Source organism: Pseudomonas sp. s4 (genome assembly GCF_046764235.1).
GTDB classification, from domain to species: Bacteria; Pseudomonadota; Gammaproteobacteria; order Pseudomonadales; family Pseudomonadaceae; genus Aquipseudomonas; species Aquipseudomonas asiatica.
Genome location: NZ_CP177209.1, coordinates 5,994,620 through 6,221,151 on the forward strand (window position 1 = coordinate 5,994,620; position 226,532 = coordinate 6,221,151).

The 226,532-nt window shown below is 63.6% G+C and carries 208 protein-coding genes, 1 other RNA gene and 5 pseudogenes (2 of these 214 running past the window's edge); 86 read left to right on the top strand and 128 right to left on the bottom strand.

What is annotated here, in order from left to right:
- Positions 1-843 carry the 3' portion of a GTPase/DUF3482 domain-containing protein gene (locus ACK56M_RS27760; RefSeq protein WP_061550299.1) on the top strand. Its footprint begins 522 nt before the window's first position, so the window shows 843 of its 1,365 coding nt (coding positions 523-1,365); its start codon lies beyond the left edge, outside the window; its stop codon occupies positions 841-843.
- A gap of 125 nt (positions 844-968) precedes the next feature.
- Here the strand turns inward: ACK56M_RS27760 and ACK56M_RS27765 are convergent, their stop codons facing one another.
- The 6 genes from ACK56M_RS27765 to ACK56M_RS27790 form a co-directional block, all read right to left on the bottom strand.
- The gene (locus ACK56M_RS27765; protein WP_015272177.1) at positions 969-1,517 is read right to left on the bottom strand and encodes a phosphonate degradation HD-domain oxygenase; all 549 of its coding nucleotides are present in this window, start codon (positions 1,515-1,517) and stop codon (positions 969-971) included.
- 114 nt (positions 1,518-1,631) lie between these two features.
- Positions 1,632-2,657: a putative 2-aminoethylphosphonate ABC transporter substrate-binding protein gene (locus ACK56M_RS27770; RefSeq protein WP_015272178.1), complete on the bottom strand. Its 1,026-nt coding sequence runs from the start codon at positions 2,655-2,657 to the stop codon at positions 1,632-1,634.
- 18 nt (positions 2,658-2,675) lie between these two features.
- Positions 2,676-4,400: a putative 2-aminoethylphosphonate ABC transporter permease subunit gene (locus ACK56M_RS27775; RefSeq protein WP_015272179.1), complete on the bottom strand. Its 1,725-nt coding sequence runs from the start codon at positions 4,398-4,400 to the stop codon at positions 2,676-2,678.
- A 1-nt stretch (position 4,401) separates the two neighbouring features.
- The gene (locus ACK56M_RS27780; RefSeq protein ID WP_015272180.1) at positions 4,402-5,460 is read right to left on the bottom strand and encodes a putative 2-aminoethylphosphonate ABC transporter ATP-binding protein; all 1,059 of its coding nucleotides are present in this window, start codon (positions 5,458-5,460) and stop codon (positions 4,402-4,404) included.
- Between the two features lie 231 nt (positions 5,461-5,691).
- Complete coding sequence (locus tag ACK56M_RS27785) at positions 5,692-6,561, bottom strand: LysR family transcriptional regulator (RefSeq protein WP_015272181.1); 870 nt, start codon at positions 6,559-6,561, stop codon at positions 5,692-5,694.
- A gap of 9 nt (positions 6,562-6,570) precedes the next feature.
- Positions 6,571-8,784 (bottom strand): heavy metal translocating P-type ATPase, encoded by a 2,214-nt coding sequence (locus ACK56M_RS27790; protein ID WP_015272182.1) that lies wholly within the window; start codon positions 8,782-8,784, stop codon positions 6,571-6,573.
- A gap of 84 nt (positions 8,785-8,868) precedes the next feature.
- Here ACK56M_RS27790 and cadR point away from each other — a divergent pair, with 84 nt between their 5' ends.
- Positions 8,869-9,312 (top strand): cadmium resistance transcriptional regulator CadR, encoded by a 444-nt coding sequence (gene cadR, locus ACK56M_RS27795; protein ID WP_015272183.1) that lies wholly within the window; start codon positions 8,869-8,871, stop codon positions 9,310-9,312.
- A 122-nt stretch (positions 9,313-9,434) separates the two neighbouring features.
- Here cadR and ACK56M_RS27800 read toward each other — a convergent pair whose 3' ends face one another.
- The 3 genes from ACK56M_RS27800 to ACK56M_RS27810 are packed head-to-tail and all read right to left on the bottom strand — an operon-like array spanning position 9,435 to position 12,063.
- Positions 9,435-10,406, bottom strand: coding sequence for a thymidylate synthase (locus tag ACK56M_RS27800; protein WP_102083249.1), 972 nt, complete (start codon positions 10,404-10,406; stop codon positions 9,435-9,437).
- 51 nt (positions 10,407-10,457) lie between these two features.
- Positions 10,458-11,264 carry a prolipoprotein diacylglyceryl transferase gene (lgt, locus tag ACK56M_RS27805; protein WP_013974665.1) on the bottom strand — a complete coding sequence of 269 codons (807 nt, stop codon included), beginning with the start codon at positions 11,262-11,264 and terminating at the stop codon, positions 10,458-10,460.
- A gap of 16 nt (positions 11,265-11,280) precedes the next feature.
- Positions 11,281-12,063 carry a sulfite exporter TauE/SafE family protein gene (locus ACK56M_RS27810; protein ID WP_015272184.1) on the bottom strand — a complete coding sequence of 261 codons (783 nt, stop codon included), beginning with the start codon at positions 12,061-12,063 and terminating at the stop codon, positions 11,281-11,283.
- Between the two features lie 128 nt (positions 12,064-12,191).
- Here ACK56M_RS27810 and ACK56M_RS27815 point away from each other — a divergent pair, with 128 nt between their 5' ends.
- Positions 12,192-12,938, top strand: coding sequence for an NRDE family protein (locus ACK56M_RS27815; protein WP_100412809.1), 747 nt, complete (start codon positions 12,192-12,194; stop codon positions 12,936-12,938).
- A gap of 135 nt (positions 12,939-13,073) precedes the next feature.
- Here the strand turns inward: ACK56M_RS27815 and ptsP are convergent, their stop codons facing one another.
- On the bottom strand, positions 13,074-15,353 hold the full coding sequence (gene ptsP / locus ACK56M_RS27820; RefSeq protein WP_023660917.1) for a phosphoenolpyruvate--protein phosphotransferase: 2,280 nt from the start codon (positions 15,351-15,353) through the stop codon (positions 13,074-13,076).
- A gap of 22 nt (positions 15,354-15,375) precedes the next feature.
- Complete coding sequence (locus tag ACK56M_RS27825; protein WP_003249017.1) at positions 15,376-15,855, bottom strand: RNA pyrophosphohydrolase; 480 nt, start codon at positions 15,853-15,855, stop codon at positions 15,376-15,378.
- Positions 15,856-15,996: 141 nt separating this feature from the next.
- Between ACK56M_RS27825 and ACK56M_RS27830 the strand changes: the two genes are divergently transcribed.
- Positions 15,997-16,653, top strand: a complete 657-nt coding sequence (locus tag ACK56M_RS27830) for an HAD family hydrolase (RefSeq protein WP_411959167.1) — start codon at positions 15,997-15,999, stop codon at positions 16,651-16,653.
- Between the two features lie 129 nt (positions 16,654-16,782).
- Here the strand turns inward: ACK56M_RS27830 and ACK56M_RS27835 are convergent, their stop codons facing one another.
- Both ACK56M_RS27835 and ilvA read right to left on the bottom strand, forming a co-directional pair.
- Positions 16,783-17,208: a DUF2269 domain-containing protein gene (locus tag ACK56M_RS27835; protein WP_015272187.1), complete on the bottom strand. Its 426-nt coding sequence runs from the start codon at positions 17,206-17,208 to the stop codon at positions 16,783-16,785.
- Between the two features lie 195 nt (positions 17,209-17,403).
- Positions 17,404-18,918: a threonine ammonia-lyase, biosynthetic gene (gene ilvA, locus ACK56M_RS27840; RefSeq protein WP_015272188.1), complete on the bottom strand. Its 1,515-nt coding sequence runs from the start codon at positions 18,916-18,918 to the stop codon at positions 17,404-17,406.
- A 134-nt stretch (positions 18,919-19,052) separates the two neighbouring features.
- Between ilvA and rpiA the strand changes: the two genes are divergently transcribed.
- On the top strand, positions 19,053-19,727 hold the full coding sequence (rpiA, locus tag ACK56M_RS27845) for a ribose-5-phosphate isomerase RpiA (protein WP_013974672.1): 675 nt from the start codon (positions 19,053-19,055) through the stop codon (positions 19,725-19,727).
- 114 nt (positions 19,728-19,841) lie between these two features.
- Here rpiA and ACK56M_RS27850 read toward each other — a convergent pair whose 3' ends face one another.
- From ACK56M_RS27850 to ACK56M_RS27865, 4 genes are all read right to left on the bottom strand, one after another.
- Positions 19,842-20,744, bottom strand: coding sequence for an SdiA-regulated domain-containing protein (locus ACK56M_RS27850; protein ID WP_015272189.1), 903 nt, complete (start codon positions 20,742-20,744; stop codon positions 19,842-19,844).
- 90 nt (positions 20,745-20,834) lie between these two features.
- The gene (locus ACK56M_RS27855) at positions 20,835-21,755 is read right to left on the bottom strand and encodes an SdiA-regulated domain-containing protein (RefSeq protein ID WP_061304693.1); all 921 of its coding nucleotides are present in this window, start codon (positions 21,753-21,755) and stop codon (positions 20,835-20,837) included.
- Between the two features lie 120 nt (positions 21,756-21,875).
- Positions 21,876-22,541, bottom strand: coding sequence for a fumarylacetoacetate hydrolase family protein (locus ACK56M_RS27860; protein ID WP_015272191.1), 666 nt, complete (start codon positions 22,539-22,541; stop codon positions 21,876-21,878).
- 25 nt (positions 22,542-22,566) lie between these two features.
- Complete coding sequence (locus ACK56M_RS27865; RefSeq protein ID WP_015272192.1) at positions 22,567-23,964, bottom strand: FAD-binding oxidoreductase; 1,398 nt, start codon at positions 23,962-23,964, stop codon at positions 22,567-22,569.
- Positions 23,965-24,134: 170 nt separating this feature from the next.
- Here ACK56M_RS27865 and serA point away from each other — a divergent pair, with 170 nt between their 5' ends.
- On the top strand, positions 24,135-25,364 hold the full coding sequence (gene serA / locus ACK56M_RS27870; RefSeq protein WP_003258542.1) for a phosphoglycerate dehydrogenase: 1,230 nt from the start codon (positions 24,135-24,137) through the stop codon (positions 25,362-25,364).
- Positions 25,365-25,469: 105 nt separating this feature from the next.
- Here the strand turns inward: serA and ACK56M_RS27875 are convergent, their stop codons facing one another.
- Positions 25,470-25,946 (bottom strand): DUF4399 domain-containing protein, encoded by a 477-nt coding sequence (locus ACK56M_RS27875; RefSeq protein WP_015272193.1) that lies wholly within the window; start codon positions 25,944-25,946, stop codon positions 25,470-25,472.
- A gap of 224 nt (positions 25,947-26,170) precedes the next feature.
- Between ACK56M_RS27875 and ACK56M_RS27880 the strand changes: the two genes are divergently transcribed.
- Positions 26,171-26,659, top strand: a complete 489-nt coding sequence (locus tag ACK56M_RS27880; RefSeq protein ID WP_046613589.1) for a substrate-binding periplasmic protein — start codon at positions 26,171-26,173, stop codon at positions 26,657-26,659.
- Between the two features lie 122 nt (positions 26,660-26,781).
- On the opposite strand, the gene ACK56M_RS27885 is transcribed toward ACK56M_RS27880, so the two are convergent.
- Together ACK56M_RS27885 and ACK56M_RS27890 are read right to left on the bottom strand one after the other, a co-directional pair.
- The gene (locus tag ACK56M_RS27885) at positions 26,782-27,285 is read right to left on the bottom strand and encodes a DUF523 domain-containing protein (RefSeq protein WP_046613590.1); all 504 of its coding nucleotides are present in this window, start codon (positions 27,283-27,285) and stop codon (positions 26,782-26,784) included.
- Positions 27,272-27,904 (bottom strand): 2OG-Fe(II) oxygenase, encoded by a 633-nt coding sequence (locus tag ACK56M_RS27890; RefSeq protein WP_054573432.1) that lies wholly within the window; start codon positions 27,902-27,904, stop codon positions 27,272-27,274. Before ACK56M_RS27890 ends, ACK56M_RS27885 begins: the two co-directional genes overlap by 14 nt.
- Before the next feature lie 113 nt (positions 27,905-28,017).
- Here ACK56M_RS27890 and ACK56M_RS27895 point away from each other — a divergent pair, with 113 nt between their 5' ends.
- Entirely contained in the window at positions 28,018-28,770 is a 753-nt protein-coding gene (locus tag ACK56M_RS27895; RefSeq protein WP_015272197.1) for a DUF2059 domain-containing protein, read from the top strand.
- On the opposite strand, the gene ACK56M_RS27900 is transcribed toward ACK56M_RS27895, so the two are convergent.
- Positions 28,771-29,697 carry an alpha/beta hydrolase gene (locus ACK56M_RS27900; protein ID WP_015272198.1) on the bottom strand — a complete coding sequence of 309 codons (927 nt, stop codon included), beginning with the start codon at positions 29,695-29,697 and terminating at the stop codon, positions 28,771-28,773.
- A gap of 212 nt (positions 29,698-29,909) precedes the next feature.
- On the opposite strand from ACK56M_RS27900, the gene ACK56M_RS27905 reads away from it, so the two are divergent.
- Both ACK56M_RS27905 and ACK56M_RS27910 read left to right on the top strand, forming a co-directional pair.
- Positions 29,910-30,473 (top strand): DUF6436 domain-containing protein, encoded by a 564-nt coding sequence (locus ACK56M_RS27905; protein ID WP_137137760.1) that lies wholly within the window; start codon positions 29,910-29,912, stop codon positions 30,471-30,473.
- 62 nt (positions 30,474-30,535) lie between these two features.
- Positions 30,536-30,640: a bacteriocin immunity protein gene (locus ACK56M_RS27910; RefSeq protein ID WP_411959168.1), complete on the top strand. Its 105-nt coding sequence runs from the start codon at positions 30,536-30,538 to the stop codon at positions 30,638-30,640.
- A 39-nt stretch (positions 30,641-30,679) separates the two neighbouring features.
- On the opposite strand, the gene ACK56M_RS27915 is transcribed toward ACK56M_RS27910, so the two are convergent.
- Positions 30,680-31,231, bottom strand: coding sequence for a sugar O-acetyltransferase (locus tag ACK56M_RS27915; protein WP_137137761.1), 552 nt, complete (start codon positions 31,229-31,231; stop codon positions 30,680-30,682).
- Positions 31,232-31,317: 86 nt separating this feature from the next.
- Between ACK56M_RS27915 and ACK56M_RS27920 the strand changes: the two genes are divergently transcribed.
- Both ACK56M_RS27920 and ACK56M_RS27925 read left to right on the top strand, forming a co-directional pair.
- Positions 31,318-33,723, top strand: a complete 2,406-nt coding sequence (locus tag ACK56M_RS27920) for a penicillin acylase family protein (RefSeq protein WP_061304706.1) — start codon at positions 31,318-31,320, stop codon at positions 33,721-33,723.
- Between the two features lie 85 nt (positions 33,724-33,808).
- Positions 33,809-34,627: an alpha/beta fold hydrolase gene (locus ACK56M_RS27925; RefSeq protein ID WP_054573433.1), complete on the top strand. Its 819-nt coding sequence runs from the start codon at positions 33,809-33,811 to the stop codon at positions 34,625-34,627.
- Between the two features lie 123 nt (positions 34,628-34,750).
- On the opposite strand, the gene ACK56M_RS27930 is transcribed toward ACK56M_RS27925, so the two are convergent.
- The 19 genes from ACK56M_RS27930 to ACK56M_RS28020 form a co-directional block, all read right to left on the bottom strand.
- Positions 34,751-35,623 carry a transporter substrate-binding domain-containing protein gene (locus ACK56M_RS27930; protein WP_015272203.1) on the bottom strand — a complete coding sequence of 291 codons (873 nt, stop codon included), beginning with the start codon at positions 35,621-35,623 and terminating at the stop codon, positions 34,751-34,753.
- Entirely contained in the window at positions 35,620-36,393 is a 774-nt protein-coding gene (locus tag ACK56M_RS27935) for an amino acid ABC transporter ATP-binding protein (RefSeq protein WP_054573408.1), read from the bottom strand. The genes ACK56M_RS27930 and ACK56M_RS27935 overlap by 4 nt, the downstream gene beginning before the upstream one ends.
- The gene (locus ACK56M_RS27940; protein WP_015272205.1) at positions 36,390-37,049 is read right to left on the bottom strand and encodes an amino acid ABC transporter permease; all 660 of its coding nucleotides are present in this window, start codon (positions 37,047-37,049) and stop codon (positions 36,390-36,392) included. The genes ACK56M_RS27935 and ACK56M_RS27940 overlap by 4 nt, the downstream gene beginning before the upstream one ends.
- Entirely contained in the window at positions 37,030-37,695 is a 666-nt protein-coding gene (locus ACK56M_RS27945) for an amino acid ABC transporter permease (protein WP_015272206.1), read from the bottom strand. Before ACK56M_RS27945 ends, ACK56M_RS27940 begins: the two co-directional genes overlap by 20 nt.
- Positions 37,696-37,978: 283 nt before the next feature.
- The gene (locus tag ACK56M_RS27950; RefSeq protein ID WP_013974690.1) at positions 37,979-38,764 is read right to left on the bottom strand and encodes a MetQ/NlpA family ABC transporter substrate-binding protein; all 786 of its coding nucleotides are present in this window, start codon (positions 38,762-38,764) and stop codon (positions 37,979-37,981) included.
- Between the two features lie 175 nt (positions 38,765-38,939).
- Positions 38,940-39,770, bottom strand: coding sequence for a sigma 54-interacting transcriptional regulator (locus ACK56M_RS27955; protein ID WP_015272207.1), 831 nt, complete (start codon positions 39,768-39,770; stop codon positions 38,940-38,942).
- A gap of 64 nt (positions 39,771-39,834) precedes the next feature.
- Entirely contained in the window at positions 39,835-40,416 is a 582-nt protein-coding gene (locus ACK56M_RS27960; RefSeq protein WP_015272208.1) for an alpha/beta hydrolase, read from the bottom strand.
- Between the two features lie 282 nt (positions 40,417-40,698).
- Entirely contained in the window at positions 40,699-41,100 is a 402-nt protein-coding gene (locus ACK56M_RS27965) for an ExbD/TolR family protein (RefSeq protein WP_054573412.1), read from the bottom strand.
- A 1-nt stretch (position 41,101) separates the two neighbouring features.
- Positions 41,102-41,821, bottom strand: a complete 720-nt coding sequence (locus ACK56M_RS27970) for a MotA/TolQ/ExbB proton channel family protein (protein WP_015272210.1) — start codon at positions 41,819-41,821, stop codon at positions 41,102-41,104.
- Between the two features lie 30 nt (positions 41,822-41,851).
- Complete coding sequence (locus ACK56M_RS27975; protein WP_015272211.1) at positions 41,852-42,643, bottom strand: energy transducer TonB; 792 nt, start codon at positions 42,641-42,643, stop codon at positions 41,852-41,854.
- 387 nt (positions 42,644-43,030) lie between these two features.
- A complete protein-coding gene (locus ACK56M_RS27980; protein ID WP_013974693.1) occupies positions 43,031-44,020 on the bottom strand; it encodes a sulfate/molybdate ABC transporter ATP-binding protein in 990 nt (329 codons plus the stop codon).
- 3 nt (positions 44,021-44,023) lie between these two features.
- Positions 44,024-44,896 carry a sulfate ABC transporter permease subunit CysW gene (cysW, locus tag ACK56M_RS27985; protein ID WP_015272212.1) on the bottom strand — a complete coding sequence of 291 codons (873 nt, stop codon included), beginning with the start codon at positions 44,894-44,896 and terminating at the stop codon, positions 44,024-44,026.
- Positions 44,897-44,907: 11 nt separating this feature from the next.
- Positions 44,908-45,726 carry a sulfate ABC transporter permease subunit CysT gene (cysT, locus tag ACK56M_RS27990; protein ID WP_013974695.1) on the bottom strand — a complete coding sequence of 273 codons (819 nt, stop codon included), beginning with the start codon at positions 45,724-45,726 and terminating at the stop codon, positions 44,908-44,910.
- A gap of 184 nt (positions 45,727-45,910) precedes the next feature.
- Positions 45,911-46,918, bottom strand: coding sequence for a sulfate ABC transporter substrate-binding protein (locus ACK56M_RS27995; protein WP_061304717.1), 1,008 nt, complete (start codon positions 46,916-46,918; stop codon positions 45,911-45,913).
- Between the two features lie 49 nt (positions 46,919-46,967).
- Positions 46,968-47,150 (bottom strand): sulfur starvation response protein OscA, encoded by a 183-nt coding sequence (gene oscA / locus ACK56M_RS28000; protein WP_003258557.1) that lies wholly within the window; start codon positions 47,148-47,150, stop codon positions 46,968-46,970.
- A gap of 257 nt (positions 47,151-47,407) precedes the next feature.
- The gene (locus ACK56M_RS28005) at positions 47,408-50,464 is read right to left on the bottom strand and encodes an efflux RND transporter permease subunit (protein WP_054573415.1); all 3,057 of its coding nucleotides are present in this window, start codon (positions 50,462-50,464) and stop codon (positions 47,408-47,410) included.
- The gene (locus ACK56M_RS28010) at positions 50,461-51,528 is read right to left on the bottom strand and encodes an efflux RND transporter periplasmic adaptor subunit (RefSeq protein ID WP_013974699.1); all 1,068 of its coding nucleotides are present in this window, start codon (positions 51,526-51,528) and stop codon (positions 50,461-50,463) included. The genes ACK56M_RS28005 and ACK56M_RS28010 overlap by 4 nt, the downstream gene beginning before the upstream one ends.
- Positions 51,525-52,613 (bottom strand): efflux RND transporter periplasmic adaptor subunit, encoded by a 1,089-nt coding sequence (locus ACK56M_RS28015; protein WP_015272214.1) that lies wholly within the window; start codon positions 52,611-52,613, stop codon positions 51,525-51,527. Before ACK56M_RS28015 ends, ACK56M_RS28010 begins: the two co-directional genes overlap by 4 nt.
- Before the next feature lie 209 nt (positions 52,614-52,822).
- The gene (locus ACK56M_RS28020; RefSeq protein WP_015272215.1) at positions 52,823-53,095 is read right to left on the bottom strand and encodes a DUF3077 domain-containing protein; all 273 of its coding nucleotides are present in this window, start codon (positions 53,093-53,095) and stop codon (positions 52,823-52,825) included.
- A gap of 525 nt (positions 53,096-53,620) precedes the next feature.
- Between ACK56M_RS28020 and ACK56M_RS28025 the strand changes: the two genes are divergently transcribed.
- Positions 53,621-54,076: an REP-associated tyrosine transposase gene (locus ACK56M_RS28025; RefSeq protein ID WP_054573417.1), complete on the top strand. Its 456-nt coding sequence runs from the start codon at positions 53,621-53,623 to the stop codon at positions 54,074-54,076.
- Positions 54,077-54,182: 106 nt separating this feature from the next.
- On the opposite strand, the gene ACK56M_RS28030 is transcribed toward ACK56M_RS28025, so the two are convergent.
- The 7 genes from ACK56M_RS28030 to ACK56M_RS28060 all read right to left on the bottom strand — a co-directional run bounded on the left by ACK56M_RS28030 (position 54,183) and on the right by ACK56M_RS28060 (position 62,491).
- Complete coding sequence (locus tag ACK56M_RS28030) at positions 54,183-55,076, bottom strand: ABC transporter permease subunit (RefSeq protein WP_003258560.1); 894 nt, start codon at positions 55,074-55,076, stop codon at positions 54,183-54,185.
- The gene (locus ACK56M_RS28035; RefSeq protein WP_015272217.1) at positions 55,073-55,993 is read right to left on the bottom strand and encodes an ABC transporter permease subunit; all 921 of its coding nucleotides are present in this window, start codon (positions 55,991-55,993) and stop codon (positions 55,073-55,075) included. Before ACK56M_RS28035 ends, ACK56M_RS28030 begins: the two co-directional genes overlap by 4 nt.
- Positions 55,990-57,132, bottom strand: coding sequence for a polyamine ABC transporter ATP-binding protein (gene potA, locus ACK56M_RS28040; protein WP_013974704.1), 1,143 nt, complete (start codon positions 57,130-57,132; stop codon positions 55,990-55,992). The genes ACK56M_RS28035 and potA overlap by 4 nt, the downstream gene beginning before the upstream one ends.
- A 71-nt stretch (positions 57,133-57,203) precedes the next feature.
- A complete protein-coding gene (locus ACK56M_RS28045; RefSeq protein WP_015272218.1) occupies positions 57,204-58,298 on the bottom strand; it encodes a polyamine ABC transporter substrate-binding protein in 1,095 nt (364 codons plus the stop codon).
- A gap of 158 nt (positions 58,299-58,456) precedes the next feature.
- Entirely contained in the window at positions 58,457-59,554 is a 1,098-nt protein-coding gene (locus ACK56M_RS28050) for a polyamine ABC transporter substrate-binding protein (RefSeq protein WP_039615410.1), read from the bottom strand.
- 170 nt (positions 59,555-59,724) lie between these two features.
- Positions 59,725-61,086: an aspartate aminotransferase family protein gene (locus tag ACK56M_RS28055; protein ID WP_015272220.1), complete on the bottom strand. Its 1,362-nt coding sequence runs from the start codon at positions 61,084-61,086 to the stop codon at positions 59,725-59,727.
- A 46-nt stretch (positions 61,087-61,132) separates the two neighbouring features.
- Positions 61,133-62,491, bottom strand: a complete 1,359-nt coding sequence (locus ACK56M_RS28060) for a glutamine synthetase family protein (RefSeq protein ID WP_013974708.1) — start codon at positions 62,489-62,491, stop codon at positions 61,133-61,135.
- Between the two features lie 41 nt (positions 62,492-62,532).
- Between ACK56M_RS28060 and ACK56M_RS28065 the strand changes: the two genes are divergently transcribed.
- Entirely contained in the window at positions 62,533-62,793 is a 261-nt protein-coding gene (locus ACK56M_RS28065; RefSeq protein WP_015272221.1) for a hypothetical protein, read from the top strand.
- Positions 62,794-63,065: 272 nt separating this feature from the next.
- Positions 63,066-64,442 (top strand): glutamine synthetase family protein, encoded by a 1,377-nt coding sequence (locus tag ACK56M_RS28070; RefSeq protein WP_015272222.1) that lies wholly within the window; start codon positions 63,066-63,068, stop codon positions 64,440-64,442.
- A gap of 151 nt (positions 64,443-64,593) precedes the next feature.
- Here the strand turns inward: ACK56M_RS28070 and argA are convergent, their stop codons facing one another.
- Together argA and argE are read right to left on the bottom strand one after the other, a co-directional pair.
- The gene (gene argA / locus ACK56M_RS28075) at positions 64,594-65,892 is read right to left on the bottom strand and encodes an amino-acid N-acetyltransferase (RefSeq protein WP_013974710.1); all 1,299 of its coding nucleotides are present in this window, start codon (positions 65,890-65,892) and stop codon (positions 64,594-64,596) included.
- A 124-nt stretch (positions 65,893-66,016) separates the two neighbouring features.
- Positions 66,017-67,159 carry an acetylornithine deacetylase gene (gene argE, locus ACK56M_RS28080; protein ID WP_137137763.1) on the bottom strand — a complete coding sequence of 381 codons (1,143 nt, stop codon included), beginning with the start codon at positions 67,157-67,159 and terminating at the stop codon, positions 66,017-66,019.
- A 156-nt stretch (positions 67,160-67,315) separates the two neighbouring features.
- Here argE and ACK56M_RS28085 point away from each other — a divergent pair, with 156 nt between their 5' ends.
- Positions 67,316-68,683 carry a CYTH domain-containing protein gene (locus ACK56M_RS28085; protein ID WP_015272224.1) on the top strand — a complete coding sequence of 456 codons (1,368 nt, stop codon included), beginning with the start codon at positions 67,316-67,318 and terminating at the stop codon, positions 68,681-68,683.
- Between the two features lie 85 nt (positions 68,684-68,768).
- On the opposite strand, the gene ACK56M_RS28090 is transcribed toward ACK56M_RS28085, so the two are convergent.
- Complete coding sequence (locus ACK56M_RS28090) at positions 68,769-69,239, bottom strand: Lrp/AsnC family transcriptional regulator (RefSeq protein WP_015272225.1); 471 nt, start codon at positions 69,237-69,239, stop codon at positions 68,769-68,771.
- 126 nt (positions 69,240-69,365) lie between these two features.
- Between ACK56M_RS28090 and ACK56M_RS28095 the strand changes: the two genes are divergently transcribed.
- The 3 genes from ACK56M_RS28095 to ACK56M_RS28105 all read left to right on the top strand — a co-directional run bounded on the left by ACK56M_RS28095 (position 69,366) and on the right by ACK56M_RS28105 (position 71,964).
- Complete coding sequence (locus tag ACK56M_RS28095) at positions 69,366-69,671, top strand: hypothetical protein (RefSeq protein ID WP_003259353.1); 306 nt, start codon at positions 69,366-69,368, stop codon at positions 69,669-69,671.
- Between the two features lie 203 nt (positions 69,672-69,874).
- Positions 69,875-71,560: a GspE/PulE family protein gene (locus ACK56M_RS28100; RefSeq protein ID WP_100412818.1), complete on the top strand. Its 1,686-nt coding sequence runs from the start codon at positions 69,875-69,877 to the stop codon at positions 71,558-71,560.
- A gap of 89 nt (positions 71,561-71,649) precedes the next feature.
- A complete protein-coding gene (locus ACK56M_RS28105) occupies positions 71,650-71,964 on the top strand; it encodes a DUF2388 domain-containing protein (RefSeq protein ID WP_003259356.1) in 315 nt (104 codons plus the stop codon).
- 111 nt (positions 71,965-72,075) lie between these two features.
- On the opposite strand, the gene gcvP is transcribed toward ACK56M_RS28105, so the two are convergent.
- The 10 genes from gcvP to ACK56M_RS28155 form a co-directional block, all read right to left on the bottom strand.
- The gene (gene gcvP / locus ACK56M_RS28110; RefSeq protein ID WP_411959169.1) at positions 72,076-74,949 is read right to left on the bottom strand and encodes an aminomethyl-transferring glycine dehydrogenase; all 2,874 of its coding nucleotides are present in this window, start codon (positions 74,947-74,949) and stop codon (positions 72,076-72,078) included.
- 193 nt (positions 74,950-75,142) lie between these two features.
- Complete coding sequence (gene gcvH, locus ACK56M_RS28115) at positions 75,143-75,526, bottom strand: glycine cleavage system protein GcvH (RefSeq protein ID WP_100412820.1); 384 nt, start codon at positions 75,524-75,526, stop codon at positions 75,143-75,145.
- A gap of 51 nt (positions 75,527-75,577) precedes the next feature.
- Positions 75,578-76,660 carry a glycine cleavage system aminomethyltransferase GcvT gene (gcvT, locus tag ACK56M_RS28120; protein WP_100412821.1) on the bottom strand — a complete coding sequence of 361 codons (1,083 nt, stop codon included), beginning with the start codon at positions 76,658-76,660 and terminating at the stop codon, positions 75,578-75,580.
- A gap of 125 nt (positions 76,661-76,785) precedes the next feature.
- On the bottom strand, positions 76,786-78,408 hold the full coding sequence (locus ACK56M_RS28125; RefSeq protein ID WP_015272230.1) for an ABC transporter permease: 1,623 nt from the start codon (positions 78,406-78,408) through the stop codon (positions 76,786-76,788).
- A gap of 143 nt (positions 78,409-78,551) precedes the next feature.
- Positions 78,552-79,553 carry an extracellular solute-binding protein gene (locus tag ACK56M_RS28130; RefSeq protein WP_015272231.1) on the bottom strand — a complete coding sequence of 334 codons (1,002 nt, stop codon included), beginning with the start codon at positions 79,551-79,553 and terminating at the stop codon, positions 78,552-78,554.
- A 202-nt stretch (positions 79,554-79,755) separates the two neighbouring features.
- On the bottom strand, positions 79,756-80,973 hold the full coding sequence (locus ACK56M_RS28135; RefSeq protein WP_411959170.1) for a 2-octaprenyl-3-methyl-6-methoxy-1,4-benzoquinol hydroxylase: 1,218 nt from the start codon (positions 80,971-80,973) through the stop codon (positions 79,756-79,758).
- Between the two features lie 9 nt (positions 80,974-80,982).
- A complete protein-coding gene (locus tag ACK56M_RS28140; RefSeq protein WP_013974720.1) occupies positions 80,983-81,468 on the bottom strand; it encodes a DUF4442 domain-containing protein in 486 nt (161 codons plus the stop codon).
- Entirely contained in the window at positions 81,465-82,664 is a 1,200-nt protein-coding gene (gene ubiH, locus ACK56M_RS28145) for a 2-octaprenyl-6-methoxyphenyl hydroxylase (RefSeq protein ID WP_411959171.1), read from the bottom strand. Before ubiH ends, ACK56M_RS28140 begins: the two co-directional genes overlap by 4 nt.
- Positions 82,661-83,995 (bottom strand): Xaa-Pro aminopeptidase, encoded by a 1,335-nt coding sequence (gene pepP / locus ACK56M_RS28150; protein WP_025341052.1) that lies wholly within the window; start codon positions 83,993-83,995, stop codon positions 82,661-82,663. The genes ubiH and pepP overlap by 4 nt, the downstream gene beginning before the upstream one ends.
- A gap of 21 nt (positions 83,996-84,016) precedes the next feature.
- Entirely contained in the window at positions 84,017-84,571 is a 555-nt protein-coding gene (locus ACK56M_RS28155; RefSeq protein WP_003259367.1) for a YecA family protein, read from the bottom strand.
- Positions 84,572-84,752: 181 nt separating this feature from the next.
- Here ACK56M_RS28155 and ACK56M_RS28160 point away from each other — a divergent pair, with 181 nt between their 5' ends.
- The 4 genes from ACK56M_RS28160 (at position 84,753) to ACK56M_RS28175 (ending at position 86,137) form a co-directional block, all read left to right on the top strand.
- The gene (locus tag ACK56M_RS28160) at positions 84,753-84,935 is read left to right on the top strand and encodes a TIGR02449 family protein (protein WP_029886233.1); all 183 of its coding nucleotides are present in this window, start codon (positions 84,753-84,755) and stop codon (positions 84,933-84,935) included.
- A complete protein-coding gene (locus ACK56M_RS28165) occupies positions 84,932-85,252 on the top strand; it encodes a cell division protein ZapA (protein ID WP_003259368.1) in 321 nt (106 codons plus the stop codon). The genes ACK56M_RS28160 and ACK56M_RS28165 overlap by 4 nt, the downstream gene beginning before the upstream one ends.
- 17 nt (positions 85,253-85,269) lie before the next feature.
- Positions 85,270-85,449, top strand: a non-coding RNA gene (gene ssrS / locus ACK56M_RS28170) — 6S RNA.
- A gap of 79 nt (positions 85,450-85,528) precedes the next feature.
- Complete coding sequence (locus ACK56M_RS28175; protein WP_003259369.1) at positions 85,529-86,137, top strand: 5-formyltetrahydrofolate cyclo-ligase; 609 nt, start codon at positions 85,529-85,531, stop codon at positions 86,135-86,137.
- Between the two features lie 18 nt (positions 86,138-86,155).
- Here the strand turns inward: ACK56M_RS28175 and ACK56M_RS28180 are convergent, their stop codons facing one another.
- Positions 86,156-86,308 carry a hypothetical protein gene (locus ACK56M_RS28180; RefSeq protein WP_015272236.1) on the bottom strand — a complete coding sequence of 51 codons (153 nt, stop codon included), beginning with the start codon at positions 86,306-86,308 and terminating at the stop codon, positions 86,156-86,158.
- 179 nt (positions 86,309-86,487) lie between these two features.
- Here ACK56M_RS28180 and ACK56M_RS28185 point away from each other — a divergent pair, with 179 nt between their 5' ends.
- From ACK56M_RS28185 to ACK56M_RS28200, 4 genes are all read left to right on the top strand, one after another.
- Complete coding sequence (locus ACK56M_RS28185; protein ID WP_015272237.1) at positions 86,488-86,937, top strand: EVE domain-containing protein; 450 nt, start codon at positions 86,488-86,490, stop codon at positions 86,935-86,937.
- A gap of 247 nt (positions 86,938-87,184) precedes the next feature.
- Complete coding sequence (locus ACK56M_RS28190) at positions 87,185-88,144, top strand: HlyD family secretion protein (RefSeq protein WP_015272238.1); 960 nt, start codon at positions 87,185-87,187, stop codon at positions 88,142-88,144.
- Positions 88,141-90,861 carry a ribosome-associated ATPase/putative transporter RbbA gene (rbbA, locus tag ACK56M_RS28195; RefSeq protein WP_054573423.1) on the top strand — a complete coding sequence of 907 codons (2,721 nt, stop codon included), beginning with the start codon at positions 88,141-88,143 and terminating at the stop codon, positions 90,859-90,861. The genes ACK56M_RS28190 and rbbA overlap by 4 nt, the downstream gene beginning before the upstream one ends.
- Before the next feature lies 1 nt (position 90,862).
- Positions 90,863-91,975, top strand: coding sequence for an ABC transporter permease (locus ACK56M_RS28200; RefSeq protein ID WP_054573424.1), 1,113 nt, complete (start codon positions 90,863-90,865; stop codon positions 91,973-91,975).
- Between the two features lie 159 nt (positions 91,976-92,134).
- Here the strand turns inward: ACK56M_RS28200 and ACK56M_RS28205 are convergent, their stop codons facing one another.
- On the bottom strand, positions 92,135-92,569 hold the full coding sequence (locus ACK56M_RS28205; protein ID WP_043935993.1) for a type II toxin-antitoxin system PemK/MazF family toxin: 435 nt from the start codon (positions 92,567-92,569) through the stop codon (positions 92,135-92,137).
- A gap of 163 nt (positions 92,570-92,732) precedes the next feature.
- A complete protein-coding gene (locus tag ACK56M_RS28210) occupies positions 92,733-93,137 on the bottom strand; it encodes a flagellar basal body-associated protein FliL (protein ID WP_003259380.1) in 405 nt (134 codons plus the stop codon).
- A gap of 169 nt (positions 93,138-93,306) precedes the next feature.
- Between ACK56M_RS28210 and ACK56M_RS28215 the strand changes: the two genes are divergently transcribed.
- Positions 93,307-94,284: an NADPH:quinone oxidoreductase family protein gene (locus ACK56M_RS28215; RefSeq protein WP_411959172.1), complete on the top strand. Its 978-nt coding sequence runs from the start codon at positions 93,307-93,309 to the stop codon at positions 94,282-94,284.
- 132 nt (positions 94,285-94,416) lie between these two features.
- Here ACK56M_RS28215 and ACK56M_RS28220 read toward each other — a convergent pair whose 3' ends face one another.
- From ACK56M_RS28220 to trxA, 5 genes are all read right to left on the bottom strand, one after another.
- Positions 94,417-95,067 (bottom strand): gamma-glutamylcyclotransferase, encoded by a 651-nt coding sequence (locus tag ACK56M_RS28220; RefSeq protein WP_043935995.1) that lies wholly within the window; start codon positions 95,065-95,067, stop codon positions 94,417-94,419.
- Between the two features lie 245 nt (positions 95,068-95,312).
- The gene (locus tag ACK56M_RS28225) at positions 95,313-96,281 is read right to left on the bottom strand and encodes a CDP-6-deoxy-delta-3,4-glucoseen reductase (RefSeq protein ID WP_013974732.1); all 969 of its coding nucleotides are present in this window, start codon (positions 96,279-96,281) and stop codon (positions 95,313-95,315) included.
- Positions 96,281-97,747: a 4-hydroxy-3-polyprenylbenzoate decarboxylase gene (gene ubiD, locus ACK56M_RS28230; protein WP_013974733.1), complete on the bottom strand. Its 1,467-nt coding sequence runs from the start codon at positions 97,745-97,747 to the stop codon at positions 96,281-96,283. Before ubiD ends, ACK56M_RS28225 begins: the two co-directional genes overlap by 1 nt.
- A 219-nt stretch (positions 97,748-97,966) precedes the next feature.
- Positions 97,967-99,226, bottom strand: coding sequence for a transcription termination factor Rho (rho, locus tag ACK56M_RS28235; RefSeq protein ID WP_003253661.1), 1,260 nt, complete (start codon positions 99,224-99,226; stop codon positions 97,967-97,969).
- A 373-nt stretch (positions 99,227-99,599) separates the two neighbouring features.
- On the bottom strand, positions 99,600-99,926 hold the full coding sequence (gene trxA / locus ACK56M_RS28240; protein WP_012274768.1) for a thioredoxin TrxA: 327 nt from the start codon (positions 99,924-99,926) through the stop codon (positions 99,600-99,602).
- Positions 99,927-100,182: 256 nt separating this feature from the next.
- On the opposite strand from trxA, the gene ppx reads away from it, so the two are divergent.
- Entirely contained in the window at positions 100,183-101,685 is a 1,503-nt protein-coding gene (gene ppx, locus ACK56M_RS28245; RefSeq protein WP_004375529.1) for an exopolyphosphatase, read from the top strand.
- On the opposite strand, the gene ppk1 is transcribed toward ppx, so the two are convergent.
- Entirely contained in the window at positions 101,672-103,912 is a 2,241-nt protein-coding gene (ppk1, locus tag ACK56M_RS28250) for a polyphosphate kinase 1 (protein ID WP_013974735.1), read from the bottom strand. The two genes, ppx and ppk1, sit on opposite strands and share 14 nt — an antisense overlap.
- Positions 103,913-104,125: 213 nt before the next feature.
- Here ppk1 and ACK56M_RS28255 point away from each other — a divergent pair, with 213 nt between their 5' ends.
- The gene (locus tag ACK56M_RS28255; protein ID WP_015272245.1) at positions 104,126-104,770 is read left to right on the top strand and encodes a DedA family protein; all 645 of its coding nucleotides are present in this window, start codon (positions 104,126-104,128) and stop codon (positions 104,768-104,770) included.
- Between the two features lie 549 nt (positions 104,771-105,319).
- Here ACK56M_RS28255 and ACK56M_RS28260 read toward each other — a convergent pair.
- A pseudogene (locus ACK56M_RS28260) lies at positions 105,320-105,898 on the bottom strand (sterol desaturase family protein); the annotation flags it as partial.
- 112 nt (positions 105,899-106,010) lie between these two features.
- Here ACK56M_RS28260 and elbB point away from each other — a divergent pair.
- Positions 106,011-106,670: an isoprenoid biosynthesis glyoxalase ElbB gene (gene elbB, locus ACK56M_RS28265; protein WP_004375530.1), complete on the top strand. Its 660-nt coding sequence runs from the start codon at positions 106,011-106,013 to the stop codon at positions 106,668-106,670.
- 153 nt (positions 106,671-106,823) lie between these two features.
- Here elbB and ACK56M_RS28270 read toward each other — a convergent pair whose 3' ends face one another.
- On the bottom strand, positions 106,824-107,276 hold the full coding sequence (locus ACK56M_RS28270; RefSeq protein ID WP_013974739.1) for a YaiI/YqxD family protein: 453 nt from the start codon (positions 107,274-107,276) through the stop codon (positions 106,824-106,826).
- Between the two features lie 173 nt (positions 107,277-107,449).
- On the opposite strand from ACK56M_RS28270, the gene ACK56M_RS28275 reads away from it, so the two are divergent.
- Complete coding sequence (locus ACK56M_RS28275) at positions 107,450-110,305, top strand: class I adenylate cyclase (protein ID WP_015272248.1); 2,856 nt, start codon at positions 107,450-107,452, stop codon at positions 110,303-110,305.
- A gap of 115 nt (positions 110,306-110,420) precedes the next feature.
- Here the strand turns inward: ACK56M_RS28275 and rnk are convergent, their stop codons facing one another.
- From rnk to cyaY, 3 genes are all read right to left on the bottom strand, one after another.
- Positions 110,421-110,831: a nucleoside diphosphate kinase regulator gene (rnk, locus tag ACK56M_RS28280; protein ID WP_015272249.1), complete on the bottom strand. Its 411-nt coding sequence runs from the start codon at positions 110,829-110,831 to the stop codon at positions 110,421-110,423.
- A gap of 146 nt (positions 110,832-110,977) precedes the next feature.
- The gene (locus ACK56M_RS28285) at positions 110,978-111,202 is read right to left on the bottom strand and encodes a DUF1289 domain-containing protein (protein WP_013974742.1); all 225 of its coding nucleotides are present in this window, start codon (positions 111,200-111,202) and stop codon (positions 110,978-110,980) included.
- Between the two features lies 1 nt (position 111,203).
- A complete protein-coding gene (gene cyaY, locus ACK56M_RS28290) occupies positions 111,204-111,536 on the bottom strand; it encodes an iron donor protein CyaY (RefSeq protein ID WP_004375540.1) in 333 nt (110 codons plus the stop codon).
- 333 nt (positions 111,537-111,869) lie between these two features.
- Between cyaY and lptM the strand changes: the two genes are divergently transcribed.
- From lptM to ACK56M_RS28320, 6 genes are read left to right on the top strand one after another with little or no spacing between them, the layout of a single operon-like run.
- Positions 111,870-112,085 carry an LPS translocon maturation chaperone LptM gene (gene lptM, locus ACK56M_RS28295; protein WP_004375542.1) on the top strand — a complete coding sequence of 72 codons (216 nt, stop codon included), beginning with the start codon at positions 111,870-111,872 and terminating at the stop codon, positions 112,083-112,085.
- Positions 112,086-112,094: 9 nt separating this feature from the next.
- Complete coding sequence (gene lysA / locus ACK56M_RS28300) at positions 112,095-113,342, top strand: diaminopimelate decarboxylase (protein WP_015272250.1); 1,248 nt, start codon at positions 112,095-112,097, stop codon at positions 113,340-113,342.
- Positions 113,343-113,346: 4 nt separating this feature from the next.
- Entirely contained in the window at positions 113,347-114,177 is an 831-nt protein-coding gene (gene dapF, locus ACK56M_RS28305) for a diaminopimelate epimerase (protein WP_013974744.1), read from the top strand.
- A 13-nt stretch (positions 114,178-114,190) separates the two neighbouring features.
- The gene (locus ACK56M_RS28310) at positions 114,191-114,901 is read left to right on the top strand and encodes a DUF484 family protein (RefSeq protein ID WP_015272252.1); all 711 of its coding nucleotides are present in this window, start codon (positions 114,191-114,193) and stop codon (positions 114,899-114,901) included.
- Entirely contained in the window at positions 114,901-115,800 is a 900-nt protein-coding gene (xerC, locus tag ACK56M_RS28315) for a tyrosine recombinase XerC (protein WP_015272253.1), read from the top strand. Before ACK56M_RS28310 ends, xerC begins: the two co-directional genes overlap by 1 nt.
- Positions 115,797-116,492 carry an HAD family hydrolase gene (locus tag ACK56M_RS28320; RefSeq protein WP_013974747.1) on the top strand — a complete coding sequence of 232 codons (696 nt, stop codon included), beginning with the start codon at positions 115,797-115,799 and terminating at the stop codon, positions 116,490-116,492. Before xerC ends, ACK56M_RS28320 begins: the two co-directional genes overlap by 4 nt.
- A 180-nt stretch (positions 116,493-116,672) precedes the next feature.
- On the opposite strand, the gene sutA is transcribed toward ACK56M_RS28320, so the two are convergent.
- The 3 genes from sutA to glnK form a co-directional block, all read right to left on the bottom strand.
- Entirely contained in the window at positions 116,673-117,002 is a 330-nt protein-coding gene (sutA, locus tag ACK56M_RS28325) for a transcriptional regulator SutA (RefSeq protein WP_013974748.1), read from the bottom strand.
- Between the two features lie 429 nt (positions 117,003-117,431).
- Positions 117,432-118,763, bottom strand: coding sequence for an ammonium transporter (locus ACK56M_RS28330; RefSeq protein WP_015272254.1), 1,332 nt, complete (start codon positions 118,761-118,763; stop codon positions 117,432-117,434).
- A 46-nt stretch (positions 118,764-118,809) separates the two neighbouring features.
- Complete coding sequence (gene glnK / locus ACK56M_RS28335; RefSeq protein ID WP_002555808.1) at positions 118,810-119,148, bottom strand: P-II family nitrogen regulator; 339 nt, start codon at positions 119,146-119,148, stop codon at positions 118,810-118,812.
- A gap of 401 nt (positions 119,149-119,549) precedes the next feature.
- Here glnK and ACK56M_RS28340 point away from each other — a divergent pair, with 401 nt between their 5' ends.
- The 3 genes from ACK56M_RS28340 to ACK56M_RS28350 all read left to right on the top strand — a co-directional run bounded on the left by ACK56M_RS28340 (position 119,550) and on the right by ACK56M_RS28350 (position 121,823).
- Entirely contained in the window at positions 119,550-119,816 is a 267-nt protein-coding gene (locus ACK56M_RS28340) for an accessory factor UbiK family protein (protein WP_015272255.1), read from the top strand.
- On the top strand, positions 119,817-120,170 hold the full coding sequence (locus tag ACK56M_RS28345; protein ID WP_015272256.1) for a gamma-glutamylcyclotransferase family protein: 354 nt from the start codon (positions 119,817-119,819) through the stop codon (positions 120,168-120,170).
- Positions 120,171-120,332: 162 nt separating this feature from the next.
- Positions 120,333-121,823: a YifB family Mg chelatase-like AAA ATPase gene (locus tag ACK56M_RS28350; RefSeq protein WP_024087897.1), complete on the top strand. Its 1,491-nt coding sequence runs from the start codon at positions 120,333-120,335 to the stop codon at positions 121,821-121,823.
- A 222-nt stretch (positions 121,824-122,045) separates the two neighbouring features.
- On the opposite strand, the gene ACK56M_RS28355 is transcribed toward ACK56M_RS28350, so the two are convergent.
- Positions 122,046-122,414: a response regulator transcription factor gene (locus ACK56M_RS28355; RefSeq protein WP_170977510.1), complete on the bottom strand. Its 369-nt coding sequence runs from the start codon at positions 122,412-122,414 to the stop codon at positions 122,046-122,048.
- Positions 122,411-123,403, bottom strand: a complete 993-nt coding sequence (locus ACK56M_RS28360; protein WP_100412827.1) for a response regulator — start codon at positions 123,401-123,403, stop codon at positions 122,411-122,413. The genes ACK56M_RS28355 and ACK56M_RS28360 overlap by 4 nt, the downstream gene beginning before the upstream one ends.
- Positions 123,404-123,641: 238 nt before the next feature.
- Here ACK56M_RS28360 and ACK56M_RS28365 point away from each other — a divergent pair.
- A pseudogene (locus ACK56M_RS28365) lies at positions 123,642-128,689 on the top strand (AAA family ATPase).
- A 54-nt stretch (positions 128,690-128,743) separates the two neighbouring features.
- On the opposite strand, the gene ycaC (ACK56M_RS28370) reads toward ACK56M_RS28365, so the two are convergent.
- Together ycaC (ACK56M_RS28370) and ACK56M_RS28375 are read right to left on the bottom strand one after the other, a co-directional pair.
- Positions 128,744-129,370 (bottom strand): isochorismate family cysteine hydrolase YcaC, encoded by a 627-nt coding sequence (gene ycaC, locus ACK56M_RS28370; protein WP_004375560.1) that lies wholly within the window; start codon positions 129,368-129,370, stop codon positions 128,744-128,746.
- Positions 129,371-129,443: 73 nt separating this feature from the next.
- Complete coding sequence (locus ACK56M_RS28375; RefSeq protein WP_015272303.1) at positions 129,444-129,806, bottom strand: helix-turn-helix domain-containing protein; 363 nt, start codon at positions 129,804-129,806, stop codon at positions 129,444-129,446.
- Between the two features lie 180 nt (positions 129,807-129,986).
- On the opposite strand from ACK56M_RS28375, the gene ACK56M_RS28380 reads away from it, so the two are divergent.
- From ACK56M_RS28380 to ACK56M_RS28390, 3 genes and pseudogenes are all read left to right on the top strand, one after another.
- Positions 129,987-130,961: a GlxA family transcriptional regulator gene (locus ACK56M_RS28380; protein WP_043936302.1), complete on the top strand. Its 975-nt coding sequence runs from the start codon at positions 129,987-129,989 to the stop codon at positions 130,959-130,961.
- A 181-nt stretch (positions 130,962-131,142) separates the two neighbouring features.
- Complete coding sequence (locus ACK56M_RS28385) at positions 131,143-132,930, top strand: monovalent cation:proton antiporter-2 (CPA2) family protein (RefSeq protein WP_085721334.1); 1,788 nt, start codon at positions 131,143-131,145, stop codon at positions 132,928-132,930.
- Between the two features lie 717 nt (positions 132,931-133,647).
- Positions 133,648-133,940 (top strand): annotated as a pseudogene (locus tag ACK56M_RS28390) (hypothetical protein).
- Positions 133,941-134,102: 162 nt separating this feature from the next.
- On the opposite strand, the gene ycaC (ACK56M_RS28395) reads toward ACK56M_RS28390, so the two are convergent.
- Positions 134,103-134,747: an isochorismate family cysteine hydrolase YcaC gene (ycaC, locus tag ACK56M_RS28395; protein ID WP_411959173.1), complete on the bottom strand. Its 645-nt coding sequence runs from the start codon at positions 134,745-134,747 to the stop codon at positions 134,103-134,105.
- Between the two features lie 280 nt (positions 134,748-135,027).
- On the opposite strand from ycaC (ACK56M_RS28395), the gene ACK56M_RS28400 reads away from it, so the two are divergent.
- The 3 genes from ACK56M_RS28400 (at position 135,028) to ACK56M_RS28410 (ending at position 138,895) form a co-directional block, all read left to right on the top strand.
- Positions 135,028-135,939: a LysR substrate-binding domain-containing protein gene (locus ACK56M_RS28400; RefSeq protein WP_015272307.1), complete on the top strand. Its 912-nt coding sequence runs from the start codon at positions 135,028-135,030 to the stop codon at positions 135,937-135,939.
- A gap of 93 nt (positions 135,940-136,032) precedes the next feature.
- Complete coding sequence (locus ACK56M_RS28405) at positions 136,033-137,295, top strand: OprD family porin (RefSeq protein ID WP_309671291.1); 1,263 nt, start codon at positions 136,033-136,035, stop codon at positions 137,293-137,295.
- A gap of 1 nt (position 137,296) precedes the next feature.
- Positions 137,297-138,895 carry an MFS transporter gene (locus ACK56M_RS28410; RefSeq protein WP_411959174.1) on the top strand — a complete coding sequence of 533 codons (1,599 nt, stop codon included), beginning with the start codon at positions 137,297-137,299 and terminating at the stop codon, positions 138,893-138,895.
- 169 nt (positions 138,896-139,064) lie between these two features.
- Here ACK56M_RS28410 and ACK56M_RS28415 read toward each other — a convergent pair whose 3' ends face one another.
- From ACK56M_RS28415 to ycaC (ACK56M_RS28430), 4 genes are all read right to left on the bottom strand, one after another.
- The gene (locus ACK56M_RS28415) at positions 139,065-140,906 is read right to left on the bottom strand and encodes an amidohydrolase (protein WP_015272310.1); all 1,842 of its coding nucleotides are present in this window, start codon (positions 140,904-140,906) and stop codon (positions 139,065-139,067) included.
- A gap of 314 nt (positions 140,907-141,220) precedes the next feature.
- Positions 141,221-142,039 carry an alpha/beta fold hydrolase gene (locus ACK56M_RS28420; protein WP_015272311.1) on the bottom strand — a complete coding sequence of 273 codons (819 nt, stop codon included), beginning with the start codon at positions 142,037-142,039 and terminating at the stop codon, positions 141,221-141,223.
- Positions 142,040-142,078: 39 nt separating this feature from the next.
- A complete protein-coding gene (locus ACK56M_RS28425) occupies positions 142,079-142,387 on the bottom strand; it encodes a hypothetical protein (RefSeq protein WP_015272312.1) in 309 nt (102 codons plus the stop codon).
- Between the two features lie 114 nt (positions 142,388-142,501).
- Complete coding sequence (ycaC, locus tag ACK56M_RS28430) at positions 142,502-143,131, bottom strand: isochorismate family cysteine hydrolase YcaC (RefSeq protein WP_015272313.1); 630 nt, start codon at positions 143,129-143,131, stop codon at positions 142,502-142,504.
- A 320-nt stretch (positions 143,132-143,451) separates the two neighbouring features.
- Between ycaC (ACK56M_RS28430) and ACK56M_RS28435 the strand changes: the two genes are divergently transcribed.
- Positions 143,452-144,879 (top strand): mechanosensitive ion channel family protein, encoded by a 1,428-nt coding sequence (locus tag ACK56M_RS28435; RefSeq protein WP_054572018.1) that lies wholly within the window; start codon positions 143,452-143,454, stop codon positions 144,877-144,879.
- A 102-nt stretch (positions 144,880-144,981) separates the two neighbouring features.
- Here the strand turns inward: ACK56M_RS28435 and ACK56M_RS28440 are convergent, their stop codons facing one another.
- Positions 144,982-146,268: an NAD(P)/FAD-dependent oxidoreductase gene (locus ACK56M_RS28440; protein WP_013974769.1), complete on the bottom strand. Its 1,287-nt coding sequence runs from the start codon at positions 146,266-146,268 to the stop codon at positions 144,982-144,984.
- A gap of 123 nt (positions 146,269-146,391) precedes the next feature.
- Positions 146,392-147,882, bottom strand: coding sequence for an aldehyde dehydrogenase family protein (locus tag ACK56M_RS28445; RefSeq protein WP_003253547.1), 1,491 nt, complete (start codon positions 147,880-147,882; stop codon positions 146,392-146,394).
- A 136-nt stretch (positions 147,883-148,018) separates the two neighbouring features.
- Between ACK56M_RS28445 and ACK56M_RS28450 the strand changes: the two genes are divergently transcribed.
- Both ACK56M_RS28450 and ACK56M_RS28455 read left to right on the top strand, forming a co-directional pair.
- Positions 148,019-148,909, top strand: a complete 891-nt coding sequence (locus ACK56M_RS28450; RefSeq protein WP_015272315.1) for a LysR family transcriptional regulator — start codon at positions 148,019-148,021, stop codon at positions 148,907-148,909.
- Between the two features lie 221 nt (positions 148,910-149,130).
- On the top strand, positions 149,131-150,516 hold the full coding sequence (locus tag ACK56M_RS28455; RefSeq protein WP_137137766.1) for a VOC family protein: 1,386 nt from the start codon (positions 149,131-149,133) through the stop codon (positions 150,514-150,516).
- A gap of 194 nt (positions 150,517-150,710) precedes the next feature.
- Here ACK56M_RS28455 and ACK56M_RS28460 read toward each other — a convergent pair whose 3' ends face one another.
- A complete protein-coding gene (locus ACK56M_RS28460; protein ID WP_015272317.1) occupies positions 150,711-151,637 on the bottom strand; it encodes a LysR substrate-binding domain-containing protein in 927 nt (308 codons plus the stop codon).
- A 156-nt stretch (positions 151,638-151,793) separates the two neighbouring features.
- Between ACK56M_RS28460 and ACK56M_RS28465 the strand changes: the two genes are divergently transcribed.
- Entirely contained in the window at positions 151,794-153,182 is a 1,389-nt protein-coding gene (locus ACK56M_RS28465) for a NorM family multidrug efflux MATE transporter (RefSeq protein WP_015272318.1), read from the top strand.
- Positions 153,183-153,305: 123 nt separating this feature from the next.
- On the opposite strand, the gene ACK56M_RS28470 is transcribed toward ACK56M_RS28465, so the two are convergent.
- A complete protein-coding gene (locus tag ACK56M_RS28470) occupies positions 153,306-154,970 on the bottom strand; it encodes a putative bifunctional diguanylate cyclase/phosphodiesterase (RefSeq protein WP_054572020.1) in 1,665 nt (554 codons plus the stop codon).
- A 253-nt stretch (positions 154,971-155,223) separates the two neighbouring features.
- On the opposite strand from ACK56M_RS28470, the gene rep reads away from it, so the two are divergent.
- Positions 155,224-157,233 (top strand): DNA helicase Rep, encoded by a 2,010-nt coding sequence (gene rep / locus ACK56M_RS28475; protein WP_015272320.1) that lies wholly within the window; start codon positions 155,224-155,226, stop codon positions 157,231-157,233.
- Between the two features lie 65 nt (positions 157,234-157,298).
- On the top strand, positions 157,299-157,871 hold the full coding sequence (locus ACK56M_RS28480) for a xanthine phosphoribosyltransferase (protein WP_009683322.1): 573 nt from the start codon (positions 157,299-157,301) through the stop codon (positions 157,869-157,871).
- A gap of 110 nt (positions 157,872-157,981) precedes the next feature.
- Here ACK56M_RS28480 and ACK56M_RS28485 read toward each other — a convergent pair whose 3' ends face one another.
- The 5 genes from ACK56M_RS28485 to dadA all read right to left on the bottom strand — a co-directional run bounded on the left by ACK56M_RS28485 (position 157,982) and on the right by dadA (position 163,801).
- On the bottom strand, positions 157,982-159,844 hold the full coding sequence (locus ACK56M_RS28485; protein ID WP_139657912.1) for an acetyl-CoA hydrolase/transferase C-terminal domain-containing protein: 1,863 nt from the start codon (positions 159,842-159,844) through the stop codon (positions 157,982-157,984).
- A gap of 275 nt (positions 159,845-160,119) precedes the next feature.
- Positions 160,120-160,524: a c-type cytochrome gene (locus ACK56M_RS28490; protein WP_038408395.1), complete on the bottom strand. Its 405-nt coding sequence runs from the start codon at positions 160,522-160,524 to the stop codon at positions 160,120-160,122.
- A 154-nt stretch (positions 160,525-160,678) separates the two neighbouring features.
- Positions 160,679-161,227: a cupin domain-containing protein gene (locus ACK56M_RS28495; RefSeq protein WP_013974777.1), complete on the bottom strand. Its 549-nt coding sequence runs from the start codon at positions 161,225-161,227 to the stop codon at positions 160,679-160,681.
- Between the two features lie 109 nt (positions 161,228-161,336).
- Positions 161,337-162,410 (bottom strand): alanine racemase, encoded by a 1,074-nt coding sequence (alr, locus tag ACK56M_RS28500; RefSeq protein ID WP_085721324.1) that lies wholly within the window; start codon positions 162,408-162,410, stop codon positions 161,337-161,339.
- Positions 162,411-162,496: 86 nt separating this feature from the next.
- Positions 162,497-163,801, bottom strand: coding sequence for a D-amino acid dehydrogenase (gene dadA / locus ACK56M_RS28505; protein ID WP_411959175.1), 1,305 nt, complete (start codon positions 163,799-163,801; stop codon positions 162,497-162,499).
- 156 nt (positions 163,802-163,957) lie between these two features.
- Here dadA and dadR point away from each other — a divergent pair, with 156 nt between their 5' ends.
- Positions 163,958-164,446 (top strand): transcriptional regulator DadR, encoded by a 489-nt coding sequence (gene dadR, locus ACK56M_RS28510; RefSeq protein WP_003258963.1) that lies wholly within the window; start codon positions 163,958-163,960, stop codon positions 164,444-164,446.
- A 2-nt stretch (positions 164,447-164,448) separates the two neighbouring features.
- On the opposite strand, the gene ACK56M_RS28515 is transcribed toward dadR, so the two are convergent.
- Positions 164,449-164,802, bottom strand: coding sequence for a YkgJ family cysteine cluster protein (locus ACK56M_RS28515; RefSeq protein WP_013974780.1), 354 nt, complete (start codon positions 164,800-164,802; stop codon positions 164,449-164,451).
- Between the two features lie 199 nt (positions 164,803-165,001).
- On the opposite strand from ACK56M_RS28515, the gene ACK56M_RS28520 reads away from it, so the two are divergent.
- Complete coding sequence (locus ACK56M_RS28520) at positions 165,002-166,294, top strand: NAD(P)/FAD-dependent oxidoreductase (protein WP_015272323.1); 1,293 nt, start codon at positions 165,002-165,004, stop codon at positions 166,292-166,294.
- 155 nt (positions 166,295-166,449) lie between these two features.
- On the opposite strand, the gene ACK56M_RS28525 is transcribed toward ACK56M_RS28520, so the two are convergent.
- A complete protein-coding gene (locus ACK56M_RS28525) occupies positions 166,450-166,680 on the bottom strand; it encodes a DUF1127 domain-containing protein (RefSeq protein WP_015272324.1) in 231 nt (76 codons plus the stop codon).
- Positions 166,681-166,858: 178 nt separating this feature from the next.
- On the opposite strand from ACK56M_RS28525, the gene ACK56M_RS28530 reads away from it, so the two are divergent.
- Positions 166,859-168,289 (top strand): PLP-dependent aminotransferase family protein, encoded by a 1,431-nt coding sequence (locus tag ACK56M_RS28530; RefSeq protein WP_162491226.1) that lies wholly within the window; start codon positions 166,859-166,861, stop codon positions 168,287-168,289.
- Between the two features lie 60 nt (positions 168,290-168,349).
- Complete coding sequence (locus tag ACK56M_RS28535) at positions 168,350-169,906, top strand: phospholipase D family protein (RefSeq protein ID WP_015272325.1); 1,557 nt, start codon at positions 168,350-168,352, stop codon at positions 169,904-169,906.
- A gap of 121 nt (positions 169,907-170,027) precedes the next feature.
- Here ACK56M_RS28535 and ACK56M_RS28540 read toward each other — a convergent pair whose 3' ends face one another.
- Positions 170,028-171,167, bottom strand: coding sequence for an MFS transporter (locus tag ACK56M_RS28540; protein ID WP_015272326.1), 1,140 nt, complete (start codon positions 171,165-171,167; stop codon positions 170,028-170,030).
- 130 nt (positions 171,168-171,297) lie between these two features.
- Complete coding sequence (locus ACK56M_RS28545) at positions 171,298-172,791, bottom strand: aldehyde dehydrogenase (protein ID WP_013974786.1); 1,494 nt, start codon at positions 172,789-172,791, stop codon at positions 171,298-171,300.
- 196 nt (positions 172,792-172,987) lie between these two features.
- On the opposite strand from ACK56M_RS28545, the gene ACK56M_RS28550 reads away from it, so the two are divergent.
- The gene (locus ACK56M_RS28550) at positions 172,988-173,347 is read left to right on the top strand and encodes a cupin domain-containing protein (RefSeq protein WP_003258971.1); all 360 of its coding nucleotides are present in this window, start codon (positions 172,988-172,990) and stop codon (positions 173,345-173,347) included.
- A 70-nt stretch (positions 173,348-173,417) separates the two neighbouring features.
- On the opposite strand, the gene rpmG is transcribed toward ACK56M_RS28550, so the two are convergent.
- Both rpmG and rpmB read right to left on the bottom strand, forming a co-directional pair.
- Positions 173,418-173,573, bottom strand: coding sequence for a 50S ribosomal protein L33 (gene rpmG, locus ACK56M_RS28555; RefSeq protein WP_003253507.1), 156 nt, complete (start codon positions 173,571-173,573; stop codon positions 173,418-173,420).
- A gap of 10 nt (positions 173,574-173,583) precedes the next feature.
- Entirely contained in the window at positions 173,584-173,820 is a 237-nt protein-coding gene (rpmB, locus tag ACK56M_RS28560) for a 50S ribosomal protein L28 (RefSeq protein WP_003258972.1), read from the bottom strand.
- Between the two features lie 361 nt (positions 173,821-174,181).
- On the opposite strand from rpmB, the gene ACK56M_RS28565 reads away from it, so the two are divergent.
- Complete coding sequence (locus tag ACK56M_RS28565; RefSeq protein ID WP_100412836.1) at positions 174,182-175,789, top strand: ABC transporter substrate-binding protein; 1,608 nt, start codon at positions 174,182-174,184, stop codon at positions 175,787-175,789.
- A gap of 123 nt (positions 175,790-175,912) precedes the next feature.
- Here ACK56M_RS28565 and radC read toward each other — a convergent pair whose 3' ends face one another.
- Positions 175,913-176,593, bottom strand: coding sequence for a RadC family protein (gene radC / locus ACK56M_RS28570; RefSeq protein WP_054572025.1), 681 nt, complete (start codon positions 176,591-176,593; stop codon positions 175,913-175,915).
- 128 nt (positions 176,594-176,721) lie between these two features.
- Here radC and coaBC point away from each other — a divergent pair, with 128 nt between their 5' ends.
- From coaBC to argB, 4 genes and pseudogenes are all read left to right on the top strand, one after another.
- Positions 176,722-177,933 carry a bifunctional phosphopantothenoylcysteine decarboxylase/phosphopantothenate--cysteine ligase CoaBC gene (gene coaBC / locus ACK56M_RS28575; protein WP_085721318.1) on the top strand — a complete coding sequence of 404 codons (1,212 nt, stop codon included), beginning with the start codon at positions 176,722-176,724 and terminating at the stop codon, positions 177,931-177,933.
- A gap of 5 nt (positions 177,934-177,938) precedes the next feature.
- The gene (gene dut / locus ACK56M_RS28580; protein WP_015272329.1) at positions 177,939-178,394 is read left to right on the top strand and encodes a dUTP diphosphatase; all 456 of its coding nucleotides are present in this window, start codon (positions 177,939-177,941) and stop codon (positions 178,392-178,394) included.
- A gap of 144 nt (positions 178,395-178,538) precedes the next feature.
- Positions 178,539-179,906: pseudogene (locus ACK56M_RS28585) on the top strand (phosphomannomutase/phosphoglucomutase); the annotation flags it as partial.
- A gap of 30 nt (positions 179,907-179,936) precedes the next feature.
- The gene (argB, locus tag ACK56M_RS28590) at positions 179,937-180,842 is read left to right on the top strand and encodes an acetylglutamate kinase (protein WP_003258198.1); all 906 of its coding nucleotides are present in this window, start codon (positions 179,937-179,939) and stop codon (positions 180,840-180,842) included.
- A gap of 180 nt (positions 180,843-181,022) precedes the next feature.
- Here the strand turns inward: argB and pyrE are convergent, their stop codons facing one another.
- Positions 181,023-181,664 carry an orotate phosphoribosyltransferase gene (gene pyrE, locus ACK56M_RS28595; RefSeq protein WP_003253405.1) on the bottom strand — a complete coding sequence of 214 codons (642 nt, stop codon included), beginning with the start codon at positions 181,662-181,664 and terminating at the stop codon, positions 181,023-181,025.
- Between the two features lie 80 nt (positions 181,665-181,744).
- Here pyrE and ACK56M_RS28600 point away from each other — a divergent pair, with 80 nt between their 5' ends.
- Entirely contained in the window at positions 181,745-182,524 is a 780-nt protein-coding gene (locus tag ACK56M_RS28600; protein ID WP_003253401.1) for an exodeoxyribonuclease III, read from the top strand.
- Positions 182,525-182,639: 115 nt separating this feature from the next.
- Here ACK56M_RS28600 and ACK56M_RS28605 read toward each other — a convergent pair whose 3' ends face one another.
- Both ACK56M_RS28605 and rph read right to left on the bottom strand, forming a co-directional pair.
- Complete coding sequence (locus ACK56M_RS28605; RefSeq protein WP_003258195.1) at positions 182,640-183,008, bottom strand: DUF4870 domain-containing protein; 369 nt, start codon at positions 183,006-183,008, stop codon at positions 182,640-182,642.
- Positions 183,009-183,031: 23 nt separating this feature from the next.
- Positions 183,032-183,754 (bottom strand): ribonuclease PH, encoded by a 723-nt coding sequence (gene rph / locus ACK56M_RS28610; protein ID WP_013974792.1) that lies wholly within the window; start codon positions 183,752-183,754, stop codon positions 183,032-183,034.
- 228 nt (positions 183,755-183,982) lie between these two features.
- On the opposite strand from rph, the gene ACK56M_RS28615 reads away from it, so the two are divergent.
- A complete protein-coding gene (locus ACK56M_RS28615; protein WP_189121453.1) occupies positions 183,983-184,846 on the top strand; it encodes a YicC/YloC family endoribonuclease in 864 nt (287 codons plus the stop codon).
- A gap of 13 nt (positions 184,847-184,859) precedes the next feature.
- Positions 184,860-185,480 carry a guanylate kinase gene (gmk, locus tag ACK56M_RS28620; RefSeq protein ID WP_015272332.1) on the top strand — a complete coding sequence of 207 codons (621 nt, stop codon included), beginning with the start codon at positions 184,860-184,862 and terminating at the stop codon, positions 185,478-185,480.
- 124 nt (positions 185,481-185,604) lie between these two features.
- On the opposite strand, the gene ACK56M_RS28625 is transcribed toward gmk, so the two are convergent.
- From ACK56M_RS28625 to ACK56M_RS28635, 3 genes are all read right to left on the bottom strand, one after another.
- Positions 185,605-187,146: an APC family permease gene (locus tag ACK56M_RS28625; RefSeq protein ID WP_013974795.1), complete on the bottom strand. Its 1,542-nt coding sequence runs from the start codon at positions 187,144-187,146 to the stop codon at positions 185,605-185,607.
- A gap of 113 nt (positions 187,147-187,259) precedes the next feature.
- Entirely contained in the window at positions 187,260-188,033 is a 774-nt protein-coding gene (locus ACK56M_RS28630) for a gamma-glutamyl-gamma-aminobutyrate hydrolase family protein (protein WP_015272333.1), read from the bottom strand.
- Between the two features lie 4 nt (positions 188,034-188,037).
- Positions 188,038-189,420 carry a glutamine synthetase family protein gene (locus ACK56M_RS28635; RefSeq protein ID WP_015272334.1) on the bottom strand — a complete coding sequence of 461 codons (1,383 nt, stop codon included), beginning with the start codon at positions 189,418-189,420 and terminating at the stop codon, positions 188,038-188,040.
- A 207-nt stretch (positions 189,421-189,627) separates the two neighbouring features.
- Here ACK56M_RS28635 and ACK56M_RS28640 point away from each other — a divergent pair, with 207 nt between their 5' ends.
- The 5 genes from ACK56M_RS28640 to ACK56M_RS28660 all read left to right on the top strand — a co-directional run bounded on the left by ACK56M_RS28640 (position 189,628) and on the right by ACK56M_RS28660 (position 194,361).
- Complete coding sequence (locus ACK56M_RS28640; protein ID WP_013974798.1) at positions 189,628-190,500, top strand: LysR family transcriptional regulator; 873 nt, start codon at positions 189,628-189,630, stop codon at positions 190,498-190,500.
- 234 nt (positions 190,501-190,734) lie between these two features.
- Positions 190,735-190,998: a DNA-directed RNA polymerase subunit omega gene (gene rpoZ, locus ACK56M_RS28645; RefSeq protein ID WP_003253383.1), complete on the top strand. Its 264-nt coding sequence runs from the start codon at positions 190,735-190,737 to the stop codon at positions 190,996-190,998.
- A gap of 59 nt (positions 190,999-191,057) precedes the next feature.
- Positions 191,058-193,166 (top strand): bifunctional GTP diphosphokinase/guanosine-3',5'-bis pyrophosphate 3'-pyrophosphohydrolase, encoded by a 2,109-nt coding sequence (spoT, locus tag ACK56M_RS28650; RefSeq protein WP_015272335.1) that lies wholly within the window; start codon positions 191,058-191,060, stop codon positions 193,164-193,166.
- A gap of 23 nt (positions 193,167-193,189) precedes the next feature.
- Positions 193,190-193,570, top strand: coding sequence for a RidA family protein (locus ACK56M_RS28655; protein WP_009684531.1), 381 nt, complete (start codon positions 193,190-193,192; stop codon positions 193,568-193,570).
- A gap of 59 nt (positions 193,571-193,629) precedes the next feature.
- Positions 193,630-194,361, top strand: coding sequence for a hypothetical protein (locus tag ACK56M_RS28660; protein WP_015272336.1), 732 nt, complete (start codon positions 193,630-193,632; stop codon positions 194,359-194,361).
- A gap of 141 nt (positions 194,362-194,502) precedes the next feature.
- On the opposite strand, the gene ACK56M_RS28665 is transcribed toward ACK56M_RS28660, so the two are convergent.
- The gene (locus ACK56M_RS28665) at positions 194,503-195,372 is read right to left on the bottom strand and encodes an NAD-dependent epimerase/dehydratase family protein (protein WP_015272337.1); all 870 of its coding nucleotides are present in this window, start codon (positions 195,370-195,372) and stop codon (positions 194,503-194,505) included.
- Between the two features lie 190 nt (positions 195,373-195,562).
- On the opposite strand from ACK56M_RS28665, the gene exbB reads away from it, so the two are divergent.
- From exbB to ACK56M_RS28695, 6 genes are all read left to right on the top strand, one after another.
- Positions 195,563-196,537, top strand: a complete 975-nt coding sequence (gene exbB / locus ACK56M_RS28670; RefSeq protein WP_015272338.1) for a tonB-system energizer ExbB — start codon at positions 195,563-195,565, stop codon at positions 196,535-196,537.
- Positions 196,538-196,540: 3 nt separating this feature from the next.
- Positions 196,541-196,969, top strand: a complete 429-nt coding sequence (gene exbD / locus ACK56M_RS28675) for a TonB system transport protein ExbD (RefSeq protein ID WP_013974803.1) — start codon at positions 196,541-196,543, stop codon at positions 196,967-196,969.
- On the top strand, positions 196,966-197,697 hold the full coding sequence (locus ACK56M_RS28680; RefSeq protein WP_015272339.1) for an energy transducer TonB: 732 nt from the start codon (positions 196,966-196,968) through the stop codon (positions 197,695-197,697). Before exbD ends, ACK56M_RS28680 begins: the two co-directional genes overlap by 4 nt.
- A gap of 94 nt (positions 197,698-197,791) precedes the next feature.
- Positions 197,792-198,718 carry a hydrogen peroxide-inducible genes activator gene (locus ACK56M_RS28685; RefSeq protein WP_013974805.1) on the top strand — a complete coding sequence of 309 codons (927 nt, stop codon included), beginning with the start codon at positions 197,792-197,794 and terminating at the stop codon, positions 198,716-198,718.
- 3 nt (positions 198,719-198,721) lie between these two features.
- Entirely contained in the window at positions 198,722-200,800 is a 2,079-nt protein-coding gene (gene recG, locus ACK56M_RS28690; protein WP_015272340.1) for an ATP-dependent DNA helicase RecG, read from the top strand.
- A 78-nt stretch (positions 200,801-200,878) separates the two neighbouring features.
- Positions 200,879-202,282: an aminoacyl-tRNA deacylase and HDOD domain-containing protein gene (locus ACK56M_RS28695; protein ID WP_015272341.1), complete on the top strand. Its 1,404-nt coding sequence runs from the start codon at positions 200,879-200,881 to the stop codon at positions 202,280-202,282.
- Between the two features lie 134 nt (positions 202,283-202,416).
- On the opposite strand, the gene ACK56M_RS28700 is transcribed toward ACK56M_RS28695, so the two are convergent.
- The 4 genes from ACK56M_RS28700 to ACK56M_RS28715 all read right to left on the bottom strand — a co-directional run bounded on the left by ACK56M_RS28700 (position 202,417) and on the right by ACK56M_RS28715 (position 204,758).
- Positions 202,417-202,791 carry a hypothetical protein gene (locus ACK56M_RS28700; protein ID WP_015272342.1) on the bottom strand — a complete coding sequence of 125 codons (375 nt, stop codon included), beginning with the start codon at positions 202,789-202,791 and terminating at the stop codon, positions 202,417-202,419.
- A gap of 148 nt (positions 202,792-202,939) precedes the next feature.
- Positions 202,940-203,239, bottom strand: coding sequence for an HU family DNA-binding protein (locus ACK56M_RS28705; protein ID WP_013974808.1), 300 nt, complete (start codon positions 203,237-203,239; stop codon positions 202,940-202,942).
- 186 nt (positions 203,240-203,425) lie between these two features.
- Positions 203,426-204,574, bottom strand: coding sequence for an NAD(P)/FAD-dependent oxidoreductase (locus tag ACK56M_RS28710; protein ID WP_054572028.1), 1,149 nt, complete (start codon positions 204,572-204,574; stop codon positions 203,426-203,428).
- 16 nt (positions 204,575-204,590) lie between these two features.
- Positions 204,591-204,758 (bottom strand): rubredoxin, encoded by a 168-nt coding sequence (locus tag ACK56M_RS28715; RefSeq protein WP_003253349.1) that lies wholly within the window; start codon positions 204,756-204,758, stop codon positions 204,591-204,593.
- A 227-nt stretch (positions 204,759-204,985) separates the two neighbouring features.
- On the opposite strand from ACK56M_RS28715, the gene ACK56M_RS28720 reads away from it, so the two are divergent.
- Entirely contained in the window at positions 204,986-205,543 is a 558-nt protein-coding gene (locus ACK56M_RS28720) for a chorismate--pyruvate lyase family protein (protein WP_015272344.1), read from the top strand.
- Positions 205,543-206,433 (top strand): 4-hydroxybenzoate octaprenyltransferase, encoded by an 891-nt coding sequence (ubiA, locus tag ACK56M_RS28725; protein WP_015272345.1) that lies wholly within the window; start codon positions 205,543-205,545, stop codon positions 206,431-206,433. Before ACK56M_RS28720 ends, ubiA begins: the two co-directional genes overlap by 1 nt.
- Before the next feature lie 116 nt (positions 206,434-206,549).
- Here ubiA and ACK56M_RS28730 read toward each other — a convergent pair whose 3' ends face one another.
- Positions 206,550-206,921: a hypothetical protein gene (locus ACK56M_RS28730; protein WP_024087921.1), complete on the bottom strand. Its 372-nt coding sequence runs from the start codon at positions 206,919-206,921 to the stop codon at positions 206,550-206,552.
- Between the two features lie 172 nt (positions 206,922-207,093).
- Between ACK56M_RS28730 and phoB the strand changes: the two genes are divergently transcribed.
- The 3 genes from phoB (at position 207,094) to ACK56M_RS28745 (ending at position 210,698) form a co-directional block, all read left to right on the top strand.
- Entirely contained in the window at positions 207,094-207,783 is a 690-nt protein-coding gene (phoB, locus tag ACK56M_RS28735; protein ID WP_003253341.1) for a phosphate regulon transcriptional regulator PhoB, read from the top strand.
- A 48-nt stretch (positions 207,784-207,831) separates the two neighbouring features.
- On the top strand, positions 207,832-209,139 hold the full coding sequence (phoR, locus tag ACK56M_RS28740; RefSeq protein WP_015272347.1) for a phosphate regulon sensor histidine kinase PhoR: 1,308 nt from the start codon (positions 207,832-207,834) through the stop codon (positions 209,137-209,139).
- Positions 209,140-209,357: 218 nt separating this feature from the next.
- Positions 209,358-210,698 carry a hemolysin family protein gene (locus ACK56M_RS28745; RefSeq protein ID WP_013974815.1) on the top strand — a complete coding sequence of 447 codons (1,341 nt, stop codon included), beginning with the start codon at positions 209,358-209,360 and terminating at the stop codon, positions 210,696-210,698.
- Positions 210,699-210,731: 33 nt separating this feature from the next.
- Here the strand turns inward: ACK56M_RS28745 and ACK56M_RS28750 are convergent, their stop codons facing one another.
- The 8 genes from ACK56M_RS28750 to ACK56M_RS28785 all read right to left on the bottom strand — a co-directional run bounded on the left by ACK56M_RS28750 (position 210,732) and on the right by ACK56M_RS28785 (position 221,296).
- Positions 210,732-211,628 carry a M23 family metallopeptidase gene (locus tag ACK56M_RS28750; protein WP_013974816.1) on the bottom strand — a complete coding sequence of 299 codons (897 nt, stop codon included), beginning with the start codon at positions 211,626-211,628 and terminating at the stop codon, positions 210,732-210,734.
- A gap of 239 nt (positions 211,629-211,867) precedes the next feature.
- Positions 211,868-212,770 (bottom strand): response regulator, encoded by a 903-nt coding sequence (locus ACK56M_RS28755; protein WP_061304783.1) that lies wholly within the window; start codon positions 212,768-212,770, stop codon positions 211,868-211,870.
- A 164-nt stretch (positions 212,771-212,934) separates the two neighbouring features.
- A complete protein-coding gene (gene phoU, locus ACK56M_RS28760) occupies positions 212,935-213,705 on the bottom strand; it encodes a phosphate signaling complex protein PhoU (protein ID WP_013974818.1) in 771 nt (256 codons plus the stop codon).
- Between the two features lie 63 nt (positions 213,706-213,768).
- Positions 213,769-214,602, bottom strand: coding sequence for a phosphate ABC transporter ATP-binding protein PstB (pstB, locus tag ACK56M_RS28765; protein ID WP_003258171.1), 834 nt, complete (start codon positions 214,600-214,602; stop codon positions 213,769-213,771).
- A gap of 72 nt (positions 214,603-214,674) precedes the next feature.
- Entirely contained in the window at positions 214,675-216,291 is a 1,617-nt protein-coding gene (gene pstA, locus ACK56M_RS28770) for a phosphate ABC transporter permease PstA (RefSeq protein ID WP_170976287.1), read from the bottom strand.
- A 71-nt stretch (positions 216,292-216,362) separates the two neighbouring features.
- The gene (locus ACK56M_RS28775) at positions 216,363-218,651 is read right to left on the bottom strand and encodes a phosphate ABC transporter permease (protein WP_411959176.1); all 2,289 of its coding nucleotides are present in this window, start codon (positions 218,649-218,651) and stop codon (positions 216,363-216,365) included.
- A gap of 139 nt (positions 218,652-218,790) precedes the next feature.
- The gene (locus ACK56M_RS28780; protein WP_013974822.1) at positions 218,791-219,789 is read right to left on the bottom strand and encodes a phosphate ABC transporter substrate-binding protein PstS; all 999 of its coding nucleotides are present in this window, start codon (positions 219,787-219,789) and stop codon (positions 218,791-218,793) included.
- Between the two features lie 217 nt (positions 219,790-220,006).
- On the bottom strand, positions 220,007-221,296 hold the full coding sequence (locus tag ACK56M_RS28785) for an MFS transporter (RefSeq protein WP_015272351.1): 1,290 nt from the start codon (positions 221,294-221,296) through the stop codon (positions 220,007-220,009).
- A gap of 361 nt (positions 221,297-221,657) precedes the next feature.
- Here ACK56M_RS28785 and ACK56M_RS28790 point away from each other — a divergent pair, with 361 nt between their 5' ends.
- Together ACK56M_RS28790 and ACK56M_RS28795 are read left to right on the top strand one after the other, a co-directional pair.
- Entirely contained in the window at positions 221,658-222,056 is a 399-nt protein-coding gene (locus tag ACK56M_RS28790) for an acyl-CoA thioesterase (RefSeq protein WP_003253317.1), read from the top strand.
- Positions 222,057-222,127: 71 nt separating this feature from the next.
- Positions 222,128-223,024: a D-hexose-6-phosphate mutarotase gene (locus ACK56M_RS28795; protein WP_137137771.1), complete on the top strand. Its 897-nt coding sequence runs from the start codon at positions 222,128-222,130 to the stop codon at positions 223,022-223,024.
- A gap of 62 nt (positions 223,025-223,086) precedes the next feature.
- On the opposite strand, the gene ACK56M_RS28800 is transcribed toward ACK56M_RS28795, so the two are convergent.
- From ACK56M_RS28800 to purE, 4 genes are all read right to left on the bottom strand, one after another.
- Positions 223,087-223,620, bottom strand: coding sequence for a DUF3299 domain-containing protein (locus tag ACK56M_RS28800; RefSeq protein ID WP_015272353.1), 534 nt, complete (start codon positions 223,618-223,620; stop codon positions 223,087-223,089).
- A gap of 48 nt (positions 223,621-223,668) precedes the next feature.
- Complete coding sequence (locus ACK56M_RS28805) at positions 223,669-223,914, bottom strand: GlsB/YeaQ/YmgE family stress response membrane protein (protein ID WP_015272354.1); 246 nt, start codon at positions 223,912-223,914, stop codon at positions 223,669-223,671.
- A 96-nt stretch (positions 223,915-224,010) separates the two neighbouring features.
- Entirely contained in the window at positions 224,011-225,093 is a 1,083-nt protein-coding gene (locus ACK56M_RS28810; RefSeq protein WP_015272355.1) for a 5-(carboxyamino)imidazole ribonucleotide synthase, read from the bottom strand.
- Positions 225,094-225,103: 10 nt separating this feature from the next.
- Positions 225,104-225,595 (bottom strand): 5-(carboxyamino)imidazole ribonucleotide mutase, encoded by a 492-nt coding sequence (gene purE, locus ACK56M_RS28815; protein ID WP_003253304.1) that lies wholly within the window; start codon positions 225,593-225,595, stop codon positions 225,104-225,106.
- A gap of 270 nt (positions 225,596-225,865) precedes the next feature.
- Here purE and ACK56M_RS28820 point away from each other — a divergent pair.
- Positions 225,866-226,491, top strand: a pseudogene (locus ACK56M_RS28820) (hypothetical protein).
- Here ACK56M_RS28820 and ACK56M_RS28825 read toward each other — a convergent pair.
- A protein-coding gene (locus ACK56M_RS28825) for a LysR substrate-binding domain-containing protein (protein WP_013974829.1) crosses the window boundary here: on the bottom strand, positions 226,483-226,532 show its final stretch. The gene runs 868 nt beyond the window's last position; 50 of the gene's 918 nt are visible here — the last part of the coding sequence; its start codon lies off the right edge, out of view; the stop codon is at positions 226,483-226,485. The pseudogene ACK56M_RS28820 and the gene ACK56M_RS28825 sit on opposite strands and share 9 nt — an antisense overlap.

Below are 226,532 nucleotides of genomic sequence, written 5' to 3' on the forward strand. Positions count from 1 at the left end.
GCGTTGGTGCGGTTCGACAGCGTGGCCCCGCCAGAGGATGGCGAGCGCCGGTTGTACGAAAGCCTGGCCCTGCTGCTGGAAGACGCCCGCCCGGCCCTGCAGCGGCTGATCGACGACCAGCAGGCACAGCGCCTGGCACGCCGCCACAGCGGCAAGCGCCTGATTGCCGAGCTGCTGCTGGACTGCGCCGCCTGCCGGCGCAGCGTCGAGGCCGAGCCGGCTGCCGAAGCCCGGGCCATCGAGGCATTGCGGCAAGAGGTGCGCCAGCGCGAACAGCGCTGTGTCGAGGCACTGCTCAAGCTATATGCCTTCCGCCGCGAGGACGCCCATGCCAGCGACCTGCCGTTGCTGGATGGCCGCTGGGGCGATGACCTGTTCAATCCCGAAACCTTGAAGCTGCTGGGCGTGCGTTTGGGCAGTGGTGTGGCCGCCGGTGCTGCGGCGGGTGCCGGGGTGGACCTGCTGGTCGGCGGCCTGACACTGGGGGCTGCCGCCCTGGCCGGGGCGATTGCCGGCGGCGCGCTGCAGACGGCGCGCAACTATGGGTCGCGGTTGATGGGCAAGCTAAAGGGCAAGCGCGAGCTGACGGTGGACGACACGGTGTTGCGCCTGCTGGCCTTGCGTCAGCAGCAGTTGATGGTGGCGCTGGAAAACCGCGGGCATGCGGCGCAGGACAGCATTCGGCTGGGGGAACTGGATGAGAAGGCCTGGCGGGAGGGCAAGTTGCCGGAGGCGCTGAGCAAGGCGCGGGCGCATCCGCAGTGGTCCACCCTGAACCCTGGGGCGAAGCTGAACCAGGCTGAGCGGCAGGAACAGCTGGAGGCTCTGGTTTCACAGTTTTGATCAAGCGGGTCTGGCCTCTTCGCGGGTAAACCCGCTCCCACAGGTATCTCACATTCCTTGAGATGTGCACTATTCCTGTGGGAGCGGGTTCACCCGCGAAGAGGCCCGCACAGGCAGCCCACATCTCAAAGTAATGCCAAAGCCTTCCGCTTCAACCCATCCAGGTCAATCACCGTCACCCCGACCACCTTGGCCCGCTCATCCCACTCCCTCATCCGCAAGCTCACCTCGAACAGCGGATCCCGCTCGAACACATCCGCCTCGTCCTCGCTCATCACGCCCCCCTGATACTCCAAAGTCCGCCGGCTCGCTTCACTCAACCGCTGGTAATACCCAGGCTGGCGCAAAGTCAGGTAGCGCTTGGCCTCCACGTGATACTGCACCAGCCGCGCCATGCGTTCGCCGAAGCCACAGCGGCGTAAATACTCAGCGCCGATGCGCTCATGGCTGACCACGCCATAGCCGCCCATGCTCGCGTCACCGCCGCACAGGTGGCCGATGTCGTGGAAGAACGCCGCCAGCACCACTTCGTCGTCGAAGCCTTCGGCGATGGCCAGTTGCGCGGCCTGGGACATGTGTTCGAGCTGGGTGATCGCTTCGCCGATGTAGTCGTCACTGCCGTGGCGTTCGTACAGCGCGAAGGTGCTGTCGATGATCTGGGCTGGGGTTGGCATCACCGTCTTCTCCTGGCTTGATTGGGTGGTGGCTTCTTCGCAGCACAAGGCTGCTCCTACAGGTTGTCGCCGCCCCGTAGGAGCGCCCTTGTGCTGCGAAGAGGCCGGTGCAGGTTACTGCTGAGCCACCTTCTCCGACTTGCCGTCATAGCGCTTGCGCCACTCGGCCAGGATCTGGTCACGGTTCTTCGAGGCCCAGGCAAAGTCGTTCTTGATCAGGCGCTGTTCATAGTCCGCCGGCAGTTCGGTCTGCGGCTTGGCAATACCCGGGGCAGCCAGCACGGCGAAGTTCTCCTTGTACAGCTCCATGGCCGCCGGGCTTGCCGAGAAATCAGCCAGGCGCCTGGCCGCATCCGCTTTTGGCGAACCTTTGATCACCGCAGTCGCCTCGATCTCCCAACCCAGGCCTTCCTTCGGCAGCACGATGTCCAGCGGCGCGCCCTGGCGCTTGAGCTGCACGGCCGGGTACTCGAACGAGATACCGATCGGGAATTCACCCGCTGCGGCAAGCTTGCACGGCTTGGAACCGGAATGAACATACTGGCCGATGTTCTGGTGCAGTGCATCCATGTACGCCCAACCCTGTGGCTCGCCGAAGGTCTGCAGCCAGGCACTGACATCCAGGAAGCCGGTGCCGGACGAGGCCGGGTTCGGCATGACGATCTTGCCCTTGTACTCGGGCTTGGTCAGGTCCTGCCAGCTTACCGGCTTGCTCAGGCCCTGCTTCTCGGCCTCGATGGTATTGAAGCAGATGGTCGCGGCCCACACGTCCATACCGACCCAGGCTGGCGGGTTGGCAGCATCGCGGTAGTTGGCGGCAATCTTGCCCAGGTCCTTCGGTGCGTAGGCTTCGAGCATGCCGTTCTGGTCGAGGATAGCCAGGCTGGAAGCAGCCAGGCCCCACACTGCGTCGGCTTGCGGGCGGTCTTTCTCGGCCAGCAGCTTGGCGGTGATGATGCCGGTAGAGTCGCGAACCCACTTGATCTCGATGTCCGGGTTGGCCTTCTCGAAGGCCTGCTTGTAGCTCTTCAGCTGTTCGGCTTCCAGGGCGGTGTAGACCGTCAGCTGGGTACCAGCGGCCGAAGCCTGCAGGCTGAACACGGCGGAAACGGCAGCAGCAAGTGCAAGGTGCTTGTACATGGGTAGGTTCCTTACAGGTCAGACGGTCGCGGCGCGTTGGCGCCAGGCTTGGGAGCGGCGCAGCAGGCCGCGTGAGGCTGCGGCCAGCAGCAGTGAAGCGCCGGCACTGGTCAGCAGGATCAAAGTCGACATGGCGGCGGCACCACCGACATTGCCGGCGTCATCCATGTTCAGCACGGCGACGGCAGCCAGGATGGTGTCGGGGCTGTACAGAAAGATCGCCGCCGACACGGTGGTCATCGCCGATACGAACAGGTAGCGAATGATGTCCAGCAGCGCCGGCAGGCAGATCGGCACAGTCACCCGCAGGAAGTGCCTGTACAGCGGCGCCTTCAGCGACAGCGCGGCGGCCTCGAACTCGCCGTCGAGCTGGCGCAGGGCCGTGGTCGCGGTCATCTGCGCGGTGGTCAGGTAGTGGGCGATGGTGCACACCACCAGCAGCCCCATGCCGCCGTAGAACACATGCAGCGGGTTGCCGTTCAGGTTGAAGAAGAATACGTAGCCCAGGCCCAGCACCAGGCCCGGCACGGCCATGGGGATGAAGCTGAGCAGGCGCAGCGCCTGGTTGAGCAGGCGTTGGCCCTGGGTCTTCTCCATCAGGTAGGCGCCGGTGAAGATCACGATGCTGCCGATCAGCGCGGTGCCGATGGCCATGGTCACGCTGTTGCGGTAGGCCAGCCAGCCACCACCGGCGGTGTCCTCGAACATGTAGTGACGCAGCGACAACGACAGGTTGTAGGGCCAGAACGTGACCAGCGACGAATACACCGCCATGCCGATCACCAGCAGCAATGCCGCGCACACCAGCAGCACGATCGCCAGGAAGCAGGCATCACGGCCGCGCGACGGCTTGGGCTCGAACACCTGGGCACGGCCGCTCATGGCTTCGCCCTGGCGCCGGCGCAGCCAGGCATCGACGGTAAAGCTGAACAGCGCCGGCAACAGCAGCACCATGCCGATCAACGCGCCGCGGCCGAACTGCTGCTGGCCGACCACCGCCTTGTAGGCTTCCAGCGCCAGCACCTGATAGTCGCCGCCGACCACGACCGGTACACCGAAGTCGGTGATGGTCAGGGTAAATACCAGGCAGAACGCTGCGAATACTGCCTGGCGCGTGGCCGGCCAGGTGATGCTGGTGAACGCTCGCCAAGGGCCGGCACCCATGCTGGACGCTGCGTCGAACAGGCGTGCATCGGCCAGCGATAGCGCCGACAGCAGGATCATCAGGGCATGCGGGAAGGTATAGATGGCCTCGCCCAGCACAATGCCCCAGAAGCCATAGATGTTGTCGCTGAGCAACCCGCGCAGCAGCCCCTGGTTACCGAACAGGTAGACCAGGGCGATGGCCGGCAGCATCGACGGCGCCAACAGCGGCAGCAGCGAAATCCCCCGCCACAGACCTTTGCCCGGAATCAGCGTGCGTTGCAGGGCATAGGCGAACAGGTAGGCCAGCGGCACCACGATGGCTGCCACCGTGAAGGCCACCGACAGGCTGTTGCCCAGCAGCCAGTGGAAGTTTTCACTGGCCAACAGTTCGCGGGCCGCCAGCAGGCCACCACCCTGGCCCGCTTCTGCGCTGAAGCCGCGCCAGAAGATCGCCAGCAGCGGCATCAGCACCGCCAGCACCAGAAGGATCAGCAGCAGGCTCTTGCCGCCGACGACGAACAACCGGTCGCCCAAGGCGACACCAGCACGCGGCGTGGCTTTGGCCTGGCTCAGCGGCAAGGACATTGGTGCGGCCATCTCAGGCAAACACCTGCAGGCTCTGCGGCGGCAGCGCCACCCAGATGTCCTGCGAGCCCAGCCGCGGCATGGCCTCGGGGGCCAACTCCGCCAGCAGTGCATGGCCAGGCAGCGCCTTGAGCTCGAAGCTCATGCGGCAGCGGTTACCGAGGAACGTTATTTCACGGACCATGGCCGGGAACAGGTTTTCTTCGTGCACCGCCGGGTTGACCGTGATCGCCTCCGGGCGGCAGAACAGCCGGCCGCTGCTGGGTCGGGCCGAACCTGGTGCCAGACGCATGTTCATGCCACCGACCTGGGCATGGCTGTCACTGCTGCGCTGGAACGGCAACCAGTTGCCCTGGCCGACGAACTCGGCAACGAACGGCGTGGCCGGCTGGTCGTAGATTTCCTGCGGGGTGGCGTACTGCTCGACCTGGCCGTTGTTCATCACCGCAATGCGGTCGGCCATCAACATGGCCTCGTCCTGGTTGTGGGTGACCATCAGCGTGGTGATACCCAGCTGGCGCTGCAGCTGGCGCAGTTCGGTGCACAGGTGCTCGCGCACCCGGGCATCCAGCGCCGACATCGGCTCGTCCAGCAGCAGCAACGACGGCGACGGTGCCAGCGCGCGGGCCAGGGCCACACGCTGCTGCTGGCCACCGGAAAGCTGGCCGGGGTATTTCTTCTCGCTGCCGGCCAGGCCCACCAGTTCGAGCATTTCGGTCACTCGCTGGCGGGCCTGTTCACGGCCGCTGCCAGTCAGGCCATAGGCGATATTGGCTTCGACGGTGAGGTTGGGGAACAGCGCGTAGGACTGGAACAGGATGCCGTAGTCACGGGCCTGGGGTGGCAGCTCGGAGATATCGCGCTCGCCGATGTACAACGTACCGCGGTCCTGGCGCTCCAGGCCGGCGATGCAGCGCAGCAACGTGGTCTTGCCGCAGCCGGACGGGCCGAGCAGGCACACCAGTTCGCCGGCGGCGATGTCCAGCGAGACATCATTCAGCGCCGTGAAGGCGCCGAAGCGCTTGTGGATGTTGCGCACTTTCATCTGTGCGCCGGGGGTGGTGTGGTTCATGGCAGGGCCTCATCGAAGAGATGGAGGCCATGCTAGGAAGGCTGTGCGAAGGTTCTGTGGCTTTAGGGCAAAAGCGGGTGATAGTGGTATAGGCAGATTTTGTAGTGGCCTTCAAGGACCCTATTGCCGGCAAGCCAGCTCCCACAGGTACTGCACAGGTTTCAAGGACTGTGGGGTACCTGTGGGAGCTGGCTTGCCGGCGATAGGGCCGGTACAGCCACTACATGGCTATCAGAAGTGCGAACCGGCCACTTCCTGCGCCACCCCAAGGAAGGCCGCCGGCAACCGCGCCTGGCGCCGCTCCTTCAGGCAATACAGGTACTCATGCATCACCGGCGCGTTCTCCAGCGCCAGCACCCGCAACTCAGGGTTGTGCGGCACCTCGTGCCGGGCAATCACGCTGATGCCGATATTGCGCAGTACCGCCTCACGGATCGATTCGCGGCTGCCAATCTCCAGCAACGCCCCGGCTTTCACCCCGGCCTCCTGCATCATCTGCTCGGTGAGCTTGCGTGTGGTCGAGCCCTTCTCGCGCATCAGCAGGCAATGCCCGGCCACCACGTCAATGGACACCGCCTGGCGGTGCGCCAACGGGTGGTTGCGATGCACCGCCACCACCAACGGGTCAGTCCCCAGCACCCGCCGCACCAGCCGCGCGTCTTCCAGCAGTTGCGACGAAGCGGCGATATCCACCCGGTAGTCCTCGAGCATCTCCAGCACCTGCTGCGAGTTGCCGATTTCCACCGCCACTTCCACCTGCGGCAGGCGTTCGCGGTAGATCTTCACCAGGTCGAGGATGTAGTAAGGCGCCGTGGCCGCGATGCGCAGGCTGCCCTGTGCCTGGCCGCTGTTGCGCAGTTCGAACTCGATGTCGGCTTCCTGCTGAAGCAGTGCCTTGACCATCGGCAGCAGGCGCACGCCCTCCTCGCTCAGCACCAGGCGCCGCCCGCCGCGGTAGAACAGCTCCACCGCGTACTGGCTCTCCAGGTTGCGAATCTGCGTGGTCACCGTGGGCTGGCTGAGGCCGAGCTTCTTCGCCGCCAGGGTGATGCTGCCCAGGCGGGCCACCATGTAGAAGGCTTTAAGCTCCGAACTCAGCATGCACGTCCTCTATTTGCGCAACAGGCGCAAGCCGTTGAACACCACCAGCAGGCTCACGCCCATGTCGGCAAACACCGCCATCCACATGGTGGCCATGCCGGCAAAGGTGATCGCCAGGAATATCGCCTTGATGCCCAACGCCAGAACGATGTTCTGCATGAGGATCGCCGCACTTTGGCGCGACAGCCTGACGAAGGCCGGGATTTTCCGCAAGTCGTCGTCCATCAGCGCCACATCGGCGGTCTCGATGGCGGTGTCGGTACCGGCCGCCGCCATTGCAAAACCGATCTCGGCACGAGCCAGTGCCGGGGCGTCGTTGATGCCGTCACCGACCATGCCCACCCGATGGCCCTGGGCGTACAGGGTTTCGATGCTCTTGAGCTTGTCGGCAGGCAGCAGGTTGCCTTCGGCACGGTCGATACCCACCACGGTGGCGATGGCCTGGGCGGTATGTGGATTGTCACCGGTCAGCATGACAGTCTTGATGCCCAGCTCGTGCAGCTCGGCGATGGCCTGGCGACTGCTTTCCTTGACCGTGTCGGCCACCGCGAACAGCGCCAACGGGCCGGAGCGGTCGAGCAGCAGCACCACGGTCTTGCCCTGGCGCTCCAGCGCATCCAACTGGGCCTCGAGCTCGGGCGAGCACAGCCCCAGCTCCTCGACCAGACGGTGGTTACCCAAGTGGTAAACCTCACCCGCGATGGTGCCGCGCACGCCGCGCCCGGCAAGGGCTGCGAAGTCGTCTACCTCGCTCAAGGCCAGGCCTTGCTCCTTGCCGAACTGGGCAATGGCGCGGGAGACCGGGTGGTCCGAACGCTCGCCAAGGCTGGCGGCCAGGGCTTGCGCGCGGCCTTCGAACAGCGGCTCCAGTACCTTGGCATCGGTTTGCACCGGCTTGCCGTGGGTGATAGTGCCGGTCTTGTCCAGGGCCAGGAAGTCCAACTGGCGCCCGCCTTCCAGGTACACGCCACCCTTGATCAGGATGCCCTTGCGCGCGGCGGCAGCCAGGCCGCTGACGATGGTCACCGGGGTCGAGATCACCAGGGCACACGGGCAGGCCACCACCAGCAGCACCAGGGCGCGATAGACCCAGTCGAACCAGGCACCGGCCATGAACAGCGGCGGTATCACCGCAACGGCCAGGGCAATGGCAAACACCACTGGGGTGTAGATGCGCGAGAAGCGGTCGACGAAACGCTGGGTAGGCGCCCGCGCGCCTTGCGCTTCCTCGACGGCCTTGATGATCCGCGCCAGGGTCGATTGCCCGGCAGCAGCGGTAACGCGGAACTCCAGCGCCCCTGCCTGGTTGATGGTGCCGGCGAACAACTTGTCGCCCACCGTCTTCTCCACAGGCAGGCTTTCGCCGGTGATCGGTGCCTGATCGACGGTGGATTGCCCGCTGGTCACTTCACCGTCCAGGCCAATGCGTTCGCCGGGGCGTACCCGCACCAGGGCCCCGATGGCCACCTCCCGCACCTCTGCTTCCCGCCACTGGCCATCGGCCTGGCGCACGGTAGCCATGTCCGGGGTGAGCTGCATCAGGCCGCCAATGGCGTTGCGCGCGCGGTCCAGCGAGCGGGCTTCGATCAGCTCGGCGACGGTGAACAACACCATCACCATGGCCGCTTCCGGCCACTGGCCGATCAGCACCGCGCCAGTCACGGCAATGCTCATCAGCGCGTTGATGTTGAGGTTGCGGTTTTTCAGGGCGATCCAGCCCTTCTTGTAGGTACCCAGGCCACAGCCGAGGATCGCTGCCAGCGCCAGCGCCGCCACCACCCACTCCGGGGCCAGTGCGGCAAAGTGCACGATTTCGGCGGCGATCGCGGCAATACCGGACAGCGCCAGGGGCCACCAGCGGGTCTTGGCCACTTGCGGTGCGCTGGCAGTGCTATCGTCTTCGGCGCCAAGCGGCTCGGCTTTCATGCCCAGGCTGTCGATGGCCTGCTCGATTTCAGCAGTGCCACCCAGGGTGTGGCGCACGCCAAGCACACGGTTGATCAGGTTGAACTCCAGCTGCTCGATACCGGCCAGCTTGCCCAGCTTGTCCTGGATCAGGGTCTGCTCGGTAGGGCAGTCCATGGCCTCGATGCGGAAACGGCTGAACTGGGCGTGGCTGCTGGCCTTTTCGCTCAGCTGGACCAACGCTGGCGCAGCAGCGCTGCCACAGCAGCTGTGGGCGTGGTGATCGTGCTTGTGTTCGTGGCTGACAGGCTGGTTCATGGGGTCATCCTTAATTTGAGCCTGTTGCCAAGTGAACACCCTGTAGCCACTATAGGGTCAAGCCACTTGCTGGAGAATTTCGTGATGAAGATCGGAGAACTGGCCAAAGCCACCGACTGCGCCGTGGAAACCATCCGCTACTACGAGCGTGAACAGCTGCTGCCGGAGCCGGCACGCAGCGACGGCAACTACCGGCTGTACACCCAGGCCCACGTCGAGCGGCTTACCTTCATCCGCAACTGCCGCACCCTGGACATGACCCTGGATGAAATCCGCAGCCTGCTACGCCTGCGCGACAGCCCCGATGATTCGTGCGGCAGCGTCAATGCGCTGATCGACGAACATATCGAGCATGTGCAGGCTAGGATCGATGGCCTGGTGGCGCTGCAGGAACAGCTGGTGGAGCTGCGGCGGCGCTGCAATGCGCAAGGGGCGGAGTGTGCGATCTTGCAGCAACTGGAGACGAACGGGGCGGTATCGGTGCCGGAAACCGAGCATTCGCATGTGGGGCGAAGTCATGGGCATTGAGATTTTGGGGCTGCTTTGCAGCCCATCGCGACACAAGGCCGCTCCTACAGGCTACGCGATCTCCTGTAGGAGCGGCCTTGTGTCGCGAAAGGGGCGCAAAGCGCCCCCGGCAATCTAGAACATCACACCGCCATCGGCGCCGTCATCGGGGCATGGTGCTCATACCCTTCCAGCCAGAAATCGCTCGGCTCGATCTTCTCCAGCCACTCCGGCTCGTACTTGCCCGTCTCGGCAAACGCCGGCACACGGTCGCTGATCACCAGCTTCGGCGCCTCCAGCGGCTCACGCTTGAGCTGCTCATTGAGCATGTCCAGGTGGTTCTCATACACATGGGCATCGCCGATGAAGTAGGTGAACCAGCGCGGGGTGTAGCCGGTCAGGCGGCCGAACAGCGACAGCAGCGCCGCGCCTTCGGTGAGGTTGAACGGCGTACCCAGGCCCAGGTCGTTCGAGCGGATGTAGAGGGTCAGGGAGATTTCCCTGGTCTCAACGTTCGGGTGGAACTGGTACAGCAGGTGGCACGGCGGCAGGGCCATTTCGTCCAGCTGCGCACAGTTCCAGCCGTGGAACAGGATACGGCGGCTGCCCGGGTCGTTGGCGATGGTGTCCAGGCACTGGCGCACCTGGTCGATGGCCTTGTACAGGATGACGAACGCGACGCCGTCCTCCTCGTCCTGGGCGATGCGGCGGAAGCCCGCCTTCTCGGCCATTTTGATGGCCGCCGGGTTGCTCTGCGGGATGCGCTTGTAGCCCGGCCACTGGCGCCATTGCACGCCGTAGATCTCGCCCAGGTCGTCATGGCCCTGGCGGAACGGGTTGGCCAGCCACTGGGCGTTCTCGTTGGCGTTCTGGTCCCAGACCTTGCAGCCCAGTTCGCGGAATTCACCGGCGTTCTTCACGCCACGCAGGAAACCGACCATTTCGCCGATCGCCGACTTGAACGCCAGTTTGCGCGTGGTAATGGCCGGGAAGCCCTTCTGCAAGTCGAAACGCAGCATGGCGCCCGGCAGGCTGATGGTGCGGATGCCGGTGCGGTTGCCCTGCAGCGTGCCGTTGTCGATGACGTCGCGGACCAGGTCCAGATACTGTTTCATGGCTTACCTGTAGCAAAAACGGCAGGGGGATCGCCCCTGCCGTGGGATTAATCAGGCGGGTTTCGCCGTAGGCTTGCGATTATAAGCCCACCAGATCAGGCCAAGGCCAGCCAGGATCATCGGCACGCACAGAATCTGACCCATGGTCAGCCAGCCCCAGGCCAGGTAGCCAAGCTGGGCATCCGGTACGCGGACGAATTCGACGATGAAGCGGAAGATACCGTAGAACAGCGCGAACATGCCGGATACCGCCATGGTCGGCCGCGGCTTGCGCGAGAACGCCCAGAGGATCAGGAACAGCGCCACACCTTCGAGTGCGAACTGGTAAAGCTGCGATGGGTGACGCGGCAGCTGCGCCGGGTCGCTGAACGGCGGGAAGACCATCGCCCATGGCACGTCGGTGGCCTTGCCCCACAGCTCGGCGTTGATGAAGTTGCCGATGCGCCCGGCCCCCAGGCCGATCGGCACCAGCGGGGCGACAAAGTCCATCAGCTCGAAGAACGACTTGTTGTTGCGCTTGCCGAACCACAAGGCCGCCAGCATCACGCCGATGAAACCGCCGTGGAACGACATGCCACCCTTCCACACTTCGAAGATCAGCGTCGGATTGGCCAGGTAGGCGTGCAGGTCGTAGAAAAGCACGTAGCCCAGGCGACCACCGACGATCACACCCATCGACAGCCAGAACACCAGGTCGGAGAGCTTTTCGCGCGTCCAGGTGGGGTCGAAGCGGTTCAGCCGGCGCGAGGCGAGCAGCCAGGCACCGCCGATGCCGACCAGGTACATCAGGCCGTACCAATGGATTTTCAGCGGCCCGATGGCCACGGCCACGGGGTCTATCTGCGGGTAAGGCAGCATGGAACTTCCTCTCGATTCAAATCAAAAAGCTGAGGCCGACACAGAACAGCAGGGCTGCGAACAGGCGTTTCAACAAACGTGGCGACAGCTTGTGCGCCAGGCGCGCGCCGAAGCGGGCGAAAAACATGCTGGTCACGGCAATGCCGAGCAGCGCCGGCAGGTACACGTAACCCAGGCTGTGGGCCGGCAGGTGCTGCTCGTGCCAACCCAGCAGCATGAAACTCAGGGCACTGGCCAAGGCAATGGGCAGGCCACAGGCCGAAGACGTGGCCACTGCCTGCTGCATGGGCAGGCTGCGCCAGGTCAGGAACGGCACGGTCAGCGAACCGCCGCCGATGCCGAAAATGGCCGAAGCCCAGCCGATCACCCCACCTGCACCGATCAGCGCGGGCTTGCCGGGGATGCCACGACTGGCCTTGGGTTTGAGGTCCAGGGCCATCTGCGCGGCGATGACCAGGGCGAACACACCGATGATCTTTTGCAGCAACGGCCCCTGTATCAGCGAGGCGGTCTTGGCGCCGACACCGGCCCCAAGGAGGATGCCGAGGGTCATCCAGGCGAAGATCGGCCATTGCACCGCACCCTTGCGATGGTGCTCGAGCACGGCGTTGATCGAGGTGAAAACGATGGTTGCCAGCGACGTACCGACAGCCAGGTGGGTCAGCACCGAGGCATCGAAACCCTGCAAGGTGAAGCTGAACACCAGCACCGGCACGATGATGATACCGCCGCCCACGCCGAACAGCCCGGCCAGCACACCGGCGCAGGCGCCCAACAGCAGATAGAGCACGAATTCCATTCGTCTTCCCCGAGAAAACAATCCGGCATGGTAACGGAAGCCGGGCTCGGGGCTCTAGTGAACAGTGTGTCAGGATGGATCCTCCCTGCCGCTGTGGGTACAGTGGCGAAAAAACGGAGGCCCGACAGATGTGCCTGATCGTATTCGCCTGGCGGCCGGGGCACGCCCTGCCGCTGATCGTGGCGGCCAACCGCGATGAGTTCTATGCCCGCCCCACCCAGGCCCTGGCGGCCTGGGAGGATGCACCCGGGGTATATGCCGGGCGCGACCTGGAAGCCGGCGGCACCTGGCTGGGCGTCGGCCCGCAGGGGCGGTTCGCGGCGCTGACCAATATTCGCGACCCGGCGCAGGCTTTGGGGCCGCGCTCGCGGGGCGAGCTGGTGGCGGCGTATCTGCAGGGGGAGTTGGGGGTCGAGGCCTATCTGGACCAGGTGGCCAGCCGCAGCAGGCAATATTCAGGGTTCAACCTGCTGGTGGGCGATGGACGGCAGCTGGGCTATCTGCATGCCCGAGACGCGGCGCCGCGCTTGCTGGAGGCTGGGGTTTACGGGCTTTCCAATGCCGGGCTAGATACGCCTTGGCCTAAGCTGGTGAAGGCGCGCAGTGGGCTGGAAGGGTTACTGGAAACGCCAGAGCCACAGCGCTTGCTGGCGTTGCTGGCCGATGCCGAACCGGCGCCGGAGGGCGAGTTGCCGGAGACGGGCGTGGGGTTGGCGACCGAGAAGTTGCTGTCGAGCGTGTTCATTGCCAGCCAGAACTACGGGACGCGGGCGAGCACGGTGCTGATAGTGGATGATCAGGGGAAAAGGCGGCTTATTGAGCGTAGTTTTGGGCCATTTGGCGGGCACTTGGGGGAAGTTGAGCTTTCGGTCTGAGCACTGTGCTGGCCTTTGTGGGAGCGGGCGAGCCCGCGAACACCGGCGAAGCCGGTGCCATACAGCGAGTCGCCTGCTTCGCGGGCACGCCCGCTCCCACAAACCCGCGAAGAGGCCGGAACAGGCACCCCGCATTCAGAGGGTCTTATTGGCCCCAGGCCCGATCATCCGCGCCAATCCAAGGTTTTTCAGGGCCAGTTGCAGCGAGCTGTGGATAACCTGCGGGTTGTCATGGCTCAGGGCCTCGGTCAGCAATTCCTTGGCCTTGCCCAGGTTGATCTGGCGCAGCATCCACTTCACCTTCGGCAGGTTGGTGGCGTTCATCGACAGACTGTCGAAGCCCATGGCCATCAACAGGATCGCCGCTGCCGGATCACCGGCCATCTCACCGCAGATACTCACCGGCTTGCCTTCGCCATGGGCGTCGCGCACCACCGTGTTCAGCGCCTGCAACACCGCCGGGTGCAGGTAGTCGTACAGGTCGGCGACCCGCGGGTTGTTGCGGTCCACCGCCAGCAGGTACTGGGTCAGGTCGTTGGAACCGACCGACAGGAAGTCCACCTGCCGCGCCAGCTCCTTGGTCTGGTAAACCGCCGCAGGAATTTCCACCATCACGCCAACTGGTGGCATCGGCACATCGGTGCCTTCGTCACGCACCTCGCCCCAGGCGCGGTGGATCAGGTGCAGCGCCTCTTCCAGCTCATGGATGCCGGAAATCATCGGCAGCAGGATACGCAGGTTGTTCAGCCCCTCGCTGGCCTTGAGCATGGCGCGGGTCTGAACCAGGAAGATTTCCGGGTGGTCGAGGGTGACGCGGATGCCGCGCCAGCCGAGGAACGGGTTTTCTTCCTTGATCGGGAAGTACGACAGCGACTTGTCGCCACCGATGTCGAGGGTACGCATGGTCACCGGCAGCGGGTGGAAGGCCGCCAGCTGCTCGCGGTAGATGGCCAGCTGCTCTTTCTCGCTGGGGAAGCGCTGGTTGATCATGAACGGCACTTCGGTGCGGTACAGCCCCACCCCTTCGGCGCCACGCTGCTGGGCACGGGCCACGTCGGCGAGCAGGCCGGTGTTGACCCACAGCGGCATGCGGTGGCCGTCCGGGGTAACGCACGGCAGTTCGCGCAAGGCATCCAGGCCCTGGGCCAGCTGGCGCTCCTCCTCGACCACGTCGCTGTACTGCTTGCGCAGCACTTCGCTGGGGTTGGTGAACACCTCGCCCTTGTAGCCGTCGACGATCATCTCGATGCCGTCGACCTTGGAATAAGGCAAATCGACCAGGCCCATCACCGTGGGGATGCCCATGGCGCGAGCCAGGATGGCGACGTGGGAGTTGCCCGAGCCCAGTACCGAGACCAGTCCGACCAGCTTGCCTTCAGGCACTTCGCCGAGCATCGCCGGGGTCAGCTCTTCACTCACCAGGATGGTGTTGTCGGCATACACCAGCGACTGCGCGCGGGCTTCCTGCAGGTAGGCCAGCAGGCGCCGGCCCAGGTCCTTGACGTCGGAGGCGCGCTCGCGCAGGTAGTCATCGTCCATCAGCTCGAAGCGGTTGACGTGCTCGCCCACCACCTGGCGCAGTGCGCCCTGGGCCCACTGGCCGGTCTTGATGACTTCGGTCACCTCACCGCCCAGAGCCGCGTCTTCGAGCATCATCAGGTACACATCGAACAGTGCACGCTCCTCCGGGCGCAGCTGGGTGGCCAGCTTGGCCGACAGCTTGCGCATATCGTCGCGCACACCTTCGAGGGCGTTCTGGAACAGCTTCAGTTCGGCGTCGATGTCATCGACGGTCTTGTCCGGCACCACTTCCAGATCGGCTGGCGGTAGCATCACCACTGCGCGCCCCACGGCGGCGCCAGGCGAGCCCGGTACGCCGACGAAGCGCGCTTCCTGGATGCCCTTGCCCTGGCGGCCCAGGCCACGGATCGAGCCAGTAGCCTCGGCGTGGGCGATAACCCCTGCGAGCTGGGCGCTCATGGTGACCAGGAAGGCTTCTTCGCCCTCGTCGAACTGGCGGCGCTCCTTTTGCTGGATGACCAATACCCCGACCACGCGGCGGTGGTGGATAATCGGCGCACCGAGGAAGGAGGCGAATTTTTCCTCGCCGGTTTCGGCAAAGTAGCGGTAACGCGGGTGGTCGGCAGCGTTTTCCAGGTTCAGCGGCTCTTCCCGGGTACCGACCAGGCCGACCAGGCCTTCGTTGGGGGCCATGCTGACCTTGCCGATGGAACGCTTGTTCAGGCCTTCGGTGGCCATCAGCACGAAGCGGTTGGTTTCCGGGTCGAGCAGGTAGACCGAGCAGACCTGGCTGCCCATGGCCTCCTTGACACGCAAGACAATGATCCCCAACGCCGACTTGAGATCTTTGGCGGAGTTTACTTCCTGGACGATCTTGCGCAGCGTATTGAGCATGGCTCGGGGTCGAACTCCGTCGTCAGTCGCGCGTCAGCAGACGCGGTGCTAGCTCTTTCAGGGCGCGTCGGTAGACCTCGCGCTTGAATGTCACAACCTGGCCCAGCGGGTACCAATAGCTGACCCAGCGCCAGCCGTCGAATTCCGGCTTGCCGGTCAGGTCCATCCGCACCCGTTGTTCGTTGCTGACCAGACGCAGCAGGAACCATTTCTGCTTCTGGCCGATGCACAGCGGCTGGCTATGCGTACGCACCAGTCGCTGGGGTAAACGATAACGCAACCAGCCACGGGTGCAGGCAAGAATTTCCACATCATCGCGTTCAAGGCCAACTTCTTCGTTCAGCTCGCGGTACAGGGCATCTTCCGGCGTCTCGTCAGGGTTGATGCCACCCTGGGGAAACTGCCAGGCATCCTGGTTGATCCGTCGAGCCCATAGCACCTGCCCGGCATCATTCGTGAGAATGATCCCGACATTGGGGCGAAAACCATCCGGGTCGATCACGGCAGCAACCTCGCAAACGCATGTCACCGCATTGTTCCACAAAGCTTGCGAGCGCAGCAACGCGCCCGCCAAGCTTATGTGCAGCAGCGTGAAAACTCCGTATTCTGCGGGCCTACCCTGTGGCTTATGCGAGTGACCGCGATGCGCCTGGCTTTATTCGACCTGGACAATACCCTCCTCGGTGGCGACAGCGACCATGCCTGGGGTGACTACCTTTGCCAGCGCGGCATCCTCGACCCGGTTACCTACAAGCAACGCAACGATGGCTTCTATCAGGAATACCTGAACGGCACCCTGGACCTGCAGGCCTACCTGGCCTTTTCCATGGAAATCCTTGCGGCAACACCGGTAGCCCAGCTCGACGAATGGCACCGCGACTTCATGCGCGCCTGCATCGAGCCGATCATCCTGCCCAAGGCGCTGACCTTGCTGCAGCAGCACCGCGAGGCCGGCGACCAGCTGGTGATCATCACCGCCACCAACCGCTTCGTCACCGCACCGATTGCCCGGCGCCTGGGGGTTCGCGTGTTGCTGGCGACCGAATGCGAAACGCGTGATGACCGCTATACCGGGCGTAGTACCGATATACCGTGTTTCCGTGAAGGCAAGGTGACGCGGCTGGAGCGCTGGATGCTGGAAAACGGCTTCGACCTTGAGGACAGCTATTTCTATAGCGACTCGATGAACGATTTGCCGCTGTTGCAGCGGGTGGCGCATGCGGTGGCGGTGGACCCCGACCCGAAGCTGCGGGCGGAGGCCGAGATGCGTGGGTGGCCTGTGGTTTCGCTGCGGGATTGAGGTTTTCCTGTGCCGGCCTCTTCGCGGGTAAACCCACTCCCACAGGTACTGCACAGCCCTCAAGCCTTGCTCAGATCCTGTAGGAGCGGGTTTAACCGCGAAGAGGCCAGCACATACAGCACAAAGCTGTCAGACCGGCTTGGCCCCCATCAGCCCGGCGATGGACAGGAAGCAAACCCCACTGAACACCGCCAGTGCCAAGGTAAAGCGCAGCCCCACCACCTCGGCCTTGCGCAGCCGGTTCAACCGCACCAGCAGCCACCACACGGCAAACGCGCCCAGCGTATAGATGACGCTGGACGCCAGCACCCAGGTCTGCCCCAGCGGCCAGCCCACCAGGTGCACCAGCCACCAGCCGGTGAACGGCATGCTCACCAGGCACAGGCCCATCACCAGCCAGACGAACACCAGCGGCCGACGCAGCAGCTTGGCGTAGGCCTCGGCATCGCCCTGGCGGCGGGCGCGCACGGTCCAGAGCGCCAGGCCCAGAGCACCCAGCAGCAGGAGCGCGGTGGCGATGATGTGCAGGGTCTTGAGGGTGGTCAGGTGTTCCATGTCCGAATTGTCCTTTGTCAGGCCATTTTTGCAGCAGCCCCTAACCCTTGTAGGAGCGGCCTTGTGTCGCGAAAGGGCCGCAAAAGCGGCCCCGGGATCTCGGCCATGATCACACATTGCCGGGGCCGCCTTGCGGCCCATCGCGACACAAGGCCGCTCCTACAAAAAGCGAGATATCTGGCTTAGCTTAGCCGCTCAGCCCAGGAACAGCTTGTAAGCCGGGTTGTCGGTTTCGTCCCAGTACGGGTAGCCGATCTTCGCCAGCGCCGCCGGCACCATGTGGCGCTCGTCCTCCGGCACCTGCAACCCCGCCACCACGCGCCCGTCAGCGGCGCCATGGTTGCGGTAATGGAACATCGAGATATTCCAGCGCCCGCCCAGCTTGTTGAGGAAGTTGAACAGCGCCCCCGGCCGCTCGGGGAACTCGAAGCGCAGCACCATCTCGTCACTGGCACCGGCCGAATGGCCACCGACCATGTGGCGAATATGCAGCTTGGCCAGCTCGTTGTCGGTCAGGTCGGTAACCGGGAAGCCCTGCTCGGTCAGTTGCTGTACCAGTGCCGCACGCGGGTCGTTTTCCGGGTGGGTCTGCACGCCGACGAAGATATGCGCCTCGTCGGAGGTGTGCTTGCGGTAGTTGAATTCGGTGATCTGGCGCTTGCCGATAGCCTCGCAGAAGGCCTTGAAGCTGCCCGGGCGTTCGGGGATGGTCACGGCGATGATCGCTTCGCGCTTTTCACCCAGCTCGGCACGCTCGGCCACATGGCGCAGGCGGTCGAAGTTGACGTTGGCACCGGAGTCGATGGCCACCAAGGTCTGCCCGGTCACGCCGTACAGCTCGACGTACTTCTTGATGCCCGCCACGCCAAGGGCACCGGCAGGTTCGGTGATCGAGCGGGTATCATCGTAGATATCCTTGATAGCCGCGCAGATCTCGTCGGTACTGACGGTGACCACTTCATCCACATGATGGCGGCAGATATCGAAGGTGTGCTGACCGATCTGCGCCACCGCCACGCCGTCGGCGAACAGCCCGACCTGCGGCAGCACCACGCGCTCGCCGGCCGCCATGGCCGCCTGCAGGCAGTTGGAGTCGTCCGGCTCGACGCCAATCACCTTGATTTCCGGGCGCAGGTACTTCACGTAGGCAGCAATGCCGGCGATCAGGCCGCCGCCACCCACCGGCACGAAGATCGCGTCCAGCTGGCCTGGGTGCTGGCGCAGGATTTCCATGGCCACGGTGCCCTGCCCGGCGATGGTGTGCGGGTCGTCGTAGGGGTGCACGTAGACGAAGCCCTTTTCATCGACCAGTTTCAGCGAATAGGCCAGCGCCTCGGGGAACGAGTCGCCATGCAGCACCACCTTGCCGCCCCGCGAACGCACGCCTTCGACCTTGATTTCCGGGGTGGTCTTGGGCATCACGATAGTGGCCTTGATGCCCATCTCGCGCGCAGCCAGGGCCAGGCCCTGGGCGTGGTTGCCGGCCGAGGCGGTGACCACGCCACGGGCCAGTTCTTCCGGGGTCAGTTGGGCCAGCTTGTTGTAGGCCCCGCGGATCTTGAACGAGAACACCGGCTGCAGGTCTTCGCGCTTGAGCAGAATCTGGTTGCCCAGGCGCTTGCTCAGCTGCCCGGCGCTCTGCAGCGGGGTTTCGACCGCAACGTCGTAGACGCGCGAGGTGAGGATCTTCTTGACGTACTGTTCGAGCATCGGGAATGCATCACTGGGCCGCGGGACAAGGGCTGGGAGTCTACCCCAGCGCTACGTCGGGCGACCACAGCAAAGCCGCCCGAGCCGTTATACTAGGCTCTTTTCAAAACCGCCCTGCCCCTCTCGGAGCCCGCATGACCCAGGACCAACTCAAACAGGCCGTCGCCCAGGCCGCTGTCGACTTCATTCTGCCCAAGCTGGATGAAAAGAGCGTCGTCGGCGTCGGCACCGGCTCGACCGCCAACTTCTTCATCGACGCCCTGGCTCAGCACAAGACCGCCTTCGACGGCGCGGTCGCCAGCTCCGAAGCCACTGCCCAGCGTCTGAAGGGCCATGGCATCCCGGTCTACGAGCTGAACAGCGTCAGCGAACTGGAGTTCTACGTGGACGGCGCCGACGAGAGCGACGCGCACCTGAACCTGATCAAGGGCGGCGGCGCAGCCCTGACCCGCGAGAAGATCGTCGCCGCCGTGGCCAAGACCTTCATCTGCATCGCCGACGCCAGCAAGCTGGTACCGGTGCTGGGCGCCTTCCCGCTGCCGGTCGAAGTGATCCCGATGGCCCGCAGCCATGTGGCGCGCCAACTGGTCAAGCTGGGTGGTGACCCGGTGTACCGTGAGGGCGTGGTTACCGACAACGGCAACGTGATCCTCGATGTGCACAACCTGCAGATCACCAACCCGGTGGAGCTGGAAGCACAGATCAACGCCATCGTTGGCGTGGTGACCAACGGCCTGTTCGCGGCGCGTCCGGCAGATTTGCTGCTGCTGGGTACCTCTGAGGGCGTGAAAAGCCTCAAGGCCGAGTAACCTTCTGCGAGGGCTTCGCCCTCGTTTCGCGACACAAGGCCGCTCCTACAGGGGTATGCGATTTCCTGTAGGAGCACCTTGTGTCGCGATGGGCTGCAAAGCAGCCCCACCTGCTCACTCCGCTGGCTGTTTGAACACATAGAACAGGTTCGGCTCACTGACCAGATAGATGGTCCCTGCCTCATCCATCGCAATCCCCTCCGCCTGTGGCACCGTCGCCTGCAACCCCTGGAACCCCTTGCGCAACGACAAGGTACTCAGCGGCCGGCCCTCCACATCCAGCTCCAGCACCAGCCGCGACTCGTCCGACAGCGCCAGCAGGTGCCCGCTGCGCTCATCGAACTGCAAGCTCGACAGGTCCCGCACGAACAGCCGCGAATCGCGCTTGCGGTCCTGCACCACATGCACCGCATAGGGCTGCTCAGGATTGTCGTGCGGGAAGCCATGCACCTCGTAGATCAGCATTGGGTCACGCTCCTTGGCCACGAACAGGCGCTTGCCCGCCGAATCATAGGCCAGCCCCTCGAAGCCCTTGTTGCCATTCAGGCCAATGCCCAGGGTCAGCTGCTCGGCATCGCCGGCATCGAGGAACATCGTGTCGTCCTCCAGGCGCACGCGAATCAGCCGCTGCTGACGCTCGTCGGTGATCACATAGCTGTTGGGCCCGACGTACTCCACGGCTTCCGGGTCGCCGAAGCCGGTCAGCGGCACTCGGCGCAGGATGCGCCCGTCCAGCGACAGCTCGATCAGCTCCGAGCGTGCATTGGTAACGGTAAACAGAGTCTTGCGGTCGGGGTCGTAGGTCAGCGCCGAGATGTCGTCATCCAGCCCCTCGATCGGCTGCGCCTCCACCACCACCCGGTAACGGTCCAGGCCGATGCTTTGCTCGGCTGGCTGCCACCAGGCGTTGAGGTTGAACCAGCCACGCTCGAACAGGCGAAACTCCTGCCCGGCCAAGCCGAGCAGGATCAGGCCGATAACGACCAGAACAGGGAACGGACGAACAAAACGGCGCATGAGGGAAGACTCGACACAGGGGTGACGAATCTAATCACGAACAACTGAAGTAAAGCTTAATGCCAGCATCCGAAAAGTCGGATGTTTGGGTCAGTTTTTGCTGAAGCGATAGAACAGTGCAGGCTCGCTGACCATGTACAGGTTGCCCTTGTCGTCCATGGCCACCCCTTCGGCACGCGGGATGGTGTCCTGCAGGCCGTTGAAACCGCCGAGCAGGGTCATGAAACTGACTTGCTGGCCCTGCTCGTCCAGTTCCAGAAGCATGTTGGAGTCGGACGACAGCACCAGCAAGTGGCCGGTACGCGGATCCACGCCAAGCGCCGATAGGTTGCGCAGGTCAAGTTCATCACTGGGCAAAAGCTGTTTTTCACCCGTGAGCGGGCTGCGGCCGTCGGTATTCCAGGTATACAGCCTGGGCGGGCGCTCCTCGCCGATGACCAGGCGCTGGCGCAGCGGGTCCCAGGCCACCGCCTCGAAGCCCTTGTTGCTCTTCACCGACGGGCCCAGGTCGTGGCTCTGGAAATCATCATGGTTCAACGAGGTGGTCTGCGCATCCACCTTGACCACGGTCAGGTCGTGCAGGCGCTCATCGGTGATTGCCAGGTAGCCGTCTTCCAGTACGGCGACGCCTTCCGGGTTGTTCCAGCCGTTGAGGGGGATCTTGCGCAGTACATCGCCATCCAGGCTCAGTTCGACCAGGATCGGGTTCTTGCCCATGACTGCGAACAGGGTGCGGGTACGCGGGTTGAAGGCCACATCTGAAGCTTCATCGTCGTCCATGCCCGGCAACGGTTTGGCATTGATGTCGACCTTGTAGTCTGGTAGCCATACGCTCTCGCTGCGCTCGGCGGCGCTTTCGAAACTTTCTTTGACCCACAGCGCACCGCGGTCATCCCAGTGCATGGCTACGGCCACGCCATAGCCGACTACCGCCGCCACAGCCAGGCCGAAGGGCCAGCGCAGAAAGAAACGACGCTTGGGGGTTGCCGGGGCGCTGGAGGGAGATGGCATGCAGGGGTCCTGGGGAAATGGGCGAAGATTCGCGCATTATCCGGATCAGGTGTGAAAAATCGGTAAACAGGACCGGCCTCTTCGCGGGTTTACCCGCGAAGAAGGCGACGCGGTCTCGAGTCAGAGCACCCGGCTTTCGAAGCGGCTCACACCCGGCAACTCCAGCACCAATTCGTCACCGACATTGAACGGCCCCACACCCGCCGGGGTACCGGTGAGGATCACATCCCCCGCCTGCAGCGAGAAATGCGCGGCCATGTGCTGGATCATCGGCACGATCGGGTTGAGCATCATCGCGCTGTTACCATCCTGGCGAACTTCGCCGTTGACGGTCAGGCGCACTGGGATGTCGGTCACATCCTCGAAGCTGGCGGCCGACACGAACGGCGGCAGTACGCAGGCGCCATCGAAGCACTTGGCCAACTCCCAGGGCAGGCCCTTCTCTTTCAGCTTGGCCTGCACGTCACGCAGGGTAAGGTCTAGCGCCGGTGCATAGCCGGAAATGGCGTCCAGCACCTCTTCCTCACTCGGGTGAGTCGACAGCGGCTTGCCCAGCAGCACGGCAATTTCCGCCTCATAGTGCACCGAGCCACGTTCCGTCGGGATCTTGAAGCCGCCCTCGGCTGGTACCACGCAGCTGCCCGGCTTGATGAACAGCAGCGGTTCGGTGGGGATCGGATTGTCCAGCTCCTTGGCATGCTCGGCATAGTTACGGCCGATGCAAACCACCTTGCCCAGCGGGAAGTGAATGCGTGTGCCGTCTACGTACTGATGCTGGTAACTCATGGCCGACTCCTCTGGATACTGCTTTCTATTCAGGTGCGAAGATCTTACCCGGATTCATGATGCCGTTAGGGTCGAACACGGCCTTTATTGCCTTCATGCAGGCAATTTCTTCGGGCGAGCGGCTATAGCCCAGGTAGTCACGCTTGGTCATGCCCACACCATGCTCGGCGGAGATCGAGCCGTTGTAGCGCTCGACGATCTCGAACACCCACTTGTTGACCTTGGTGCACGAGGCGAAGAAGTCGTCCTTGCTCATGTGCTCGGGCTTGAGGATGTTCAGGTGCAGGTTGCCGTCGCCGATGTGGCCGTACCACACCACTTCGTAATCCGGGTAATGTTCGGCGACGATGGCATCTATATCGCGCAGGAACGCTGGCACTTTCGACACCGTGACAGAAATGTCGTTCTTGTACGGGGTCCAGTGCGAGATGGTTTCCGACAGGTACTCGCGCAGTTTCCACAGGTTTTTCAGCTGGGTCTCACTCTGGCTCATCACCCCGTCCAGCACCCAGCCTTGCTCGACGCAGTGCTCGAAGGTGGCCAGGGCTTCGTTGGCCACCTCCTCGGTGCTGGCCTCGAATTCCAGCAGCGCATAGAACGGGCAGTCGGTCTCGAACGGTGCCGGCACATCGCCACGCGCCAGGATCTTGGCCAGGCCCTTGTCGGAAAAGAACTCGAAGGCGGTCAGGTCCAGCTTGCCCTGGAAGGCATGCAGCACCGGCATGATCGAGTCGAAATCCGGGGTCCCCAGCACCATCGCGGTGAGGTTGCGCGGCGCACGGTCCAGACGCATGGTGGCCTCGACCACGAAGCCCAGGGTACCTTCGGCACCGATGAACAGCTGGCGCAGGTCGTAGCCGGTGGCGTTCTTGATCAGGTCCTTGTTCAGCTCCAGCAGCTCACCCTTGCCGGTCACCACTTTCAACCCGGCCACCCAGTTGCGGGTCATGCCGTAGCGAATCACCTTGATTCCGCCGGCATTGGTGCCGATATTGCCGCCAATCTGGCTGGAACCGCTGGAGGCGAAGTCCACGGGGTAATACAGGCCCTGTTCTTCGGCGTAGGCCTGCAGCTGGCGGGTAATCACCCCTGGCTGGCAGACCACGGTGCGGTCGAAGGCATTGAAGCCGAGAATCTGGTTCATGTAGTCGAAGGCGACCACCACTTCGCCATTGGCCGCCACGGCGCCTGCGGAAAGCCCGGTACGCCCGCCAGACGGCACCAGCGCCACCTTGTGCGTATTGGCCCAGCGCACGATCGCCTGCACCTGCTCCACCGTCTTGGGAAAGACGATGGCGCTGGGTGCCGGTGGGTAATGCTTGGTCCAGTCCTTGCCATAGGCTTCCAGGGAAGCTGCGTCGGTCAGGACCTTGCCAGGGTCGACAAGGGTCATCAGTTCATCAATTACAGCGGGGTGGGTCATCGCTGGAACTCTCGACTTATTCATAGTCACCCTGAGCACTCTTCACCTGTCGGGATAAGCTCAGATTGTGTCGCGTATGCTAGCATAGCCCTCCCGCTGTTCATGCTAAGGCCGCCTTTGCGCCTGGCATCACCCTCGCCATTTTTTCTCCGGGATACAGGTTTACGCAGATGAGCAAGACTTCTCTCGACAAGAGCAAGATCCGGTTCCTTCTTCTTGAAGGTGTGCACCAGAACGCGGTCGATACCCTCAAGGCCGCCGGCTACACCAACATCGAATACCTCACTGGTTCGCTGCCGGAAGCCGAGCTGAAGGAAAAGATCGCAGATGCCCACTTCATCGGCATCCGTTCGCGCACCCAGCTGACCGAAGAGATCTTCGACTGCGCCAAGAAACTGGTCGCCGTTGGCTGCTTCTGCATCGGCACCAACCAGGTCGACCTGGAAGCTGCCCGCGAGCGCGGTATCGCCGTGTTCAACGCGCCATACTCCAACACCCGTTCGGTAGCCGAACTGGTACTGGCCGAAGCCATCCTGCTGCTGCGCGGCATCCCCGAGAAGAACGCTTCCTGCCACCGTGGCGGCTGGATCAAGAGCGCGGCCAATTCCTTCGAAATCCGCGGCAAGAAGCTGGGTATCGTCGGTTACGGCTCGATCGGCACCCAGCTGTCGGTCCTGGCCGAGAACATGGGCATGCAGGTGTATTTCTACGACCCGTTGACCAAGCTGCCACTGGGCAACGCCGTGCAGGTCACCAGCCTGCACGAGCTGCTGGGCCTGGCCGACATCGTTTCGCTGCACGTGCCTGAGCTGCCGTCCACCCAGTGGATGATCGGCGAGAAGGAAATCCGCGCGATGAAGAAGGGCGCGATCCTGATCAACGCCGCACGCGGCACGGTGGTCGAGCTGGACCACCTGGCCGCCGCCATCAAGGACCAGCACCTGATCGGCGCCGCCATCGACGTGTTCCCGGTGGAGCCGCGCTCCAACGACGAGCAGTTCGAAAGCCCGCTGCGTGGCCTGGACAACGTGATCCTGACCCCGCACATCGGTGGTTCCACTGCCGAAGCCCAGGCCAACATCGGCCTGGAAGTGGCCGAGAAGCTGGTCAAGTACAGCGACAACGGTACCTCGGTATCCTCGGTCAACTTCCCGGAAGTGGCCCTGCCGGCGCACCCAGGCAAGCACCGCCTGCTGCACATCCACGAAAACATCCCGGGCGTGCTCAGCGAAATCAACAAGGTCTTCGCCGAGAACGGCATCAACATCTCTGGTCAGTTCCTGCAGACCAACGAGAAAGTCGGTTACGTGGTGATCGACGTTGACGCCGAGTACTCCGACCTGGCGCAAGAGAAGCTGCAACAGGTCAAGGGCACCATCCGTTCCCGCGTGCTGTTCTAAGTTCGCTGGCGGCATGAAAAAAGGGAGGCCCTGGTGGCCTCCCTTTTTTTGCCTGTGACATTGGTGTCGCTTGCTTCGCGGGCTTGCCCGCGAAGAGCTCAACCCCTATTTCACGTCGACAGTAATCTTCTGCGACACGACGCTCGGCTTGAACGGCACGTGATACTGGTCACCCAGCACCAGCTGCAGGGTGTGCTTGCCTGGGGTCAGGGTAATGCTGGTTTCGGTCTGCGCCTTGCCGAAGTGCAATACTTGCGGGCCATCCGGCAACGCGGTGCCGGCCTGTGGCATCAGGCTGGCCGGCAGGGCCATGTCGGCCACCGGCTCTTTATCCACATCCACCAGCAGGTGGTGGTGGCCGGAGTGCGGGGTGTTGTCACCCGCAGGCTTGAGCGCCATGCCCTCGATGCCGAACTTGACGGTGAAGGTCTTGTCGACCGTGGCGCCATCGGCAGGGGAAACGATGAAGACCTTGGCATCCTTGGGCGGCTCCTGGCTCTTCAGGGCATCTGCGGCACTGGCGAACATCGACGCTCCCATCATCAGACCAGCAACGGCAGCACGCGAAAATAGGCTGTTCATTCACTTCTCCTGTGATTCACTTATTGACCGCCGCCAGTATTCCAGTGGCGGCGGTGGTTCACCTTAGTTGATATGTTTGCCCAGATGTTCACATCCTCAGGCAGAAATATTTCAATCAGGGTTAAACAATGCCGAGGCTTCAAGGTCATAGGCTGCGCTCGACCACGGCGAGGAAGAAAGCCGTGGCGAAGGTTATTCATCTGCCAAAGAGAAAAGGGGCTTTAATGCGTTCGACCATAGGAGTAATGCTGGCGGTACTGATCACGCCATTGGCTCAGGCCGAGCTGATAGACGAAATTGCCGACCGGGGCGAACTGCGCATTGCCGTACAGGTCGACAACTCGCCGTACGCATTCAAGGAAAACGACCACCTGAGCGGCTTCGAGATCGACTTCGGCCAGGCGCTGGCCAAGGAACTGGACCTGCGCGCCGAATTTATCGAAGCGCCCGCGGCAGAGGTGCTGCCGGGTGTCGAGACCGGCAAGTACGACATCGCACTGACCCCGTCGAGCGAATCGCCCAAGAATGACGGCCCGCTCGATGTGAGCCTGCCGTTTGGCGAGAAGCAGCTGGTGATCCCGTTCCAGAAGGACAACCCGGCGTTCGAGAGTGCGGTGAACAATGCACTGCAACGGCTCAAGGACAGCGGGCGGACTGCCGAACTTGAGCAGAAGTGGTTCAAGGGTGTACCTGAGACTGCGGACGGGCAGTAAGTTCTTTATTGCCTGTACTGGCCTCTTCGCGGGCACGCCCGCTCCCACAGGTTAATCACAGGCCCGGGAGCGGGTGCTATCCCTGTGGGAGCGGGCGAGCCCGCGAAGAGGCCAGTACAGGTTCAAGCAGAAAACTCAATCAGAGCCTGCTGTGCCTCGTCCAGCTCCAGCTCGCTGAACACCAGCACCCCCGCCCGCCGCAGCAATGCCGTGGTCACCCCTTCCCCGGCCACCTTCACACCACTGAACGTGCCGTCATAGGTCAACCGGTTGCCGCACGAAGGGCTCCCAGCCTTCAGCACGGCCACACGAATGCCATGACGGCGCACCAGCTCCAGCGCCCGCTGCGCCCCGGCCAGGAACTCGGTGCTGACATCCTCGCCCGTAACCGTCAGTACCCGCGCGCCACCGTCGAGCACCTCCCCACCCTGCCCGCCCGGTATCTCTGCCGGCGGCCGTGGGGTCGGCAAGCCACCCGCCACTTCCGGGCACAACGGCACCACGCGTCCTTCCGCCTGCCAGCGCTGCAACAGGTCGGGGTGGCCGCTGGCGCGGCCGTCATAGCGCACCGGCTGCCCCAGCAGGCAGGCGCTGACCAGCACCTTGGGCAGGTCAGAACAGGTCATTGCCACGGCGCCGGAACCAGCCGGTCAACGAAAGCCGCTCACGCCCGGCCGGCAGCACCTCATGGGGCACCTCGCCCGACAGGAACACTACCAGGCAGCCCGCCACCGGCTCGACATCATGCTCGACACCATCCGCCAGGAACATGCGCAACTGGCCACCGTCCTGCGGCTGCCAGCCTTCATTCAGGTACAGGACTGCCGACACCATGCGCCGGTCATCATCGCGGAAGCGGTCAAGGTGCCGGCGATAGAACGCCCCTGGCGGGTACAAGGCAAAATGGCACTCGAAGTCTTCCAGGCCAAGGAACAGGCCCTGGTTGATGGCCTGGCGCAGCTGGTCCATGGCGCTCAGGTACTGGTCGCAGGCCTCGGCCTGGCCGGGGTCGATCCACTGGATCTGGTCGCCGCGAATGGCCTCGCGCACCTCCTGGGCAGCACCGCGCCCAACCCCTGCAGGGTTGAGTTCGCCTTCGGCATCACGGCGCCGGCACTCGGCCGCGAGCGCACGCACCAGGTCGGCAGGCAGAAAAAGCGCCTGCTGGGACCAGCCATGGGTGGCCAGATCGTCGACGACGGCCGCAAGCATCGGGTGTTCAGGGGAGATGTGCATGGCGCGCATCATATCCATTAGCCATGCCGGCGCACAGCGCCACTTGGCCGAGAAGCACGCGGATATCTCGACAAACCGGCGCCCGGCCACGGACAATAGCCACCTGCCGACAGGAGTCCTGAATGCGCCGTCTGTTTTCCCTGATTCTGCTGATGATCTGCACCGTGCCTGTCTGGGCAGACAACCTGGATCAACTGTACAAGGCCGCCGGCTGGCCCGACCAGCGCGCCCATTTCAATGATGCCCTGACCGCTGCCCAGGAACGCTACCGCAACAGTTTGCCACCCGCCGTGTACCAGGCGCTGGTAAACAACAGCAACCAGCGCTTCCAGGCCCAGGCGGTGGACCGTCGCGCCCAGGCGCAGCTGCGCGCAACCTTGGCCAACCCGGCACCGGCGCTGGCTTTCTTCCGGTCGCCGCTGGGGCGCAAGGTGGTGGCTGCGGAGCTCAAGGCCACACGCAAGGACGAACTGGCCAGGAATGCCAAGGGCTTGCCGAAGATCCAGGCCAGCGATGATCGCCTGCTGATAATCGGGCATCTGGCCCAGGCCCTGCCGGCGCGCGAAGCCGGCGCCGAAGTGAGCCTGGCCATCGCCGGCGTGGCTGCCGACAGCCTCAGTTCGATGATCCCCGGCCTGTTCGGCGGCGGTCAGGCCCAGGGCCTGCTCGATGGTCAGCGCCAGCGTCTGATGAGCCAGATTGGCGAAGACCTCAACAACACGCTGCTGTATGTCTACCGCGACCTGTCCGATGCCGAGCTGGAAGAGTTCGCCACCTTTGCCGAGTCGCCGGACGGCAAGGCTTACTACCAGGCAGCCCTGGCCGCTGTACGCGCAGGCCTGGCGGTTGGCCAGAGCACCAACGACCTGAAGTGATCAGTTCAGGCGCTGGTCGATGAAGTCGAAGTAGCGCTTGCGAATGCCAGGTAGCTCGTTGGCCAGGTGGTGACGGGCCTCGGGCAGCATCAGAATCTGCGGCTCGGCAAACTTGGCCTTGAGTACTTCGAGGTTGTACGGCCAGTCCACTGTGCCATCCGCTTCTCCTTGCACGATCAACGGCCGCCGCGAGCTGCGCGGCGCGGCTTCGATACGCTTGACCCAGGCAATCAAGGCGCCCACCCAGGCGGTTGGCAGACGGCGCGGTTGCAGCGGGTCGGCTTCGAGGAACGGCAGGAAGGTCGGGTCATTGGTGTTCTCGCTGAAGCGCCGCTCGATGCCATTCACGAAGTGACGCAACACACGATAGCTCAGCTTCGACCAGCGCCAGGCACAGGGCCGCACCAGCGGTGCCAACAGGATGACCTGGCCATCGATGGGGCTGCGCGCGCCTTGGTACAACAGGTGGTCCACGGCGATGGCGCCACCGGTGCTTTGCCCGCACAGGTGCCAGGGGCGCGGCAGTTGCAGCGTGCGCGCCTGTTCGAGCAAAGCCTCCAGCACCTGCTGGTAAACCGCGAAATCACTGATGCTGGCCCGCTCGCCGCTGGACAGGCCATGGCCGGGCAGGTCGCAACTGATCACGGCGAACCCCTGTTTGAGCGCCCAATCGATCACGTGACGGTAAAGCCCCATGTGATCGTAATAGCCGTGCAGCAGAAACAGAGTCGCGCTCGGCTGCTCGGGTAGCCAGGCCTGCCCGACCAGATCGAACCCCGCGGCCTGGAAGCCGCCCAGCCAACTGTGAGCCGACAGGTTGAGGCCATAGAAGCGCTGGTAGTCTTGCGCCTGCGCCGACAACGGCTGGCGAACGGTCAGCGGCGCCAGGCTGGTGCGCAGGAGGTCGGGATGAAAGGCAGCGGGCATCGGGTACATCCACAGTGAAGCAAGTATTGATCTGGGATATTCAGCTCTGGCTGGCGTCGTGGCAAGCTTGCTCGATTTCAGGCCGATAGCGGTATCCCCTGGTAGGAGCAGCCTTGTGCTGCGAAGAGGCCGGTACTGCCACAACAACTCCCTCAGTCATGCCGGCCCTTTCGCAGCACAAGGCTGCTCCTACAGAGGGCCGCGGAAACTTCATGAAGACTCGGATCATCAAACCGCTGTGCACGGCAATCGCCCTTCTGGTCGGCGTGACCATCCTCTGGCAGGCCTACACCACCTTCCAGGCCCGCTACCTGCGCCCGTTCGACAACCAGGCCACGCTGTTCGACGGCAGCCAGCTGCAGTTGCCCCCCGAACTGGCAGGCCCCGGCCCGATCCGGGTAGTGCATTTCTGGGACCCGGCCTGCCCGTGCAACGTCGGCAACCAGCAGCACCTGGGCGACCTGGTCAGCCGGTTCGCCAGCCAGGGCGTGACCTTCCACGTGCTGCAAAAGCCCGACAGCCACGGCCAGCTGCCAGCCAACCTCACCGCCCTCAAGCCACTCGCCAGCCTGCCCGGCAGCGAACACCTGCCCGCCTCCCCGGCCGTGGCCATCTGGGACCGGCAAGGCCACCTGGCCTACTTCGGCCCCTACAGCGAAGGCGCGGTGTGCAATGCCAGCAATAGCTTTGTGGAACCCATCATCAAGGCCTTGCTTGAAGACCGGCCGGTGCAGGCCAGCAATACATTGGCCATAGGGTGTTACTGCCCCTGGTAGTTAGTGGCTGCCCGATAGATATCTACAGCTTCAGCCTGAGGGGGCACCCCGATGGAGCGGGCGTGATTTTTTACCCTCCAAAGGGAGCGGATAAGAGCCCGCAAGGCGTCAACCGAATAAAAGAATGGCGCGCCGCCAATGGTAAACCCGGTTTCAAACCCGCCTGACTGAGAGCCTTGCGACCAAAACCGCAGGGCGTTTTCATATCAACCACGCACCCGCGCAGGGTTGCCCACCACCACCGCCCCAGCCGGCACATCCCGAGTCACCACACTACCGGCACCCACCACGGCGTTATCGCCAATGGTCACCCCCGGCAGGATGATCGCCGCGCCGCCGATCCACACGTTGTTGCCGATGGTCACCGGCCGGCCACTCTCCAGCCCAGTGCGGCGCACCTCGGGGTCGAGCGGGTGGTCGGCGGTATAGATCTGCACGTTGGGGCCGATCTGGCAGTCATCACCGATACGCACCGGCAGCACATCGAGGATCACGCAGTTGAAATTCATGAAGGTGTTGCGGCCGACGCTGATGTTGTAGCCATAGTCGCAATAGAACGGCGGGCGGATCACCGCGCCTTCGCCGACCTGGCCAAAGTGCTCTACCAGGAGCCCATGACGTGCGTCGTTGAGCAATTCGACACTGCTGTTGTAGCGGTGCATCCAGTGCTTGTTGGCGATCTGCTCGGCCTGCAGCTCGGGGCAGCCAGCGTGATAGAGCTGGCCTGTAAGCATTTTCTGTTTTTCGCTGAGGGACATGGAAACTCCTTCCTGGGGCTATGCTCTGGTCGCGAATCCGCCGATCATCGGACCACATTTTTCGCTTGAACGCACAAGGAGCCTGCATGAAGCGCAGCTTGACCCTGTTGGCCGTGATGGTTGCCGTGGCCGCCGGCGCCGGATACTGGTATGTGCAGGGCAAGCTGCCGCAACGCGAGGGCGACGTGGCCATCGCCGGCCTGCAGGCGCCGGTCAACGTGCGCTACGACGCCCGTGGGGTGCCGCACCTGCAGGCGCAGAGCGAGCCCGACCTGTATCGTGCTCTCGGTTACGTGCATGCCCAGGACCGGCTGTTCCAGATGGAGATCCTGCGGCGCCTGGCCCGGGGCGAGCTGGCCGAGGTACTGGGCGACAAGCTGCTGCCCACCGACACCCTGTTCCGCAGCCTGCGCATTCGCGAACAGGCAGCACTGATGGCCAAGCGTCAGGACCGCCAGTCACCCGCCTGGCAAGCCCTGCAGGCCTACCTCGACGGGGTGAACAGCTGGCAGGCCAGCCACCCAAAACCCGTGGAGTTCGACCTGCTCGGCATCACCCCACGCCCCTTCAGCGCCGAAGACACCCTGAGCATCGCCGGCTACCTGGCCTACAGCTTCGCCGCCGCGTTTCGCACCGAACCCGCGCTCACCTATATCCGCGACCAGCTGGGCCCTGAGTACCTGAACATCTTCGATCTCGCCTGGCAGCCCGAGGGCGCCTTGGGTACACCGCTGGCCGCTGCCGACTGGCAAAGCCTGGAGGCCCTCGCCCGCCTCAGCCATGATGCGCTGGGCGATGCGGGCATCCCGCAATTCGAGGGCAGCAACGCCTGGGCCGTGGCCGGCAGCCGCACCCGCAGCGGCAGGCCGCTGCTGGCCGGCGACCCGCACATCGGTTTTGCGGTGCCAGCGGTGTGGTACGAGGCCGAGCTGTCGGCGCCGGGCTTCAACCTGTATGGCTACTTCCAGGCGCTCAACCCGTTCGCCCTGCTCGGCCACAACCGCGACTTCGGCTGGAGCCTGACCATGTTCCAGAATGACGACGTCGACCTGATCGCCGAGCGAACCAACCCTGCCGACGCCAACCAGGTGATGGTCGATGGCAAATGGCAGGCGCTGGAAAAGACCGAGCAGCAGATTGCCGTCAAAGGCGAAGCACCGGTCACCCTCAGCCTCCGCCGGTCGCCCCATGGCCCGATCGTCAACGACGTGCTGGGTGCCACTGCCGGGCCCACGCCAATCGCCATGTGGTGGGCGTTCCTGGAAACCGAAAACCCGATCCTCGACGGTTTCTACCAGCTCAACCGCGCCGATACCCTGGGCAAGATGCGCGAGGCCGCGGCCAAGGTGCATGCGCCGGGGCTGAACCTGGTGTGGGCCAATGCCCGTGGCGATATCGGCTGGTGGGCGGCGGCGCAGTTGCCGATACGCCCCGACGGCGTCGACCCCGCGTTCATCCTCGACGGTGCCAGTGCGCAGGCCGACAAGCTCGGCTTCTACCCCTTCAGCGTCAACCCGCAGCAGGAGAACCCGGCACGCGACTACATTGTCTCGGCCAACTACCAGCCTCCAGCAGCAGTGCCGATACCCGGTTACTACAACCTGCCGGACCGAGGCCGCCAGCTCGATCGCCACTTGGCCAACCCCGACGTGAAGTGGGATACCCAAAATAGCCAGGCGCTGCAGTTGGACACTGGCAGCGACTATGGCCCGCGCACCCTTGCACCACTGCTGGCAACGCTGCGCGCAGTGGCCGAAGGTGACGAAGAGAAGGAGCTGGTCGAGCAACTGGCAGCCTGGAGCGGCGACTACCCGCTCGACTCGACCAGTGCCACGCTGTTCAACCAGTTCCTCTACGAGCTGGCATTCGCGGCCTTGCATGACGAACTGGGCGACACCTGGTTCCCGGTGCTGATCAGCACCCGCGCCATCGACGCAGCTCTGCCGCGCCTGGCGGCGGATGCCGATTCACCGTGGTGGAACACCCGCGGAGCCAACCAGCGCACCGACCGTAACGCCGTGGTGCGGATGGCGTGGCAGAACAGCTTGAAGCACCTGCGGGAAACCCTGGGCAACGACCCGGCCAGTTGGCAGTGGGGCAAGGCCCATACCCTGACCCACAACCACCCGCTGGGGGTCAAAAAGCCGCTGAACCTGCTGTTCAACGTCGGCCCGTTCGCCGCACCGGGCACCCATGAAGTGCCGAACAACCTCTCGGCGAAGATCGGCCCGGCGCCATGGCCGGTGACCTATGGGCCGTCGACGCGGCGGCTGGTCGACTTTGCCGATGCCGGGCAGGCGCTGACCACCAACCCGGTCGGGCAGAGTGGTGTGCCGTTCGACAGGCATTTTGCGGATCAGGCCGAAGGTTATGTGCAGGGGCAGTACCAAAAGGCGCAGATGGGGGTGATTCCGGCGCAGAGTACCTTGCGTCTGGTGCCAGCCCATTCGCAGCACAAGGCTGCTCCTACAAGAGACCGCGATCCCCTGTAGGAGCAGCCTTGTGCTGCGAATGGGCCGCAAAGCGGCCCGCGACAATTTCGAATACCCTACAGCGCTCCCAGCCGAGACCCATTCCATGCAAAGACACTTCATCGAAATCGACGGCGCCCGCATGAGCTACATCGACCAGGGCCAAGGCTTCCCGGTCCTGCTCGGCCACAGCTACCTGTGGTCCGCCGAGATGTGGCAGCCGCAAATCGAAGCCCTGTCAGCACACTTCCGCGTCATCGTCCCCGAGCTTTGGGGCCACGGCGGCTCCGATGCTCCGCCTGCCACGACCATCGACATGAGCGCCCTGGCCCGCCAACATCTGGCACTGCTGGACGCCCTGGACATTGGCAAATGCCACTTGGTCGGCCTGTCGGTCGGCGGCATGTGGGGCGCGCAACTGGCCCTTGAACACCCCGAGCGGGTGGACCGCCTGGTGCTCATGGACACTTACCTGGGCGCCGAGCCGGAGGAGACTCGGCTCAAGTACTTCGCCTTGCTGGATGCCGCCAGCGAAGCCGGCGAATTCAGCGACCTGCTGCTCGACATCATCGTGCCTATATTTTTCCACGCAGGCGGCCAGACCGTGCCTGAAATCCGTGAGCGGTTTCGTGCTCAGCTGAAGGCAAGCAGTGCACAAACCATTCGCGAGAGCCTTGATCCCATGGGGCGGATAATCTTTGGACGACACGACCTTCTGGAGCGACTCGAGCAGCTGCCGAGCGAGAGAACCATCCTGATGTGCGGCGACCAGGACATTCCGCGGCCGCCGGAAGAGTCCAATGAAATGGCGCGAATCGTTGGCTGCCTGGCGGCGCAGATTCCGTTTGCGGGGCATATCTCCAGCCTGGAGAACCCGCGGGTGGTGAATGAGTTCTTGCTGAATTGGCTACCGCGTAACCGTTGAAGTCATTGGGGCCGCCTTGCGGCCCTTCGCGGGCTCGCCCGCTCCCACAGGGCCCTGCATACGCCGATCAATGTGGGAGCGGGCAAGCCCGCGAAGGGCTGCAAAGCAGCCCCAATGGCACCGTCACCCCTGCCACTTGCCCCCTTCCACAATCACGCTTTCCGGCTTGGTGTCATCGCTCAGTTCCTTGCGTACATACTGGTCATACAGCTTCAGCAGAAACTTCTCCTCCCCCAATTTGGCCAGCTCGGCATTCACCCAGTCACGCAGCTCGGTGTTGCCCTTTTTCACCGCCGGTGCAATCGGTGCCTCGTCACCCAGCAGCTCAGGCAGCACGCGGTACCCCGGGTTCTGCTTGGCCCAGCTGAACAGAATCAGGTTGTCCTGCGCATAGGCATCGCCACGCCCGGTGGCCAGCGCCTGCAGCGACTCGCTGTTCTTCTCGAACTTGAGCAGTTTCCAGTCCGGGTGGTTCTTGGTCAGCCAGATATCAGCGGTAGTGCCGGTGGTGACGATGATGGTCTTGTCGGCCAGGTCGTCGAGCTTCTGCACCGGGCTGCCATCCGCGACGATGGCCTGCACGGCAACGCGCAGGTTGGGGTTGGTGAAGTCCACCGCTTCCTTGCGCTCCGGGGTCACGGTCATGTTGGCGAGAATCAGGTCGACCTTGTCGCTCTGCAAAAACGGGATACGGCTGGCCGGCTCCACGGCAACGAACTCGACCTTGTTTTCATCACCCAGCAGGTCCTTGGCCAGGCGCCGGCCGATATCGGTATCAAAGCCCACGTAGCGGCCCTGCTCATCGACGAAACCGAACGGTGGCTTGTCGGTGAACACGCCGACAATCAGCTTGTCGCGGGCCTTGATGGTTTCCAGGTAGCTGGTGGCCGGCGAGGCCGCCGCCGGCTTGGGTGGCTCTTCAGCCTTGTTGCAGCCGGCCAGCAGGGCCAGGCCGAACAACGGCGCCAGCAGTTTGGTGAGGTTGGCAGTTTTCATGACAGTTCCTTGTGCAGTGTCTTCGGCAGGCTTTCTACGAAGGAGAATTTCTCCAGGAACTGCTGCGCGCGTGCGGTCCGCGGTCGTGTGAAGAAGCTCTCGGGGTCGCCCTGTTCAAGGATCCTGCCGGCCTCCATGAACACGATGCGGTCGGCCACCGCGCGAGCGAAGGCCATTTCGTGGGTAACGATGAGCAAGGTCATACCGTCGCGGGCCAGGCCCTGGATCACCTGCAGCACCTCCTTGACCATTTCCGGGTCGAGGGCTGCGGTAACCTCGTCGAACAGCATCACCTCGGGGTTCATGCACAGCGAACGCACGATGGCGATGCGCTGTTGCTGGCCCCCGGACAACTGCCGGGGAAAGGCGTCGCGTTTGTCCAGCAGGCCGACCCGCGCCAGCAGCGCCTCGGCCTGGGCCTGGGCTTCGGCGCGCTCGCGCCTTTGTACCTTGAGCGGGCCAAGCAGCAGGTTGTCGATCACGCTCATGTGACCGAAGAGGTGATAGCTCTGGAACACCATGCCGACCCGCTGGCGGATCTCGCGCCAATCGGTGCGCGGGTCGAGCAGCTCCTGCCCGGCCAGGCGCAGGTGGCCGCCGTGGGCCTGCTCCAGGCCGTTGAGGCAGCGCAGCAGCGTGCTTTTGCCACAACCGCTGGGGCCGAGGATGACCACCACCTCGCCGGCCGCCACCTGGAGGTCGACGTCCTTGAGCACCTGGTGCTCGCCAAAGAACTTGTTGAAACCCTGAAATTCGATCAATGCGCTCATGAGTGGGCCCAGCGGCGTTCCAGCACGCGTGAAGCGGCGGACAGCGGATAGCAGACGATGAAAAAGAACAGGAACAAGGCGCCGTAGATCAGCACCGACTCGTAGGTGCGTTCGATAATCTGCTGGCCGGCCTTGATCACCTCGACCACGCCGATCAGCACCGCCAGCGAGCTGGTCTTGATGATCCGCGTGTAGATGTTGATGGTTGGCGGGGTCATGCGCTTGAGCGCCTGTGGCAACAGCACGTAGCCATACAGCTGCCAGCCGGCCAGGCCGATCGACAACCCCGCCTCGCGCTGGCCGCACGGCAGCGAGCGCAGCGCGCCACGCACCACCTCGCCCACCTCGCTGGCGCCCCACAGGCCCAGCACCAGTACCGCGCACCAGAAGCTGGGGATGCTCAGCGCCAGGAAGATCGGCAGGCCGAAGAACACCAGGTACAGCCAGACCAGCACCGGGATGGCACGGAACAGCTCCAGGTACACCTGTAAGGCAATGTTCAGGGCCCGGTTGCCCAAGGTTGCCAGCACGCCATAGAGCACACCGCCCAGCGTCGCGAAGAGGATGCCCAGCGCAGAGATGGCCAGGGTCTGCGCCGCGCCGCCAGCCAGCTGCGGCAATGCCTGCAGCAGCAGTTCAGACGCCGAACTGGCCATGTTGCAGCCTCCTTTCGATATAGCGCAGCAGCAAGGACAGCGGCAGGAACAGCAGCACACAGAGCAGGGTCAGCACGGTGAGCATTTCATAGGTCTTGTAGTACAGCGCGATGTAGTTCTTGGTCGTGTAGAGAATTTCCGGCACGGCCACCGCCGACACCACGGTGGTTTCCTTGAGCAGGAAGACGAAGTTGGCGAACAGTGCCGGCAGGCTGAGGATGCCCGCCTGGGGCAGCACCACATGGCGCAGTAGCTGGCCTTCGGACAGGCCGATGGAGCGCCCGGACTCCAGCTGGGTACGGGGCACGGCCTCGATGCCGGCACGCAGCACCTCGGTGAGGTAGGCACCGCCCATGAAGGTCATGGTGAAGATTGCAGCGGCAAAGCCGGAAATCTTCAGGCCCAGGCTGGGCAAGGCGAAGTAGACGAAGAACAGCTGGATCAGCAGCGGCGTGTTGCGGGCCAGCTCCACGTAGGCTTTTACCAGGCGCCACAGGTACGGGGTGCGTAATACCAGCAGTGTGGCGTTGACCAGAGCGACCAGCAGCGAGGTGGCGATGGCGATCAGGCCGACCTGCAGGGTCACGCCCACGGCCTTGAGGAAGGCGGGCAGCGTGCCAAGGATGAATGTGGTGTCGAGGGTCATGGGTAAAGCAGGTCTGCAGGGTGCGCGTGGGCACGATAAATAGACTCTAATGATCTAAAAACTTTTTAATAAATATCTTTTTCATATATACATATCACTGAGAATTCAGCGCTGATGGCATGTATTGCCGGCGCATACAGGACCTTGTGGGAGCGGCTTTAGCCGCGAACACCGGCGCAGCCGGTGCCATGCACCGGGTTGAATTCTTCGCGGCTAAAGCCCAGAAATGAAAACGCCGACACAAGAGTGTCGGCGTTGGGTCATGCAAGGTAATGCAAGCGCATCAGAACGCCGGCAGCACCGCACCTTGGTACTTCTTGGCGATGAATTCCTTCACTTCCGGGCTGGTCAGGGCCTTGGCCAGTTTCTGGATGGCTTCGCTGTCCTTGTTGTCCGGGCGGGCGACCAGGAAGTTCACGTATGGCGAGTCGCTGCCTTCGATCACCAGCGCGTCCTTGGCCGGGTTCAGGCCGGCTTCCAGGGCGTAGTTGGTGTTGATCATGTCCAGGTCGACTTGGTCCAGCACGCGCGGCAGCATGGCCGACTCAAGCTCGCGGAACTTCAGCTTCTTCGGGTTCTCGGCAATGTCCTTGGGGGTGGCCAGGGCGTTCTTCGGATCCTTCAGGGTGATCAGGCCAGCCTTCTGCAGCAGTAGCAGGGCGCGGCCGCTGTTGCTGCCCTCGTTAGGGATGGCAACGGTAGCGCCTTCTTTCAGTTCGCTCAGGCTCTTGACCTTCTTCGAGTAACCACCAAAGGGTTCGACATGCACGCCGATCACGGTTTCCAGGTGGGTGCCCTTGCCTTCGTTGAAGTTCTGCAGATAAGGCAGGGTCTGGAAGTAGTTGGCGTCCAGGCGCTTCTGGTCAACCTGCACGTTCGGCTGCACGTAGTCGGTGAAAACCTTGATCTGCAGGTCCACACCTTCCTTGGCCAGGGTCGGCTTGATCAGCTCGAGGATTTCGGCGTGCGGTACCGGGGTGGCGGCGACAACCAGTTTCTCGGCGGCGGTAGCCAGGCCGGCAAACGACAGGGCAGCGGCCAGGGCAGTGGTCAGCAGGGTCTTCTTCATGGTGATCCTTGTTCTGGTTCTGGGCCATCGACGATGGCGAATCGGGTGCCCAACCGGTTCACCAGCGGGCGTGAGGCGGACAATACCCAGATTTTTTATTCCGCAAAAATATCTTTTATTTAGCTGCTTATTCCAAAAACAAAATGCTATCAGCCATTTTGCTTTTGAGCAGTGCCTAGCGCGCAGGATCGGGCAGGTCCAGGTCCTCTGCCAGGATCTCCTCGCCATCATTCAGCAGCAAGGCAAAGTGGATGACATTCTCCAGTTCACGGGTGTTGCCGGGCCAGGGGTGTGCCTCCAGCGCCTGCTGTGCCGCCTCGCTAACCAGCGGCACAGGCCGCTGCAGGCGCACGCTGTAGATGCCCACGAAGTACTCGGCCAACGGCAGGATATCGCCCGGCCGCTCGCGCAGTGGCGGTAGCTCCAGCGCTCCCTCGCGCAGGTACTGGTACAGGCGCTCGTTGAAGCGCCCCGCGCGCACCACCCGCGCCAGATCGATGCTGGTAGCGGCCACCAGGCGCACGTCCACCGGTTGCGGCTGCTGCGCGCCCACCCGGGTAACCTCGCGGTTTTCCAGGGCGGCCAGCAGCTTGCCCTGGATGGCCAGCGGCAAGTCGGCGATCTCGTCCAGGTACAACGTGCCGCCGTTGGCAGAGCCGAACCAGCCGGCACGGCTGCTGGCTGTGCCACCTTGGCTGCCGGCACTGTAGCCGAACAGCTCGGCATCGGCGTAGGTGGGGCTGATGGCAGCGCAGTTGACCGACACGAACAACCCGCTGCGGTCACTGGCACGGTGGATCTGCCGGGCCAGCAGTTCCTTGCCGGTGCCGGTTTCGCCACGGATCAGCACCGGCAAGGATTGTGGCGCCAGGTGCTCGAGCTCCTCGCGCAACTGCTGCGAACGTGGGTCGATGAACACCAGCGCCTTGGCGCGGATGCTCAGCGGGCTCTTGTCCAGTTCAGGGAAGGTCAGCAACGGCTGGCCAAAAGGGTTTTGAAAAGTCATGACGAACTCCCGCCCCAGGCCTTCAATGGCCGGGCGTCAGGCAAACGGTAAACAGTAAGGGCGATCAGGCGCGGCGCAGTGCGCGCTGCTCGACCCGGCTCTGCAAGCGATACAAGTAGGCGAAACCTTGTTCCCAGCGCTCATGGCCGGACTTGACGTTGATGTGCCCGGCGTTGGTCAGCAGCCCTGCTTCGGCGCCCCAGACCTGGGCCAGATACAACGCCCTTGGCACGCTCACGGCCGGGTCGTTGTCCGAGCTGACCACCTGGCTGGGGAATGGCAGTGCTTCGGTCGGGATCGGTGCGAAGTTGCGCAGAGCTGGCGCGCAGGTCGGCCGCTCCACGTCAGCGGGTGCCACCAGCAGCGCGCCACGTACCCGCCGCAGCAGGGCCGGGCTGGCCTGCGCGGCCCAATGAGCGACGGTTATGCAGCCCAGGCTATGGGCAATCAGAATCACCGGCGAGCGCTCGGCGGCAATCGCCTGCTCCAGTGCCTGCACCCAGTCCTGGCGTTGCGGAGTCAGCCAGTCGTTCTGCTCGACCCGCATACTGTTCGGCAGGGTGCGCTGCCAGTGACTTTGCCAATGATTGTCTGGCGATCCTTGCCAGCCCGGCACAATCAGGTAACGAATCGACTCATTGCGCATGGGGACGCCTCCGGTGAGTTTGCGTGCTTGGAGACAAGTATAGGGAGGGAGTTATACCAGTAAAGGAATAAGAAGCTATTTATTAATAACCAAAAATCTCAATATCTTGTGCGACCCCTGTGGGAGCGGGCATGCCCGCGAAGCAAGCACCGCGGTGGATGGCACGGGCTTCGCCCGTGTTCGCGGGCACGCCCGCTCCCACAGGGATCACGCAAAAAAAAGGAGCCATCCCCTGCCAAGAGATATGGCCCCTAAGCACTTGCCTGAAGAAAGTTGACGGGTTCAGCGCGCGGTAATCACCGCCAGCTTGCTGATCCCGGCACGTTCGATAGCCGCCATGGCCCGCGCCACTTCGCCGTAGTTCACGCCGTCATCGGCCTGCAGCTGTACGCGCAGCTCCCCGTCCTTGTCCTTGGCAGCCTTGAGGCTGGTTTCCAGCAGGTCTGGCTGGATCTCGTCCTTGTTGATGAACAACTTGCCGTCACCATCAATGCTGACCACCAGCGGGTCCTTCTGCTCCACCGGGGCCACAGCCTCGGTCTTGGGCAGGTTGATGGGGATGGCATTGGTCAGCAGCGGCGCGGTGACGATGAACACCACCAGCAGCACCAGCATGACGTCCACCAACGGCGTGACGTTGATTTCACTGAGGACTTCGTCGCTGTCCTGGGTCGAAAAGGCCATGTCAGGACGCCTCCTTCACCGGTTGGGTGAAACCGGCCTGGGGCCTGTGCACGGCCGGGTGCACCAGCACGCGGAAAGCACTCTTCTGCGCCAGGCTGTAGAAGTCGTGGGCGAAGTCATCGAGGTCGGCGGCGGTTAGCTTGAGGCGGCGCAGGAAGTAGTTGTAGACCAGCACCGCCGGCACCGCGACGGCGATACCCACGCCGGTGGCCACCAGTGCCGCGCCAATCGGCCCGGCCACGGTTTCCAGGCTGGCGGAACCAGCCGCGCTGATGCCCTTGAGCGCTTCCATGATGCCCCAGACGGTGCCGAACAGGCCGATGAAGGGCGAGGTACTGCCAATACTGGCGACCACCGCCAGGCCGGTTTCCAGCGAACGGCGCTCACGCACGATCTGCTGGCGCAGGGCGCGCTCCAGGCGGTCCTGGTGGTTGATGGCGTGGCTCAGGTCATTGGCCTGGCTGTCACCGACTGCGATGGCGGCATAACCGGCCTGGGCAACACGGGCGACAGGGCCTGGCAGGTGGTGGCTGGGCTCGGCAGCCGAGTCCAGGCTCGAGGCGGCCCAGAATTGCTGGTGGAAGCGTTTGTCCTGGTTCTTCAGCCGCACGAACTGCACGACCTTGACCAGGGCCAGGCCCCAGGTGACGACAGAAAAACCGACCAGCAGCCAGATGACTGCGCTTTCAACGGATTGGAGGGGGGATGCCAGCAGGCTCATGATGATGTCTTCCTGTGTTCTGCGAAAAAGTTAGCGAAGCTTGAAATCAATCGGCACGCTGACCCAGCCGGTCTGGGCCACGTCACCCTGCTTGGCAGGCACGAAACTCCAGCGCTTGACCGCGGCCAGTGCGGCAGCGTCGAGGGCATCACGGCCGCTGCTCTTCTGGATCTGGATCTGTCCGGGCTTGCCGCTGGGCAGCACCTCGACGCGCAGCAGCACGGTGCCTTCCCAACCGCGGCGCTGGGCCATCTGCGGGTACTCCGGCGCCGGGTTCTTCAGGTACGCCGCGTTGGCCGATGCCGGGGTGACCGGGGCCGGCGCGGGTGGTGCTGGCGGGGCCGGAGCGGCCACAGGGGCTGGCGGCGGTGCTTCGACCGGCTTGGGCTGAGGTTTGGGCTGTTGCTTGACCACCGGCTTGGGCACGGGCTTTGGCTTGGGTTTGGGCTTGGCGGCCAGTTCGTCGACCACGGCCGGCGGTGGCGACTGGACCACCGGCGGTGCCGGGGCTGGTGGCGGTGGTTCGACTACAGGCGGTGCTGGCGCGGCGAACTCGATGGTCATCGGCGGTACTTGCGGTGGCACCACCGGCAGCTCGGGCGTTGGTGCCTGGTTGACCCAATACGCTGCTGCGCCATGCAGGGCCAGCACCAGCAGGCCCAGCACCAGCTTGTCGCGGCGCTTGAGCCCACTGACAGGCGTGCGTTGCAAGCGCAGCTGGCCAAGCGGGAGGCGAAGCGTGCGTCCAAGGTCGACCAGGTCACCCGGGGCCGGGCGCCATGGCTGGTCGTAGGCCCTGACGGCCGACTGGACATTACCCATTGATCAAACTCCTGGGACTCGATTCAGGTGTGTGGCTGAATCATCGGGGCCAGGGGCTTATCACTTAAAGTAATGTTTAAAATTATGATTAGAACTTTACTGAATATAGTTTTTGAAGGATTGTGGCAAAGCCGCGGAATTCGCGGGCTGTGGCCGGGCGGGTTTTCAATCATGCATTGCCGGCATGCGAAATATTCGCGTAAGGCATGAGATTGCCGCGAGGGCTGCGCCCTCGATCGCCGGCAAGCCAGCTCCCACAGGGAACGGTGTTACGCGGTCAATGTGGGAGCTGGCTTGCCGGCGATGGGCTGCAAAGCAGCCCCGGCAATCCATCAGGCATAAAAAAGCCCAGGACCAACCCTGGGCTTTTTCATCATCAAAGGCGACTCAGATATCCGCCACCTTCTGCCAAACCTTCGGCCGGAAGAACAATGTCTCCCCACGCGCCAACCCGGTCAGGCTGTCATGGTCCTTGACCACTTCGGCCTCGATCAGCTCGCTCTGCCCCTCCACCTTCAAGGTCACCCGCGTGGTCGCGCCCAACGGCCGGATGTCGCGCACCTCGGCCGCATGGTGCCCTTCGGTCTCATGCCGCGACAGCGACACTTCGTGCGGGCGGAACAGCACATGATGCCCTTCGCTCAGGGCCAGGCGGTTGGAATCACCGAGGAAGTGGTAGACGAAATCGTTGGCCGGGTGCTCGTACACCTCGCCCGGCGAGCCGATCTGCTCGATCACGCCCTTGTTCATCACCACGATGCGGTCAGCCACCTCCATGGCTTCTTCCTGGTCGTGGGTGACGAACACCGACGTCAGGTTGATGTCCTCGTGCAGGCGCGCCAGCCAGCGGCGCAGCTCCTTGCGCACCTTGGCATCCAGCGCACCGAAAGGCTCGTCCAGCAGCAGCACCTTGGGTTCCACCGCCAGCGCACGGGCCAGGGCGATACGCTGGCGCTGGCCACCGGACAACTGCTCGGGGTAGCGGTCGGACAGCCAGTCCAGCTGCACCATGTTCAGCAGTTCATGCACCTTCTCGGCTATCTTGCTCTCGCTCGGGCGCTCGCCCTTGGGCTTCATGCGCAGGCCGAAGGCAACGTTGTCGAACACACTCATGTGGCGGAACAACGCGTAGTGCTGGAACACGAAACCGACGTTGCGGTCGCGCACGTCATGGCCGGACACGTCCTCGCCATGGAACACGATATTGCCCTGGTCGGGGGTTTCCAGGCCGGCGATGATGCGCAGCAACGTGGTCTTGCCGCAGCCGGAAGGGCCGAGCAGGGCCACCAGCTCGCCGCTGTTGATGTCCAGGTTGATGTTGTCCAGGGCCTGGAAGCTGTTGAAGCGCTTGCTGACGTTACGAACTTCGATCGACATGAATCATTCCTCCGCGGCGCTGTGGCGCAGGCGGTTAATACGGTTCTCGCTCCACTGCTTGAGCAGCAGGATGAAGAGCGCCAGGATCAGCAACAGGCTGGCCACGCTGAAGGCCGCGACATGGTTGTACTCGTTGTAGAGGATCTCCACGTGCAGCGGCAAGGTGTTGGTCACGCCGCGAATGTGGCCGGACACCACCGACACCGCGCCAAACTCGCCCATGGCCCGCGCGGTGCACAGCACCACCCCGTAGATCAGGCCCCATTTGATGTTCGGCAGGGTCACGTGCCAGAACATCTGCCAGCCATTGGCGCCGAGCAAGCGCGCGGCCTCCTCTTCCTGCGTGCCCTGCTCCTGCATCAGCGGGATCAGCTCACGGGCCACGAACGGTACGGTGACGAAGATGGTGGCCAGGACGATGCCCGGCAGGGCGAACACGATCTGGATATCGTGGTCCTGCAGCCATGGCCCGAACAGGCCTTGAGCGCCGAACATCAGCACGTAGACCAGGCCGGCGATCACCGGCGATACCGAGAACGGCAGATCGATCAGGGTGACCAGGATACTCTTGCCACGGAAGGTGTACTTGCTCACGCACCAGGCGGCGCTGACACCGAACACCAGGTTCAGCGGCACCGAAATGGCCACGGCGAGCAGGGTCAGCTTCAGCGCCGACAATGCGTCAGGCTCGAAGATCGCCTCGAAGAAGGTGCCAAAGCCGTTCTTCAGCGCCTGCGACACCACGATCACCAGTGGCAGCAGCAGGAACAGCGCGAACACCAGCCAGCCAAGGCCGATCAGGATACGCCGCGAAGTGGCGCTGCCCCGGCGGGCAGCGTTGGCGGCGGCGGTTGCATTCAGGGATGAACTGGACATGCCGGCCTCCTTCAAGGGGTTTCGATGCGGCGCTGCAGCAGGTTGATCAGCAGCAGCAGGATGAAGGAAACCACCAGCATCAGCACGCCGATGGCGGTCGCGCCGGTGTAGTCATACTGGTCGAGCTTGACCATGATCAGCAGCGGCAGGATCTCGGTCTTCATCGGCATGTTGCCGGCAATGAAGATCACCGAACCATACTCGCCCACGCCGCGGGCGAAGGCCAGGGCAAAACCTGTCAGCCAGGCAGGCAGCAGCGCTGGCGCCAGCACATGGCGGAACACCTGCAGCGGCTTGGCGCCCAGGCAGGCAGCGGCCTCCTCCACTTCACGCGGAATGTCGGCCAGCACCGGCTGCACCGTACGCACCACGAACGGCAGGGTGACGAAGGTCAGCGCCAGGGTGATGCCCAGTGGGGTGTAGGCGATCTTGAAGCCCAGGTCGGTGGCGAACTGGCCGACCCAGCCCGAGGGCGCGTACAGGGCGGTCAGGGCGATACCGGCTACAGCCGTGGGCAGGGCGAACGGCAGGTCGATCATCGCATCGATGATCTTGCGCCCGGGGAAGGTGTAGCGCACCAGCACCCAGGCCAGCAGGGTGCCGATCACTCCGTTGATGATGGCGGCGAACAGGGCGGTGCCGAAACTCAGCTTGAGCGCGGCGATCACCCGCGGTGCACTGATGATGTTCCAGAACTGCTCCCAGGTAAGCTGCGCGGCATGCACGAACATGGCGGCCAGCGGTATCAGCACGATCAGGCTGAGGTACACCAAGGTGTAGCCCAGCGTCAGCCCGAAGCCGGGTATGACGGGGGAAATGCGGCGTGACATAAATATCCCTGGTTGAACGCACTTGGCCCGGGAACGATCCCGGGCTGGTGCTAGCTTCTGAAATCCTGGGGCTGCTTTGCAGCCCATCGCGACGCAAGGCCGCTCCTACAGGGGTGCGCGTACCTCTGTAGGAGCGGCCTTGTGTCGCGATGGGCCGCATGGCGGCCCCGCTTTTCCTTGGCCCCTACTGTGCCTGATAGATCTGGTCGAACACACCGCCATCATTGAAGAATTTCGGCTGTGCAGTCTTCCAGCCACCAAAGTCCTTGTCGATGGTCACCAGGTCCAGTTTCGGGAACTGCTTGCCAAACTCGGCAGCGACCTTCTCGTCACGCGGGCGGTAGAAGTTCTCGGCTGCGATCTTCTGCCCGGCCGGGCTGTACAGGTGCTTGAGGTATTCGGTGGCAATCTCGGTATTGCCCTTCTTCTCGGCGTTCTTGTCCACCACCGCCACCGGCGGTTCGGCGAGGATCGACAGCGAAGGCACGATGATCTCGAACTTGTCGGCGCCACCGTCTTCCTTCAGCGCCAGGAAGGCTTCGTTTTCCCAGGCCAGCAGCACATCGCCCTGGCCGTTATTGACGAAGGTGATGGTCGAGCCACGGGCGCCGGTATCCAGCACCGGGACGTGCTTGAACAGCTCCTGCACGTACTCCTTGGCCTTTTCTTCGCTACCGCCGGCCTTCAGGCCATAGGCCCAGGCCGCCAGGAAGTTCCAGCGGGCGCCGCCGGAGGTTTTCGGGTTGGGGGTGATGACCGACACATCCTTCTTGATCAGGTCGCCCCAGTCCTTGATGCCTTTAGGGTTGCCCTTGCGCACCAGGAACACGATAGTCGAGGTGTACGGGGTGCTGGCATCCGGCAGGCGGGTCTGCCAGTTGTCTGGCAGGGTCTTGCCGAGCTTGGCGACTTCATCGATGTCGCCGGCCAGGGCCAGGGTCACCACGTCGGCACGCAGGCCATCGATCACCGCACGGGCCTGCTTGCCCGAACCGCCGTGGGATTGCTGGATCTTCACCTTGTCGCCCGGGTGGGCCTGCTGCCAGTGCTTGATGAACTCGGCGTTGTACTGCTGGTACAGCTCGCGGGTCGGGTCGTAGGACACGTTCAGCAGTTCGTAGTCCTTGGCGATGGCGGAACCGGCAAAAACAGCACTGGCCAGGGCGGCAAGCGCATAACGGCGGATGGACATGGTGAAGCTCCCGATTGGCATTTTTCTAGTTTTTGAATGTGTGGTGCGATCAGCCGGTCTTGTTGCCGGGCTGCTGTAGGCGGAACTTCTCCTTGCGCTCGATCTGTACGACCTGAGCGTTGTGCACGGTGATCTCCACCGCACCGAATCGCAGGTCGCGCAGAGCGCTCTGGATTTCCCGCAGAATGGTGGCTTCGTCCTGACCGTCGATGCTACGCAGAGATGCACTCATGCTCGTTCTCCTTGGAGTGAGGGTGCCGGGCTGAGGTTTGAAGGGGATTTGCGCCTGGCTTGAGGGCAATAGTAGTGAGGCGGGATTATTCTTAAAAATACTGTTTGAGAATGTTTATATAACCATTTTTCAAGCACCGCATTTCCCTTGTAGGAGCAGCCTCGTGCTGCGAAGAGGCCGGCAATCCCATCAGCATTTGATGATGAATTTACCGGCCTCTTCGCAGCACGAGGCTGCTCCTACAAGGGGATGCGTGGTCAGGAGGGTTTCTTCTGTGGCTCGCGGATCTTGTACCAGGCCACATACAAGGCCGGCAGGAACAGCAGCGTCAGCAGGGTCGCCACGATGATCCCGCCAATCATGGCGTAGGCCATCGGCCCCCAGAACACTTCGCGGGCAATCGGGATCATGCCCAGGCTCGCCGCCGCCGCGGTCAGCAGAATCGGCCGGCGCCGGTGGTTGGTTGCCTCCACCACCGCATCCCACGGCGACAAGCCCTGGGCTTCGAACTCGTCGATCTGGGTCACCAGGATCACCGAGTTACGAATGATGATGCCCGCCAGCGCGAGAATGCCGAGAATCGCCACGAAGCCCATGGGCGTACCTGTGGGCACCAGCGCAATGATCACGCCAATCAACCCCAGCGGCGCCACGCTGACCACCAGGAACAGCTTCTGCACGCTGTGCAGCTGGATCATCAGGAACGTCGCCATCAGGAACAGCATCAGCGGGATGACCTTGCGGATCGGCCCCTGCGCCTTGGCGCTCTCCTCCACCGTGCCGCCGGTGGCCACTTCGAAGCCCACCGGCAACTTGCTGGCGAACTCGTCGATCTTCGGCTTCAGCTGGGCCACCAGGTCGGTGGGCTGGATGTCACCGTTGACCGATGCCTTGATGGTGATGGTCGGCTTGCGGTCACGACGCCACACAAGCGGCTGCTCCAGCTCGTAGCGCACAGTAGCGAACGCAAGCAGCGGGATCGAAGTGCCGTTGGGTGTCAGGATCTGCAGGTTCTGCAAGGTATCCGGCGAGCCACGCTCGCTGTCCTCGGCACGGGCGACCACGTCGACCAGGTAGATGTTGTCGTTGACCTGGGTGATCTGCACGCCGCTGACGATGCTGTTCATCACATTGGCCACGTCCTCCGACGACAGGCCCAGCTGGCGCGCCTTGTCCTGGGCGATTTCCACGCGCAGCACCTTACCCGGCTCGTTCCAGTCGTAGATCATCTCGCCGATGTGCTCGTTCTGGTCGAGCAAGGTGGCCAGCTCGATGGCGTGCTTGCGAACCTCGTCGATATTGGCACCGCTTACCCGATACTGGATCGGTCGGCCCACCGGTGGGCCCATTTCCAGCGATTGCACGTTGGTGCCGACGCCAACGAATTCTTCATGCAGGATCTTCTGCAGGCGCTCCATCATGGCCTGGCGTTCTTCGAAGCCCTTGCTGACGATCACCAGCTGCGCGTAGTACGGGTTCTGCAACTGCTGGTCGAGGGGCAGGTAGAAGCGGATCGCGCCCTGGCCGATATAGGTACTCCAGTGCACCAGGTCCGGGTCGTCCTTGATCCGCGCCTCGAAACGGTCGACCACCTTGCGCGTCTCCTCGATCGAGGCGTTCTGCGGCAGGTTGAGGTCGACGAGGATTTCCGGGCGGTCAGAGGACGGGAAGAACTGGTTCTGCACGAAGCGTTCGCAGAAGATCGCCAGGGCGAACAGCACCACGGTGCCGATGATGGTCAGCCAGCGGTTGCGCATGCACCACAACAAACCATGCTCGAAGGCCCGGCCGACGCGCCCGGGCTCGGCTTCATGGTGCTTGAGCTTGGCACTGCTGAGGATGTGCACGCCTAACACCGGGGCGAAGAATACCGCCACCACCCACGACACCATCAGTGCCACGGCAATTACCGCAAACAGCGTGTAGGTGTATTCACCCGCCGAACTGGCGTTGAGGCCGATCGGCACGAAACCGGCCACAGTCACCAGGGTGCCGGTGAGCATGGGGAAGGCTGTGGAGGTATAGGCAAAAGTCGCCGCCTGCTCCTTGCTTTCGCCCATTTCCAGCCGTGTGACCATCACTTCCACAGTGATCATCGCATCATCCACCAGCAGGCCCAGGGCGATGATCAGCGCCCCCAGCGAAATCCGCTGCATGGTGATACCGCTGTACTCCATGAACACGAACACCATGGCCAGCACCAGCGGGATCGAGCAGGCCACCACCAGCCCGGCACGCACGCCGAGGCTGACGAAGCTCACCGCCAGCACGATCACCACCGCCTCGAACAGCGCACTGGTAAAGCCGCCGACCGCTTGCTTGACCACCACGGCCTGGTCGGAAACAGTGTGCACCCCGACGCCCACCGGCAGGTCTTCGACCACCTGGTCCATGCGCTTTTTCAGCGCCGCGCCGAACACCTGGATATTGCCGCCGGCCTTCATGCCGATGGCCAGGCCCAGCGCCGTCTGGCCGTTGTAGCGGAACATCGGCGAAGGAGGGTCGACGTAGCCGCGCTCGATATCGGCGATGTCTGCCAGGCGGAAGAAGCGGTCGTTGATCTTCAGGTTGACGGTTTCCAGGTCCTTTTCCGAGGTGAACTGCCCGGAGGTACGCACCGAGATACGTTCAGGCCCTGCCTCGATCACACCGGCAGGGGTCACGGCGTTTTGCGATTGCAGGGCCTGCATGACCTGGCGCTGGTCGATGCCCAAGGCTGCCAGCTTGCGGGTGGAGAAGTTCAGGTACAGCACTTCGTCCTGGGTGCCGATCAGCTCGATCTTGCCGATGTTGGGCACATCGCGCACTTCGGCCCGCGCCTGCTCCACGTAGTCGCGCAGCTGGCGCAGGGTCAGGCCGTCGGCAGTGAAGGCATAGATAGAACCGAACACATCGCCGAATTCATCGTTGAACCCGGGCCCCTGGATGCCTGCAGGGAATTCACCGCGAATGTCCTGGATCTTCTTGCGCACCTGGTACCAGATTTCCGGGATGTCCTTGGCCTTGGTGGTGTCGCGCAGGTACACGTAGACCGTGGATTCGCCGGGGCGGGTGTAGCTTTTGGTGTAGTCGAGGGAGTCGAGTTCCTCGAGCTTCTTCTCGATACGGTCGGTGACCTGGTACAGGGTTTCGTCCTGGGTAGCGCCGGGCCAGCGGGTCTGGATGACCATGGTCTTGATGGTGAACGACGGGTCTTCCTCACGGCCCAGGTTGAAGTAGGAGAAAATCCCCATCAACAGGGCAACGAACATCAGGTACCAGACGAACGATTGATGCTTGAGCGCCCAGTCGGACAGGTTGAAGCTTCCTTTCATTGCGCATCCTCGTCGAAGGTGACCTTCTGGCCAGGCTTGAGGCTGTTCACGCCCGCAGTCACCACCCGCTCGCCGGGCTGTACGCCCGAGGTCAGGACGATGCTGTCGGCGGTTCGACCGATCAGGGCCACATCACGAGTGGCCACGGTCTTCTGTTGCGTATCGATCACCCATACCTGGGTCTTGCCGTCGCGCTCGAGCAAGGCACTCAAGGGCAGTTCGCTGCGCGGCGACACCTCCGAACTCAGGGTCACGCTGATGGCGGTGCCCAGGTGGAAGGCCGCCGGGGTGCTGGCCAGGGTCAGGCGCGCGCGGCGGGTGCGCGTGGTGGCGTCGGCCTGGGGTTCCAGTTCCCGCAGGCTGGCGGTGGTGTTGATGGTCGGGTCCAGCTGCGAAGCAACGGTGAAGGTCAGGCCTTTGCTCAACTGCTCGGCCAGGCCGATCGGCAGGTCGATCACCGCTTCCTTCACATCCGGTCTGGCCAGGGTTACCACGGCCTGGCCAGCGGTGACGGTTTGCCCGGCTTCAGCCTGCCAGGCAGTGATTACCGCGGCGTGGTCGGTGCGCAGGGTACTGTAATCGAGCTGGTCACGCGCCTGGCTGAGCGCAGAGCGCGCCTGCTCCAACGCCGCACTGGTGGTTTTCAGATTGGTCTGAGCGATATCCAGCTGGGCCTGGGCGCCTACGCCACGGTCGTACAGCTGTTGTTGGCGGCGGGCATCGGCCTGGGCGTTGATCCACTGCGCCTGCACCTTGGCCAGGTCGCCCTCGGCGGCACGAAGCTGGTTCTGCTGGTCGGTCGGGTCGAGGGTGGCCAGGGTGTCGCCCGGTTTCACCTGGGCGCCCACATCCAGCCAGCGCCGGGCAATACGCCCGGATACCCGGAAGCCCAAGGTGCTTTCGAAACGTGCCTGGATACTGCCGGCGAAGCGGCCCAGCTGCGACTGCACCTGGGGTTCGACCTTGACCGACAGCACCGGCCGAATCGGCTCCGGCACTTCATCCTCGCTACTGCAGCCGGCCAACAGCACGCCGGCCGACAGCATCAGCAGCAGGCGCTTCATAGCTCACCCCCTTTGGCCTTGGCATCGACCTTCAGTACCTGCATGCCGGGGTGCAGCAACTGCCCGCCATTGACCACCACGGTCTCGCCGCCTTTCAGGCCACTGGCGACCACGATCCTGCCGGTGAGGTAACGGCTGACCTCGACCTTGCGCAGCTCTACCTTGTCACCCTCGCCCACTACCCAGACGGCAGGCTCATGCAGGGCCTTGGTCAGTGCCGACCATGGCAGCTCGATACTTGGTCGGCCCTGGGCATTGGTGGTGGCCGTCACCGGTGCACCCAGTTGCATCCCTGGCGGCACATCCCTCAGCCCGACCTTGACCTGTACCGTGCCGCTTTGCGCGGACACCGTAGGGGTGATTTCGCGCACGAAGCCACGGGCCTGAACCTTGGGGTCGTCCAGCAGGCTGACGATCACTCCAGCGTCGCTGGGCGGGGCCACCAGCAGCGATTCGTAGACATTGAACACGGCATCACGGTCGCCATCGGTGGCCAGGCTGAAGATTGGCATGGTCGCTTGAACCACCTGGCCGACCTCGGCCTGGCGCTCGGTGATGACCCCATCGGCCTCGGAGACCAGCGCGGTATAGCTCAGTTGTTCGTTGGCATTGGCCAATTGCGCTTGCGCGGCCTTGAGCGCGCTCTGGTTGCTGCGCAGCGCGGCTTCGGCGGAATCGTATTCGCTCTGGCTGGTGTAGCCCTTGGGCAACAGCTTTTGCTGGCGCACGAACGCGGCACTGGTCTGGGTGACCCGCGCCTGCGCGGCGAACACCTCGGCCTTGGCCGAGTCGACATTGTTCTGCAGGTCTTTCGGGTCCAGCCGCGCCAACACCTGGTTGGCCTTTACGTGGTCGCCGACATCGACACTGCGCGAAATGATCTTGCCGCCCACCCGGAACGACAGGTCGGTCTGCACCCGCGCCTGCACATCGCCAGTCAGGGTGACCCTGGCAGCGAAATCGGTGGGTGATACCTGTTGCACGCCTACGCGTGGCAGTGTTTCGGTGGTTTCTTCCTTACTACAGCCCGACAGCAGGGACACAAGCCCCAGGCAGACGACCAACAGCGGACGTATCAACGTCATGCAGGCTCCTTGCTTGCGCGCAAATGATTCGTGGAATGCGACTGTCAGCGTAGTTCAGGGTTCGATAAACGGCACTAACCGCGATCAAGCTGGCATTTTCGGCGCCTGCGCGGGCCTCTTCGCGGGCACGCCCGCTCCCACAGGATGGTCGCCAGCCTCAAGCGTGCGCTGTACCTGTGGGAGCGGGCGTGCCCGCGAAAGGGTGAAGGTCAGAGCTGAACTGAAGCCTTGTTCAGTCCCAGTTCGATGTCATCGATCAGTGCTTTTGCAAAGCCACTGAGAATTCTCGCGGCACTACCGGCCAGCCGGTCATTTTCCATCTCGGCTTCGGTCGTCAGGTGATTGATGCAACCGAGCATTACGGAGAGTTCGGAGAAGGCATGGTTGAAGGGGATGTTGGCCTGGACGCGAAACAGGTCCATGCAGGTTTCGCGGCCGACGGTGCTGCTGTTTTTTGGGTGATTTGGAACGTGCGTTGTCATGGTCGGAATCCAATGTCGTTTATGGAACCGCCAGCTCATCTTTCTCACGGATAAGGGGTGGCAGCCGTACGCGGGGTGAGAAAACCGAGGACATTGAACCCGGCCAGGCCTAGGCCTGCCCACGCAAGGCCGCCATGACAGGAAGCCTGTTCAACATCGAGCGGGTTTCTCACACCCGGTCACCTTGGTTGGCGACTCGACGACGTTATCCCTGGGGCATTTCCCCTACAACAGAGCAGCTTCCACACGGCTCGTAGGATAATTCCCAAGCCGATCCAACTGAAGCCTTTGGTTTGAGTTGATGAAAAGTCGTACGCCTTGAGGGCCCCTTCGCGGGCATGCCCGCTCCCACAGGAATGTCGCCAGCCCCAAGCCAGTGCTGTACCTGTGGGAGCGGGCGCGCCCGCGAAGAGGCCGGCACAGCAATGCATGAGCTTCTGCCATATTCAGAAACCATCAGCCACCCGGTCCCCCCGCTTCAGCCACTACCTTTCAAAAGGAGGTTCAATTTCAAGGAAGATCACAATGCCATTAGCCGAATCCCACCGACTGCGTCGTGGGCGCTACTCCGAGCCAGGCAGGCTCTACCTGCTGACCACCATCACGCACCAACGAAAACCACTGTTCCATGACTTCGACAATGCTCGCCTGGTGGTCAAACATCTGCGGGTTTCAAATGACATTCAGGATTGCCATTCCCTGGCCTGGGTAGTGATGCCGGACCACCTGCACTGGCTGGTCGAGCTGAAGGAAGTGGCATTGGGAACGTTGATGCGCAAGTTCAAATCACGCACAGCCATTGCGTTACGCAAGGCAGGTGTCAGGCACAAACCGATCTGGCAACCCGGTTACCATGACCATGCGCTGCGGCGGGAAGAGTGTGTGGTGCATGTAGCCCGGTACATTGTTGCCAATCCTCTGAGAGCAGGATTGGTCAGGAGTGTCAGGGACTATCCACACTGGGATGCGGTATGGCTTTGAGTCGGCGTTGGGGCCTTCGCGGGCTTGCCCGCTCCCACAAGGACATCACAGCCTTCAGGCTTGTGGTGATCCCTGTGGGAGCGGGCGAGCCCGCGAAAGGGCCAGATCAGGCCGACGCCGCAACCTGCGCCGGGCGCTTCACCTGTGGCTGCGAAGCATTCGCCGCAGCGCCCTCTTCGATCGCCTGCTGTATCGCCTTGCGCCGGCGCTCTTCCGCTTGGCGGCTGAAGTACCAGACGAAGAAGGTCACCAGCGACACCGACAGCAGGATCAGGCTGGCCACGGCGTTGATCTCCGGCTTCACGCCCAGGCGCACCGCCGAGAACACTTCCATCGGCAAGGTGGTCGAACCAGGGCCGGAGACGAAGCTGGCCAGTACCAGGTCATCCAGCGACAGGGCGAACGACATCATGCCGCCCGCCGCCAGCGATGGCGCAATCATCGGGATGGTGATCAGGAAGAACACCTTCCACGGCTTGGCACCCAGGTCCATCGCCGCTTCCTCGATCGACAGGTCCAGCTCCCGCAGGCGTGCCGACACCACCACCGCCACATACGCGGCACAGAACGTGGTATGGGCGATCCAGATGGTGACGATGCCACGCTCCTGCGGCCAACCGATCATCTGCGCCATGGCCACGAACAGCAGCAACAGCGACAGGCCGGTGATCACCTCGGGCATTACCAACGGCGCGGTGACCAGGCCACCGAACAGCGTGCGTCCCTTGAAGCGGGTAACCCGGGTCAGCACGAACGCCGCCAAGGTACCCAGCGCCACCGCCGCCACCGCCGTGTAGCAGGCGATTTCCAGCGAACGCATCACCGACCCCATCAACTGGGTGTTGTCGAGCAGGCCGACGTACCACTTCACCGACCAGCCACCCCACACCGTCACCAGCTTGGAGGCGTTGAACGAGTAGATCACCAGGATCAGCATCGGCAGGTAGATGAACAGCAAGCCGAGCACCAGCATCAGCTTGGAGAAACTGAAGCGCTTCATGCCCTGCCCTCCATTTCTTTGGCCTGGCTGCGGTTGAACAGCAGGATCGGCACGATCAGGATCGCCAGCATGACCACCGCCAGCGCAGAGGCCACCGGCCAGTCACGGTTGTTGAAGAACTCTTGCCACAGCACCTTGCCGATCATCAGGGTTTCCGGGCCGCCAAGCAGTTCAGGAATCACGAACTCGCCCACCACCGGGATGAACACCAGCATGCAGCCGGCGATGATGCCGTTCTTCGACAGTGGTACGGTGATCTTCCAGAAGCTGTTGAAGGTGCTCGAACCCAGGTCCGAAGCGGCCTCGAGCAGGCTCGGGTCGTGCTTCACCAGGTTGGCGAACAGCGGCAGGATCATGAACGGCAGGTACGAATAGACCACGCCGATGTACACCGCCAGGTTGGTGTTGAGGATTTGCAGCGGCTGGTCGATCAACCCGGTCCACAGCAGGAAGCCGTTGAGCAGGCCGTTGTTGCTGAGAATGCCCATCCAGGCATAGACGCGGATCAGGATCGCGGTCCAGGTCGGCATCATGATCAGCAACAGCAGGACCGTCTGGGTTTCCTTCTTGGCGTTGGCAATGGCATAGGCCATCGGGTAGCCGATCAACAGGCACAGCAGGGTGCTGAAGAAGGCCATCTTCAGCGAGCCCAGGTAGGCCGAGATATACAGCTCATCCTCGGTCAACAGGCCATAGTTGGCCAGGTTGAGCACCAGCTGGACCTTGTCTTCGACGTAGCTGTAGATCTCGGTATACGGCGGGATCGCCACGTCGGCTTCGGCGAAGCTGATCTTCAGCACGATGAAGAACGGCAGCATGAAGAACAGGAACAGCCAGATGAACGGCACGCCGATCACCAGGTGCCGCCCCTCCGGGGTAATACGCTGGAAGGCTCGCTTGAGCTTGCGCAGTTTCATGACCGCAGTACCACGCCGCTGTCGTCTTCCCACCACACGTACACTTCATCGCCCCAGGTCGGGCGGGTGCCCTGGCGCTCGGCGTTGGCGACGAACGACTGGACGACCTTGCCGCTCGGCAACTCGACGTAGAACACCGAGTGGCCACCCAGGTAGGCAATGTCGTGAACCTTGCCGCGCGACCAGTTGTGCTCGCAGGTCGGTTGCTGGGTGGTGACCAGCATCTTTTCCGGGCGCAGGGCGTAGGTGATGTGCTTGTCTTCCACCGACGTGGTGATGCCGTGGCCGACATAGATCTTGCGCTCCAGCTCCGGGCTGGCAATGATCGCGTGGCCTTCGGCGTCGTCGACCACTTCACCTTCGAACAGGTTGACGTTGCCGATGAATTCGCACACCAGGCGGCTGGTAGGCGTCTCGTAGATGTCCACCGGCGAGCCGATCTGGGCGATCCAGCCCAGGTGCATGATGGCGATGCGCTGGGCCATGGTCATGGCCTCTTCCTGGTCGTGGGTCACCATCACGCAGGTCACGCCAACGCGCTCGATGATCTCCACCAGTTCCAGCTGCATCTGCGAACGCAGTTTCTTGTCCAGTGCACCCATCGGCTCGTCGAGCAGCAGCAGCTTGGGGCGCTTGGCCAGCGAGCGGGCCAGTGCCACGCGCTGGCGCTGGCCGCCGGACAGCTGGTGCGGCTTGCGCTTGGCGTACTGGGTCATGTGCACCAGCTTGAGCATCTCGGCCACGCGGGCGTCGATCTCGGCCTTGGGCATCTTGTCCTGCTGCAGACCGAAGGCGATGTTCTGCGCCACGGTCATGTGCGGGAACAGCGCGTAGGACTGGAACATCATATTGATCGGCCGCTCGTAGGGCGGCATGTCGGTGATGTCGACGCCATCGAGGAAGATCCGCCCTTCGGTCGGGCGTTCGAAGCCGGCCAGCATGCGCAGCAAGGTGGACTTGCCGGAACCGGAGCCCCCCAGCAGGGCGAAGATCTCGCCCTTGCGGATTTCCAGGGACACATCGTCCACGGCTACCGTTTCGTCGAACTTTTTCGTGACCCGGTCGATCTTGACCAGCACCTGCTTGGGTTGCTGGCCACCCTCGAGGGCTTTTTTATAGGCACCGGAGGCAACTGCCATGAGTGAAACTCCCAACAAGATTTTTGTGCCCGCGAGCCCTGTGCTACAGGTGCCGCCACGGGCCTGGATTTTTACTTGCCCGACTTGACCTTGGTCCAGCTACGGGTCATCAGCCGTTGCACCTTGGGTGGCAACTCTGAATTCACGAACATCTTGTTCAGCACTTCCTGCGGTGGGTAAACCGCGGCGTCAGTCCTCACGGCCTGGTCCATCAGGTCGCCAGCCTTGGGGTTCGGGTTGGCGTAACCGACGTAATCACTGACCTGGGCGATAACCTCAGGCTTCAGCAAATAGTTGATGAAGGCATGCGCCTCTTTGACGTTCTTGGCGTCCTTGGGAATCGCCAGCACGTCGAACCAGAGGTTGCCGCCTTCCTTGGGAATGGCGTAGGCCAGGTTCACGCCCTTCTTCGCTTCTTCGGCGCGGGTCTTGGCCTGGAACACATCACCTGAGAAACCTGCCGCGACGCAGATGTCGCCGTTGGCCAGGTCGGTGATGTACTTGGACGAGTGGAAGTAGGTCACGTACGGGCGTACCGCCAGCAGTTTCTTCTCGGCGGCCTGGTAGTCCTTGGCATTGGTGCTGTTGGGGTCCAGCCCCATGTAGTTGAGCACCGCCGGCAGCATTTCGTCCGCCGAGTCGAGGAAGGCCACGCCGCACTTGGCGAGCTTCTTCATGTTCTCGGGCTCGAACAGCACTGCCCAGGAGTCGATGGTGTCCACGCCCAGCGCGGCCTTCACCTTGTCGACGTTGTAACCGATGCCGTTGGTGCCCCACAGGTAAGGCACGGCGTACTGGTTGCCCGGGTCGTTCCTTTCCAGGCGCTTCATCAGCGCCGGGTCCAGGTTGGAATAATTGGGCAGCAGGTTCTTGTCGAGCTTCTGGAACGCGCCCGCCTTGATCTGCTTGCCGAGGAAATGGTTGGACGGCACTACCACGTCATAGCCGGTATTGCCGGCCAGCAGCTTGCCTTCCAGAGTTTCGTTGGAATCGAACACATCTTGCACGGGCTTGATGCCTGTGGCTTTCTCGAAGTCCGCGAGTGTGGTCGGGCCGATGTAGTCGGACCAGTTGTAGAAGTGCACCGTAGGCGCCGCTTGGACGCTGCATGCCAGCGTCAGGCCCGCTCCAGCCATCAAGGCCTTGCGGAATACAGAAATGGACAAGTGGGTGGTCCTCACAATCAGTGCCTGGGTAGCGACAATGCTGCCGCACACGCAAAACCGGCGCGCAACTTACCTTCGCAGCTTCGATGCCGCAATCATCAATTGCCTTTCACTGGCTCTGGGCCGGGATTCCCCGACCCAGAGGTACCGCATCGGGCTTATTTGCCCGACTTGATCTTGGTCCAGCTGCGGGTGATCACACGCTGGGCAGAAGCTTCAGGCGCAGCGATCGCGTACAGCTGCTTCTTCACTTCAGCTGGTGGATAGATGCTCGGATCGCTGGTGATTTCCTTGTCCACGAACTGGGTGGCGGCAGCGTTGCCGTTCGGGAAGCGCACGGCGTTGGTGATCTCGGCCATGATTTCCGGCTGCATCAGGAAGTTCATGAACTGGTAGGCAGCGTCTTTATGCTCGGCATCCTTGGGGATGGCGACCATGTCGTAGAAGGTACCGGCACCTTCCTTCGGAATGACGTAGTCCACCTTGACCTTGTCGCCAGCTTCGTGGGCACGGGCCTTGGACTGCTCCAGGTCACCCGAGTAACCGACAGCTACGCAGATGTTGCCGTTGGCCATGTCGCCGATGTACTTGGACGAGTGGAAGTAGGTGATCGAAGGACGGATCTTGAGGAACAGGTCCTCGGCGGCCTTCAGGTCTTCCTTCTTGGTACTGTCGGTCGGCAGGCCCAGGTAGTGCAGAGCAGCCGGGAGCATTTCGGTCGGGGCATCGAGGAAGCTCACGCCGCAGCTCTTGAGCTTGGCGATGTTCTCAGGCTTGAACACCACGTCCCACGAGTCGATCTTGTCCACGCCCAGCGCGGCCTTGACCTTCTCCGGGTTGTAGCCGATACCGATCGAGCCCCACATGTACGGGAAGGCGTGCTTGTTGTCCTTGTCGCTGGCATCGCCAACGGCCTTGAGCAGGTCAGGGTCGAGGTTTTTCCAGTTCGGCAACTTGGAGCGGTCCAGTTCCTCATACACGCCAGCCTTGATCTGCTTGGCCAGGAAGTTGTTGGACGGCACTACGATGTCGTAGCCGGACTTGCCGGCCAGCAGTTTGGCCTCGAGGGTTTCGTTGCTGTCGAATACGTCGTACTTGACCTTGATGCCCGACTGTTTCTCGAACTTGGCGATGGTGTCCGGAGCGATGTAGTCCGACCAGTTGTAGACGTTCAACACCTTGTCTTCAGCCTGAACAGCGGTAGCCATGGCACCCATCAGGGCGGTGGCCAGCAACGTCTTGCCCAATTTATTCATGCGTAATGCTCCAGAATTTTTTATTTAGCCATCTGTTCAGCAGCCAGGACCTACGGTGCAGAGCGCGCGGCGACTGAAACAGTCGCTAGTCTGGCAAGTTACAAGGCTCTGTATCAAGGAAAGCAGGGCCTTGTAACGACTTAATGTCACATCGCTAGCCTAGCAAACTGTCAACGAATCGCTTCGAGCGTCAGGTCCAGGCATTTGCGTGCCTTTTCCACCAGTTCGTCGATCTCTGCATGGCTGATCACCAGCGGCGGCGCAATGATCATGGTGTCACCCACCGCACGCATGATCAGGCCGTTTTCGAAGCAGAAGGTGCGGCAGATCATGCCCACGCCCTTGCCTTCGTAACGGCTGCGGGTGGCCTTGTCCTTGACCAGCTCGATCGCGCCGAGCAGGCCCAGGCCGCGTACCTCGCCCACCAGAGGGTGGTCCTGCAGCTCACGCAAACGCTTTTGCAAATAAGGTGCCGCTTCGGTGCGCGCCTTCTCGACGATTTTCTCGTCGCGCAGGATGCGCAGGTTTTCCAGGCCCACCGCCGCCGCTACCGGGTGGCCGGAGTAGGTGAAGCCGTGGTTGAAGTCGCCGCCTTCGCTGAGTACCTGGGCCACGGTGTCACGCACGATCACACCGCCCATGGGGATGTAACCGGAAGTCAGGCCCTTGGCGATGGTCATCAGGTCGGGCTTGAGGTCGTAGTAGTCGGAGCCGAACCACTCGCCGGTGCGGCCGAAACCGCAGATCACTTCGTCGGCAACGAACAGGATTTCGTACTTGGCGAGGATCTCCTTGACCTTCGGCCAGTAGGTTTCCGGCGGGATGATCACGCCGCCGGCACCCTGGATCGGCTCGGCGATGAAGGCGGCGACGTTGTCTTCGCCGACTTCGAGGATTTTCTGCTCCAGCTGCTCGGCCGCCCACACCCCGAACTCATCCGGGGTCATGTCGCCGCCTTCGCCGAACCAGTAAGGCTGTGGGATATGCACGATGCCAGGAATCGGCAGGCCGCCCTGCTCGTGCATGCCGCTCATGCCACCCAGGCTGGCACCAGCCACGGTGGAGCCGTGGTAGCCGTTGATGCGGCCGATGATGGTCTGCTTCTGTGGCTTGCCTTTCAGCGCCCAGTAATGGCGGACCATGCGCAGCACGGTGTCGTTGCCTTCGGAGCCGGAGCCGGTGAAGAACACATGGGTCATGCCTTGCGGCGCCACGTCGGAGATCGCCTTGGCCAGTTCCAGCGCAGGCGGGTGGGCAGTCTGGAAGAACAGGTTGTAGTACGGCAGCTCGCGCATCTGCTTTTCTGCCGCCTGCACCAGTTCTTCACGGCCATAGCCCACAGCCACGCACCACAGGCCAGCCATGCCGTCGAGGATCTTGTGCCCCTCGCTATCCCACAAATGCACACCCTGGGCCTTGGTGATGATGCGCGGCCCCTTCTCCTTCAGCTGCTTGTAGTCACTGAAGGGCGCGAGGTGATGCTCCCCGCTCAGGGTTTGCCATTCACGGGTTTGCGGGTTGTTGACGCTCATGTGCTTCTCCGTTGTTCGACAGCCGCGTCCTGCGGCACCAAGTTGATCAGACAGCAAACAGCAGGAACTCACGCTCCCAGGAACTGATGACTCGCTTGAAGTTCTCGTGCTCGGCGCGCTTGGTGGCGACGTAGCCGGTGATGAACTTCTTGCCCAGGTACTGCACCAGTGCACGGCTGTTTTCCATGCGTTCCAGGGCATCTTCGATGGTCAGTGGCAGGCGCAGGTTGCGGCGTTCGTAGCCACGGCCCTGCACCGGCGCGCTGGCGTCGATGCCTTCGACCATGCCGATGTAGCCACACAGCAGGCTGGCGGCGATGGCCAGGTAAGGGTTGGCGTCGGCGCCTGGCAGGCGGTTCTCGACCCGGCGGCTTTGCGGGCCGGCGTCCGGCACGCGCAGGCCGACGGTACGGTTTTCCTCGCCCCATTCCACGTTCACCGGCGCCGAGGTGTCGGGCAGGAAGCGGCGGAACGAGTTGACGTTGGGGGCGAACAGCGGCAATGCCTCGGGGATGAACTTCTGCAGGCCACCGATGTGGTGCAGGAACAGTTCGCTCATGCTGCCGTCGTCGTTGCTGAAGATGTTCTTGCCGGTGGCCACGTCGACCACGCTCTGGTGCAGGTGCATGGCACTGCCTGGCTCACCGGTCATGGGCTTGGCCATGAAAGTGGCGGCCACATTGTGCTTGAGCGCGGCCTCGCGCATGGTGCGCTTGAACACCAGGATCTGGTCGGCCAGGTGCAGAGCGTTGCCATGACGGAAGTTGATCTCCATCTGCGCCGTGCCGTCTTCATGGATCAGCGTGTCGAGGTCCAGCTGCTGCAGTTCGCACCAGTCGTAGACGTCTTCGAACAGCGGGTCGAATTCGTTGGCGGCTTCGATCGAGAACGACTGGCGGCCGGTTTCCGGCCGGCCCGAACGGCCTACCGGGGGCTGCAGCGGGAAGTCCGGGTCTTCGCTGCGCTTGGTCAGGTAGAACTCCATCTCCGGCGCGACGATCGGCTGCCAGCCCTTGTCGGCGTATAGCTTGAGGACTTTCTTCAGCACGTTGCGCGGCGACAGTTCGACCGGGTTGCCCTTCTTGTCGTAGGTGTCGTGAATCACCTGGGCGGTCGGCTCGATGGCCCATGGCACCAGGAACACGGCGTTCTCGTCGGGGCGGCAGATCATGTCGATGTCCGCCGGGTCCAGCAGTTCGTAATAGATGTCGTCGTCGACGTAGTCGCCGGTCACGGTCTGCAGCAGCACGCTCTCAGGCAGGCGCATGCCTTTTTCGGCGATGAACTTGTTGGTAGGCGAAATCTTGCCGCGCGTGATGCCGGTCAGGTCACTGATCATGCATTCGACTTCGGTGATCTTGTGCTCTTTCAACCAATCGGTGAGCTGGTCGAGGTTGTTACTCATAAATACCTCAGGAGGTAAGGTGGTCCGCGCACTGATTCTGGATGGAGTACATTGCTAAAGCAAAAACCCCCGCGCAGAGCCGCAGTGGATACACTGAAAACAAGTGTGTCCGTAATGAGTTCGAAAGGCAGGAAGACGAAACGAAGGGCGGCAAGCCGCTGCGAGGGCAGGTCCGGGAGCACCAAACGTCAATTATTGCGGCCAGGGCGGCCACGCCATTGACGAAGCTTGCAAAAATGACGGATGTACCCGATGGCACTGCGCAGGCAGTGCTTTCAGGTCTCGGCAAGCGGACCATGTGACCCTCGTATTATTGTGTTCTGGGTTGAGACCGAGCTTAGCCTTGTTCATTTTTTTACACAACACCTCCGTAAAAAATAAAACACGGTTGGTCGGAGATAGCCCTTTGCGAGAGAAATAGCGGATAATGGCTTGCCCCGATATGCAGCAAATCTGCCGTCGATGTGCCATTTCAGGGCATCATGGGGTTGGCTTGACATCAGTTTGTCTTTTCGATTGACTGGTCTTGCAAGCCCCCCTTGATTGATATTTTTAACAACAAAGGTGTTGCATCATGTCGGTACCCCCGCGTGCCGTTCAGCTTAACGAAGCGAACGCGTTCCTTAAGGAACATCCTGAGGTTCTCTACGTTGACCTTCTGATTGCAGATATGAATGGTGTGGTGCGTGGCAAGCGCATAGAGCGCACCAGCCTCCACAAGGTTTACGAGAAAGGCATCAACCTGCCTGCCTCCCTCTTCGCCCTGGACATCAACGGTTCCACCGTCGAAAGCACCGGGCTGGGCCTGGACATCGGCGATGCTGACCGCATCTGCTACCCGATCCCCGGCACCCTCTCCAACGAACCCTGGCAGAAGCGCCCGACCGCCCAGCTGCTGATGACCATGCACGAGCTCGAAGGTGAGCCGTTTTTTGCCGACCCGCGTGAAGTGCTGCGCCAGGTGGTCGACAAGTTCACCGAGATGGGCCTGACCATCTGCGCCGCGTTCGAGCTGGAGTTCTACCTGATCGACCAGGAGAACGTGAACGGCCGCCCGCAGCCGCCGCGCTCGCCAATTTCGGGCAAGCGCCCGCAGTCGACCCAGGTGTACCTGATCGACGACCTCGACGAATACGCCGACTGCCTGCAGGACATCCTGGAAGGCGCGAAGGAGCAAGGCATCCCGGCCGACGCCATCGTCAAGGAAAGCGCCCCAGCGCAGTTCGAAGTCAACCTGCACCACGTGGCCGACCCGCTCAAGGCCTGCGATTACGCGGTACTGCTCAAGCGGTTGATCAAGAACATCGCCTACGACCATGAAATGGACACCACCTTCATGGCCAAGCCCTACCCGGGCCAGGCAGGCAACGGCCTGCATGTACACATTTCCGTGCTGGACAAAGATGGCAACAACATCTTCACCAGCGAGGATCCCGAGCAGAACGCCGCGCTACGTCACGCTGTCGGCGGTGTGCTCGAGACCCTGCCCGCGTCCATGGCGTTCCTTTGCCCGAACGTCAACTCGTACCGCCGCTTCGGCGCGCAGTTCTATGTACCGAACGCGCCAAGCTGGGGCCTGGACAACCGCACCGTGGCCCTGCGCGTGCCGACCGGTTCGCCGGACGCCGTGCGCATCGAGCACCGCGTGGCCGGTGCCGACGCCAACCCGTACCTGATGATGGCCGCCGTACTGGCCGGCGTGCACCATGGCCTGACCAACAAGGTCGAGCCGGGTGAGCCGATCGAAGGCAACTCGTACGAACAGTTGGAGCAGAGCCTGCCGAATAACCTGCGCGATGCCCTGCGCGAGCTGGACGACAGCGAGATCCTGAACAAGTACATCGATCCGAAGTACATCGACATCTTCGTCGCGTGCAAGGAGAGCGAGCTGGAGGAGTTCGAGCACTCGATCTCCGACCTCGAGTACAACTGGTACCTGCATACCGTGTAAACGAAAACGCCGCCCACAAGGGCGGCGTTTTTGTTCGAGATCGGTGTCGCCTGCTTCGCGGGTAAACCCGCTCCCACAGGGACCGCGCCGGCCTCAGGTCCGGTGAAGATCCTGTGGGAGCGGGTTCACCCGCGAAGAGGCCAGTACAGGTTTACAAGGGCTTCTCGAAGATCTTCGAATTACGCTGGTAGTTGTACAGCGAAGCCCGCGCCGCTGGCAGTCGCTCGACCCCACTCGGCGCAAACCCGCGTTCGCGGAACCAGTGCGCGGTACGCGTCGTCAGCACGAACAAGGTGTTCAGCCCCAACTGTCGCGCCCGGCTTTCGATGCGCTCCAGCAGCTCGTCGCCACGCCCGCCATGGCGGTACTCCGGGTTCACCGCCAGGCACGCCAGCTCGCCGGCATCGGAGTCGGCAATCGGGTACAACGCCGCACAGGCGATGATCATGCCTTCGCGCTCGACCACGCTGAACTGCTCGATCTCCCGCTCCAGCACCTCACGCGAACGGCGTACCAGGATGCCCTGCTCTTCCAGCGGGCTGATCAGCTCCAGCAAACCGCCCACGTCCTCGATGGTCGCCTCGCGTACCACTTCGAACTGCTCCTGCGACACCAGCGTGCCGCCACCGCCACGGGTGAACAGCTCGGTCAGCAAGGCGCCGTCCTCGGCATAGCTGACGATATGGCTGCGCGCCACGCCGCCTTTGCAGGCTTCGGCCGCGGCATCCAGCAATTCTCCCTGGTAATCGCTGCCCAGGCGCTGCAGATGCGGGGCAACCTGCTGCGGGCGCAGCTCACGCACCAGCTTGCCATCGGCATCCAGCAAGCCCGGCTCGGCACCGAACAGCAGCAGCTTGTCGGCACCCAGTTCGATGGCGGCGCGGGTGGCCACGTCTTCGCAGGCCAGGTTGAAGATTTCACCCGTGGGCGAATAGCCCAGCGGTGACAACAGCACGATGGAGCGCTCGTCGAGCAGGCGGCTGATGCCCTTGCGGTCAACTCGACGCACTTCGCCGGTGTGGTGGTAGTCCACGCCTTCTAGCACACCGATTGGCCGCGCCGTGACCAGGTTGCCGGACGCCACGCGCAGGCGCGAGCCCTGCATCGGCGAAGCGGCGATGTCCATCGACAGGCGTGCCTCGATGGCCAGGCGCAAGGCGCCGACGGCATCGATCACGCAATCCAGGGTGGCGGCATCGGTGATGCGCAGGCCACGGTGGTAGTGCGGGGTCAGGCCGCGATCAGCCAGGCGGCTTTCGATCTGCGGGCGCGAGCCATGCACCAGTACCAGGCGCACGCCCAGGCTGTGCAGCAGCACCAGGTCGTGGACGATGTTGCCGAAATTAGGGTGTTCCACCCCATCGCCAGGGAGCATGACCACGAAGGTGCAGTCGCGATGGGCATTGATATACGGGGAGGCATGACGCAGCCAGTTGACGTAGTCGGGCATGACAGGGCCTGTGGATAAGTGGACGGAGAACGGCGATACAGGGGGCGTTCAGGATCATCGTCGGAACAGGCTTGCGGTCACGCGCGGTCTCCTCTAGGCAGGAACGAAACAGTTCGGTTGACGTTTAGTCCAGGCAATAGTGCCGGATCAGGTCACGCAATAGACGCACGGTAGGCTCGATTCGTGACATTTCCAGGTATTCGCCGGGCTGGTGAGCACAGGCGATGTCGCCGGGGCCCAGCACGATGGTCTGGCAACCCAGTTGCTGAAGATAAGGCGCTTCGGTGCCGAACGCCACCGCTTCGGCGCGATGGCCGGTCAGGCGCTCCGCCACTTGCACCAACTCGGCGTCGGCTGCCTGCTCGAAAGGCGGCACCTCCGGGAACAACGGCGCATAGTCGATGCGCACCTCAAAGCGCTCTGCCACCGGCATCAGCTTGGCGCGAATGGCCGCGCGCAGTTGCTCCACATCCATGCCTGGCAGTGGGCGCAGGTCGAACTCCAGGGCACATTGGCCGCAGATACGGTTGGGGTTGTCGCCGCCGTGGATGCAGCCGAAGTTCATGGTCGGGGTCGGTACGGTGAACTGCGGGTTGCGGTAGGTTTGCTGCCATTGCTGGCGCAACCCCATCAGCTCGCCCATCACTGCGTGCATGGCCTCCAAGGCGCTGCGGCCCAGGCTTGGGTCCGAGGAGTGGCCGCTGCGCCCGAGGATGTGGATACGGTCCATGAGGATGCCTTTGTGCATGCGGATCGGCCGCAGCCCAGTGGGCTCGCCGATCACCGCCGCACGGCCGAGCGGCTGGCCGGCCTCGGCCAGGGCACGGGCCCCGGACATGGAGCTTTCTTCGTCACAGGTGGCGAGGATCAGCAGCGGCTGCTTGAAATCGTGCTCCAGCAGCGGGATGACCGCTTCGATGACCAGAGCGAAGAAGCCCTTCATGTCACAGCTGCCCAGGCCGACCCAGCGGCCGTCGGTTTCGGTCAGTTTCAGCGGGTCGCTGGCCCACAGCTGTTCGTCGTAGGGCACCGTGTCGCTGTGCCCCGCCAGCACCAGGCCACCCGGGCCGGTGCCACGGCTGGCCAGCAGGTTGAACTTGCCGGGGCTGACCTGCTGGATGTCGCACGTGAAACCCAGGTCGCCCAACCAACCGGCCAGCAGGTCGATGACCTGGCGATTGGACTGGTCCAGCGCAGGCTGGGTGCAACTGACCGAGGGCGCGGCGATCAGGGCGGCGAACTGGTCTTTCAGCGTCGGCAACGGCATGCGCGTACTCCTCGGAAGCGTTGCCCATCATAGCAATGCCGTCCAATCGTGTGGGCTTCTTCGCGGGTTCACCCGCGAAGAAGCCTCCACGATCCAACAGACGAGAGCCGACTCCTGTAGACTGCTGGGCAACCACGCCCCTCCTTCGAGCCTGTGATGCACAAAGAAACCGAACTCAAGCTCCGCGCCAGCCGCGAGACCCTTGCCGCCCTGCGCGAGCACCCTCTGCTGAAAAAGCGCAACAAGTCCGGCTGGCAGACCCGCGAACTGCTCAACCAGTACTTCGACACCCCCGAACGCGAGCTCTCTGCTGCCCGTGTCGCCCTGCGCCTGCGCCGCGATGGCGAGGCCATCATCCAGACCCTCAAGTGCCGCGGCACCAGCGTGGCCGGCCTGTCCGAACGCAACGAGCACGAATGGCAGTTGGACAAGGTCAAGCTCGACCTGAAGAAGCTCGACGACAGCTGCTGGCCCGCGCAACTGGCCAACCTGGACAAAAAGACCATCAAGCCGCTGTTCACCACTGACTTCAGCCGTGAATACGCCGAAATCGCCTGGGGCCGTGGCAAGAGCAAGGTGGTGATCGAGGCCGCACTGGACCAGGGTTTCGTGATCGCCGGCAAGCGCAAGGAAGAAATCTGCGAGCTGGAACTGGAACTGCGTGAAGGTGAGCCGCAGGCACTGCTGGAACTGGCCGCCGAGCTGGCCGCCAGCCTGCCGCTGATGCCATGCGACATCAGCAAGGCCGAGCGTGGCTACCGCCTGCTGGAGCCGGACAGCTACGAGCTGGGCCTGCCGCACACCGAGCTGGAAGCCGAAATGGCCGTGGACGACGCCTACGCCGCACTGGCCTGGCAACTGCTGGGCAGCAGCCAGCGCCTGGCCGAGCAATACCGCCACAACGGCCACTGGCGCCTGCTGCAGGACTGGGTCGAGTGCCTGAGCGAGCTGCGTGCCATTACCGCCAGCCTGGGCCAGGCCGCGCCACGCGCCATCACCCGTGACCTGCGCAGCAGCCTGGACGCCTTGCTCGAAGACTGGCGCCCGCTGGTGCAGGCCGGTAACGAAGACGAAGATATCCGCCGCGCCGCCCCCGAGCAGTTCGCCGAAGAACTGGAAGACGTGCGCTGGGGCCAGTTCTCGCTGGAAACCTCGCGCTGGCTGCTGGCCCGTGCCTGGACCGTGGAGCGCAAAGGCCGTGGCGAGCGCCAGGGCAAGGCGCAGCTGGCAAGCTGGCTGGCGCACCTGCTGGGCGAAGAAGGCCGAGCGTTGAAGCTGCCGCTGTACACCCAGCGGCCGGAAGACCTGGCCGAGCAACTGCCGCGTATCGAGCAGCTGCTGGCCTGGCTGCACCATGCTCGTCAGGTGCTGGAAGCGCCCCAGATGGACCGCCTGTATGGCGACCTGAAGAAGCTACATGAGCTGGCTGAGCAGCCGATCAGCGATGAGGTACTGGAAGCGCGTATCGAGCAGGCTCGGGCGGTGGATCAGAGCCGCGGCTGGAAGCACCTGCTCAAGGCTTGATACCGCGTCGCCTGCTTCGCAGCACAAGGCTGCTCCTACAGGGCACCGATATCCCCTGTAGGAGCAGCCTTGTGCTGCGAAGACCTCACCGCGACAGTGGCAGGCTGGTGGTGGACTTGATCTCCGACAGCGCCACGATCGAGTTCACCTCCTGAATCCCCGGCACGTTCGACAGCTTTTCGAAGAAGAACCGTTCATAAGCCTCGATATCCGGGGTGACGATGCGCAACAGAAAGTCCACCGACCCCATCAGCACATAACACTCCAGCACCTCCGGAAACCCGCGGATCGCGTCGGTGAACTCTGTGAAGTTGGAGCGCCCATGGGCGTTCAGTTTCACCTCGGCGAAAATCTGCGTGTTCAGGCCGACCTTCTTGCGGTCCAGCAAGGTCACCTGCCCACGAATCACCCCCTCCTCCTTCAACCGTTGGATACGCCGCCAGCACGGCGATTGCGACAGCCCCACGCGTTCGGCGATCTGCGCGCTGGACAGCGAAGCGTCCTCCTGCAGCAGTTCGAGGATACGGCGGTCGTAGGCATCCAGCTCGCTGTGCATAGACAATTCTCCTGAGAATCATTTTATGAATAGTTCAATTCGCCAATACCGCGAAATGCTCAAATAATAGCGAAAAAATACCGCCACCAACGTGCAAGAATTTCTCCAACATTTGCGGAGACCAGCATGAACGCACAGCCCCGTACCGACGCCTGGGCCGCCAGCAGCGCCCACAGCACCGTGCACTATCGCCTGCAGGCCGAGGCCGAGCCTGACAGCCTGTGCCGGGTACTCAACCTGTTTGCCCTGCAGTTCCTGACCCCGCACAGCGTGCAGGTCAGTCAGCAGGACGACTGGCTGGATATCGAGGTCGGCATCGGCGGCCTGAGCTGGCACCGGGCCGAGGTGATTGCGCAAAAACTGCGTAACCTGGTGTGTGTGGGTGAGGTGAGCCTGAGCAACCTGCAGCGGGTGGAGCTGGCGGTTGTGTAAGCATTTACCGACCCTATCGCCGGCAAGCCGGCTCCCACAGGTACAGCGCAATCTTCGAGCCTGTGGTGGTCCTGTGGGAGCTGGCTTGCCAGCGATAGGGCCAGTACAGGCACAGTAAATTTCCGAAACTTTTCACTTCCGTTAACCTTCCGCCGTCCGGCTAGCCTTGATCAGCACTCCCCTATCAGGCACGGACGCCAACCATGCACTCCCCCGACAACCCGGCACTCGACCTCAAGCGCGTGCTCCAGGCCCTGCTCGCCGACCAGCACCTGCACGCCAACGACACCCTGCAGGTACTCGAGCACGCCGCCAATCACCCCACCGCCCACCCGCTGGAACAGATCGCCGCCTGCGCCCTGGAAGACCGCCGACACCCTGGCGAGCCCCTGGACCTGGATCGCCTCTGCCAATGGCTGGCCAACAAGGTCGGCCAGCCCTACCTGCGCATCGACCCGCTGCAACTGGACCTGCCCCAGGTCACCGGCCTGATATCCCCGGCCTTCGCCCAGCGCCACGGCATCCTTATCGTCGCCGCCGACGCCTCCAGCGTCACCGTCGCCAGCGCCCAGCCCTACCAGGACGACTGGCTGGCCGACCTCACCCGCAGCCTGGGCCGGCCGATCCGGCGCGTTCTGGCCAGCCCGCAGCAGGTCCGCCAGGCAGGGCAGTCGTTCCACCGCCTGGCCCAATCGGTAAAGGGCGCGCAACACCAGCAGTCAGCCAGCCTGGGCGAACTCGAACAGCTGCTGGAGCTGGGCAAGCGCCAGGCCGAGGCCAGTGCGGACGACGCGCACATCGTGCATATCGTCGACTGGCTGCTGCAGTACGCCATCGAGCAACGCGCCAGCGATATCCACCTGGAACCACGCCGCGAACAGGGCCAACTGCGCTACCGCATCGACGGCCTGCTGCACAACGTCTACGCCTTCCCCGCCGGGGTGACCCTGGCGCTGGTCAGCCGCCTGAAACACCTGGGGCGCATGGACGTCGCGGAAAAACGGCGGCCGCAGGATGGCCGGCTGCATAGCCGCCTGCCTGGCGGCGGCGAGGTGGAACTGCGACTGTCGACCTTGCCGACTCCGTTCGGCGAGAAACTGGTGCTGCGCCTGTTCGACCCGCAACAGTTGCAAGAGGGCTTCGACCGGCTCGGCCTGGACGGGGCGCAACTGGACCAGTGGCAAGGCCTGCTGCGTCATCGTCAGGGCATCATCCTGGTTACCGGCCCCACCGGGTCCGGCAAGACCAGCACGCTTTACGCCAGCCTCAAGCTGCTGGCCACGCCGCAGGTCAACCTGTGCACCATCGAAGACCCGATCGAGCGCCTGGAACCCGCCTTCAACCAGTTGCAGGTGCAACCCGCCCTGGACCTGGGATTCGCCAATGGTGTGCGGGCCATGCTGCGCCAGGACCCGGACATCATCATGATCGGCGAAATCCGTGATCGCGAGACCGCCCTGGTGGCGGTACAGGCAGCCCTTACCGGGCACCTGGTCCTGTCGACCCTGCATACCAACGACGCCTGTGGCGCGATCACCCGCCTGCAGGAGCTGGGTGTGGCCGACTACCTGATCAAGGCGACGCTGGTGGGGGTCATGGCCCAGCGGCTGGTGCGCACACTGTGCGCGGATTGCCGGGGTGATACAGCGCTGCGCGAAGGGCAGCCATGCCGTACCTGTCGTGGCACGGGGTTCCATGGCCGCACAGGGTTGTTCGAGCTGCTGATACCCAGCGACAGCCTGCGCGCCCTGATAGGCCCGGGCAGCGATCTGGCCAGTTTGCGGCGCCAGGCCGTGGCCGATGGCTTGCTCGATCTGCGCCGCTGCGGCGAAGCCAAGGTAGCCTGCGGGCAGACCCGCCAAGAGGAAGTGCTACGGGCCTGTTCCTGAGCAAAAATCCTTTGTATTCAAGGAACTTGCCCCCCTGTGGCAGGATCAAACCGCGCATCTTCAACCCTCACCCTTCGAGGTGTTTCAACATGCGTTTCAAAACCGCCATCGCTGCCGCTGCCTTGCTTTCGCTGCCTATCGGCTCGGCCATGGCCGATACCTTCTGGCGTAACGTGATGACTACCGGTGCTACCACGGCATCGAGCTACCTGACTTCCGGGGATCACAAGCTGGTGATGGCGGCGCAGGATGACGCCGGCAGCTTCGTGGCCAGCGAAGGCGCGATCCGCGGGCCATTCCTTGAAGCGGCGATTCGCCAGGCCCGCGCGGAGAACCCGGGGATGCAGGCTTCCGACATGGAACTGGCCAATGCCATCCTGGCCAAGAATGCGGTAGCCGAGTAACCGCGGCGCCTGCTTCGCGGGTGAACCCGCTCCCACAGCACTTGCACAAGATTCAAGCCTAGTGCGGTCCCTGTGGGAGCGGGCAAGCCCGCGAAGAATCCAGCACCGATCTCAGCGATACGCCTCCACCGGCACACAAGCACAGAACAGATTCCTGTCCCCATAAACGTTGTCGACCCGGTTCACCGCTGGCCAGTACTTGTGCTGGCGCACGTGAGCACTGGGCGCCACCGCCTGCTCCAGGCTGTAAGGCCTGTCCCACACCGTCAGCACATCGGCCAGGGTATGCGGCGCATGCTTGAGCGGGTTGTTCTCCGCAGGCCAGTTGCCCTCCTGAACTTCGCCAATTTCCGCCCTAATCGCCAGCATCGCCTCGACGAAGCGGTCCAGTTCAGCCTTCGATTCACTCTCGGTCGGCTCGACCATCAGCGTGCCCGGCACCGGGAACGACATGGTCGGGGCATGGAAGCCATAGTCCATCAGGCGCTTGGCCACGTCCTCTTCACTGATGCCGGTCAGCGCCTTCAGCGGCCGCAGGTCGAGGATGCACTCATGCGCCACCCGCTGGTTGCGCCCGCGGTAGAGCACCGGGAAGGCACCACCCAGCTGGCTGGCCAGGTAATTGGCCGAGAGGATCGCCACCTCGCTGGCATCGGCCAGTTGCGGGCCCATCATGGCTATGTACATCCAGCTGATCGGCAAAATGCTCGCACTGCCCCAGGGCGCGGCGCTGACCGCGCTGTTGTTCGGGTCCAGGCCGGGTACCGGCACCACCGGATGGCTGGCAACGAACGGCTTGAGGTGCGCGCGAATGCCGATCGGGCCCATGCCCGGCCCGCCACCACCGTGGGGGATGCAGAAGGTCTTGTGCAGGTTCATGTGTGAAACGTCGGCGCCGATATCCGCCGGCCGCGCCAGGCCCACCTGGGCATTGAGGTTGGCGCCATCCATGTACACCTGGCCACCGTGCTGGTGGACCACTTCGCAGATTTCGCGAATCCCCTCTTCGTACACGCCGTGGGTCGACGGGTAAGTGATCATCAGGCACGACAACCGATCCCCGGCCGAGTGGGCCTTGGCCTTGAGGTCGGGCAGGTCGACGTTGCCATCGTCGTCGCAATCGACGATCACCACCTCCATGCCGGCCATTTGCGCCGACGCCGGGTTGGTGCCGTGGGCCGACGACGGGATCAGGCACAGCGTGCGTTGCGGCTGGTGGCGGCTGCGGTGATAGCGGGTAATGGCCATCAGGCCAGCGTACTCGCCCTGGGCACCGGAGTTGGGCTGCATGCAGATGGCATCGAAGCCGGTAATGGCGCACAGCCAGCTTTCCAGTTCGTCGATCATCGCCTTGTAGCCGGTGGCCTGGGCCGCCGGGGCAAACGGGTGCAGCTGGGCAAAGCCAGGCCAGGTGATGGGGATCATCTCGCTGGTGGCGTTGAGCTTCATGGTGCACGAACCCAGCGGGATCATCGACTGGTTCAGCGCCAGGTCCTTGTTCTCGAGCTGCTTGAGGTAGCGCAGCATCTCGGTTTCGCTGTGGTGCAGGTTGAACACCGGGTGGGCGAGGAACGGCGTGCGCCGCACCAGGCTGGCGGGGATGCCTTCGGGCAGGGCCAGCTGGTCGAGTGCGGCTATATCCAGGCCGTGGTCCACCCCCAGGAAGATGTCGAACAGGCGCAGCACCGTCTGCTCCGAGCAGGTCTCGTCCAGGCTCACGCCCAGGTGCCCGCGGCCGAGGATGCGCAAGTTGATCTGCGCGGCTTCGGCGCTTTCGATGATGGCCGCCTGGGCACCGCCGACGTCCAGGGTGAGGGTGTCGAAGAAGTGCTGGTTTAGGCGCTTGATGCCCTTGGCCTCGAGGCCGGCGGCCAGGATGAAGGTCAGCCGGTGCACGCGCTGGGCAATGCGCTGCAGGCCTTCCGGGCCGTGGTACACCGCGTAGAAGCCGGCAATGTTGGCCAGCAGCACCTGGGCCGTGCAGATGTTGGAGTTGGCCTTCTCGCGGCGGATATGCTGCTCGCGGGTCTGCAGGGCCATGCGCAACGCGGTGTTGCCACGGGCATCGCGCGATACGCCGATGATGCGCCCCGGCATGGCTCGCTTGTAGTCATCGCGGCAGGCGAAATAGGCCGCGTGGGGGCCGCCATAGCCCATCGGTACGCCAAAGCGCTGGGTCGAGCCCAGCACCACATCGGCACCCAGCTCCCCAGGCGGTGCCAGCACCACCAGGCTGAGCAGGTCGGCGGCTACGCAGGCCAGGGCATGCTGGCTGTGCAAATGGTCGATTTGCGGGCGCAGGTCGCGCACCTCGCCGTGGGTATCCGGGTACTGCAGCAAGGCCCCGAAAACCGCGTGTTTGCCAAGGTTATCCACAGAGTCGACGATCAGCTCGAAGCCGAAGCCCTCGGCACGGGTCTTGAGTACCGACAGGGTCTGCGGGTGACAGTGCTCGTCGGCGAAGAAGGCATTGCTCTTGTTGCGCGCCACCCGCTTGGCCAGGGCCATGGCCTCGGCGGCGGCGGTGGCTTCGTCGAGCAGCGAGGCGTTGGCCAGGGCCAGCCCGGTGAGGTCGATGACCATCTGCTGGAAGTTCAGCAGCGCCTCCAGCCGGCCTTGGGCAATCTCGGGCTGATAAGGCGTGTAAGCGGTGTACCAGCCCGGGTTTTCCAGCACGTTGCGCAGGATGACCGTGGGGGTGATGGTGCCGTGGTAGCCCATGCCGATCAGGCTGGTCCAGACCTGGTTCTGCCCGGCGTAACCGGCGAGCTTGGCCAGGGCGGCCTGTTCGTCCAGTGCCGGCGGCAGGTCGAGGGGGCGATTGAGGCGGATGTCTGGTGGTACGGTCTGCTCGATCAGCTCACTGCGGCTGGCGACACCCAGCGCGTTGAGCATGGCCTGCTGCTCCGTGGCATCCGGGCCCAGGTGGCGACGCAGGAATGGGTTGAGCTCTTGCAGTTGATGCAGGGATGGCGACTGGGACATGACGACGCTCTCTTCCTGGAACAGCTCTCATGGAGACTTACAAGTCTAGGAAGGGATTGCCGATTCTGCGGGGAAACTTGTTTTGCCAGTACCGGCCCTATCGCCGGCAAGCCAGCTCCCACAGGTAACCACAGGCCCTGAGGCGCGCGCTATCTCTGTGGGAGCTGGCTTGCCGGCGATGAGGCCTGAAGCCCTATTCGCCGATAGCGGCCGCGTAACCAGCAGCATCCAGCAGCTTGTCCAGCTCAGACTTGTCGCTTGGCTTCAGCTTGAAAATCCAAGAATCGTAAGGTTCTTCGTTGAGCAGCTCAGGGCTATCAGCCAGCTCTTCGTTGACCGCAATCACTTCGCCACCGACCGGGGCGTAGATGTCCGAAGCGGCCTTGACCGACTCGACCACACCGGCCGCGTCGCCAGCGGCGAATACCTTGCCGACTTCAGCCAGCTCGACGAACACCACGTCACCCAGTGCTTCCTGGGCGTGGTCGCTGATACCCACGGTCACGGTGCCGTCGGCTTCCAGGCGAGCCCACTCGTGGCTTTCGGCAAAACGCAGGTCGGCGGGGATATTGCTCATGTCTTGAATTCCTCGATTGGCTCAGCGGTACGCCCGCCGGTTAAAAATTGTTCAGATCAGGATCTTGCCGTGGCGCACGAAGGTCGGTTTGACCACCCGCACCGGGTACCACTTGCCGCGGATTTCTACCTCGGCCCGGTCGCCGGTGGCCATGGGCACGCGTGCAAGGGCAATGGACTTGCTCAGCGTAGGCGAGAAACTACCACTGGTGATCTCCCCTTCGCCAATCCCGGCTACACGCACCACCTGGTGGGCACGCAGTACGCCGCGCTCTTCCAGCACCAGGCCTACCAGTTTTTCCTGCACGCCGTGCTCGATTTCCGCCAGCAGCCCGGCGCGGCCGATGAAGTCGCGCTCGGCCGGCTCCCAGGCGATGCTCCAGCCCAGGTTGGAGGTAAGCGGGGTGTGGATTTCGTCGATGTCCTGGCCGTACAGGTTCATGCCGGCTTCCAGGCGCAGGGTATCGCGGGCACCAAGGCCGCTGGGGGCAATACCGGCGCCGACCAGGTCGTTGAAGAAAGCCACGGCCTGCTCGCCCGGGAGGATGATCTCCAGGCCGTCTTCACCGGTATAACCGGTGCGGGCAATGAACCAGTCGCCTTCGGCAACGCCTTCGAACGGGCGCAGTTCGCGGATCAGCGAGGCACGCGCGGGGCTGAGCAGGGCCGCAACCTTTTCTCGGGCATGCGGGCCCTGGATGGCAAGGATGGCCAGGTCGGGGCGGACCTTGAAGTCCACGGCAAAACCATCACGCTGCAGCTGCAGCCAGTCGAGCACCTTGGCACGGGTGGCGGCGTTGGTGACCAGGCGGTAGCCGTGTTCCGTACGGTACACGATCAGGTCGTCGATCACCCCGCCCTGCGCCTGCAGCAGCGGGCTGTACAGCGCCTTGCCGGTGTCGTCGAGGCGGGCCACGTCGTTGGCCAGCAGACGCTGCAACCAGGCAGTGGCGTCGCTACCATCGACATCGATCACGGTCATGTGGGAAACATCGAACACCCCGCAATCGCTGCGCACCTGATGGTGCTCCTCGACCTGCGAGCCATAGTGCAGGGGCATGTCCCAGCCACCGAAATCGACCGTCTTGGCGCCAAGCGCCAGGTGCAGGTCATACAAAAGCGTGCGCTGTCCCATGGGTTTCTCCTTCCGGGCGTGGCGAAGCGGCGGCGGTCGATGACGTCGGGTCGTCAGCTCTTCTTGTGTAGGACCCGCCGCGCGAATGCCGCGCATTGTAGCCGCAAGGGCGCGGGCTGGCACCCTCAGTGACTGTGACCGGGTCGACGTGCCGAACGGCGGATCAGGCCGATGACCGGCAGCAGGCCCACCAGCACCAGGGTCAGTGCCGGCAACGATGCACGCGCCCACTCACCCTCGCTGGTCATCTCGAACACCCTTACCGCCAAGGTGTCCCAGCCGAACGGGCGCATCAGCAAGGTGGCCGGCATTTCCTTGAGCACGTCGACAAACACCAGCAGGGCGGCGCTGAGCGCGCCAGGCACCAGCAGCGGCAGATACACCTTGAAAAACAATCCCGCGCCACCGACGCCCAGGCTGCGGGATGCCTCGGGCAGTGACGGGCGGATCCGCTCCAGGCTGCTCTCCAGCGGCCCGTAGGCCACCGCGATGAAGCGCACCAGGTAGGCCAGCAGCAACGCCGCCAGGCTGCCCAGCAGCAGCGGCTTGCCGGCACCGCCAAGCCAGCTGGACAGCGGGATGACCAGGTGGTTGTCGAGGTAACTGAAGGCCAGCATGATCGACACCGCCAGCACCGAGCCGGGCAAGGCATAGCCCAGGTTGGCCAGGCCTACCCCGGCGCGGATACCGCCCGTCGGCGCCTGGCGCCGGGCAAAGGCCAGCAGCAACGCCACACACACCGTGACCAGCGCCGCCATGCCGCCCAGGTACAGGGTGTGCAGCACCAGGCCGACATAGCGCTCGTCCAGGTCATGCCGGCCGCGCTGCCAGAACCACGCCAGCAGTTGCAGCAGCGGGATGACGAAGGCGCAGGCGAACACCAGCAGGCACCAACCGCTGGCCAGCAACGCCTTGACCCCGTGCAGGTGGTACAGCGCCTGCCCGCGCGGCCGCTCGTTGCCGCTGCGGCTGGCCCCCCTGGCACGGCGCTCGCCATACAGCACCAGCATCACCGCCAGCAGCAGCAGGCTGGCCAGCTGGGCAGCGCTGGACAGGCTGAAGAAGCCGTACCAGGTCTTGTAGATGGCCGTGGTGAAAGTGTCGAAGTTGAATACCGCAACCGCGCCGAAGTCGGCCAGTGTTTCCATCAGGGCCAGGGCAATACCGGCGCCGATCGCAGGCCGAGCCATGGGCAGAGCCACGCGCCAGAACGCTTGCAGCGGGGACAGCCCCAGCACCCGCGCGGCTTCCATCAGGCCCTTGCCCTGGGCCAGGAATGCGCTGCGCGCCAGCAGGTAGACATAGGGGTAGAACACCAGCACCAGTACGACGATCACCCCGCCGGTGGAGCGAACCCGCGGCAGGCGCATCGGCCCGAACACCTCGCGCAGGGCGCTCTGCACCGGGCCGGCGAAGTCCAGCAGGCCGACGAAGACGAACGCCAGCACATAAGCAGGGATGGCGAACGGTAGCATCAGCGCCCAGTCCAGCCAGCGCCGGCCAGGGAACTCGCAGAGGCTGGTCAACCAGGCCAGGCTGACCCCCAGTAACGTGACGCCGATGCCCACACCCGCCACCAGCGTCAGGGTATTGCCCAGCAGGCGAGTCATCTGGGTGTCGAGCAGGTGCGACCAGATCTGCAGGTCGATCGACTGCCAGGACAACAGCAGGACGCTCAGGGGCAGGAGCACCAGGGCGGCGACCAGGGTGACCGGGAGGTACCAGCGGCGTTGGGGGGAGTGGGGCAAGTTGAATGTCTCTGTGGCTGATTTGCGACCGCTATGCGGTCGTTCGCGGGCATGCCCGCTCCCACAGAGATCGAGTAATCCTGTGGGAGCGGGCATGCCCGCGAAGAGGCCCTGAAAGGCCCCGGAAGGATAAAGCCTGGCGCTTAGTTCCAGCCAGCCCGATCCATCAAGCGAATCGCTTCAGCCTGGCGCTTGCCAGCGATTTCAACCGGAATGCTGTCAGCCTTGAAGCTGCCCCACGCTGCCACTTCTTCCGATGGCTTGACCTTCGGGTTGGCCGGGAACTCCTGGTTGATGTCGGCGAACAGCTTCTGCGCCTCTTCACCAGTCATCCATTCAACCAGCTTCTTCGCCGCCTCCGGGTGTGGTGCATGCTTGGTCAGACCGATGCCCGACAGGTTCACGTGCACGCCACGGTCACCCTGGTTGGGCCAGAAGATCTTCACCGGCAGTTTCGGGTTCTGGTTGTGCAGACGACCGTAGTAGTAGGTGTTGACCACGCCCACGTCGCACTGGCCGGCCTCGATGGCCTGGATCACTGCGTTATCGTCGGAGAACACGTCGGTGGACAGGTTGTTGACCCAGCCTTTGACGATCTGCTCGGTCTTCGCCTCGCCGTGGGTCTCGATCAGGGTGGCGGTGAGCGACTGGTTGTACACTTTCTTCGCCGTGCGCAGGCACAGGCGGCCTTCCCACTGCTTGTCGGCCAGGGCTTCGTAGGTGCTCAGCTCTTGCGGCTTGACCCGCTCGGTGGAGTAGATGATGGTGCGCGCGCGCAGGCTCAGGCCGGTCCAGTCGTGGGACGAGGCGCGGTACTGCGGCGGGATGTTCTGGTCGATGATGTCGGACTTGATCGGCTGCAGGATGCCCATCTGCTCGGCCTGCCACAGGTTGCCGGCATCGACGGTCAGCAGCAGGTCGGCCACGCCGTTTTCGCCCTCGGCCTTGATGCGCTGCATCAGCGGGGCTTCCTTGTCGGTGATGAACTTGATCTTGACCCCAGTCTTGGCGGTATAGGCATCGAACACCGGCTTGATCAGCTCGTCGATGCGCGAGGAGTACACCACCACTTCGTCCGCTGCCTGGGCGGTGCCGCCGAACAGGGTCAGGGCCAGGGCGGCCAGTAGGGGCTTGCGTGGCAACATGGAAAGCACTCCTCGGATCGTATGAGAGGTGCAAATGGTAGTGAATCCCATTTTCCGACTCATCTACATAGGCGTTACCGGATGTTGCAGAGGGGGCTGCTGTGCAGCCCATCGCGACACAAGGCCGCTCCTACAAGAGATTGCGTCCCCCTGTAGGAGCGGCCTTGTGTCGCGAAAGGGCCGCAAAGCGGCCCCGACAATCTCAAGCCTTGGCCAGATCCGGCAGATCACCGCTCAAACCCAGCGCCTGCCGCACGAACAGCGCCTTGGCCTCCGGCATCTGCTCCACCAGCTTCAACCCGCTGTTACGCAACCAGCGCAACGGCAACGGGTTGGCCTGGAACAACCGCTCGAACCCTTCCATCGCCGCCATCAGCGCCAGGTTGTGCGGCATGCGCCGTCGCTCGTAACGGCTCAGTACCTTCACATCCGCCAGCCGCTCGCCACGCTCGCAGGCGTTGACCAGCACCTCGGCCAGCACCGCAGCATCGAGGAAGCCCAGGTTGACGCCCTGCCCGGCCAGCGGGTGAATGGTGTGCGCGGCATCGCCGATCAATGCCAGGCCTTCATCCACATAGCGCTTGGCGTGGCGCTGGCGCAGCGGCACACAGACCCGAGGGTCGGCTTGCAGTACATCACCCAGGCGCCCCTCGAAAGCCCGCTCAAGGGCCTTCAGGAACGCAGTTTCATCCAGCGCCATCAACTGCTCGGCATGCTCCGGCGTGGTCGACCAGACGATCGAGCACCAGTCCTGCTGGCCGTCGCGGGTCAGCGGCAGGAACGCCAATGGTCCTTCGTCGGTAAAGCGCTGCCAGGCCGTGGCCTGGTGCCCGGCGCTGCAACGCACGCTGGTGACAATGGCGTGGTGCAGGTAATCCCACTCGCGGGTTGCGCAGCCTGCCAGGCGCCGCACTGCCGAGTTGGCACCGTCGGCCGCGATCACCAGCGGCGCACGCAGCTGGCGGCCATCGGCGAGGGTCAGCAGCCACTCATCGCCGGAGCGTCGCAGCTGTTCGAGCCGCGCATTGGGCAGCAGGCCGATATCGCTGTCATGCAGGCGCTCCAGCAGGCCATCCTGCACCACCCGGTTCTCGACGATGTGGCCGAGCACCTGGGCATGCACGCTGGCCGCCGAGAAGTGAATCTGCCCGGTGCCGCTGCCATCCCATACATGCATGTCCGAGTATGGCGTGGCACGCCGGAGGGCGATGCCATCCCAAGCGCCAAGGCGCTCGAGGATGCGCTGGCTGGCTGCCGACAGCGCGCTGACACGCGGCTCGAACGGGGCCTGGGCATCGAACGGCTTGACCGTCAGCGGGCCGCCGTCGAGCAAGAGGATTTGCAAGCCACTGTGGCGCAATGCCAGGGCCAGGGCGCTGCCGACCATACCGGCACCGACAATCAACAGATCTGCGCGCATTTCCATGCCTTACGCCAGCCTCGCTTGCGGCTTGAGCCGCACATATAGGGTTTTATCGACCCGCGCCACCAGCTCGCCGGCGCCGTCGCGGATATCGACCTGCAAACGCGGCAGGCACTTCTTGCCGGTGGCAGTCTGCTGGCGGATTTCGTCCAGCAGCGCGTCATCGACGTGGAGCTCGGCATACACCGGGCCTTTGCCCGGCGAAATGAAATCGATGCTGGCGGCCTTGTCCCAGACGATGTAGTCACGCCCCAGCTGCTCGATCAACAGCAGCATGTAGAACGGGTCGACCATGCCGTACAGGCTGCCGCCGCACTGGGTGCCGACGTAGTTGCGGTTCCAGCGGGTCAGCTTCATCGCCACCTTGACGCTGCGCAGGTCCGGGCTGATGTGCTGTACGCGGATACCAGCGCCGAGGTGCGGCGGGAACAGGTTCAGCCGCCAGCGCAACAGGCACGCCCGGCGCGCCAGCCTGCGCGTGTTGTCACTCATGCCTGACCTCGCGGATCGGGGCGGGTGCCCAGGCCCATGGCCTGGCGGGCGAACCAGCTTTTGGCCGGTGGCAGCAGGTCGAGCCCGAGCAAGCCAAGGTTGCGGCCGGCGGCCAGCAATGGCTGGCTGCTGCCGAACAGACGGGTGACCTGGTCGGAAAAGCCGATGGTCATGGCCTGGTCCACGCGCTGGCGCTGTTGGTAGGCCTGCAATGTTGTCAGGTCGCCAGGCTGCTGCGGGCCGGCCAGCAGCGCCTCGGCAAGCGCCTGCACGTCACGCAGCGACAGATTGAAGCCTTGGCCGGCAATAGGGTGCAGGCTGTGCGCGGCGTTACCCAGCACCACCAGATGCGGCCGCACCTGCTCCTGGGCCTCGATCAGCGACAGTGGGTAGAGGTGCCGCGCGCCGACCTGGCGCAAGGCGCCCAGGCGATAGCCGAACACGCCCTGCAGTTCACGCAGGAAATTGCGCTCGTCGATGTCGGCCAGACGCCGCGCGTCCATGCCCTGGCGGGTCCAGACCAGCGCGCAGCGGTTATCCGGCAGCGGCAGCAGGGCCATGGGGCCTTCTTCGGTGAAACGTTCGAAGGCCTGGCCGCCGTGGGCCTCGCCCGGGGTTATGTTGGCGATCAGCGCGCTCTGTTGGTAGGGCGTGTGGCGCACGTGGATACCCAGTTGTTCGCGCAGGCCGGAACGGCCACCGTCGGCCAGTACAGCCAGGTCGCACTCCAACTGGGTGTCATCGTTCAGCTGCAGGCGGTAACCACCTTCGATGGCCTGCATCGCAGTCACTTCCGCCGGGCAGCGCCAGCTCACCACTTCGCTGTCCAGACCTTGCCAAAGGCACTGGCCCAGCCAGGCGTTTTCCACCACGTAGCCAAGCGCCGGCACACCCTCTTCCCGGGCATCCAGGCGGGTGGCACCGAAACGGCCGCGGTCGGACACGTGAATCTGCAAGATCGGCTCGGCGCGATGGCCGATGGCCTGCCACAGGCCCAACTGCTGGTAGATCTGCTGGGTACCGAACGACAGTGCCGATGAACGCGCGTCGTAGCTGGGCTGGAAGCTGTCACCGGGGGCGAACGGCTCGATCAGCAGGATCTTCCAGCCTCGCGCCTTGGCCCCCGCCTGCAGGGCCAGGGCCAGGCTCGCGCCCACCAGGCCGCCACCGATGATCGCCAGGTTTACCCGATTCATGCCGCGTCCTTGCGGGCGGCCTGCATCAGCGCCTCGATCTCGGCGACCGTGCGCGGCACGCCCGAAGTCAGGATTTCACAGCCTTGCCTGGTCACTACCACGTCGTCCTCGATCCTTACACCAATGCCGCGCCATTTCTTGGCCACGGCCTGATTGTCGGCGCCTATGTAGATGCCCGGCTCGACGGTCAGCGCCATGCCGGGTTCGAGCACCCGCCACTCGCCGCCCACCTTGTACTCGCCCACATCGTGCACATCCATGCCCAGCCAGTGCCCGGCGCGGTGCATGTAGAAGGCACGATAGGCCTCGCTGTCGATCAGCGCCTGTACCTCGCCCGTCAGCAGGCCCAGTTCCACCAGGCCCTCGGTGATGACCCGCACGGTCGCCTCATGGGCGTGGTTCCAGTGCTTGCCAGGGGCGATTTCGGCAAACGCCGCTGCCTGGGCCTTGAGCACCAGCTCGTAGATGGCCTTCTGCTCCGGCGAAAAGCGCCCGCTGACCGGGAAGGTACGGGTGATGTCGCTGGCGTAGCAGTCGATCTCGCAGCCGGCGTCGATCAACACCAGGTCACCATCCTTGAGTGGGGCGTCGTTCTGCTGATAGTGCAGGATGCAGCCATTGCGCCCAGCCGCGACTATCGAGCCGTAGGCCGGCATCTTCGCCCCGCCCTTGCGGAACTCGTAGTCCAGCTCGGCTTCCAGGCTGTATTCGTGCAAGCCGGCCCGGCAGGCCTGCATGGCCCGCACGTGGGCCCGCGCCGAGATGTCTGCGGCAGCGCGCATCACCTTCACTTCCGCTGCCGATTTATACAGACGCATGTCGTGCAGCAGATGATCCAGCGCAACGAACTCGTTCGGCGGCTGGGCACCCAGGCGGGCCTTGGAGCGGATCACGTTGATCCAGTCCATCAGCCGGCGGTCGAACTCGGGGTTGCTGCCCATGGCGCTGTACACCCGCTCACGGCCTTCGATCAGGCCCGGCAGGATCTCGTCGATGTCGGTGATGGGGAAGGCATCGTCTGCGCCAAAATCGCGCACCGCACCTTCCTGGCCGGCCCGCAGACCATCCCACAGCTCGCGCTCGGGGTTGCGTTCACGGCAGAACAGCACGTATTCGCCATGCTCGCGACCGGGAATCAGCGCAATCACCGCTTCCGGCTCGGGGAAACCGCTGAGGTACTGGAAGTCGCTGTCCTGGCGGTAAACGTGCTCGACGTCGCGGTTACGGATGGCAACCGCGGCGGCGGGCAGGATGGCGATGCTGTTGGGGACCATCTGCGCCATCAGCGCCTTGCGCCGACGGGCATATTCGGCCTTGGGAATGTGGCTCATGGGCAGACTACCCCTGGTTGATCAGTGCAGCGATGGCTTGGGTGCAGGGGCGGCCGGCTTGGCCAGCTCGGAGAACAGCAGCAACGGCGCCACACGCAGGTATTCCATGACTTCCATGTAATCGCTCTCGCCATCCTCGGACTCCTCGAGGGCTTCCTGGACCTGGGAAATGGCCACCAGGTCCTGCAGCACTTCCTTGGCCTCGTCGGACAGGTCCTTGCCACCGGCATTCAGGCCGAAACCGGTAATGAAGCCCTGGCACCACTGGCCTAGCGCGGTGGCGCGATCGCTCAGGGCGGCGTCGTCGGAAGGCAGCAGCAGGACGATCGCCATGTCGTCGCTGGTCAGTTCGCCCTTGACCATTTCCTGCAGGCCGACCAGGGCGTTGCGTACGGTGTCACCGGGCTCGGTTTCCAGCAGCTGGGCGGCATCGGCCAGCCAGCCGTCGGCGTCGAAGCCGGCACCGGCGCAGCTGCGGCCGATCAGCAGGCCGTGCAGTTCGGCCGGGGTTACAGGATGGCCATTGCTGGACAGCAGCATGGCGAAGGCGATGTAGGGCGATTGGGTATTGGGCATGGGCAGCTAGGCGCCAGACGGCGCAATGACTAGAATGGAGACCTTGTATCCTAGCACCGGCAGGCGCGCCAAGACCATCGGCACTGGCCGTCGCCGCCCAGGGAGAGGCATCATCGCCAGGTGACTCAACGACGGAGCGAATCGAGTGCAACCCACGCAAGAGAACGACCTGCAGGCACTGATGAGCCGATTCGAGTTGCTGATCGAACGTGTCGAGCAACTAAAACGGCAAAATGCACTCCTAGTAGCTCAGGAAAAGTCCTGGCGCGAAGAGCGCGCCCACCTCATCGAAAAGAACGAGATCGCCAAGCGCAAGGTCGAGTCGATGATTTTACGCCTCAAGGCTCTGGAGCAAGACTCATGAGTTCAAGCAATAGCGTCACCGTGCAGATCCTCGACAAGGAATATTCGATCATCTGCCCGCCGGAAGAGCGCAACAACCTGGTCAGTGCCGCGCGCTACCTGGACGGCAAGATGCGCGAAATCCGCAGCAGCGGCAAGGTGATCGGCGCCGACCGCATCGCGGTCATGGCAGCGTTGAACATCACCCACGAAATGCTGCACCGCCAGGAAGACCGCAACGATGCCCCGGCAGGCGGCACCACCCGCGAACAGGTGCGCGACCTGCTGGAACGGGTCGACCAGGCACTGTCCGACGACGCGGATACCAAAATCGGCTGAGATTGGTATACTGGCGCCACTCCCTGGGGGATGCGCCAGTCGGTTATGTCCCTGAGCCGATACGCACAACCACGGGGGTTGCACGCTGGGGCCGGTGTGCATGTCCGCCCGACGGAAAGCCTTAACGCCCCCTGCAATCTCCACCTTGAACTTTCGGGTTCAAGGGCTACACCGATAGCGGTCTTATCGGGGAGCCTGAATTATCTTGCCCGCCCCTTTCGGCGGGCAATTCGTATTGGCCGACCACGTCGGCCAGCACCTGGGATCGCCCGTGCCATGACCGACACCGCGCAGCTCACCCGCCCCCAGCTCCGTCGCCTGCTCCGCAATGCCCGCCGCGCCCTTACCCCTGCTCAGCAACGCCAGGCCGCCCTTGGCCTTTACCGCCAGCTGGCGCAGCACCCGCTGTTCCGACGCGCCCGGCACATTGCCCTGTACTTGCCCAACGATGGCGAAATCGACCCTTACCTGCTGCTGCGCGAGGCCCAGCGCCGCGGCAAGCGCACCTACCTGCCGGTGCTGCACGCCTGGCCGCGCACGCGCATGGTGTTCCAGCGCTTCGAGCAAGGCGAGAAGCTCAAGCCCAACCGCTTTCGCATTCCCGAGCCGGTCACCGAGCGCAAGCGCCAGCGCCCGATCTGGTCGCTGGACCTGATCCTGCTACCGTTGGTCGGTTTCGACGAAGTGGGCGGTCGCCTGGGGATGGGCGGTGGTTTCTATGATCGCAGCCTGGCCTACCAGGCGCGTCGCCAGACCTGGAAAAAGCCGTTGCTGTTGGGGCTGGCACATGAATGCCAGAAGGTCGAGCGGCTGGCTCAGGCCAGTTGGGATGTACCGCTGCAGGGGACGGTCTCGGACCGTGGCTGGTACCTGGCGCCGCGTTGAGCGGCGCCAGCGGGGGCATCAACGTTTCGGCTGGCTGGCGTCGACCGGCATCTGATAGGCGTTGTCCAGCTTGCGCTCCCAGATCCCTTGCGCATAACCGGTAGTGACCACACCCAGGCCGAAAATGAACACCAAGACCCACAGCAGATCCGGCTTGTTACGTTGATTCATCGAAGATTGCCCCCCAGGCAAACTGTTCACGCTCGGCAACTTTCTGGGTATTGCCGGAGCATCGCGCTTTAAACGGGGCGCATTTTCCGACAACCTGCGTCTGCACGCAAACCTTGACGCCAACCGGCTGTCGGTTTCGTGCAACAGGTTATTTCAAACCTTTTCAGGAGCAGCACCCCATGGCCTACTGGCTGATGAAATCCGAGCCCGACGAGCTCTCCATTGAAGCCCTCGGCCGGCTCGGCGAAGCGCGCTGGGACGGCGTGCGCAACTATCAGGCACGCAATTTCCTGCGGGCCATGAGCGTTGGCGACGAGTTCTTCTTCTACCACTCCAGCTGTCCGCAGCCGGGCATCGCCGGCATTGCCAGGATCACCCGCGCAGCCTACCCGGACCCAACCGCGCTGGACCCGCAGAGCCCCTACTACGATGCCAAGGCCACGGCCGACAAGAACCCTTGGAGCGCGGTCGATGTGGCCCATGTGCAAACCCTGCCACGGGTGCTGGAGCTGGGCTGGCTGAAACAGCAGACAAGCCTGGCCGAACTGCCGCTGGTGCAGAAGGGCAGCCGCCTGTCGGTAATGCCCGTGACGCCAGAGCAATGGGCGGTGATTGTCGCTTTGCGTTGAAACTGCGGCTAAGGTCAGATCTTGCTGACCGGGGCGGTCCCCTGTAGGAGCGGCCTTGTGTCGCGATGGGGCGCACAGCGGCCCCGGGATATCAGCGTCACCCCATGAATTGCCGGGGCTGCTTTGCAGCCCTTTCGCGACACAAGGCCGCTCCTACAGGGACTGTGGGGGCCTTTGATTGATATCAACACATCGCTCATGGCTGCACGCCATGATGCAGTGTGCATGACCGCAAGGATGCAGACCGATGAACCGATACGCCCCCAGGATCTTCGCCACCGCGCTGATCGCCCTACTCGCAACAGCCGGTGGGCTGGGGTACTGGAAGTCGCTCCACGACCAGTTGCCCGAAGGCCTGAGCATGGGCAACGGCCGCCTGGAAGCCACCGAAGTGCAGATCGCCAGCAAAATCCCCGGCCGCCTGGCCGAAGTGCTGGTCGACGAAGGTGACAAGGTAACTCGCGGCCAGCTGCTGGCGCGCATCGACACCCGTACCATGGAAGCCCAGCGCAGCCAGGCCGAAGCCGAAGTGCTGCGCGCCCGGGAAAACTACGCCGCCGCCCAGGCCAGTGTGCAGCTGCGCCAAAGCGAACTGCTGCTGGCCAGCCAGGAGCTCAAGCGCGTGCGCGAGATCTTCCAGCGCAAATACGCCAGCCAGCAGTTGCTCGACCAACAGCAGGCGCGCTTCGACACGGCCAACGCCGCCGTAGTCGCCGCCCGCGCCCAACTGGCGGCGATCAAGGCCGCCATCGGCGCCGCCGAGGCCCAGGTAGCGCAGCTCACCAGCGAAATCGACGACAGCAGTCTGCGCGCACCGATCAACGGCATCATCCAGCTGCGCCTGGCCGAGCCCGGTGAAGTGCTGGGTGCCGGCGGCCGCGTGCTGATGTTGATCGACCCCAGCGACCAGTACATGAACCTTTACCTGCCCGCCTCCACCAGCGGCCGGCTGACCGTCGGCGACCAGGCACGGATCGTGCTCGACGCCCTGCCCGAGCGGGCGCTGCCGGCGAAGGTTGCCTTTGTCGCGGCCAAGGCCCAGTTCACCCCCAAGCAGGTGGAAACCCGCGACGAGCGGCAGAAGCTGGTGTTCCGGGTCAAGTTGCGCCTGACCGACCCGGGCGCCGTGCCGCAGGCCAAGCCGGGCATGCCAGGCGCCGGCTACGTACGCACGGCTGAGGTGGACTGGCCGGCCAACCTGCAATGAACGCCCCGGCACTGCTGGCCGAGGGTATCAGCCATCGCTACGGCGACCTGGTCGCCTTGCACCCCCTCGGGTTCAGCCTGCCGGCGGGCACCCGCTGCGCGCTGATCGGCCCTGACGGGGCTGGCAAATCGACCCTGCTGGGGCTGATCGCCGGCGTCAAGCGCCTGCAACAGGGCGAACTGCAGGTGCTGGGTGGCTCGATCCGCCAGCGGCGCCATCGCGCGGCGCTGTACCCGAAAGTGGCGTTCATGCCGCAGGGGCTGGGCAACAACCTGTATCCGGAGCTGTCGATCAGCGAGAACATCCGCTTTTTCGCCACCCTGTTCGGCCTCGGCCGTCGCGAATGCGAACAGCGCATGGCCAACCTGCTACAGGCCACCGACCTGCAGCGCTTTGCCGAGCGCCCGGCGGGCAAACTGTCGGGCGGCATGAAGCAGAAGCTTGGCCTATGCTGCGCGCTGATCCACGAGCCGGACCTGCTGATCCTCGACGAGCCGACCACCGGCGTCGACCCACTGTCGCGGCGGCGCTTCTGGGAGCTGGTCGAACAGGTACGCGCACAGCGCCCGCAACTGACCCTGCTGGTGGCCACCGCCTACATGGAAGAGGCTGAACAGTTCGAGCATTGCCTGATGCTCGATGGCGGCCGTCTGCTGGCCGCCGGCCCCAGCCATGAACTGGGCGCAGTCACCCCCAGTGGCAAGCTGGACGACGCCTTCACCCACTACCAGGGCGCGGGCAAGGCACAACACCCTCCGCTCATCATCCCGCCGCGCCCGGCCGCTGACAGCCCGGTCGCCATCGAGGCCCACGACCTGACCCTGCGCTTTGGCGATTTCACTGCTGTGAACAAGGTCAGCTTCGCCATTGGCCGCGGGGAGATTTTCGGCTTCCTGGGCTCCAACGGCTGCGGCAAGACCACCACCATGAAAGTGCTCACCGGCCTGATGCCGGCCAGCGAAGGCAGCGCCAGCCTGCTCGGCCGCCCGGTGGATGCCAGTGACCTGGCCACGCGCAAACGGGTCGGTTTCATGTCGCAGAGTTTTTCGTTGTATGGCGAGCTGAGCACCCGGCAGAACCTCACTCTGCATACACGCCTGTTCGACCTGCCCAAGGCCGAGAGCGCCCAGCGCATCGACGAGCTGATCGAGCGCTTCGACCTGGTTGCCATCGCCGACCAGCCATCCGGTGCCCTGCCCCTCGGCCTGCGTCAGCGCCTGTCACTGGCGGTAGCGGTGCTGCACCGCCCGGAAGTGCTGATCCTCGACGAACCCACCTCCGGCGTCGACCCGGCTGCCCGTGACGACTTCTGGCGCCTGCTGGTGGAGCTTTCACGCGAGCAGGGCGTGACCATTTTCCTTTCTACCCACTTCATGAACGAAGCCCAGCGCTGCGACCGTATCTCGCTGATGCATGCAGGCCGGGTACTGGCCTGCGACACGCCGGATGCCCTGCAACGCCACTACCAGGGCAACACTCTGGAAGACGCGTTCGTGCGCTGCCTGGAACAGGCTCAGGAACTAGCGCCGCAAGCCACCGACAACACCGTGCTGGAGCAGACCGCCACGCCTGCGCCGCCGCTGCGCCAGGGCTTCAGCCTGCGTCGCCTGCTGGCGGTGGCCAGCCGTGAGGGCAAGGAGCTGCTGCGCGACAAGGTGCGCCTGGCCTTCGCCCTGCTGGGGGCGATGTTCATGATGGTGATCTTCGGCTATGGCATTTCACTGGATGTGGAAAACCTCGCCTTCGCCGTACACGACCAGGACCAGAGCCCGCAAAGCCGGGCCTACCTCGAAGCCTTCCGTGGTTCACGCTATTTCGCCGAACAGGCGCCCATCCGCGACACCCGCGAAATGCACCAGCGCCTGCAGCGCTCGGAAATCAAACTGGCACTGGAAATTCCACCCGGCTTCGGCCGCGACCTCTACGCCGGGCGTCAACCGGTGGTGGCCGCCTGGCTCGATGGCGGTATGCCGTTCCGCGCCGAAACCAGCCGCAATTACGTGGAAGCCGTGCACCAGGCCAATCTCGAGCAACTAGCCAAAGCCAGCCCACAGCCGCAGCCGCGCCAGGACCTGGTGCGCCTGGAAACCCGTTTTCGCTACAACCAGGATGTGGTCAGCGTGAACGCCATCGGCCCTGGGGTAATGGCGCTGATCCTGGCCTTCATCCCGGCCATGCTCACCGCGCTAGGTATCGTCCGCGAGAAAGAGCTCGGCTCCATCACCAACTTCTACGCCACACCCCTCACCCGCCTGGAGTTTCTGCTCGGCAAGCAGATGCCCTATCTGGCCGTGAGCCTGGTCAACCTGGCGCTGCTGGTGGCGATGAACCGCTGGCTGTTCGCCGTGCCGCTCAAGGGCAGCGTGCTGGCCCTGGCCTGTGGCGGCGTCGCCTACCTGCTGGCTACCACCAGCCTGGGCCTGTTGATCTCGGCCTTCACCCGCACACAGATCGCCGCCATCCTGGGCACCATGATCATCACCAGCTTGCCGACCATCCAGTTTTCCGGGCTGATCGTGCCACGCTCGTCGCTGGACGGCGCGGCGGCGGTGATGGGCCAACTGTTCCCGGCGGGCTACTTCCTCGATATCGCGGTCGGCACCTTCACCAAGGCGCTGGGACTGCGCGAGCTGTGGCCGCAGTGCCTGATCCTGCTCAGCTTTTTTGCCGTGTTCACCGGCCTGAGCCTGGCCATGCTGAAGAAGCAGGAGGCCTGATATGTCACGCCTGAACCACACCCTGCGTCTTGGCCTGAAAGAGCTGACCAGCCTGCGCCATGACAGCGTGCTACTGCTGTTCCTGCTGTATGCCTTCAGTGTGGCCATCTACATGCCGGCAGCCGGCTCGGTGATCGGCGTGCACAACGCCAGTGTCGCGATGGTGGACGAAGACCACAGCCTGCTATCGCGCAAGCTTGGTGAAGCCCTGCAACCACCCGAGTTCCAGCCCGCCGTGCCACTGGCCCCGCAGCGTCTGGACCAGGCCATGGACAGCGGCCAGTACACCTTCGTGATCAACGTGCCGGTGAACTTCCAGAGCGACCTGCTGGCCGGGCGCTCGCCGGAACTGCAGATCTATGTCGACGCCACGGCCATGAGCCAGGCGTTCATGGGTGCCGGCTACATCGGCCGCATCTTCGAACGCGAGTTGCTCGACTACAGCCAGCGCAGCAACACACAGAGCCCGGTGATAATAAACGCCAAGGCTCTGTTCAACCCCAACCTGGAGGGCGGCTGGTTCCTTGCGGTGATCCAGATCGTCAACAACATCACCATACTGGCGATCATCCTCACCGGCACCGCGTTGCTGCGCGAGCGCGAGCACGGCACCCTCGACCACCTGCTGGTGCTACCGCTGACCGCGCTGGAAATCATGCTGGCGAAGATTGCCAGCAACGCGCTGGTAGTGGTGATCTGTACCTGGATTTCGCTGGTGGTGGTGGTCAAGGGCGCGCTTGGCGTGCCGCTGTCCGGTTCGATGGGCCTGTTCCTGGCCGTGACGGCGCTCTACCTGTTCGCCAGTACCGCACTGGGCATCTTCCTCGCCACCCTGGCGCGCTCGACGCCACAATTCGGCCTGCTGGCGATCCCGGTGATCATCCCGATGCTGTTGCTGTCCGGCGGCAGCACACCGCTGGACAGCATGCCGCAGTGGCTGCAGTGGGTCATGCAGGGGTCGCCGTCGACGCACTTTGTCAGCCTTGGCGCCGCAATTCTGTTTCGTGATGCCGGTTGGACGGTGGTGTGGCCGGACATCCTGGCGCTGGCCGTGATCGGGCTGGTGTTCTTCGGCGTGGCGCTGGCGCGGTTTCGCCGAAGCCTGGCGTCCTGATCCAAATTGGTATCTAGCACAAAGACAAAGGGCGCCTTTCGGCGCCCTACTCACAGACAGGTCGGCTTGTCATCGCCGTACACCTGCCCGGCTCTGTAATTGCTGGTTGAACCAGGATCCGCAGAGTCTTGCAAGCCCCTTACGGGAACGGGCCCATTATCACGCATCGAGCGTTACATTGCCAACAGACTGCACTGTTGCTGGATGTGAGAAACCCAGCGTAAAACCAACAGCAGCCCTCACGGCGGCGAAGTGCTCCGGCCGCATTGTAAAGGTCATGTATTCCCGACCACCGCCCTGGCGCGATCTGATCCGACATCTGTCCAGTCTGGAGGTAGCTACCGTGTAGATCATGTCGCACTTGGCCCAGCATGTCGGGGCCGGGCCAGGCAGATAACTCGGCAGCACAACGTGATGCCTTGTCAGTTGATCCGGTGCGGTGGTGCTCAGTGGGATTATCGTCACCAACTGACGGTTTTGACTGTGCTTGCGAAGAACGACAACGGGGCGCACCTTGATCATTTCAGGCACTTGAAAGCCTGAAAAGTCGCACATCAGTACAGTCGCCTCTTTCGGCTGGTACTTCAAAGGCATTGCCAACACTCTCAAGCAACTGAAGACAAGGCACAATTTAGCTCGGCCTTGGCTTCAGAAACCGAAAACTGGCGGGCTTACAGGAAAGACGGAAAAGTCCTACAACCGTGGTAAGCCTGACTTCAATCCAGCTCACCAGCAATCGACCTCACAATGCTTCAGATCACTGCACGATCAGGTTGTTGAATAGCAGGTCTTCAACGATCGGCTTGCCTTCTTCGGCTTCCATCACCTGCTGCACCTGTTTCAGCGCTTCCTGGCGAAGATGCTCCTTGGCCTCGACGTTGCTCATGCTGTCCACCGACTGTTGGGTGAACAGCGCCACCAGCTGGTTGCGGATCAGCGGCTCGTGGTGCTTCACCGCCTTGGCGGCTTCGTCGCCGGTCACGCGCAGGGCCACGTCGGCCTTGTACACGCGCAGCCGCGGGCTACCGTCGAGGGCGTAGTTGCCCACAAAGGGCGGACTCAGGCTGATGTAGGCGACTTTCGGCGCCCCTTCCTTGGCTTCCTCGCCCATGGCCGCAGCCGGCAGCAGCAGCGCCAGCACCATCAAGATCCACGCTTTCAAGAATTCGCTCCTCAATACAGTTGGTGCCAGCTTACCCAGCATGCCGCTCAAACCCAAGCCCGTGCTTGTGCCGCCACTTATGCCTGCACATCAGGGCGCCCCATGCTCGTTGACCGGGCAGGCGGCCCTCCTACACTTATCGGCCACGACCCGCAAAGGAATAGCCCCGATGAAAGCTGTGTTGTGCAAAACCCTGGGCCCGGCGCGCGACCTGGTGCTGGAAGAGGTAGCCAGCCCGGTGCCGAAGAAAAACGAGATCCTGCTGGATGTGCAGGCCGCAGGGGTCAACTTCCCCGACACCCTGATCATTGAAGGCAAGTACCAGTTCCAGCCACCGTTGCCGTTCTCCCCCGGCGGCGAGGCAGCGGGCGTGGTGGCCGCAGTCGGGGAAAAGGCCGGCGCGTTCAAGGTCGGTGACCGGGTCATGGCGCTGACCGGCTGGGGTGCATTCGCCGAGCAGGTGGCGGTGCCGTTCTACAATGTGTTGCCGATCCCGGCGAGCATGGACTTCACCACTGCCGCGGCATTCGGCATGACATACGGAACCTCCATGCACGCCCTGCGCCAGCGCGGCCAGTTGCAGGCGGGCGAGACGCTGTTGGTGCTGGGTGCGTCCGGCGGGGTCGGCCTGGCGGCGGTGGAGATCGGCAAGGCCATGGGCGCGCGGGTGATCGCGGCCGCCAGCAGTGCGGAAAAACTGGCCGTGGCCAAGGCAGCCGGCGCGGATGAACTGATCGACTACAGCCAGGCCAGCCTGCGTGACGAGATCAAGCGCCTGACCGGTGGCCAGGGCGTAGACGTGATCTACGACCCGGTGGGTGGCGAGTTGTTCGAGCAGGCCGTGCGCGGGCTGGCCTGGAATGGCCGGTTGCTGGTGGTGGGCTTTGCCAGCGGGACCATCCCGCAGCTGGCGTCCAACCTGGTGTTGCTCAAGGGTGCGGCGGTGCTCGGGGTATTCTGGGGGGCGTTTGCCCAGCGTCAGCCGGAGGACAATGCGGCCAACTTCCGGCAGCTGTTTGCATGGCATGCCGAAGGCAAGTTGAAGCCGCTGGTGTCGCAGACTTATCCACTGGCTGAGGCAGGGGCTGCCATTGAAAAGTTGGGGCAGCGTCAGGCTGTGGGTAAGTTGGTGGTGCTGGCCAGGTAAGGATTGAGAAATCTGTTGCCTGTCAGGGCCCTATCGCCGGCAAGCCGGCTCCCACAGGATCTCCACAGTGTCCAAGGCCAGTGGAGTACCTGTGGGAGCGGGCGTGCCCGCGAAGAGGCTGGTGCAGGCCAATCAGACTTCGCGCAGGTTATGGCAGCGCCTGAACCGCGCCTCCAGGTTGCGATCGGGCATCTGGTGGCTGCGCAGGGCATTCAAGGTCTGTTCGACATAATCACGCGTAGTGCCATAGCGCCCCTTGGCACTGGCCAGGATCTGGCTTAGCAGGGTGTCCGGCAGGTTCCCGGCATAGCACGGCAAATGCCGCTCCAGCACGAAACCCAGGGCCTGCACCTTGCTGCCATCACCCAACCGGCAGCTGAGCCAGTGCGGCCGGTACGCCGGGTACGGCATCTCGCGCTGCCACAAGGCCATCAGCGAATCGTCCAGGCTGCTGTCATCCAGCCGGTAGGCAAAACCGCTGCAGGAGCCACCACGGTCCAGGCCGAACACCAGGCCAGGGGTTTCCGGGGTGCCACGGTGCTCATGCGACCACAGGTACAAGCCACGGTGGTAACCATGCACCCGCGCGCGCTGGCGCTCCACCGAGTTGCACTCCGGTCGCCAGATCAACGAACCATAGGCGAACAGCCACACCGGCCCACCCTGATGGCGAGACATGGTTGTCTTCATGGAATTGAACAACTGTTCGCGAGTATGTTGCTGACCGAAGTCGAGTGTCGGTGGATATGAAACTTCCCAGGACATACTTTCAAGTGCCGACATAAGCTGCCGCCATTATCCCTGTGAACTACGGATGTAGCGAGATTCGATTACGATGCGCCCCCAGCCTCTGTACCAAGGGCGCTTGCAGTAACCATAGGACAGAAGTGCAGGAATACTCAAGCCCTCGCGCCAGAGTTTCATCCTCGCTCCCGACGACTGGAAAGTACTGTTTCAGCAACTGTGAAAGTTATTAGCCAAGGCGGTAACAATTACCGCCTTATACCAATACTTTCAAACTCCAGTTATTAGCCGCGCGGTGCGTAGGCAAACACATCGGCACGCATGCGATGCGCATCCATGCCGGCTTCGACCAAGGCGTCGAGCGTGGCATAGATCATGTTCGGGGAGCCGCTGGCATATACATGCACGCTGTTGAGATCGGCGATGTCTTCGCAGACCGCCTCATGCAGCATGCCGCAACGGCCTTCCCAACCGCACAGGTCGCTGACCACCTGGTGCAGGAACAGGTTGGGCAGGCGCTGCCACTCGTCCCAGTGCTCGATCTGGTAGAAGTCCTCGGGCCGACGCACGCCCCAGTACAGGTGCACCGGGTGCTTGAAACCCTGTGCCCGGCAATGCTCGACCAGGCTGTGCATCTGACCCATGCCGGTGCCAGCAGCGATTAGCACCAGCGGCCCATCGGGCAACTCGGCCAGGTGGGTGTCACCGAACGGCATTTCAATGCGCGCCAGGCCGTCGCGCTTGAGCTGCTCGATAAGTTGCAGCGCACTGGGCTCGCGCGCCAGCACATGCAGCTCCAGCTCGCGTCCGGCATGGGGTGCGGAAGCCAGCGAAAACGCCGCCTGCTTGCCGCCTTCGCGCTCGATCATCAGGTACTGCCCCGCGTGATAGCGCGGCGGCCTGCCAGCCGGCGCGCGCAACCGCACGCGCCAGACGTCGCCACCGACCTCGACGCACTCACTGACACTGCACGCCAGTTTGCGCACCGGCAGCTCGCCAAGGGCGAGCACACCATCCCAGAGCAACACGCAGTCCTCCAGCGGTTCGGCAATACAGGTGAACAGCTCGCCATGGTCGCGGACTTCGCCGTCCTGGCGTACCCGGCCTTCGACCAACAACGCGGCGCAGACATGGCAATTGCCATTGCGGCAGCTGTTCGGGCAGTCATAGCCCAGCCGCCGCGCTCCATCCAGGATCCGTTCCCCGGGTTCGAGCGCCAGCACCGCCCCGGACGGCTGCAACGTTACCTGCATCAATCTATTCCCAACTGATCCCACAGCTCATCGATACGGCGGGTGACGGCTTCGTCCTTGACGATGACCCGTCCCCATTCGCGTGTAGTCTCGCCCGGCCACTTGTGCGTGGCATCCAGGCCCATCTTCGACCCCAGCCCGGATACCGGTGACGCGAAGTCCAGGTAGTCGATCGGGGTGTTGTCGATCATCACCGTATCACGCTTGGGGTCCATGCGTGTGGTGATGGCCCAGATCACGTCATTCCAGTCACGGGCATTGATATCGTCATCGGTGACAATAACGAACTTGGTGTACATGAACTGTCGCAGGAACGACCACACACCCAGCATCACGCGCTTGGCGTGGCCCGGGTACTGCTTCTTCATGGTCACCACCGCCATGCGATACGAGCAGCCTTCCGGTGGCAGATAGAAATCGACGATTTCCGGGAACTGCTTCTGCAGGATCGGCACAAACACTTCGTTCAGCGCCACGCCGAGGATCGCCGGCTCATCTGGCGGCCGGCCGGTGTAGGTGCTGTGGTAGATCGGTTTCTGCCGATGGGTGATGCGCTCCACGGTGAACACCGGGAAGCTGTCCACTTCGTTGTAGTAGCCGGTGTGGTCGCCATACGGGCCTTCCGGGGCCATTTCGCCCGGGTGGATCACGCCTTCCAGGATGATTTCGGCGGTGGCCGGTACCTGCAGGTTGCTGCCCCGGCACTTGACCAGTTCGGTGCGGTTGCCACGCAGCAGGCCGGCGAAGGCATACTCGGAGAGGGTGTCCGGCACCGGGGTCACGGCGCCGAGGATGGTGGCCGGGTCGGCGCCCAGGGCCACGGCGACCGGGAACGGCTGGCCAGGGTTCTTCTCACACCATTCGCGGTAGTCCAGGGCGCCGCCACGGTGGCTGAGCCAGCGCATGATGACCTTGTTGCGGCCGATAACCTGCTGGCGGTAGATGCCCAGGTTCTGACGGTCCTTGTTCGGGCCGCGGGTGACGGTAAGGCCCCAGGTGATCAGCGGTGCCACGTCGCCCGGCCAGCAGTGCTGGATTGGCAGAGCGCCGAGGTCGACGTCATCGCCCTCGATGACCACTTCCTGACACACCGCGTCCTTGACCACTTTCGGCGCCATCGACACGACTTTCTTGAAGATCGGAAGCTTGGACCAGGCATCCTTCAGACCCTTCGGCGGCTCGGGCTCCTTGAGGAAGGCCAGCAGCTTGCCGATTTCCCGCAGTTCATCGACCGACTCGGCGCCCATGCCCATGGCCACACGTTCCGGGGTGCCGAACAGGTTGCCCAGCACCGGGATGTCGAAGCCGGTGGGCTTTTCGAACAGCAATGCAGGGCCCTTGGCACGCAAGGTGCGGTCGCAGACCTCGGTCATTTCCAGGACGGGGGAGATCGGAACCTGGATGCGCTTGAGCTCGCCGCGCTGTTCCAGGCCACGGATGAAGTCGCGCAAGTCGCGATACTGCATGCAGAAGCCTCATGTTGGCCGTATCGGTCGGGGGTGCAGAGTGTAGCGCCGTTCAGTACCCAATGGCCAAAAATGACTTGGGGCCGCTTCGCGCCCCATCGCCGGCAAGCCAGCTCCCACAGAGTCCGCACAAGCTTCAAGAGCTGTACAGTACCTGTGGGAGCTGGCTTGCCGGCGATGGGCTGCGAAGCAGCCCCAATCAAATCCGGCCTGAAACGCTTACTTGCGCTTCATCGACAGGAAGAACTCGTCGTTGGTCTTGGTCTGCTTGAGCTTGTCGACCAGGAACTCAATGGCGGCGATTTCGTCCATCGGGTGCAGCAACTTGCGCAGGATCCACATGCGCTGCAGCTCGTCGTCGGCAGTCAGCAGCTCTTCGCGGCGGGTACCGGAGCGGTTGATGTTGATGGCCGGGAACACGCGCTTCTCGGCGATGCGGCGGTCCAGAGGCAGCTCCATGTTGCCGGTGCCCTTGAACTCTTCGTAGATCACTTCGTCCATCTTCGAGCCGGTTTCGACCAGCGCGGTAGCGATGATGGTCAGCGAACCGCCTTCCTCGATGTTACGCGCGGCGCCGAAGAAGCGCTTCGGCTTCTCCAGGGCGTGGGCGTCGACACCACCGGTCAGTACCTTGCCGGAGCTCGGGATCACGGTGTTGTAGGCACGCGCCAGACGGGTGATGGAGTCCAGCAGGATGACCACATCCTTCTTGTGCTCGACCAGGCGCTTGGCCTTCTCGATTACCATTTCGGCAACCTGCACGTGGCGGGTTGGCGGCTCGTCGAAGGTGGAGGCAACCACTTCGCCGCGCACGGTGCGCTGCATTTCGGTCACTTCTTCCGGGCGCTCGTCGATCAGCAGAACGATCAGGTGGCACTCGGGGTTGTTACGGGTGATGTTGGCCGCGATGTTCTGCAACATGATCGTCTTGCCCGCTTTCGGCGGAGCAACGATCAGGCCACGCTGGCCTTTGCCGATCGGGGCGCACAGGTCGATGACGCGGCCGGTCAGGTCTTCGGTGGAGCCGTTACCGGCTTCCATCTTCAGGCGCTTGTTCGGGAACAGCGGCGTCAGGTTTTCGAACAGGATCTTGTTCTTCGCGTTTTCCGGGCGGTCGAAGTTGATGGTGTCGACCTTCAGCAGGGCGAAGTAACGCTCCCCTTCCTTCGGCGGGCGGATCTTGCCGACGATGGTGTCGCCGGTACGCAGGTTGAAGCGGCGGATCTGGCTGGGCGAGACGTAGATATCGTCAGGGCCGGCCAGGTAGGACGCATCAGCCGAACGCAGGAAACCGAAACCATCCTGGAGAATCTCCAGCACGCCGTCACCCGAGATCTCTTCGCCGCTTTTCGCGTGCTTCTTCAGCAGGGCGAAAATCACGTCCTGTTTGCGCGAACGGGCCATGTTTTCGATGCCCATCTGTTCGGCCATTTCCAAAAGATCGGTAATCGGCTTTTGCTTGAGTTCAGTCAGGTTCATAAGGGGAATGACGTAATCATGTAAGAAGGGAGAATTAAGCTTCTGGCTTAATGAGGCCGCGCCGCTAGATGGCGACAAGATCGCGTACTGATTCGAATTAGGGATGCTTCGGCGACGGCGTGTAGAGGGCACTGGAGAAGCAGTGCGAGGCCGAATGTAACACTTGCTTTTTTCTGCGTCTAGTGGTTTTGCCCTGCCATTTTCAGCTGCAACACACCTGCCCGTAGGAGCAGCCTTGTGCTGCGAAGAGGCCATCAACCGCAGCGACAACGTCAGCCTTACCGGCCCTTTCGCAGCACAAGGCTGCTCCTACATGGGCAAGACTGCCTTTGCAGAGGCAAAAAAAACCCCGCATCTGCGGGGCTTTTTTACATCACAGGTGGGCGTCGAGGAACGCGGCCAGCTGCGATTTGGACAGGGCGCCGACCTTGGTGGCTTCGACGTTGCCGTTCTTGAACAGCATCAGCGTCGGGATACCACGCACGCCGTGCTTGGCCGGGGTTTCCTGGTTCTCGTCGATGTTCAGCTTGGCGACGGTCAGCTTGCCCTCGTAGGTGGCAGCGATGTCGTCCAGAACCGGAGCGATCATCTTGCATGGGCCGCACCATTCAGCCCAGTAGTCGACCAGCACCGGGCCTTGAGCCTGCAGTACGTCGGCTTCGAAGCTGGCGTCGGTGACGTGTTTGATTTTGTCGCTCATGGAAATCTCCAAGGTCGTAAGCAATAAAAAACGTTGCCCATCATAGCCGCACCCGTCTCCTACAGGAAGCCGCGGACGATTGAGTGTAACTATAGTTGTGCAAGACGCCACGAATCGAAACTGTCATGCAAACGTCATAGCATCGAATGGCACATTGCCTTGCATCAAGGCCAGCTCAACGGCTGTGTGCCACGCGTTGGCGACAGCCTGCTATCGTGGCACGATTGCCGGGTTAACGACCGAGAACAACCAGATCATGCCGCATACCATCGCGAAGAACTTGTCCCTGATCGCCGCCATCGACCTTGGCTCCAACAGCTTCCACATGGTCGTGGCCAAGGCCCACCATACCGAAATCCGCATTCTCGAGCGGCTCGGCGAGAAGGTTCAACTGGCCGCCGGCATCGACGAAGAACGCATGCTCAGCGAAGAGGCAATGGAACGAGGCCTGGATTGCCTCAAGCGCTTTTCCCAACTGATCAACGGCATGCCGGCAGGCTCCGTGCGCATCGTCGGTACCAACGCCTTGCGCGAAGCGCGCAACCGCAACGAATTCATCCAGCGCGCCGAAGCCATCCTTGGCCACCCGGTCGAGGTGATCTCCGGCCGTGAAGAAGCGCGCCTGATCTACCTGGGCGTGTCGCACACCCTGGCCGACACCCCCGGCAAGCGCCTGGTGGCCGATATCGGCGGCGGCAGTACCGAGTTCATCATCGGCCAGCGCTTCGAGCCGCTGCTGCGCGAAAGCCTTCAGATGGGCTGTGTAAGCTTCACCCAGCGCTACTTCCGCGACGGCAAGATAACCCCGGCCCGCTACGCCCAGGCCTACACCGCCGCGCGCCTGGAGCTGATGAGCATCGAGAATGCCCTGCACCGCCTGACCTGGGACGAGGCCATCGGCTCGTCCGGTACCATTCGTGCCATCGGCGCCGCCATCAAGGCAGGCGGCCTGGGCAATGGCGAGGTCAACGCCGAAGGGCTGGCCTGGGTCAAACGCAAGCTGTTCAAGCTGGGAGAGGTCGACAAGATCGACTTCGAAGGCGTCAAGCCGGACCGCCGCACCATCTTCCCGGCGGGCCTGGCGATTCTCGAAGCGATCTTCGATGCCCTGGAACTGCAGCGCATGGACCACTGCGACGGCGCCCTGCGCGAAGGCGTGCTGTTCGACCTGCTGGGCCGCCACCACCACGAAGACGTGCGCGAACGCACCCTGAACTCGCTGATGGAGCGCTACCACGTGGATCAGGGCCAGGCCGCGCGCGTCGAGCGCAAGGCATTGCACGCCTTCGACCAGGTGGCCGACGCGTGGGACCTCAAAGACGGGAACTGGCGCGATCTACTGGGCTGGGCGGCGAAAGTGCACGAAATCGGCCTGGATATCGCCCACTACCATTACCACAAGCACGGCGCCTACCTGATCGAGCACTCCGACCTGTCGGGCTTCTCCCGCGAGGACCAGCAGATGATGGCCTTGCTGGTACGCGGCCATCGCCGCAACATCCCAAAGGACAAGATCGCCGAACTGGGCGAGGAAGGAGTCAAGCTGCTGCGCCTGTGCGTGCTGCTGCGCTTCGCCATCCTGTTCCACCACATCCGTGGCAATCAGCAGATGCCGAAGGTCGAGCTCAAGGCTGCCGACAGCAGCCTCGATGTCGCCTTCCCGGAGGGCTGGCTGGAACAGAACCAGCTGACCCAGGCCGACTTCGCCAACGAGGCGGAGTGGCTGGCCCGGGTCGGCTTCGTCCTCAGCGTACGTTGAGGACCGGGTTGCTCAGGCGCTCCAGCAGGGTCGCCTGGGCACTGCGCGGGTTCTGGTTGCCGGTCGGCGTGCTGCGCACATAGCGCCCGTCCGGCTGCAGGGTCCAGGCGTGGGTGTTATCGGTCAGGTAGCCTTCCAGCTCCTTCTTCACCCGCAGCAACAGCTTCTTGCCTTCCACCGGGAAGCAGGTTTCGACGCGCTTGTCGAGGTTGCGCTCCATCCAGTCGGCACTGGACAGGTAGATCTGCTCTTCGCCGCCATTGAGGAAGTAGAACACCCGCGTGTGCTCGAGGAAGCGGCCGATGATCGAGCGCACCTGGATGTTGTGCGAAACCCCCGGAATGCCTGGGCGCAGGCAGCACATGCCACGCACCACCAGGTCGATCTTCACGCCCGACTGGCTGGCCTTGTACAGCGCCTTGATGACCTTCGCGTCGGTCAGCGAGTTGAACTTGGCGATGATATGCGCCGGCTTGCCTTCGAGGGCAAACTGGGTTTCCCGCGCGATCATGTCGAGCATGCCCTTCTTCAGGGTGAACGGCGCGTGCAGCAGCTTCTTCATGCGCAGGGTCTTGCCCATGCCGATCAACTGGCTGAACAGCTTGCCGACGTCCTCGGTGAGGGCGTCGTCGGAGGTCAGCAGGCTGTAGTCGGTATACAGGCGGGCGTTGCCGGCGTGGTAGTTACCGGTGCCCAGGTGCGCATAACGCACGATCTCGCCGTGCTCTCGGCGCAGAATCAGCATCATCTTGGCGTGGGTCTTGAAGCCGACCACGCCGTAGATCACCACCGCACCGGCCGCTTGCAGGCGGCTGGCCATCTGCAGGTTGGACTCTTCGTCGAAGCGCGCCCGCAACTCGATCACCGCAGTGACCTCCTTGCCGTTACGCGCCGCGTCCACCAGCGCATCGACGATTTCCGAGTTGGCCCCGGAACGGTACAGGGTCTGGCGCACGGCAAGCACGTGCGGGTCCTTGGCGGCCTGGCGCAGCAGGTCGATCACCGGGGTGAAGGACTCGAACGGGTGCATCAGCAGGATATCCTGCTTGCCGATCACGCTGAATATGTTGTCGGCGTTCTGCAGCAGCTTGGGGATCGCCGGGGTGAACGGCGTGTACTGCAACTCGGGGTGGCTGTCCAGGCCAGTGATGCTGAACAGGCGGGTAAGGTTGACCGGGCCGTTGACCTGGTAAAGCTCGCTTTCGCTGAGGCTGAACTGTTTGAGCAAGTAGTCCGACAGGTGTTTCGGGCAGGTGTCGGCCACTTCCAGGCGAACGGCGTCACCGTAGCGGCGCGAGAACAGCTCGCCGCGCAGGGCGCGGGCCAAGTCATCGACCTCTTCGGAGTCCAGCGCCAGGTCGGCGTTACGGGTCAGGCGGAACTGGTAGCAGCCCTTCACCTTCATGCCCTGGAACAAGTCGTCGGCGTGCGCGTGGATCATCGACGACAGGAACACATAGTTGGCGCCCGGCCCACCCACCTCTTCCGGCACCCGGATGACCCGCGGTAGCAGGCGCGGGGCCGGGATGATCGCCAGGCCCGAATCGCGGCCGAAGGCGTCGACACCCTCGAGCTCGACGATGAAGTTGAGACTCTTGTTCACCAGCAGCGGGAACGGGTGGGTCGGGTCGAGGCCGATCGGGGTGATGATCGGGGCGATTTCGTCGCGGAAGTAGCGGCGCACCCAGGTCTTGAGCTTGGGCGTCCAGTAACGCCGGCGGATGAAGCGGATATGGTGCTTTTCCAGCTCGGGCAGCAGCACGTCGTTGAGGATCGCGTACTGGCGCTCCACTTCGCTGTGCACCAGGTCGCTGATACGCGCCAGCGCCTGGTGCGGCTGCAGGCCGTCGGCACCGGCCTGTTCACGGGCAAAGTTGATCTGCTTCTTCAGGCCGGCGACGCGGATCTCGAAGAATTCGTCGAGGTTGCTGGAGAAGATCAACAGGAACTTGAGGCGTTCGAGCAGCGGGTAGTTCTCGTCCAGCGCCTGCTCCAGCACACGGATATTGAACTGCAGCTGCGAGAGTTCGCGATGAATGTACAGGCTGCTGTCGTCCAGGCCTGGGATGACGATCGCCGGGGCCGGCGCAGGGGCCGGGGCCGCAGTCTCTGCCACCGGTTCGGCAGGCAGGGGCGCTGGCGGCAGGTCTGGCGGGGTCTGCACCATCTCTTCGGGGAGTTCCTGAGCATCCTTGATCGCGACAGGGGTTAGCACTTCATTATTCATCTGGCGTTCCTGAGGACGTTAACGCCCTATCATCTATTGAGCGGCAAGATAAGCGCCCATTATGACGCCTGTGTTACACGCCAGGGCAAGCCGTGGCGCGTGGCTTCTGGCATTCTCCAAGCAGGAATTGTTCATGTCGAGACACATCTGGACACTTTCACGAACGCGCGCGAAGGGGTAGGCTTCGCGTTCATTTCGCCAGCACCTCAGAAAATGCTTCAACAATTCCTGCAGGATTTCGGCTACTTCGCCCTTTTTCTAGGCACCTTCTTCGAAGGCGAGACCATCCTGGTGCTTGCAGGATTCCTTGCGTTCCGCGGTTACATGGACATCAACCTGGTGTGTCTGGTGGCATTTTTCGGCAGTTATGCCGGCGACCAGCTGTGGTACTTCATGGGCCGCCGCCACGGGCGCAGGATCCTGGCGCGCAAGCCACGCTGGCAGGCGATGGGTGACCGGGCGCTGGACCACATCCGTCGCCACCCCGACATCTGGGTACTGAGTTTCCGCTTCGTCTATGGCTTGCGCACGGTCATGCCGGTGGCCATTGGCCTGTCCGGCTACCCGCCACGCCGCTATTTGCTGCTGAACGGTATCGGCGCGGCCATCTGGGCAGTGGCCCTGGGCGCGGCCGCGTATCACTTCGGCGCCATCCTTGAAGGCCTGCTGGGCAACGTGAAGCGCTACGAGCTATGGGTGCTCGGTGGCCTGTTGGCGCTGGGCGGCCTGTTGTGGCTGCGCCGGCGCTTCCGCACGTTGCGCGCGGAGCGCAAGGCGGCGGGCAAAGCCCAGGCCCCAGAGGCTGAGCAGGCTGTAAGCCACGAGGAACAACCAGGTCGGCGGCACGACCACCGCTAGGCCCAGTGCGCCCGCCAGGTAAAGCGCCGGCGCATTTGCCAGCAACCGTACCAACTCCAGGCGTATGGCCCATGGTCGGTTCTCCAGCAGCGCGCCAAGTACGAACAAGCCAAACGCCATCTGCGCCCAGCCAAGTACCAGGGCGGCGATTGGCACGCGCTCGGCCACCTCCATCAGATAGCTGCCTAGCGCCACGTAACCCACGAATTGCGCCGCCACATAGGCCTGCTGCGCACGGCCCAAGGCAACCTCGAACTTGCGAAACAACGCCAGGTCCTGCTTGGCCTGCGGGTAGCGTGCGGCCACATCGGCCGGGCGCCAGCCGGTGGGCATGAACCAGATGCGCAGCTTGTCCCACAGGCTGTCGGTGCACCGGGCGTCGTGCCAGAGCTGGGCATAGAACTGCAGGTTGGCCCACAGCGGGTTCCAGCTGGCCAGCGGCGTGGTCACCCCGAACACCACCGGCTCGGCTGGGTCCTCCTCTTTGAAGGTGCCGAACAGACGATCCCAGAGAATGAACACGCCGCCGTAATTGCGATCCAAGTAAGCAGGATTTTGCGCATGGTGGACGCGATGGTTGGATGGCGTGATCAACACCCACTCAAGCCAGCCCAGCTTGGGAATGTGCCGGGTATGCACCCAGAACTGGTACAGCAGGTTGAGCGATGCCACCGTGATGAACACCAGCGGCGGCACACCGAGCAACGCCAGCGGCAGGTAGAACAGCCACGAGAAGATGAACCCACTGCTGGTCTGGCGCAGCGCCGTGGTGAGGTTGTACTCCTCGCTCTGATGATGCACCGAATGCGCAGCCCACAGCACGTTGCGCTCGTGGCCAAGACGATGCAGCCAGTAGTAGCAGAAGTCGTACAGGACAAAGGCCAGCAACCACACCCACCAGGCCTGCGGCGGCAGGCGCAGCAACGCCATGTGTTCGAACGCCAGGGCATAGGTCACCAGCCCCACCCCTTTGGTCAGCAACCCGGTACTGGTCGACAGCGCACCGGTGCTGAGGCTGTTGATCGAGTCGGCCAGGGTGAAGTTGCGCTGGCCGCGCACACGGTCGGCCAGCAGTTCGACGGCGATCAGCACGAAGAAGAACGGCACGGCCAGCAGGATCAGGTCCATGGGTACGACCTCAGACGTTATCCGCCAAGATTAGGCCGCGCTTGCAGGAATCCCTATGGCTACATCTGCCAAACTAGAGGACATTTAGCGCCTCGACACTGGAGTAGAAAGCATGACAAAAAAAGTAGCGGTGATTCTTTCCGGCTGTGGCGTTTATGACGGCGCCGAAATCCACGAAAGCGTGATCACCCTGCTGCGCCTCGACCAGCGTGGTGCGCAGGTGCAGTGCTTCGCGCCGAACATTGCGCAGATGCATGTGATCAACCACCTGACCGGCGAGGAAATGCCCGAATCGCGGAATGTGCTGGTGGAGTCGGCGCGCATTGCCCGCGGCGAGGTCAAGGACATCCGCGAGGCCAAGGCCGAAGACTTCGATGCGCTGATCGTGCCGGGCGGTTTCGGGGCGGCGAAGAACCTGTCCAACTTTGCCGTGGAAGGCGCCAACTGCACCGTTAACCCGGATGTGCTGGCCCTGGCCGAAGCCTTTGCCGACGCCTGCAAGCCGGTCGGCCTGATCTGCATCTCGCCGGCGCTGGCGGCGAAGATCTACGGGCCAGGCGTGGTCTGCACTATCGGTACCGACGCTGGCACTGCGGCGGCCGTGCAGAAGATGGGTGGCACTCATGAAGAATGCGATGTGCACGATATTGTCGAGGACACCCAGCGCAAGCTGGTGACCACCCCGGCGTACATGGAGGCCAAGTCGATCAGTGAAGCGGCTGGCGGGATCTACAAGCTGGTGGATCGGGTGCTGGAGCTGACGCACGAATAGGTTCTTGCTGGCACGCGCGGTGTAGGGGCGGCCTTGTGTCGCGATCGGGCCGCGAAGCGGCCCCGGCAATTTATGCGGCGAAGCTGAAAACCTGGGGCCGCGCTGCGGCCCGATCGCGACACAAGGCCGCTCCTACAGGGACCGCGCCTGCCCTCAGGGTTTGGACAACCGGGCAATGATCCGGTCCAGCGCATTGGCAAACGCCTGCTTCTCGCGCTCGCCATAAGGCGCCTGCCCTCCCCCCACCTGGCCCTGCTCGCGCAACTCGGTAAACAAGTTGCGCGCCGCCAGCCGATCACCCATGTTGCGCTCGTCGAACTCGCGCCCGCGCGGGTCCAGCGCCGCCACGCCCTTTTTCACCAGGCGGTCGGCCAGAGGCACGTCACTGCAGATCACCAACTCACCAGGCACGGCGTGCTCCACCAGGTAATCGTCGGCTGCGTCCATGCCGCTGGGCACCACGATCAGGCGCACGATCGCGAACGCCGGCTTGGCCACAGCCTGGCCCGCCACCATCACTACCTCGAACTTGCGCTTGAGGGCGAACTTGACGATCAGATCCTTGGCCGCCTTGGGGCAGGCGTCGGCATCGATCCACACACGCATCGGAAAACCTCGCAATCAGCTGGAGGCGCCCATCATGCCTCAAGCGCTACGAAAGCTGCAGCCCGCCGCCCACGCGCGCTGGGAAAATGGCGCCAATATTTCAATTGCCGCTTATCCGACCCAGCCACTCAGGCTACACTCGCCACAGCCCCGCTGGCCTGCCCGAGTGCGCAATGAACCACCCCCACGAAATCCGCCCCGACCTGGACGAAGGCATCGACCGCAAGGTCCTGGCGACATTGCGTACGCGCTTCCTGCGACTCAACCAAGGCCGGCTGCAGCGGGCCCTGGAGGGCCTGTCGACGCGCCAGCAACAGGTGCTGACACTGCTGCCGCTGCTGTTTCATGTGAACCACCCGTTGCTGCCGGGCTATGTCTCCGGCAGCACCCCCGCCGGCGTATCGGGCTACGAGCCAAGCGCCGAGCTGGTAGTCGAGGCCCAGCGCCTGGCCCGCTCGTTCACCTACAAGGCCCGCCATGGCAACCCACCGTGGCCGATCCACGGCCTGTTCCTGATGGGCAGCCTGGGCTCACTGGCCCAGGCCGAGCAAAGCGACATGGACCTGTGGGTTTGCCACGCCCCGGGCCTGGCCGATGAGCTGCTGGACGAACTGCGCCGCAAATGCCAGCTGCTAGAGGCATGGGCGGAAAGCCTGGGTGCCGAGGCGCACTTCTTCCTGATCGACACGCAAGGTTTCGCCCAAGGCCAGCGCGAAGGCCAGCTCGGCTCCGACGATTGCGGCACCACCCAGCACTATCTGCTGCTGGACGAGTTCTACCGCACCACTATCTGGCTGGCCGGGCGCACGCCACTGTGGTGGCTGGTGCCGGTCTACCAGGAACACGATTACCACACCTATACCCAGACCCTGCTGTCCAAGCGTTTCATCCGCAGCCAGGACGCCCTCGATCTCGGCAACCTGGCGCACATCCCGCCCGGCGAGTTCGTCGGCGCCGGCTTGTGGCAGCTGTTCAAAGGCATCGACTCGCCCTACAAGTCGCTGCTCAAGCTGCTGCTGACCGAGGCCTATGCCAGCGAGCACCCCACCGTTCGCTGCCTGAGCCTGGACTACAAGCAGGCAGTGTTCGCCAACCAGCTAGACCTCGACGAGCTGGACCCCTACGTGATGGTGTACCGGCGCATCGAGCGCTACCTGCTGCAGCGTGGCGAACACGCGCGCCTGGAGCTGGTGCGGCGCAGCCTGTACCTGAAGGTGAACAAGAAACTCAGCGACCCGACCCGGGCCAATGGCTGGCAACGCCGGCTGTTGCAGCGCCTGGCCGACGAATGGGGTTGGGACGAGCGCCAGCTGGCCCTGCTGGACAGTCGCAATCAATGGAAGGTGCAGCAGGTTGCCATCGAGCGCCGTGAACTGGTGGCCGAACTGAACCATAGCTACCGATTTCTCAGCCAGTTCGCTCGCACCCAGAACGCCAGCAGCCGCGCCGACCAACGCGATCTCAATGTGCTGGGCCGGCGCCTTTACGCCGCCTTCGAGCGCCGCGCCGGCAAGGTCGAAGTCATCAACCCCGGTATCGCCCCGGACCTGGCCGAAGGCACCCTGACCCTGGTACAAGCGCCTAATCGCAAGGAGCCCGGCAGCCATCACTGGGAGCTGTACACCGGCAACCTGAGCCCCCATGAGGTGGACCACTTCAGCCCGCTCAAGCGCTGCCGCGAGCTGCTCGAGTTGCTGACCTGGGCTTATCGCAACGGGGTGATCGACAGCAGCACGCGCCTGGCGCTGCACCCGGGTGTCAGCGACCTCAGCGAATTCGAGCTGTTCAACCTGATCGGCTGCCTGCAGCAAAGCATTCCCCTGCCCTTGCCGACCGTCAGCGAGGTGCGCTTGTTGCAGCCGAGCGTTGCCGACGAGGTGCTGTTGCTGGTCAACGTCGCCATCGACCCGCTGCGCCACCACCGCGACCTGAACATCCTGATGACCACCGAGCGCACCGACTCTTTGAGCTACGCAGGCGTGCGCGAAAACCTGGTCCTGACCCTGGACCAGGTCATCCTCAACAGCTGGAACGAAGTACTGGTCCAGCGCTATGACGGCGAGCACGCACTGGTGCGCTGCCTGCGCGACTTCCTCAACAGCCCCGTGCCGCGCGGACACCGGCCGAAGGTGCGGGTGCGTTGCTTCTGCCAGAGCCGCGCCCAGGCCATAGGCCAACGCGTGGAGGAAATATTCGACACCGTACAACTGCTGCTGGACCAGGGCCTGAACCACCGCTACCTGCTGCAGGTGGCCCAGCACACCCATGTGCTGGAGCTGATGCCCGGGCATGTCGGCCTCACCACCTTGGCCGAGCATGAGGCACTGCTGAACCACCTGGGCGAAGAACGCAGCGCCTACAGCCCACTGTACCTGGATGCCAACGCCCTGCAGGACCACGACCTGCACCTGGTGCTGGAGCAAGGCCGGCCTTTCTGCATCCAGGTGTTCTACCGCCTGCAGGGTGGCTGGGCCGAGTTGTACGTGCTGGATGAATACAATGCCCTGTGGCAGCAACGCCTGCCGCTGCACGACGAAGCTCACTTGCTGTTGCCGCTGCAGCGTTTTCTGCGCTCGGTGGTGATGCGCCGTGATGCCCGGCTACCGCTGGACACCCAGCGCGCGGCTTCACTGGACATCCACTACGCGCAACTGTTGCCTTCCGGGCCAGGCAAGGCGCGCAGCATCGAGCCGCGCCAGGCGCCGGCCGAGGGTAGCGACCAGCCTTACTATGAGGTGCAGGCGATCATCCAGGCCGGGGTGGCAGGCGCGGCGCACGTGACGCTGTATTGCGACCAGCAGGAGTTTTCCGAACTGGAGCATGGTGAGCAGTTGTATGCGGTGGTGGCCCGGCAGATCATCGGGCAGCGACGTGGTGCAGGGCAGTACCGCTGTTACATCACGGACCTGGATTTGTCCGAGTTGCTGGATGACCAGCTGGGGTCGACGCAGCTGTACCTGCGCTACAAGCGGGAGCTGGAGCAGGCTTTGAACGAGGGGTTGGAGCAGGTTTTGGCGCAAGAGGCTTGAATTGCCGGGGGCGCGTTGCGCCCCTTTCGCGACACAAGGCTGCTCCTACAGGGAATGCGTAATCCTGTAGGAGCGGCCTTGTGTCGCGATGGGCCGCAAAGCGGCCCCCTAGCCCTTACAGGTCGAAATCGCCCGCCGCTTCCGGCTGGTATTCCACTTCCAGCAGCTTCAGCTTGAGGGTCTTGCCCCCCGGCGCCGGCCAGTCGATCTGCGCGCCCACCGACAACCCCAGCAAGGCGCAACCGATCGGCGCCAGGATCGAGACCTTGCCTTCCGGCCCGGCATCCTTCGGGTATACCAGGGTCAGGTGGTAGTCCTTGCCGCTGGCTTCCTCACGGCAGTGCACACGCGAGTTCATGGTCACCACGCCAGCCGGTACTTCCTCGTGACCGACCACCTGCTCGGCGCGGTCCAGCTCGCCCTGCAGGGCGAGCACACCCGGCGTACTCTCGTCGAGGCTGTCGATCAGACGCTCCAGACGTTGTACGTCCAATCGGGTGAGGATGAGGGAAGGCTTGGTGCTCATGATCCAGTCAGACTCCTTTGAACAGGCGGTTTTCATCGTGCAGATAAAGCAAAACCCCGCCCAAGGGCGGGGTTTGTGAAGGCTTTGGCGTCACCGACGCAGAACCCGACGTTACCACAGCCGGGTAAATACTCAAGCCCCTGCGATCAGTGTGCCTTAGCCTGGTCGCGCAGGGCCTGGGCCTCGCGGCAAATCTGCCGGCGCCGTTCGTCATCGGCCGAACGCCATTCACGGATATGCTCGACATGCCGGTGGCAACCTGTGCACACCCGCTGTTCGTCCAGCCGGCAAACGCTGATGCACGGCGACGGCACGGCGGGGCTGACGTTGCTGTAGAGCGGTTTGGGCGGCCGGGCCTGGGTACTGCTCATGTCAGATCTCGTCGAAGTCCAGCTTCTCGCCGGCCCGCTCCCAGACGATGCGCTCGAGCATTTCGCCCAGCAGCTCCTCGCTCTTCTCGCACACCCACTTGCCGCTTTCTTCGTCGTAGTCGAAGTGGAAACCGCCGGAACGGTCGGCCAGCCACAGCTGGCGCAGCGGCTCCTGGCGGCTGAAGATCAGCGTGCTGCCATTGTCGAACTTGATGGTCAGGACACCAGCGGAGTTCTCCATGTCCAGATCCAGGCCGCTCTCGTCGAACAGGTCTTCCAGGGCCTGTTGGGTCGCGTCGACCAGATCATGGAAACGCGCTTCACTCAAACTCATTGCAGGAACCTCGAAATTGGCTGCGTTACAGGCAAGCCCGGCAAGATACGGGCGCTTGCCGCCGAATGCAAAGGTTTAGCCGCTACCTTCACTGGCATGAACTCAAAGCCAGCGCAGTACCTGTGGGAGCGGGCATGCCCGCGAATCAGGTGCCGCGGTGTGTGGCACCGGCTTTGCCGGTGTTCGCGGGCACGCCCGCTCCCACAGGTACTGCGAAAGGGCCCTTGCAGGCGGTAAGAATAGCCCGCCCGGCGGGCCGGCCCTTGCATAGGCAAGCCGTCGGTCGCTCGGTATACTCGGGCGCAATACTGCATATTTCTAAGGATTTCACCCATGAAGCGCCTGATTTCCTCCCTCGCGGCGCTGGTCGCTGTTGCCTGCCTCGTTTCGGCCTGCGGCCAGAAAGGCCCGCTGTACCTGCCTGAAGACGGCAAGGACGGCAAGGCCAGCCACAAGTCGCACCAGTACCAGCCAAAAGCCAAGCCGGCCCCGACGCAGGAGCAGCAACCCGAGCTGCAGTCCGAGCCCGAGCAGTCGCCAGCGCAGTAAGGAAACCAGATGAACGCTTTCAACTACCGCGACGGCGAGCTGTTCGCGGAAGGCGTGGGCCTGTCGGCCATCGCCGAACGCTACGGCACCCCTACCTACGTGTATTCGCGCGCCCACATCGAGGCCCAGTACCGTAGCTACGCCGATGCACTGCAAGGCACCGAGCACCTGGTATGTTTCGCGGTCAAGGCCAACTCCAACCTTGGCGTGCTGAACGTGCTGGCACGCCTGGGCGCAGGCTTTGACATCGTCTCTGGCGGTGAGCTGGAGCGCGTGCTGGCCGCTGGCGGCCGTGCCGACCGCGTGGTGTTCTCCGGTGTCGGCAAGACCCGCGAGGACATGCGCCGTGCCCTGGAAGTCGGCGTGCACTGCTTCAACGTCGAATCCACCGACGAACTGGAGCGCCTGCAGGTAGTGGCCGCCGAGATGGGCAAGGTTGCCCCGGTCTCGCTGCGGGTCAACCCGGACGTCGACGCCGGTACCCACCCGTACATCTCCACCGGCCTGAAAGAGAACAAGTTCGGCATCGCCATCGCCGACGCCGAGGCCATCTACGTGCGGGCCGCGCAGTTGCCGAACCTGGAAGTGGTCGGCGTCGACTGCCACATCGGTTCGCAGCTGACCACCGTCGAGCCTTTCCTCGATGCCCTTGACCGCCTGCTGGTGCTGGTCGACCGCCTGGCCGAGTGCGGCATCCATCTGCGCCACCTGGACCTGGGTGGCGGCGTCGGCGTGCGTTACCGCGATGAGGAGCCGCCGCTGGTGGCCGACTACATCAAGGCGATCCGCGAGCGCGTCGGCGACCGCGACCTGGCCCTGGTGTTCGAGCCGGGCCGCTACATCGTGGCCAACGCCGGCGTCCTGCTGACCCGCGTGGAATACCTCAAGCACACCGAACACAAGGACTTCGCCATCATCGATGCGGCGATGAACGACCTGATCCGCCCGGCCCTGTACCAGGCCTGGATGGGTGTCAGCGCGGTCAAGCCACGCGCAGGCGAAGGCCGTGCCTACGACCTGGTCGGTCCTATCTGCGAGACTGGCGACTTCCTCGGCAAGGACCGCGTGCTGAACCTGGCCGAAGGTGACCTGCTGGCCGTACAGTCCGCGGGCGCCTATGGTTTTGTCATGAGCTCCAACTACAACACCCGTGGCCGTTGCGCTGAAATCCTGGTCGACGGCGACCAGGCCTTCGAAGTACGCCGCCGCGAGACCATCGCCGAATTGTACGCTGGCGAAAGCCTGCTGCCGGAGTAAGCCCATGCTGCTGCGTTTTACCAAGATGCATGGGCTGGGCAACGACTTCATGGTCCTCGACCTGGTCAGCCAGCACGCGCACATCCAGCCCAAGCACGCCAAGCAATGGGGTGACCGCCACACCGGCATCGGCTTCGACCAGTTGCTGATCGTCGAGGCGCCGAACAACCCGGAAGTGGACTTCCGCTACCGCATCTTCAATGCCGACGGCTCCGAGGTCGAGCAGTGCGGCAACGGTGCGCGCTGCTTCGCCCGCTTCGTGCTGGACAAGCGCCTGACCGCGAAAAAGCGCATCCGCGTGGAAACCAAGAGCGGCATCATCGAGCTGGACGTGCAGAACGACGGCCAGATCAGTGTCGACATGGGCCCACCGCGCTTCATCCCTGCCGAAATCCCCTTCGTCGCCGACGAGCAGGCGCTGAACTACCCACTGGAAGTCGACGGCCAGGTGCATTCGATTGCCGCCGTGTCCATGGGGAACCCGCATGCCGTGCTGCGTGTCGACGACGTGCGTACCGCCCCTGTGCATGAGCTGGGCCCGAAGATCGAAAACCACCCACGCTTCCCGCAGCGGGTAAATGCCGGCTTCCTCCAGGTCATCGACCGCCACCGCGCCAACCTGCGGGTGTGGGAACGTGGTGCGGGCGAAACCCAGGCCTGCGGCACCGGCGCCTGCGCCGCCGCCGTGGCGGCGATCAGCCAGGGCTGGATGGACTCCCCGGTATCCCTCGACCTGCCCGGTGGCCGCCTGCACATCGAGTGGGCCGGCCCCGGCAAGCCCGTGCTGATGACTGGCCCAGCCGTACGCGTCTACGAAGGACAGGTTCGTCTCTAAGCGAGTAACCGCCATGACCGATCAGCCCCAGGTTGTACCCCAGCAGTCCGCCGAGCTCGATGCCGAAGCGGTGGTCGCCTACCTGCGCGCCCACCCCACCTTCTTCGCCGAGCACGACGAGTTGCTGATCGAACAACGCATCCCTCACCAGCGTGGCGACAGCGTGTCGCTGGTGGAGCGCCAGCTCAAGTTGCTGCGCGACCGCAACATCGAGATGCGCCACCGCCTGTCGCAACTGATGGACGTGGCCCGCGACAACGATCGGCTTTTCGACAAGACCCGCCGGCTGATCCTCGACCTGCTCGACGCCGGCAGCCTGGAGGAAGTGGTGATGGCAGTCGAAGACAGCCTGCGCCAGGAATTCCAGGTGCCCTTCGTCAGCCTGATCCTGTTCGGCGAAAACGTCGCGCCGGTCGGGCGCTGGGTGAGCAACGCCGAAGCGCAGCAGGCCATCGGTGCCCTGCTGGGTGGCGGCAAGACGGTCAGCGGCAACCTGCGCGAGCACGAGCTGGCCTTCCTGTTCGGTGAAGAACAGCGCCGGGAAGTGGGCTCCAGCGCCGTGGCTGCCCTGGAATACCAGGGCCTGCACGGGGTGCTGGCGATCGGCAGCCGCGACCCGCAACACTACAAGAGCAGCGTCGGCACCTTGTTCCTTGGCTACATTGCCGAGGTGCTTGGCCGCGTTGTGCCACGCGTTACCCAGACCCTGCGCCCGGTACGCTGATGGAACGCCAGCTGGAGGCTTATTGCGCACACCTGCGCAACGAGCGCCAGGTGTCCGAGCACACCTTGCTGGGCTACCGTCGCGACCTGGACAAGGTGGTCGCCTACTGCAAAGAACATGGCATTACCGGTTGGGAGGCGCTGCAGATCCAGCAGCTGCGCCAGCTGATCGCCCGCCAGCACCACCACGGCCAGTCCTCGCGCAGCCTGGCCCGGCTGCTGTCGGCGGTGCGTGGCCTGTACCGCTATCTCAACCGCGAAGGCCTGTGCCAGCACGACCCGGCCAGCGGCCTGAGCCCGCCCAAGGGCGAACGCCGGCTGCCCAAGGTGCTGGACACCGACCGCGCCCTGCAACTGCTGGATGGCGGTGTCGACGATGACTTCATCGCCCGTCGTGACCAGGCCATCCTCGAACTGTTCTATTCGTCGGGCCTGCGCCTGTCCGAGCTGACCAACCTCGACCTCGATCACCTGGACCTCGCAGCCGGCCTGGTGCAGGTGCTGGGCAAAGGCGGCAAGGCCCGCGTGCTGCCGGTCGGCCGCAAGGCCCGCGAGGCATTGCAGGCCTGGTACCGCCTGCGCGGCATCGGCAACCCGCGCGACCGCGCGGTTTTCATCACCCGCCAAGGCAACCGCATCAGCCCACGGGCCGTTCAGCAACGGGTGAAGGCGGCCGGTGAGCGCGAGCTGGGCCAGCACCTGCACCCGCACATGCTTCGCCATTCCTTCGCCAGCCACGTGCTGGAATCGTCCCAGGACCTGCGCGCGGTGCAGGAGATGCTCGGCCACGCCGACATCGGCACCACGCAGATCTACACCCACCTGGACTTCCAGCACCTGGCCGCGGTGTACGACAGCGCCCACCCTCGGGCCAAACGCAGCAAAGGCACAGACTCATGAGCATCAAGCTGATCACCTTCGACCTCGACGACACCCTGTGGGATACCGCGCCGGTGATTGCCAGCGCGGAAGTCGTGCTGCGCGACTGGCTCGAAGCCAACGCCCCGATCCTTGGCGGCGTACCGGTGGAGCACCTGTTCGCCATTCGCGAGCGCCTGGTACAAGCCGAACCCGGCCTGAAGCACCGTATCAGCGCCCTGCGTCGACGGGTGCTGTTTCATGCCCTGGAAGAAGTCGGCTACAGCGAAAAACATGCGCAGGAGCTGGCCAACGAAGGTTTCGAAGTATTCCTGCATGCCCGCCACCAGGTGGAGATTTTCCCGGAGGTGCAGCCGGTGCTGGAGATCCTGCGCCATCACTACACCTTGGGCGTGGTCACCAACGGCAATGCCGACGTAAGCCGGCTGGGGCTGGCGGACTATTTCCGCTTTGCCCTGTGTGCCGAAGACCTCGGCATCGGCAAGCCGGACCCGGCGCCGTTCCTCGAAGCCCTGCGCCGCGGTGACGTGGAGGCCAGCGCAGCGGTGCACATCGGTGACCACCCGGGCGATGACATTGCCGGCGCCCAGCGCGCCGGGCTGCGGGCGGTGTGGTTCAACCCCCAGGGCAAGGCGTGGGTAGGCGAACAGGCGCCTGATGCCGAGATCCAGCGCCTGTCGCAGTTACCCGACATCCTCGCGCGCTGGCGCTGACAGGCGCCGCTTCGCGGCCCATTCGCGGGCACGCCCGCTCCCACAGGTTTACTGCCCTCTCAGCTTCTGCGCGATCCCAGTGGGAGCGGGCGAGCCCGCGAAGAGGCCGGTACAGGCAACACAAAACAGACAGGCACAAAAAAGCCCGCAGCGACGGCGGGCTTTTTTTCGATCAGCCACTCAGATAGGGCGGCTGCCGTACTTGTTGTCCGGCTTCTTGGGCGGATCGGCGACCACGTTGGCCTCGACTTCCTGAACCTTGCCGCCGCGAGCAAGGAACTCTTCCATGGCCTTGGCCAGGGCGTCACGCTCCTTCTGCTTGGCTTCCATGCTCGGCATCTCGTCTACCGAGACCGCGGCCTTGGATTTGCCCTTGGCAGCGGGTGCCGGGCTGCTGTCGTCATCGCCAGCGTCTTCGGCGCCATCATCAGCTGCCGCTTCGAGGCCTTCATCGCCCTCGTCTTCGTCGCCTACTTCGAGGTCATCATTTTCCAGATCGTCGTCGCTCATGTTCTACCTCATGACTTGCGAAAAGCAGGTTAGTTATAGACCAGTGCAGCCGTAGACCGGCAGCCACCAGTGAAAATTCAACTGGCCGTGGGTTAGGCCACTGCCCTAGGGTCGGCGCTCCTGATGGGAGGCGGCACCCAGCAGACCCTGCTCCTGGCAGGACCTGACAAATCCTTTAGCCCCTGCTGGCCACACGCTATTGGCAAGCCTAGCAAAGGCTGGCGAAGCGTGTGGACTACTCGTCAAACACCCTTCGGCGCGCATTCTAGCGCGCCAGCAGAAAAAGCAAAGCACCATGAATGCTCTGCGTTTTGTAAGATTTCCGCCTACGTCGCGAACGTGTCGGATAAACCGTTTGCCGTGCGGGAAATGCTAAAAATCTGGCAAAAAAATGCCCGGCAAGCCGGGCAAGTTTTTACCGCGTCGCAGTTACAGGTTGTAGCCGCGCTCGTTGTGCTGAGCCAGGTCGAGGCCGACCGACTCTTCTTCTTCGCTTGCCCGCAGGCCCATCACCACATCAAGCACCTTGAGAATCACGTAGGTGACGATGGCGGTGTAGACCACGGTGAAGATCACGCCCTTGGCCTGGATCCAGACCTGCATGCCGATGTCGGTGACGGCACCGAAGCCGCCCAGCGCCGGAGCTGCGAACACACCGGTGAGGATGGCGCCGACGATACCGCCGATGCCGTGCACGCCGAAGGCGTCCAGCGAGTCGTCATAGCCCAGCTTGCGCTTGAGGCTGGTGGCGCAGAAGTAGCAGACCACACCCGAGACCAGGCCGATCACCAGGGCACCCATGGGGCCTACGGTACCGGCAGCCGGGGTGATGGCGACCAGGCCGGCGACCACACCCGAAGCAATGCCCAGGGCACTCGGTTTTCCGTGACCGATCCACTCGGCGAACATCCAGCCCAGGGCCGCGGCGGCGGTGGCGATCTGGGTCACCAGCATGGCCATGCCGGCGGTGCCGTTGGCAGCCGCGGCAGAGCCTGCGTTGAAGCCGAACCAGCCGACCCACAGCATGGCCGCGCCCATCAGGGTATAGCCCAGGTTGTGCGGAGCCATCGGGGTGGTCGGGTAGCCCTTGCGCTTGCCCAGCACCAGGCAGCAGACCAGGCCAGCGATACCGGCGTTGATGTGCACCACGGTGCCGCCAGCGAAGTCAAGCACGCCCCAGTCCCACATCAGTGCACCGTCACCGCTCCAGACCATGTGCGCGATCGGCGCGTAGACCAGGGTGAACCAGATGCCCATGAACACCAGCATCGCGGAGAACTTCATGCGCTCGGCGAACGCACCGACGATCAGCGCCGGGGTGATGATGGCGAAGGTCATCTGGAAGGTGATGAATACCGCTTCAGGGAACAGCGCGGCAGCCGAGGTCAGGTTCGAGGGCGTGACACCGCTGAGGAACGCCTTGGAGAAGCCACCGACGAAGGAATTGAAGTTGAGCACGCCCTTTTCCATACCGGTGGTATCGAAGGCCATGCTGTAGCCATAGACGACCCAGAGAATGCTCATAAGGCCAGTGATTGCAAAGCACTGCATCATTACCGACAGCACGTTCTTGGAACGCACCATGCCGCCATAGAACAGGGCCAGGCCCGGAATGGTCATGAACAGCACCAGCGCCGTTGCGGTGAGCATCCAGGCGGTGTCGCCGGAATTCAGCGCTGGGGCAGCTTCCTCGGCCAGGGCAAGCCCGGGCATTACGAGGGACAATAGGGCTCCTAGCCCTGCGATCTTACGCAGAGTCATGTTGTTTTCTCCTGGGGCGTTGGGTTTGGTGAGGCTTTGTTGCTGCTTAGATCGCGTCGGTATCGGTTTCGCCGGTACGGATACGGATCGCCTGCTCCAGATTCACCACGAAAATCTTGCCGTCACCGATCTTGCCGGTGTTGGCTGCCTTGGTGATGGCTTCGATTACCCGATCAAGGTCCTTGTCATCGATGGCGACATCGATCTTCACCTTGGGCAGGAAATCGACCACATATTCAGCACCGCGATACAGCTCGGTGTGGCCCTTCTGCCGACCGAAACCTTTGACTTCGGTGACGGTGATGCCCTGCACGCCGATTTCCGACAGCGACTCGCGCACGTCGTCCAGCTTGAACGGCTTGATGATGGCTGTGACTAGCTTCATGAAACTCTCTCCCGATTTGGTGGACTTGCCCCAGGAAAACAAACCCGTCTCAAGTCTAAGCGCAGCGGTTGGCTTTGTAACGCGTCGTCGGCATCCGGCTCCGCGTGCGCACTGCCTGGTCACAAGGAACTGCATCAGTGCATGGCTCGCACTGGTCTTTGCAGAAACCTTGCCAGTTCCGTCAAAGCACGGGAAAACAGCGAGTTATGTGAATCAGTCGGGATTGGCCAGTCGCCAGCATGCGCAACATGCACAATTCCGGTGCATCCCGACCTGGCGCGTTGCTCGAAAAATGTGCAGTTCCAGAGGAGCGCCGCTCCTACACGAGCCAGCGACGAGGCCGGATGTTCATGCATGCGTGTTACACTGCCGGCCATTTCCCAGTATCAGTGGACAGCCCCATGCTCGCGCCCAAAGCCCTTCTCGATGCCCTGAGCGACCAGGCATCGCGCCTGTTCAGCAGCGATACCGCCCAGCCCCGCGCCGAACTGGAAAGTCAGTTCAAGGTGCTGATGCAAGGTGCCTTCAGCAAGCTGGACCTGGTCAGCCGCGAAGAATTCGACAGCCAGATGGTCGTACTGGCGCGCACCCGCGCACGCCTTGAGGCTTTGGAAAAACAAGTGGCCGAGCTGGAAGCCCGGCTGAACCCGACCCCACAGGATGAGTGAATGCAACCCTCCAGCGCATACCCGGTACTGTTGTTTTCCTACGGCACCTTGCAGGACAAGGCCGTGCAGCTCACCAACTTCGGCCGCGAACTGAGCGGCCAGGCCGACCGCATGCTGGGCTACCGCCAGGACTGGGTCGAGATCACCGACCCGGCCGTGCTGGCAGCCAGCGGCAAGTCCCATCACCCTATCGTCGCTCCCAGCAGCCAGGCAGACGACAGCGTGGCCGGCATGGTCTTCCAGATCAGCGAAGAAGAGCTGGCAGCGGCGGATCGCTATGAAGTCGCAGACTACAAGCGCGTGGCCGTAACGCTCGCATCGGGCCTGACCGCCTGGGTTTATGTACGCGCCTGAGCCCTTCCGGCGCACAGCAGGCACGAACCCGACAGGGTGACAATGCAGGGGAAAACCCTGCCTGAAAAACCAGGACGCACACTTCTTTCGCCGGCCCGGGCCGTGCTCGCTATTCTTGCAAAGCCGCAGGAAGCGGCCCTCTTCAGCGACAACGGAGCGTCCATGTCCCTAGCCCTCGTCCACAGCCGCGCCCAGGTGGGCGTGCAGGCACCGGCGGTCAGCGTCGAAACCCACCTGGCCAACGGCTTGCCCCATCTCACGCTGGTCGGTCTGCCGGAAACCACGGTCAAAGAGAGCAAGGACCGGGTACGCAGCGCCATCGTCAACTCCGGTTTGAACTACCCGCAGCGGCGCATCACCCAGAACCTCGCCCCCGCCGACCTGCCCAAGGATGGCGGGCGCTATGACCTGGCAATTGCCCTGGGTATCCTCGCCGCCGATGGCCAGGTACCAACGGCCACCCTTGCCGAGGTCGAATGCCTGGGCGAACTGGCGCTGTCTGGCAAGTTGCGCCCGGTGCAGGGCGTGTTGCCCGCAGCACTGGCGGCACGCGAAGCAGGCCGGGCGCTGGTGGTGCCGCGGGAGAATGCCGAGGAAGCCAGCCTGGCAGGCGGGCTGGTGGTGTATGCGGTGGGGCACCTGCTGGAACTGGTCGCCCACCTGAACGGCCAGGTGCCATTGCCACCGTATGCCGCCAACGGCCTGATCCTGCAGCAACGTCCGTACCCGGACCTGAGCGAAGTGCAGGGCCAACTGGCGGCCAAGCGTGCGCTGCTGCTAGCGGCGGCCGGGGCGCACAACCTTTTGTTCACCGGGCCTCCCGGTACCGGCAAGACCTTGCTTGCCAGCCGCTTGCCGGGGCTGCTGCCACCACTGGACGAGCACGAAGCACTGGAAGTGGCGGCGATACAGTCGGTCAGCGGCCATACGCCACTGAGCAGCTGGCCGCAGCGGCCCTTCCGCCATCCGCATCACTCCGCCTCCGGCCCGGCACTGGTCGGCGGCAGCAGCCGGCCGCAACCGGGCGAAATCACCCTCGCCCACCATGGCGTGCTGTTTCTGGATGAACTACCTGAGTTCGAGCGTCGCGTGCTGGAAGTGTTGCGCGAACCGCTGGAGTCGGGCGAGATCGTGATTGCCCGGGCCCGCGACAAGGTGCGCTTCCCCGCACGTTTCCAGCTGGTGGCGGCAATGAACCCCTGCCCTTGCGGCTACCTGGGCGACCCCACTGGCCGCTGCCGCTGTAGCACCGAGCAGATCGCGCGGTATCGCAACAAGCTGTCCGGGCCATTGCTGGACCGTATCGACCTGCACCTGACCGTGGCCCGTGAGAGCACCACGCTGAACAACCAGCCCTGCGGCGAGACCAGTGCCGATGTGGCGGCCAAGGTAGCCGAGGCACGTGAACTGCAACAGCGGCGACAAGGGTGTGCGAATGCATTTCTCGACCTTGAGGGGTTGCGCTGCCATTGTGGCTTGGCGGCGGCGGACCAGGCCTGGTTGGAGGGGGCCTGTGAGCGGCTGACCCTGTCGTTACGTGCGGCTCACCGGTTACTGAAGGTGGCGCGGACGCTGGCGGATCTGGAAGGTAACCAGGCAATTGGCCGGGCGCATCTGGCCGAGGCCCTGCAGTACCGGCCGGGGAGCAGTTAGATTGCCGGGGCTGCTTTGCAGCCCATCGCAGGCAAGCCAGCTCCCACCCCGACCGCATCGGCCTCAAACCATGCGCAGTCCCTGTAGGAGCCTGGCTTGCCAGCGATGAGGCCAGTACAGGCAGTGCAAGACAGTTGCTCCCACACCGAATACATCGGCCCAAAGCCTATGCAGTCCCTGTAGGAGCGGGCAAGCCCGCGAAGGGGCCGGGGCAGGAATACCTCACTGGCTGCCCACCAAAGCATCCTCAACCACCTTCAGCAGCACCTCTTCAGAAAATGGCTTGCCCAGGCAGACCAGCGCCCCAAGCGCCATCGCCGCCCGCACCGCCCCTTCATCCCAGTGCGCCGACATGCAGATCACCGGCAACCGCCACCCCAGCCTGGCCAGCTCGCGCTGCACCGCCAGCCCGCTCATTCCGGGCATCCTCAGGTCGAGCAGCACACACCCCGCTTGCCGCGCCAGTGCCGAGGCCAGGAACAGGTCCCCGGCAGCAAAAGACAAGGTCTCGAAACCTGCCGAACGTAGCAGGTTGGCCAGGCTTTTGCGCACCGAAGCATCGTCGTCAACGATGCACACTGTGCTGCTCATGCGCCGCCCAGGCCCTCAGGCTGCGCCCCGATAACGTTGTGCATGGCCACCAGTTCAAGCAGCGAGCGGGACTGCATCTTGTTCATGATGTTTTTCTTGTGCACCTTGGTCGTCACCTCGCTGGTGCCGATCTGCCTGGCGATCTGCTTGTGCGACAGGCCACCGACCACCAGCGAGAACACCTGGCGCTCGCGCTGGGTCAGGCGCTGGTACTTTTCCTCGACCTGCCGCGCATGGTGCCACTTGCGCCCTTCGGCCACGGCACGCGTGCGCACCGCCTGCAGCAGTGTCAGCATCTGGTCTTCGTCGAACGGTTTGGTCAGGAACTCCACGGCCCCGGCACGCATGGCCTGGACGGTCATCGGGATGGTGCCGAAGCCGGTCATGAACACGATCGGCCAGGGCAGCGCAAGTCGGCGCAGCGCATCTTGGACTTCCAGGCCGCTGGTATCGGGCAGGTGCATGTCCAGCAACAGGCAGGCATAGGGGGTTTCCAGGCGGGCCTCGAACAACGCCTCGGCACTGGCGAACAAATGATGCGGAATGTCCTGCGAGCGCAGCAGGCGGCCCAACGCCGTGCGCACCGACGGGTCGTCATCCACCACCAGCACCGGCACGTTCAAGTGCTCATCGAACAACTCGACAGTTTCGGCCGCGGCGCACAGCGGCGATTTGCCCGCCGCCTTGCCAGGCAACTCGAGGCTGATCTCGGCGGCCAGGCGGTAGCCCCGGCGTGGCACGGTCTGGATCAGGCCACGGTCGCCAAAGGCCTTGCGCAGCAAGGACACCTGCACCTGCAGGTTGTTGTCCTCGACTACCGTGCCGGCCCACACCTGGCTGAACAGCTCGTCCTTGTCGACCACCCGCCCCTTGGCCTTGATCAGCGTCGCCAGCACTTCGAATGCCCGCCCCCCCAACAGGACAGGCTTACCGTCAACAAAGGCTTCGCGCCGCTCCAGCGACACCTGGGCATTACCTATTCGGATCATGGCTTCCTCGCGCGGGCACGGGCGTTTCCCAGCCCAGGGCAGCCTAGGCCAGGGTACGCCTTCAGACAATTATCCCGAGGGATAGGTTGGCCTGAGGACTATACAAAAGCCCGCCAGCCCCCAGGGGACGATAACGGACAACAGCGTACCCTTTCCTGCCAAGCAGCCTGCAGCCCGCATCCCTGCTGGGTCCGCTGCGTATACTCGTGCGTCAGGATGTCGCTAGCAGGGGTGCCTTATGCTCGATGAACGCCTTGCCCACAGGCCCATCGATTACGACCAGTCCGTCGACGAGGGGTGGCTGAACCGGTGCGACATCAACGCGCTGGGCCAGGAAGGTGAACTCAGTTACTTCCGCCTTCGCGATCCAGCCACCGACCAGGCATGGATCGCCGTGCGCGCCCCGCGCGAGGTCCCCGCCGCCTGCCAGCGCCTGGAACGTGACTACCGCCTGCAACTCGACCCGCAATGGGCGGTGATCCCCTCGGCGTTCGTGCGCTCGGCCGAAGGCCCCCTGCTGGTGTACCCGGCCGGCCGCTCCATCGCCGACCTTATCGCAGAGGGCCCTGCCGCCCTGACGCCGTTTCTCGAGATTGCGGTAAACGCGGCCACTGCCTTGGCCCAGGCCCACGAACGCAATGTGCTGCACGGCGCGCTGCAGCCCGAACATGTGTGCCTGCACACCAACCAGCGAGTGCGGCTTGGCTGCTTTCGCGCCGACCCGGCGGAGCTGATCAGCGAACAGGGCACCGCGCTCGGCAACTGGGCGTACCTGGCACCGGAACAGGTCTGCCCGCACGGCAGCAGCAGCGACCGACGCACCGACATCTATGCCCTGGGCGCGATCCTTTACCAGCTACTGCTGGGCGAATTGCCTCTGGCCGGGCGCGACACCCAGCACTGGCGCCAGCTGCATGCCGGCGTGCAGCCACGAGCGGCCTGCGAAGTGGACAGCAATGTGCCGCAACCTCTCAGCCGGATCCTGGCCAAGGCCTTGGCCAAAGAGCCGGACGCCCGCTACCAGAGTGCTCGCGCCCTGGCGGTGGACTTGGCCTATTGCCAGCGACAGTGGGCCGCCAGCAAGTCCATGGAGGCCTTCGAACCAGGCTGTGCCGACCCGATGACGCCCGACCGCGCACGCCTGTATGGCCGCAGTGCCGAACAGAAGGCCATCGCCCTGCTGCTCAAGGCACAGCGCCGTAACAGCAAGCCACAAGCCCTGTTCATCAATGGGGCTACGGGCATGGGCAAGTCGAGCCTGGTCGAGGCAGCGCTCAGGGCCAACGCCCAGGGTTACTGGGCCACCGGCAAGTGCAACGGCGTTGCCCAGGCCGTGCCCTACGCGCCCTGGGTCGAAATTCTCGGCGCGCTGACCACCCAGTTGCTGGCCAAGAACAGCCGGGACCTCGACGCCTTGCGCTGCGAGATTCTGCGCCGTATCAAAGGCCACGGCCGGCTGCTCGGCAAGCTGGCACCAGACCTGCAACTGATCCTCGGCCCCTTGCCCGAGTTGCCGGCCAAGCCCACGCGTCTGGCGCTGCAGAAGGAGCTGCGGGCGATCGTCGAATTCCTGCAGGTATTCAGCCGCCCCGACCAGCCGCTGGTGCTGTTCTTCGATGACATGCATTGGGTCGACGACTCCAGCCAGCAACTGCTGGCGCAACTTCTGGCTCACTCGCCCGGCAACCTGTTGCTGATCTTCGCCCGGCGCAGTGATGCGCCAGCCAGCAGTACACCCCTTGCCCTGCCCGCAGCGTTGCGCAGCACCACGCTGAACCTGCGGCCCCTGGCGGTGAGCGCGGTGACCGAGTTGATCGGCGAGCGCTACCACGTCGGCCCCGAGGACGCATTGCAGGTGGCCGAACTGGTACACGACAAGACTGCGGGCAATCCGTTCTTCATCAATCAGATCCTCCGGGCCATGGTCGAGGACCAGCTGTTCACCTTCGATACCCAGGCCATGCGCTGGTCATGGTGCCTGCAGGCCGTGGCCCGCCACCGCTATTCCGACAATGTCGCCGACCTGATGATCCACCGCCTGGTGCGCCTGCCCGAGCCGCAGCGCGACCTGCTGCGGGTGGTCAGTGCGGCTGGCAGCCGCTGTGATGAACGCCTGCTTCACCAGGTACTCTCTCAAGCGCCCGGCGAGCCGTTGAAAGCCTTGATTGGCGCGGGTTTCCTGCAACCGGGCCAGAACGGCCTGGGCTTCGCCCATGAACGGGTGATGGAAGCTGCGTACGCTCTCACGCCAGCGCGCGCACGTGCCCAACTGCATGCACGTATTGCCCAGGCCATGCGCCAGGCCTGGCCGGGGCGCCTGCACGAGGTACTGTTCGAGCTTGCCAACCAGCTGCAACGCGCCAGCCCATGCGGGTTTGCAGCGGATGACTGCGAAGCTTTTCTGCAGCTTTTACGCGAGGCAGCAGCACGCGCACGCGATGGCGGCGCGTTCGAACAATCGGCTGGCTACCTGCACACGGCCGAGCAGTTGCTGCAACGCGGCGCAACGCTGGAAAGCCGCGCCACGCATGGCTTTGCCATCGCCTGCATGGCCACCGAGTGCGACATGCAACTGTCGCGAATGGTCGCGGCCGAGGCCCGCATCACTGAATGCCGCCTGCGCGCGCGCTCGGCGTTGGACCAGGCGCGGGTATGCCGCCTGCAGGCGCTGCTGTACACCTTGCGCGGCGACTATCAGGCGGCCATCGACAGCGCCATTTCCGGCCTGGACTTGCTGGGTATGAGCCCGGTGCGAGGTGTCGACTGGCAACAGGTCGAAGCCAGTCATGCCCATGTACAGACCTTGGTCGAACAGAAAGGCCGACACTGCCTGGAATCGCTGCAGCGCACCGATTCGGAGGAAGTGACAGTTGCCATCAGCCTGCTGGCCACCCTGTCGTCATCGTTTTTCGTGAAGGACGACATCTGCTTCCTGCACCTGGCCAAGCTCATGGAGCTGTCACTGCTGCACGGCGTCGCCCCGGGCAGCACCTACGGCATGGCCTGGTACGGGGTGATGATTGCCGAGCGCTTCGGCGCCTACCATGATGGCCACGCTTGCTGCCTGGCTGCGCTCAAGCTGATAGAGCGGCACGGTTTCGACGCTGACTTGACCAGCGCGCTGCTGGCCCTGGACCAGGTCAGCGCCTGGACCTCGCCCATGGAGTTCGCCCGCCGTACCGCACTGGATGCGGTCGACTCGGGGCGCCTGAGCGGCGACCTGGCGATGAGCTGCTATGCCTGCAACCACCTGGTTTCCGATTCGCTGTTCATGGGCCGCTACCTGCCGGACGTGGTGGAGGAACTGGCGCAAGGCCTGGCCACCGTGCGTCGCTACGGTTACCGCGACATCGAGCAGATCCTGCAGGCCCAGCAAGCGTTCGTCGCCAAATTGAGCGGCACGCCCTGCCCGGCCTCGGCCACAGCCTCGAAATCGCCTACCACGCGGTTCTTCCAGTACCTGATGGCCGGCATGTGCGACTTCTACCTGGGCAATATCCCGCAGGCCATGCGTAACCTGGCACTGGCCGGCGACAACACCTGGGCGGTACCGGCGCACATCAACCTGGCCGACTATCACCTGTTCCACGGCCTGGCCCTGGGCAGCCCCGAGGCCATTGGCAGCCTTGCCGACAAGCTGCGCGAGCTGCAGGCCCTGCGGGAGCGCTTCGGCCGCTGGGCCGGCTTCAACCCGGCCACCTTCCGCAACAAGCTGTTGCTGATCGAAGGCGTGATCGCCAAGCTCGAAGGCGACGGCCTGGCCGCCATCCGCTGCTTCGACCAGGCACAGATCGCCGCCACCGCAGCCGGTTTCATCCACGAGCAGGCGCTGGCCCACGAGCAGTTGGCCGAAGTATGTATCCCCAGCGGCCTGATCTCTGGCGCCAACCTGCACCTGCGCATCGCCCGCGACTGTTTCCATATCTGGGGCGCGACCGGCAAGGTGCACCAGCTGGAGGCGTTGCACCCGTTCCTGCGCACCCAGCCAATCCAGGAAAGCCAACGCGCAACCAACCAGGCCAAGCTCGACCTGGAAGCCGGCATCGAGGCAGCACGGGCGCTGTCCGAGGAAGTACTGCTCGAAGGCCTTATCGAAACCCTGATGGGCCACCTGACCCAGCATTCCGGGGCCGACCACGGTGCGCTGCTGATCGTCAGCGGTGCCGAATTCCAGATGGCTGCCCTCGCCTACATCGACGACGCCGGGCTGCACGTGAGCATGGACGACTGCCAGAAGTTCTTGACCCAGGCACCGCTGTCGATCATCAACGCCACCATGCGCACCAAGAAGCCCCTGGTGCTCAACGATGCCCAGAGCGATTGCCCCGAGGCCTTCCGCCAGCAGTTGCAGGCGCGCAAGGCCCGTTCGGTACTGTGCCTGCCGCTGGTGATCCAGGGCGTGCTGATCGGCCTGGTGTACCTGGAAAACCGCCTGGTACCGAACCTGTTCGGCAGCCAGCGCCTGGCCATGCTGGAAATCCTCGCCTCGCAGGCAGCGGTGTCGCTGCAAACCGCCAAGTTCTACACACGCCTGGCCGAAGACAACCAGACCCGCGCCCAGATGGAGGCCGAGTTGCGCCGCTCCCGCGCGGAGTTGGCGCGCACGGCGCACCTGCAGGTGATGAACGAGCTGTCCGCGTCCATCGCCCACGAGATCAGCCAGCCGCTGCTGGGCATAGCCTCCAACGCCGCTGCCAGCCTGCGCTGGTTGAAACGCGCCAAGCCCGACCTGGAAGAGGCGATTGCCGGCCTGGAAGATATACGCAACGACAGCGAACGGGCCGCCAACATCGTGCGTGCACTGCGCTCGCTGGCCAAGCAGTCGCCGATGCAGCTCAAGGTAGTAAAGCTGGACGAACTGATCCGCGAAGTGGTGCGCCTGACCTCGGCCGATGCCGCCAAGGGCACGGTGGATGTGCAGATGCGCTTGCAGGCGGGGGTGAGCGTGATGGCCGACCCGGTGCAGTTGCAGCAGTTGGTGTTCAACCTGATTACCAATGGCCTGGAGGCGCTGGCGGGGTATCGCAGCGATGGGGTGCTGCGGATTGCGTCGGCGGTGGTCGGGGATGGGGTGGAAATCTGCGTGGACGACAACGGGCCGGGGATTGCAGCGGATGAGCGCGAGCGAGTGTTCGATGCGTTTCATACCACCAAGATCGGTGGCATGGGGATGGGCTTGGCGATCTGCAACTCGGTGGTGCAGGCCCATGGTGGGCAGTTGCAGGCGCTGGTGTCAGAGCTGGGGGGTGCCGGATTCGCCTCACTCTGCCTGTGAATCATTCTTAGCCTGCTCCGGCCTCTTCGCGGGCACGCCCGCGAAGGGGCCGGTACAGGTTTACATCAACGGGCGCTCAGGGCCGCATAGCTGTTCATCAGGTTGCGGTAGTTGGGAATGCGCTGCGACAGCAGGTTACCCAGCCCTTCGATGTCGTTGCGCCAGTCGCGGTGCAGCTCACAGGCCACCGAGAACCAGTTCATCATCTGTGCACCCGCCTGGGTCATGCGCACCCAGGCCGCCTGCTGCACGGTTTCGTTGAAGGTGCCCGATGCATCGGTCACCACGAACACTTCAAAACCTTCCGCCAGCGCCGACAGGGTCGGGAACGCCACGCACACATCGGTCACCACGCCTGCGATGATCAGCTGCTTGCGGCCAGTGGCCTTGATCGCCTTGACGAAGTCTTCGTTGTCCCAGGCGTTGATCTGGCCAGGGCGGGCAATGTACGGCGCATCCGGGAACATCTCTTTCAGCTCGGGCACCAGCGGGCCGTTCGGGCCTTGCTCGAAGCTGGTGGTGAGGATGGTCGGCAGGCCGAAGAACTTGGCCAGGTCGCCCAGGGCCAGCACGTTGTTCTTGAACTCGTTGGGCGAGAAGTCCTGCACCAGCGAAATCAGGCCGGTCTGGTGGTCGACCAGCAGCACCACGGCGTCGTCTTTGTTCAGGCGCTTGTAATCGGGTTGGCTCATCGGGGTGACTCCTTGGGTTGGGAAAACAGGCCGGCACTGTCCACAAGGGGCTATACCGGCGGATAGGTTCGGCTTAAGGATGGGCCTGCGCCTGGCGCCAGGCCTTGGGTGGCTGGCCGACCAGGCGGCTGAAGGCGCGGGTGAAATGGGCCTGGTCGCAGAAGCCGCATTCCAGGCTCACGTGGGTGATCGGCGCCTCGGTGGCGAGCAGGCGCTTGGCCTTTTCCATGCGTGCCAGCAGGCGCCACGCCTGGGGCGAGAGGCCGGTGTTGACCTTGAACGCACGCGAGAAGTGGCTGCGGGTGAGGTTGCATAACCCGGCGATTTCGATGATCGACAACGAGCTGTGCAACATCAGTTCCTTGGCCCGGCGCAAGCGCGCCGGCGTCAGTGCGCCGGGGGTTTGCAGCGGCGCTTGGGGCGTCCCGGGGTGCATGGCGGCTCTCCTGTTCAATGCAGAAAGTCTCGCCTCCGGCACATGACAAAGTCCTGAGCCAAACCTGAATTGTTGTTAATTGCGCGCTGCTGGCCCTGACGGTTTTGCCGATACCTTAAGATGCGTTTCGTATTCAGCTTCGGGCCGCTGGTGGCGGCCGGCATTCAAGGCAAAAGAGCGATGCAGGAAAAACCCGCCCACCGCACCGTGGCCATGGTGTTGTTCAATGATGTGTTGTTGCTGGACGTGACCGGGCCCATGGACGCGTTTGCCATTGCTAACCGCTTCCTTCCTGCCGAGCGGAAGTACCGGCTGCTGACCCTGGCCGAAGGGCAGGCAGCGGTGCGCGGCTCCTGCGGGTTGAAAGTGGTAGCCGACCTGCGTCTGGAGGATTTGCCGGAAGCCGTCGACCTGTTGCTGGTGCCAGGCGGCCCGGGCGCCTATGACATCGCCCTGCCGGGCATCGAGCGCTGGCTGCCCCAGGCCGTGCGCCGGGCCAAACGCTTTGGTGCAATATGCACCGGAATATTCCTGCTGGGCCGGGCCGGGCTGCTGGACGGCTATCGCTGCACCACCCACTGGAACTACGTGGAGCGCCTGGCACAAGCGTTCCCCGAGGCGAAGGTCGAGACCGAGCAGATCTACGTGATCGACCGTTGCCTGATTACCTCGGGCGGCATCACCGCAGGCATCGACCTGGCACTGGCAGTGGTGGCCGAGGACCACGGCAAGGCGCTGGCCCTGGAAGTGGCCAAGGTGCTGCTGGTCGCCCGCCATCGCCAGGGTGGGCAAACGCCTTACGGGCCACTGCTGGCGGCTGTGCCGCGGGATGATTCGCCGATTGCACGGGTGCAGGCGTATATCGTCGACCATATCGAGCAAGCCTTCACTGTGCAGAAGATGGCCGACCTGGTGGCCATGAGCGGGCGCAACTTCGCCCGCACCTTTCAACGCGAGGTGGGCATCACGCCGCTGCAATACTTGCAGAACGCACGCATCGACCGCGCGCGCAAGCTGCTGGAAAGCAGCGACCTGCCATTGAAAGTGGTGGCGACGCAGTGCGGTTTTGGCAGTGACCGGCATTTGCGCAAGGTTTTCTGCGAGCGGATTGGCATGACGCCGGCGCAGTATCGGGCGCAGTTTGGTGGCAGTTGAGTATGCAGATTTCCTGTGCCGGCCTCTTCGCGGGTGAACCCGCGAAGAGGCCGGCACGACTGTCACCTGATTCAGGACAATGTGTCTTCCTCACAGCAGATTGTCTGGCACTCCCACATTCCCCAGAATTGTCCGCCAAACTGATCTAACGCTGCCCCAGCAGCTCATGGAGTACGAGCCAATGCCACACGAAGGCAGCCTTCTGCAAACCGCGGTGATCTTTCTGCTTGCCGCTGTCCTCGCCGTCCCGCTGGCCAAGCGACTGAAACTGGGGGCCGTGCTCGGCTACCTGCTCGCCGGCGTGATCATCGGCCCGCAGGCGCTGGGCCTGATCCGCGATACCGAAAGCGTGGCGCACATTTCCGAGCTGGGCGTGGTCCTGCTGTTGTTCATCATCGGCCTCGAGCTGTCGCCCAAGCGCCTGTGGCTGATGCGCAAGTCCGTATTCGGCGTCGGCACCGCCCAGGTGCTGCTGACCGGTGCGCTGATCGGCGCCATCGCCCTGTTCGGCTTCAGCCAGACGCTACCGGCGGCCATCGTGCTCGGTCTGGGCCTGGCGCTGTCGTCCACCGCCCTTGGCCTGCAGAGCCTGGCCGAGAGCAAGCAGCTCAACGCCCCGCACGGCCGCCTGGCGTTCGCCATCCTGCTGTTCCAGGACATCGCCGCCATCCCACTGATCGCATTGGTTCCGCTGCTGGCCGCCAGTGGCCCGGACACCAGCCACGGCGACAGCCTGGAGCATGGCCTGAAGGTGTTCGCCAGCATCGCAGTGGTCATCGTCGGTGGCCGCTACCTGCTGCGCCCGGTGTTCCGCACCGTGGCCCGCACCGGCCTGCCGGAAGTGTCCACCGCCACCGCGCTGCTGGTTGTGATCGGCACGGCCTGGCTGATGGAAGAAGCCGGCATTTCCATGGCCCTGGGTGCCTTCCTCGCCGGCCTGCTGCTGGCCGACTCGGAATATCGCCACGAGCTGGAATCGCAGATCGAACCGTTCAAAGGCCTGCTGCTGGGGCTGTTCTTCATCAGCGTCGGCATGGGTGCCAACCTGCGCCTGCTGCTTGAAATGCCTTTGGTGGTGCTGGGCCTGACCCTGCTGCTGGTGGCCGTGAAGCTGGTACTGCTGATCGGCGTCGGGCGCCTGGCCGGTGGCCTGAACAGCGCCAGCGCCCTGCGCCTGGGCATGGTGCTGGCTGCCGGTGGCGAATTTGCCTTCGTGGTGTTCAAGCTGGGCAAGGACCAAGGCCTGTTCGACACCCAGACCTACGACCTGCTGCTGATGACCATCACCCTGTCGATGGCCATTACCCCGCTGCTGATGATTGGCTGCGCCCACGCCCTCAAGCGCCCGCAACCTGCGCGTGAGGTGCCGGAGCATTACAAGCAGATCCAGGCTGACACGCCACGGGTGGTGATCGTTGGCATGGGCCGCATGGGCCAGATCGTCGCGCGCATCCTGCGGGCACAGAAGATTCCGTTCATTGCCCTGGAAACCTCGGTGGACACCATCGAGATGACCCGTATGTTCGAACAGGTACCCGTGTTCTACGGCGACCCTCTGCGCCCCGAGGTGCTGCATGCCGCCAAGGTGGGCGAGGCGGAATACTTCATCATCACCATCGATGACCCGGAAGCTGCCATTCACACAGCGGAACGGGTGAAACGCCTGTACCCGCACCTGAAAGTGCTGGCCCGCGCGCGTAACCGCCAGCATGTGCACAAGTTGGCGGATGTCGGCGCCGAGCCGATTCGCGAGACGTTCTACTCCAGCCTGGAGATGACCCGCCGGGCATTGGTGGGGTTGGGGTTGAGCGAGGCGCAGGCGGCGGACCGGATTGCGCGGTTTACCCAGCATGACGAAGAGGTGCTGGTGGCCCAGGGGCAGGTGCGTGATGACCGGGCCAAGGTGATGCAGACGGCCAAGGAGGCCCGGGCGGAGTTGGAGCGGTTGTTTGATTCGGATGCGGATTGAGGGTTTCGAGCGCATGACTGTAGAGATGCAGCGCCCTTGCGATCGAGCGCCGCCCGCGCGGCGCTTCGCGGGACAAGCCCGCTCCCACATTTGTTTCGGGCCAATTATTCCTGTGCCAGGTGGGTTGCAGCCTTGGTGTATGGCTGAAGATGAATGAAGAGCAATTGCGCCCCCTTCGATATCGAATGGAACAAACAAGGCGGACAGAGGTGACTTCACAGGAGTGACTGGCCCGAAACAGATGTGGGAGCGGGCTTGTCCCGCGAAGCGCCGCGCGGGCGGCGCTCGGTCTCATAGGCGCCAGAAATCTATCGTCAGGCACCTGGAGGCCATTCTGCAACCTCCCGACGGTCACCTCCCTGCCATTACGCGGATACCAAAAAACCATCAAAAAATCGTCCGTCTCAGCAAGGTCCTACCTCCTAGCGAACCATTTCCTACGTTAATGCTGACCCTGACGAATTATCCTACGCACCGTGTCGACGCCCGTCTGATTGTCCGGGGAAAGCCTGCTCTCTAGGCTTGCCGGGTCGCTGTCGGTTCAGCGATCGGGTGTGGAAACCCGTCTCGGTTTGAGGTTCTGTCGTCAATGGCAGTTGTGCGCGGGAGGCCGTATGGCCTACCGGGTTGCCTCTCACCGGTTTTCCACCCCGCGTACAACTGCCACCCTTCGCGTGGAAACGGATGGTTGCAGTACAACCTAGAGAGCTTACTGCAATGAAAAAGATTGTTCCCAATCCACCTCTTCCCGACACCAAAGAGCGCGCTTTCAGCCGCTGCGATGCCGGCCATCCACCTTTGTTCACAGTAAACCCGGGCGTCTCTGCCCACGACGCCCTGGTGCATGTGCCCAGTACCTGCGCGGCGCCTACGACTGTGGCTACAAAGCCCTGGAACACCTGGATGAAACCGGCAAGAGCCTGTTCTGGAGCAACCTGAATGCGCTCGAAATGGCAGAAGGATTGGTTGAGGCATTGCTGGATGGGATTGAGTCGCAGCCCATGAATTGATGTTGTCCTTGCTGGCCTCTTCGCGGGTGAACCCGCTCCCACAAGGATCACCACAGGCGCTGAAACTGTGCAGTACCTGTGGGAGCGGGTTTACCCGCGAAAGGGCCAGCGCAGCAAACAAAAAAGGCCAGCTCCCTACAGAGGGAGCCGGCCTTTTTGCATTCAACTAACGGGCTGTTGCTTACCCGCAGTCAACGCGTTGTAGCTGGTAATCAGGTTGCGATAATCCGGAATGTGGTTGGAGCACAGCGCCGCCAGCCCTTCGATGTCGTTGCGCCAGTCGCGGTGCAACTCACAGGCCACGCCGAACCAGGTCATCATTTGCGCGCCAGCGCGGCTCATGCGGTCATGGGCAGCATCGCGGGTCATTTCGTTGAAGGTGCCAGAAGCATCGGTCACCACGAAAACTTCGAACTCCTCTTCCAGGGCCGACAGCGCCGGGAACGCTACACAGACCTCAGTCACCACGCCGGCAATGATCAGCTGTTTCTTGCCAGTGGCCTTCACCGCCTTGACGAAGTCTTCGTTGTCCCAGGCGTTGATCTGGCCTGGGCGGGCGATGTACGGGGCGTCCGGGAACAGGGCCTTCAGCTCTGGTACCAGCGGGCCGTTGGGGCCTTGTTCGAAGCTGGTGGTGAGGATGGTCGGCAGGTTGAAGAACTTGGCCAGGTCGGCCAGGGCCAGCACGTTGTTCTTGAACTTGTCCGGCTCGATGTCACGGACCAGGGACAGCAGGCCAGCCTGGTGGTCGACCAGCAGGACAGCGGCATCGTCTTTGTTCAGGCGGTTGTAGGTGAATTTGCTCATGGTCTGTGCTCCTGAGGGTTATGAATTTTTCAGCATTCGGGGGTGTTTCGCGTTGATGGGCACAGATTAAAATCATCACCTTTGTGGCGGTAGATAGCAGAATTTGGCTTTAGCGTTCCGTTTTATGAACGATAGATTGGCGCTGCCTGTACTGGCCTCTTCGCGGGCACGCCCGCTCCCACAGCTACTGCACTGGCTTTGAATCTTGAGCGATCCCTGTGGGAGCGGGCGTGCCCGCGAAGAGGCCAGTACAGGCAGCCAACAATCCGGAGACCGATCATTGGAAGACCTCAACTCCCTCTACTACTTCACCCAAGTAGTCGAACACGGCGGCTTCGCCCCGGCTGGCCGGGCGCTGGACATGCCCAAGTCGAAGCTAAGCCGGCGCATCGCCGATCTCGAAGACCGCCTGGGCGTGCGCCTGCTGCACCGCACCAGCCGCCATTGTTCGCTCACCGAGATCGGCCAGGCCTACTACAACCGCTGCCTGGCCATGCGCGTGGAGGCCGAGGGCGCGGCGGAGATCATCGAGCGCAACCGCAGCGAACCGCGCGGCCTGGTGCGTATCAGTTGCCCGACCACCCTGCTCAATTCCTGGGTCGGGCCGATGCTGACCCGCTACATGCTCAAGTACCCGCAGGTGGAGCTGTTCATCGAGAGCACCAACCGCCGCGTCGACCTGCTGCACGAGGGGTTCGACATCGCCCTGCGGGTGCGCTTTCCACCGCTGGAGAACACCGACATGGTGATGAAGGTACTGAGCAACAGTACCCAGTGCCTGGTCGGCCAGCCGCAGTACCTGGAGCAGTTGCCCAAGGGCTTCGACCCGCAGTTGCTCGGCACGCTGCCGAGCCTGCATTGGGGCAGCGCCCAGCGTGAGTACCAATGGGAGCTGTTCCAGGGCGAAGACAGCAGCCGCAGCATCGTCATCCCGCACACACCGCGTATGGTGACGGACGACCTGTTCGCCCTGCGCCATTTCGTGGTGGCCGGGGTGGGTATTGCGCACCTGCCGCGGGTGGCGGTGCGCGAAGACCTGGCGGCGGGTCGGCTGGTGGAATTGTTGCCGGACTGGCACCCGCGTTGCGGCATCGTGCATGCGATCTTCCCGTCACGGCGGGGGTTGCTGCCATCGGTGCGGGCGCTGATCGATCATCTGGCCGAAGAATTCGCCATCAGCGACATGGCTTGAGCCGGCACAGGCAAGACCAGCCAGAGCACACGCATACAAGACCCCTGGCCTATCCTTCCTCCACAGTCCCGGATCATCCCTCCCGGAGCCCCCATGATCCGCGCCACCCACGGACCAGGCCGCGCCCTGCTCGCCACCCTCGCCCTGTGCCCGGTGCTCAGCCAGGCCGAAGAGCCCGCCTGGTCGCTGCTCAGCCGCAACTATTTCCTGCACAGCGACTTCCGCTCGCCCTCCGGCAGTGGCCAGAACTACCGCCAGGAATGGGCTCAGGGCTTCATTGGCGAAATCCGCTCCGGCTTCACCGGGGGCACACTCGGCGTCGGCATCGATGCCCATGGTTTTCTCGGCCTCAAGCTGGACGGCGGCCGCGGCCATGCCGGCACCGGCCTGCTGCCGCGCGACAGCGATGGCCGCGCCGAGTCCGACTACTCCAGCGCCGGCGCCGCACTCAAGCTGCGCCTGGGCAACACCCAACTGCGCTACGGCGAAATGACCGTGGAAACCCCGGTGTTCGACACCAGCGACAAACGCCTGCACCCGGAGTACGCCACCGGCTGGTTCCTGGACAACACCGACATGCCCGACTGGCGCCTGCAGGCCGGGCACTTCACCGCCTTCAAAAACCAGGACAACAGCTCCAGCCATGATGACTTCAGCGGCTACGGCGCTACCACTGACAACCGCGCCATCAGCCTGGCCGGTGCCGCGTTCGCACCCGACGGGCCATTCGGCGGCGCACTGTACGCAGGCCAGCTGGAGGACACCTGGCGCCAGGCCTACCTCAACCTGAACCTGGCCGAGGGCAACTGGCGCCTGGACGGCAACCTGTACAAGACCCACGACACCGGCAATGCCAGTGCCGGGGCAATCGACACCCTCGCCTACAGCCTGCTGGCCAGGTACAGCTTCGGCGCCCAGGCGCTGAGCCTGGCCTACCAGAAGGTCGAGGGCGATACCCCGTTCGACTTCGTCGGCGGCGACTCCATCTACCTGGCCAACTCGATCAAGTACGCCGACTTCAACGGCCCCGGCGAGCGCTCGTGGCAACTGCGCTACGACCTCGACTTCGCCACCCTCGGCGCCCCCGGCCTGAGCCTGATGGGCCGCTACGTCAGCGGCCGTGGCATCGACGGTAGCCATGCCCCGGCAGGCGGCGCCTATGTGGGCCAGTACGGCGACGGCGGCAAGCACTGGGAGCGCGACATCGACCTGAAATACGTGGTGCAGTCGGGCGCCGCCAAGGACCTGAGCCTGTCGTTTTCCCACGTCAGCCACCGCGCCAACCAGGCCCAGGCCGGCGATGACATCGACCGGATCTACCTGATCATCGAATACCCACTCAAAGGCAGCTTCTGACATGAGCACGACCCCTTCAGGCGCCTGGAGCCCATTGCGCAACGCCACCTTCCGCATGCTGTGGATCGCCACCATCGCTTCCAACATCGGCACCTGGATGCATGAGGTGGGCGCCGGCTGGCTGATGACCACGCTGTCGGCCAGCCCGTTGCATGTGGCCCTGATCCAGGTAGCCGGCTCGCTACCAATGTTCTTCCTCGCCCTGCCGGCCGGCGCGGCGGCTGATATCGTCGACAAGCGCCGCTACCTGTTGCTGGTGCAACTGTGGATGTCTTCGGTGGCCGTGGTGCTGGCGGCCCTGACCCTGCTCGGGCTGATGAACGTCACCCTGCTGCTGGTGCTTACCCTGGCGTTGGGCATCGGCACGGCACTGATGATGCCGGCCTGGAGCGCGCTGACACCGGAGCTGGTAGGCAAGGACGACCTGGCCAACGCGGTGGCGCTTTCCAGTGTCGGTATCAACGTGTCGCGCGCCATCGGCCCGGCTTTGGCGGGCGTGGTGGTGAGCATGGTCGGCCCGTGGTTGACCTTCGCCTTGAATGCCATCTCGTTCGCCGGGGTGATCCTGGTGCTGTTCCTGTGGAAGCGCGAGGTGAAGGAGCCGCTGCTGCCGGCCGAGCGCTTCGTCGGCGCCATGCGCACCGGGCTGCGTTTCGCGCGCAGTGCCAAACCCTTGCAGGCGGTGATATTGCGCGCCTTGGCATTCTTTTTCTGCGCCAGCGCGGGCACCTCGCTGCTGCCGTTGATCGTGCGTGGCGAGATGCATGGCACCGCCGCCGATTTCGGCCTGCTGCTGGCGGCCATCGGCATCGGCGCGGTGGCCGGCGCCACCTTGCTGCCACGCCTGCGCGAACGCATCAGCCGCGACCGCCTGGTGCTGCTCGCCAGCCTGCTGTATGCCCTGTTCCTGCTCGCCCTGGCGCTGGTGCGCAACTTCTATGTGCTGCTGCCGGCAATGCTGCTCAGCGGCGCGGCGTGGATTGCCGTGCTGTCCAACCTGCAGGTGGCGGCGCAGACCTCGGTGCCGGCCTGGGTACGGGCGCGGGCGCTGTCGGTGTACATCCTGATCTTCTTTGGTGCCATGGCCAGTGGCGGGTTGCTGTGGGGCACGCTGGCCAGCCATGCAACGATCACCTTGAGCCTGCTGCTGGCCGCAGGAGGCCTGGCACTGGGCACGCTGCTGACCTGCAAGGTGACGCTGCCGGAAACCGCAGCCGAGGAGCTGACGCCGTCACTGCATTGGCCGGTGCCGCTGCTGAGCGACGACATGGACAAGGAAAGCGGGCCGGTGATGGTCACCGTGGAATACCACATCGACCCGGCCAAGGCCGAGGCGTTCCAGCAGGCAGCGCGGGAGCTGGAGGCGATGCGCAAGCGCAATGGCGCGTTGTCGTGGGGGTTGATGCGCGACAGCGCGGACCCGGCGGTGTGGCTGGAGTTCTTCTTCGAGGAATCGTGGCTGGAGCATTTGCGGCATCACCACCGGGTTACCCGGGGTGAGCTGAAGATCGAGGCGCGGGTGCGGATGCTGCAGACCGCTGGGGTTGAGGTGAAGATCCGGCATCTGTTGGCGGGTGGGGAGCACAAGGCTCACCATTGATGTTGGTTTTTCCGGCCTCTTCGCGGGCACGCCCGCTCCCACAGGTGCACCACAGCCCTCAGACTTTGTGCGATCCCTGTGGGAGCGGGCGAGCCCGCGAAGGGGCCAGTACTGAAGGAACAAAAAAGGGGGCCAATAACTGGCCCCCCTTTTTTCACATCAGCTCAGCTTAGAAAGCAAAGCACGAACAACCCAGCGCCCCCCAGAAGCCCTGGAAGTCATTCACCGGCACACTCGAATGCCGTGCCTTCTCATGGCTGTGCGCATGCACCCCGCAAGGCCCGACACACTGGTGCGCCACCGCTGCCAGCGACGGCGTGCCCACGCGCCAGTGGCCCGGCACCTTGGTCACCGGAGACCACTCCGGCAGCACCGGCACCTGGGGCGGGCCGAGCTTGTCGAATTCCGCCGCGCCATACACCACCTTGCCATCGACCACGGTCAGCACCGACTCGATGCCTTTGATCGCCTCTTCATCGACACTGAAGAAGTCCAGCGACAGCGCCGCCAGGTCAGCCAGCTGGCCCACCTTGATCTGGCCTTTCTTGCCCTGCTCGCTGGAGAACCAGGCGCTGCCCTGGGTGAACAGCTGCAGCGCGGTGTCACGGCTGAGGCCTTCCGGGTACAGCTCCATGCCACCGACGGTCTTGCCGCTGACCAGCCAGTACAGCGAGGTCCAAGGGTTGTAGCTGGACACGCGGGTGGCGTCGGTACCGGCGCCCACCGGCACGCCCATGTCGAGCATGCGCTTGATCGGCGGGGTCTGCTCGGCAGCCTTGGCGCCGTAGCGGTCAACGAAATACTCACCCTGGAAGGCCATGCGATCCTGGATCGCGATACCGCCGCCCAGCGCACGCACACGCTCGATGTTCTGCGGGGTGATGGTTTCGGCGTGGTCGAAGAACCATGGCAGGCCATTGAACGGGATGTCGCGGTTGACCTTCTCGAACACGTCGAGCATGCGCGTGATCGATTCGTTGTAGGTGGCATGCAGGCGGAACGGCCAGCGCTGCTCGACCAGGTGGCGCACCACCGGCTCCAGCTCTTGTTCCATGGTTTGCGGCAGGTCCGGGCGCGGTTCGAGGAAGTCCTCGAAGTCGGCGGCGGAAAACACCAGCATTTCGCCGGCGCCATTGTGGCGCAGGAAGTCGGTACCGCTGTGCAGCTTCACGCTGGAGGTCCACTTGCGGAAGTCGTCCAGCTCTTCCTTGGGCTTCTGGGTGAACAGGTTGTAGGCAATGCGCACGGTCAGCTGGTTGTTGTCGGCCAGCTCCTGGATCACCTGATAGTCGTCCGGGTAGTTCTGGTAGCCACCACCGGCATCGATGGCACTGGTCAGGCCCAGGCGGTTGAGCTCGCGCATGAACTGGCGGGTGGAGTTGACCTGGTATTCCAGCGGCAGCTTCGGCCCCTTGGCCAGGGTGGCGTAGAGGATCATCGCGTTGGGGCGGGCGATGAGCATGCCGGTCGGGTTGCCGAACTTGTCACGCTGGATCTCGCCGCCCGGCGGGTTGGGCGTGTCCTTGGTGTAGCCGACTGCCTTGAGCGCGGCGCGGTTGAGCAGTGCGCGGTCATACAGGTGCAGCAGGAATACCGGGGTGTCAGGTGCGGCCTGGTTGATTTCCTCCAGGGTGGGCATGCGTTTTTCGGCGAACTGGAACTCGTTCCAGCCGCCGACCACACGCACCCACTGCGGGGTCGGCGTGCGCGCGGCCTGGTCCTTGAGCATGCGCAGGGCATCGGCCACCGAAGGCACGCCTTCCCAGCGCAGCTCCAGGTTGTAGTTCAGGCCACCACGGATCAGGTGCAGGTGCGAGTCGTTCAGGCCAGGGATGACCGTACGCTGCTTGAGGTCGATGATCTGCGTGGTGGCGCCCTTGTGGGCCATGGCTTCGGCGTCGTTGCCCACGGCGATGAAACGGCCATCCTTGATGGCGACGGCGGTCGCGGTGGGCTTTTCACGATCAACGGTGTGCAGTTTGCCGTTGAACAGAATCAGATCGGCGGTCATGGAACCTCCTTGGGTGGATGCGTGAGCGGAACCGGCGGAACCGGTAAAGGGCAATGCGGACCAGAGCGCGCCAGCGGCACCGAGCACGGTACTGGTGGCGAGGAACTGGCGACGGGTCTTGTCGTTGCGGTCCTGGGACATGGGGTTCTCCGTCTGGTGCGGCAGCGGGCAGGCGCAACTGCGGAGCATGCCGGTTGGTGTAGGGGCAAGGCTTGGATGGATGTGCGGTGGGTTGTTGAAGGTTAGCCTTGTTCAGCATTTGCGCTGCCTGGGCTGGCCTCTTCGCGGGCACGCCCGCGAATGCCCCAGCACAGTTACTTCTGAAGGAACGCCAGCAAGTCTTGATTGAGCTGCTGTGCATGGGTCACCGCAAACCCGTGCGGCGCCCCCGCATACACCTTCAGCTCAGCCCCACGAATCAGCTCCGCCGCCCGCTTGCCGGTGCTCTCGAACGGCACGATCTGGTCGTCGTCACCGTGGATCACCAGGGTCGGCACATCGATCTTGGCCATATCCGGGCGGAAGTCGGTTTCGGAGAACGCGGTCACGCAATCCAGGGTGCCCTTGATCGATGCCATCAGCGCAATGTTCAAGGTCTGGGTCTGCACACCCTGGGACACCTGCTGCCCATGGTTGATGCCATAGAACGGCGTGGCGAAATCGGCGATGAACTGCGCCCGGTCGGCACGCAGGCCGGCGCAGATACCCTCGAACACCGATAGGTCGACACCTTCAGGGTTGTCGTCACGCTTGCCGAACACCGGCGTCACCGCGCCCAGCAGCACCAGCCCGGCCACACGCTCGCTGCCGTGGCGGGCGATGTAGCGGCTAACGTCGCCGCCACCCATCGAGAAGCCCACCAAAGTCACGTCGCGCAGGTCGAGGTGTTCGATCAGCTGGGCGATGTCATCGGCGAAGGTGTCGTAGTCGTAGCCGTTCCATGGCTGGCTCGAACGGCCGAAACCACGGCGGTCGAAGGCGATGGCGCGGTAGCCGCGGCTGGCCAGGAATTCCATCTGCGAATCCCACATGTCGGCATCCAGTGGCCAGCCGTGGCTGAACAGCACAGGTTTGCCGCTGCCCCAGTCCTTGAAGTAGATCGAAGTGCCATCGCGGGTAACGAACGTGCTCATGTCGGTATCTCCTTGAAAATGTCGAGGTAAAGGCCTGGCTCAGCCACGTAGCCAGTTGGCGCAGCGGCGGGTTACCCAAGGCATGATGTAGAACACCACGGGCAGGATGACGAACAGGTTGACGATCAGATTGCCGGTGATCGCGCCCCCCAACTGCGGAAAGCGTGCAAACAACGGTGCCAGCAGTTGTGGAATGATCATGGTCATCGGGCAGATCACCAGGTAGGTCAGCAACGCCTGCTTCCAGCGCGGCGGTTGCGCCGGCGTGGTGCCCGTCGAACTGGCGATTACCTTGTGTTGCAGGCATACGGTCACTACGTCGCGGTTGTCTTGGGGTGCGGTGTTCATCGGCGTTCCTTGGGATGAGCTTGCCCGCATCCACTGTGCAACGGCGGACGGGCGCTGGATTGGACAGGTGTGCTGCCTTGGCGGGCACCGGCTGGCGGTGCCCGCGCATCTGGCTTACTTGCTGGCGTTGAAAGCGTTGTAGCTGGTGATCAGGTTGCGGTAGTCCGGGATGTGGTTGGAGCACAGCGCGGCCAGGCCTTCGATGTCGTTACGCCAGTCGCGGTGCAGCTCACAGGCCACGCCGAACCAGGTCATCAGTTGTGCGCCGGCCTGGCTCATGCGGTCGTGGGCGGCGTCGCGGGTCATGGCGTTGAAGGTGCCGGAGGCATCGGTGACCACGAACACTTCGAACTCTTCCTCCAGGGCTGACAGCGCCGGGAAGGCTACGCACACTTCGGTCACCACGCCGGCGATGATCAGCTGCTTCTTGCCGGTGGCCTTCACCGCCTTGACGAAGTCCTCGTTGTCCCAGGCGTTGATCTGGCCTGGGCGGGCGATGTAGGGGGCGTCCGGGAACAGGGCTTTCAGCTCTGGTACCAGCGGGCCGTTGGGGCCTTGTTCGAAGCTGGTGGTGAGGATGGTCGGCAGGTTGAAGAACTTGGCCAGGTCGGCCAGGGCCAATACGTTGTTCTTGAACGCGTCCGGCTCAATGTCGCGGACCAGGGACAGCAGGCCAGCCTGGTGGTCGACCAGCAGGACAGCGGCGTCGTCTTTGTTCAGGCGGTTGTATTTGAAGTTGGTCATGGTCGTTGCTCCTAAGGTTTTGATCTTTTCAGTAAGTTGGGTGTTTCGCGTTGATGGGAGAAGATTAAAACCATGACCTTTTGGGCGGTAGATAGCAGTTTTTGGCTCTAGCGTTCTGTTTTGTGAACGATGGATTGATGCTGGATTTGCCGGCCTCTTCGCGGGCTTGCCCGCTCCCACAGGGATCGCGCATCCATCAACTCATGCACAACATCTGTGGGAGCGGGCAAGCCCGCGAAGAGGTCGGCACAGGCTGTCATTGCCTGCCCGGCCAACCTGCTCTATTACTACCCACAGCCCTCCCCTCACCCGAGACCACCATGCTGGCGTTCATCCAGTCGTACCCGCTGTTGCTCGGCACCGCCCTGATCCTGCTCGACCTCGCGCTCTGGCAGCTGATTCCTCTCCAGCAACGCGCCTGGCGTATCGGCACGCGGTTGGTGCTGTTCCTGCTGTTCAGCTCGGTACTGGTGGCTGCCGGCATGAGCCCGATGCAACCACCACCCTGGCCCGATGATGTCTCGCGCAACCTGATCGCCACAGTACTGGCGATCGGCTGGTGGCTGTTCGGCGCACGCACGGTGACGGTGGTGTTCGGCCTGTTGCTGGGTGCCCGTGGCAGCCATGGCGGGCGTTTGCTGCAGGATGTGCTGGGGGCGCTGATCTTCCTGGCTGCGGTAGTCGCCGCCGCAGGTTATGTGTTGCAGTTGCCGGTGAAGGGCCTGCTGGCTACATCGGGGGTAATGGCCATCGTCATCGGCCTGGCGCTGCAGAGCACATTGGCCGACGTGTTCAGTGGCATCATCCTGAACACCACGCGGCCGTATCAGATTGGCGACTCGATCTCCATCGATAGCACCGAAGGCAAGGTGCTGGAAATCGACTGGCGTGCCACCCGCCTGCTCACCAGCACCGGCAGCCTGGCGGTGATCCCCAACTCGGTGGCGGCCAAGGCCCGGCTGCTCAACCACAGCCGCCCGGCCGATGTGCACGGGGTGTCGGTCAGCGTGGTGGTACCGGCCAAGGTGCGGCCCAAACGGGTGTTCGATGCTCTGGAAAAAGCCTTGCAAGGCGTCAGTGCCATCCTGGCTACACCAAGACCAAAGGTGACGGTGAAAGCCTCGACGCTGGAATCAGTGGAGTACGAAGCCAGCGGCTTCGTGGCCGACGCGGGCGCCAAGGGCGACGCGCGCAATCAGCTGTTCGACCTGGCCCACCGGCACCTGGAGGCCAGCGGGGTAATGTGGAACACCGACCTGGCCATGCCACCACGCAGCCGCCAGCGCGAGGTGCTGGATGAGGTGCGGGTGTTCCGCTCGCTGAGCGCTGAAGAGCGCGATACGTTGAGCCAGCGCATGACGGCGGTGGAATACCTGGCCGACCAGGTAATCCTGGGCGTGGGCGAGCATTCCGATCATTTGCTGGTTATTGGCAGCGGGGTGGTTTCGGCGTCGATCCGCGATGGCGACAAGCTGGTCGAAGCAGGGCGCATGGGGCCGGGCGAGGTGCTGGGAATCGAAGGAATCATCGACGAAGAGGACTCGCTGGCCGAGTTCCGCACGCTGACCGGTTGCGTGCTGTATCGGATCGACAAGGAACAGGTGAAGAGCTGCCTGGTGCAACGCGGCGATGTGCAAACGGCGTTGAGCAAGTTGCAGCGGTTTCGGCGGCAGAGCCGGGAGTCGTTGTTGCTGCAGAAGCCGGTTTCGATCAAGAAGGGCGGTTTTCTCAGCTGGTTGCACAAGTAAGCCTGTGCCGGCCCTATCGCCGGCGAGCCGGCTCCCACTGCACAGGCTTTAAGAGCAATGCGATCAATGTGGGAGCTGGCTTGCCGGCGATAGGGCCGGTGCTTACAACACAACCCTTAGGCATTGCCCCGCGTGGTACAGCGAGAACCCGGACTCATAGAACGCAGTCCGCAGCGAGGGCGCACTCACGCCCTTCATCGGCGAGAACGGAATCGGCAGGCTGCCCGCCTCCCCCTTCAGCAGGAACTCGGCAAACGCCCGGCCAATCACGGTCCCGGTGGTATTGCCCCGCCCGTTGTACCCGGTTACCGCCACCAGCCCCGGCGCCGGTTCGAACAGGCGCATCAGGTGGTCTGGGGTGAAGTCGATGCAGCCGGTCCAGTGCATTTCCCACTCGACCTTGCCCAGCTCCGGGTAATAGTGGCTCTGGATGCGGTCGGCCCAGCTGCGCACGAACCACGCCGGCTTGTTGTCGACCCGGCCCAGGCTGCCTAGCAGCAGGCGGCCCTGGTCGTCGCGACGGATGCTGCTGAGCACGGTGCGGGTGTCCCACGAGCCTTGGCCATGTGGCAGCACCTTGTCGGCTGCAGCGCCCTGCAACGGCTTGGATGCCACCTGGTAGTAGTAGCCACGGAAAAACTGCTTCTGCAGGTTGCTCCAGTCGCCTTCGGTGTAGGCGCCGGTGGAAATCACCACCTTGTCGGCGCGCACCGAACCACGTGCGGTCTTCACCCGCCAGGCATCGCCGTCACGCTCCAGGCCTTCGACCGAAGACTGCTGGAACAGCTTGCCACCCAGGCGTGCCACCGCTGCGGCCAGGCCCTGGGTGTAGCCCATGGGGTTGATGGTGCCGGCGCGGCGGTCGAGCAGCGCGGCGGAAATCTTGTCGGTGCCGCAGTATTCCTGGCATTGGGCGCCGGTCAGCAGCTCCACATCGGCACCACGGCGGCGCCATTGTTCGTGGCGGGCCTCGAGGTCGGCGATACCGGTGGCGTTGTGCGCCATGTGCAGCGTGCCTTTGTGCTGGGCCTGGCAGTCGATGCCAAGGCGTTCGATCATGGCGAACACTTCGGCCGGGGCTTCGCCGAGCACCTTGTTCAGGCGGCTGCCCTGCTGCAGGCCGAGGGTGGCCTCGACATCGTCGGGGCGGATCCAGGTGCCGGCGTTGACCAGGCCGACGTTGCGCCCGGAGCCGCCGTGACCGATCTTCCAGGCCTCCAGCAGGATCACCGACTTGCCCTGTTCGAGCAGGTGGATGGCCGCCGACAGGCCGGTAATGCCGCCACCGATCACACAGACATCGGCCTTGTGCTCACCGGCCAGGGCCTGGGCGGCGACGGTCGGTTTGCTGACGAATTCCCACAAGCATTCTTGACGCAGTTCGGACATGGCCCGGCTCCAGCAATTTGTTCTTGTTGGGGCTGCATTGCAGCCCATCGCCGGCAAGCCAGCTCCCACAGTGTGGGAGCTGGCTTGCCGGCGAAACGGGGGCAAAGCCCCCGCCTGCGGACATCAGTCGAACACGATACCCTGCGCCAGCGGCAGTTCGCGCGAGTAGTTCACGGTGTTGGTCTGGCGACGCATGTAGCCTTTCCAGGCGTCCGAACCGGACTCACGGCCACCGCCAGTCTCCTTCTCGCCACCGAACGCACCGCCGATCTCGGCGCCGCTGGTGCCGATGTTGACGTTGGCGATGCCGCAGTCGCTGCCCGAGGCGCTCTGGAAGCGTTCGGCCTCACGGATGTCGGTGGTGAAGATGCATGACGACAGGCCTTGTGGCACTTCGTTGTTCAGGCGCAGGGCCTCTTCGAAGTCGTCGTAGGCCAGCACGTACAGTATCGGGGCGAAGGTTTCGTGGCGCACCACGTCGCTCTGCGCCGGCATTTCGGCGATGGCAGGCGATACGTAGTAAGCGTTCGGGTACTGATCGGCCAGCTGACGCTCGCCACCAAATACCTGGCCACCTTCGTCGCGGGCCTTGGCCAGCGCGCCCTGCATGGCGTCGAACGACTGCTTGTCGATCAGCGGGCCCACCAGGTTGTCCTTGCGTGGGTCACCGATGCGCACCTTGCCGTAGGCGGCTTTGACACGGGCAACCACTTCGTCCTTGATCGAACGGTGCACGATCAGGCGGCGCAGGGTGGTGCAACGCTGGCCGGCGGTGCCGACTGCGGAGAACAGGATGCCACGCACGGCCAGGTCGAGGTCGGCGCTCGGGGCCAGGATCATGGCGTTGTTGCCGCCCAGTTCGAGGATGCTGCGGCCGAAGCGGGCAGCCACACGCGGGCCGACTTCGCGCCCCATGCGGGTGCTGCCGGTGGCGCTGACCAGCGGTACGCGCGGGTCGTCGACCATGGCTTCGCCGGCTTCACGGCCGCCGATCACCAGTTGTGCCAGGCCAGCCGGGGCATCACCAAAGGCTTTCAGGGCTTTTTCGAACAGCGCCTGGCAGGCCAGGGCGGTCAGCGGGGTCTTCTCGGACGGTTTCCATACCACCGAGTTACCGGCGACCAGGGCCAGGGCAGTGTTCCAGGCCCAGACTGCGACCGGGAAGTTGAAGGCGCTGATCACGCCGACCACGCCAAGCGGGTGCCAGGTTTCACGCATGTGGTGGCCAGGGCGCTCGGAAGCGATGGTCAGGCCGTACAGCTGGCGCGAAAGGCCAACGGCGAAGTCGCAGATGTCGATCATTTCCTGCACTTCGCCCAGGCCTTCCTGGGTGATCTTGCCGGCTTCGATCGAAACCAGCTCGCCGAGGTCGGCCTTGTGCTCACGCAGCACTTCGCCGAACAGGCGCACCAGCTCGCCACGGCGCGGGGCCGGCACGCTGCGCCAGGCTTCGAAGGCGCTCTGGGCCTGATCGATGCGGGCGATGGTCTCGGCCTTGCCGAGCAGTTTCACCGAGGCGATCTGGCTGCCGTCGATCGGCGTGTGAACAGGGTAGTCGCCCTGGGTGTAAGCCTCGGCAGCAACGCCAAGGCGCTCGAGCAGTCCAGCAACCATTTGTGCATCTCCTACATCGGGTGATGGGGTGGAAAAATGATGTGGATCAGTATTAATCCGATCACACCGGTGCAACAAACGACCTTTATTCCGCATATCATTCCGTCAGGTAATGATTTGAGCCGCAGAGACCGCTATGTCCAAACGCCTGGTGCCCTCCATGACCGCCCTGCAGTGCTTCGAAGCTGCAGCCCGCCATTTGAGCTTTACCCGTGCCGCCGAAGAGCTGCACCTGACCCAGAGCGCAGTCAGCAAGCAGGTGGCGCAGCTTGAAGACATGCTGCGCCACCACCTGTTCCTGCGTATCCGCCGCCGTCTGCAGCTGACGCCGGCGGGTAGCCTGTACCTGGCCGAGGTCAACAAGATCCTCACCCAGGTGGATATGTCCAGCCGCTACGTGCTCACCTACGGCGAGCAGACCGAGATATTGAAGGTAGCCACTCAGCCGAGTTTTGGCGTGCGCTGGTTGATCCCGCACCTCAAGGGTTTTGGCAAGCGCCACAACAACATCCACCTGGACATCCGCAACGAGATGGAGCCTTTCGCCCTGCTGCAAGGATCGGCGGACGTGGTGTTCTTCTATGGCCAGGGTACTTGGCCGGGGGCCACCTGCGTGGAGCTGTTCGGTGAAGAGGTGGTGCCGGTATGTGCGCCGGAGTTGCTGGCCGGGCGTGAACTGAACGATGCCGGGGAGCTGGCCGACCTGGTGCTGCTGCAGAGCACCTCGCGGCCAGAGGCCTGGCACGAGTGGTTCCTGGAGTTGGGCTTGCAGAGCGTCAGTGCCTACCACGGGCCGCGCTTCGATACCTTCTACATGGCCTTGAGCGCGGCGCAGGCCGGGTGCGGGGTGGCGTTGGTGCCGCGCTATCTGGCGGCGAAGGAGCTGGCCGAGGGGAGTTTGGTGGTGCCGTGGAACCATGCGATGCGCAGTGCCGGGGCGCATTACCTGGCGTATGCCGAGCATGCGGCGGAGGTGCCCAAGGTAAGGGCGTTGGTGGAATGGATTCGCGAGCAGCTTCAGGCTTGAGATTGCCGGGGCCGCTTTGCGGCCCATCGCCGGCAAGCCAGCTCCCACAGGGAGCTCCACAATTGCTGAATCCTGTGTCCAACCTGTGGGAGCTAGCTTGCCGGCGATAGGGCCCTTGAGGTCGATCAAAAAAGGAATGACACACTCACTTTTTTTCGCTTGTGAGCAAAGTGCATTCCCAGCTTTCATGTAAGCGTCCGAACCCAACCAGGAAGCTAGCGATGCCCGCCCACGATTTCGTCAGCCCCGACAGCATCCGCGCGCAGTTCTCTGCCGCCATGTCGCTCATGTACAAACAGGAAGTGCCCCTGTACGGCACGCTGCTGGAGCTGGTGAGCGAAATCAACCAGCAGGTCATGGCCCAGCAACCCGAGGTTGCCGAGGCCCTGCGCTGGACCGGCGAAATCGAGCGCCTGGATCAGGAGCGCCACGGCGCCATCCGTGTCGGCACCGCCGCAGAGCTGGCCACCATCGCCCGGTTGTTCGCGGTCATGGGCATGCAGCCAGTCGGCTACTACGACCTTAGTTCCGCCGGCGTGCCGGTGCATTCCACCGCCTTCCGCGCGGTGCACGAGCAGTCGCTGCACGTCAGCCCGTTCCGCGTATTCACTTCGCTGCTGCGCCTGGAGCTGATCGACAACCCGCAACTGCGCGAGCTGGCAGAGAGCATCCTGGCCAAGCGCCAGATCTTCACCGCCCGCGCCCTAGAGCTGATCGACCAATGCGAGCGCGATGGTGGCCTGAATGCCGCCGATGCCGAGGTGTTCGTGCAAGAAGCGCTGCACACCTTCCGCTGGCACCATGACGCCACCGTCACTGCCGAGCAGTACCAGCAGTTGCACGACCAGCACCGCCTGATCGCCGATGTGGTGGCCTTCAAGGGCCCGCACATCAACCACCTGACCCCGCGCACCCTTGACATCGATGCAATCCAGCTCGGCATGCCGGCCAAGGGCATCCCGCCAAAGGCCGTGGTCGAGGGCCCGCCCACCCGCCGCCATCCGATCCTGCTGCGCCAGACCAGCTTCAAGGCCCTGCAGGAAAAGGTTGCGTTCAGCGACCAGCAGGGCAGCCACACCGCGCGCTTCGGCGAAATCGAGCAACGCGGCGCGGCGCTGACGCCGAAAGGCCGCCAGCTGTACGACAAGCTGCTAGACGCCACCCGCGCCGCCCTGGGTGGCGCCCCGGCCGAGGCCAATGCCGAACGCTACATGGCGTTGTTGAAGGACACCTTTGCCGAGTTCCCGGACGACCTGGCGCAGATGCGTGAACAAGGGCTGGCCTACTTCCGCTACTTCGCCACCGAGAAAGGCCTGGCTGCGCGCGACCAGGACGACCGCCCGACCACACTGGATGGGCTGATCGAGGCTGGCCATGTGCATTTCGAGGCGCTGGTGTACGAGGACTTCCTGCCGGTGAGCGCGGCGGGGATCTTCCAGTCCAACCTGGGTGACGATGCGCAGGCCGAGTACGGCAGCAACGCCAACCGCGATGCGTTCGAAGCAGCGCTGGGGCTGCAGGTGCAGGATGAGCTGGCGCTGTATGCGCAGAGCGAGCGTCGGTCGCTGCAGGCGTGTGCACAGGCGTTGAACCTGGGCTCGATGTAAGGCTGTAGATCGCAGGGGCCGCTTCGCGGCCCTATCGCCGGCAAGCCAGCTCCCACAGGATGGCATCGAGCCTGAGGCAAATGCAGTCCCTGTGGGAGCTGGCTTGCCGGCGATGAGGCCAGGGCAGGCAACACAGACAGTTGCCCCCAAACCTGTGGGAGCGGGCAAGCCCGCGAAGAGGCCGGCACAGGCGATCAAAGGGGCGGCAGGATCTGCACATCCGGCAAATCCATCGCCGCCACCTCCTCTTCCAGAAACGCGCTCAAACGCCGCAACCGCTCGCCCCCTGGCCGAGTGCGCGGCCACACCAGGTAATAATCCATCCCGCTGGGCACGGCCGTCGGCCAAGGCAGGCTCAAGCGCCCCTGCGCCACATCTTCGGCCACCATCAGCAAATCACCCATGGAAATGCCGTAGCCACGCGCAGCGGCAATCATGCCCAGCTCCAGGGTGTCGAACACCTGCCCGCCCTTGAGCGAAACCTTGTCACTCAACCCCATGCGCTCCAGCCATTCCCGCCAGTCGCGCTTGTCCACCGTGGGGTGCAGCAGCTCTATGCAGGCCAGCCGACGCTCGTCCCAGGGTTCCTCGTCGAGCAGGTCTGGCGCACCCACGGGGATCAGCAGTTCCGGGAACAACCTGCGCACTTCCCATTCCGGCGGGAACACCCCGTCGCTGAGCAACACCGCGCAATCGAACGGCTCCTGGTTGAAGTCCACATGGTCGACATCCATCCAGGCGCTGGTCAGCTGCACTTCGTTGCCAGGCTGCAAGTGGCGAAAGCGGCTAAGGCGCGCCAGCAACCAGCGCATGGTCAGGGTCGAGGGAGCCTTCATGCGCAGGATGTCATCCTCACCGCGCAAGGTATCGCAAGCCCGTTCCAGCGCGGCAAAGCCTTCACGCACACCGGGCAGCAGCACCCGCGCCGCTTCGGTCAGTTGCAGGCTGCGGCCGCTGCGCACGAACAGGCGGCAGGCAAAGTGCTCCTCCAGCGTGCGGATATGCCGGCTGACCGCGCTCTGGGTAATCGACAGCTCTTCGCCGGCACGGGTGAAGGAGCTTAGCCGCGCGGCGGCTTCGAATGCGCGCAGGGCATACAGCGGGGGGAGCTGACGGGACATGAGGCACCTGCCATACGGGGCTGTGAAATGAATCACCGGGAAGCATATATACATGAGTCAGACTCATGCCAATGATCGCTTTTATCCTTTTGTGCAAAGTTGACCAAAGCCTCAGAATCGCCCTTCGTTGATCACCCCAGGAAAAGGACTGCCCCCATGCATGTCGCGCCCACCACAGAACTCAAGGCTTTGCTGCGCCTGGCCGGGCCGCTGATCGCCTCGCAGTTGGCGCACATGCTGATGGTGCTGACCGATACCCTGATGATGGCCCGCATCAGCCCGCAAGCCCTGGCTGGCGGCGGCCTGGGTGCGGCGAGCTACTCGTTCGTGTCGATCTTCTGCCTTGGCGTGATCGCTGCGGTCGGCACCCTGGTGGCCATTCGCAAGGGCGCCAACGACATCGAGGGCGCCACCCGCCTGGCGCAGGGTGGCCTGTGGCTGGCCTGGAGCCTGGCGCTGTTCGCTGCGCTGGTGTTGTGGAACCTTGAACCGGTACTGCTGCTGTTCGGGCAAAAGCCCGAAAACGTTGCATCGGCCGCCGAATTCCTCACCCTGCTGCCACTGGCGCTGCCCGGCTACCTGACCTTCATGGCGTTGCGCGGCTTCACCAGCGCGCTGGGCCGGTCTACGCCGGTGATGGTCATCAGCCTGGTCGGCACGGTGCTCAACTACCTGTTCAACGTGGCGCTGATCGAAGGCATGTTCGGCCTGCCCAAGCTGGGCCTGATGGGCATCGGCCTGGTCACCGCGGTGGTGTCGATGGGCATGGCCATTGCCTTGGCGCTGTATATCCGTTGGCACCCGGCCTATGCCGCCTACCCATTGCGCAAGGGCCTGTCGCGCCCTTCGCTGCCGGCCCTGCGCGAGCTGTGGCGGCTGGGCTTGCCGATTGGTGGCACCTACATGGTGGAAGTCGGCCTGTTCGCCTTCGCCGCGCTGTGCATGGGCGTGCTGGGCAGCACCGAGCTGGCAGCGCACCAGATCGCCCTGCAGATCGTCTCCACAGCGTTCATGGTGCCAACCGGGTTGTCGTATGCGGTGACCATGCGCGTGGGGCTGTACTACGGCGCCGGCAACCTGCTGGCGGCGCGCAGTGCCGGGCGGGTGGGCATAGGCTTCGGGGCGATGATCATGTTTGCCTTCGCCGCGCTGTTCTGGCTGCTGCCCGATACGCTGGTGGGGCTGTTCATCGACAGTGACGACCCGGCATTTGCGGCGATCTTCCAGCTGGCGGTGCAGTTGCTGATGGTGGCTGCGTGGTTCGAGCTGTTCGATGGCATGCAGACGATCGCGATGGGCTCGATCCGTGGGCTGAAGGATGCCAAGACGACCTTCCTGATCGGGCTGGTGTGCTACTGGCTGGTAGGGGCGCCGAGCGCCTGGCTGTTCACCTTTACCCTGGGCGGTGGCGCAGTCGGGGTGTGGTGGGGGCTGGCGTTGGGGCTGGCGTGTGCGGCGGTGGCACTGACCTTTGGCTTTGAGTGGCGCATGAAGCGGCTTTTGGGCAAGGCAGGTCTGGCTGACGGGTCGGCAGTGTCTGTGTGATTGCCGGGGCTGCTTTGCAGCCCTTTCGCGACGCAAGGCCGCTCCCACATGGGAATGCGTTCGCCGATCAATGTGGGAGCGGCCTTGTGTCGCGAAAGGAGGGCGAAGCCCTCCCCTGCGATGTCACAGGCTAACCAGCTTCGGCTTGCTGTAATCCAGCAAGAACTCCATCAACTCCCCCACCGGCAGCGGCTTGCTGACCAGGAAGCCCTGCACCTGGTCACAGCCAAACCCGCGCAGCAACGCCATCTGCTCTTCACTCTCCACACCTTCGGCCACTACTTCGAGGTTGAGGTTGTGCGCCAGGTTGATCATGGCGTGCACCAGCTTGCGGTTCTCCTCGCGCATTTCCATTTCCGCGACAAAGCTGCGGTCCACCTTGAGCAAGGTGATCGGCAGGCTGTTGAGGTGCACGAACGAAGAGAACCCGGTACCGAAATCATCGAGCGAGAAGCGCACGCCCAGGCGCCCCAGGGCGTCCATGGTCTGGCGCACCAGTTCGTTGCGGCGCATCACTGCCGTTTCGGTCAATTCGAACTCCAGCCAGCGGGCATCCACGCCATGTTCGAGAATCAGGCGGCTCAAGGTCGCCAGCAACTGGCTGTCCTGGAACTGGCGGAAGCTCAGGTTGACCGCCATGTGCAGCGGCTCCAGGCCGCGCTCGCACAGCGCCTGCATGTCGCGCAGGGCTCGGGAAATCACCCAGTAGCCCAGCGGCACGATCAGGCCGCTCTGCTCGGCCAGCGGCACGAACTCGCTGGGCGGCAACAGGCCACGCTCGGCATGCCGCCAGCGCACCAGCGCCTCGAGGCCGACGATACGCCCGTCGGCCAGGTTCAACCGCGGCTGGTAATGCAGCTCCAGCTCGTCCCGGCGCAGGGCGCGGCGCAGTTCGCTTTCCAGGTCGGCAAGGCTGCGGGCGTTGCGGTTGATGCGTTCGTTGAACACATGGAAAGTGCAACCCTGGCTGCCTTTGGCCTGGCGCATGGCGATGTGCGCGTGCCACATCAGCGGGTCGGCACCACCCTGGGCGCGGGCATGGGCCAGGCCCAGGCTGCAGCCCAGCAGCAGGCTTTCGCCGTCGATCCAGTAGGGTTCGGCCAACGCCTCGACAATCCGCTCGGCAATCCACTCGGCACGGTTGGGGTCGCGTCGGGTGTCGATCAGCAGGGCGAACTCGTCGCTGCCCAGGCGCGCCAGTTGGTCGCCCGCCTCCAGTTGCTGTTTCAGCCGCGCCACCACCTGCAGGATCAGGCGGTCGCCGCTCTGGTGGCCAAGGGCGTCGTTGACGTGGCGGAAGTTGTCCAGGTCCAGGTGGCCGAGGGCAAGGCCACGGCCGTCGTTCTCGGCCAGGCGCGCGGTCAGCAAGGCCTGGAAGCCTTGGCGGTTTGCGATGCCGGTCAGCGGATCCTGCTCGGCCAGGCGCTGCAAAGTGGCCACCAGCACGCCGCGCTCGCGCACATGGCGCAGCGAGCGACGCAAGGTGTCGGCATTGAGCTGGTCACGCACCAGCCAGTCACTGACGGCGCTGGGCGCTAACTGAGGCTCGTGGTCGAGCAGCAGGATGGTCGGCAGCTCGCAGCGCCCAGGCGCGGGCTGCAGGGCCGGGGTTGCCAGCACGACAGCCTGGCGGTCCTGGTTGAACAGGTTGTCGACCGACTCCCAGTTCGGCGCCGTCAGCAGCACGGCGCTGCCACCCTGGGCAGGCATGCACTCGCGTAGCAGCGCGCCCCATTCCGGCTCATCGGCCAACAGCAGCAAACGCAATGGTTCGACAGGCGTGGACAAGCGGGCTCCTTAGGCTTCACGGTGCAACGGAAACTGCCAGGTATGCTACTGCATTAATGAAAATGATTTTCAATTTAATACATGTTTTTACGGGTGTAGCATCCCGACGTATTTTGTCGTGCATCCTGCGCGAAACTGCGCCAGCCGGCAAATCCCGTTTACATATTTGACTCAGACGTCAGACGGTCGCGCCACAAACGCCCCATGCCTGTTAGAATGCGCGGCTATTTTCTGGCGACCCCCGGTTTCTAGCATGTCCCGACTCAATCCCCGGCAGCAGGAAGCCCGTGACTATGTCGGCGGCCCTCTTTTGGTGCTCGCCGGTGCAGGCTCGGGCAAGACCAGCGTGATCACGCGCAAGATTGCCCACCTCATCCAGAACTGCGGCATCCGTGCCCAGTACATCGTGGCGATGACCTTCACCAACAAGGCCGCGCGCGAGATGAAGGAACGGGTCGCCACCCTGCTGCGCCCGGGGGAAGGCCGCGGCCTGACTGTGTGCACATTCCACAACCTGGGCCTGAACATCATCCGCAGGGAGCACGAGCGCCTGGGCTACAAGCCGGGTTTCTCGATCTTCGACGAGTCCGACATCAAGGCGTTGCTGTCGGACATCATGCAGAAGGAATACTCCGGCGACGACGGCATCGACGAGATCAAGAACATGATCGGTGCCTGGAAGAACGACCTGATCCTGCCCGCCGAGGCCCTGGAGAAGGCGCGCAACCCGCGCGAGCAGACTGCCGCCATCGTCTACACCCACTACCAGCGCACGCTCAAGGCGTTCAACGCGGTGGACTTCGACGACCTGATCCTGCTGCCGGTCAAGCTGTTCCAGGAGCACCCCGATGTGCTGGAGCGCTGGCAGAACCGCGTGCGCTACCTGCTGGTGGACGAATACCAGGACACCAACGCCAGCCAGTACCTGCTGGTGAAGATGCTGATCGGCATGCGCAACCAGTTCACCGTGGTAGGCGACGACGACCAGTCGATCTACGCCTGGCGTGGCGCCCGGCCGGAAAACCTGATGCTGCTCAAGGAGGACTACCCCTCCCTGAAGGTGGTGATGCTGGAGCAGAACTACCGCTCCACCAGCCGCATCCTGCGCTGCGCCAACGTGCTGATTGCCAACAACCCGCACGCGTTCGAGAAGCAGTTGTGGAGCGAGATGGGCGTGGGCGACGAGATCCGCGTCATCCGCTGCAAGAACGAGGAAGCCGAGGCCGAACGCGTGGCTATGGAAATCCTCACCCTGCACCTGCGCACCAACCGTCCGTACAGCGACTTTGCCATCCTCTACCGCGGCAACTACCAGGCCAAGCTGATCGAACTGAAGCTGCAGCACCACCAGGTGCCATATCGCCTGTCGGGCGGCAACAGCTTCTTCGGCCGCCAGGAGGTCAAGGACCTGATGGCCTACCTGCGTCTGCTGGTGAACCCGGACGATGACAACGCCTACCTGCGGGTGATCAACGTACCCCGCCGCGAAATCGGCTCCACCACCCTGGAAAAACTCGGCAACTACGCCACCGAGCGCGGTATTTCGATGTACGCCGCCAGCGAGGAGCTTGGCCTGGGCGAGCATCTGGACGCCCGCTACACCGAGCGTTTGCAGCGCTTCAAGCATTGGCTGGACGGGGTGCGCCACAAGGTTGCCCTGGAAGACCCGATTGCCGCGCTGCACGAGATGATCCGCGATATCGACTACGAGAACTGGATCCGCCAGCAGACCGCCAGCGACAAGGCTGCCGAGTTCCGCATCAGCAACGTCTGGTTCCTGGTCGAAGCGCTGAAGAACACCCTCGAGAAGGACGAAGAGGGTGACATGACCATCGAGGACGCCATCGGCAAGCTGGTGCTGCGCGACATGCTCGAGCGCCAGCAGGAAGAGGAAGAGAACGCCGAAGGTGTGCAGATGATGACTCTGCATGCCTCCAAGGGCCTGGAATTCCCATACGTGTTCATCATGGGCATGGAAGAGGAAATCCTCCCGCACCGCTCCAGCATCGAGGCCGACACCATCGAAGAGGAACGACGCCTGGCCTACGTGGGCATCACCCGCGCGCGCCAGACCCTGGCCTTCACCTTCGCCGCCAAGCGCAAGCAGTACGGTGAAATCATCGACTGCACGCCCAGCCGGTTCCTCGACGAACTGCCACCGGACGACCTGGCCTGGGAGGGCCTTGACGATGCGCCGGTCGAGGTAAAGGCCGCACGGGGCAACAATGCCCTGGCCGATATCCGGGCAATGCTCAAACGCTGATCAACCATTACTCTTTAACTTTGCCGCTATTTGCGGCGACCTTTGTTACATCGAGGAATACCACAGTGGAAGCACTGCATCAGAAGATTCGCGAAGAAGGCATCGTGCTTTCCGATCAGGTTCTCAAAGTCGATGCGTTTCTCAACCACCAGATCGACCCTGCGCTGATGCAGCTGATCGGTGACGAGTTCGCCCGCCTGTTCGCCGACGCGGGCGTGACCAAGATCGTCACCATCGAAGCCTCGGGCATTGCACCGGCGGTGATGACTGGCCTGAAGCTGGGCGTGCCGGTGATCTTCGCCCGCAAGCACCAGTCGCTGACCCTGACCGAGAACCTGCTGACCGCCTCGGTGTATTCCTTCACCAAGCAGACCGAGAACACCGTGGCCATCTCGCCGCGTCACCTCAACAGCAGCGACCGCGTGCTGGTGATCGACGACTTCCTGGCCAACGGCAAGGCGTCGCAGGCCCTGATCTCGATCATCAAGCAGGCCGGCGCCACCGTGGCCGGCCTGGGTATCGTGATCGAGAAGTCGTTCCAGGGCGGCCGTGCCGAGCTGGACAGCCAGGGCTATCGCGTCGAGTCGCTGGCCCGGGTGAAGTCGCTGGAAGGTGGTGTGGTTACCTTCATCGAGTAATCGCGGCGCCTGCTTCGCGGGCACGCCCGCTCCCACAGGTAAACCACAGGTTTTGAATGCTGTGGTGTACCTGTGGGAGCGGGCGTGCCCGCGAATGGCCTCAATCCTCTCTATCTGGCAGCCGCCAACCCCGCCAGCAGCAACCGCTGGTAAAGCTCTTCCTTCAGCCCCTGCGGCTGATCCAGCTGCATCCGCACAAGATGCCTCGCATAGCCCTCCGGCCCCGGCGCATCCAGCGCTGCCTTGCCCAGCTCCAGCACCTCGCTCAGCTTGAACTTGCTCTTCAACCAGTTCAGCGCCCGCAGCAAATCCCGCTCTTCAGCCGTAAAGTCCGTACCCAGCGGATACTCCGGGAACAACCGCGAATGCCGCGCCCTGATCGCCTCCAGCCGCTGCGGCGTATTGTCGGTAAAGCACGCCTCCAGTTGAAAATCCTTGGCCAGCTTGCCGGCATCCTTTGCCTGCTCGATCAGCCCCTGCTGGAACCGCGAATCACATACCGCCAGCAACCGCGCAATCACCTCGCTGTCGGTCTGCCCACGCAGGTCGGCAATGCCGTACTCGGTCACCACGATATCGCGCAGGTGTCGGGGGATGGTGCAATGGCCATAGTTCCAGAACAGGTTCGAGGTCACCTCCCCGCCCGCCTCACGCCAGCTGCGCAGCAGCAGGATCGAACGCCCGCCCTCCAGCGCATGGCCCTGGGCGACGAAGTTGTACTGCCCGCCCACGCCACTGAGTACTCGGCCATCCTCCAGCTGGTCAGCCACCCCAGCGCCAAGCAGGGTCATGCCGAATACGCTGTTGATGAAGCGCGCATCGCGGCGTTGCCGGCGCTTGAGTTCCTCCTGCCCGTACAGCTCGTTGATGAAGCTGATACGAGTCATGGCAAACCGTGCGCGCTGTTCCAGCGGCATGTCGCGCAAGCGCTGGTAGAACGCCTGGGGGCCGAGGAAGAAACCGCCATGCAGCACTGCCGCCACCTGCTCGTCCGCCGGGCGCCGCAACAGGCCCGCTTCGGCCAGCGCCAGCAAGCCGTTGACGAACATCTCGCTGCAGCCGTACAGGCCTTGGGCGAAGGTATTCAGGCCCCCTTCCCGTTCGATCAGCGCTTGCCACGAGCCAGCACCCAGCGCGTCGAGCACGGCACGATAACCGGCGTTGTCACCCTGACGCGCCAGCAATGCGGCAGCTACCGCATCGCCCATGGCACCAATGCCGATCTGTAGCGTGCCGCCGTCGCGAACCAGGCTGCTGGCGTGCAGGCCGATGCAGTGGTCCTGGGTGTTAACCGGCATGTTCGGCGTGGAGAACAGGCGGCGTTGCTCGGCTGTATCGATCAGCAGGTCGAACGTGTCGATTGGTAGCTCGGCGTCACCCGGCATGTAAGGCAGCTCGGCATGCACCTGGCCGAGCATGAGGATGGTCTCGCCGGCAGCGCGGCGCTTGGCGATCATCGGCAGCAGGTCGAGGGTGATGTCGGGGTTGCAAGCCAGGCTCAGGTGCACCGGCCTCTCGGGCGTGGCGGCCACCAGCTGCGCGATCAGGTTCAGGCCCTTGGCGTTGATGTCACGTGCTGCGTGGCTGTAGTTGCTGCTGATGTAGCTTTGCTGGGCCGAATCGCTGTGCAACAGGCTGCCGGGCTGCATGAAGAATTGTTCAACCTGGATGTTCGGCGGCAGGCTGTCATTGCGCAGGTCGGCGAGGTAGGTAAGTTCTTCATAGTCGGCGAAGACGCGCTCGACGAAGGGCTCGAGAAAGCGCCGCTGCAGGCCATCCCCCAGTGGCGGGCGGCCGAGGGACAGGGCCGTGTAGATGGTCAGCTGCCGTTCGGGCAGCTCGCGGATGCGGGCGTAAAGCGCATTGACGAAGGCATTGGGCTTGCCCAGGCCCAGCGGCAGGCCCATGTGGATATGGGCTGGCAGGCGCGACAGGACTTGCTCGACGGCCTGGTCGATGGAGCAGAGGTGCATCGGGGCCTCCTGAGACATCCATGGGTTCAGGGGTTGGACATGGGCTTTGGTGGGTTGGTTGCCTGTGCCGGCCCTTTCGCGGCTAAAGCCGCTCCTACAGAGACCTCACTGCCCTTGAGTCCTGTGCTGCACCTGTGAGTTCCCATAGGGACCCCACAATCCTTGAAGCCTGCACTGTACCTGTGGGAGCGGCTTTAGCCGCGAAAGGGCCGGTAAAGGCGCCACAAAAACAAAGCCCGCCATCAACGGCGGGCTTCATGCAATTCAGCTGTTTCTCACAGCCCGGACATCTTCTTGATCGCCCCTTTCAGGTCGTCATCCGAGCAGTCTGCGCAGGTGCCTTTCGGTGGCATGGCGTTGATGCCGGTAATGGCCTTGGCCAGGATGCCGTCCAGGCCTCCCTGGTGGTCGGCGCGTTCCTTCCACGCCGCGGTATCGCCAATCTTCGGTGCGCCGAGCAGGCCGGAGCCATGGCAGGCATTGCAGTGCTTGGCGATGATCTCGTCCGGCGTCTTGGCACCACCGCCACCTGCGGCGGCGGCCACTTCCATGCCCTTGCACTCCTGGCCCTGGACGCACACCTGGCCAACCGGCTCCAGGCGCTTGGCGATGTCATCATTGGTCGCAGCGGTTGCGCTCATTGCCCAGAGGGCGAATACGGCTGCTGGTACGGCCAGCATCTTCTTGATTTGGTTCACGCGAACACCCTCATGGTGGCTAATCACGCTCGCGGCCACGGATCGGCGAGCGTTGAAAAGTATAGCGGGAACCCAGAGGCCGTGAAACGACCCCACACGGGAAAGGGGTATTGCCGAATCAATGCACTGCGCTGGATCAAAAGTTTGAAGGCGTCGCCGCACTGATCAACCGCGCCGGCCGGTCGAACGGGTTGCGAAAACGGTGTGGGCGGGTGCTTTCGAAGTAGTAGCTGTCACCCTCTTCAAGGATGAAGATCTCGTTGCCGACTACCAGCTCCAGGCGGCCTTCGAGCAGGATGCCGGTTTCCTCCCCGTCATGGGTAAGCATTTCGGCACCCGTGTCCGCACCCGGTGGATACACCTCGGTTAGAAAGGCGATGGCACGGTTGGGGTGCGACTTGCCGACCAGCTTCATGGTCACCGCACCGTCGGAGATATCGATCAGCTCATGGGCCTTGTAGACGATCTGCGTGGGGCTTTCAGGTTCCAGTTCGACCGAAAAGAACTCGACCATCGACATGGGAATGCCGCTCAGCACCTTGCGCAGGGAGCTGATCGACGGGCTCACGCTGTTCTTCTCGATCATCGAGATGGTGCTGTTGGTCACGCCGGCACGCTTGGCGAGTTCACGCTGGGACAGGCCCTTGAGCTTGCGGATGGCTTGCAGTCGTTCGCCGACGTCCAAAGCTGGAGCCTCCTGAAACGGTGGAAAGGGGGGTGGATGTGAACGATATCATGGCAATGCCGTTCAGTATTTACAACACACCGCCCCTCAACCTGTCCGCTTCAGCGTGTCATTCGCCGATGTAGTCCCGCGGTACTCGCTTCAGGTTGCAGAAAATCTGGTACGGAATGGTACCCGCGTGCGCAGCCACTTCACTGGCCAGCACATGTTTGCCCCACAGTTCGACCGGGCTGCCGACGGTGGCTTCTGGAACGTCGGTCAGGTCGATGCTGAGCATATCCATCGACACCCGGCCGATCAGTTGGGTGCGCTTGCCGGCGACCAGCACTGGGGTACCGTTGGGCGCCTGGCGCGGGTAGCCATCGGCATAGCCCATGGCAACCACACCAACGCGGGTTGGCCGTGGGCTGACGAACTTGGCGCCATAGCCCACCGGCTCGCCGGCAGGCAGTTCGCGCAGGCTGATCACCCGCGATTGCAGGGTCATCACCGGTTGCAGGCGCTCGGCCTCGGCCTGGGCCACTTCGAACGGTGTGGCACCGTACAGCATCAGGCCCGGGCGCACCCAGTCGCTAGGGGCCTGCGGCCAGCCCAGCACACCGGGGGAGTTGCGCAGGCTGCACTCGGCGGCCAGGCCCTGGCGTGCGGCCTCGAACACGGCGATCTGCTGGGCGGTAGCGTCGGCATCCAGTTCGTCGGCGCGAGCGAAGTGGCTCATCAGCACGATGCGCGCGACCTTGCCGCTGGCCAGCAGGCGCTGGTAGGCCTCGTGGTAGTCCTTGGGGTGCAGGCCGACGCGGTGCATGCCGCTGTCGAGCTTGAGCCAGACGCTGAGCGGCTTGTGCAGCTGGGTCTTTTCGATCGCTTCCAGTTGCCACAGCGAGTGCACAACGCACCATAGGTCGTGCTCGGCGATCAGGGCCAGTTCGCTGGCTTCGAAGAAACCTTCCAGCAGCAGCACCGGGGCCTTGATACCGGCGGCGCGCAGTTCCAGCGCTTCTTCGATGCAGGCCACGGCAAAGCCGTCGGCTTCGGCCTCCAGGGCCAGGGCACAGCGCACGGCGCCGTGGCCGTAGGCGTCGGCCTTGATCACGGCGAGGGCTTTGGCACCGGTCAGTTCACGGGCCAGACGGTAGTTGTGGCGCAGGGCCTGGAGGTCGATCAGGGCGCGGGCGGGACGCATGGCGGCTGCCTTATGGTGGTTCACAGGTTGAAAACGGTGTTGGGTTCTTCGCGGGCTCGCCCGCGAAGAGGCCGGTACAGGCGAACTTACTGCTGGTGAGCCGGCGCAGTCTGCCCGTGCTTGGCCACTTCCGGGCTGTTGCCATAACGGGAAATGTCCAGGCCTTCGGCACTGATCTGCGGCTTCTTGCGCGCAATCAGGTCGGCCAGCAGGCGACCGGAGCCGCACGCCATGGTCCAGCCCAAAGTACCGTGACCGGTGTTCAGGAACAGGTTGCGGTACGCCGTGGCACCAACGATCGGCGTGCCGTCCGGGGTCGCCGGGCGCAGGCCGGTCCAGAAGCTGGCCTGGCTCAGATCACCGCCGCGAGGATAAAGGTCGTTGACGATCATCTCCAGCGTTTCGCGCCGACGCGGGTTCAACGACAGGTCAAAACCGGCGATCTCAGCCATGCCGCCGACGCGGATACGGTTGTCGAAACGGGTAATGGCGACCTTGTAGGTCTCGTCGAGAATGGTCGAGGTCGGGGCCATGTCGGCGTTGGTGATCGGCACGGTCAGCGAGTAGCCCTTCAGCGGGTATACCGGGGCCTTGATGCCCAGCGGCTTGAGCATCTGCGGCGAGTAGCTGCCCAGCGCCAGCACGTAACGGTCGGCGGTTTCCAGCTTGCCGTCGATCCACACGCCATTGATGCGGTCACCCGCGAAGTCCAGGCGCTGGATGTCCTGGCCGAAGCGGAACTCCACGCCCAGCTTCACGGCCATTTCGGCAAGCTTGGTGGTGAACAGCTGGCAGTCGCCAGTCTGGTCGTTTGGCAGGCGCAGGGCGCCGGCCAGGATGTCCTTGACGCCAGCCAGGGCCGGTTCGACGCGGGCAATGGCGTCGCGGTCAAGCAGCTCGTAAGGCACGCCGGACTGTTCCAGCACGGCAATGTCCTTGGCCGCGGCATCCACCTGGGCCTGGGTACGGAACAGCTGGGTGGTGCCCAGGCTGCGGTTTTCGTAGGCGATGCCGGTTTCGGCGCGCAGTTCGTCGAGGCAGTCACGGCTGTACTCGGACAGGCGCACCATGCGCTCCTTGTTCACCGCGTAACGGCTGGCGGTGCAGTTGCGCAGCATCTGTGCCATCCACAGGTACTGGTCGACGTCGCCGGTGAGCTTGATGGCCAGGGGCGCGTGGCGCTCCAGCAGCCATTTGATGGCCTTCAGCGGCACGCCTGGGGCGGCCCAGGGCGAGGCATAGCCGGGCGAGATCTGGCCGGCGTTGGCAAAGCTGGTTTCCATGGCCACCGCCGGCTGGCGATCGACCACCGTTACTTCGAAACCTTGCCGGGCCAGATAGTAGGCACTGGCGGTTCCGATCACACCGCTACCAAGTACCAGAACTCGCATCGTTTTATCCCTCGCACGCGGCGCGCCGCAGACTTTTATTGAAATGGCATGAATGCGCGCAGTATAGGAATTTGAAGGCAGTGCAATTCACTATATAAAAGCCTATTATTGGCGAGAATTCTCGGCAAAATCGCCTTTCACGGAGGGGCATCCCCTATGAGAACCCAGCACCAGAGCAAGCGTGAACTGGACAAGATCGACCGTAACATCCTGCGTATCCTGCAGAATGACGGGCGTATTTCCTTCACCGAACTGGGCGAGAAAGTTGGGCTTTCCACCACCCCTTGCACCGAGCGGGTCCGCCGCCTGGAGCGCGAGGGCATCATCATGGGCTACAACGCCCGCCTGAACCCGCAGCACCTCAAGGGCAGCCTGCTGGTGTTCGTGGAAATCAGCCTGGACTACAAATCGGGCGACACCTTCGAGGAGTTCCGCCGCGCGGTGCTGAAACTGCCCCACGTGCTGGAATGCCACCTGGTTTCAGGCGACTTCGACTACCTGGTGAAGGCGCGTATTTCCGAGATGGCCTCTTACCGCAAGCTGCTCGGCGACATCCTGCTGAAGCTGCCGCACGTGCGCGAATCGAAGAGCTACATCGTGATGGAAGAGGTGAAAGAGAGCCTTTGCCTGCCGATCCCGGACTGAAGTCAGACAAGCACCTGGCGGGTAGTGGCAATGAACTGGTGGACCAGCTGCTCGGCAGCGGGCTCGATCATCTGTTCAGGGCCACGGCCACGCGGGCAGGCCAGGCGCGGGGTGGTGCCGAACAGGCGGCAGATCATCGGGCGCTCTTCATACACCGTGCAGCCGTTGGGGCCCAGGTGCACACAGTCCAGGCGCTCCAGGGCGGCGTCCTGCTCGGCCTGGGACTTGCGCGGCAGGCGGGCCATTTCTTCCGCCGAAGTGGTGACCGGGCCGCAGCAATCGTGGCAGCCGGGCTCGCACTCGAAGGAAGGGATGAGTTCGCGCAGGAAGTGGATCTTGTGGCGGTTGCAGGACATGGCTGGGTACAAGTCTGAGAACTGAGGTTGAATTATAAGGCCAATCGCCGGCAAGCCGGCTCCCACAGGTACACCGTCGGTCTCAAGTGCCACGCGGACCCTGTGGGAGCTGGCTTGCCGGCGATGAGGCCGGTTGCCCCTCCCCGAAGCCCCGGCTTATCCTCCTCCCCCTCAGCCCACCAGCCTCAGGACCTGCCCAATGATCCACAGCGCGCAGCACGCCGCCTCCTACTACGCCGCCAGCAGCGCGCCACACCCCGACCACTCCTTCCTGCAAGGCGAGCACAGCGCCGACGTGTGTATCGTTGGCGGCGGCTACTCGGGCCTGAACACCGCCATCGAACTGGCCGAGCGCGGCTTTTCGGTCATCCTGCTGGAGGCGCGCAAGCTCGGTTGGGGCGCCAGCGGGCGCAATGGTGGGCAACTGATCCGTGGCGTCGGCCACGGCCTGGAGCAATTCCTCCCGGTCATCGGCGAGGAAGGCGTGCGCAGCCTGAAACTGATGGGCCTGGAAGCCGTGCAGATCGTCCGCGAGCGGATCGAAAAGCATGCCATCGCCTGCGACCTGACTTGGGGCTACTGCGACCTGGCCAACAAACCCGCCGAACTGCTGGGCTTTGCGGAGGATGCTGAAGAACTGCGCACCCTCGGCTACGCACATGAACTGCGCCTGGTCGGCAAGGACGATATCCACAGCGTGGTCGGTGCCGACTGTTATGTCGGCGGGCTGGTCGACATGGGTTCCGGGCACCTGCACCCGCTCAACCTGGCCCTGGGTGAGGCTGCCGTGGCCAGCCGCCTGGGTGTGAAGCTGTTCGAGCAGTCCGAGGTCACACGCATCGACTACGGCCCGGAAGTACAGGTACACACCGCCCAAGGCCGGGTACGCGCCAAGACTCTGGTGCTGTGCTGCAACGCCTACCACAACGACCTCAACCGCGAACTGGGCGGCAAGGTGCTGCCAGCCGGCAGCTACATCATCGCCACCGAGCCGCTGGGCGAGGAACGTGCCCGTTCGCTGCTGCCGCAGAACATGGCGGTGTGTGACCAGCGCGTGGCACTGGACTATTACCGCCTGTCCGCCGACCAGCGCCTGTTGTTCGGCGGTGCCTGCCACTATTCAGGCCGCGACCCGAAGGACATCGCCGCCTACATGCGGCCAAAGATGCTCAAGGTTTTCCCGCAACTGGCCGACGTGCGCATCGACTACCAGTGGGGTGGCATGATCGGCATCGGCGCCAACCGCCTGCCACAGGTTGGCCGCCTGGCCAGCCAGCCGAACGTGTATTACGCCCAGGCCTACTCCGGCCATGGGCTCAACGCCACCCACTTGGCTGCGCGCCTGCTCGGCGAAGCCATCAGCGGCCAGGAAAGCGGGCGGTTCGACCTGTTTGCCAAGGTGCCGCACATCACCTTCCCCGGCGGCAAGCACCTGCGCTCGCCGCTGCTGGCGTTGGGGATGCTGTGGCATCGCCTGAAAGAGCTGATCTGAAAGCTGCGCGGTCCCTGTAGGAGCGGCCTTGTGTCGCGATAGGGCCGCAGAGCGGCCCCAGCGATATTTGCGGCGAAGCTGAAAACCTGGGGGCGCTACGCACCCCTATCGCGACACGAGGCCGCTCCTACATCGACCGCGCAACATCTGTATGGTCAGTCTTTCCAGAAGGGCTTACGCCCTTCGGCCCGGGCCTGCTCCCAGCTCAGCCCGATATCGCGCAACTCGTCATCAGTCAACTGCAGCAGCGCCCTGCGGGTGTGCCAGCGATGCAGCATCAGCCCCCAACGCCCCAACCCTTCCGGCGCGTTGAACACCTTGGCTTGCTGCCCGGCTTCCAGTTCCTTGGCCAACAGTTGCAAGCGCACATCGCTCATGCCACCCATCACCGCATCCTCTCGTTCAGTTGATACTGTGGAGAAAGCATGCGCGTCGACAGCACCGGCAATACAGATCCAATACAGCCTTATTATTCCCATACAGAATTGGCCGCAGACCGACTGAATGCTGTATTTTCAGCGCAACTGTACCGGTCGCCACGCTATTACAGCGCAGGAGTATGCCGTGACCCTTTACCTGAACCTCGCCGAACTGCTCGGTGCCCGTATCGAACAGGGCCTCTACCGCCCCGGCCAGCGCCTGCCGTCAGTGCGCGCCCTGAGTGTGGAGCACGGGGTCAGCCTGAGCACCGTGCAGCAGGCCTACCGCATGCTGGAAGACAGCGGCATGGTCTCGCCCCGGCCCAAGTCCGGCTACTTCGTCAACGACCACCGCCACCTGCCAGCCCTGCCCGCCGTCAGCCGCCCGGCCCAGCGCCCGGTGGACATCTCGCAATGGGAGCAGGTGCTGGAACTGGTGCGCAGCACCCCACGCCAAGGCGTGATCCAGCTCGGCCGCGGCATGCCCGACATCGACAGCCCCACCCTCAAGCCACTGCTGCGCAGCCTCGCCCAGCTGAGCCGGCGGCAGGACATGCCCGGCCTGTACTACGACAACATCCACGGCAACCTGGCCCTGCGCGAACAGGTGGCCCGGCTGACGCTCGACTCCGGCTGCCGCCTAGGCCCGGCCGACCTGGTGATAACCACCGGCTGCCATGAGGCGCTGTCATGCAGCATTCGCGCGGTGTGCGAGCCGGGCGATATCGTCGCGGTCGACTCGCCCAGCTTCCACGGCGCCATGCAGACCCTCAAGGGCCTGGGCATGAAAGCCTTGGAGATCCCCACCGACCCGGTCACCGGCATCAGCCTGGAGGCGCTGGAGCTGGCCTTGGAGCAGTGGCCGATCAAGCTCATCCAGATCACCCCCAGCTGCAACAACCCGCTCGGCTACATCATGCCCGAGGCCCGCAAGAAGGCCCTGCTGAGCCTGGCACAGCGCTACGACGTGGCGATCCTCGAAGATGATGTATATGGCGACCTGGCCTACACCTACCCGCGCCCACGCACCCTCAAGTCGTTTGACGACGACGGCCGCGTGCTGCTTTGCAGTTCGTTCTCCAAGACCCTCGCCCCCGGTCTGCGGATAGGCTGGGTGGCACCCGGTCGTTACCTGGAGCGGGTGCTGCACATGAAATACATCAGCACCGGAAGCACGGCCAGCCAGCCACAGTTGGCCATTGCCGACTTCATCGCCGGCGGGCACTACCAGCCCCACGTACGGCGCATGCGCAGCCAGTACCAGCGTGGCCGCGACCTGATGAGCGACTGGGTGACCCGCTACTTCCCGGCGGGCACCCGGGTCAGTCGACCGCAAGGTGGCTTCATGCTGTGGGTGGAATTACCCGAACATTTCGATACGCTGCGCCTGAACCGGGCTTTACTGGAGCAGGACGTGCAGGTTGCCGTGGGCAGTATTTTCTCGGCCTCGGGCAAGTTCCGCCACTGCCTGCGCATGAACTTCGCCGCACGGCCCACGCAGCAGATCGAAGCTGCCGTGCGCAGGGTTGGTGAAACCGCCCTTCGTCTACTGGAAGAAGAAAGCGCCGGCGCGTAACTTTGCGCCGCCCGCCACGGTCCAACCATTTAAGCCTTTGCTGCACAGGACGATCCACCCTTGAGACTCCAGCGAGCCCTGCCTCTGCTGCTGGTGCTACTGCTTGGTCTTGCCGGCTGTGCCAGCGTCGGCACGCCCCGCGAAACCAGCCAGGCGTTACCCGCCAACGACTCGGCCTTCGGCCGCTCGGTACTGCGCCAGGCCGCGCCGTACGACGGCCGCTCGGGCTTTCGCCTGCTGCCCAACAGCAACGAGGCGTTCCGCGCCCGTGCCGAACTGATCCGCAACGCCCAGGCGAGCATCGACCTGCAGTACTACATCGTCCACGATGGCCTCAGCACTCGTGCACTGGTTCATGAACTGCTGCGCGCCGCCGACCGTGGCGTGCGTGTGCGCATCCTGCTCGACGACACCACCAGCGATGGCTTGGACGTCATCATGGGCACCCTCGATGCCCACCCGAACATCCAGATACGCGTGTTCAACCCGCTGCACCTGGGCCGCAGCACCGGCGTGACGCGCGCGGTGGGCCGCTTGTTCAATCTGTCGCGCCAGCATCGGCGCATGCACAACAAGCTGTTTCTGGTGGACAACAGCATGGCCATCGTCGGCGGGCGCAACCTGGGCGATGAGTATTTCGATGCCGAACCCAACCTCAACTTCACCGACATCGACTTGCTGGGTGTCGGCCCGGTGGCCGAACAGCTCGGCCACAGTTTCGACCAATACTGGAACAGCGCCCTGAGCCGGCCGATTACCGACTTTCTCTGGCGCGACCCGGACGCCAGCGACCTGCGCGCCAGCCGCCACCGCCTGGAAATTTCACTCGCCGAAGCCAGGACCCAGCGCAAAGCCCTGTATGACCGCTTGATGGCCTACCAGTCGCAGCCGCGCCTGGATGTGTGGCGCAACGAACTGATCTGGGCCCATGCCCAGGCGCTGTGGGATGCGCCGAGCAAGGTGCTGGCCGATGACGAACCGGACCCGCAACTACTGCTGACCCAGCAACTGGCTCCTGACTTGAGCAAGGTGCAACGCGAGCTGATCCTGGTATCGGCGTACTTCGTGCCAGGCGAGTCCGGCCTGCTGTACCTTACCCACAGCGCAGACGCGGGTATCTCGGTCAAACTGCTGACCAACTCGCTGGAAGCCACCGACGTGCCGGCAGTGCATGGCGGCTATGCGCCGTATCGGCGGGCGCTGCTGGAGCATGGCGTGCAGCTGTACGAACTGCGCCGCCAACCCGGTGACCCCAGCGCCAGACACAGCTTGAGCTTCCATGGCAGCTCCGACTCGAGCCTGCACAGCAAGGCGATCGTGTTCGACCGGCGCAAGACCTTCATCGGCTCGTTCAACTTCGACCCACGTTCGGTGTTGTGGAATACCGAGGTCGGGGTGCTGGTGGACAGCCCGGAGCTGGCCGAGTACACCCGCGCGCTGGCGGTACAGGGCATGGCCCCGGCCTTGAGCTACCAGCCGACGCTGGTGGGTAACCAGATGGTGTGGGTGACCGAGGAAAATGGCAGGCGACGCATGCTCACGTCCGAGCCGGGCGGGATTTGGCGGCGGTTCAATGCCTGGATCAGCAAGGCGGTTGGCCTGGAGAAGATGTTGTAGCGGCGATTTTGGGGCTGCTTTGCAGCCCATCGCGACGCAAGGCCGCTCCTACATGGGATCGCGTATCTCCTGTAGGAGCGGCCTTGCGTCGCGATGGGCCGCAAAGCGGCCCCAAAATCCATCAGGCAGAAGCCGGCTCAAACGCCCCGCGCCGCCGGGTCAACACCACCAACCCCGCAGCCCCCGCAGCCATCAGCAACGGCAACGCATGCCCGCTGATCCACTGGCTGCCTGCCCCGGCCAGCAATGGCCCGAGCAGGCAGCCAATACCCCACAGCTGCGCCACATGGGCGTTGGCCCGCACCAGCGCATCATCCCGGTAGCGCTCACCAATCAGCACCAGCGACAAGGTGAACAAGCCCCCTGCACTGGCCCCGAACAGCACCCACAGCGGCCAGATCGCCGGTGAATGCAGCAGCAACGGAATCGCCAGGCTGGACACCAGCAGGGTCACCGCACAACCGGTGAACAGGGCGCGCCGCGACATATGATCGGCCAGCGCACCGATGGGCAGCTGCAGCACCGCGTCGCCCACCACCACGGTACTGACCATGAAAAGGGCGATTTCGGTGCTGAAGCCCTGTTGCAGGCAATACACCGGCAACAAGGTCAGGATCATCGCCTCGAACGAGGCAAACAGGGCAATGGCCCAGGCGATCACCGGCAAGCGCCGGCAGAAGGCGAACAGGTCGCCGAAGGTGACGCTGCAGGCCTCTGTGCTGGGTGCCCCGCCACGGCCCAGGAGAATCAGCGGCGCCACCAGCAGCAGGCCGGTAGCGGCCCAGAAGCCGAAGTCGTCATCCGAGCCAAGAAAGCCCAGCACCAGCGGCCCGGCCAGCTGGCTTAGGGCATAGCTGCTGCCGTACAGCGCCACCAGGCGGCCACGCCATTGCTCGACTACCAGCTGATTGATCCAGCTTTCACCCAGTATGAACACCACGGTCAGCGACATACCGATCAGCAACCGCAGCAGCAGCCACAGCGGGTAACTGGGCAGCAGTGCGACCAGGCCAATCGACAGCGCCCCGCCCCACAGGCACAGGCGCATGGCTGAGGGCACACCGACCCAGCCGGCCAGGCGGCTGGCCAGGCTGGCACCTACCAGCACGCCCAGCGCCGGCATCGCGGCCATCACACCGATGGCGAAGCTGCCGTAGCCCCAGGCCTCCAGGCGCAGGGATACCAGCGGCATGCTCACGCCGAGTGCCAGCCCGACGCTTAGCACCGATGCCAGTACGGCGAAGTAGGTACCCCAACGCATCCTTGACCTCTTGAGTTCTTGGGGCTGCTTTGCAGCCCATTCGCGGCACAAGGCCGCTCCTACAGGGAAACGCATACCCCTGTAGGAGCGGCCTTGTGCCGCGAATGGGCCGCGAAGCGGCCCCACGGGATTACAACTTGATCCAGGTCGCCTTCAGCTCGGTGTACTTCTCCAGCGCATGCAGCGACTTGTCACGGCCGTTGCCCGACTGCTTGAAGCCACCGAACGGCGCGGTCATGTCGCCGCCGTCGTACTGGTTGACCCAGACGCTGCCAGCGCGCACGGCGCGGGCGGTCTTGTGGGCCTTGGAGATGTCCGAAGTCCAGATGCCAGCGGCCAGGCCATACGGCGTGTCGTTGGCAATGGCGACGGCTTCTTCGGCGGTATCGAAGGCGATCACCGACAGCACCGGGCCGAAGATTTCTTCCTGGGCGATCTTCATGGCGTTGGTCACGCCGTCGAAGATGGTCGGCTCGACATAAGTGCCACCGGTTTCTTCCAGGGTGCGCTTGCCGCCGGCCAGCAGCTTGGCGCCGTCCTTGTGGCCAGCCTCGATGTACGACAGCACGGTGTTCATCTGCTGGGTGTCGACCAGGGCACCGACAGTGGTCTGTGGGTCCAGCGGGTTGCCTGGCTTCCAGCCTTTCAGGGCCTCGACCACCATCGGCAGGAACTTGTCCTTGATCGAACGCTCGACCAGCAGGCGCGAGCCGGCGGTGCACACTTCGCCCTGGTTGAAGGCGATGGCGCTGGCGGCAGCTTCGGCGGCAGCTTGCAGGTCCGGAGCGTCAGCGAAGACGATGTTCGGGCTCTTGCCGCCGGCTTCCAGCCAGATGCGCTTCATGTTCGATTCGCCCGCGTAAACCATCAGCTGCTTGGCGATCTTGGTCGAACCGGTGAATACCAGGGTGTCGACGTCCATGTGCAGGGCCAGGGCCTTACCCACGGTGTGGCCGTAGCCTGGCAGCACGTTCAGCACGCCAGCCGGGATACCGGCTTCGATGGCCAGCTGGGCGATGCGAATGGCCGTCAGCGGCGACTTTTCGGACGGCTTGAGCACTACCGAGTTACCGGTGGCCAAGGCCGGGCCGAGCTTCCAGCAGGCCATCAGCAGCGGGAAGTTCCACGGTACGATGGCACCGACCACACCCACCGCTTCGCGGGTGACCAGGCCGAGCTGGTCATGCGGGGTCGGGGCGACTTCGTCGTAGACCTTGTCGATGGCTTCGGCAGTCCAGTGGATGGCATTGGCCGCGCCAGGTACGTCGATGCTGGAGGAGTCGCCGATCGGCTTGCCCATGTCCAGGGTTTCCAGCAGCGCCAGCTCTTCGACGTTCTTGCGCAGCAGGTCGGCGAAGCGGATCAGCTTGGCCTTGCGCTTGGCCGGGGCCAGCTGCGACCACACGCCGGAGTTGAAGGTGGCACGGGCGTTTTCCACAGCGCGGTTGGCATCGGCCAGATCGCAGCTGGCAACCTTGGCCAGGAAGCGTCCGTCGACCGGGCTCAGGCACTCGAAGGTTTCACCAGATGCGGCATCGGTGTATTCGCCGTTGATGAAGGCACGGCCTTCGATCTTCAGTTGCTGGGCACGTTGTTCCCAGTCCGCACGAGTCAGGGTGGTCATACGAAACTCCTCCTCTTGTTTAGGTGCAACGCCGCACTGAGGACTCACAGGCGTTGTCAGAATTCTGCCCCAGCGTCGAGGGCATTTTGGCTACCGACACCCTAAACCAGCCGGTGTAAACTATCAATATATTTGACACGAAAGGCTCAAAAGCCTACTCATGTGCATTTTATTAAACAACAACAGGAGCCGAACCATGAGTATCGACAGCATAATCGACTTCGCGCAGGTCATTACCGAGGCCGAACGCTACCGCCCGGCGGCGGAAAAAATCCTCAAGGGCGAGCCAGACCAGGCGGTCTACAATCATTATTCCAGCCCGTGCGGGCAGTTTGCCGCGGGCGTGTGGGAAGGCGAGGTCGGGCAGTGGACGGTGAACTACACGGAGCATGAGTACTGCGAGATCGTCCAGGGCGTTTCGGTGCTGCGTGACCAGGACGGCGGAGCCAAGACCCTTCGCGCCGGTGACCGGTTTGTCATCCCGGCCGGCTTCAAGGGCACCTGGGAGGTGCTGGAGCCTTGCCGCAAGATCTATGTGATGTTCGAGCAGAAATGATCTGAGGCCCGAACAGGCATAAAAAAACCCGCATCCTTTCGGAGGCGGGTTTTTTCAGGTCGCCGATCAATTACTTGATCTTGGCTTCCTTGTACACCACGTGCTTGCGAACAACCGGATCGTATTTCTTGATCTCGATTTTGTCCGGAGTGGTGCGCTTGTTCTTGTCGGTGGTGTAGAAGTGGCCAGTGCCAGCACTCGAAACCAGACGGATCAATTCACGCATGACGTTCTCCTTAGAACTTTTCGCCGCGAGCGCGCAGCTCGGCCAGCACTACGTCGATACCACGCTTGTCAATAACGCGCATGCCTTTGGCAGATACGCGCAGACGCACGAAACGCTTCTCGGATTCAACCCAGAAACGGTGGTGCTGCAGGTTCGGCAGGAAACGACGACGGGTTTTGTTGTTTGCGTGGGAAATGTTGTTCCCGGTTACTGGACCCTTACCAGTAACTTGACAGACTCTCGACATGACTCAGCCCTCTAAAACCACATGCCCAACCCGGCATGGGTTGGCCGCTTAATCTCTCAGTCTTTGGCGCCTGGGCGCCGTGATTCTGGAGGTCTTATCGGCCGCATTCGCTGATGCGACAGGCCGAGCCCCTAGAAAAGAGCGCTGCTTTATACCAGAAAGACTCGGCCGCAACAACATTAGATGAATATTGACACGAGCCCCGACGCGCCGGGCCAGCATAGCGGCAGGCCCCGCCAGCCGTCGACCGCTCGTCGCCAATTTTGTAAAAAAGGGTGTGGTCATTTCCCGACGAGCACACTAGGGTAGGCCTTTTCCAGACTGCACTGGCAGATGGGCCACTGACAGCCAAGGAGCCACTATGCGTGCCGCCGCCCTTTCCTTATTGTTCAACTCCTTGTTCGCCGCAGGCGCCCTGATCGCCGCCAGCGTTGCCCAGGCCGCCCCGCTGAGCGTCTGCAGCGAGGCCAGCCCCGAAGGCTTCGACGTGGTGCAGTACAACTCACTGACCACCACCAACGCCACAGCCGATGTGCTGATGAACCGCCTGGTGGAGTTCGACGCGGCGCAAGGCAAGGTGGTGCCGAGCCTGGCGGCCAGCTGGACGGTATCGGCCGACGGCCTGATCTACGACTTCACCCTGCGCGATGATGTGAACTTCCACACCACCGCCTACTTCAAGCCAAGCCGCCCACTGAACGCCGACGATGTGCTGTTCAGCTTCCAGCGCATGCTCTACCCCGCCCATGCCTGGCACAAGACCGCGCCGGGCGGCTACCCGCATGCCCAGTCGCTGCAACTAGGCAGCCTGATCAAGGCGATCGAGGCACCCGCGCCAAACACCGTGCGCTTCACCCTCAACCACCCGGACGCCACGTTCCTGGCCACGTTGAGCATGGGCTTCGCATCGATCTACTCCGCCGAGTACGCGGACAAACTGCTCAAGGCCGGCACGCCGGAGAAGCTCAACAGCCAGCCGATCGGCACCGGGCCGTTCATCTTCCAGCGCTTCCAGAAGGACGCCGTAGTACGCTATCGCGCCAACCCTGACTACTTCGCCGGCAAGCCGGCGGTCGACCCGCTGATCTTCGCCATCACCACCGATGCCAACGTGCGCCTGCAGAAGCTCAAGCGCGGCGAGTGCCAGGTCGCGTTGTCGCCCAAGCCGCTGGACATTGCCGAAGCCGGCAAGGACGGCAACCTCAAGGTGGCCACCACCCCGGCGTTCATGACCGCCTTCGTCGCCATCAACAGCCAGCACCCGCCGCTGGACAAGCCGGAGGTGCGTCAGGCCATCAACTTGGCCTTCGACAAGCAGGCCTACCTCAAGGCCGTGTTCGAAGACTCCGCGGTGGCCGCCAACGGCCCCTACCCGCCCAATACCTGGAGCTACGCCAAGGACCTGCCCGGCTACCCGCTGGACCTGAAGAAAGCCAAGGCCCTGCTGACCAAGGCCGGCCTGGCCGAGGGCTTCAGCACCACGATCTGGACCCGCCCGTCGGGCAGCCTGCTCAATCCCAACCCCAGCCTCGGTGCGCAGATGCTGCAGGCCGACCTGGCCAAGATCGGCATCAAGGCCGAGATCCGCGTGATCGAGTGGGGCGAGCTGATCCGTCGCGCCAAGGCGGGCGAGCATGACCTGCTGTTCATGGGCTGGGCGGGCGACAACGGCGACCCGGACAACTTCCTCAGCCCGCAGTTTTCCTGCGCGGCGGTGCAGTCGGGGACCAACTTCGCACGCTTCTGCGACAGCCGCCTGGACCAGTTGATCAGCGCCGGACGCACCACCAACGACCAGAGCGTGCGCAGCCGGCTTTACCAGCAGGCACAGACGCTGATCCAGCAGCAGGCGCTGTGGGTGCCGCTGGCGCACCCGACAGCGGCGACGCTGCTGCGCCAGGGGGTCGAGGGGTACCAGGTGAGCCCGTTCGGGCGGTTGGATTTCAGCAAGGTGTCAGTGAACAAGTAAGCCTGCACCGGCCTCTTCGCGGGCTTGCCCGCTCCCACAGGGACCGCGCCAACTTTCAACATGGCACTATTCCTGTAGGAGCGGGTTTACCCGCGAAAAGGCCGGGACAGACAGCACAAGTGCCTAAGCCACAATCCACCCATGCTCGACCATCGACAGCGGCTCCCCGTCACCGATGATGATGTGATCCAGCACCCGCACATCGATCAACGCCAGCCCCCGCTTCAACGACAGGGTCAAATGCACATCATCCTGGCTCGGCTCGTTGTTGCCTGAAGGATGGTTGTGGCACAGGATCAACGCCGCCGCGTTGTGCAGCAGTGCCCGCCGCACTACCTCCCGCGGGTAGACACTCGCCCGGTCTATCGTGCCCCTGAACAGGATCTCGAACGCCAACGGCCGGTGCTTGGTATCCAGAAACAGGCAACCGAATACTTCACTGATCTCATGGCGCAGCATGGCCTTGAGATAACGCCGCACCGCCGCTGGGCTTTCGAGAGCCGCTGCGCGCTCGATGTCCTCATCCAGATAACGCCGGCCAATTTCCAAAAGCACCTGCAACTGTGCGTATTTCACAGCGCCAATGCCCGGCTCGCGAAGCACTGCTGCGCGATCGGCCTCGAGAAACTGCCTGAGCCCACCAAAACGCCCCAGCAGCCCCCGCGCAAGGTCCAGCACATTCCGCCCGGCAACCCCCGACCCCAACAGCACGGCGAGCAGTTCGGCATCCGACAGCGCTGCCGCCCCGCGCTGCAGCAACTTCTCCCTCGGCCGCTCTTCAGCCGGCCACTCCCTGATATTCATCCCGCTCCTCTGCCCTTGCTGCGGCCCATTTCGGCCCTGTGTTAATCTATTTCGCCTCGTACATGCGACGTTCCGCCGCAGGCATTTTCAAACGTCGTCGCCCGCTCTCACTGGAAAAAGGCAAGCCTATGCAGCGGCTGTATCGCAAGCGCATCGTTCTCGGCGTGGGTGGCGGCATTGCCGCCTACAAAAGCGCCGAACTGATTCGCCGACTCCTGGAGCACGGCGCGCAGGTGCGCGTCGTCATGACCCGTGGTGGTGCAGAGTTCATCACCCCGCTAACCCTGCAAGCGCTGTCAGGCCACCCGGTGCACATGGACCTGCTCGACCCTGCCGCCGAAGCGGCCATGGGCCACATCGAACTGGCCAAGTGGGCTGACCTGGTGCTGATCGCCCCGGCCACCGCCGACCTCATGGCGCGCATGGCCCAAGGCATGGCCGACGACCTGCTGACCACCTTGGTACTGGCTACCGATGCCACTGTCGCCGTGGCCCCGGCCATGAACCAGGCCATGTGGCGCGACCCGGCCACCCAGGCCAACCTCGAACTGCTCAAGAGCCGGGGCATCCAGGTGTTCGGCCCAGCGTCCGGCAGCCAGGCCTGTGGCGACGTCGGCCTGGGCCGCATGCTCGAAGCCACCGACCTGGCCTGGTGTGCCGCGGAAAGCTTCAAGCGCCAGGCCCTGACCGGCAAGCACGTGCTGATCACTGCCGGCCCGACCCAGGAAAACATCGACCCGGTGCGCTACATCACCAATCATAGCTCCGGCAAGATGGGCTTCGCCTTGGCTGAAGCCGCCGCCGAAGCCGGGGCTCGGGTCACCCTCGTCACCGGCCCGGTGCACCTGCCGACCCCCGACCGGGTCAGCCGTATCGACGTGGTCAGCGCGCGGGACATGCTCGCGGCCTGTGAAGCGGCCATGCCATACGACCTGTTCATTGCCTCTGCGGCGGTAGCGGACTACCGCCCGGAAGTCGTTGCCACGCAAAAACTGAAGAAAGATCCTACGACCGGCGACGGCATGCTGCTGCAGATGGTGCGCAATCCCGATATCCTTGCCACCATCGCTGGCCGCGCCGACCGCCCGTTCAGCGTCGGTTTCGCCGCCGAGACCGAGCACTTGCTCGATTACGCCACGCGCAAGCTAAAGGACAAGAACCTCGACCTGATCGTCGCCAATGATGTGGCCAACCCCAGCATCGGCTTCAACAGCGAGGAAAACGCCTTGACCGTGATCGACCGCCAGCAGCACCAGACCCTCTTCGCGCAGACCAGCAAGGGCAAGATTGCCCGGCAACTGGTCGCCTTCATCGCCGAACGACTCAATCAGGTTCAATAAGTTACATGCACGCTCTTCAAGCCAAGATCCTCGACCCACGCCTGGGCACCGAATTCCCCCTGCCGCAGTACGCCACCCCCGGCTCCGCCGGCCTGGACCTGCGCGCCCTGCTCAAGGAAGACACCGTCCTCGAGCCAGGCCAGACCCTGCTGATCCCCACCGGCCTGTCGATCTACATCGGCGACCCTGGCCTGGCGGCGGTGATCTTGCCGCGCTCGGGCCTGGGCCATAAGCACGGCATCGTGCTGGGCAACCTGGTCGGGCTGATCGACTCGGACTACCAGGGCGAGTTGATGGTGTCGTGCTGGAACCGCGGCAACACACCGTTCACCATCGCCGTTGGCGAGCGCATTGCCCAGCTGGTGCTGGTACCGGTGGTACAGGCCCATTTCGACATCGTCGAAGCGTTCGATGAAAGCCAGCGCGGCGCTGGCGGCTTCGGCCATTCCGGCAGCCACTGAGCCGAGAAATGACCGTTCAGGCCAAGGATGGCGAACTCTCTGGCGAAACCACCGTCCAAGCGTTCAGTTTGCGCCTGCCCAGAAAGCCTTTGACTAATGGAGCTTCCAGAGATGAACGACATGGCCCACCTGGTCCCCGCCGCACTGCCAGACAGCATTTTCCGCGCGTATGACATTCGCGGCGTGGTCGGCAAAACCCTTCACGCCGAAACCGCCTACTGGATCGGCCGCGCCATCGGCGCGCAGAGCCTGGCCCAGGGCGAACCGCAGGTTTCGGTCGGCCGCGATGGCCGCCTGTCCGGCCCGATGCTGGTCGAACAGCTGATCAAGGGCCTGGTCGATGCCGGCTGCCAGGTCAGCGACGTCGGTCTGGTGCCCACCCCCGCCCTGTATTACGCAGCCAACGTGCTGGCCGGCAAGTCCGGCGTGATGCTGACCGGTAGCCACAACCCGTCTGACTACAACGGCTTCAAGATCGTCATCGCTGGCGATACCCTGGCCAACGAACAGATCCAGGCCCTGCTGACCCGATTGAAAACCAACGACCTGACCCTCGCCGAAGGCCGCGTGGAAAAGGTCGAGATCCTTGACCGCTACTTCCAGCAGATCGTCGAGGACGTGAAGCTGGCCAAGAAGCTCAAGGTGGTCGTGGACTGCGGCAACGGTGCCGCCGGCGTGGTCGCGCCGCAACTGATCGAAGCCCTGGGCTGCGAAGTGATCCCGCTGTTCTGCGAAGTCGACGGCAACTTCCCCAACCACCACCCGGACCCGGGCAAGCCGGAGAACCTCGAAGACCTGATCGCCAAGGTCAAGGAAACCGGTGCCGACATCGGCCTGGCCTTCGACGGTGACGGCGACCGCGTCGGCGTGGTGACCAACACCGGCAGCATCGTCTACCCCGATCGCCTGCTGATGCTGTTTGCCCAGGACGTACTGTCGCGCAACCCGGGTGCCGAGATCATTTTCGACGTGAAGTGCACCCGTCGCCTGACCCCGCTGATCGAGCAGCACGGCGGCCGCGCACTGATGTGGAAGACCGGCCACTCGCTGATCAAGAAGAAAATGAAGCAGACCGGCTCGCTGCTGGCCGGCGAGATGAGCGGTCACATCTTCATCAAGGAACGCTGGTACGGTTTCGACGACGGCATCTACAGCGCCGCGCGCCTGCTGGAGATCCTCAGCAAGGCCGGGAAGAGTGCCGAAAACCTGTTCGCCGCGTTCCCGAACGATATTTCCACGCCGGAAATCAATATTGATGTGACCGACGAGGGTAAATTCAGCATCATTGATGCACTGCAACGCGACGCCGACTGGGGCGAAGCCAACCTGACCACCATCGACGGTGTGCGGGTGGACTACGCCCACGGCTGGGGCCTGGTTCGCGCCTCCAACACCACCCCGGTGCTGGTGCTGCGCTTCGAGGCTGACAGCGACGCCGAATTGCAACGTATCAAGGATGTTTTCCGTACCCAGTTGCTGCGGGTTGAGCCTGAGCTGCAACTGCCGTTCTGACCGACTATCTGTTCCTTACAGGAGCCCTGCATGACCCTCGATCGCGATGCCGCTTCCCATGTAGCCGAGGTTTTGTCCGAAGCACTGCCTTACATCCGCCGCTTTGTCGGCAAGACCCTGGTGATCAAGTACGGCGGCAACGCGATGGAGAGCGAGGAGCTCAAGACCGGCTTCGCCCGTGACATCGTGCTGATGAAGGCTGTGGGCATCAACCCGGTGGTGGTCCACGGTGGTGGCCCGCAGATCGGCGACCTGCTCAAGCGCCTGTCGATCGAAAGCCACTTCATCGACGGCATGCGCGTCACCGACTCGGCGACCATGGACGTGGTGGAGATGGTGCTGGGTGGCCAGGTCAACAAGGACATCGTCAACCTGATCAACCGCCACGGCGGCAGCGCCATCGGCCTGACCGGCAAGGACGCGGAGCTGATCCGCGCCCGCAAGCTGACCGTCAGCCGCCAGACGCCCGAGATGACCACCCCGGAAATCATCGACATCGGCCACGTGGGCGAAGTGGTGAGTGTGAACACCGACCTGCTGAACATGCTGGTGAAGGGCGACTTCATCCCGGTGATCGCGCCGATCGGCGTGGGTGCCAACGGTGAGTCGTACAACATCAACGCCGACCTGGTGGCGGGCAAGGTAGCCGAGGCGCTGAAGGCCGAGAAGCTGATGCTGCTGACCAACATTGCCGGCCTGATGGACAAGCAGGGCGAGGTACTGACCGGCCTGACCACCGAGCAGGTCAATGAACTGATCGCCGACGGCACCATCTACGGCGGCATGCTGCCGAAGATCAAGTGCGCGCTGGATGCCGTGCAGGGCGGTGTGAATAGCTCCCACATCATCGACGGCCGCGTGCCGAATGCGGTGCTGCTGGAGATCTTCACCGACAGCGGCGTGGGTACCCTGATTACCAACCGCAAGCAGCGCTGATTGGTTGGTTAGCCTGCACTGGCCCTATCGCCGGCAAGCCAGCTCCCACAGAGATCCCACAAGATATGAAACCTGTGGGGTATTTGTGGGAGCGGGCATGCCCGCGAAGAGGCCGGAACAGGCGACACAAAAAAAGGCGACCTTCACAAGAAGGTCGCCTTTTTCATTTCCAGGCCCGAATCAGATACCGTACTGCGCCCGGTAAGCCTCGACCGCCGGCAGATGCTGCTTCAGCTGCGGGTCATCGGCCAGGAACTCCAGCACCTGGGTCAGCGAAACGATGCTGACCACCGGAATACCGAAGTCGCGTTCCACTTCCTGGATCGCCGACAGCTCGCCATTGCCACGCTCTTCGCGGTTCAGCGCGATCAGCACGCCAGCGGCCTTGGCCTGCTGGGCATTGATGATTTGCATGACCTCACGAATGGCGGTACCGGCGGTGATCACGTCGTCGATGATCAGCACGTCACCGGCCAGCGGTGCACCGACCAGGCTGCCACCCTCACCGTGGTCCTTGGCTTCCTTGCGGTTGAAGCACCATGGCACATCGAGCTGATGCTGATCGGCAAGGGCCACGGCAGTTGTCGCTGCAAGCGGGATACCCTTGTAGGCCGGGCCGAACAGCACATCGAACGGGATCTTGCTGTCGACGATGGCTGCGGCATAGCAACGGCCCAGTTCGGCCAGGGCGGAACCGGTGTTGAACAGGCCGGCATTGAAGAAATACGGGCTGGTACGCCCCGATTTCAGGGTGAATTCACCGAAACGCAGTACCCCGCGATCGATGGCAAAACGGATGAAGTCGCGCTGATACGGCTGCATGGATAGTCCCGGACACCACGGATTTAGCTAAATGGGTTGAGCTCGGGTATCATACACGCACGAGATTTTTGGGGCCATTTATGCGGATCATCAGTGTGAACGTAAATGGCATTCAGGCTGCGGCCGAGCGTGGTTTGCTCAGCTGGCTGCAAGCCCAGAATGCCGACGTCATCTGCCTTCAGGATACCCGCGCCTCGGCCTTTGAACTCGATGACCCAGCTTTCCAGCTCGATGGCTATTTCCTTTATGCCTGCGACGCGGAGGTGCCTGCCCAAGGTGGTGTGGCCCTGTATTCGCGCATGCAGCCCAAGGCAGTCATCACCGGCCTGGGCTTCGAGACAGCCGACCGCTACGGGCGTTACCTGCAAGCAGATTTCGACAAAGTCAGTATTGCCAGCCTGCTGCTGCCTTCGGGTATGAACGGCGACGAAGACTTGAACCAGAAGTTCAAGTTGATGGACGACTTCGCCAAGTACCTGGACAAACAGCGTCGCAAGCGTCGCGAATACATCTACTGCGGCTCGTTCTACGTGGCGCAGCAGAAGCTCGATATCAAGAACTGGCGTGACAGCCAGCAGTCGCCGGGTTTCCTGGCGCCGGAGCGTGCCTGGATGGATGCGATCACCGGCGAGATGGGTTACGTCGACGCCCTGCGCGAAGTCAGCCGTGAAGGCGACCAGTACAGCTGGTGGCCGGACAACGAGCAGGCCGAGATGCTCAACCTGGGCTACCGGTTCGACTACCAGATCCTCACCCCGGGCCTGCGCCGCTTCGTGCGCAATGCCCGCCTGCCGCGTCAGCCGCGCTTCTCCCAGCATGCGCCGCTGATCGTCGACTATGACTGGACGTTGACCATCTGAAGGCATGGGGCCGCTTTGCGGCCCTATCGCGACACAAGGCCGCTCCTACAGGGGAATGCACATCCCTTGTAGGAGCGGCCTTGTGTCGCGATAGGGCTGCAAAGCAGCCCCAGCTTTATTTGATCGGCCGCCAGATCATCGGGTAGCGATACGGCTTGCCCTCATTCGCCCGCACAGCCGCAATGATGATCAGGATCATCACCGCGACCATCAGCATGGCGAACAGCACCAGCCCGATGAACACGAACATCAGCAGGAAGCAGATGAACCCGGCAATGGTCACGCTGATCTGAAAATTCAGCGCCTCTTTGCCCTGGGCGTCGATGAAAGGGTCTTGCTCGCGCTTGAGGTGCCAAAGCACCAGCGGGCCCAGCAAGTGCCCGAGCGGCACCACCAGGCCCAGCAGCGCGGAGAGGTGGCAGAACATCGCCCACTGCCGGATTTCGGCATTGGGCGGGGTGATCGACAGGTTCGATTCGCTCATGCCCCGCACCTCCCTGGCTGGGTTCAGTCGGCCAGTGCCGCCTGCTGCAGTTCGAAGATCTCGCTCATGCCCTTCTGCGCCAGGGCGAGCATGGCGTTGAAGTCTTCAGGCTGGAACGGCGCACCTTCAGCAGTACCCTGCACTTCGATGAAACCACCGGCGCTGGTCATGACCACGTTCAGGTCGGTTTCGGCGGCGGAGTCTTCCAGGTAGTCCAGGTCGAGCACCGCTTCGCCCTGATACATGCCCACCGACACTGCGGCGATCATGTGCTTGAGCGGGTTGCCGGCTTTCAGGCCACCGCGCTTCTTGATCACCGCCAGGGCATCGCACAGAGCGACCATTGCACCGGTGATGGACGCGGTACGGGTGCCACCATCGGCCTGGATCACGTCGCAGTCGACGTACAGGGTGATATCACCGAGCTTGCTCATGTCCAGCGCGGCGCGCAGCGAACGGCCGATCAGACGCTGGATTTCCAGGGTGCGGCCACCCTGCTTGCCACGGCTGGCTTCACGCTGGTTACGCTCGCCGGTGGAGCGCGGCAGCATGCCGTACTCGGCAGTCAGCCAGCCTTGGCCCTGGCCTTTGAGAAAGCGCGGCACACCGTTTTCCACGCTGACCGTGCAGATGACCTTGGTGTCACCGAACTCGACCAGTACCGACCCTTCGGCGTGCTTGGTGTAGTTGCGGGTAATGCGGATCGAGCGGAGCTGATCGGCGGCGCGACCACTTGGACGTTTCATCTGGGATACCTGTACTGGGACTTTGAATCTGCCGAGCATTATAGAGCCCATGGCCCGGGGAAGACATGCCTATTGTCGCGCCCGGCACAGCCCGTCGCCTTTTCCTACCGGCCAGGCCACCCGTCGGTAACATGGGTGGATTGGGCGCCAAGGCCCCACTGCGCTACAATCCTGCGCCTTGCAGCCGAGAGGCTCCCACCGTTCATTCATATACGCGAGGTACTCCCCATGGTGCACAGCATGACCGCTTTTGCTCGTGTCGAGCGCGCCGGCAGCCAAGGCACCCTGGTCTGGGAGCTGCGTTCGGTCAACCACCGTTACCTGGAGCCGCACCTGCGCCTGCCCGAGGCCCTGCGCGACCTCGAAGGCGCCGTGCGTGAAGGGCTGCGCCAAGGCCTGTCGCGGGGCAAGGTAGAATGCACCTTGCGCCTCAACGAAGACAGCAACGGCAAACCGCTGAAGGTGGACCGCGAGCGCGCCGCGCAGCTGGTTGCCGCCGCCGAGGAAGTGGCCGGCCTGATCAAGCAGCCGGCACCACTGAACCCGCTGGAGGTGCTGTCCTGGCCAGGCGTGTTGGTGGCCGACGCCAACGATCCGCAGGCACTGAATACCGAAGCCATGGCGTTGTTCGATGAGGCGCTGGCCGAGCTCAAGGGCGGGCGTCAGCGTGAAGGCCAGGAACTGGCCCGGCTGATCAACGAACGCCTGGACAACATGGCCAGCGAAGTCACCACCCTGCGCGCCCTGGTGCCGCAGATGCTGGCAGCACAGCGGCAGAAGATCCTCGACCGCTTCGGCGATATGCAGGCCGAACTCGACCCGCAACGTCTGGAGCAGGAGATGGTGCTACTGGCCCAGAAGAGCGACGTGGCCGAGGAACTTGACCGCCTCAGCACCCACGTCACCGAAGTACGCCGGGTGCTCAAGGGTGGCGGTGCCGCCGGCCGGCGCCTGGACTTCCTGATGCAGGAACTCAACCGCGAGGCCAATACCCTCGGCTCCAAGGCCTTCGACCCACGCAGCACGCAAGCGGCGGTCAACCTGAAGGTATTGATCGAACAGATGCGTGAACAAGTACAGAACATCGAGTAAGGCCACCCCGACCATGAAGCAAAGCAGCGGCACTCTCTACATCGTTTCGGCCCCTTCGGGCGCCGGCAAGACCAGCCTGGTCACTGCCCTGACCCAGGACGACTCGCAAATCCGCGTCTCGGTCTCGCACACTACCCGGGCCATGCGCCCGGGTGAGCAGCACGGGGTGAACTACCACTTCGTCGTCCACGAGGAATTCAAGGCTCTGATCGACCAAGGCGACTTCCTGGAGCATGCCGAGGTGTTCGGCAACTTCTACGGCACCTCGCGCAGCGCCATGCAGCAGACCCTGAACCAGGGTTACGACCTGATCCTGGAAATCGACTGGCAAGGCGCCCAGCAGGTACGCAAGCTGATGCCGCAGGCTTTGTCGGTGTTCATCCTGCCACCAAGCCAGCAGGCACTGCGCGAGCGCCTGGACGGCCGCGGGCAGGACAGCGAAGAAATCATCGCCGGGCGCATGAAGGAAGCGGTCAGCGAGATGGTGCACTACGACGAGTATGACTACGTGATCATCAACGATGACTTCGACGAGGCGCTGGAAGACTTGAAGGCAGTGTTCCGCTCGAACCGCCTGCTGCTGAACAAGCAGCAACAGCGCAACAGCGGGCTTCTGAAAGAACTGCTCTCCTGAAAGACCGCATGGGGCTGCTTTGCAGCCCATTCGCAGCACAAGGCTGCTCCTACAATGGCGCAATGTACGCCATCGATGTAGGAGCAGCCTTGTGCTGCGAATGGGGCGCGAAGCGCCCCCAGCCTTATTCCTGCAATGGCAAGGTAGCCTGCTGACGCAGGGTAGCCCCCAGGAAGTACGCCGGCGCGCGCAGCCGCGACAGCATCATCAGCACGATCCCCAGCACCGAGATGATCGCGGCGATCACGAACACCAGCCCCAGCCCGCCCACATGCGAGCCGCTGCCGAAGTCCGGCGAGGCGCTGTCGATGGCTGTACGCACGAAGATAACCGACAAGATCACCCCACCCACCAGCGGGCACAAGCCGCGCATGAGGAAGTGGCGCAGGCTGTCGAACAGGCTGTGGCGGAAGTACCAGACACAGGCAAAGGCCGTCAGCGAATAGTAGAAGCAGATCATCATGCCCAGTGCAGTGATGGTATCTGCCAACACGTTCTCGCTCAGGGTGCGCATGGTCACGTAGAACAGACCCGCGGCCACGCCGGCGCAGATGGTGGCGTAACGCGGGGTCTGCGAACGAGGGCAGACGCTGGCGAACTTCTGCGGCACCGCACCGTAGTAACCCATGGCCAACAGTGTGCGCGCCGGCGACACGAAGGTCGACTGCAGCGACGCCGCGGTGCTGGCCAGCACCGCGATGGACATCAGGATCGCCAGCGGCCCCATGACCGGGCCGGCCAGGTGAGCGAAGACGTTTTCCTGGATGCGCGGGTTGTTAAGGCCCAGGCCTTGTTCGCTGATACCGGCAAACTGCAGGGTGGCAATCGCGGTGAACAGGTACAGGCCGAGGATCAGCAGCACGGTCCAGGTGGCCGCCTTGCCCGGCACCTCGTCACTGCCGACCGATTCCTCGCTGACAGTCAGGCACACGTCCCAGCCCCAGAAGATGAAGATCGACAGCGACAGCCCGGCGGCAAAGGCCGAGAAAGATTCGACGCCGAACGGGTTGAACCAGGCGAAATCGAATTCCAGCGGTGGCGGCGCCGTGGTTTCGCCGAAAGCGGCAAAGGCAAAGCCGATCAGCACCAGCAACTGCAGGGCCACCAGGCCGTATTGCACCGTCATGGTGGTGGTCATGCCGCGGCAGCAGATCCACACCGCCAGGGCGATGAACACGCAACAGGTGGTTATGTTGATGAGCAGGTTGTCGGCCAATGCCGCCAGTTCATGCTTGCCGGTGATCTGACCAAGGAACAGGTAGAAGAAGTCGACCGCCACCCCTGCCAGGTTCGACAACACGATGGTGGTGGCGACCACCAGACCCCAGCCACCGATCCAGCCGATCATCGGACCGAAGGCACGCGCCGACCAGGTAAACGAAGTACCGCTGTCCGGCTCCGCCGAGTTCAGTTCGCGATAGCCCAAGGCTACCAACAGCATCGGCAGGAAGCCGACGATGAATACCGCTGGCAGGTGCGCGCCCACTTCACGCACGGTCGGGCCAAGGGCGCCGGTCAGGGTGTAGACCGGGGCGATGGTGGAAATGCCCAGCACCACGCTGGCCAGCAAGCCCAGCCGGCCGGTGGCCAGCCCCTTGCTGCGCTGGGTGTTGCCCGCGTCGGCCGCCACATCGGGTGGGCGGCCGGCTTCTGTGTAATTGCTCATGAGTATTTGCCGTAAATTTTGGAATTGTTTTCACAGGCCTTGCGTACAAGGCCCGCTTTCACTCATTGAAAGCTTGCTGCCGGGAACAAGTCATCCGAGACCTTCGGGTGACGTCAGAGTGCCTCCTGCCGTGCGCCCTCCCGTGTTGCATAGGCAAAACAGGCCTCGCGAAACGCCTGGAACAGGCGCAACGAGACCGGGTTTTCGGTAAATCGCCACTCCGGGTGCCATTGCACGCCGAGCACAAAGCCCGGCGCGGCAGGCATGGACACCGCTTCGATCAGGCCATCCGGGGCCCGTGCCTCGACGCGCAGGCCCGGGGCCAGGCGGTCGATGCCCTGGCTGTGCAGCGAGTTGACCTCGAACTGCGCCGCCAGGCCCAGGCGCTCGAACAACCCGCCAGGCTCGATACCGACAAGGTGACGAGGGCCGTATTGCACCTCCAGAGGTGCGTCCTCTGGTTCACGGTGGTCCAGGTAGCCGGGCAGTTCCTGCACGCGCTGGTGCAGGCTGCCGCCCAGGGCCACGTTCAATTCCTGGTAGCCACGGCAAATACAGAACACCGGCACACCGGCGGCAATGGCCGCCTGCAACAGCGGCAGGGTCAGGCGATCGCGTGCCAGATCGTGCCGGGTACCTGCCGCGCTGGGGGCGCCATTGTAATGATGCGGTTCGATATTTGAAGGTGAGCCGGTAAAAACAATGCCATGCAGACGGGCCAGCAGCGCCTGCGTGTCGCTGCCCCCGTCACGGGCCGGCAAGATCAATGGCAAGCCGGCAAAGCCGGCCGCCTCGACATACTTGTCGCCTACCGTATGCGACGAGTTCTTCCCCACCTGCTGGCGGCAGGCGCTGACACCGATCAAGGGGACCGCATTTGCGCTCATGGGTTTACACCGTGTGCAGGTACCAGTTGTACTCGAGATCGGAAATCGACACTTCGAACTCGGCCAGTTCGCTTTCCTTGCAGGCCACGAAGATATCGATGTAATCCGGGCTGATGTATTGGTTGAGGACTTCGCTGTCGTCCAGTGCGCGCAGGGCATCGCGCAGGTTGTTTGGCAGGCTCTGCTCCAACTGTTCGTAGGAATTGCCTTCGATCGGCGCCTGCGGCTCGACCTGGTTGGTCAGGCCGTGGTGAACACCGGCGAGGATCGCCGCGAGCATCAGGTAGGGGTTGGCGTCGGCACCGGCCACGCGGTGCTCGAGGCGCACGTTATCGCTGCTGTCGGTGGGCACGCGCACGGCCACGGTGCGGTTGTCCAGGCCCCAGCTTGGCGCATTGGGCACGTAGAACTGCGCGCCGAAGCGGCGGTAGGAGTTGATGTTCGGGCAGAGGAAGGCCATCGACGCCGGCATGGTCTCCAGCACACCACCGATGGCATGGCGCAGCGCGTCGCTTTGCAGCGGGTCGTCACTGGCGAAGATGTTCTTGCCGGTTTTCTTGTCCAGCAACGAAATGTGCACGTGCAGGCCATTGCCTGCCTGGCCCGGGTAGGGCTTGGCCATGAAGGTGGTATCCATCTCATGGTCGTAGGCAACGTTCTTGATCAGGCGCTTGAGCAGGATCGCGTAGTCGCAGGCCTTCAGTGGGTCGGCCACATGGTGCAGGTTGACCTCGAACTGTGCCGGGGCGCTTTCCTTGACGATGGCGTCGGCGGGCAGGCCTTGCTCCTTGGCCGCTTCGAGCATGTCCTGCAGGCAGTCGGCATATTCATCGAGGTCGTCGATCAGGTACACCTGGGTCGACTGCGGGCGTTTGCCGGAAATCGGCGAGCGCGGCGGCTGCGGGCGACCGTTGAGGTTGTCCTGGTCGATCAGGTAGAACTCCAGCTCGAACGCGGCGCAGATATCCAGGCCCAGGTCATCGAACTTGCTCACCACCTGGCGCAGTACTTCGCGCGGGTCGGCGAAGAACGGCTGGCCATCCAGTTCGTGCATGGTCATCAGCAGCTGGGCGGTGGGGCGCTTCTGCCACGGCTCGTCCGACAGCGTGCCGGGGATCGGGAAGCAGATGCGGTCGGCATCGCCGATGTCCAGGCCAAGGCCGGTGCTCTCGACGGTGGACCCGTTGATGTCCAGGGCGAACAGCGATGCTGGCAGGTTGATGCCCTTCTCGTACACCTTGTGCAGGCTGGCCCGCTCGATGCGCTTGCCACGTACCACGCCGTTCATGTCGGAGATCAACAGGTCGACGTACTGCGTGTCCGGATGGGCCTGGAGGAAGTCATTCATCTCGCTGGAAGAACTGGCGCACGGGGTTACCGACGTCATGGCTGTACATCCTTTGATTTGCTGCGGCGATGTGGGGGATACGGCTGGCGCCTCACGGGCGACGATGGTTGCAGCTGTTGTTCTTTTCACTTTCCCATCGTGGGGATTGGTTACCCGACCGGGCGCATTGATTCCCGGGGGCCGTTTCACTATAAAATGGCCAAAACGCAACAGACATTGGCAATTCGGCAAGCAGAGCGTGCACCAATGCAATATCAGATTACCCATGCCGACCTCTCCCTGGTCCTGGCCCTGGAACGTGGCCGCTCGCTGGCCAAGGCTGCCGAGTTGCTCAAGGTCGATGTTTCGACGGTGTTCCGCTCGATCCGCCGGCTGGAGTCGGCGCTGGGCACCGCCTTGTTCGTCAAGAGCCGCAAAGGCTACCTGCCGACCGACACCGCCCAGGCCCTGGCCGAGCAGGCCGAGCGCGCCGAGCAGGCGCTGGAGGCGGCGCGCATCGCCATGACCAGTGGCGAGCAGGTGGTCAGCGGCACCGTGCGCCTGACCTGTACCGAGGCGGTGATGCACAGCCTGCTGCTACCGGCGCTGGCCGAGTTCATGCCCAACTACCCGGCCTTGTCGCTGGAGATGGGCACCTCCAACACCTTCGCCAACCTCAGCCGGCGCGATGCCGACATTGCCCTGCGCCTGACCAACACGCCGCCGGAGCACCTGGTGGGCCGCAACCTGGGGTCCACCTCCTACGTGGTCTGCGGCCAGCCGCAGTGGCGCGAGCGCCTGGCCGAGTCACCTGCCAGCGTGCCGTGGATCGCCCCCGACGACTCGATGCAGGACCACCCCACGGTGGTCTGGCGCAACCAGCAGCACCCGGGGTTGAGCCCGCGCTACCAGTGCAGCGGCATGTCGACCATCGCTCAACTGGTCACGGCCGGGCTCGGCGTGGCAGCGCTGCCGGACTACATGGTGCATGCTCTGCCCGGGGTGGATGCGCTGAGCGGGCCGCTGCCGGGTTGCGACACCCAGCTGTGGCTGCTGACCCGGCCGGACTGCCGGGCGTTGCGCTCGGTGCAGACCCTGTTCGAGGAGCTGACCCCGCGGTTGCGTGACGCGATGCTCTGAGGTTATCGTCAGGTTCAAGCGATAGGGTGTCTGTTCCGGCCCTTTCGCGGCTGAAGCCGCTCCCACAGGGTGCGGTGATGAACCTGAGGACAATGCGGTGAAGGCAACACAGGGCTTGAAGGTAACCACCCGACAAAACAGCGCTTCCCTATTGGCTGGTGATTTTTTAAACTATCGAGTCCGCCTGCCCATTATCGGGCTGCACGCCCACCGCAATTGCTACTGAGGAAGACCATGGCCCGCGTAACTGTTGAAGACTGCCTGGAACACGTGGATAACCGCTTTGAGCTGGTCATGCTCTCGACCAAGCGCGCTCGCCAGCTGGCGACCGGCGGCAAAGAGCCACGCGTTGCGTGGGAAAACGACAAGCCGACCGTTGTTGCCCTGCGTGAAATCGCCGAAGGCATCGTCACCAACGAGTTCATCGCCGCTGAAGAGATCGTCACCGAGGATCCGGTGTTCGCCGCGTTCGAGGACGAGAACAACGAGGCTGTCTGATTGATGCCAGGTCGACGTCGCACGGCGCAAGGCCCCCTTCCTCGGCAGGAGGTGAACCCATGCCGGGTATAGAAGCCTTGGCCGAACGGCTGTCGACCTACCTTGGCCCCGAACAGGTCAACCTGGTCCGGCGCGCCTATTTCTACGCCGAACAGGCCCACGATGGGCAGCGCCGCCGCAGTGGCGAGCCCTACGTAACCCACCCGCTGGCCGTGGCCAGCATCCTTGCCGACATGCACATGGACCATCAGAGCCTGATGGCGGCCATGCTGCACGACGTGATCGAAGATACCGGCATCGCCAAGGAAGCCCTCAGCCAGCAGTTTGGCGAGACCGTGGCCGAACTGGTCGATGGGGTCAGCAAGCTGACCCAGATGAACTTCGAGACCAAAGCCGAGGCGCAAGCCGAAAACTTCCAGAAGATGGCCATGGCCATGGCCCGCGATATCCGCGTGATCCTGGTCAAGCTGGCCGACCGCCTGCACAACATGCGCACCCTGGAAGTGCTGTCCGGCGAAAAACGCCGGCGCATCGCCAAGGAAACCCTCGAGATCTACGCCCCCATTGCCAACCGCCTGGGCATGCACACCGTGCGCGTTGAGTTCGAGGACCTCGGCTTCAAGGCCATGCACCCGATGCGTTCGTCGCTGATCCACCGTGCGGTGAAAAGCGCACGCGGCAACCGCAAGGAGATCGTCGCCAAGATCGAGCATTCGCTGGCCAACTGCCTGGCCGCCGACGGCATCGAGGGCGAGATCAGCGGCCGGCAGAAACACCTCTATGGCATCTACAAGAAGATGCGCGGCAAGCGCCGCGCCTTCAACGAGATCATGGACGTGTACGCCTTCCGCATCGTCGTGGACAAGGTCGATACCTGCTACCGCGTACTCGGTGCGGTGCACAACCTCTACAAGCCGCTGCCCGGTCGCTTCAAGGATTACATCGCGATCCCCAAGGCCAACGGCTACCAGTCGTTGCACACCACGCTGTTCGGCATGCACGGCGTGCCCATCGAAATCCAGATCCGCACCCGCGAGATGGAAGAGATGGCCAACAACGGCATCGCCGCACACTGGCTGTACAAGTCCAACGACGACGAGCAACCCAAGGGCAGCCACGCCCGCGCCCGCCAGTGGGTCAAGGGCATCCTCGAGCTGCAGCAACGTGCCGGCAACTCGCTGGAATTCATCGAAAGCGTGAAGATCGACCTGTTCCCGGACGAGGTCTACGTGTTCACGCCCAAAGGCCGCATCATGGAGCTGCCCAAAGGCTCCACGGCGGTCGACTTCGCCTACGCGGTGCACACCGACGTCGGCAACAGCTGCATCGCCTGCCGCATCAACCGCCGCCTGGCGCCGCTGTCCGAACCGCTGCAAAGCGGCTCGACAGTGGAAATCGTCAGCGCCCCGGGCGCGCGGCCGAACCCGGCCTGGCTCAACTTCGTGGTTACCGGCAAGGCGCGCACGCACATCCGCCACGCGCTCAAGCAGCAGCGTCGCTCCGAGTCCATCAGCCTGGGCGAACGCCTGCTGAACAAGGTGCTCACCGGCTTCGACAGCAGCCTGGAAATGATCCCCCAGGAGCGTATCCAGGCCATTCTCGCCGAGTACCGCCTGGAGCTGATCGAAGACCTGCTCGAAGACATCGGCCTGGGCAACCGCATGGCCTACGTGGTCGCGCGCCGCCTGCTGTCGGCCGAAGGCGAGCAGCTGCCGGCACCGGAAGGCCCGCTGGCGATTCGTGGTACCGAAGGGCTGGTGCTGAGCTACGCCAAGTGCTGCACGCCGATCCCGGGCGACCCGATCGTCGGCCACCTGTCAGCCGGCAAGGGCATGGTCGTGCACCTGGAAAACTGCCGCAACATCAGTGAAATCCGCCACAACCCGGAAAAGTGCGTACAACTCTCCTGGGCCAAGGACATCACCGGTGAGTTCAATGTCGAGTTGCGTGTCGAACTGGAACACCAGCGCGGCCTGATTGCCCTTCTGGCCAGCAGTGTCAACGCCGCCGACGGCAACATCGAGAAGATCAGCATGGACGAACGCGACGGCCGTATCAGCGTGGTCCAACTGGTGGTCAGCGTGCACGACCGCGTGCACCTGGCGCGTGTGATCAAGAAGCTGCGTACCCTGACCGGTGTGGTCCGCATCACCCGCATGCGTACGTAGTCCGCCAACCGCAAGGAGTCATCATGAGCAAGACCGTCATCAACAGCGACAAGGCCCCTGCCGCCATCGGCACCTACTCGCAGGCGATCAAGGCCGGCAACACCGTGTACATGTCGGGCCAGATCCCGCTGGACCCGAAGACCATGGAACTGGTCGAAGGCTTCGAAGCCCAGACCGTACAGGTGTTCGAGAACCTCAAGGCCGTGGCTGAAGCCGCTGGCGGTTCGTTCAAGGACATCGTCAAGCTGAACATCTTCCTCACCGACCTGAGCCACTTCGCCAAGGTCAACGAGGTGATGGGCCGCTACTTCGAGCAGCCTTACCCGGCCCGCGCCGCCATCGGCGTTGCCGCGCTGCCGAAAGGCGCCCAGGTCGAAATGGACGCCATTCTGGTCATCGAATGATGCCCTCGGTGACGGGCACCCCGCCCGTCACCTTCCCTCCTTTGCAAGGTTATCCCCTCATGCGCCAAGCACTGCCCCTCGCGCTGGCAGCCCTGCTTATGGGCGGCTGCGCCAGCCACAAACCCGAAGATTTCAACGGCACCTGGATCAATCAGGACGCCATCAATGCGGCCGTCAAGGGCGGCAGCCTGCGTCAGGCGCTCAATGAGCACGGGCCGGTATTCGAGTGGAAGCTCGACGTAGCCAGCCAACAGGCCAGCTACAGCAATGGTTTCGAAGCGGCCGACGGCCAGCTGAGCGCCACCGACAAGCAATGGCAGGCCAGCTTCCAAGGTGGCCAGACCGAACAGCTGTCGCTCGATGGCGACGAACTGCAGGCGGTCGATCAACGCGGCGGCAAGCAGACCTTCGTTCGCGCCAAAGCACCAGCGGCGACCAATGCGCCACTGGGCAGCACCTTCGAGAAAGCCCTGTACCAGGCCTATCTGGGCGGCAACTGGAAGATCGTCGAAGGCCAGGGCAAAGGTGCCAGCGTGCGCTTCGGCGACACCGGCAACGTCACCGGCCTGCCAGGGCCAGACCGTTTCGCCCTGTGCCTGGCGGGTGACTGCGCGACCATGGGTGGCAGCAATGACAGCCTGTGGCTGGAGCGCAACCAGCGTGGCGCGCCGTTCATCCTCAAGCGCGATGGCGACAAGCTGGAGATCTTCCAGGCGGTGAACCGCGCGCAGCCGGATGAAATGCCAGTGTTGGCGGCCGGCAAGCGCCAGTGGGTGCTGGAACTGGACTGAAAACCTGCGCGGTCCCTGTAGGAGCGGCCTTGTGTCGCGATGGGGCGCGCAGCGGCCCCAGGATTTCAGCGTCGCCGCATAGAATGCCGGGGCTGCTTCGCAGCCCTATCGCGGCACAAGGCCGCTCCTACAGGGGGCGCATCAGGCCTGAGGCTGGTTTTTACCCTCAAGGATGGCCGCATAACCTTCCCTGTAACTCGGATACACCGGCGCCCAGCCCAATGCCCGCGCCCGGGCATTACTGCAGCGCTTGCTGCCGGTACGGCGCACCCGCTGCTCATCCGACCACTCGGTTACCCCCATGTACGCCCGCAGCCAGGCCACCACATCGGCCAGCGGCGCCGGGTCGTCGTCGACGCCGATGTAGCAGTCGTCGAGCACCTTGCCGTCGGCATCGGCCTGCAACAGGAACGCCAACAGGCTGGCAGCATCCTCAGCATGGATGCGGTTGCCATACAGCGGTGGCTCCTCGGCCACGCGGTAGCCCTGGCGCACCTGACTGAGCAGCCACTCGCGGCCGGGGCCATAGATGCCGGTCAGGCGCACCACACTGGCCGGGATGCCGCTGGCCAGTGCCAGCCGCTCAGCCTCCAGCATCAACCGCCCGGAATAACCTTCAGGCTCGGTGGCCGCGCCTTCTTCGATCCACTCGCCGTCCTTCTGTGCATACACGCTGCTGCTGGACACGAACAGCAGCCGTCGTGGGCGTTGGCCGCGCTCGGCCAGCCAGCCCAGCACATGGCGCAAACCGTCGACATAGGCTGCCTGGTAACCCGCCTCGTCATGCTGGCTCGCCGCCACGCAATACACCAGGTAGTCCGGCGCGCGCTGCGGCCAGGCGTCTGGAAGCGATGGCACGGACAAGTCCGCTGCCACAGGCACGACCCCCGCAGGCAACTGCCCGACCGAGCGACGCAGGCCGCTCACCTGCCAACCGCGCGCAAGCATCTGCCGGGCAAGGCGCCCGCCTACATCACCACATCCCACCACCATCACGGAAAGGTCTGACATCTCTAAACTCCCTAGACCAATTGATCAGCCCGACCACGCTACACGATGGATGGCTAGACCATAGGCGAAAAAAGCAACAAGATTACTTTTGTTAACAAGAATTACTTGCAATAATGGCCGCCAAATTGTTCTCGGCCTACCTCGAGGCCTTGGAGAACGTTAACTTCATTCTTCATCAGGTCCGGCCAGCATGACACGTACTCAACCTTCCGCTTCGCCAACCCCGTTGCGCGCCTGGCGCGCCATCGCCGCGCTGACACTCAGCCTGGTGCTGGCCCCAGTGGCCATGGCCGATGAGCCAACCGCCAATGCTGCCGCGCCTGCTGCCGCTACCGCACCGGCTGCTCCGGCAGTTGCTCCAGCCGCAGCACCGGCCAGCGGTGCAGTTGCCGCCACCCCGGCTGATGCCCCGGTCGCTGCAGACCCGAGCGTCGAGGCTCTGGTTGAAGACACCTCGCTGGGCATGGCCCACGACCTGTCCCCTTGGGGCATGTACAAGAACGCCGACGTGGTGGTGAAGGCGGTGATGATCGGCCTTGCCATCGCCTCCATCATCACCTGGACCATCTGGATTGCCAAAGGCTTCGAGCTGATGGGCGCCAAGCGTCGCCTGCGTGGTGAAATCGCCCTGCTGAAGAAATCCGCCAGCCTCAAGGAAGCCAGCGACGTTTCCAACAAGGAAGGCACCCTGGCCCACACCCTGGTCCACGACGCGCTCGAAGAGATGCGCCTGTCGGCCAACGCCCGCGAAAAAGAGGGCATCAAGGAGCGCGTCAGCTTCCGCCTGGAGCGCCTGGTACACGCCAGTGGTCGCACCATGAGCAGCGGCACCGGCGTACTCGCCACCATCGGCTCCACTGCGCCATTCGTCGGCCTGTTCGGTACCGTATGGGGCATCATGAACAGCTTCATCGGCATCGCCAAGACCCAGACCACCAACCTGGCCGTGGTTGCCCCAGGTATTGCCGAAGCCCTGTTGGCCACCGCCCTGGGTCTGGTCGCCGCAATTCCGGCCGTGGTCATCTACAACGTCTTCGCCCGTTCCATCGCCGGCTACAAGGCCCAGGTGTCCGACGCCTCCGCCCAGGTGCTGCTGCTGGTCAGCCGTGATCTGGACCACCAGGGCAGCGAGCGTGTTGCCCCGCACATGGTGAAAGTGGGGTAAGCCATGGGCCTGCATCTCAACGAAGGTGGCGACGACCTCGCCGAAAACCACGAAATCAACGTTACGCCGTTCATCGACGTGATGCTGGTGCTGCTGATCATCTTCATGGTCGCAGCCCCCTTGGCCACGGTCGACATCAAGGTCGACCTGCCGGCCTCGACCGCCAAGCCGGCGCCGAGGCCCGAGAAACCGGTGTTCGTCAGCGTCAAGGCCGACCAGAAGCTGTACGTCGGTGATGACCAGGTCCCTGCCCCCGACCAGCTTGGCCCGATGCTCGACGCCAAGACCAAGGGCGACAAGGAAACCACCATCTTCTTCCAGGCTGACAAAGGCGTGGATTACGGTGACCTGATGGAAGTGATGAACAACATGCGCGCGGCCGGCTACCTGAAAGTCGGTCTGGTAGGTCTAGAGACGGCAGCCAAGAAATGACAAGAACGCGCTCGAACATGGCGCGCTACGGTGGCAGCCTGGCGATCGTGCTGGGCGTGCACGTGGTCGCCGTGCTGCTGACGCTCAACTGGTCGGTGCCCCAGGCCATCGAACTGCCACCGGCAGCCATGATGGTCGAGCTGGCGCCGTTGCCGGAGCCTGCGCCACCACCGCCCCCGAAAGCGGCGCCGCAGCCACCGGCACCGGTCGAGGAACCGCCGCTGCCGAAGCTGGCCGAGGCACCCAAGCCCAAGATCGCCATTCCCAAGCCGCCCAAGCCAAAGGCCAAGCCACAGCCGCCCAAGCCCGAGAAAAAGCCTGAGCCGCCGAAGGAAGCACCGCCGACCGAACAAACGGTAGACGCACCGCCCAGCAACACGCCACCGCAGAAGTCCGCGGCACCGGCACCGAGCATTGCGTCCAACAGCAAAGCCCTGCCGACCTGGCAGAGCGACCTGCTGCGTCACCTGGCCAAGTACAAGCGTTACCCGGAAGACGCGCGCCGTCGCGGGCTGCAGGGCATAAACCGCTTACGTTTCGTGGTCGACGCCGAAGGCAAGGTGGTGTCGTACTCCATGGCCGGAGGTTCGGGTAGTGCCGCCCTGGACCGGGCGACCCTGGAAATGATCCGTCGGGCCGGCACGGTACCCAAGCCGCCACCCGAGTTGCTGAACAATGGCACGATCGAAGTCGTGGCACCGTTCGTCTACTCGCTGGACCGCCGCTGAGACTTTTGTTTCTGTCACAAATCGGCAAGTCTGATAACGTGCGTCTATCGATTGCAGCCGCTATGCTGGGCTCGCAACTTCATGGACGCACGTTATGACCCTCACAGAATTACGCTACATCGTCACACTCGCCCAGGAACAGCACTTCGGCCATGCCGCCGAACGCTGTCACGTGAGCCAGCCGACCCTGTCGGTCGGTGTGAAGAAGCTCGAGGATGAGCTTGGCGTGCTGATCTTCGAGCGCAGCAAGAGCGCGGTCCGCCTGACCCCGGTCGGCGAAAGCATCGTCGCCCAGGCGCAAAAGGTACTGGAGCAGGCCCAGGGCATTCGCGAGCTGGCCCAGGCCGGCAAGAACCAGCTGACCGCCCCGCTCAAGGTCGGTGCCATCTACACCGTCGGCCCGTACCTGTTCCCCCACCTGATCCCTCAGTTGCACCGCGTGGCGCCGCAGATGCCGCTGTACATCGAAGAGAACTTCACCCATGTACTGCGCGAAAAGCTGCGCAATGGCGAACTGGATGCGGTGATCATCGCCCTGCCGTTCAACGAAGCCGACGTGCTGACCCTGCCGCTGTACGATGAACCGTTCTGCGCCCTGATGCCGGCCGACCACCCGTGGACGGCGAAAAAGACCATCGACACCGCCATGCTCAACGACAAGAGCCTGTTGCTGCTCGGTGAAGGCCACTGCTTCCGCGACCAGGTACTGGAAGCCTGCCCAACGCTGAACAAGGGCGGTGAAGGCTCCAAGCACACCACGGTCGAGTCCAGCTCGCTGGAAACCATCCGCCACATGGTGGCCTCGGGCCTTGGCGTGTCGATCCTGCCGCTGTCGGCGGTGCACAGCCACCACTACGCCCCCGGCGTCATCGAGGTCCGCCCACTGACCGCACCGGCACCATTCCGCACCGTGGCCATCGCCTGGCGCGCCAGCTTCCCACGGCCGAAGGCCATCGAGATCCTCGCCGACTCGATCCGCCTGTGCTCGGTCGCCAAAGCCCCTGCGGAACAACCGGCCTGAGTCATGAGTGAGCTGTCGAAGGTCCCGGTCACGGTACTCAAGGGGGTTGGCGAGGCCATGGCGGAGAAACTCGCCAAGGTCGGCCTGGAGAACCTGCAGGACGTGCTTTTCCACCTGCCCCTGCGCTACCAGGACCGCACCCGCGTGGTGCCGATCGGCCAGCTGCGCCCTGGCCAGGACGCGGTGATCGAGGGCGTGGTCAGCGGCGCCGACGTGACCATGGGCAAGCGCCGCAGCCTGGTGGTGCGCCTGGGTGACGGCAGCGGCGTGCTGAGCCTGCGCTTCTACCACTTCAGCAACGCGCAGAAGGAAGGACTCAAGCGTGGTACCCACCTGCGCTGCTACGGCGAAGCCCGCCCCGGCGCCTCGGGCCTGGAAATCTACCACCCGGAATACCGGGCGCTGAACGGCGACGAACCGCCGCCACCGGTCGAGCAGACCCTGACGCCGATCTATCCGTCCACCGAAGGCCTTACCCAGCAACGCCTGCGGCTGCTGTGTCAGCAGAGCCTGGGCCTGCTGGGCCCGCGCAGTCTGCCGGACTGGCTGCCCGACGAACTGGCCCGGGACTACCAACTGGCGCCGCTGGACGATGCCATCCGCTACCTGCACAACCCGCCGGCCGATGCCGACCTCGACGAGCTTGCCGAAGGCCAGCACTGGGCCCAGCACCGCCTGGCCTTCGAAGAGCTGCTGACCCACCAGTTGTCGCAGCAACGCCTGCGTGAAAGCCTGCGTAGCCTGCGCGCGCCAGTGCTGCCCAAAGCCCAGCGCCTGCAGGCACAGTACCTGGCCAACTTGGGTTTCCAGCCGACCGGCGCACAGCAGCGGGTGGCCAACGAAATTGCTTACGACCTCAGCCAGCAAGAGCCGATGATGCGCCTGGTGCAGGGCGATGTGGGTGCCGGCAAGACCGTGGTCGCCGCCCTGGCCGCGCTGCAGGCCTTGGAAGCCGGCTACCAGGTGGCCCTGATGGCACCCACCGAGATCCTCGCCGAACAGCACTACATCACCTTCAAGCGCTGGCTCGAACCGCTGGGCATCGAAGTCGCGTGGCTGGCCGGCAAGCTAAAGGGCAAAGCCCGGGCAGCCGCCCTGGAGCAGATCGCCAATGGCGCGCCAATGGTGGTCGGCACCCATGCGCTGTTCCAGGAAGAGGTGAAGTTCAAGCACCTGGCCCTGGCGATCATCGATGAACAGCACCGTTTTGGCGTGCAGCAACGCCTGGCCCTGCGCAAGAAGGGCGTGGCCGGGGAATTGTGCCCGCACCAGCTGATCATGACCGCCACACCCATTCCGCGCACCTTGGCCATGAGCGCCTACGCCGACCTGGACACCTCGGTGCTCGACGAACTGCCACCCGGACGCACCCCGGTGAACACCGTGCTGGTGGCCGATAGCCGCCGCTTCGAAGTGGTCGAGCGGGTGCGCGCCGCCTGCGCCGAAGGGCGCCAGGCCTACTGGGTGTGCACACTGATCGAAGAATCCGAAGAGCTTACCTGCCAGGCCGCCGAAAGCACCTACGAGGAGCTGGGCAGCGCCTTGGGCGAGCTGCGGGTGGGGCTGATCCACGGGCGCATGAAGCCGGCGGAAAAAGCTGAGATCATGGCTGAGTTCAAGGCCGGCAACCTGCAGTTGCTGGTCGCCACCACGGTCATCGAGGTGGGCGTGGATGTGCCCAACGCCAGCCTGATGATCATCGAGAACCCAGAGCGCCTGGGCCTGGCACAGTTGCACCAGTTGCGTGGCCGGGTTGGCCGGGGCAGCGCCGTCAGCCATTGCGTGCTGCTGTACCACCCGCCACTGTCGCAGATCGGCCGCGAGCGGCTAGGGATCATGCGGGAAACCAACGACGGCTTCATCATCGCCGAAAAGGACCTGGAGCTGCGTGGCCCGGGCGAGATGCTCGGCACCCGCCAGACAGGCCTGTTGCAGTTCAAGGTCGCCGACCTGATGCGTGACGCCGACCTGCTGCCGGCCGTGCGCGACGCCGCCCAGGCCCTGATCGCACGCTGGCCGGAGCACGTCAGCCCGCTGCTCGATCGCTGGCTGCGTCATGGCCAGCAATATGGCCAAGTGTGACGCTGGTCCCATAATGGATCCAGATTTGCCCAGAGGCTGGTTATACTTCGCGTTTAAAGGAATCAGTGGATACGGACCATGACTGAAGTTGCCCTGGACACCGCAACCCCACACGCTCCCTCGGTCATCCGGCTGCTGCTCGACAAACTCGGCGTGGCCTACCGCGAGGTGGTCGAACATCCGCACCTGCCGGCAGCGTCGCGGGTACAGGCCGTGCTGCTCGACGACGAGGTCGGCGCCCTGATGGTGCTATTCCCGCAGAGCCAGCTGCTGGACCTCAACCGCCTGGCCGAACTGACCGGTCGCAAGCTCACTGCGGTGTCGGTGCCTCGCCTGAAGCAGATGCTGGACAAGCACCAGCTCAAGGCCCTGCCGGGCATCCCGGCGCTGACCAGCTCGCCGTGCCAGTACGAAAAGAGCCTGCTCGACGCCGAAACCGTATTTATCCAGTCTGGCGAAGCCGGCCTGCTGCTGGAAATCGAACGCGCACACTTCAAGCGGATGCTGGCCAAGGCCAGCGCCAGCAGCTTTGGTCAGGAAGTCGAGGCAATCAACCCCAACCTCGACCGCCCCGATGATGACACCCGGGAAATCACCAACGCCGTCCAGGCCTTCACTGCCCGGCGCATCCAGAAGCGCCTGGAAGAAACCATCGAAATCCCGCCGCTGGCCGACACCGCGCAAAAGATCATCAAGCTACGTGTAGACCCCAACGCCAGCATCGACGATATCACCGGCGTGGTCGAAACCGACCCGGCGCTGGCGGCACAGGTGGTAAGTTGGGCGGCATCGCCCTACTACGCCTCCCCTGGCAAGATCCGCTCGGTGGAAGACGCCATCGTGCGTGTGCTGGGCTTCGACCTGGTGATCAACCTGGCCCTGGGCCTGGCGCTGGGCAAGACACTGAGCCTGCCGAAAGACCACCCCCAGCAGGCCACGCCGTACTGGCAGCAGTCGATCTACACCGCCGCGATCATCGAAGGCCTGACCCGCGCCATGCCACGGGCCGAGCGCCCCGAGGCCGGCCTGACCTACCTGGCCGGGCTGCTGCACAACTTTGGCTATTTGCTGTTGGCGCACGTGTTCCCGCCGCACTTCTCACTGATCTGCCGCCACCTGGAGGTCAACCCGCACCTGTGCCACACCTATGTGGAACAACACCTGCTGGGCATCAGCCGCGAGCAGATCGGTGCCTGGTTGATGAAGCTGTGGGACATGCCGGAAGAACTGTCCGCCGCACTGCGCTTCCAGCACGACCCGGCATATGAAGGCGAGTTTTCGGCGTTCCCCAACCTGGTGTGCCTGGCTACCCGCCTGCTGCGCTCGCGGGGGATTGGCTCTGGGCCACAGCAGGAGATTCCTGACGAGCTGCTGGAACGGCTGGGGATTACCCGGGACAAGGCCGAGGATGTGGTGAACAAGGTGCTCGAGGCAGAGAGCCTGCTGCGTGAGCTGGCTTCGCAGTTCCACGCACCGCACTGATATCAAAAGGGGCCGCTTTGCGGCCCAATCGCCGGCAAGCCAGCTCCCACAGGGATAGCACTGCCCTCAGGCCTGTGTCGAACCTGTGGGAGCCGACTTGCCGGCGATTGGGCTGCAAAGCAGCCCCTTCAATTTCAGGCCTTCTTCTTCGGCTTCAGGTACTTCATCAACCCCTGGAACCACATCACCAGCGCCGGGTTGCCCTTGATCTGGATGTGCTTGTCCTGAATCCCCTGCATGAACGCCAACTGCTTGTTACCTGCCTGCATGGTGGTGAAGCCATAGGCGGCGTCCTTGAAGGCAATGGCGAACGCTGGCTGCGGGTGCGCACCGCCTTTGCTGCTGACGCGTTCGTTGTTGACTATGAAGTGCCGGGCGACCTTGCCGTCCAGGGTCTGCATCTGGAACACCAGGTCCTTGCCCTTGAGCTGCTGCTGGAACGCCGGGTTGTTGCGGCTGGCCCTGGCCATCAACAGCCCCATGGCCCAGAGAAGAAAGCGGAACTTCATCAACGCGCCTCGAATTAAAAGTGACTAAGGCGCGCAGTCTATCCTTTTCCAGAACTATTTATGCAAGTTCGAAACATTTTGCCTGCAGAAAGCACAACGGGCGCCCTGGGGCGCCCGCTTGGCTGACACTGGAGTTGTCAGGGAGCGATCACTTGCCTTTCTTGGCCGGCTTGACGGGGGCGTTGACGCTGTCGCGCAGGTTCTTGCCTGGCTTGAAAGCCACGGTATTGCTGGCCTTGATCTTGACCGGTTCACCGGTTTGCGGGTTCTTGCCGGTACGCGCACCGCGATGACGTTTTTCGAAGGTGCCGAAACCGACCAGGGTCACGGTGTCCTTGTCCAGGGCACCCGTGATGCTGTCGAGAATCGCGTTCAAAACCTGATTGGCCTTTTCCTTGGTCAGATCGGCCTTTTCGGCGATGACGGCGGCGAGTTCTGGTTTGCGCATAGTGAAGCCTCTTTGACGGAATTCTTGTTGTTATGCCGTGCTGCCCTGGGAGCAGCGCTCAAGGCACCGCAGGCTCTAATCTGCGGCAGACGGAAGTGAGGATGGCACGTGCACAGGGGCCGCGCCAGTATCTGGGCGGCCATTGTGCAAGCAACAACAGGATAAATCCGACAGAACGCCAGCTATTTACGCCATCACGGCCGGCAGCTGGCGATTCAGGGCCAGCTTTTCCATCACGGCCGCCCCGGTGAGGGCGTAGCCCAGCAGCTTGCCCTCTGCATCAAGGCAGAGCACCTTGAGGTCACTGCCCTGCCCCTCTACCTGCCAGGTGCCTTCGTGGCCCTGGGGCGGCGGCGAGACCACCAGCGGGCAGGCCGGGGTTTTCACGGTGATCGGCATCGGCCCGTAGGCGACCGTTGTCGGCTTGCCGGCCAGGGTTTGCGCCAGGGCCCGGGCACAGCTCATCAGCGGCATCACATAAAGCAGGTTGATGCCATCGACTTCGGCACAGTCGCCAAGGGCAAAGATATTGGCGTGGGACGTGCGCAACTGGCGGTCCACGCAAACGCCGCGGTTGGTCTGCAGGCCAGCAGCGGCAGCCAGGTCGGTGCGCGGGCGCAGGCCGATGGCCGAAACCACCAGGTCGCAGGCGATCACGCTGCCGTCGGACAAGTGCGCCTCCAGGCCCTGCGCCACCTGCTGCAGGCGGGTCAGTACCGGGCCGAGGTGAAAGCGCACGCCCAGGCCTTCCAGCCCGGCCTGCAGGGCAGTGGCAGCAGCCGGGTGCAGCAGGGTCGGCATGACTTGCTCGCACGGCGCCACCACGTCGACCTGGAAGCCGCCCAGGCTCATGTCGTTGGCGAATTCGCAGCCGATCAGGCCGGCACCGAGGATCAGCACACGCTGTTTGCCGACGGCGGCGGCACGGAAGCGCGCGTAGCCTTCCAGATCGTTGATCGGGAACACCCGATCGCCGCCATCACCTTCGATCGGCACCTGCACCGTCTGCGCACCCCAGGCCAGCACCAGATCGCGGTATTCCACCGCCTCTTCACCTATCCACAAGCGCTTGTGGCCCGGGTCGATGCCGCTGATGCGGGTATGGGTGCGAATCTCGGCATTCAGTTGCTCGGCCATGGCGCCCGGCTCGGCCATGCACAGGCCGTCGGCGTCCTTCTGCTTGGCAAAGCCGGTGGACAGCATGGGCTTGGAGTAGGAACGACCGTCATCGGCGGTGATCAGCAGCAGCGGCGTCTGCGCATCGAGCTTGCGAAATTCACGGGCCAGGTTGTAGCCCGCAAGGCCGGTACCGATGATTACCACAGGGGACGTCATGTCGTGCTTTCCTCGATTAGCCGATGGAGATCATTTCAAAGTCGCTCTTGCCCACGCCGCAGTCGGGGCACAGCCAGTCTTCAGGCACGTCTTCCCAGCGTGTGCCGGGGGCGATGCCGTCGTCGGGCCAGCCTTCGGCTTCGTCGTAGATCAGGCCACAGACAATACATTGCCACTTCTTCATCAGGTCTTTTTCCTCGGTTCAAGCTGGAGCTTTGTGTTGCTGCCGATGGCCTCTTTGCGGGTGAACCCGCTCCTACAGCGACCGCGTAGCCTGTGGGACCGGGTTTACCCGCGACGAAGCCTGCGCGCAATTCGTGGGGCTTTGTAGCGGCCCTGTCAGCAGTATGCAAGCAGTCCGGGCAATCATGCTAAGCTCGCCGCCTCTCTGGTTGTAACAAGCAGACCGACGTGTCGTACGAATCCCCGCAAGCAGCCGCTGTCGCGTGGCTGCCGTATTCACGGCTGGCGACCGACATCGACCAGCCCACCCTTGACTGGCTGTTCGACGAGGGCTCGCTGACCCGTCGCCTGACCCGCCTGTCCAACGACCACTTCTCCGTTACCCCGCTGTTCGAGGGCTGGCAACCGCTGCGCGATGACGAATGCCAGGCACTGGGCATCGCAGCCGGTGCCGAAGGCTGGGTGCGCGAGGTATACCTGCGCGGCCATGGCCAACCCTGGGTGTTCGCCCGCAGCGTCGCCAGCCGCAGCGCCCTGGAGCGCGGCGGGCTGGACCTTGAAACCTTGGGCAGCCGTTCGCTGGGCGAGTTGCTGTTCTGCGACCAGGCATTCATCCGCCACCCCATCGAGGTGTGCAGTTATCCACAGGCCTGGCTGCCGAGCGAGGCCGCCCATACTGCGCTGTGGGGCCGCCGGTCGCGCTTCGAACGTGGCGGCCTGGACCTGCTGGTGGCAGAGGTGTTTCTGCCGGCATTGTGGCAAGCGGCCAAGGAGGAAAACCGCTGATGTACCTGCAACTGCTGAAGTCTCTCAACCGCCTGCACCCACGGGCCTGGGACTTTGTCCAGCTCAGCCGCATGGACCGGCCAATTGGTATCTACCTGCTGCTGTGGCCGACCTTGTCGGCGGTGTGGATTGCTGGCAACGGTTCACCAACCCTGGCCAACGTGCTGATCTTTGGCCTCGGTGTGGTGTTGATGCGCGCCGCAGGTTGCTGCATCAACGACTTTGCCGACCGCAAGGTGGACGGCCACGTCAAACGCACCGCCGACCGCCCCCTGGCCAGCGGCCGGGTCCGCCCGCGCGAAGCATTGGCGCTGTTCGCCATCCTGGTCGGAGTGAGCTTCCTGCTGGTGCTGTGCACCAACAGCCGCACAGTGTGGCTGTCGTTCGGTGCGGTAGCTCTGGCGTTCTGCTACCCGTTCATGAAGCGCTACACCTATTACCCGCAGGTGGTGCTGGGGGCGGCGTATTCCTGGGGCATTCCCATGGCCTTCACCGCAGCGGGTGGCGAGCTGCCGGCCAGCGCCTGGCTGCTGTATATCGCCAACCTGCTGTGGACGGTGGGCTACGACACCTACTACGCCATGGTCGACCGTGATGACGACCTGAAGATTGGCGTGAAGTCGACCGCCATCCTGTTCGGCGATGCCGACCGCACCATCATCCTGACCTTGCAGCTGCTGTCGCTGGGCTGCCTGTTGCTGGCCGGCAGCCGCTTCGAGCTGGGTGGCTGGTTCCACCTGGGGCTGCTGGGCGCGGCGGCGTGCTTTGCCTGGGAGTACTGGTCGACGCGCAAGCTGGACCGGGAGTCGTGCTTCAAGGCGTTTCTGCACAATCACTGGGCGGGGATGCTGGTGTTTATCGGGGTGGTGCTGGATTACGCACTGCGCTGAATATTCTGGGGCTGCCTTGCAGCCCATCGCGACACAAGGCCGCTCCTACAGGGTATCGCGCATTCCTGTAGGAGCGGCCTTGTGTCGCGATGGGCCGCAAAGCGGCCCCGGCAATCTCAAGGCTTGGCAACGTGCCAGACGTCCTTCATGCCGTCACCGGTCATGTCGCCGGCCTTTTTGTCCTTGATGAAGGTGTACAGCGGCTTGCCGTCATAGGCCCACTGCTTGCTGCCATCATCGCGCATCACTACTGTCCACTTGTCCTTGGCCGGTTCGTCATTGGCCTTGACCATCAGCGGCGGCCAGTTCTTGGCGCATTCGCCATTGCACATCGACTTGCCGCCCGCATCCTTGTCGAAGGTGTACAGGGTCATGCCGGCATGATCGACCAACATGCCGCCCTTCTCCATCGCATGGTCGGCCAAGGCCACCCCCGGGAGCGCCAGCGCAGTGAAAAGGGCCATCCAGCTCAGCGTTTGTCGTGTCATTGGATTCACCATTGTTTCGGGGGGATTGGGTTCAAGTTGCCGCAACCACGGCCCTTTCAAGCCTAGTTCAGTCACGGAATGTCGCCAGAACGGCCAACACCCTGTCACACAGCTGCAATAATTCCGTTATCTAATGCGGGCCAAGACACCGTATCCAGGAGAGGTTTTGAGCATGGTTGGCAGGAACATTCTGATCGTCGACGACGAAGCACCAATTCGCGAGATGATCGCCGTTGCCCTGGAAATGGCCGGCTATGACTGCCTGGAAGCGGAAAATTCCCAACAGGCCCACGCGATCATCGTCGACCGCAAACCGGACCTGATACTGCTCGACTGGATGCTGCCGGGCACCTCCGGCATCGAGTTGGCCCGCCGCCTCAAGCGCGACGAGCTGACCGGCGACATCCCGATCATCATGCTCACCGCCAAGGGTGAAGAGGACAACAAGATCCAAGGCCTGGAAGTGGGTGCCGACGACTACATCACCAAGCCGTTCTCACCACGCGAGCTGGTCGCCCGCCTGAAAGCCGTGCTGCGCCGCACCGGCCCGAGCGACAGCGAGGCACCGATCGAAGTCGGTGGCCTGCTGCTCGACCCGATCAGCCACCGCGTGACCATCGACGGCAAGCCAGCCGAGATGGGCCCTACCGAATACCGCCTGCTGCAGTTCTTCATGACCCACCAGGAGCGCGCCTACACCCGTGGCCAACTGCTGGACCAGGTATGGGGCGGTAACGTCTATGTCGAGGAACGCACCGTCGACGTACACATCCGCCGCCTGCGCAAGGCGCTGGGTGAAGCCTACGAAAATCTGGTACAAACCGTCCGGGGCACCGGCTACCGCTTCTCGACCAAGAGCTGATCGAGCTGAAAGGCGCCAAGCTGCACGTCGTTGTACAAGGACCGTCAATTGAACCAGAACTGGCACGCGACCCTGATTCGCCACCTGCTACTGCTGATTACCGTCTGCCTGATCGGTGGGCTGCTCAGTGGCTACTATGGCTGGAGCCTGGCCATCGGCCTGGCGCTCTACCTGGGCTGGACCCTCAAGCAACTGCTGCGCCTGCATGACTGGCTGCGCAACCACCAACCCGACGAAGCACCGCCCGATGGCTACGGGCTGTGGGGCGAGGTGTTCGACAGCATCTACCACTTGCAACGCCGCGACCAGCGTGTACGCGGCCGCCTGCAGGCGGTGATCGACAGGGTGCAGGAGTCTACTGCCGCACTGCGAGACGCAGTGATCATGCTCGACAGCGATGGCAACCTGGAATGGTGGAACCGCGCCGCCGAGACCCTGCTGGGCTTCAAGACCCCACAGGACGGCGGCCAGCAGGTGACCAACCTGGTGCGCCACCCGCGCTTCAAGGAGTACTTCGAGGCAGGAAACTACCTCGAGCCGCTGGAAATCCCTTCGCCGATCAACGACCGCATGCGCGTGCAGTTGCACATCACCCGCTACGGCAACAACGAGCACCTGATGCTGGTGCGCGACGTTACCCGCATCCACCAGCTGGAGCAGATGCGCAAGGACTTCGTCGCCAACGTGTCCCACGAGCTGCGCACGCCGCTGACGGTCATCACCGGCTACCTGGAAACCCTGCTGGACAACGTCGAGGACGTGAACCCGCGCTGGAGCCGAGCCCTGCAACAGATGAGCCAGCAAGGCTCACGCATGCAGACACTGCTCAACGACCTGTTGCTGCTGGCCAAGCTTGAGGCCACCGACTATCCGTCGGACAACCACCCGGTGGCGGTCGATGCCTTGCTCTGCGCGATCAAGAACGACGCCCAGGCTCTGTCCGGGCCCCGCAAACAGCGCATCACCCTTGAAGCCGCGCCCGGTGTGCAGTTGAAGGGCAGCGAGTCAGAGCTGCGCAGTGCCTTTTCCAACCTGGTGTTCAACGCGGTCAAGTACACCCAGGACGAAGGCAGCATCCGGATTCGCTGGTGGGCCGATGCCCAGGGCGCACACCTGTCGGTGCAGGACTCGGGGGTGGGCATCGATGCCAAGCACCTGCCACGTCTGACCGAGCGCTTCTACCGGGTCGACTCCAGCCGTGCGTCGAATACCGGGGGCACCGGGCTGGGGCTGGCGATCGTCAAGCATGTGCTGATGCGCCACCGCGGCAAGCTGGAGATCAGCAGCGTGCCGGGGCATGGCAGTACGTTTACCTGTCACTTCGCGCCGGCACAATTGGCCAACGGCAAGGCTTGAGGGCCTCGGGGGCTGCTTTGCAGCCCATCGCGACACAAGGCCGCTCCTACACGGGATCGCGGAGCGGCCTTGTGTCGCGATGGGGCGCAAAGCGCCCCCAAAGAATCCATCGCCCTTTGCTTTTACGGTCCCAGCCGCTACATTGGACCCCCTGTGCCAGCAAGAGCTGGCACTTTTTTTCTCTCTATCTCGAAGACGGACCCCGTAAAAACTCCATCATGGACCCTTCCCCTGGTATCAGCCTCACCTCGTTATTCGCCGATTTCGGCATGATCATCTTTGCCTTGCTCCTGGTGCTGCTCAACGGCTTCTTCGTTGCCGCCGAGTTCGCCATGGTCAAGCTGCGCGCTACCCGCGTCGAGTCCATCGCCGAGTTGCATGGCTGGCGTGGCAGCATCCTGCGCAAAGTACACAACCAGCTCGACGCCTACCTGTCGGCCTGCCAGCTGGGGATCACCCTCGCCTCGCTGGGCCTGGGCTGGGTCGGTGAACCGGCGTTCGCCCACCTGCTCGAGCCGCTGCTGGCATACCTTGGCGTGGACACGCCCGAGCTGATCAAAGCGATCTCGTTCTTCGTCGCCTTCTTCGTCATTTCGTACCTGCACATCGTGGTCGGTGAGCTGGCGCCCAAGTCCTGGGCCATCCGCAAGCCAGAACTGCTGTCGCTGTGGACCGCCGTGCCGCTGTACCTGTTCTACTGGGTGATGTACCCGGCCATCTACCTGCTCAATGCCAGCGCCAACACCATCCTGCGCATTGCTGGCCAGGGCGAGCCCGGCCCGCATCACGAGCACCACTACAGCCGTGAAGAACTCAAGCTGATCCTGCACTCCAGCCGTGGCCAGGACCCGAGCGACCAGGGCATGCGCGTGCTGGCCTCGGCCGTGGAAATGGGCGAGCTGGAGGTGGTCGACTGGGCCAACTCGCGCGAGGACATGGTCAGCATCGACGCCCATGCGCCGTTGAAGCAGATCCTGGCGCTGGTGCGCCGCCACAAGTTCAGCCGCTACCCGGTGTACGACGCCGAGCGTGAGGAGTTCACCGGCCTGCTGCATATCAAGGACCTGCTGCTGGAACTGGCCGAACTCGAGCACCTGCCCGAAACCATCGACCTCGACGACCTGGCCAGGCCGCTGGAGCGCGTGTCGCGGCACATGCCCCTGGCGCAATTGCTGGAGCAGTTCCGCAAGGGCGGCGCGCACTTCGTGCTGGTGGAGGAAGCCGATGGCAAGGTGATTGGCTACCTGACCATGGAAGATGTGCTGGAAGTGCTGGTAGGTGACATCCAGGACGAGCACCGCAAGACCGAGCGCGGCATCCTCGCCTACCAGCCGGGCAAGCTGCTGGTGCGTGGCGACACGCCGCTGTTCAAGGTCGAGCGCCTGCTGGGCGTCGACCTTGACCATATCGAGGCGGAAACCCTCGCGGGGCTGGTCTACGAGACACTCAAGCGCGTGCCTGAAGAAGAGGAAGTGCTGGAGGTCGAAGGGCTGCGCATCATCATCAAGAAGATGAAAGGGCCGAAGATCGTGCTGGCCAAGGTGCTCAAGCTGGATTGAGGGCCAGGGGGCTGCAAAGCAGCCCCAAAAATCTCAGGGGTTACCCGCGGTAAAGTCAGGCAACCCACCAATCGGCCTGTCGAACCGATAAGGTATCGACTCCAGCGCCAACCCCACATTGCGCTGTACTACGAAATGCAGGTGCGGCCCGGTGCTGTTGCCGGTATTGCCCGACTTGGCCAACATCTGCCCCTGCCGCACCCGTTGCCCCTCTGCCACCACCACCGAACCGCGCATCAGGTGCAGGTACACACCCATGGTACCGTCCGGGTGCAGGATCCTGACGAAATTGCCCGAGGGGTTGGGGCCGCGCCCGCTCTGGCTGTTCTCCGTCTTCACCACCACCCCTTCCCTCGCCGCGATGATGGTGGTGCCTTCGGGCATGGCGATGTCCATGGCGTAACGCCCCTTGGGCCCAAAATGACTGACCCGGCCATTGGGGCCCTGGGTCACGCGGAACGGCCCGCCAATCCAGGGGAATGCATAGCGGAAGCCCTGGGGCCGCTTGCCCGGGTCGCCCATGGCCTGTAGCAGGGTCGAGCGGTAGTTCAGCAGCATCCCGGGGCGCCCCCTGAGCACGCTGAGCATTTGCGTGGTGCGCGGCGGCAGTACCCGGCGCACGGTACGCGGGGCATTGCCACCTTGTGCGTTCACCAGGTTGTCCAGGCGCAACTCCACCTCCACTGGCACGTGTAGCTGGTTGCGGGCCGAAAAGCTCACGCCGCCGTTGAAGGTTATCGCGTTCAGCAGAACCTGGCCTTCGGGCACCTCGACCATAGGCACGCGCCGCACAAAGGTTTTGGCACCGGGGCCGGGCCGGTCGGAATAGGAGGTCACACGGCCATCATCGGTGATCTCGTAAATAGTCATGCCCAGGCTCGACGCCGAGGCCATGAGCAATGCACAGAACAGCAGCAGGCGGGCGGGCATGATAGTGGCTTTTTGACAGTTATGATTTGTCGAAGCCTAGCAGGGGGTTTTGCGGCGGGTATGACAGTTGGTCGGATGGCCCTGGGGTGCGCAGTTTTTTGTAGGAGCAGCCTTGTGCTGCGAATGGGCTGCAAAGCAGCCCCGGCAATGCTTGCGGCGGCATTCATGCCTGGGGGCTGCTCCGCAGCCCATTCGCAGCACAAGGCTGCTCCCACAAAAAATGCGGTGTGAGACTGGGATCAGGCACCAGGGGTAAAGTGCTTCTGCGCCGTCCCGCGGGCAATCAGCCGCGACAGGTAGTCGAGCTTCTGGGCATCCTGATCGACGAACTTGAAGGTCAGTTGCAACCAATCGCTGTCGGGCTTGGGCTCAAGTGCCGCGACGGCATGCAGGTAGCCGTTCAGGCGCGCGATTTCGGCGTTCTCGCCCTGCTCCAGGTCCAGCACCGCGCCTTCCAGCACCTGTGGCAGCGCTTCGCCACGGCGCACCACCAGCAGCGCCTCTTTCAGGCTCAGCGCCTTGATCACGCACGGCTGCATGCCGCCGGCCAGGCGCAACTGGCCCTGGCCACGGCCGGTCGGCGCAGGAGCGGCGGGCCGGGGGGCATTGGCCACTGGCCTGGCGGGTGCGGTTGCGGGTACCGGAGCTGGCGCCGCGACCTTCACCGCTTCAGGCTTGCCGGCTGTCAGCGCATTCAGCGAGTCATTGGCGAATGCCGAGTTGACCCGTGCCGGGCCGCTGGACATCAGGCTGTCGAGCTTGCCGATCTTGGTCAGGGCCTTTTTCACCTTGGTCAGCAACTGCTCGTTGGTGAACGGTTTGCCGACAAAATCGGAAACGCCCGCCTGAATCGCCTGGATGACGTTTTCCTTGTCGCCACGGCTGGTCACCATGATGAATTGCAGGTTCTTCAACTCAGGCTGCTGGCGGCACCAGGTGAGCAGTTCCAGGCCGGACATTTCCGGCATTTCCCAGTCGCACAGAACCAGGTCGAACGCTTCCTTGCCCAGCATGGCCATTGCCTTGCGACCGTTGACGGCGTCGTCGATGGTCATGCCCGGGAAGGCATTGCGCAGGCATTTGCGGACCAGATCACGGATAAACGGGGCGTCATCCACGACCAGCACATTCACTTTACTCATCGATACTCCTTCTGAATCCCGACTAGCCTACCGCCGAATAATGGCCACTTGCTACAACCTGGTCACGCCGGGACTTCTTCACATCGTTCGCGGGTGCCTGCCGGCTCCTCGACCGCAAACGAAAACGCCCGGCCAAGGCCGGGCGTCGATGCTCGGGAGCAACCTTACTTATCGTCAGGTTCAGCCGGAACATTAGCGTTTTCGCCGTCGGAAACAGCAGTGCCTTGCACTTCTGCCGTCATGCGCTTGAGGCCCATGTGACGCACGTCGGTGCCGCGCACCAGATAGATCACCAGCTCGGAGATATTGCGCGCATGGTCGCCGATACGCTCCAGCGAACGCAGGACCCAGATCACGCTCAGTACCCGCGAGATCGAGCGCGGGTCTTCCATCATGTAGGTCACCAGCTCACGCAGGGCGGTCTTGTATTCGCGGTCGATGGTCTTGTCGTACTGGGCCACCGACAGTGCCAGGTCGGCGTCGAAGCGGGCAAAGGCGTCCAGCGCGTCACGGACCATGTTGCGTACCTGGTCGCCGATGTGGCGCACCTCGACATAGCCGCGCGGTGACTCGCCTTCCTCGCACAGCTGGATGGCGCGGCGGGCGATCTTGGTCGACTCGTCACCGATGCGCTCCAGGTCAATCACCGACTTGGAGATGCTGATGATCAGACGCAGGTCGGAGGCCGCCGGCTGACGACGGGCGAGGATGCGCAGGCACTCCTCGTCGATGTTGCGCTCCATCTGGTTGATCTGCTCGTCGACTTCGCGCACTTGCTGGGCCAGGCCCGAGTCGGCTTCGATCAGCGCAGTGACTGCGTCGTTGACCTGTTTTTCGACCAGGCCGCCCATGGCCAGCAGGTGGCTACGCACCTCTTCGAGCTCGGCGTTGAACTGCTGGGAAATGTGATGCGTAAGGCTTTCTTTGTTGATCATCGTTCGCTCCGCGAAGAAGCTGCAAGCTTCAAGTAGTTCGTGTCGTGCCCTGGCTGGCCAGGCTTAGCCGTAGCGACCGGTGATGTAGTCTTCGGTCTGTTTCTTCGCCGGGTTGGTGAACAGGGTGTCGGTATCCCCGAATTCGACCAGTTTGCCCATGTACATGAACGCGGTGTAGTCCGAAACACGGGCCGCCTGCTGCATGTTGTGGGTCACGATGACGATGGTGTACTTGGATTTCAATTCGTAGATCAGTTCCTCGACTTTCAGGGTCGAGATCGGGTCCAGTGCCGAGCACGGTTCGTCGAGCAGCAGCACTTCCGGCTCCACGGCGATGGTGCGGGCGATGACCAGACGCTGCTGCTGGCCACCGGACAGGCCCAGTGCCGAATCGTGCAGGCGGTCCTTGACCTCGTCCCACAGTGCCGCGCCCTTCAGCGCCCATTCGACCGCTTCGTCCAGCACGCGCTTCTTGTTGATGCCCTGGATCCGCAGGCCGTAGACCACGTTTTCGTAGATGGTCTTTGGGAACGGGTTGGGCTTCTGGAACACCATGCCCACACGACGGCGCAGCTCGGCCACGTCTTCGCCCTTGCGGTAGATGTTATTGCCATACAGGTTGATGGCGCCTTCCACGCGGCAACCATCAACCAGATCGTTCATGCGGTTGAAGGTGCGCAGCAGGGTCGACTTGCCGCAGCCGGACGGGCCGATAAAGGCGGTCACGCGCTGCTTGGGAATGTTCATCTGCACATCGAACAGCGCTTGTTTGTCACCGTAGAACAGGCTCAGGCCCGGCACTTCGATGGCTACGGTTTCTTCGGCCAGGCGCAGGCTCTGCTTGTCGCGGCCCAGGGCAGACATGTCGATGCCGTGGGTATGGGATTCTTGCTGCATGGTCAACTCCATACGCTAACAATTCGTTTCTAAGGGCCGCCCGTTTAACGGGCGGCACGCTTGCAATCAGGATCAGCTGTCGAGGGCCTTGTACTTCTCGCGCAGGTGGTTACGGATCCACACGGCCGAGAGGTTGAGGGCCGCGATCACCAGCACCAGCAGCAACGCCGTGGCGTATACCAGCGGCCGCGCGGCTTCTACGTTGGGGCTCTGGAAGCCGACGTCATAGATATGGAAGCCCAGGTGCATGATCTTCTGGTCCAGGTGCAGGTACGGGTAGTTCCCGTCCACCGGCAGGGATGGAGCCAGCTTTACCACACCCACCAGCATCAGCGGCGCCACTTCACCGGCGGCGCGGGCCACGGCGAGGATCATGCCGGTCATCATCGCCGGGCTGGCCATCGGCAGGACGATCTTCCACAGGGTTTCGGCCTTGGTAGCGCCCAGGGCCAGCGAGCCTTCGCGCACGGTGCGCGGGATACGCGCCAGGCCTTCCTCGGTGGCCACGATCACCACCGGCACGGCCAGCAGCGCCAGGGTCAGCGATGCCCACAACAGGCCTGGGGTACCCAGGGTTGGCGCCGGCAGTGCTTCGGGGAAGAACAGGCGGTCGATCGAGCCACCCAGCACGTAGACGAAGAAGCCCAAGCCGAACACGCCGTAGACGATCGCCGGCACACCCGCCAGGTTGTTCACCGCGATGCGGATCAAGCGGGTCACCGGGCCCTGTCTGGCGTATTCGCGCAGGTACACGGCAGCCAGCACACCGAACGGGGTGACGATCACGGCCATGATCAGGGTCATCATCACGGTACCGAAGATGGCCGGGAAGATACCGCCCTCAGTGTTGGCTTCACGCGGGTCATCGCTGAGGAACTCCCAGACCTTGGTAAAGTAGGTGCCCAGCTTGGTGAACCCCGACATGGCGTTAGGCTGGATGGCGTGCACCACCTTGCTGAGGTTGATTTCCACTTCACGGCCGTTGCCATCACGGGCCACCAGGCTGTCGCGGGCGAAGGCCTGGTGCAGACCGGCCAGGCGGTCTTCGATGGCCTTGTAGCGACTGTTCAGCTCGGCGCGCTCGGCGTCCATATCGGCCTGGGCGGCGGCGTCCAGCTTGCCGTCCAGCTCCAGCTTGCGCGCTTGCAGACGCAGGCGCTCGAGGCCATGGTTGATGGCGCCGATGTCTTTCTTTTCGAGGCTTTGCAGTTCGCTGTTGAGCTGGTTGGCGCGCTTGAGGCGGGCCTGCAGCTCGGCCCAGGCCGCAGCGCCTTCGGCGACCACGCGGCCTTCTTCCTTGACACTGACCAGGTAACCGTAGAAGTTGCCCCACTCGCGGCGCTCCAGGGCGACCAGGTCGGTCGGGTGCCTTTCGTCGACCAGCCAGTCGCCGACCACCCAGGTGAAGTCGCTGCCGTTGAGGTCGCGGTTGCCCACCTTGATCAGCTCACGGGTCATGAACTCCGGGCCTTGGTCAGGCACTGGCAGGCCAGCGCCCTTCAGGCGGGCACGGGGTACTTCTTCCTTTTGCACCACTTCGCCAATGACGACATGGTCGGCCTGGCCCGGCACCTTGTAGGTAGCCTGGACAAGATCGGCCGGCCAGAAGTGGCCCAGGCCGCGCACGGCAATCACCGCCAGCAGGCCAACGGTCATGATCACTGCCATGGCCACCGCGCCGCCGCTCATCCAGACGCCTGGGGCGCCGCTCTTGAACCAGCCTTTGAGGGAATCCTTTTTCACGGATCGCTACCTTTCTATCAAAGCGACGAGTATTTCTTGCGCAGACGCTGGCGAATCAGCTCGGCCAAGGTGTTCATGATGAAGGTGAACATCAGCAGCACCAGCGCGGCCAGGAACAGCACGCGGTAGTGGCTGCCGCCGACTTCCGATTCCGGCATTTCCACCGCCACGTTGGCGGCCAGGGTGCGCATGCCCTCGAACAGGTTCAGCTCCATCACCGGGGTGTTGCCGGTGGCCATCAGCACGATCATGGTCTCGCCCACCGCACGGCCCATGCCGATCATCAGCGCCGAGAATATACCTGGGCTGGCGGTGAGGATGACCACGCGGGTCAGGGTCTGCCAGGGCGTCGCACCCAGCGCCAGGGAGCCCAGGGTCAGGCTGCGCGGCACACTGAACACGGCGTCTTCGGCGATGGAGTAGATGTTCGGGATGACCGCGAAGCCCATGGCGATACCCACGACCAGGGCATTGCGCTGGTCGTAGGTTATCCCCAGGTCGTTGGTGATCCACAGGCGCATGTCACCGCCAAAGAACCAGTTCTCGAGGTGCGGGCTCATGGTCAGGGCGAACCACCCGGTGAACAGGATGACCGGGATCAGGATCGCCGCTTCCCAGCCATCCGGGATACGCAGGCGAATCGACTCGGGCAGGCGGGTCCAGGCGAAGCCGGCCAGCAGGATACCGAGCGGCATCAGCAGGAACAGGCTGAACACGCCCGGCAGGTGGCCTTCCAGATACGGGGCCAGGAACAGGCCGGCGAAGAAGCCGAGGATCACCGTCGGCATCGCTTCCATCAGTTCGATCACCGGCTTGACCTTGCGGCGCATGCCCGGGGCCATGAAGTAGGCAGTGTAGATGGCCGCGGCAATCGCCAGCGGGGCCGCCAGGATCATGGCGTAGAACGCAGCCTTGAGGGTACCGAAGGTTAGCGGCGACAGGCTCAGTTTGGGCTCGAAGTCGGTGTTCGAAGCGGTCGATTGCCAGACGTATTTCGGCTCGTCGTAGTTCTCGTACCACACCTTGCCCCACAGCGCGCTGAAGGAAATTTCCGGGTGCGGGTTGCGCAGGCTAAGTGGCAGCAGCTTGCCACCTTCCTCGATGATGATGCGGTTGGCACGTGGCGACAGGGCCAGGATGCCTGGGCCTTCGGCGGCCGGCTCGACCAGCAGGGTACGGTGCGCGGTGCTGTGGAACACGCCCAGCTCGCCTGCGGCGTCGAGGGCCACGAAGCCCTTGCGACGCTCTTCGGCGTCGATCTGCACGACTGCGGCCTTGCCCATCTGGAAAGTGCGGATCAGCTTGAAGCGCGATTCACCATCCGGGTCACGGGCCATGAACCACTGGGCCAGGCCGCCCTTGGAATCACCGATGATCAGCGAGATGCCGCCGACCAGCTGGGCGGTGGCGGTAATTTCGGTGTCGGCGCTTTCAGACAGTTTGTAGCGGCCGTTGAGGCTCTTGTCGCGCAGGTTGAACACGTCCGCGGTGGCACGGCCGTTGATCACGTACAGCCACTGCTGACGCGGGTCGATGAAGATGTTCTTCACCGTTTCGGTCATCTGCGGCAGTTCGATGCGGTTCTGCTCGGTCGTGACCTCTTCGGTCATCATGTTCTCGGTGCGGATCAACTCGACCACCTGCAGGTGCGCGCCGGTGGAAGCAGCCAGCAGCAGGGTGTCGCCATTAACGTTTACGCTGACATGATCCAGCGCACTCCCCTGCTCGTCGAGCACGAACGGCTGCTCGCCGTACGGGTAGTCGATGCCGGGGGCGATGGTTTTCTTGTTGTCCGGGTAGGTGATCTTGTAGGTGTGGTGAAACACCAGCGCCTGGCCATTGGACAAGCCCAGCACCACCAGCGGGCTACCCGGCTGGTCGGCACTGATCGAAGTGACCTGGGTGCCTGCCGGCAGTGGCAGGTCGACACGCTTGAGCTCGTTACCGGTCTTGGTATCGAAGAACAGTGCCTGGCCCTTGTCCGAAACACGCATGCCCACCAGGTTCTGCTCTTCAAGCGCGATCATCAGCGGCTTGCCGGCATCCTGTTGCAGCCAGGTCGGCTCCAGGGCTTTTTTGCTGGTCAGCTCGGCCCCCTGGAACAGCGGCAGCACCACATAGGCCAGATAGAAGAAGATCAGGGTGATAGCCGCCAATACGGCAAGCCCGCCTACCAGTACATACCAGCGGGTCAGGCGGTCCTTTAGCGCGCGCATGCGGCGCTTGCGTTGCAACTCCGGCGTATTGAAATCAATCCGCACGGGCTGGGAGTTTTGGGTCATGTTGGAATTGGCCAGATCATTCATGCGCACACCCTAGCGGTCCCGTGTGACAAAAACATTACAAAGTGGTGACGCACGAAAGCCCGCCGCACAGGAAACCTGGCTTCGGACTGGAGCTTCGTGGAAGAGGCCGGGCATCAGCGCCGGCCTCCCCTTCAGTTACTTACTTTTTTGCGACGTTACCTGCGTGGGACAGGCCCAGGTCAGCCAAGGTCTTGTCGACGACTTTGGCCGGCAGCGGGATGTAGCCATCCTTCACCACGACCTGCTGGCCAGCTTGCGACAGCACCAGCTTGACGAACTCGGCTTCCAGCGGGGCCAGAGGCTTGTTCGGGGCCTTGTTGACGTAGACGTACAGGAAGCGCGACAGCGGGTAGGTGCCGTTCAGGGCGTTGGCTTCATTGTCCTCAACGAACTCACCGCCTTCCTTCTTGGCCAGGGCCACGGTCTTGACGCTGGCGGTCTTGTAGCCGATACCCGAGTAGCCGATGCCGTTCAGCGAGGAGCTGATCGATTGCACGACCGAAGCCGAGCCAGGCTGTTCGTTGACGTTAGGCTTGAAGTCGCCTTTGCACAGGGCTTCTTCCTTGAAGTAGCCGTAGGTGCCCGATACCGAGTTACGGCCGAACAGCTGCACCGGCTTGTTGGCCAGGTCGCCGGTCACGCCCAGGTCACCCCAGGTCTTGACGTCGGCTTTGCCACCGCACAGGCGGGTGGAAGAGAAGATGGCGTCGACCTGGGCCATGGTCAGGCCTTTGATCGGGTTGTCCTTGTGCACGAACACAGCCAGGGCGTCTACGGCGACCGGGATGGCGGTCGGTTTGTAGCCGTACTTCTGCTCGAAGGCCTGCAGCTCGACGTCCTTCATCTTGCGGCTCATCGGGCCAAGGTTGGCGGTGCCTTCGGTCAGCGCGGGTGGCGCGGTGGAGGAGCCGGCAGCCTGGATCTGGATGTTTACGTTCGGATATTCCTTCTTGTAGGCCTCGGCCCACAGAGTCATCAGGTTGGCGAGGGTGTCCGAACCGACGCTGGAGAGGTTGCCCGAAACACCAGTGGTCTTGGTGTAGGTCGGGATTGCAGGATCGACAGCGGCTACCGCGTTGGCGGTTGCAACGCCAGCGGCGGCAAAGGTGAGGGCCGCCATCAAACGCTTCAGTTTCATGCCTTGCTCCTAGCAGGAATATTGGGGTGTTGGATGGAACGGGCCCAAGTATCTGTAGGCCGCATGAATACGATATGACTTGAATATGACAATTGGATGAAAGGCCATCATCAAAAGCAGGTCTGGCCTCTTCGCGGGCACGCCCGCTCCCACAGGGGCTGTGTGACCCTTGTGGGAGCGGGCGTGCCCGCGAAGAGGCCAGTAGCCCTGGCGTAGATCAGCGCTTGTTGGCGAGCAGGTACAGACCCACGACCAGACCAACGGCACACAGCCCCGCCACATAGTAGGCCGGCGCCATCGGGCTCACTTTCAGCAGCGCAGTCACCACCATCGGTGTCAGCCCGCCAAAGATCGCGTAGGCCACGTTGTACGAGAACGACAGCCCGCTGAAGCGCACCACCGCCGGGAACGCCTTGACCATCACATAAGGCACCGCGCCAATCACGCCCACGCACAGGCCGGTCACTGCATACAGCGGGAACAGCAGCTCGGGCCGGGTCGGCAGGCTGTGGTAGAAGGTCCAGGAGGTCGCCAGCAGCAGCAGGCTGCCGATCACGAACACCCGGCCCGCGCCGAAGCGATCGGCCAGGCTGCCAGCGCCGATGCAGCCGAAGCTGAGCAGCACGATGGCCAGGCTGTTGGCCTTGAGCGAGTCGGTGGGGCTGATGTGGTAGATGCTCTGCAGCAGCGCCGGAGTCATCAGGATGAGCACCACGATGGCGGCCGACAGCATCCAGGTCAGCAGCATCGACAGGATGATCGCACCGCGATGGTCACGCAGCACCGCGCGCAACGGCAGCTCCTCGGCCAGCGCCTTGCGCTGCTGCATCTCGGCGAACACCGGGGTTTCGTGCAGCCAACGGCGCAGGTACACCGAGAACAGGCCGAATACACCGCCGAGCAGGAACGGGATACGCCAGGCGTAATCTGCCACTTCCTGTGCGCTGTACACAGTGTTGATCAGGGTCGCCACCAGCGAGCCAAGCAGGATACCTGCGGTCAGGCCAGCAGTGAGGGTGCCGCAGGCGTAGCCGGTGTTGCGCTCTGGCACATGCTCGGACACGAACACCCAGGCGCCCGGTACCTCGCCGCCGATAGCCGCGCCCTGAATTACGCGCATCAGCAGCAACAGGATCGGCGCCCACATGCCGATCTGTGCATAAGTGGGCAGCAGGCCCATGATCAGCGTTGGCAGGGCCATCATGAAGATGCTGAGGGTGAACATCTTCTTGCGCCCTAGCAGGTCGCCGAAGTGGGCCATGATGATGCCGCCCAGCGGCCGCGCCAGGTAGCCGGCGGCGAAAATGCCAAAGGTTTGCATCAGGCGCAGCCATTCGGGCATGTCAGCCGGGAAGAACAGCTTGCCGACCACTGTGGCGAAGAACACAAAAATGATGAAGTCGTAGAACTCCAGCGCGCCGCCCAGGGCGGACAGTGAGAGGGTCTTGTAGTCACTGCGGGTCAGCGGCCGCGAAGGCTGCTCGATACTGCTCGGCACGGAGGTCATCGCTCATTGTTCTCTTTGTGGGCATGCAGGCCGCTTGGCATGCGGCTTCTGGATTGGAAGACAGGCGAAGATAGCAAATTGCTGAGCTGCGCCGAAAGCGATACAAAATCCCTACACATATTCATGAATGCGCGGTCGTCGCTGGCCGTTATGCTCTATATACTGGCACTTCGTAGGAAAAGGTTGCTCCTAACGTGGGATGTTGTGCGAAAACGCCGGTCATTACTGTCAGGCGGTTTCGCAGAGTTTCCCTACGGCCGCCCAGTGAAACGAAATCGGCGTAGTATGTTTCAAGCTGAATCGTTTACCCGGCCTTTGCGCCACACCAACGAAAAGCGTCACGGGTCAGAGGCCCCATCGCATGATTGAGCTCGAACAAGAAGATCCAATCCCGCAAGGCGACCTGGCCTTGCAGATCACCGCACTCCCGCGCGAAACCAACGGGTTTGGCGACATCTTCGGCGGCTGGCTGGTCGCCCAGATGGACCTGGCCGGCACCGCCATGGCCAGCCGTGTCGCCGGCGGCCGCGTGGCCACCGTGGCCATCGACCGCATGGCCTTTCTGGTCCCGGTCGCCGTCGGCGCGCAGCTATCGTTCTATACCCAGACCCTGGAAATCGGCCGCAGCTCGATCCAGATGATGGTCGAAGTGTGGAGCGACGACCCGCTGTCCAGCGAATGGCGCAAGGTCACCGAAGCAGTCTTCGTCTTCGTCGCCATCGACGGCAGTGGCCGCACCCGCTCCGTACCTCGTCGCTGAGCCACGCCGGCGGTAAACTCATTGCATGTGCCCGGGTCCAAGGCCCACTGGCAATCAATGAGATAAATGCAATGGCTACCTTCCAGGTCGTAACCGAGCAACATGGCGAACTCAACTGCTGGCGTATCAGCAGCGACCACGCCGAACTACTGATCGCCCAGCAGGGCGCACAGATCCTCAGCTACCAGCGCGTTGGCCAGCCACCGCTGCTGTGGCTGAGCGACCAGGCCATCTTCCGTAAGGGCAAGTCGGTACGCGCCGGTGTGCCGGTGTGCTGGCCGTGGTTCGGCAACCTGCAGCGCAACCCCCAGGCCGTGCAGGCCATGTACCGCGGCGAACAGGCCCCCGCCCACGGCCTGGCGCGCGCGCGCGACTGGCAATTGCTGGGTATCGAGGAGGCGGGCGAAGGCCTGCGCATCGAATTCGAACTGCCGGAAGCGCAGGGTGACCTGCCTGGCTGGCCTCATGAAGTCGAGCTGAAGCTGGTAGTGGAGCTGGGCGAGGACCTGCAGCTGAACCTGACCAGCCGCAACATGGGCAATACCCCCGTGACCATCAGCCAGGCCCTGCACAGCTACTTCGCGGTCAGTGACGTGCGCCAGGCGCGGGTCGAAGGGGTGGAGGGGCTGAGCTATATCGAGACCCTGGCGGACTGGGAGCAGCGCCAGCAGAAGGGGCCGCTGGCGTTTGCCGGGGAGACTGACCGGATCTACCTGGTGACCCCGCAAACCCTGAGCATCGTCGACCCGCACTGGGAGCGGCGCATTACCTTGACCAGCAGTGGGTCGCGCTCGGCGGTGATCTGGAACCCTTGGACTGAACGGGCCAGGGAACTGCCGGACATGGCCGACGATGGGTGGCAGCGGATGCTGTGCATCGAGACGGCGAATGTGTGGGATGACCTGGTGGAATTGAAGCCTGGGGGCAGCAGCTCGCTGGGGGTCAGGATTGGCTGTGAAATGATCTGAGTCTTGCAGTGCCTGTTCGGGCCCCTTCGCGGGTAAACCCGCGAAAGCGCCGGTGCAGGCAATCAGAGGTCTGCGTCCTCCACCACCCTCACCTTCCCGGCATCCAGCGCATAGGCCGCGTCGGCCAGGTCATTGCTGACCTTCTCCACCTTCAGCTTGCCGCTGACCCACAGCGGTGTGTAGATATCATCGATCTTCAGGCCCTTCGGGTAGCGCACCAGCACCAGCTGGTTCGGCGGTGGCGGCGGCACATGGATGCACGCGCCTGGGTACGGCACCAGGAAGAACAGCGTGCTGTTGCCCTTGGCATCGCTCTCCAGCGGTACCGGGTAGCCCCCAAGGCGAATATCCTTGCCATTCATGGCCGCCACAGTCTTGGTCGAGTACATCACCGCCGGCAGGCCCTTGTTCTGCTTCAGGCCGCCCTTGTCAGTAAAGGTACCCATGGCTTCCGGCGAGTTGTGGTCGATTTCGGGCATTTGCTCGAGCGCCTGCTGGTCAGACTCGGGCATCAGCTCCAGCCAGTCGGTTTCAGGCAGTTCGGCATGGGCCAGGGTGCTGGCCAACAACAGTGAGACGAGGAAAAAGGCACGCATGAAAATGCTCGGCAACTCCAGTGAATTGCCGGGCATTCTAACCACTAATCAGCGCTTCTTGATGAATCCGTAAATCACCAGAAGGATCACGGCACCGACCAGCGCGCCAAGGAATCCCGCAGCCTGCCCGGCCTGATAGATGCCCAGCGCCTGACCGCCGTAGGTGGCCAGCAGGGAGCCGGCAACCCCCAGCAGGATGGTCATGATCCAGCCCATGCTGTCGTCGCCCGGCTTGATGAAGCGGGCCAGCAGGCCAACGATGAGGCCGATGAAGATGGTTCCAATGATACCCATGGCAATCCCTCTGCAGTGAAGATGGAACAAGCCAAAGCCTAGACAGCGCTTTGGCTCGTTGCCATTTCAGAGGGCAAGCCGCTGGTAGAAGTTCGATCAGTTGCCGATCAGGGCTTCTACTTCGGCAATCTTGCGCTCGAGGGTGGCCATGTCGTGGCAGCGCAGGGTGGCGTGGCCAACCTTGCGACCGGCCTTGAACGCCTTGCCGTAGTGATGCAGGTGGCAGTCACCGATGGCGACGACCTTTTCCACCGCCGGCACTTCACCGATGAAATTGAGCATCGCGCTCTCGCCGACCTTGGCGGTCGAGCCCAGCGGCAGGCCGGCGACGGCACGCAGATGGTTCTCGAACTGGCTGCACTCGGCGCCTTCGATGGTCCAGTGCCCGGAGTTGTGCACGCGCGGGGCGATTTCGTTGGCCTTCAGGCCGCCGCCGACTTCGAAGAACTCGAAGGCCATCACGCCCACATAGTCCAGTTGCTTGAGCACGCGGCCCACGTAGTCTTCGGCCAGGGCCTGTAGCGGGTGCGCCTGGCTGGCGACCGACAGGCGCAGGATGCCGCTTTCGTGGGTGTTGTGCACCAGAGGGTAGAAGCGGGTTTCGCCATCACGGGCACGCACGGCCACCAGCGACACTTCGCCGGTGAACGGCACAAAGCCTTCCAGCAGGCAAGGTACGCTGCCCAGCTCGGCAAAGGTACCGACCACGTCCTCAGGCGTGCGCAGCACCTTCTGGCCCTTGCCGTCGTAACCCAGGGTGCGGGTTTTCAGCACGGCCGGCAGGCCGATGCTGGCCACCGCGGCGTCCAGGTCGGCCTGCGAGAGGATGTCGGCGAAGGCCGGGGTAGGGATACCCAGGTCGCGGAACATGCTCTTCTCGAACAGGCGGTCACGGGCGATGCGCAGCGCTTCGGCGCTGGGGTACACCGGCACGAACTGCGAGAGGAAGGCCACGGTCTCGGCCGGGACGCTTTCGAACTCGAAGGTGACCAGGTCGACTTCGTCGGCCAGCTGGCGCAGGTGGTCCTGGTCGCCGTAGTCGGCACGCAGGTGCTCGCCCAGCGGCGCAGCGCAGGCGTCCGGCGCCGGGTCGAGGAAGGCGAAGTTCATGCCCAGCGGGGTACCCGCCAGGGCCAGCATGCGGCCCAGCTGGCCGCCACCGATTACACCGATCTTCATGGGTTGAGCCTCAAGCCTGGCGCGGGTCTGGGTTGTCCAGCACGGTGTCGGTCTGTTCCGTGCGGAACTGCTTGAGCGCCGCGTGGTACTGCGGGTACTTGGCACCGAGGATGCTGGCCGACAGCAGCGCGGCGTTGACCGCACCGGCACGACCGATGGCCAGGGTGGCAACCGGCACGCCGGCTGGCATCTGCACGATCGACAGCAGCGAATCGACACCCGACAGCATCGACGATTGTACGGGCACACCCAGCACCGGCAGGTGGGTCTTGGCGGCGCACATGCCTGGCAGGTGGGCAGCGCCACCGGCACCGGCGATGATCACCTCGATGCCACGACCCTCAGCCTCCTCGGCATACTGGAACAGCAGATCCGGGGTACGGTGGGCGGAAACCACCTTCACCTCGTAGGGAATGCCGAGTTTTTCCAGCATATCGGCGGTGTGGCTAAGGGTGGACCAATCGGACTTGGAGCCCATGATCACGCCAACCAGTGCACTCATCGTCGAGCCTCTCCTGCAAGCGCCTTCTGGCGCGCTAAAAGCAACAAGCCACGCAGGTGGGCCGGCGTGGCTTGTCATACGGATTCTAAATCGACCAGGTCGGCCGAAGGCGCGGGATTGTAGCGTATTTCAAGGCCCTGCGCCCACCCCCGCAAGCACATGTCGGATCAAAGGGCAAGCTGTCTCGCAGGACAACTTTTTCCTGCCGCCTCTGGGTCGACGAATACCAGACGCTTGTATCCCCGATCTCGAAAACTCAGGTACGTACATATGAGTGTTTCACGCCTCTTCGCGCTTTCGTGTGGCCTGGTGCTCAGCTTGCAACTGCCAGCTGCTACTGCTGCCCGCTCGCTTACCGTCACCGTCTATGTTCACGACGACCTTGCCGACATGAGCAATGAACAATTGAACAAGGACTTCTTTCAGCATTGGCTGGACGAGATGCGCAGTTTCAGCCAACAGTCCATCGAGGTCATATTTCAACGCGAGGTAGAACACATTACCGATATTGCTTATGCAGGAATGCCGTCCGCTCAACTACTCGAGGCCTTCACCCGGCAACTGCATGAACAACAGCGCCACCCATCCTTTTCCTTTATGGATAAACAGCTGCTGCTGACGCGCAACAGCTATGATCACAGCGGTCTGAACTATAACGCCGGCCTTGCCTATCAGAAGCAAAACACGGCTATTGCGTCGGCAGGTGCATACGGTGCTCCAGCCCATGAAATCGGTCATTTGCTAGGCGCCACGCACGAAGATGCCGAACTGAAATTCAATGGCTGGGTGTGTGAACGTACACCCACCCCCGTGTACCGGCCCGATCCAATTGCTACCGCTACAGCGACAAGAATCGCGCGAATATCGCGGACTACTTGAAATACAACTCAAACTGAAGCCTCACCTTGTGCGCCTGACGACTCAAGCTTGCGCCACA

Coding starts and splice junctions, on each gene's coding strand:
- ACK56M_RS28055 (WP_015272220.1), bottom strand. CDS start 61,086: ATGAGCGTCAACAACCCGCAAACCCGTGAATGGCAAACCCTGAGCGGG.
- ACK56M_RS28095 (WP_003259353.1), top strand. CDS start 69,366: ATGAACGCACAGCCCCGTACCGACGCCTGGGCCGCCAGCAGCGCCCAC.
- ACK56M_RS28780 (WP_013974822.1), bottom strand. CDS start 219,789: ATGAAACTGAAGCGTTTGATGGCGGCCCTCACCTTTGCCGCCGCTGGC.
- ACK56M_RS27905 (WP_137137760.1), top strand. CDS start 29,910: ATGAAGACTCGGATCATCAAACCGCTGTGCACGGCAATCGCCCTTCTG.
- ACK56M_RS28010 (WP_013974699.1), bottom strand. CDS start 51,528: ATGAAGCGCCTGCTGCTGATGCTGTCGGCCGGCGTGCTGTTGGCCGGC.
- ACK56M_RS27800 (WP_102083249.1), bottom strand. CDS start 10,406: ATGAAACAGTATCTGGACCTGGTCCGCGACGTCATCGACAACGGCACG.
- ACK56M_RS28215 (WP_411959172.1), top strand. CDS start 93,307: ATGAAAGCTGTGTTGTGCAAAACCCTGGGCCCGGCGCGCGACCTGGTG.
- ACK56M_RS27975 (WP_015272211.1), bottom strand. CDS start 42,643: ATGGGTAATGTCCAGTCGGCCGTCAGGGCCTACGACCAGCCATGGCGC.
- ACK56M_RS28020 (WP_015272215.1), bottom strand. CDS start 53,095: ATGACAACGCACGTTCCAAATCACCCAAAAAACAGCAGCACCGTCGGC.
- ACK56M_RS27885 (WP_046613590.1), bottom strand. CDS start 27,285: ATGACCTGTTCTGACCTGCCCAAGGTGCTGGTCAGCGCCTGCCTGCTG.
- ACK56M_RS28310 (WP_015272252.1), top strand. CDS start 114,191: ATGACCGATCAGCCCCAGGTTGTACCCCAGCAGTCCGCCGAGCTCGAT.
- cysW (WP_015272212.1), bottom strand. CDS start 44,896: ATGTCCAGTTCATCCCTGAATGCAACCGCCGCCGCCAACGCTGCCCGC.
- purE (WP_003253304.1), bottom strand. CDS start 225,595: ATGAGTGCACTGGTTGGCGTGATCATGGGCTCCAAGTCCGATTGGTCC.
- ACK56M_RS28520 (WP_015272323.1), top strand. CDS start 165,002: ATGATCCACAGCGCGCAGCACGCCGCCTCCTACTACGCCGCCAGCAGC.
- ACK56M_RS28050 (WP_039615410.1), bottom strand. CDS start 59,554: ATGAATAAATTGGGCAAGACGTTGCTGGCCACCGCCCTGATGGGTGCC.
- ACK56M_RS28695 (WP_015272341.1), top strand. CDS start 200,879: ATGACTGAAGTTGCCCTGGACACCGCAACCCCACACGCTCCCTCGGTC.
- rho (WP_003253661.1), bottom strand. CDS start 99,226: ATGAACCTGACTGAACTCAAGCAAAAGCCGATTACCGATCTTTTGGAA.
- ACK56M_RS28625 (WP_013974795.1), bottom strand. CDS start 187,146: ATGAGCAATTACACAGAAGCCGGCCGCCCACCCGATGTGGCGGCCGAC.
- ACK56M_RS28155 (WP_003259367.1), bottom strand. CDS start 84,571: ATGCCCAATACCCAATCGCCCTACATCGCCTTCGCCATGCTGCTGTCC.
- ACK56M_RS27810 (WP_015272184.1), bottom strand. CDS start 12,063: ATGGAATTCGTGCTCTATCTGCTGTTGGGCGCCTGCGCCGGTGTGCTG.
- ACK56M_RS28750 (WP_013974816.1), bottom strand. CDS start 211,628: ATGCCCGCCCGCCTGCTGCTGTTCTGTGCATTGCTCATGGCCTCGGCG.
- ACK56M_RS28660 (WP_015272336.1), top strand. CDS start 193,630: ATGCGCCAAGCACTGCCCCTCGCGCTGGCAGCCCTGCTTATGGGCGGC.
- ACK56M_RS28360 (WP_100412827.1), bottom strand. CDS start 123,403: ATGATCCGAATAGGTAATGCCCAGGTGTCGCTGGAGCGGCGCGAAGCC.
- ACK56M_RS28135 (WP_411959170.1), bottom strand. CDS start 80,973: ATGCGCGCAGATCTGTTGATTGTCGGTGCCGGTATGGTCGGCAGCGCC.
- ACK56M_RS28030 (WP_003258560.1), bottom strand. CDS start 55,076: ATGAAGCGCTTCAGTTTCTCCAAGCTGATGCTGGTGCTCGGCTTGCTG.
- ycaC (WP_015272313.1), bottom strand. CDS start 143,131: ATGACCAACTTCAAATACAACCGCCTGAACAAAGACGACGCCGCTGTC.
- pyrE (WP_003253405.1), bottom strand. CDS start 181,664: ATGCAGCCGTATCAGCGCGACTTCATCCGTTTTGCCATCGATCGCGGG.
- ACK56M_RS28630 (WP_015272333.1), bottom strand. CDS start 188,033: ATGAGCGCAAATGCGGTCCCCTTGATCGGTGTCAGCGCCTGCCGCCAG.
- ACK56M_RS28065 (WP_015272221.1), top strand. CDS start 62,533: ATGGAGTACATTGCTAAAGCAAAAACCCCCGCGCAGAGCCGCAGTGGA.
- ACK56M_RS28465 (WP_015272318.1), top strand. CDS start 151,794: ATGCATGTCGCGCCCACCACAGAACTCAAGGCTTTGCTGCGCCTGGCC.
- recG (WP_015272340.1), top strand. CDS start 198,722: ATGAGTGAGCTGTCGAAGGTCCCGGTCACGGTACTCAAGGGGGTTGGC.
- ACK56M_RS27930 (WP_015272203.1), bottom strand. CDS start 35,623: ATGAAAACTGCCAACCTCACCAAACTGCTGGCGCCGTTGTTCGGCCTG.
- pstB (WP_003258171.1), bottom strand. CDS start 214,602: ATGCAGCAAGAATCCCATACCCACGGCATCGACATGTCTGCCCTGGGC.
- ACK56M_RS27945 (WP_015272206.1), bottom strand. CDS start 37,695: ATGACCCTCGACACCACATTCATCCTTGGCACGCTGCCCGCCTTCCTC.
- sutA (WP_013974748.1), bottom strand. CDS start 117,002: ATGAGCGACGACGATCTGGAAAATGATGACCTCGAAGTAGGCGACGAA.
- rpoZ (WP_003253383.1), top strand. CDS start 190,735: ATGGCCCGCGTAACTGTTGAAGACTGCCTGGAACACGTGGATAACCGC.
- ACK56M_RS28655 (WP_009684531.1), top strand. CDS start 193,190: ATGAGCAAGACCGTCATCAACAGCGACAAGGCCCCTGCCGCCATCGGC.
- ACK56M_RS28175 (WP_003259369.1), top strand. CDS start 85,529: ATGACCGACACCGCGCAGCTCACCCGCCCCCAGCTCCGTCGCCTGCTC.
- ACK56M_RS27980 (WP_013974693.1), bottom strand. CDS start 44,020: ATGTCGATCGAAGTTCGTAACGTCAGCAAGCGCTTCAACAGCTTCCAG.
- ACK56M_RS28710 (WP_054572028.1), bottom strand. CDS start 204,574: ATGACGTCCCCTGTGGTAATCATCGGTACCGGCCTTGCGGGCTACAAC.
- ACK56M_RS28320 (WP_013974747.1), top strand. CDS start 115,797: ATGAGCATCAAGCTGATCACCTTCGACCTCGACGACACCCTGTGGGAT.
- cadR (WP_015272183.1), top strand. CDS start 8,869: ATGAAGATCGGAGAACTGGCCAAAGCCACCGACTGCGCCGTGGAAACC.
- lysA (WP_015272250.1), top strand. CDS start 112,095: ATGAACGCTTTCAACTACCGCGACGGCGAGCTGTTCGCGGAAGGCGTG.
- ACK56M_RS28550 (WP_003258971.1), top strand. CDS start 172,988: ATGAGTATCGACAGCATAATCGACTTCGCGCAGGTCATTACCGAGGCC.
- ACK56M_RS27855 (WP_061304693.1), bottom strand. CDS start 21,755: ATGCCATCTCCCTCCAGCGCCCCGGCAACCCCCAAGCGTCGTTTCTTT.
- ACK56M_RS28200 (WP_054573424.1), top strand. CDS start 90,863: ATGTCACGCCTGAACCACACCCTGCGTCTTGGCCTGAAAGAGCTGACC.
- rpiA (WP_013974672.1), top strand. CDS start 19,053: ATGACCCAGGACCAACTCAAACAGGCCGTCGCCCAGGCCGCTGTCGAC.
- ACK56M_RS28180 (WP_015272236.1), bottom strand. CDS start 86,308: ATGAATCAACGTAACAAGCCGGATCTGCTGTGGGTCTTGGTGTTCATT.
- ACK56M_RS27780 (WP_015272180.1), bottom strand. CDS start 5,460: ATGAACCACACCACCCCCGGCGCACAGATGAAAGTGCGCAACATCCAC.
- ACK56M_RS28790 (WP_003253317.1), top strand. CDS start 221,658: ATGATTGAGCTCGAACAAGAAGATCCAATCCCGCAAGGCGACCTGGCC.
- ACK56M_RS28745 (WP_013974815.1), top strand. CDS start 209,358: ATGGACCCTTCCCCTGGTATCAGCCTCACCTCGTTATTCGCCGATTTC.
- ptsP (WP_023660917.1), bottom strand. CDS start 15,353: ATGCTCAATACGCTGCGCAAGATCGTCCAGGAAGTAAACTCCGCCAAA.
- spoT (WP_015272335.1), top strand. CDS start 191,058: ATGCCGGGTATAGAAGCCTTGGCCGAACGGCTGTCGACCTACCTTGGC.
- ACK56M_RS28275 (WP_015272248.1), top strand. CDS start 107,450: ATGAACCACCCCCACGAAATCCGCCCCGACCTGGACGAAGGCATCGAC.
- ACK56M_RS27970 (WP_015272210.1), bottom strand. CDS start 41,821: ATGAGCCTGCTGGCATCCCCCCTCCAATCCGTTGAAAGCGCAGTCATC.
- rph (WP_013974792.1), bottom strand. CDS start 183,754: ATGAAACGTCCAAGTGGTCGCGCCGCCGATCAGCTCCGCTCGATCCGC.
- ACK56M_RS28130 (WP_015272231.1), bottom strand. CDS start 79,553: ATGTTGCCACGCAAGCCCCTACTGGCCGCCCTGGCCCTGACCCTGTTC.
- ACK56M_RS28005 (WP_054573415.1), bottom strand. CDS start 50,464: ATGAAAGGAAGCTTCAACCTGTCCGACTGGGCGCTCAAGCATCAATCG.
- cyaY (WP_004375540.1), bottom strand. CDS start 111,536: ATGAGTTTGAGTGAAGCGCGTTTCCATGATCTGGTCGACGCGACCCAA.
- ACK56M_RS27865 (WP_015272192.1), bottom strand. CDS start 23,964: ATGACCCACCCCGCTGTAATTGATGAACTGATGACCCTTGTCGACCCT.
- ACK56M_RS28255 (WP_015272245.1), top strand. CDS start 104,126: ATGCTTCAACAATTCCTGCAGGATTTCGGCTACTTCGCCCTTTTTCTA.
- glnK (WP_002555808.1), bottom strand. CDS start 119,148: ATGAAGCTAGTCACAGCCATCATCAAGCCGTTCAAGCTGGACGACGTG.
- ACK56M_RS28705 (WP_013974808.1), bottom strand. CDS start 203,239: ATGCGCAAACCAGAACTCGCCGCCGTCATCGCCGAAAAGGCCGATCTG.
- elbB (WP_004375530.1), top strand. CDS start 106,011: ATGACAAAAAAAGTAGCGGTGATTCTTTCCGGCTGTGGCGTTTATGAC.
- ACK56M_RS28090 (WP_015272225.1), bottom strand. CDS start 69,239: ATGCACAGCGAGCTGGATGCCTACGACCGCCGTATCCTCGAACTGCTG.
- ACK56M_RS28380 (WP_043936302.1), top strand. CDS start 129,987: ATGCAGGAAAAACCCGCCCACCGCACCGTGGCCATGGTGTTGTTCAAT.
- ACK56M_RS28700 (WP_015272342.1), bottom strand. CDS start 202,791: ATGAAGTTCCGCTTTCTTCTCTGGGCCATGGGGCTGTTGATGGCCAGG.
- ACK56M_RS28100 (WP_100412818.1), top strand. CDS start 69,875: ATGCACTCCCCCGACAACCCGGCACTCGACCTCAAGCGCGTGCTCCAG.
- phoB (WP_003253341.1), top strand. CDS start 207,094: ATGGTTGGCAGGAACATTCTGATCGTCGACGACGAAGCACCAATTCGC.
- trxA (WP_012274768.1), bottom strand. CDS start 99,926: ATGAGCGACAAAATCAAACACGTCACCGACGCCAGCTTCGAAGCCGAC.
- dadA (WP_411959175.1), bottom strand. CDS start 163,801: ATGCGAGTTCTGGTACTTGGTAGCGGTGTGATCGGAACCGCCAGTGCC.
- ACK56M_RS28385 (WP_085721334.1), top strand. CDS start 131,143: ATGCCACACGAAGGCAGCCTTCTGCAAACCGCGGTGATCTTTCTGCTT.
- ACK56M_RS28105 (WP_003259356.1), top strand. CDS start 71,650: ATGCGTTTCAAAACCGCCATCGCTGCCGCTGCCTTGCTTTCGCTGCCT.
- lptM (WP_004375542.1), top strand. CDS start 111,870: ATGAAGCGCCTGATTTCCTCCCTCGCGGCGCTGGTCGCTGTTGCCTGC.
- lgt (WP_013974665.1), bottom strand. CDS start 11,264: ATGCTGCCTTACCCGCAGATAGACCCCGTGGCCGTGGCCATCGGGCCG.
- pepP (WP_025341052.1), bottom strand. CDS start 83,995: ATGAGCCACATTCCCAAGGCCGAATATGCCCGTCGGCGCAAGGCGCTG.
- ppx (WP_004375529.1), top strand. CDS start 100,183: ATGCCGCATACCATCGCGAAGAACTTGTCCCTGATCGCCGCCATCGAC.
- ACK56M_RS27895 (WP_015272197.1), top strand. CDS start 28,018: ATGCGCCGTCTGTTTTCCCTGATTCTGCTGATGATCTGCACCGTGCCT.
- ACK56M_RS28445 (WP_003253547.1), bottom strand. CDS start 147,882: ATGGTTGCTGGACTGCTCGAGCGCCTTGGCGTTGCTGCCGAGGCTTAC.
- ACK56M_RS28220 (WP_043935995.1), bottom strand. CDS start 95,067: ATGTCGGCACTTGAAAGTATGTCCTGGGAAGTTTCATATCCACCGACA.
- ACK56M_RS28680 (WP_015272339.1), top strand. CDS start 196,966: ATGACAAGAACGCGCTCGAACATGGCGCGCTACGGTGGCAGCCTGGCG.
- ubiH (WP_411959171.1), bottom strand. CDS start 82,664: ATGAATCGGGTAAACCTGGCGATCATCGGTGGCGGCCTGGTGGGCGCG.
- oscA (WP_003258557.1), bottom strand. CDS start 47,150: ATGAGTGCATCTCTGCGTAGCATCGACGGTCAGGACGAAGCCACCATT.
- ACK56M_RS27965 (WP_054573412.1), bottom strand. CDS start 41,100: ATGGCCTTTTCGACCCAGGACAGCGACGAAGTCCTCAGTGAAATCAAC.
- ACK56M_RS27880 (WP_046613589.1), top strand. CDS start 26,171: ATGCGTTCGACCATAGGAGTAATGCTGGCGGTACTGATCACGCCATTG.
- ACK56M_RS28350 (WP_024087897.1), top strand. CDS start 120,333: ATGTCCCTAGCCCTCGTCCACAGCCGCGCCCAGGTGGGCGTGCAGGCA.
- ACK56M_RS28025 (WP_054573417.1), top strand. CDS start 53,621: ATGCCATTAGCCGAATCCCACCGACTGCGTCGTGGGCGCTACTCCGAG.
- ACK56M_RS28225 (WP_013974732.1), bottom strand. CDS start 96,281: ATGCAGGTAACGTTGCAGCCGTCCGGGGCGGTGCTGGCGCTCGAACCC.
- ACK56M_RS27775 (WP_015272179.1), bottom strand. CDS start 4,400: ATGGCCGCACCAATGTCCTTGCCGCTGAGCCAGGCCAAAGCCACGCCG.
- ACK56M_RS27900 (WP_015272198.1), bottom strand. CDS start 29,697: ATGCCCGCTGCCTTTCATCCCGACCTCCTGCGCACCAGCCTGGCGCCG.
- ACK56M_RS28600 (WP_003253401.1), top strand. CDS start 181,745: ATGCGGATCATCAGTGTGAACGTAAATGGCATTCAGGCTGCGGCCGAG.
- ACK56M_RS27785 (WP_015272181.1), bottom strand. CDS start 6,561: ATGCTGAGTTCGGAGCTTAAAGCCTTCTACATGGTGGCCCGCCTGGGC.
- ACK56M_RS27850 (WP_015272189.1), bottom strand. CDS start 20,744: ATGCGCCGTTTTGTTCGTCCGTTCCCTGTTCTGGTCGTTATCGGCCTG.
- ACK56M_RS28450 (WP_015272315.1), top strand. CDS start 148,019: ATGTCCAAACGCCTGGTGCCCTCCATGACCGCCCTGCAGTGCTTCGAA.
- ACK56M_RS28140 (WP_013974720.1), bottom strand. CDS start 81,468: ATGAGTGACAACACGCGCAGGCTGGCGCGCCGGGCGTGCCTGTTGCGC.
- exbD (WP_013974803.1), top strand. CDS start 196,541: ATGGGCCTGCATCTCAACGAAGGTGGCGACGACCTCGCCGAAAACCAC.
- gmk (WP_015272332.1), top strand. CDS start 184,860: ATGAAGCAAAGCAGCGGCACTCTCTACATCGTTTCGGCCCCTTCGGGC.
- ACK56M_RS28165 (WP_003259368.1), top strand. CDS start 84,932: ATGAGTTCAAGCAATAGCGTCACCGTGCAGATCCTCGACAAGGAATAT.
- ACK56M_RS28345 (WP_015272256.1), top strand. CDS start 119,817: ATGCAACCCTCCAGCGCATACCCGGTACTGTTGTTTTCCTACGGCACC.
- radC (WP_054572025.1), bottom strand. CDS start 176,593: ATGAATATCAGGGAGTGGCCGGCTGAAGAGCGGCCGAGGGAGAAGTTG.
- ACK56M_RS27995 (WP_061304717.1), bottom strand. CDS start 46,918: ATGTCCATCCGCCGTTATGCGCTTGCCGCCCTGGCCAGTGCTGTTTTT.
- rpmG (WP_003253507.1), bottom strand. CDS start 173,573: ATGCGTGAATTGATCCGTCTGGTTTCGAGTGCTGGCACTGGCCACTTC.
- coaBC (WP_085721318.1), top strand. CDS start 176,722: ATGCAGCGGCTGTATCGCAAGCGCATCGTTCTCGGCGTGGGTGGCGGC.
- ACK56M_RS28665 (WP_015272337.1), bottom strand. CDS start 195,372: ATGTCAGACCTTTCCGTGATGGTGGTGGGATGTGGTGATGTAGGCGGG.
- ACK56M_RS28425 (WP_015272312.1), bottom strand. CDS start 142,387: ATGAACACCGCACCCCAAGACAACCGCGACGTAGTGACCGTATGCCTG.
- ACK56M_RS28460 (WP_015272317.1), bottom strand. CDS start 151,637: ATGTCCCGTCAGCTCCCCCCGCTGTATGCCCTGCGCGCATTCGAAGCC.
- ACK56M_RS28405 (WP_309671291.1), top strand. CDS start 136,033: ATGATCCGCGCCACCCACGGACCAGGCCGCGCCCTGCTCGCCACCCTC.
- ACK56M_RS28285 (WP_013974742.1), bottom strand. CDS start 111,202: ATGAGCAGTACCCAGGCCCGGCCGCCCAAACCGCTCTACAGCAACGTC.
- potA (WP_013974704.1), bottom strand. CDS start 57,132: ATGGCAGTTGCCTCCGGTGCCTATAAAAAAGCCCTCGAGGGTGGCCAG.
- ACK56M_RS28795 (WP_137137771.1), top strand. CDS start 222,128: ATGGCTACCTTCCAGGTCGTAACCGAGCAACATGGCGAACTCAACTGC.
- ACK56M_RS28015 (WP_015272214.1), bottom strand. CDS start 52,613: ATGACGTTGATACGTCCGCTGTTGGTCGTCTGCCTGGGGCTTGTGTCC.
- ACK56M_RS28800 (WP_015272353.1), bottom strand. CDS start 223,620: ATGCGTGCCTTTTTCCTCGTCTCACTGTTGTTGGCCAGCACCCTGGCC.
- ACK56M_RS28330 (WP_015272254.1), bottom strand. CDS start 118,763: ATGACTCTGCGTAAGATCGCAGGGCTAGGAGCCCTATTGTCCCTCGTA.
- dapF (WP_013974744.1), top strand. CDS start 113,347: ATGCTGCTGCGTTTTACCAAGATGCATGGGCTGGGCAACGACTTCATG.
- ACK56M_RS28515 (WP_013974780.1), bottom strand. CDS start 164,802: ATGTCCTGCAACCGCCACAAGATCCACTTCCTGCGCGAACTCATCCCT.
- ycaC (WP_411959173.1), bottom strand. CDS start 134,747: ATGAGCAAATTCACCTACAACCGCCTGAACAAAGACGATGCCGCTGTC.
- ACK56M_RS28785 (WP_015272351.1), bottom strand. CDS start 221,296: ATGACCTCCGTGCCGAGCAGTATCGAGCAGCCTTCGCGGCCGCTGACC.
- xerC (WP_015272253.1), top strand. CDS start 114,901: ATGGAACGCCAGCTGGAGGCTTATTGCGCACACCTGCGCAACGAGCGC.
- ACK56M_RS28035 (WP_015272217.1), bottom strand. CDS start 55,993: ATGAAACTGCGCAAGCTCAAGCGAGCCTTCCAGCGTATTACCCCGGAG.
- rnk (WP_015272249.1), bottom strand. CDS start 110,831: ATGAGCACCAAGCCTTCCCTCATCCTCACCCGATTGGACGTACAACGT.
- ycaC (WP_004375560.1), bottom strand. CDS start 129,370: ATGAGCCAACCCGATTACAAGCGCCTGAACAAAGACGACGCCGTGGTG.
- gcvH (WP_100412820.1), bottom strand. CDS start 75,526: ATGAGCAATATCCCCGCCGACCTGCGTTTTGCCGAAAGCCACGAGTGG.
- argA (WP_013974710.1), bottom strand. CDS start 65,892: ATGCCCGACTACGTCAACTGGCTGCGTCATGCCTCCCCGTATATCAAT.
- ACK56M_RS28440 (WP_013974769.1), bottom strand. CDS start 146,268: ATGTCCGAACTGCGTCAAGAATGCTTGTGGGAATTCGTCAGCAAACCG.
- ACK56M_RS28635 (WP_015272334.1), bottom strand. CDS start 189,420: ATGACGTCGGTAACCCCGTGCGCCAGTTCTTCCAGCGAGATGAATGAC.
- ubiA (WP_015272345.1), top strand. CDS start 205,543: ATGTACCTGCAACTGCTGAAGTCTCTCAACCGCCTGCACCCACGGGCC.
- ACK56M_RS27875 (WP_015272193.1), bottom strand. CDS start 25,946: ATGAACAGCCTATTTTCGCGTGCTGCCGTTGCTGGTCTGATGATGGGA.
- ilvA (WP_015272188.1), bottom strand. CDS start 18,918: ATGCTCGAACAGTACGTCAAGAAGATCCTCACCTCGCGCGTCTACGAC.
- ACK56M_RS27950 (WP_013974690.1), bottom strand. CDS start 38,764: ATGAAGAAGACCCTGCTGACCACTGCCCTGGCCGCTGCCCTGTCGTTT.
- ACK56M_RS28685 (WP_013974805.1), top strand. CDS start 197,792: ATGACCCTCACAGAATTACGCTACATCGTCACACTCGCCCAGGAACAG.
- ACK56M_RS28270 (WP_013974739.1), bottom strand. CDS start 107,276: ATGCGTGTGTGGATCGATGCCGACGCCTGCCCCAAGGCGGCCAAGGAT.
- ACK56M_RS27935 (WP_054573408.1), bottom strand. CDS start 36,393: ATGAGCGCATTGATCGAATTTCAGGGTTTCAACAAGTTCTTTGGCGAG.
- ACK56M_RS27915 (WP_137137761.1), bottom strand. CDS start 31,231: ATGTCCCTCAGCGAAAAACAGAAAATGCTTACAGGCCAGCTCTATCAC.
- ACK56M_RS28190 (WP_015272238.1), top strand. CDS start 87,185: ATGAACCGATACGCCCCCAGGATCTTCGCCACCGCGCTGATCGCCCTA.
- ppk1 (WP_013974735.1), bottom strand. CDS start 103,912: ATGAATAATGAAGTGCTAACCCCTGTCGCGATCAAGGATGCTCAGGAA.
- ACK56M_RS28415 (WP_015272310.1), bottom strand. CDS start 140,906: ATGACCGCCGATCTGATTCTGTTCAACGGCAAACTGCACACCGTTGAT.
- ACK56M_RS28420 (WP_015272311.1), bottom strand. CDS start 142,039: ATGAGCACGTTCGTTACCCGCGATGGCACTTCGATCTACTTCAAGGAC.
- ACK56M_RS28185 (WP_015272237.1), top strand. CDS start 86,488: ATGGCCTACTGGCTGATGAAATCCGAGCCCGACGAGCTCTCCATTGAA.
- ACK56M_RS28485 (WP_139657912.1), bottom strand. CDS start 159,844: ATGCACCTCTGCTCCATCGACCAGGCCGTCGAGCAAGTCCTGTCGCGC.
- ACK56M_RS28340 (WP_015272255.1), top strand. CDS start 119,550: ATGCTCGCGCCCAAAGCCCTTCTCGATGCCCTGAGCGACCAGGCATCG.
- ACK56M_RS28455 (WP_137137766.1), top strand. CDS start 149,131: ATGCCCGCCCACGATTTCGTCAGCCCCGACAGCATCCGCGCGCAGTTC.
- ACK56M_RS28805 (WP_015272354.1), bottom strand. CDS start 223,914: ATGGGTATCATTGGAACCATCTTCATCGGCCTCATCGTTGGCCTGCTG.
- ACK56M_RS27955 (WP_015272207.1), bottom strand. CDS start 39,770: ATGACTTTTCAAAACCCTTTTGGCCAGCCGTTGCTGACCTTCCCTGAA.
- ACK56M_RS28715 (WP_003253349.1), bottom strand. CDS start 204,758: ATGAAGAAGTGGCAATGTATTGTCTGTGGCCTGATCTACGACGAAGCC.
- dadR (WP_003258963.1), top strand. CDS start 163,958: ATGAGAACCCAGCACCAGAGCAAGCGTGAACTGGACAAGATCGACCGT.
- ACK56M_RS28775 (WP_411959176.1), bottom strand. CDS start 218,651: ATGAATGATCTGGCCAATTCCAACATGACCCAAAACTCCCAGCCCGTG.
- rep (WP_015272320.1), top strand. CDS start 155,224: ATGTCCCGACTCAATCCCCGGCAGCAGGAAGCCCGTGACTATGTCGGC.
- ACK56M_RS27860 (WP_015272191.1), bottom strand. CDS start 22,541: ATGAGTTACCAGCATCAGTACGTAGACGGCACACGCATTCACTTCCCG.
- ACK56M_RS28410 (WP_411959174.1), top strand. CDS start 137,297: ATGAGCACGACCCCTTCAGGCGCCTGGAGCCCATTGCGCAACGCCACC.
- ACK56M_RS28435 (WP_054572018.1), top strand. CDS start 143,452: ATGCTGGCGTTCATCCAGTCGTACCCGCTGTTGCTCGGCACCGCCCTG.
- ACK56M_RS28565 (WP_100412836.1), top strand. CDS start 174,182: ATGCGTGCCGCCGCCCTTTCCTTATTGTTCAACTCCTTGTTCGCCGCA.
- ACK56M_RS27770 (WP_015272178.1), bottom strand. CDS start 2,657: ATGTACAAGCACCTTGCACTTGCTGCTGCCGTTTCCGCCGTGTTCAGC.
- rbbA (WP_054573423.1), top strand. CDS start 88,141: ATGAACGCCCCGGCACTGCTGGCCGAGGGTATCAGCCATCGCTACGGC.
- phoU (WP_013974818.1), bottom strand. CDS start 213,705: ATGATCAACAAAGAAAGCCTTACGCATCACATTTCCCAGCAGTTCAAC.
- dut (WP_015272329.1), top strand. CDS start 177,939: ATGCACGCTCTTCAAGCCAAGATCCTCGACCCACGCCTGGGCACCGAA.
- ACK56M_RS28355 (WP_170977510.1), bottom strand. CDS start 122,414: ATGAGCAGCACAGTGTGCATCGTTGACGACGATGCTTCGGTGCGCAAA.
- gcvP (WP_411959169.1), bottom strand. CDS start 74,949: ATGTCCCAGTCGCCATCCCTGCATCAACTGCAAGAGCTCAACCCATTC.
- ubiD (WP_013974733.1), bottom strand. CDS start 97,747: ATGCAGTATCGCGACTTGCGCGACTTCATCCGTGGCCTGGAACAGCGC.
- ACK56M_RS27765 (WP_015272177.1), bottom strand. CDS start 1,517: ATGCCAACCCCAGCCCAGATCATCGACAGCACCTTCGCGCTGTACGAA.
- ACK56M_RS28615 (WP_189121453.1), top strand. CDS start 183,983: ATGGTGCACAGCATGACCGCTTTTGCTCGTGTCGAGCGCGCCGGCAGC.
- ACK56M_RS28205 (WP_043935993.1), bottom strand. CDS start 92,569: ATGCCTTTGAAGTACCAGCCGAAAGAGGCGACTGTACTGATGTGCGAC.
- ACK56M_RS27815 (WP_100412809.1), top strand. CDS start 12,192: ATGTGCCTGATCGTATTCGCCTGGCGGCCGGGGCACGCCCTGCCGCTG.
- cysT (WP_013974695.1), bottom strand. CDS start 45,726: ATGTCACGCCGCATTTCCCCCGTCATACCCGGCTTCGGGCTGACGCTG.
- ACK56M_RS27925 (WP_054573433.1), top strand. CDS start 33,809: ATGCAAAGACACTTCATCGAAATCGACGGCGCCCGCATGAGCTACATC.
- ACK56M_RS28085 (WP_015272224.1), top strand. CDS start 67,316: ATGCACAAAGAAACCGAACTCAAGCTCCGCGCCAGCCGCGAGACCCTT.
- gcvT (WP_100412821.1), bottom strand. CDS start 76,660: ATGGGACAGCGCACGCTTTTGTATGACCTGCACCTGGCGCTTGGCGCC.
- ACK56M_RS28160 (WP_029886233.1), top strand. CDS start 84,753: ATGAGCCGATTCGAGTTGCTGATCGAACGTGTCGAGCAACTAAAACGG.
- ACK56M_RS28525 (WP_015272324.1), bottom strand. CDS start 166,680: ATGGGTGGCATGAGCGATGTGCGCTTGCAACTGTTGGCCAAGGAACTG.
- ACK56M_RS27835 (WP_015272187.1), bottom strand. CDS start 17,208: ATGGAACACCTGACCACCCTCAAGACCCTGCACATCATCGCCACCGCG.
- exbB (WP_015272338.1), top strand. CDS start 195,563: ATGACACGTACTCAACCTTCCGCTTCGCCAACCCCGTTGCGCGCCTGG.
- alr (WP_085721324.1), bottom strand. CDS start 162,410: ATGCGTCCCGCCCGCGCCCTGATCGACCTCCAGGCCCTGCGCCACAAC.
- ACK56M_RS28490 (WP_038408395.1), bottom strand. CDS start 160,524: ATGCTGGCCGTACCAGCAGCCGTATTCGCCCTCTGGGCAATGAGCGCA.
- ACK56M_RS28070 (WP_015272222.1), top strand. CDS start 63,066: ATGTCGGTACCCCCGCGTGCCGTTCAGCTTAACGAAGCGAACGCGTTC.
- ACK56M_RS28375 (WP_015272303.1), bottom strand. CDS start 129,806: ATGCACCCCGGGACGCCCCAAGCGCCGCTGCAAACCCCCGGCGCACTG.
- serA (WP_003258542.1), top strand. CDS start 24,135: ATGAGCAAGACTTCTCTCGACAAGAGCAAGATCCGGTTCCTTCTTCTT.
- ACK56M_RS27890 (WP_054573432.1), bottom strand. CDS start 27,904: ATGCGCGCCATGCACATCTCCCCTGAACACCCGATGCTTGCGGCCGTC.
- argE (WP_137137763.1), bottom strand. CDS start 67,159: ATGCCGTTGCCGACGCTGAAAGACCAGTTCGCCGCCCTGATCGCCGCG.
- ACK56M_RS27940 (WP_015272205.1), bottom strand. CDS start 37,049: ATGGCCAGTTCGGCGTCTGAACTGCTGCTGCAGGCATTGCCGCAGCTG.
- ACK56M_RS28605 (WP_003258195.1), bottom strand. CDS start 183,008: ATGAGCGAATCGAACCTGTCGATCACCCCGCCCAATGCCGAAATCCGG.
- ACK56M_RS27830 (WP_411959167.1), top strand. CDS start 15,997: ATGCGCCTGGCTTTATTCGACCTGGACAATACCCTCCTCGGTGGCGAC.
- rpmB (WP_003258972.1), bottom strand. CDS start 173,820: ATGTCGAGAGTCTGTCAAGTTACTGGTAAGGGTCCAGTAACCGGGAAC.
- ACK56M_RS28545 (WP_013974786.1), bottom strand. CDS start 172,791: ATGACCACCCTGACTCGTGCGGACTGGGAACAACGTGCCCAGCAACTG.
- ACK56M_RS28810 (WP_015272355.1), bottom strand. CDS start 225,093: ATGAAGATCGGTGTAATCGGTGGCGGCCAGCTGGGCCGCATGCTGGCC.
- ACK56M_RS28540 (WP_015272326.1), bottom strand. CDS start 171,167: ATGCGTTGGGGTACCTACTTCGCCGTACTGGCATCGGTGCTAAGCGTC.
- ACK56M_RS27920 (WP_061304706.1), top strand. CDS start 31,318: ATGAAGCGCAGCTTGACCCTGTTGGCCGTGATGGTTGCCGTGGCCGCC.
- ACK56M_RS27960 (WP_015272208.1), bottom strand. CDS start 40,416: ATGCGCAATGAGTCGATTCGTTACCTGATTGTGCCGGGCTGGCAAGGA.
- ACK56M_RS28730 (WP_024087921.1), bottom strand. CDS start 206,921: ATGACACGACAAACGCTGAGCTGGATGGCCCTTTTCACTGCGCTGGCG.
- pstA (WP_170976287.1), bottom strand. CDS start 216,291: ATGAGCGGCGGCGCGGTGGCCATGGCAGTGATCATGACCGTTGGCCTG.
- ACK56M_RS27790 (WP_015272182.1), bottom strand. CDS start 8,784: ATGAACCAGCCTGTCAGCCACGAACACAAGCACGATCACCACGCCCAC.
- argB (WP_003258198.1), top strand. CDS start 179,937: ATGACCCTCGATCGCGATGCCGCTTCCCATGTAGCCGAGGTTTTGTCC.
- ACK56M_RS28060 (WP_013974708.1), bottom strand. CDS start 62,491: ATGAGTAACAACCTCGACCAGCTCACCGATTGGTTGAAAGAGCACAAG.
- ACK56M_RS28640 (WP_013974798.1), top strand. CDS start 189,628: ATGCAATATCAGATTACCCATGCCGACCTCTCCCTGGTCCTGGCCCTG.
- ACK56M_RS28755 (WP_061304783.1), bottom strand. CDS start 212,770: ATGAGTAAAGTGAATGTGCTGGTCGTGGATGACGCCCCGTTTATCCGT.